The sequence below is a fragment of the Cryobacterium sp. TMT1-2-2 genome (genome assembly GCF_004403505.1).
Taxonomy (GTDB): Bacteria; Actinomycetota; Actinomycetes; order Actinomycetales; family Microbacteriaceae; genus Cryobacterium; species Cryobacterium flavum.
On the sequence record NZ_SOGS01000003.1, the window covers coordinates 1 to 227,378 of the forward strand.

Annotated in this window: 217 protein-coding genes, 1 tRNA gene and 3 pseudogenes (1 of these 221 running past the window's edge); 96 read left to right on the forward strand and 125 right to left on the reverse strand. The window is 65.6% G+C overall.

Features of this window, described 5'->3' with window-relative positions; all coding sequences use genetic code 11:
- Positions 1-594, reverse strand: a pseudogene (locus E3T35_RS02205) (ATP-dependent helicase); the annotation flags it as partial.
- 260 nt (positions 595-854) lie between these two features.
- Between E3T35_RS02205 and E3T35_RS02210 the strand changes: the two are divergent.
- On the forward strand, positions 855-1,316 hold the full coding sequence (locus tag E3T35_RS02210; RefSeq protein WP_134377761.1) for a GNAT family N-acetyltransferase: 462 nt from the start codon (positions 855-857) through the stop codon (positions 1,314-1,316).
- Between the two features lies 1 nt (position 1,317).
- Here the strand turns inward: E3T35_RS02210 and E3T35_RS02215 are convergent, their stop codons facing one another.
- Positions 1,318-2,394: a GTP-binding protein gene (locus tag E3T35_RS02215; RefSeq protein ID WP_134377762.1), complete on the reverse strand. Its 1,077-nt coding sequence runs from the start codon at positions 2,392-2,394 to the stop codon at positions 1,318-1,320.
- A gap of 54 nt (positions 2,395-2,448) precedes the next feature.
- Here E3T35_RS02215 and ykgO point away from each other — a divergent pair, with 54 nt between their 5' ends.
- Entirely contained in the window at positions 2,449-2,571 is a 123-nt protein-coding gene (gene ykgO, locus E3T35_RS02220; protein ID WP_092338025.1) for a type B 50S ribosomal protein L36, read from the forward strand.
- A gap of 136 nt (positions 2,572-2,707) precedes the next feature.
- On the opposite strand, the gene E3T35_RS02225 is transcribed toward ykgO, so the two are convergent.
- A complete protein-coding gene (locus tag E3T35_RS02225) occupies positions 2,708-3,475 on the reverse strand; it encodes an IclR family transcriptional regulator (RefSeq protein WP_134343877.1) in 768 nt (255 codons plus the stop codon).
- A 98-nt stretch (positions 3,476-3,573) separates the two neighbouring features.
- Between E3T35_RS02225 and hutH the strand changes: the two genes are divergently transcribed.
- Both hutH and E3T35_RS02235 read left to right on the forward strand, forming a co-directional pair.
- On the forward strand, positions 3,574-5,157 hold the full coding sequence (hutH, locus tag E3T35_RS02230; protein ID WP_134377763.1) for a histidine ammonia-lyase: 1,584 nt from the start codon (positions 3,574-3,576) through the stop codon (positions 5,155-5,157).
- A 136-nt stretch (positions 5,158-5,293) separates the two neighbouring features.
- Positions 5,294-6,949: a peptidoglycan DD-metalloendopeptidase family protein gene (locus E3T35_RS02235; RefSeq protein ID WP_241988704.1), complete on the forward strand. Its 1,656-nt coding sequence runs from the start codon at positions 5,294-5,296 to the stop codon at positions 6,947-6,949.
- A 149-nt stretch (positions 6,950-7,098) separates the two neighbouring features.
- Here E3T35_RS02235 and E3T35_RS02240 read toward each other — a convergent pair whose 3' ends face one another.
- Both E3T35_RS02240 and E3T35_RS02245 read right to left on the reverse strand, forming a co-directional pair.
- Positions 7,099-10,296, reverse strand: coding sequence for an efflux RND transporter permease subunit (locus E3T35_RS02240; protein ID WP_134377764.1), 3,198 nt, complete (start codon positions 10,294-10,296; stop codon positions 7,099-7,101).
- A 26-nt stretch (positions 10,297-10,322) separates the two neighbouring features.
- Positions 10,323-11,783, reverse strand: a complete 1,461-nt coding sequence (locus E3T35_RS02245) for a PLP-dependent aminotransferase family protein (RefSeq protein WP_134343880.1) — start codon at positions 11,781-11,783, stop codon at positions 10,323-10,325.
- A gap of 63 nt (positions 11,784-11,846) precedes the next feature.
- On the opposite strand from E3T35_RS02245, the gene E3T35_RS02250 reads away from it, so the two are divergent.
- Entirely contained in the window at positions 11,847-12,464 is a 618-nt protein-coding gene (locus E3T35_RS02250; RefSeq protein WP_134343881.1) for a YitT family protein, read from the forward strand.
- A gap of 262 nt (positions 12,465-12,726) precedes the next feature.
- Positions 12,727-13,185, forward strand: coding sequence for a pyridoxamine 5-phosphate oxidase (locus tag E3T35_RS02260; protein WP_134377765.1), 459 nt, complete (start codon positions 12,727-12,729; stop codon positions 13,183-13,185).
- On the opposite strand, the gene E3T35_RS02265 is transcribed toward E3T35_RS02260, so the two are convergent.
- A complete protein-coding gene (locus E3T35_RS02265; protein WP_134343883.1) occupies positions 13,172-14,338 on the reverse strand; it encodes a M20/M25/M40 family metallo-hydrolase in 1,167 nt (388 codons plus the stop codon). The genes E3T35_RS02260 and E3T35_RS02265 overlap by 14 nt on opposite strands.
- A 111-nt stretch (positions 14,339-14,449) precedes the next feature.
- Here E3T35_RS02265 and E3T35_RS02270 point away from each other — a divergent pair, with 111 nt between their 5' ends.
- The 4 genes from E3T35_RS02270 to E3T35_RS02285 all read left to right on the forward strand — a co-directional run bounded on the left by E3T35_RS02270 (position 14,450) and on the right by E3T35_RS02285 (position 19,170).
- Complete coding sequence (locus E3T35_RS02270) at positions 14,450-15,244, forward strand: CPBP family intramembrane glutamic endopeptidase (protein WP_134377766.1); 795 nt, start codon at positions 14,450-14,452, stop codon at positions 15,242-15,244.
- A gap of 86 nt (positions 15,245-15,330) precedes the next feature.
- Positions 15,331-16,221, forward strand: a complete 891-nt coding sequence (locus E3T35_RS02275; protein WP_134377767.1) for a DUF4097 family beta strand repeat-containing protein — start codon at positions 15,331-15,333, stop codon at positions 16,219-16,221.
- Positions 16,218-16,958 carry a PadR family transcriptional regulator gene (locus tag E3T35_RS19665; protein ID WP_241987594.1) on the forward strand — a complete coding sequence of 247 codons (741 nt, stop codon included), beginning with the start codon at positions 16,218-16,220 and terminating at the stop codon, positions 16,956-16,958. Before E3T35_RS02275 ends, E3T35_RS19665 begins: the two co-directional genes overlap by 4 nt.
- A gap of 70 nt (positions 16,959-17,028) precedes the next feature.
- Positions 17,029-19,170 carry an APC family permease gene (locus tag E3T35_RS02285; protein WP_370449292.1) on the forward strand — a complete coding sequence of 714 codons (2,142 nt, stop codon included), beginning with the start codon at positions 17,029-17,031 and terminating at the stop codon, positions 19,168-19,170.
- A 6-nt stretch (positions 19,171-19,176) separates the two neighbouring features.
- On the opposite strand, the gene E3T35_RS02290 is transcribed toward E3T35_RS02285, so the two are convergent.
- Positions 19,177-20,262 (reverse strand): NAD(P)-binding domain-containing protein, encoded by a 1,086-nt coding sequence (locus E3T35_RS02290; protein ID WP_092338047.1) that lies wholly within the window; start codon positions 20,260-20,262, stop codon positions 19,177-19,179.
- A 152-nt stretch (positions 20,263-20,414) separates the two neighbouring features.
- On the opposite strand from E3T35_RS02290, the gene E3T35_RS02295 reads away from it, so the two are divergent.
- Positions 20,415-20,702, forward strand: coding sequence for a DUF3073 domain-containing protein (locus tag E3T35_RS02295; RefSeq protein WP_092338049.1), 288 nt, complete (start codon positions 20,415-20,417; stop codon positions 20,700-20,702).
- Positions 20,703-20,971: 269 nt separating this feature from the next.
- Here E3T35_RS02295 and purM read toward each other — a convergent pair whose 3' ends face one another.
- Genes purM through E3T35_RS02310 form a run of 3 tightly spaced genes read right to left on the reverse strand, consistent with a single transcriptional unit; the run spans position 20,972 to position 24,117 of the window.
- Positions 20,972-22,075 (reverse strand): phosphoribosylformylglycinamidine cyclo-ligase, encoded by a 1,104-nt coding sequence (gene purM, locus E3T35_RS02300; protein ID WP_134377768.1) that lies wholly within the window; start codon positions 22,073-22,075, stop codon positions 20,972-20,974.
- Entirely contained in the window at positions 22,072-23,661 is a 1,590-nt protein-coding gene (purF, locus tag E3T35_RS02305) for an amidophosphoribosyltransferase (protein ID WP_233197286.1), read from the reverse strand. The genes purM and purF overlap by 4 nt, the downstream gene beginning before the upstream one ends.
- A 12-nt stretch (positions 23,662-23,673) precedes the next feature.
- A complete protein-coding gene (locus tag E3T35_RS02310; protein WP_134377769.1) occupies positions 23,674-24,117 on the reverse strand; it encodes a hypothetical protein in 444 nt (147 codons plus the stop codon).
- 38 nt (positions 24,118-24,155) lie between these two features.
- Between E3T35_RS02310 and E3T35_RS02315 the strand changes: the two genes are divergently transcribed.
- A complete protein-coding gene (locus E3T35_RS02315; RefSeq protein ID WP_134377770.1) occupies positions 24,156-25,073 on the forward strand; it encodes a ribokinase in 918 nt (305 codons plus the stop codon).
- Here E3T35_RS02315 and E3T35_RS02320 read toward each other — a convergent pair.
- Positions 24,980-25,960 (reverse strand): lamin tail domain-containing protein, encoded by a 981-nt coding sequence (locus E3T35_RS02320; RefSeq protein ID WP_134377771.1) that lies wholly within the window; start codon positions 25,958-25,960, stop codon positions 24,980-24,982. The genes E3T35_RS02315 and E3T35_RS02320 overlap by 94 nt on opposite strands.
- 156 nt (positions 25,961-26,116) lie before the next feature.
- Positions 26,117-26,476 (reverse strand): sterol carrier family protein, encoded by a 360-nt coding sequence (locus tag E3T35_RS02325; protein ID WP_134343890.1) that lies wholly within the window; start codon positions 26,474-26,476, stop codon positions 26,117-26,119.
- 52 nt (positions 26,477-26,528) lie between these two features.
- Here E3T35_RS02325 and purD point away from each other — a divergent pair, with 52 nt between their 5' ends.
- The 3 genes from purD to E3T35_RS02340 all read left to right on the forward strand — a co-directional run bounded on the left by purD (position 26,529) and on the right by E3T35_RS02340 (position 29,922).
- On the forward strand, positions 26,529-27,794 hold the full coding sequence (purD, locus tag E3T35_RS02330; RefSeq protein ID WP_134343891.1) for a phosphoribosylamine--glycine ligase: 1,266 nt from the start codon (positions 26,529-26,531) through the stop codon (positions 27,792-27,794).
- A 151-nt stretch (positions 27,795-27,945) separates the two neighbouring features.
- Positions 27,946-28,911 (forward strand): phosphoribosylaminoimidazolesuccinocarboxamide synthase, encoded by a 966-nt coding sequence (locus tag E3T35_RS02335; RefSeq protein ID WP_134343892.1) that lies wholly within the window; start codon positions 27,946-27,948, stop codon positions 28,909-28,911.
- A gap of 180 nt (positions 28,912-29,091) precedes the next feature.
- On the forward strand, positions 29,092-29,922 hold the full coding sequence (locus E3T35_RS02340; RefSeq protein ID WP_134343936.1) for a VOC family protein: 831 nt from the start codon (positions 29,092-29,094) through the stop codon (positions 29,920-29,922).
- A gap of 3 nt (positions 29,923-29,925) precedes the next feature.
- Here E3T35_RS02340 and E3T35_RS02345 read toward each other — a convergent pair whose 3' ends face one another.
- Entirely contained in the window at positions 29,926-30,645 is a 720-nt protein-coding gene (locus E3T35_RS02345; protein WP_134377772.1) for a TetR/AcrR family transcriptional regulator, read from the reverse strand.
- Positions 30,646-30,741: 96 nt separating this feature from the next.
- On the opposite strand from E3T35_RS02345, the gene kynA reads away from it, so the two are divergent.
- The 6 genes from kynA to E3T35_RS02375 all read left to right on the forward strand — a co-directional run bounded on the left by kynA (position 30,742) and on the right by E3T35_RS02375 (position 35,140).
- Positions 30,742-31,596: a tryptophan 2,3-dioxygenase gene (kynA, locus tag E3T35_RS02350; RefSeq protein WP_092338065.1), complete on the forward strand. Its 855-nt coding sequence runs from the start codon at positions 30,742-30,744 to the stop codon at positions 31,594-31,596.
- Positions 31,593-32,492 carry an amidohydrolase gene (locus tag E3T35_RS02355; protein ID WP_134377773.1) on the forward strand — a complete coding sequence of 300 codons (900 nt, stop codon included), beginning with the start codon at positions 31,593-31,595 and terminating at the stop codon, positions 32,490-32,492. The genes kynA and E3T35_RS02355 overlap by 4 nt, the downstream gene beginning before the upstream one ends.
- Positions 32,489-33,781 (forward strand): kynureninase, encoded by a 1,293-nt coding sequence (locus E3T35_RS02360; protein WP_134377774.1) that lies wholly within the window; start codon positions 32,489-32,491, stop codon positions 33,779-33,781. Before E3T35_RS02355 ends, E3T35_RS02360 begins: the two co-directional genes overlap by 4 nt.
- An 86-nt stretch (positions 33,782-33,867) precedes the next feature.
- A complete protein-coding gene (locus E3T35_RS02365; RefSeq protein ID WP_092338071.1) occupies positions 33,868-34,152 on the forward strand; it encodes a phosphoribosylformylglycinamidine synthase subunit PurS in 285 nt (94 codons plus the stop codon).
- Entirely contained in the window at positions 34,152-34,850 is a 699-nt protein-coding gene (gene purQ, locus E3T35_RS02370; RefSeq protein WP_134377775.1) for a phosphoribosylformylglycinamidine synthase subunit PurQ, read from the forward strand. Before E3T35_RS02365 ends, purQ begins: the two co-directional genes overlap by 1 nt.
- 56 nt (positions 34,851-34,906) lie before the next feature.
- Complete coding sequence (locus tag E3T35_RS02375; RefSeq protein WP_198420988.1) at positions 34,907-35,140, forward strand: YciI family protein; 234 nt, start codon at positions 34,907-34,909, stop codon at positions 35,138-35,140.
- Here the strand turns inward: E3T35_RS02375 and E3T35_RS02380 are convergent.
- The 3 genes from E3T35_RS02380 to E3T35_RS02390 all read right to left on the reverse strand — a co-directional run bounded on the left by E3T35_RS02380 (position 35,130) and on the right by E3T35_RS02390 (position 37,831).
- Positions 35,130-35,324: a hypothetical protein gene (locus tag E3T35_RS02380; protein ID WP_134343899.1), complete on the reverse strand. Its 195-nt coding sequence runs from the start codon at positions 35,322-35,324 to the stop codon at positions 35,130-35,132. The genes E3T35_RS02375 and E3T35_RS02380 overlap by 11 nt on opposite strands.
- Positions 35,325-35,340: 16 nt before the next feature.
- Positions 35,341-36,207: an EamA family transporter gene (locus tag E3T35_RS02385; RefSeq protein WP_134377777.1), complete on the reverse strand. Its 867-nt coding sequence runs from the start codon at positions 36,205-36,207 to the stop codon at positions 35,341-35,343.
- 118 nt (positions 36,208-36,325) lie between these two features.
- Positions 36,326-37,831, reverse strand: coding sequence for an MDR family MFS transporter (locus E3T35_RS02390; protein WP_370449293.1), 1,506 nt, complete (start codon positions 37,829-37,831; stop codon positions 36,326-36,328).
- Between the two features lie 45 nt (positions 37,832-37,876).
- Here E3T35_RS02390 and E3T35_RS02395 point away from each other — a divergent pair, with 45 nt between their 5' ends.
- Entirely contained in the window at positions 37,877-38,365 is a 489-nt protein-coding gene (locus E3T35_RS02395; RefSeq protein ID WP_241988705.1) for a DUF3817 domain-containing protein, read from the forward strand.
- Positions 38,366-38,428: 63 nt separating this feature from the next.
- On the opposite strand, the gene E3T35_RS02400 is transcribed toward E3T35_RS02395, so the two are convergent.
- The 6 genes from E3T35_RS02400 to E3T35_RS02425 are packed head-to-tail and all read right to left on the reverse strand — an operon-like array spanning position 38,429 to position 45,095.
- On the reverse strand, positions 38,429-39,631 hold the full coding sequence (locus tag E3T35_RS02400) for an alcohol dehydrogenase catalytic domain-containing protein (protein ID WP_134377778.1): 1,203 nt from the start codon (positions 39,629-39,631) through the stop codon (positions 38,429-38,431).
- 2 nt (positions 39,632-39,633) lie between these two features.
- On the reverse strand, positions 39,634-40,380 hold the full coding sequence (locus tag E3T35_RS02405; RefSeq protein WP_134377779.1) for a phosphonatase-like hydrolase: 747 nt from the start codon (positions 40,378-40,380) through the stop codon (positions 39,634-39,636).
- The gene (locus E3T35_RS02410; RefSeq protein ID WP_134377780.1) at positions 40,377-41,546 is read right to left on the reverse strand and encodes a TIGR03364 family FAD-dependent oxidoreductase; all 1,170 of its coding nucleotides are present in this window, start codon (positions 41,544-41,546) and stop codon (positions 40,377-40,379) included. Before E3T35_RS02410 ends, E3T35_RS02405 begins: the two co-directional genes overlap by 4 nt.
- The gene (locus E3T35_RS02415; protein ID WP_134377781.1) at positions 41,543-43,228 is read right to left on the reverse strand and encodes an ABC transporter permease; all 1,686 of its coding nucleotides are present in this window, start codon (positions 43,226-43,228) and stop codon (positions 41,543-41,545) included. The genes E3T35_RS02410 and E3T35_RS02415 overlap by 4 nt, the downstream gene beginning before the upstream one ends.
- Positions 43,225-44,085 (reverse strand): phosphonate ABC transporter ATP-binding protein, encoded by an 861-nt coding sequence (gene phnC / locus E3T35_RS02420; protein ID WP_241988706.1) that lies wholly within the window; start codon positions 44,083-44,085, stop codon positions 43,225-43,227. The genes E3T35_RS02415 and phnC overlap by 4 nt, the downstream gene beginning before the upstream one ends.
- 56 nt (positions 44,086-44,141) lie before the next feature.
- Complete coding sequence (locus E3T35_RS02425) at positions 44,142-45,095, reverse strand: phosphate/phosphite/phosphonate ABC transporter substrate-binding protein (protein ID WP_233197284.1); 954 nt, start codon at positions 45,093-45,095, stop codon at positions 44,142-44,144.
- Between the two features lie 261 nt (positions 45,096-45,356).
- Here E3T35_RS02425 and E3T35_RS02430 point away from each other — a divergent pair, with 261 nt between their 5' ends.
- On the forward strand, positions 45,357-46,949 hold the full coding sequence (locus E3T35_RS02430; RefSeq protein WP_134377783.1) for an AMP-binding protein: 1,593 nt from the start codon (positions 45,357-45,359) through the stop codon (positions 46,947-46,949).
- 18 nt (positions 46,950-46,967) lie between these two features.
- On the opposite strand, the gene E3T35_RS02435 is transcribed toward E3T35_RS02430, so the two are convergent.
- Positions 46,968-47,819 carry an endonuclease/exonuclease/phosphatase family protein gene (locus E3T35_RS02435; RefSeq protein ID WP_134377784.1) on the reverse strand — a complete coding sequence of 284 codons (852 nt, stop codon included), beginning with the start codon at positions 47,817-47,819 and terminating at the stop codon, positions 46,968-46,970.
- A 129-nt stretch (positions 47,820-47,948) separates the two neighbouring features.
- Here E3T35_RS02435 and purL point away from each other — a divergent pair, with 129 nt between their 5' ends.
- Both purL and E3T35_RS02445 read left to right on the forward strand, forming a co-directional pair.
- Positions 47,949-50,255 carry a phosphoribosylformylglycinamidine synthase subunit PurL gene (gene purL / locus E3T35_RS02440; RefSeq protein WP_134377785.1) on the forward strand — a complete coding sequence of 769 codons (2,307 nt, stop codon included), beginning with the start codon at positions 47,949-47,951 and terminating at the stop codon, positions 50,253-50,255.
- A 137-nt stretch (positions 50,256-50,392) separates the two neighbouring features.
- Entirely contained in the window at positions 50,393-51,331 is a 939-nt protein-coding gene (locus E3T35_RS02445; protein ID WP_134377786.1) for a hypothetical protein, read from the forward strand.
- 47 nt (positions 51,332-51,378) lie between these two features.
- Here E3T35_RS02445 and E3T35_RS02450 read toward each other — a convergent pair whose 3' ends face one another.
- The 9 genes from E3T35_RS02450 to E3T35_RS02490 all read right to left on the reverse strand — a co-directional run bounded on the left by E3T35_RS02450 (position 51,379) and on the right by E3T35_RS02490 (position 59,096).
- Positions 51,379-52,389: an aldo/keto reductase gene (locus E3T35_RS02450; protein ID WP_134377787.1), complete on the reverse strand. Its 1,011-nt coding sequence runs from the start codon at positions 52,387-52,389 to the stop codon at positions 51,379-51,381.
- 121 nt (positions 52,390-52,510) lie between these two features.
- On the reverse strand, positions 52,511-53,434 hold the full coding sequence (locus E3T35_RS02455) for an SDR family NAD(P)-dependent oxidoreductase (protein WP_134377788.1): 924 nt from the start codon (positions 53,432-53,434) through the stop codon (positions 52,511-52,513).
- An 81-nt stretch (positions 53,435-53,515) separates the two neighbouring features.
- Complete coding sequence (locus E3T35_RS02460) at positions 53,516-53,965, reverse strand: chorismate mutase (protein WP_092338106.1); 450 nt, start codon at positions 53,963-53,965, stop codon at positions 53,516-53,518.
- Between the two features lie 21 nt (positions 53,966-53,986).
- Entirely contained in the window at positions 53,987-54,946 is a 960-nt protein-coding gene (locus tag E3T35_RS02465) for a DMT family transporter (RefSeq protein WP_338061534.1), read from the reverse strand.
- Positions 54,947-55,321: 375 nt separating this feature from the next.
- Positions 55,322-56,116: a GNAT family N-acetyltransferase gene (locus E3T35_RS02470; RefSeq protein WP_134377789.1), complete on the reverse strand. Its 795-nt coding sequence runs from the start codon at positions 56,114-56,116 to the stop codon at positions 55,322-55,324.
- Positions 56,117-56,200: 84 nt separating this feature from the next.
- Positions 56,201-57,487, reverse strand: a complete 1,287-nt coding sequence (locus E3T35_RS02475; RefSeq protein ID WP_104090125.1) for an adenylosuccinate synthase — start codon at positions 57,485-57,487, stop codon at positions 56,201-56,203.
- Entirely contained in the window at positions 57,488-57,973 is a 486-nt protein-coding gene (locus tag E3T35_RS02480) for a DUF3151 domain-containing protein (protein WP_092338112.1), read from the reverse strand.
- Positions 57,974-58,049: 76 nt separating this feature from the next.
- On the reverse strand, positions 58,050-58,418 hold the full coding sequence (locus E3T35_RS02485; RefSeq protein ID WP_092338114.1) for a nuclear transport factor 2 family protein: 369 nt from the start codon (positions 58,416-58,418) through the stop codon (positions 58,050-58,052).
- A 42-nt stretch (positions 58,419-58,460) separates the two neighbouring features.
- Positions 58,461-59,096 (reverse strand): RNA methyltransferase, encoded by a 636-nt coding sequence (locus E3T35_RS02490; protein WP_134377790.1) that lies wholly within the window; start codon positions 59,094-59,096, stop codon positions 58,461-58,463.
- Between the two features lie 74 nt (positions 59,097-59,170).
- Here E3T35_RS02490 and E3T35_RS02495 point away from each other — a divergent pair, with 74 nt between their 5' ends.
- Complete coding sequence (locus E3T35_RS02495; protein WP_134343915.1) at positions 59,171-60,442, forward strand: Nramp family divalent metal transporter; 1,272 nt, start codon at positions 59,171-59,173, stop codon at positions 60,440-60,442.
- A gap of 21 nt (positions 60,443-60,463) precedes the next feature.
- Positions 60,464-61,108, forward strand: coding sequence for a metal-dependent transcriptional regulator (locus tag E3T35_RS02500; protein WP_134377791.1), 645 nt, complete (start codon positions 60,464-60,466; stop codon positions 61,106-61,108).
- A gap of 13 nt (positions 61,109-61,121) precedes the next feature.
- Here E3T35_RS02500 and E3T35_RS02505 read toward each other — a convergent pair whose 3' ends face one another.
- Positions 61,122-62,393, reverse strand: coding sequence for an ATP-binding protein (locus E3T35_RS02505; protein ID WP_134377792.1), 1,272 nt, complete (start codon positions 62,391-62,393; stop codon positions 61,122-61,124).
- 220 nt (positions 62,394-62,613) lie between these two features.
- Between E3T35_RS02505 and E3T35_RS02510 the strand changes: the two genes are divergently transcribed.
- A complete protein-coding gene (locus E3T35_RS02510; RefSeq protein ID WP_104090116.1) occupies positions 62,614-63,414 on the forward strand; it encodes an HAD-IIA family hydrolase in 801 nt (266 codons plus the stop codon).
- Positions 63,415-63,756: 342 nt separating this feature from the next.
- On the opposite strand, the gene E3T35_RS02515 is transcribed toward E3T35_RS02510, so the two are convergent.
- The 4 genes from E3T35_RS02515 to E3T35_RS02530 all read right to left on the reverse strand — a co-directional run bounded on the left by E3T35_RS02515 (position 63,757) and on the right by E3T35_RS02530 (position 68,275).
- The gene (locus E3T35_RS02515) at positions 63,757-65,766 is read right to left on the reverse strand and encodes an HNH endonuclease signature motif containing protein (protein WP_166789807.1); all 2,010 of its coding nucleotides are present in this window, start codon (positions 65,764-65,766) and stop codon (positions 63,757-63,759) included.
- A gap of 275 nt (positions 65,767-66,041) precedes the next feature.
- Positions 66,042-66,425, reverse strand: coding sequence for an alcohol dehydrogenase catalytic domain-containing protein (locus E3T35_RS02520; RefSeq protein WP_241988707.1), 384 nt, complete (start codon positions 66,423-66,425; stop codon positions 66,042-66,044).
- 29 nt (positions 66,426-66,454) lie between these two features.
- Positions 66,455-67,213, reverse strand: a complete 759-nt coding sequence (locus E3T35_RS02525; RefSeq protein WP_134377795.1) for an SDR family NAD(P)-dependent oxidoreductase — start codon at positions 67,211-67,213, stop codon at positions 66,455-66,457.
- Positions 67,214-67,237: 24 nt separating this feature from the next.
- Entirely contained in the window at positions 67,238-68,275 is a 1,038-nt protein-coding gene (locus tag E3T35_RS02530) for an NAD(P)-dependent alcohol dehydrogenase (RefSeq protein WP_134377796.1), read from the reverse strand.
- Positions 68,276-68,766: 491 nt separating this feature from the next.
- Between E3T35_RS02530 and E3T35_RS02535 the strand changes: the two genes are divergently transcribed.
- Positions 68,767-69,711, forward strand: a complete 945-nt coding sequence (locus E3T35_RS02535; protein ID WP_134377797.1) for a sugar-binding transcriptional regulator — start codon at positions 68,767-68,769, stop codon at positions 69,709-69,711.
- 83 nt (positions 69,712-69,794) lie between these two features.
- Here the strand turns inward: E3T35_RS02535 and E3T35_RS02540 are convergent, their stop codons facing one another.
- From E3T35_RS02540 to E3T35_RS02550, 3 genes are all read right to left on the reverse strand, one after another.
- Positions 69,795-70,865, reverse strand: a complete 1,071-nt coding sequence (locus E3T35_RS02540; RefSeq protein WP_134377798.1) for a substrate-binding domain-containing protein — start codon at positions 70,863-70,865, stop codon at positions 69,795-69,797.
- Positions 70,866-70,949: 84 nt separating this feature from the next.
- Positions 70,950-71,927: an ABC transporter permease gene (locus E3T35_RS02545; RefSeq protein ID WP_134377799.1), complete on the reverse strand. Its 978-nt coding sequence runs from the start codon at positions 71,925-71,927 to the stop codon at positions 70,950-70,952.
- Between the two features lie 2 nt (positions 71,928-71,929).
- Positions 71,930-73,504 (reverse strand): sugar ABC transporter ATP-binding protein, encoded by a 1,575-nt coding sequence (locus E3T35_RS02550; RefSeq protein ID WP_134377800.1) that lies wholly within the window; start codon positions 73,502-73,504, stop codon positions 71,930-71,932.
- Positions 73,505-73,700: 196 nt separating this feature from the next.
- Between E3T35_RS02550 and E3T35_RS02555 the strand changes: the two genes are divergently transcribed.
- Entirely contained in the window at positions 73,701-74,609 is a 909-nt protein-coding gene (locus E3T35_RS02555; protein ID WP_134377801.1) for a sugar-binding transcriptional regulator, read from the forward strand.
- 59 nt (positions 74,610-74,668) lie between these two features.
- Complete coding sequence (locus E3T35_RS02560) at positions 74,669-75,436, forward strand: SDR family oxidoreductase (RefSeq protein WP_134377802.1); 768 nt, start codon at positions 74,669-74,671, stop codon at positions 75,434-75,436.
- An 82-nt stretch (positions 75,437-75,518) separates the two neighbouring features.
- Here E3T35_RS02560 and E3T35_RS02565 read toward each other — a convergent pair whose 3' ends face one another.
- The 3 genes from E3T35_RS02565 to E3T35_RS02575 all read right to left on the reverse strand — a co-directional run bounded on the left by E3T35_RS02565 (position 75,519) and on the right by E3T35_RS02575 (position 78,019).
- On the reverse strand, positions 75,519-76,994 hold the full coding sequence (locus tag E3T35_RS02565; protein ID WP_134377803.1) for a hypothetical protein: 1,476 nt from the start codon (positions 76,992-76,994) through the stop codon (positions 75,519-75,521).
- Positions 76,994-77,542, reverse strand: coding sequence for an orotate phosphoribosyltransferase (pyrE, locus tag E3T35_RS02570; RefSeq protein WP_104090094.1), 549 nt, complete (start codon positions 77,540-77,542; stop codon positions 76,994-76,996). The genes E3T35_RS02565 and pyrE overlap by 1 nt, the downstream gene beginning before the upstream one ends.
- A 288-nt stretch (positions 77,543-77,830) precedes the next feature.
- Positions 77,831-78,019 (reverse strand): hypothetical protein, encoded by a 189-nt coding sequence (locus E3T35_RS02575; RefSeq protein WP_134377804.1) that lies wholly within the window; start codon positions 78,017-78,019, stop codon positions 77,831-77,833.
- Between the two features lie 63 nt (positions 78,020-78,082).
- Here E3T35_RS02575 and E3T35_RS02580 point away from each other — a divergent pair, with 63 nt between their 5' ends.
- A complete protein-coding gene (locus tag E3T35_RS02580) occupies positions 78,083-79,006 on the forward strand; it encodes a LysR family transcriptional regulator (protein ID WP_092338131.1) in 924 nt (307 codons plus the stop codon).
- 64 nt (positions 79,007-79,070) lie between these two features.
- Here the strand turns inward: E3T35_RS02580 and E3T35_RS02585 are convergent, their stop codons facing one another.
- From E3T35_RS02585 to E3T35_RS02625, 9 genes are all read right to left on the reverse strand, one after another.
- Positions 79,071-80,570 (reverse strand): CoA-acylating methylmalonate-semialdehyde dehydrogenase, encoded by a 1,500-nt coding sequence (locus tag E3T35_RS02585; protein WP_134377805.1) that lies wholly within the window; start codon positions 80,568-80,570, stop codon positions 79,071-79,073.
- Between the two features lie 28 nt (positions 80,571-80,598).
- Complete coding sequence (locus E3T35_RS02590) at positions 80,599-81,921, reverse strand: aspartate aminotransferase family protein (RefSeq protein ID WP_241988708.1); 1,323 nt, start codon at positions 81,919-81,921, stop codon at positions 80,599-80,601.
- Between the two features lie 100 nt (positions 81,922-82,021).
- Positions 82,022-83,158 carry an ABC transporter substrate-binding protein gene (locus tag E3T35_RS02595; RefSeq protein ID WP_134377807.1) on the reverse strand — a complete coding sequence of 379 codons (1,137 nt, stop codon included), beginning with the start codon at positions 83,156-83,158 and terminating at the stop codon, positions 82,022-82,024.
- 45 nt (positions 83,159-83,203) lie between these two features.
- Positions 83,204-83,974: an ABC transporter permease gene (locus tag E3T35_RS02600; protein WP_134377808.1), complete on the reverse strand. Its 771-nt coding sequence runs from the start codon at positions 83,972-83,974 to the stop codon at positions 83,204-83,206.
- Positions 83,971-84,861 (reverse strand): ABC transporter ATP-binding protein, encoded by an 891-nt coding sequence (locus E3T35_RS02605; RefSeq protein WP_134377809.1) that lies wholly within the window; start codon positions 84,859-84,861, stop codon positions 83,971-83,973. Before E3T35_RS02605 ends, E3T35_RS02600 begins: the two co-directional genes overlap by 4 nt.
- Complete coding sequence (locus tag E3T35_RS02610; RefSeq protein WP_134377810.1) at positions 84,858-85,817, reverse strand: ABC transporter permease; 960 nt, start codon at positions 85,815-85,817, stop codon at positions 84,858-84,860. Before E3T35_RS02610 ends, E3T35_RS02605 begins: the two co-directional genes overlap by 4 nt.
- Before the next feature lie 14 nt (positions 85,818-85,831).
- Positions 85,832-86,848 (reverse strand): TIGR03842 family LLM class F420-dependent oxidoreductase, encoded by a 1,017-nt coding sequence (locus E3T35_RS02615; RefSeq protein WP_134343927.1) that lies wholly within the window; start codon positions 86,846-86,848, stop codon positions 85,832-85,834.
- A gap of 28 nt (positions 86,849-86,876) precedes the next feature.
- A complete protein-coding gene (hydA, locus tag E3T35_RS02620; RefSeq protein ID WP_134343928.1) occupies positions 86,877-88,310 on the reverse strand; it encodes a dihydropyrimidinase in 1,434 nt (477 codons plus the stop codon).
- Positions 88,311-88,401: 91 nt separating this feature from the next.
- On the reverse strand, positions 88,402-89,286 hold the full coding sequence (locus E3T35_RS02625) for a nitrilase-related carbon-nitrogen hydrolase (protein ID WP_134377811.1): 885 nt from the start codon (positions 89,284-89,286) through the stop codon (positions 88,402-88,404).
- 152 nt (positions 89,287-89,438) lie between these two features.
- Between E3T35_RS02625 and E3T35_RS02630 the strand changes: the two genes are divergently transcribed.
- The gene (locus E3T35_RS02630) at positions 89,439-90,821 is read left to right on the forward strand and encodes a PLP-dependent aminotransferase family protein (RefSeq protein ID WP_134377812.1); all 1,383 of its coding nucleotides are present in this window, start codon (positions 89,439-89,441) and stop codon (positions 90,819-90,821) included.
- A 21-nt stretch (positions 90,822-90,842) separates the two neighbouring features.
- Here E3T35_RS02630 and fgd read toward each other — a convergent pair whose 3' ends face one another.
- Positions 90,843-91,847, reverse strand: coding sequence for a glucose-6-phosphate dehydrogenase (coenzyme-F420) (gene fgd / locus E3T35_RS02635; RefSeq protein ID WP_092338153.1), 1,005 nt, complete (start codon positions 91,845-91,847; stop codon positions 90,843-90,845).
- Between the two features lie 174 nt (positions 91,848-92,021).
- On the opposite strand from fgd, the gene E3T35_RS02640 reads away from it, so the two are divergent.
- The 4 genes from E3T35_RS02640 to cofD all read left to right on the forward strand — a co-directional run bounded on the left by E3T35_RS02640 (position 92,022) and on the right by cofD (position 95,875).
- Positions 92,022-93,017, forward strand: coding sequence for a putative F420-0 ABC transporter substrate-binding protein (locus E3T35_RS02640; protein ID WP_241988709.1), 996 nt, complete (start codon positions 92,022-92,024; stop codon positions 93,015-93,017).
- Positions 93,018-93,111: 94 nt separating this feature from the next.
- Positions 93,112-94,128, forward strand: a complete 1,017-nt coding sequence (locus tag E3T35_RS02645) for a putative F420-0 ABC transporter permease subunit (protein WP_241988710.1) — start codon at positions 93,112-93,114, stop codon at positions 94,126-94,128.
- A complete protein-coding gene (locus E3T35_RS02650; RefSeq protein WP_092338159.1) occupies positions 94,119-94,898 on the forward strand; it encodes an ABC transporter ATP-binding protein in 780 nt (259 codons plus the stop codon). Before E3T35_RS02645 ends, E3T35_RS02650 begins: the two co-directional genes overlap by 10 nt.
- Entirely contained in the window at positions 94,895-95,875 is a 981-nt protein-coding gene (gene cofD, locus E3T35_RS02655; protein ID WP_134377814.1) for a 2-phospho-L-lactate transferase, read from the forward strand. Before E3T35_RS02650 ends, cofD begins: the two co-directional genes overlap by 4 nt.
- 149 nt (positions 95,876-96,024) lie before the next feature.
- Here cofD and E3T35_RS02660 read toward each other — a convergent pair whose 3' ends face one another.
- The 4 genes from E3T35_RS02660 to E3T35_RS02675 form a co-directional block, all read right to left on the reverse strand.
- Complete coding sequence (locus E3T35_RS02660) at positions 96,025-97,938, reverse strand: HNH endonuclease signature motif containing protein (protein WP_166789808.1); 1,914 nt, start codon at positions 97,936-97,938, stop codon at positions 96,025-96,027.
- 215 nt (positions 97,939-98,153) lie between these two features.
- Positions 98,154-98,810: a 2-phospho-L-lactate guanylyltransferase gene (gene cofC / locus E3T35_RS02665; protein ID WP_134377816.1), complete on the reverse strand. Its 657-nt coding sequence runs from the start codon at positions 98,808-98,810 to the stop codon at positions 98,154-98,156.
- The gene (locus E3T35_RS02670; protein ID WP_233206207.1) at positions 98,770-99,177 is read right to left on the reverse strand and encodes a PIN domain-containing protein; all 408 of its coding nucleotides are present in this window, start codon (positions 99,175-99,177) and stop codon (positions 98,770-98,772) included. Before E3T35_RS02670 ends, cofC begins: the two co-directional genes overlap by 41 nt.
- Positions 99,178-99,179: 2 nt before the next feature.
- The gene (locus tag E3T35_RS02675; RefSeq protein ID WP_134377817.1) at positions 99,180-99,416 is read right to left on the reverse strand and encodes an AbrB/MazE/SpoVT family DNA-binding domain-containing protein; all 237 of its coding nucleotides are present in this window, start codon (positions 99,414-99,416) and stop codon (positions 99,180-99,182) included.
- A 135-nt stretch (positions 99,417-99,551) separates the two neighbouring features.
- On the opposite strand from E3T35_RS02675, the gene E3T35_RS02680 reads away from it, so the two are divergent.
- Positions 99,552-99,902 (forward strand): nuclear transport factor 2 family protein, encoded by a 351-nt coding sequence (locus tag E3T35_RS02680; protein WP_134377818.1) that lies wholly within the window; start codon positions 99,552-99,554, stop codon positions 99,900-99,902.
- On the opposite strand, the gene E3T35_RS02685 is transcribed toward E3T35_RS02680, so the two are convergent.
- Both E3T35_RS02685 and E3T35_RS02690 read right to left on the reverse strand, forming a co-directional pair.
- Positions 99,899-100,687: a coenzyme F420-0:L-glutamate ligase gene (locus E3T35_RS02685; RefSeq protein ID WP_134344985.1), complete on the reverse strand. Its 789-nt coding sequence runs from the start codon at positions 100,685-100,687 to the stop codon at positions 99,899-99,901. The genes E3T35_RS02680 and E3T35_RS02685 overlap by 4 nt on opposite strands.
- A gap of 48 nt (positions 100,688-100,735) precedes the next feature.
- A complete protein-coding gene (locus tag E3T35_RS02690; RefSeq protein ID WP_134377819.1) occupies positions 100,736-101,737 on the reverse strand; it encodes a TIGR03557 family F420-dependent LLM class oxidoreductase in 1,002 nt (333 codons plus the stop codon).
- A 108-nt stretch (positions 101,738-101,845) separates the two neighbouring features.
- Between E3T35_RS02690 and E3T35_RS02695 the strand changes: the two genes are divergently transcribed.
- Both E3T35_RS02695 and E3T35_RS02700 read left to right on the forward strand, forming a co-directional pair.
- On the forward strand, positions 101,846-102,682 hold the full coding sequence (locus E3T35_RS02695; RefSeq protein WP_134377820.1) for an exodeoxyribonuclease III: 837 nt from the start codon (positions 101,846-101,848) through the stop codon (positions 102,680-102,682).
- Positions 102,683-103,267: an antibiotic biosynthesis monooxygenase gene (locus E3T35_RS02700; protein WP_134377821.1), complete on the forward strand. Its 585-nt coding sequence runs from the start codon at positions 102,683-102,685 to the stop codon at positions 103,265-103,267. It begins immediately after the preceding gene.
- A gap of 82 nt (positions 103,268-103,349) precedes the next feature.
- On the opposite strand, the gene putP is transcribed toward E3T35_RS02700, so the two are convergent.
- Positions 103,350-104,852 (reverse strand): sodium/proline symporter PutP, encoded by a 1,503-nt coding sequence (gene putP / locus E3T35_RS02705; protein ID WP_134377822.1) that lies wholly within the window; start codon positions 104,850-104,852, stop codon positions 103,350-103,352.
- Between the two features lie 157 nt (positions 104,853-105,009).
- Here putP and E3T35_RS02710 point away from each other — a divergent pair, with 157 nt between their 5' ends.
- Positions 105,010-106,704: a dihydroxy-acid dehydratase gene (locus E3T35_RS02710; RefSeq protein ID WP_134377823.1), complete on the forward strand. Its 1,695-nt coding sequence runs from the start codon at positions 105,010-105,012 to the stop codon at positions 106,702-106,704.
- An 18-nt stretch (positions 106,705-106,722) separates the two neighbouring features.
- Here E3T35_RS02710 and E3T35_RS02715 read toward each other — a convergent pair whose 3' ends face one another.
- On the reverse strand, positions 106,723-109,539 hold the full coding sequence (locus E3T35_RS02715) for an FAD-binding and (Fe-S)-binding domain-containing protein (RefSeq protein WP_134377824.1): 2,817 nt from the start codon (positions 109,537-109,539) through the stop codon (positions 106,723-106,725).
- A gap of 176 nt (positions 109,540-109,715) precedes the next feature.
- On the opposite strand from E3T35_RS02715, the gene E3T35_RS02720 reads away from it, so the two are divergent.
- The 6 genes from E3T35_RS02720 to E3T35_RS02745 are packed head-to-tail and all read left to right on the forward strand — an operon-like array spanning position 109,716 to position 114,854.
- Entirely contained in the window at positions 109,716-110,465 is a 750-nt protein-coding gene (locus E3T35_RS02720) for an SDR family NAD(P)-dependent oxidoreductase (protein WP_134377825.1), read from the forward strand.
- Positions 110,466-110,472: 7 nt separating this feature from the next.
- Positions 110,473-111,072, forward strand: a complete 600-nt coding sequence (locus E3T35_RS02725; protein ID WP_241988712.1) for a carboxymuconolactone decarboxylase family protein — start codon at positions 110,473-110,475, stop codon at positions 111,070-111,072.
- Positions 111,069-112,265, forward strand: a complete 1,197-nt coding sequence (locus E3T35_RS02730; protein WP_134377827.1) for a CaiB/BaiF CoA-transferase family protein — start codon at positions 111,069-111,071, stop codon at positions 112,263-112,265. Before E3T35_RS02725 ends, E3T35_RS02730 begins: the two co-directional genes overlap by 4 nt.
- Positions 112,258-113,418 (forward strand): acyl-CoA dehydrogenase family protein, encoded by a 1,161-nt coding sequence (locus E3T35_RS02735; RefSeq protein ID WP_104090059.1) that lies wholly within the window; start codon positions 112,258-112,260, stop codon positions 113,416-113,418. Before E3T35_RS02730 ends, E3T35_RS02735 begins: the two co-directional genes overlap by 8 nt.
- A gap of 30 nt (positions 113,419-113,448) precedes the next feature.
- Positions 113,449-114,126: a GntR family transcriptional regulator gene (locus E3T35_RS02740; protein WP_134377828.1), complete on the forward strand. Its 678-nt coding sequence runs from the start codon at positions 113,449-113,451 to the stop codon at positions 114,124-114,126.
- 41 nt (positions 114,127-114,167) lie between these two features.
- On the forward strand, positions 114,168-114,854 hold the full coding sequence (locus E3T35_RS02745) for a GntR family transcriptional regulator (RefSeq protein ID WP_134344654.1): 687 nt from the start codon (positions 114,168-114,170) through the stop codon (positions 114,852-114,854).
- A 15-nt stretch (positions 114,855-114,869) separates the two neighbouring features.
- Here the strand turns inward: E3T35_RS02745 and E3T35_RS02750 are convergent, their stop codons facing one another.
- A complete protein-coding gene (locus E3T35_RS02750) occupies positions 114,870-115,604 on the reverse strand; it encodes a fumarylacetoacetate hydrolase family protein (protein WP_134377829.1) in 735 nt (244 codons plus the stop codon).
- A 52-nt stretch (positions 115,605-115,656) separates the two neighbouring features.
- On the opposite strand from E3T35_RS02750, the gene lhgO reads away from it, so the two are divergent.
- Together lhgO and E3T35_RS02760 are read left to right on the forward strand one after the other, a co-directional pair.
- Positions 115,657-116,844 carry an L-2-hydroxyglutarate oxidase gene (lhgO, locus tag E3T35_RS02755; protein WP_134377830.1) on the forward strand — a complete coding sequence of 396 codons (1,188 nt, stop codon included), beginning with the start codon at positions 115,657-115,659 and terminating at the stop codon, positions 116,842-116,844.
- Positions 116,841-117,260 carry a cupin domain-containing protein gene (locus E3T35_RS02760; RefSeq protein ID WP_092338201.1) on the forward strand — a complete coding sequence of 140 codons (420 nt, stop codon included), beginning with the start codon at positions 116,841-116,843 and terminating at the stop codon, positions 117,258-117,260. The genes lhgO and E3T35_RS02760 overlap by 4 nt, the downstream gene beginning before the upstream one ends.
- A gap of 21 nt (positions 117,261-117,281) precedes the next feature.
- Here E3T35_RS02760 and E3T35_RS02765 read toward each other — a convergent pair whose 3' ends face one another.
- The 4 genes from E3T35_RS02765 to E3T35_RS02780 are packed head-to-tail and all read right to left on the reverse strand — an operon-like array spanning position 117,282 to position 120,661.
- Entirely contained in the window at positions 117,282-117,938 is a 657-nt protein-coding gene (locus E3T35_RS02765; RefSeq protein WP_134344657.1) for a GntR family transcriptional regulator, read from the reverse strand.
- 54 nt (positions 117,939-117,992) lie between these two features.
- The gene (locus E3T35_RS02770) at positions 117,993-118,967 is read right to left on the reverse strand and encodes a dihydrodipicolinate synthase family protein (RefSeq protein ID WP_198420989.1); all 975 of its coding nucleotides are present in this window, start codon (positions 118,965-118,967) and stop codon (positions 117,993-117,995) included.
- A gap of 4 nt (positions 118,968-118,971) precedes the next feature.
- Positions 118,972-119,757, reverse strand: coding sequence for an SDR family oxidoreductase (locus tag E3T35_RS02775; RefSeq protein WP_134344658.1), 786 nt, complete (start codon positions 119,755-119,757; stop codon positions 118,972-118,974).
- Between the two features lie 28 nt (positions 119,758-119,785).
- Positions 119,786-120,661, reverse strand: coding sequence for an NAD(P)-dependent oxidoreductase (locus E3T35_RS02780; protein WP_134377831.1), 876 nt, complete (start codon positions 120,659-120,661; stop codon positions 119,786-119,788).
- A gap of 209 nt (positions 120,662-120,870) precedes the next feature.
- On the opposite strand from E3T35_RS02780, the gene E3T35_RS02785 reads away from it, so the two are divergent.
- The 4 genes from E3T35_RS02785 to E3T35_RS02800 all read left to right on the forward strand — a co-directional run bounded on the left by E3T35_RS02785 (position 120,871) and on the right by E3T35_RS02800 (position 125,399).
- Positions 120,871-121,863, forward strand: coding sequence for a TAXI family TRAP transporter solute-binding subunit (locus tag E3T35_RS02785; protein ID WP_134377832.1), 993 nt, complete (start codon positions 120,871-120,873; stop codon positions 121,861-121,863).
- 6 nt (positions 121,864-121,869) lie between these two features.
- Complete coding sequence (locus E3T35_RS02790) at positions 121,870-122,400, forward strand: hypothetical protein (RefSeq protein WP_134344661.1); 531 nt, start codon at positions 121,870-121,872, stop codon at positions 122,398-122,400.
- Positions 122,397-124,463 carry a TRAP transporter fused permease subunit gene (locus E3T35_RS02795; protein ID WP_134377833.1) on the forward strand — a complete coding sequence of 689 codons (2,067 nt, stop codon included), beginning with the start codon at positions 122,397-122,399 and terminating at the stop codon, positions 124,461-124,463. The genes E3T35_RS02790 and E3T35_RS02795 overlap by 4 nt, the downstream gene beginning before the upstream one ends.
- An 81-nt stretch (positions 124,464-124,544) precedes the next feature.
- Positions 124,545-125,399 carry a fumarylacetoacetate hydrolase family protein gene (locus tag E3T35_RS02800; RefSeq protein ID WP_134377834.1) on the forward strand — a complete coding sequence of 285 codons (855 nt, stop codon included), beginning with the start codon at positions 124,545-124,547 and terminating at the stop codon, positions 125,397-125,399.
- A 7-nt stretch (positions 125,400-125,406) separates the two neighbouring features.
- On the opposite strand, the gene E3T35_RS02805 is transcribed toward E3T35_RS02800, so the two are convergent.
- Positions 125,407-126,327, reverse strand: a complete 921-nt coding sequence (locus E3T35_RS02805) for an AEC family transporter (RefSeq protein WP_134344664.1) — start codon at positions 126,325-126,327, stop codon at positions 125,407-125,409.
- A gap of 81 nt (positions 126,328-126,408) precedes the next feature.
- Between E3T35_RS02805 and E3T35_RS02810 the strand changes: the two genes are divergently transcribed.
- Positions 126,409-127,224, forward strand: a complete 816-nt coding sequence (locus E3T35_RS02810) for an alpha/beta fold hydrolase (protein ID WP_134377835.1) — start codon at positions 126,409-126,411, stop codon at positions 127,222-127,224.
- 75 nt (positions 127,225-127,299) lie between these two features.
- On the opposite strand, the gene E3T35_RS02815 is transcribed toward E3T35_RS02810, so the two are convergent.
- Both E3T35_RS02815 and E3T35_RS02820 read right to left on the reverse strand, forming a co-directional pair.
- Positions 127,300-128,703: an APC family permease gene (locus E3T35_RS02815; protein ID WP_255577951.1), complete on the reverse strand. Its 1,404-nt coding sequence runs from the start codon at positions 128,701-128,703 to the stop codon at positions 127,300-127,302.
- A 165-nt stretch (positions 128,704-128,868) separates the two neighbouring features.
- Positions 128,869-129,705 (reverse strand): SDR family NAD(P)-dependent oxidoreductase, encoded by an 837-nt coding sequence (locus E3T35_RS02820; RefSeq protein WP_134344667.1) that lies wholly within the window; start codon positions 129,703-129,705, stop codon positions 128,869-128,871.
- A gap of 83 nt (positions 129,706-129,788) precedes the next feature.
- On the opposite strand from E3T35_RS02820, the gene E3T35_RS02825 reads away from it, so the two are divergent.
- The 4 genes from E3T35_RS02825 to E3T35_RS02840 all read left to right on the forward strand — a co-directional run bounded on the left by E3T35_RS02825 (position 129,789) and on the right by E3T35_RS02840 (position 136,640).
- The gene (locus tag E3T35_RS02825) at positions 129,789-130,931 is read left to right on the forward strand and encodes a cation:proton antiporter (protein WP_134344668.1); all 1,143 of its coding nucleotides are present in this window, start codon (positions 129,789-129,791) and stop codon (positions 130,929-130,931) included.
- A gap of 76 nt (positions 130,932-131,007) precedes the next feature.
- A complete protein-coding gene (locus tag E3T35_RS02830; protein WP_134377837.1) occupies positions 131,008-135,489 on the forward strand; it encodes an FtsK/SpoIIIE domain-containing protein in 4,482 nt (1,493 codons plus the stop codon).
- Between the two features lie 239 nt (positions 135,490-135,728).
- Positions 135,729-136,025, forward strand: a complete 297-nt coding sequence (locus E3T35_RS02835) for a WXG100 family type VII secretion target (protein WP_134344670.1) — start codon at positions 135,729-135,731, stop codon at positions 136,023-136,025.
- A 57-nt stretch (positions 136,026-136,082) separates the two neighbouring features.
- Entirely contained in the window at positions 136,083-136,640 is a 558-nt protein-coding gene (locus E3T35_RS02840) for a hypothetical protein (protein WP_134377838.1), read from the forward strand.
- Positions 136,641-136,695: 55 nt separating this feature from the next.
- Here the strand turns inward: E3T35_RS02840 and E3T35_RS02845 are convergent, their stop codons facing one another.
- The 4 genes from E3T35_RS02845 to E3T35_RS02860 form a co-directional block, all read right to left on the reverse strand.
- On the reverse strand, positions 136,696-137,211 hold the full coding sequence (locus tag E3T35_RS02845) for a hypothetical protein (protein ID WP_134344672.1): 516 nt from the start codon (positions 137,209-137,211) through the stop codon (positions 136,696-136,698).
- A gap of 10 nt (positions 137,212-137,221) precedes the next feature.
- A complete protein-coding gene (locus E3T35_RS02850; protein ID WP_134377839.1) occupies positions 137,222-138,895 on the reverse strand; it encodes a hypothetical protein in 1,674 nt (557 codons plus the stop codon).
- Positions 138,888-139,781, reverse strand: a complete 894-nt coding sequence (locus tag E3T35_RS02855; protein ID WP_134377840.1) for a hypothetical protein — start codon at positions 139,779-139,781, stop codon at positions 138,888-138,890. The genes E3T35_RS02850 and E3T35_RS02855 overlap by 8 nt, the downstream gene beginning before the upstream one ends.
- Positions 139,782-139,949: 168 nt before the next feature.
- On the reverse strand, positions 139,950-140,381 hold the full coding sequence (locus E3T35_RS02860; protein ID WP_233197275.1) for a DUF3592 domain-containing protein: 432 nt from the start codon (positions 140,379-140,381) through the stop codon (positions 139,950-139,952).
- Positions 140,382-140,494: 113 nt separating this feature from the next.
- Here E3T35_RS02860 and E3T35_RS02865 point away from each other — a divergent pair, with 113 nt between their 5' ends.
- From E3T35_RS02865 to E3T35_RS02875, 3 genes are all read left to right on the forward strand, one after another.
- Positions 140,495-141,496 carry an LLM class F420-dependent oxidoreductase gene (locus E3T35_RS02865; RefSeq protein WP_134344675.1) on the forward strand — a complete coding sequence of 334 codons (1,002 nt, stop codon included), beginning with the start codon at positions 140,495-140,497 and terminating at the stop codon, positions 141,494-141,496.
- Positions 141,490-142,380 carry an amidohydrolase family protein gene (locus tag E3T35_RS02870; protein WP_134344676.1) on the forward strand — a complete coding sequence of 297 codons (891 nt, stop codon included), beginning with the start codon at positions 141,490-141,492 and terminating at the stop codon, positions 142,378-142,380. The genes E3T35_RS02865 and E3T35_RS02870 overlap by 7 nt, the downstream gene beginning before the upstream one ends.
- A gap of 291 nt (positions 142,381-142,671) precedes the next feature.
- Positions 142,672-143,112, forward strand: a complete 441-nt coding sequence (locus E3T35_RS02875) for a ubiquinol-cytochrome c reductase iron-sulfur subunit (protein ID WP_134344677.1) — start codon at positions 142,672-142,674, stop codon at positions 143,110-143,112.
- 165 nt (positions 143,113-143,277) lie between these two features.
- Here the strand turns inward: E3T35_RS02875 and E3T35_RS02880 are convergent, their stop codons facing one another.
- The 5 genes from E3T35_RS02880 to E3T35_RS02905 all read right to left on the reverse strand — a co-directional run bounded on the left by E3T35_RS02880 (position 143,278) and on the right by E3T35_RS02905 (position 147,789).
- Entirely contained in the window at positions 143,278-144,315 is a 1,038-nt protein-coding gene (locus tag E3T35_RS02880) for a hypothetical protein (RefSeq protein ID WP_134377841.1), read from the reverse strand.
- 1 nt (position 144,316) lies between these two features.
- Positions 144,317-145,999 (reverse strand): multicopper oxidase family protein, encoded by a 1,683-nt coding sequence (locus E3T35_RS02885; RefSeq protein ID WP_134377842.1) that lies wholly within the window; start codon positions 145,997-145,999, stop codon positions 144,317-144,319.
- 330 nt (positions 146,000-146,329) lie between these two features.
- Complete coding sequence (locus tag E3T35_RS02895) at positions 146,330-146,650, reverse strand: DUF86 domain-containing protein (protein WP_134377843.1); 321 nt, start codon at positions 146,648-146,650, stop codon at positions 146,330-146,332.
- Positions 146,647-147,135: a nucleotidyltransferase family protein gene (locus E3T35_RS02900; RefSeq protein ID WP_134344681.1), complete on the reverse strand. Its 489-nt coding sequence runs from the start codon at positions 147,133-147,135 to the stop codon at positions 146,647-146,649. Before E3T35_RS02900 ends, E3T35_RS02895 begins: the two co-directional genes overlap by 4 nt.
- 120 nt (positions 147,136-147,255) lie before the next feature.
- Positions 147,256-147,789: a DNA alkylation repair protein gene (locus tag E3T35_RS02905; protein ID WP_134377844.1), complete on the reverse strand. Its 534-nt coding sequence runs from the start codon at positions 147,787-147,789 to the stop codon at positions 147,256-147,258.
- 281 nt (positions 147,790-148,070) lie between these two features.
- On the opposite strand from E3T35_RS02905, the gene E3T35_RS02910 reads away from it, so the two are divergent.
- The 8 genes from E3T35_RS02910 to E3T35_RS02945 all read left to right on the forward strand — a co-directional run bounded on the left by E3T35_RS02910 (position 148,071) and on the right by E3T35_RS02945 (position 157,031).
- Positions 148,071-149,471: a DUF6421 family protein gene (locus tag E3T35_RS02910; protein WP_134344683.1), complete on the forward strand. Its 1,401-nt coding sequence runs from the start codon at positions 148,071-148,073 to the stop codon at positions 149,469-149,471.
- A complete protein-coding gene (locus E3T35_RS02915; protein WP_134344684.1) occupies positions 149,471-150,142 on the forward strand; it encodes an SDR family NAD(P)-dependent oxidoreductase in 672 nt (223 codons plus the stop codon). The genes E3T35_RS02910 and E3T35_RS02915 overlap by 1 nt, the downstream gene beginning before the upstream one ends.
- A 2-nt stretch (positions 150,143-150,144) precedes the next feature.
- The gene (locus E3T35_RS02920; protein WP_134377845.1) at positions 150,145-151,464 is read left to right on the forward strand and encodes a sensor histidine kinase; all 1,320 of its coding nucleotides are present in this window, start codon (positions 150,145-150,147) and stop codon (positions 151,462-151,464) included.
- Positions 151,461-152,159: a response regulator transcription factor gene (locus E3T35_RS02925; RefSeq protein WP_134377846.1), complete on the forward strand. Its 699-nt coding sequence runs from the start codon at positions 151,461-151,463 to the stop codon at positions 152,157-152,159. Before E3T35_RS02920 ends, E3T35_RS02925 begins: the two co-directional genes overlap by 4 nt.
- A 96-nt stretch (positions 152,160-152,255) precedes the next feature.
- Positions 152,256-153,140, forward strand: a complete 885-nt coding sequence (locus E3T35_RS02930) for an ABC transporter ATP-binding protein (protein WP_092338769.1) — start codon at positions 152,256-152,258, stop codon at positions 153,138-153,140.
- Positions 153,137-154,249 carry an ABC transporter permease gene (locus E3T35_RS02935; protein WP_241987674.1) on the forward strand — a complete coding sequence of 371 codons (1,113 nt, stop codon included), beginning with the start codon at positions 153,137-153,139 and terminating at the stop codon, positions 154,247-154,249. The genes E3T35_RS02930 and E3T35_RS02935 overlap by 4 nt, the downstream gene beginning before the upstream one ends.
- Before the next feature lie 35 nt (positions 154,250-154,284).
- Positions 154,285-155,349, forward strand: coding sequence for a low specificity L-threonine aldolase (locus E3T35_RS02940; RefSeq protein WP_174777071.1), 1,065 nt, complete (start codon positions 154,285-154,287; stop codon positions 155,347-155,349).
- Positions 155,346-157,031 (forward strand): long-chain-fatty-acid--CoA ligase, encoded by a 1,686-nt coding sequence (locus tag E3T35_RS02945; protein ID WP_134344688.1) that lies wholly within the window; start codon positions 155,346-155,348, stop codon positions 157,029-157,031. Before E3T35_RS02940 ends, E3T35_RS02945 begins: the two co-directional genes overlap by 4 nt.
- Positions 157,032-157,040: 9 nt before the next feature.
- Here the strand turns inward: E3T35_RS02945 and E3T35_RS02950 are convergent, their stop codons facing one another.
- Complete coding sequence (locus E3T35_RS02950) at positions 157,041-157,709, reverse strand: hypothetical protein (RefSeq protein ID WP_134344689.1); 669 nt, start codon at positions 157,707-157,709, stop codon at positions 157,041-157,043.
- A gap of 124 nt (positions 157,710-157,833) precedes the next feature.
- Here E3T35_RS02950 and E3T35_RS02955 point away from each other — a divergent pair, with 124 nt between their 5' ends.
- Complete coding sequence (locus tag E3T35_RS02955; protein ID WP_134377848.1) at positions 157,834-158,424, forward strand: nitroreductase family protein; 591 nt, start codon at positions 157,834-157,836, stop codon at positions 158,422-158,424.
- Here E3T35_RS02955 and E3T35_RS02960 read toward each other — a convergent pair.
- The 3 genes from E3T35_RS02960 to E3T35_RS02970 all read right to left on the reverse strand — a co-directional run bounded on the left by E3T35_RS02960 (position 158,421) and on the right by E3T35_RS02970 (position 162,274).
- Positions 158,421-158,891, reverse strand: a complete 471-nt coding sequence (locus E3T35_RS02960; RefSeq protein WP_134377849.1) for a hypothetical protein — start codon at positions 158,889-158,891, stop codon at positions 158,421-158,423. The genes E3T35_RS02955 and E3T35_RS02960 overlap by 4 nt on opposite strands.
- Before the next feature lie 32 nt (positions 158,892-158,923).
- Positions 158,924-159,973: a zinc-dependent alcohol dehydrogenase family protein gene (locus E3T35_RS02965; protein WP_134377850.1), complete on the reverse strand. Its 1,050-nt coding sequence runs from the start codon at positions 159,971-159,973 to the stop codon at positions 158,924-158,926.
- Positions 159,974-160,093: 120 nt separating this feature from the next.
- Positions 160,094-162,274, reverse strand: a complete 2,181-nt coding sequence (locus E3T35_RS02970; RefSeq protein WP_134344693.1) for an ATP-dependent Clp protease ATP-binding subunit — start codon at positions 162,272-162,274, stop codon at positions 160,094-160,096.
- 269 nt (positions 162,275-162,543) lie between these two features.
- Here E3T35_RS02970 and hisC point away from each other — a divergent pair, with 269 nt between their 5' ends.
- The 4 genes from hisC to E3T35_RS02990 all read left to right on the forward strand — a co-directional run bounded on the left by hisC (position 162,544) and on the right by E3T35_RS02990 (position 166,422).
- Positions 162,544-163,611: a histidinol-phosphate transaminase gene (gene hisC / locus E3T35_RS02975; protein WP_198417720.1), complete on the forward strand. Its 1,068-nt coding sequence runs from the start codon at positions 162,544-162,546 to the stop codon at positions 163,609-163,611.
- A 70-nt stretch (positions 163,612-163,681) separates the two neighbouring features.
- Positions 163,682-164,677: an ABC transporter substrate-binding protein gene (locus E3T35_RS02980; RefSeq protein ID WP_134344695.1), complete on the forward strand. Its 996-nt coding sequence runs from the start codon at positions 163,682-163,684 to the stop codon at positions 164,675-164,677.
- A gap of 31 nt (positions 164,678-164,708) precedes the next feature.
- Positions 164,709-165,623, forward strand: coding sequence for an ABC transporter permease (locus tag E3T35_RS02985; RefSeq protein WP_134377851.1), 915 nt, complete (start codon positions 164,709-164,711; stop codon positions 165,621-165,623).
- A gap of 7 nt (positions 165,624-165,630) precedes the next feature.
- A complete protein-coding gene (locus E3T35_RS02990) occupies positions 165,631-166,422 on the forward strand; it encodes an ABC transporter ATP-binding protein (RefSeq protein ID WP_134377852.1) in 792 nt (263 codons plus the stop codon).
- Positions 166,423-166,500: 78 nt separating this feature from the next.
- On the opposite strand, the gene E3T35_RS02995 is transcribed toward E3T35_RS02990, so the two are convergent.
- From E3T35_RS02995 to E3T35_RS03010, 4 genes are read right to left on the reverse strand one after another with little or no spacing between them, the layout of a single operon-like run.
- A complete protein-coding gene (locus E3T35_RS02995) occupies positions 166,501-167,262 on the reverse strand; it encodes an alpha/beta fold hydrolase (RefSeq protein ID WP_134377853.1) in 762 nt (253 codons plus the stop codon).
- Positions 167,263-167,265: 3 nt separating this feature from the next.
- Positions 167,266-167,595: a biotin/lipoyl-containing protein gene (locus E3T35_RS03000; protein ID WP_134377854.1), complete on the reverse strand. Its 330-nt coding sequence runs from the start codon at positions 167,593-167,595 to the stop codon at positions 167,266-167,268.
- Positions 167,588-168,613: an alpha-ketoacid dehydrogenase subunit beta gene (locus E3T35_RS03005; RefSeq protein WP_134377855.1), complete on the reverse strand. Its 1,026-nt coding sequence runs from the start codon at positions 168,611-168,613 to the stop codon at positions 167,588-167,590. The genes E3T35_RS03000 and E3T35_RS03005 overlap by 8 nt, the downstream gene beginning before the upstream one ends.
- The gene (locus E3T35_RS03010; RefSeq protein ID WP_134344699.1) at positions 168,606-169,676 is read right to left on the reverse strand and encodes a thiamine pyrophosphate-dependent enzyme; all 1,071 of its coding nucleotides are present in this window, start codon (positions 169,674-169,676) and stop codon (positions 168,606-168,608) included. Before E3T35_RS03010 ends, E3T35_RS03005 begins: the two co-directional genes overlap by 8 nt.
- A gap of 176 nt (positions 169,677-169,852) precedes the next feature.
- On the opposite strand from E3T35_RS03010, the gene E3T35_RS03015 reads away from it, so the two are divergent.
- The 4 genes from E3T35_RS03015 to E3T35_RS03030 all read left to right on the forward strand — a co-directional run bounded on the left by E3T35_RS03015 (position 169,853) and on the right by E3T35_RS03030 (position 176,194).
- Positions 169,853-170,356 carry an Lrp/AsnC family transcriptional regulator gene (locus tag E3T35_RS03015; RefSeq protein ID WP_134344700.1) on the forward strand — a complete coding sequence of 168 codons (504 nt, stop codon included), beginning with the start codon at positions 169,853-169,855 and terminating at the stop codon, positions 170,354-170,356.
- A gap of 184 nt (positions 170,357-170,540) precedes the next feature.
- Entirely contained in the window at positions 170,541-174,071 is a 3,531-nt protein-coding gene (locus E3T35_RS19505; protein WP_134377856.1) for a DEAD/DEAH box helicase, read from the forward strand.
- Positions 174,072-174,287: 216 nt separating this feature from the next.
- Positions 174,288-175,604, forward strand: a complete 1,317-nt coding sequence (locus tag E3T35_RS03025; RefSeq protein WP_134377857.1) for a glycosyltransferase 87 family protein — start codon at positions 174,288-174,290, stop codon at positions 175,602-175,604.
- A complete protein-coding gene (locus E3T35_RS03030) occupies positions 175,601-176,194 on the forward strand; it encodes a histidine phosphatase family protein (RefSeq protein WP_134344703.1) in 594 nt (197 codons plus the stop codon). Before E3T35_RS03025 ends, E3T35_RS03030 begins: the two co-directional genes overlap by 4 nt.
- 13 nt (positions 176,195-176,207) lie before the next feature.
- On the opposite strand, the gene E3T35_RS03035 is transcribed toward E3T35_RS03030, so the two are convergent.
- The 5 genes from E3T35_RS03035 to dnaK all read right to left on the reverse strand — a co-directional run bounded on the left by E3T35_RS03035 (position 176,208) and on the right by dnaK (position 181,386).
- Positions 176,208-177,332 (reverse strand): class I SAM-dependent methyltransferase, encoded by a 1,125-nt coding sequence (locus E3T35_RS03035; protein WP_241987675.1) that lies wholly within the window; start codon positions 177,330-177,332, stop codon positions 176,208-176,210.
- A 145-nt stretch (positions 177,333-177,477) separates the two neighbouring features.
- On the reverse strand, positions 177,478-177,891 hold the full coding sequence (locus E3T35_RS03040; RefSeq protein WP_092338270.1) for a heat shock protein transcriptional repressor HspR: 414 nt from the start codon (positions 177,889-177,891) through the stop codon (positions 177,478-177,480).
- A 2-nt stretch (positions 177,892-177,893) separates the two neighbouring features.
- Positions 177,894-178,895, reverse strand: a complete 1,002-nt coding sequence (locus E3T35_RS03045; protein ID WP_092338272.1) for a DnaJ C-terminal domain-containing protein — start codon at positions 178,893-178,895, stop codon at positions 177,894-177,896.
- Positions 178,888-179,502: a nucleotide exchange factor GrpE gene (locus tag E3T35_RS03050; RefSeq protein ID WP_104090021.1), complete on the reverse strand. Its 615-nt coding sequence runs from the start codon at positions 179,500-179,502 to the stop codon at positions 178,888-178,890. The genes E3T35_RS03045 and E3T35_RS03050 overlap by 8 nt, the downstream gene beginning before the upstream one ends.
- Positions 179,503-179,511: 9 nt before the next feature.
- Entirely contained in the window at positions 179,512-181,386 is a 1,875-nt protein-coding gene (dnaK, locus tag E3T35_RS03055; protein ID WP_092338276.1) for a molecular chaperone DnaK, read from the reverse strand.
- A 218-nt stretch (positions 181,387-181,604) separates the two neighbouring features.
- On the opposite strand from dnaK, the gene E3T35_RS03060 reads away from it, so the two are divergent.
- Together E3T35_RS03060 and E3T35_RS03065 are read left to right on the forward strand one after the other, a co-directional pair.
- Complete coding sequence (locus E3T35_RS03060; protein WP_134377859.1) at positions 181,605-182,915, forward strand: MFS transporter; 1,311 nt, start codon at positions 181,605-181,607, stop codon at positions 182,913-182,915.
- Between the two features lie 88 nt (positions 182,916-183,003).
- Positions 183,004-183,804, forward strand: coding sequence for an isocitrate lyase/phosphoenolpyruvate mutase family protein (locus tag E3T35_RS03065; protein WP_134344706.1), 801 nt, complete (start codon positions 183,004-183,006; stop codon positions 183,802-183,804).
- Between the two features lie 35 nt (positions 183,805-183,839).
- On the opposite strand, the gene E3T35_RS03070 is transcribed toward E3T35_RS03065, so the two are convergent.
- Together E3T35_RS03070 and dcd are read right to left on the reverse strand one after the other, a co-directional pair.
- Positions 183,840-184,361, reverse strand: coding sequence for a hypothetical protein (locus E3T35_RS03070; protein ID WP_134344707.1), 522 nt, complete (start codon positions 184,359-184,361; stop codon positions 183,840-183,842).
- A gap of 86 nt (positions 184,362-184,447) precedes the next feature.
- Entirely contained in the window at positions 184,448-185,029 is a 582-nt protein-coding gene (gene dcd, locus E3T35_RS03075; protein WP_104090018.1) for a dCTP deaminase, read from the reverse strand.
- A 71-nt stretch (positions 185,030-185,100) separates the two neighbouring features.
- Between dcd and E3T35_RS03080 the strand changes: the two genes are divergently transcribed.
- Positions 185,101-185,171: transfer RNA gene (locus E3T35_RS03080), tRNA-Gly, on the forward strand.
- A 163-nt stretch (positions 185,172-185,334) separates the two neighbouring features.
- Here E3T35_RS03080 and E3T35_RS03085 read toward each other — a convergent pair.
- On the reverse strand, positions 185,335-185,499 hold the full coding sequence (locus tag E3T35_RS03085; RefSeq protein ID WP_370449121.1) for a hypothetical protein: 165 nt from the start codon (positions 185,497-185,499) through the stop codon (positions 185,335-185,337).
- A 31-nt stretch (positions 185,500-185,530) separates the two neighbouring features.
- Positions 185,531-185,617, reverse strand: a pseudogene (locus tag E3T35_RS19670) (DinB family protein); the annotation flags it as partial.
- Between the two features lie 87 nt (positions 185,618-185,704).
- Here E3T35_RS19670 and E3T35_RS03095 point away from each other — a divergent pair.
- Positions 185,705-186,568 carry an SDR family NAD(P)-dependent oxidoreductase gene (locus tag E3T35_RS03095; protein ID WP_134377860.1) on the forward strand — a complete coding sequence of 288 codons (864 nt, stop codon included), beginning with the start codon at positions 185,705-185,707 and terminating at the stop codon, positions 186,566-186,568.
- A gap of 20 nt (positions 186,569-186,588) precedes the next feature.
- Here the strand turns inward: E3T35_RS03095 and E3T35_RS03100 are convergent, their stop codons facing one another.
- Positions 186,589-187,065, reverse strand: a complete 477-nt coding sequence (locus E3T35_RS03100; protein WP_134344709.1) for a MarR family winged helix-turn-helix transcriptional regulator — start codon at positions 187,063-187,065, stop codon at positions 186,589-186,591.
- A 229-nt stretch (positions 187,066-187,294) separates the two neighbouring features.
- Between E3T35_RS03100 and E3T35_RS03105 the strand changes: the two genes are divergently transcribed.
- The 4 genes from E3T35_RS03105 (at position 187,295) to E3T35_RS03120 (ending at position 189,276) form a co-directional block, all read left to right on the forward strand.
- The gene (locus E3T35_RS03105) at positions 187,295-187,582 is read left to right on the forward strand and encodes a hypothetical protein (protein ID WP_134344710.1); all 288 of its coding nucleotides are present in this window, start codon (positions 187,295-187,297) and stop codon (positions 187,580-187,582) included.
- A 179-nt stretch (positions 187,583-187,761) separates the two neighbouring features.
- The gene (locus E3T35_RS03110; RefSeq protein ID WP_092338292.1) at positions 187,762-188,025 is read left to right on the forward strand and encodes a GlsB/YeaQ/YmgE family stress response membrane protein; all 264 of its coding nucleotides are present in this window, start codon (positions 187,762-187,764) and stop codon (positions 188,023-188,025) included.
- A gap of 204 nt (positions 188,026-188,229) precedes the next feature.
- On the forward strand, positions 188,230-188,640 hold the full coding sequence (locus E3T35_RS03115) for a DUF4383 domain-containing protein (RefSeq protein ID WP_092338294.1): 411 nt from the start codon (positions 188,230-188,232) through the stop codon (positions 188,638-188,640).
- 48 nt (positions 188,641-188,688) lie between these two features.
- Positions 188,689-189,276 (forward strand): hypothetical protein, encoded by a 588-nt coding sequence (locus tag E3T35_RS03120; RefSeq protein ID WP_134344711.1) that lies wholly within the window; start codon positions 188,689-188,691, stop codon positions 189,274-189,276.
- A gap of 43 nt (positions 189,277-189,319) precedes the next feature.
- Here E3T35_RS03120 and E3T35_RS03125 read toward each other — a convergent pair whose 3' ends face one another.
- On the reverse strand, positions 189,320-190,675 hold the full coding sequence (locus E3T35_RS03125; RefSeq protein ID WP_134344712.1) for an ATP-dependent RecD-like DNA helicase: 1,356 nt from the start codon (positions 190,673-190,675) through the stop codon (positions 189,320-189,322).
- A 133-nt stretch (positions 190,676-190,808) separates the two neighbouring features.
- Here E3T35_RS03125 and E3T35_RS03130 point away from each other — a divergent pair, with 133 nt between their 5' ends.
- Entirely contained in the window at positions 190,809-191,891 is a 1,083-nt protein-coding gene (locus E3T35_RS03130) for a hypothetical protein (RefSeq protein ID WP_134377861.1), read from the forward strand.
- A 6-nt stretch (positions 191,892-191,897) separates the two neighbouring features.
- Here the strand turns inward: E3T35_RS03130 and E3T35_RS03135 are convergent, their stop codons facing one another.
- The 14 genes from E3T35_RS03135 to E3T35_RS03200 all read right to left on the reverse strand — a co-directional run bounded on the left by E3T35_RS03135 (position 191,898) and on the right by E3T35_RS03200 (position 204,414).
- Entirely contained in the window at positions 191,898-193,889 is a 1,992-nt protein-coding gene (locus tag E3T35_RS03135) for a cytochrome c oxidase assembly protein (RefSeq protein WP_134344714.1), read from the reverse strand.
- A 252-nt stretch (positions 193,890-194,141) separates the two neighbouring features.
- Positions 194,142-194,429 (reverse strand): HU family DNA-binding protein, encoded by a 288-nt coding sequence (locus E3T35_RS03140; protein ID WP_035835256.1) that lies wholly within the window; start codon positions 194,427-194,429, stop codon positions 194,142-194,144.
- Positions 194,430-194,729: 300 nt separating this feature from the next.
- Positions 194,730-195,035 carry a 30S ribosomal protein S14 gene (gene rpsN, locus E3T35_RS03145; protein WP_092110538.1) on the reverse strand — a complete coding sequence of 102 codons (306 nt, stop codon included), beginning with the start codon at positions 195,033-195,035 and terminating at the stop codon, positions 194,730-194,732.
- Positions 195,036-195,037: 2 nt separating this feature from the next.
- A complete protein-coding gene (gene rpmG, locus E3T35_RS03150; protein ID WP_035880539.1) occupies positions 195,038-195,205 on the reverse strand; it encodes a 50S ribosomal protein L33 in 168 nt (55 codons plus the stop codon).
- Positions 195,205-195,441 carry a 50S ribosomal protein L28 gene (gene rpmB, locus E3T35_RS03155; protein WP_035835252.1) on the reverse strand — a complete coding sequence of 79 codons (237 nt, stop codon included), beginning with the start codon at positions 195,439-195,441 and terminating at the stop codon, positions 195,205-195,207. Before rpmB ends, rpmG begins: the two co-directional genes overlap by 1 nt.
- A 243-nt stretch (positions 195,442-195,684) precedes the next feature.
- On the reverse strand, positions 195,685-196,086 hold the full coding sequence (locus E3T35_RS03160) for a Fur family transcriptional regulator (protein WP_134344715.1): 402 nt from the start codon (positions 196,084-196,086) through the stop codon (positions 195,685-195,687).
- Positions 196,083-196,934: a metal ABC transporter permease gene (locus tag E3T35_RS03165; RefSeq protein ID WP_134344716.1), complete on the reverse strand. Its 852-nt coding sequence runs from the start codon at positions 196,932-196,934 to the stop codon at positions 196,083-196,085. Before E3T35_RS03165 ends, E3T35_RS03160 begins: the two co-directional genes overlap by 4 nt.
- Positions 196,934-197,818 carry a metal ABC transporter permease gene (locus tag E3T35_RS03170; RefSeq protein WP_241988714.1) on the reverse strand — a complete coding sequence of 295 codons (885 nt, stop codon included), beginning with the start codon at positions 197,816-197,818 and terminating at the stop codon, positions 196,934-196,936. The genes E3T35_RS03165 and E3T35_RS03170 overlap by 1 nt, the downstream gene beginning before the upstream one ends.
- Positions 197,819-198,619, reverse strand: coding sequence for a metal ABC transporter ATP-binding protein (locus E3T35_RS03175; protein ID WP_134377862.1), 801 nt, complete (start codon positions 198,617-198,619; stop codon positions 197,819-197,821).
- Between the two features lie 7 nt (positions 198,620-198,626).
- Positions 198,627-199,685, reverse strand: coding sequence for a metal ABC transporter substrate-binding protein (locus E3T35_RS03180; protein WP_134377863.1), 1,059 nt, complete (start codon positions 199,683-199,685; stop codon positions 198,627-198,629).
- A 57-nt stretch (positions 199,686-199,742) separates the two neighbouring features.
- Positions 199,743-201,098, reverse strand: coding sequence for a dihydrolipoamide acetyltransferase family protein (locus tag E3T35_RS03185; RefSeq protein WP_134344718.1), 1,356 nt, complete (start codon positions 201,096-201,098; stop codon positions 199,743-199,745).
- 22 nt (positions 201,099-201,120) lie between these two features.
- A complete protein-coding gene (locus E3T35_RS03190) occupies positions 201,121-202,125 on the reverse strand; it encodes an alpha-ketoacid dehydrogenase subunit beta (protein ID WP_134344719.1) in 1,005 nt (334 codons plus the stop codon).
- Positions 202,125-203,216 carry a thiamine pyrophosphate-dependent enzyme gene (locus E3T35_RS03195; protein WP_092338316.1) on the reverse strand — a complete coding sequence of 364 codons (1,092 nt, stop codon included), beginning with the start codon at positions 203,214-203,216 and terminating at the stop codon, positions 202,125-202,127. The genes E3T35_RS03190 and E3T35_RS03195 overlap by 1 nt, the downstream gene beginning before the upstream one ends.
- Positions 203,217-203,307: 91 nt before the next feature.
- Positions 203,308-204,414 carry a histidinol-phosphate transaminase gene (locus tag E3T35_RS03200; RefSeq protein ID WP_134377864.1) on the reverse strand — a complete coding sequence of 369 codons (1,107 nt, stop codon included), beginning with the start codon at positions 204,412-204,414 and terminating at the stop codon, positions 203,308-203,310.
- Between the two features lie 103 nt (positions 204,415-204,517).
- On the opposite strand from E3T35_RS03200, the gene E3T35_RS03205 reads away from it, so the two are divergent.
- A complete protein-coding gene (locus tag E3T35_RS03205; protein WP_092338319.1) occupies positions 204,518-204,910 on the forward strand; it encodes a phage holin family protein in 393 nt (130 codons plus the stop codon).
- 18 nt (positions 204,911-204,928) lie between these two features.
- Here the strand turns inward: E3T35_RS03205 and E3T35_RS03210 are convergent, their stop codons facing one another.
- The gene (locus tag E3T35_RS03210; protein ID WP_134377865.1) at positions 204,929-206,395 is read right to left on the reverse strand and encodes a hypothetical protein; all 1,467 of its coding nucleotides are present in this window, start codon (positions 206,393-206,395) and stop codon (positions 204,929-204,931) included.
- Positions 206,383-206,619, reverse strand: coding sequence for a hypothetical protein (locus tag E3T35_RS03215; protein ID WP_104090002.1), 237 nt, complete (start codon positions 206,617-206,619; stop codon positions 206,383-206,385). The genes E3T35_RS03210 and E3T35_RS03215 overlap by 13 nt, the downstream gene beginning before the upstream one ends.
- A 180-nt stretch (positions 206,620-206,799) precedes the next feature.
- Between E3T35_RS03215 and E3T35_RS03220 the strand changes: the two genes are divergently transcribed.
- On the forward strand, positions 206,800-207,327 hold the full coding sequence (locus E3T35_RS03220) for a low molecular weight protein-tyrosine-phosphatase (RefSeq protein WP_104090191.1): 528 nt from the start codon (positions 206,800-206,802) through the stop codon (positions 207,325-207,327).
- Positions 207,324-208,706, forward strand: a complete 1,383-nt coding sequence (purB, locus tag E3T35_RS03225; RefSeq protein WP_134377866.1) for an adenylosuccinate lyase — start codon at positions 207,324-207,326, stop codon at positions 208,704-208,706. Before E3T35_RS03220 ends, purB begins: the two co-directional genes overlap by 4 nt.
- Before the next feature lie 70 nt (positions 208,707-208,776).
- Here the strand turns inward: purB and E3T35_RS03230 are convergent, their stop codons facing one another.
- The 11 genes and pseudogenes from E3T35_RS03230 to E3T35_RS03280 form a co-directional block, all read right to left on the reverse strand.
- Positions 208,777-209,046, reverse strand: coding sequence for a hypothetical protein (locus E3T35_RS03230; protein ID WP_134344724.1), 270 nt, complete (start codon positions 209,044-209,046; stop codon positions 208,777-208,779).
- Complete coding sequence (locus tag E3T35_RS03235) at positions 209,043-209,669, reverse strand: hypothetical protein (RefSeq protein ID WP_134344725.1); 627 nt, start codon at positions 209,667-209,669, stop codon at positions 209,043-209,045. Before E3T35_RS03235 ends, E3T35_RS03230 begins: the two co-directional genes overlap by 4 nt.
- A 144-nt stretch (positions 209,670-209,813) precedes the next feature.
- A complete protein-coding gene (gene dnaB / locus E3T35_RS03240) occupies positions 209,814-211,241 on the reverse strand; it encodes a replicative DNA helicase (RefSeq protein WP_104089998.1) in 1,428 nt (475 codons plus the stop codon).
- Positions 211,242-211,697: 456 nt separating this feature from the next.
- A complete protein-coding gene (gene rplI, locus E3T35_RS03245) occupies positions 211,698-212,147 on the reverse strand; it encodes a 50S ribosomal protein L9 (protein ID WP_092110565.1) in 450 nt (149 codons plus the stop codon).
- 9 nt (positions 212,148-212,156) lie between these two features.
- Entirely contained in the window at positions 212,157-212,420 is a 264-nt protein-coding gene (gene rpsR / locus E3T35_RS03250; protein WP_035835236.1) for a 30S ribosomal protein S18, read from the reverse strand.
- Positions 212,421-212,468: 48 nt separating this feature from the next.
- Positions 212,469-212,987 carry a single-stranded DNA-binding protein gene (locus tag E3T35_RS03255; RefSeq protein ID WP_092338335.1) on the reverse strand — a complete coding sequence of 173 codons (519 nt, stop codon included), beginning with the start codon at positions 212,985-212,987 and terminating at the stop codon, positions 212,469-212,471.
- Between the two features lie 246 nt (positions 212,988-213,233).
- Positions 213,234-213,602, reverse strand: a pseudogene (rpsF, locus tag E3T35_RS19510) (30S ribosomal protein S6); the annotation flags it as partial.
- Between the two features lie 164 nt (positions 213,603-213,766).
- Positions 213,767-215,107, reverse strand: coding sequence for a sugar ABC transporter substrate-binding protein (locus tag E3T35_RS03265; protein ID WP_134377867.1), 1,341 nt, complete (start codon positions 215,105-215,107; stop codon positions 213,767-213,769).
- 43 nt (positions 215,108-215,150) lie between these two features.
- On the reverse strand, positions 215,151-215,981 hold the full coding sequence (locus E3T35_RS03270) for a carbohydrate ABC transporter permease (RefSeq protein WP_134344745.1): 831 nt from the start codon (positions 215,979-215,981) through the stop codon (positions 215,151-215,153).
- Positions 215,968-216,849: a carbohydrate ABC transporter permease gene (locus E3T35_RS03275; protein WP_370449296.1), complete on the reverse strand. Its 882-nt coding sequence runs from the start codon at positions 216,847-216,849 to the stop codon at positions 215,968-215,970. Before E3T35_RS03275 ends, E3T35_RS03270 begins: the two co-directional genes overlap by 14 nt.
- Entirely contained in the window at positions 216,839-218,269 is a 1,431-nt protein-coding gene (locus tag E3T35_RS03280; protein ID WP_092338343.1) for a CCA tRNA nucleotidyltransferase, read from the reverse strand. Before E3T35_RS03280 ends, E3T35_RS03275 begins: the two co-directional genes overlap by 11 nt.
- An 81-nt stretch (positions 218,270-218,350) precedes the next feature.
- On the opposite strand from E3T35_RS03280, the gene E3T35_RS03285 reads away from it, so the two are divergent.
- The 6 genes from E3T35_RS03285 to E3T35_RS03310 all read left to right on the forward strand — a co-directional run bounded on the left by E3T35_RS03285 (position 218,351) and on the right by E3T35_RS03310 (position 226,286).
- Positions 218,351-220,669, forward strand: a complete 2,319-nt coding sequence (locus tag E3T35_RS03285; RefSeq protein WP_134377869.1) for a DUF6049 family protein — start codon at positions 218,351-218,353, stop codon at positions 220,667-220,669.
- Complete coding sequence (gene murJ / locus E3T35_RS03290; RefSeq protein WP_104129824.1) at positions 220,662-222,290, forward strand: murein biosynthesis integral membrane protein MurJ; 1,629 nt, start codon at positions 220,662-220,664, stop codon at positions 222,288-222,290. Before E3T35_RS03285 ends, murJ begins: the two co-directional genes overlap by 8 nt.
- Before the next feature lie 179 nt (positions 222,291-222,469).
- Positions 222,470-223,432: a thioredoxin-disulfide reductase gene (gene trxB, locus E3T35_RS03295; protein WP_134377870.1), complete on the forward strand. Its 963-nt coding sequence runs from the start codon at positions 222,470-222,472 to the stop codon at positions 223,430-223,432.
- Positions 223,433-223,485: 53 nt separating this feature from the next.
- The gene (gene trxA, locus E3T35_RS03300) at positions 223,486-223,809 is read left to right on the forward strand and encodes a thioredoxin (RefSeq protein WP_092338350.1); all 324 of its coding nucleotides are present in this window, start codon (positions 223,486-223,488) and stop codon (positions 223,807-223,809) included.
- A 146-nt stretch (positions 223,810-223,955) separates the two neighbouring features.
- Positions 223,956-225,287 carry a PLP-dependent aminotransferase family protein gene (locus tag E3T35_RS03305; protein WP_241988715.1) on the forward strand — a complete coding sequence of 444 codons (1,332 nt, stop codon included), beginning with the start codon at positions 223,956-223,958 and terminating at the stop codon, positions 225,285-225,287.
- 42 nt (positions 225,288-225,329) lie between these two features.
- On the forward strand, positions 225,330-226,286 hold the full coding sequence (locus E3T35_RS03310; RefSeq protein ID WP_134377872.1) for a D-alanine--D-alanine ligase: 957 nt from the start codon (positions 225,330-225,332) through the stop codon (positions 226,284-226,286).
- Positions 226,287-226,908: 622 nt separating this feature from the next.
- Here the strand turns inward: E3T35_RS03310 and E3T35_RS03315 are convergent.
- Positions 226,909-227,378: the final stretch of a ParB/RepB/Spo0J family partition protein gene (locus E3T35_RS03315; RefSeq protein WP_134377873.1), read on the reverse strand. It continues 481 nt past the right edge of the window; only the last 470 of its 951 coding nucleotides appear in the window; its start codon lies off the right edge, out of view — the gene reads right to left on this strand; its stop codon occupies positions 226,909-226,911.

Genomic DNA, 227,378 nt, shown 5'->3' on the forward strand with positions numbered 1-227,378 from the left:
ATCGCTGCGCGGGGCACGGTCACCATAGGACGGACGCTCCGTGCGGGCCGGACGGTCGTTGTTGTAGGCCGGGCGATCTGTGCGCGGGGCACGGTCACCATAGGACGGACGCTCCGTGCGGGCCGGACGGTCGTTGTTATAGGCCGGACGATCGTTGTTGTAGGCCGGACGATCGGTGCGCGGGGCACGGTCACCATAAGAGGGACGCTCGGTGCGCGGAGCACTGTTGCGGTCGCTATAGGACGGACGGTCGTTGTTATACGACGGACGGTCTGTGCGGGGGCGGTCGTTGTTGTATGCAGGGCGCTCGTTGCGCTCGCTGTTGGTACGGCCACCGTTTTCGGGGCGAACGGAACGCGAGCCGTAAGCCGGACGCTCGCTCGAGGGGCGCTCGTTCGAACGCGCGGCGCGCTCGTCCGCGTTCCAGCGCTGCTTCTTGGGGGCTCCCTCGTCAGCGCGGTAGCCGCGGTGTCCGGGGCTCTTGCTGCCGGCGTTGTTGGAACCGCCGTGGCCCGATCCGCCCTTGGAGTATTTGGGATCGAAGTTCTTACCATTACGACCGACGGTGGAGTTGTGCGAATTGCCTTGAGGCATAAAGATATCTCTGGGTTGTGTTCAGTACATGGCAGAACAACATCGCACATGCGACGTAACTGAGAACCCGAGCAATCTGTGGTCGGGGCCGTTCACATACAGTGATTTTTCACCAGCGGATTACTGGGAAACCGGCCCAACTTGACTTACAAACCCATCCGCGCACAGCGCGGTGTCAAGAGCCGACTTGTCTACGCTACCCGATACACCCGGAAAAGTCACGCGCAAGTGTGCACATTGTCTCGCTCTATTCTGATGACATGACCATTTCGATCAGTATTGAGCAGCCCCGGCAGGCTGACGTCGAGGCCTTACTGGCCGCCGGAACCGTCTTCGCATACTCGCTCTACCCCGTGGAGAACACATTCCTACTGAGTACTGACGAACTCGAGCGTCCGGGCGTCGCCGTGTATGTGGCCCGCGATGCGCACGGGGCTGCCTGCGGCATGGCGGCTCTGGTTCCGCTGGACTCCGCCGACACGGCCGAACTGAAGCGACTGTTTGTGCACGCCGAGGCTCGGGGCCACGGTGTGGCCGGCCGCCTGCTCGACCGCATCGAAGCGGATGCCGCTGGCCGCGGCATCCGCTCGCTCGCGTTGGAGACCGGCACGCTGCAGGACGCGGCGGTGGCGCTCTACCGTCGTCGCGGCTACGAGCAGATCGACCTGTTCGGCCCGTATGTCGGCGAAGAGCTCAGCCTCTGCTTCGCCAAGAGCCTCTGACTCAGACGGCACCTTCGAGCACCCAGGCCGGGAACGGGTCGGCCAGTGTGTTCCAGAACATGGGGCCGGCGAGAAACTCGGCGTCGGTGAGCAGGCAGTCGTCAAGGTTGGCACTGAGCAGGCGCGCGTCGAGGTCGCGGCCGAAGAAGGCGATCTCCTGGCCGAGCGGGGACTCGGGGTCGTGGCTCGCCATGCTGGTGGGTTCGAAGGTGATGGTGGGACCGGCGCTGCTCCAGGAGCCGACGGTGGCGGGCCGCGTGGCGAGACGAAACAGTCCGCGGGAGCGCAGGATCTCGCCCGCCTCCTCGGCGCGGTCCGGAAAGAAGTCGGCCAGGCGCGCCGGGTGGAACGGTCGCACGTCCCGGTAAACGACACAGGTGAGCCCCTGCGGACTGCGCGAGAGTAGGGCGTCGCCGTTGAGTTGGCGCACCCAGCCCGGGCTGCGCTGCAGCCAGGCGAACATGTCGCGGCGCGGAACGGGCCAGCCGTCGGCACTGCCCTGGCCGTGTTCGGCGAACACGATGTGGCTGGCCGGGTTCAGTAGGCGCACGAAATCGCGAATATCGGCGGAATCGCTCATGGGCACGAGGTCGGTCTTGTTGATCACGACGATACTCGCCCACTCGATCTGTTCGATCAACAGGTCACCGACGGTGCGCTCGGGGTCGTTGTGGGCGTGGCCATAGTTCACGTCGTGTTCGTCGGGAGTCGGCGCGAGGGTTTCGCGGTGGAGGTCGGCCCAGAATCGCTCGGCGTCCAGCACGGTGATGAGGTCGCCGAGACGCACGGCGTGGCCGTTGGCCAGTCGCTCGGGTGAGTCACCGGTTTCGACGAGGGAACTGGCAATCTCGAGCGGCCCGACCGCGGTCGGTGCCTCGACGAAAACGTCGAGAGCGGATGCCTCGCCCCTGCCCGTTGGAACACTGTCGGCCGCTTCGATGAGCACAGTGCGCAGGGCGTCGGACGCCGATGTGGTCAGGGCGAACGGTTGGCGCCCGAGGTTGTGCGCCACCGACGTCTTGCCCGCGCCGGCCAGGCCGCTCACCACATTCACCCGAAGATACGTTTCTGTCTGCATGCCTGTTACTCTAATTGATATTCGTTCTCAATAAGAAATCTGAATCGGGGAACTATGAAGGTACGCAATTCGCTCAAGGCGCTCAAGGCGGTTCCGGGCTCGCAGATCGTGCGGCGACGCGGACGCACGTTCGTGATCAACAAGCTCAATCCGCGCGCCAAAGCACGCCAGGGCTAGCCGCGCGGCCCTCGCAGCGGTCGCGGCACGTGTTTGAGAAGTTGGCACTGGTTTGAACACGTGCCAACTTCCTGGAGGCGTGCCACGACGCTCAGCGCGGCCAGGCTCACCGCAGGGGGCCTCACCGAGGCCGGGCTCAGCGCGGCCGGCCACCGATCCGACGGGACAGCTCCGCGGCCGTCGCCGCCACGGTTTCGGCGAGCGCCGGCCAATCCCCGGGTGCGAACCGGTCCTGCGCGAAGGTCACCGCAATGGCGGCGGCGGGCCAGCCGGCGTGGTCGTGCACGGCGAGCGCGACGGAGGCGATGCCGGGCGTGATCTCGCCGTTTTCGGTGGCATAGGCATCCGTTTTGACGCGGTCGAGCACCGCTCGCAGCTCGAGCCTCGTGCGCGGGCCACGGCCGTCGCGCTGTTCGAGCGCCGCCTGGTTCGGATAGAGCGCGCGCAGCTGGGCGGCGGGCAGGGCCGCGAGCAGGGCGCGTCCGCTGGCGGTGAGGTGGGCGGGTAGCCGCACCCCAACGTCGGAAACGAGGGACGGGCGGTGCGCGGCGCGTTCCTCGACCAGGTAGATCACGTCACGCCCGTGCAGCACCACGAGGTGCGCGCTCTCCCCCAGCCGGTCGACGAGCTGGGCGATCAGCGGGCGTCCGAGCCGGGAGAGCGGTTCCTGCCGGCTGAACCCCGAACTCAGTTCGAAGGCGGCGATGCCGAGCCCGTAGCGGTGTTCTTCCGGCAGGTGCACGACGAACCCCTCCGCTACGAGCACGTCGAGCAGCTGGTACACGGTCGAGCGCGGCAGGCCGAGGGCGGTCGCCAGCGCTGCCGCGGGGATCGGTCCGCGCTGGGCGGCGAGATGCGTCAAAACCCGCAGGGTGCTCTGCGCGGCCGGAACCTTCGAAGCCATCACGAATCCTTTCAGAGCGGATGCTCATGTCCGGTATCCCGGACACCGTCCAGCGTATCGCCCTGTTGCCCGGGCCCGCGAGGGTGTCCAATCGAAGTATGACCCTTGCAGCCACGCCCAGAACCGACCGGACCAACCCGAGCGGGGCATCCGCGTCGAGCATCGTTGTGGGAGTCGGAGCGCTCTCGTTCGCCGACGTGATCGCCGTCGCCCGCCACAATGCGCGCGTCACCCTCGACCCGGCGAGTCTGGAACAGGTCGGGGCGACCCGCACCATCATTGACGCCCTCGCAGCTGACACCGAGCCGCACTACGGCATCTCCACCGGCTTCGGGGCCCTCGCGACGACGTTCATCACCGCCGACCGGCGCGCCCAGCTGCAGGCGAGCCTCGTGCGCTCGCACGCGGCCGGAAGCGGGCCGGAGGTGGAACGCGAGGTCGTGCGCGCCCTTATGCTGCTGCGGCTTTCGACGTTGATGACCGGGCGCACCGGCGTGCGGCCGGCCACCGCCGAGACCTACGCGGCCGTGTTGAACGCCCAGATCACCCCGGTCGTGCACGAATATGGATCGCTCGGCTGCTCCGGCGACCTCGCCCCACTCGCCCACTGCGCCCTCGTCGTGATGGGCGAAGGCCAGGCGCGCGACGCGGCCGGCGCCCTGCTCGGCGGCGACGAAGCCCTCAAAGCTGCCGGCATCGAGCCGGTCGTGCTCGCCGAAAAAGAGGGCCTCGCCCTGATCAACGGCACCGACGGCATGCTCGGCATGCTCGTGCTCGCCCTGGACGACCTCGCCCGCCTGCTCGTGACAGCCGATATCGCGGCGGCGATGAGCGTGGAGGCACTGCTTGGAACGGATGCCGTCTTCGCGGCCGATCTGCAGCAGCTGCGGCCCCAGCTCGGCCAGGCCGACAGTGCCGCGAATCTGCGCCGCCTGCTCCACGGCTCAGGCCTGCTGGCCAGCCACGCCGGCCCGGAAGACACGTCGGTGCAGGACGCCTACTCGCTGCGCTGCGCCCCACAGGTGCACGGTGCAGCGCGCGACACCGCCGCGCATGCCGCCCTCGTGGCCGGCCGCGAACTGGCCAGCGCCATCGACAACCCCGTCGTCACCGTCGGCGGGCGAGTCATGTCGAACGGTAACTTTCACGGCGCCCCGCTCGGCTATGTGCTCGACTTTCTCGCCATCGCCTCAGCGGATGTCGCGAGCATGAGTGAGCGCCGCACCGACCGTCACCTCGACGCGAGCCGCAGCAAGGGTCTGCCACCGTTTCTCGCGCACGAAGTTGGCGTCGACTCCGGACTCATGATCGCCCAGTACACCGCTGCCGGGATCGTGTCGGAGTTGAAGCGGCTGGCTGCACCGGCGTCCGTTGACTCGATTCCGTCGTCGGCCATGCAGGAGGACCACGTATCGATGGGCTGGCACGCCGCCCGCAAGCTGCGCCGCTCGCTCGACGGGCTCGGCCAGGTGCTCGCGATCGAGATCATGACCGCCGCCCGATCGCTCGACCTGAGGGCACCGCTCACTCCCGCCGCGGCAACCGGAGCGGTGCGCGACCTCGTGCGCACCGTCGCCGCCGGCCCCGGGCACGACCGCTTTCTCTCCCCCGAAATTGAGAGGGTCGTGGCGCTCGTGGCGTCGGGCGCGGTGCGCTTGGCTGCCGGCTCGGGACTGGTGTAACGCTCGACCGACCTTGTAGCGACCTTGTACGGTGAATTTGCCCCGTTGTGAGCGCAGCGGTGCCGTGCCATACTTGCGCCACGCTGGCCCGCCCGAGCCGCGTAAATCCATTACCCGAAATGGATCAGGTTCTGCAATGTTGCCACCCGCGAAGCGCCAACGCACCGTGCGGTTCGGGCGAGCGAAACCGCGGCATCGGGCCACTGTCAAGCGGATGCTGGTTCGTCGCGACGGCTCGCTCGCCGCGGTCGTTGTCACGGCCCTCGTACTCTTCGGCGCACCGATCGCGGCCAGCGCCGACGACCTGCCAGCGGGCTCGTCGGCCACGCCGACGCCCGTCGTGAGCGCCATGACGGAGCCGGTGCCCACGCCCACGCCTGAACCAACCGCGCCCGCGCCGGACCCCGTGTCGGCGCCTACTCCGGCGTCGACACCGACGCCGGAGCCCACGCCTGAACCGACCGTCGCGCCGACCCCTGAGCCCACCCCCGAACAGACCCCCGAACCGACCGCAGAGCCGACATCCACACCAACACCGACCGAGGCACCCGTTCCTGAACCCAGTGATGGTCCCATCCCGCCGGTGACCGAAACTCCGCAGCCGACCCCCGACCCAACCGTCGCCCCCAACCCGGTTACACCGATTGATACTGCTGCAACCGCGGCACAAGCCGCGGCCACGGTATCCGCTCAGGCAACGGCGCGCGCGGCCGCAGCCCAGGCACTCGCGGTGCAGCGGACGGCCGCCGAACGGGTCGCTGCCGAGCGCTCCGCCGCCCAGGAACTGACCGTTCAGCGAACCGCAGTATTGGCGACCGCGCTGACCCGCTCGCAGACCGCGCAGGTCGCCCTTGACACCGCGCGCCGCGAACTGGAATCAACACGCGCGAGCCAGTCGATCGCTCTCGGTCGGGCTTCCCTCGTGCACCGCCTTGCGCTGGAGGCGTCACAGCAATCCGCCGTCTCCCGGCGCAGCTTCGCGGTCCTCGCGCGCAAGCTGGCCCAGCAACAAAGCGGTGCCGGCGTCGCCGACGTCTTTCTCGGCGGGCATTCGCTGGGCAATGTGCTCGATCAGCTCAGCACCCTTGACCAGCTGGACCGCGTCAGCGAGAACATCGAGACGATCCAGGCGCGCGCCGAGGCCGACTCAGCGCGCGCAGAGCGGCTAAACCAGCAAGATGCCGAGACGCGCGCCGCCGCGAGCACGGTGTCGGTCGACGCCAGCCAGGCCACACTCGACGCGGCCACGAGCGACTTCGAGCGGGCCGGCCTCGACCTGATCGCCGCAGCAACGCAGGCCGCGACCGCCGCCGCGAGCCTGGCCGCCATCGACGTGCGCCCGATCGTGCGCACCGACGTCGGGCAGCTGAGCGACCAGGGCTGGGCCAACCCGGCACGCGGACCCATCACGGATGCCTACGGTCCGCGCCCGGTTCGCCCGCTCCCCGGAGTCGGCGCGTTCCACCACGGCAGCGACATCGGGGCGAGCTGCGGAGCGCCCGTCTTCGCCGCCACCGCCGGAATCGTTCGCGCAAGTGGCTCCGTGGGAAGTTACGGCAACTGGATCCTGATCGACCACGGTGAGGGGGTGCAGACAGGCTACGCCCACCTCGCCACCGGTGAAACGCTCGTCACTGTCGGTGATCCCGTCGCCGCCGGCCAACGAATCGGCCGTGTCGGCAGCACCGGTCTGTCCACCGGCTGCCACACCCACGTCGAGGTGCGGGTCGACGGCGTGCGCATCGACCCGCAGCCCTTCTTCCTACTTCGCGGCGTCGTGCTCGGAGGCTGACGGCATCTGCACGTCGTGCTGGTTGCACCGCGACTGCGTCACCGGCAGCCGATCCTCGGGGGCCGCTATTGGCCATCCGCTGCGGCAGGTCACATTCAACGCACGAGATGCCAGAATCAAGGGGCCGAAGTTGGCCTCTCGCACCGAATTCAGGCGGCCCGACGCACCGAACGCCGCTCGCGCGTGCCCTCGACCAGCAGGTAGAGCACCGGCAGCACGATCAGCGTCAGCACCGTCGACGACACCAGACCACCGATGACGACGAGGGCGAGCGGCTGCGAGATGAATCCGCCGTGGCCGGTGAGGCCGATCGCCATCGGCAGCAGCGCGAAGATCGTCGCCAGGGCGGTCATCAGGATGGGCCGCAGCCGTCGGCTGGCACCGGCCACGAGGGCGTCGGGCACCGAGAGGCCGCGTCGACGGTACTGGTTGACCAGGTCAACGAGCACGATGGCGTTGGTGACCACGATTCCGATGAGCATGAGCACGCCGATCAGCGACGGCACCCCCAGCGGAATGCCGGTCACGACCTGCAGTGCGATGGCCCCCGTCGCCGCGAACGGCACCGACACGAGCAGCAGCAGCGGCTGCAGTAGCGAGCGGAACGTCGCCACCATCACGATGTAGACGATGAGAATCGCCACGAGCATCGCGACGCCGAGCTGCGAAAAGGCTTCGGCCTGATCGGCGCTGACCCCGCCGAGGGTTGCGGTTGCCCCGGTCGGCAGCGCCGTGTCGGCGAGCATCTGGCCCAGCTGCGCGTTCGCCGCGCCCAGGTCATCGCTCGCGGGGGTCGCCGATACGGTCGCCGTGCGCAGCCCCTTCGCCGTGGTGAGCGTGCTCGGACCGTCGACTTGTTCCACTGTCGCGAGGGTATCCAGGGCCACAGCTCCGGTGCGCGTGGGAATCTGCCGGGCCGCGAGATCGGCGGCAGTCGTCGGCGGCGATTGCGCCGACAGGTAGACGGTGAGGTTGGTCTCGTCGATCACGATCGATCCGATCGCGCTCGGCTGCATGGCCTGCGACACGAGCGTTCCAAGAGCGAATTCGCTCAGACCGGCCGTGGCGGCCGCCTCCCGATCGATGGTGACGGCCAGATACGGCAGCGAGGCGGCGAGGGTGCTCGCGCTCTCCTTGATCGCACCAAGTTTCTGTACCGCGCTGAGAATGGCGGTGGTCGCGGTCTGCAGGTCGGCATCCGTTGCGGCCGTGATATCGACGGCGATGTCGGAGGACGCCCCGAAACCGCTCGCCGCGGCGACCGAGATCTCGCCCACGTCGCCCAGTTTGGCCAGGGCCGTGCGCGCGTGATTTTGTACCGTATCGGCGTTGGCGCCGTCGGCGGTGGTGATCGAATAGGTCACCGCGCTCGACGTGGGCGCCCCGCCGCGGAACGCGCTCGCGGCGCTTCCTCCGCCGATCGAGAGCTGCACGATGTCGATTCCGTCCAGGTCACGCAGCGCTTTTTCGACCGAGGCGGATGCCGCATCCTGCGCGGCCAGACTGCTGCCCACCGGCAGCGTCTGGGTCACCCGGAACGTGTCCTGCCCGGTCGACCCGAGAAAATTCACCTTCATGAACGGCACGAGCGCCGCCGTTCCGCCGAGCACGAGCACGGCGAGCAAAAGCGTCGCGACGGCGTGTTTAAGGGTGAACCGAATGACCGGCAGATAGCCCTTCTGCAGCCGCCCCGGGTTCTCGCCGGCCTCGGCCGCCGCCGACAGTCGCGTTGGCAAGTTTGGTGCCATGCCGGTCGAAGCGGATGCCGCGGCCGCGTGCCGCGAGTGCCCGCCGGTCTCCAGAATCGCCGGCTCCGGTTCGGCGGCGAGCGCGGTTTGGTCGGCCGTGACGGCCTTGGGCGCCCGCAGAAACCAGTACGCGAGCACGGGAACGATGGTGAGCGACACCAGCAGTGAGGCCAGCAGGGCGATCGTCACGGTGAGCGCGAACGGTCGAAACAGTTCGCCCGTCGACCCGCCGACAAAGGAGATCGGCAGGAAGACGGTGACCGTCGTGATGGTCGAGGCGGTGATCGCTCCGGCCACTTCGCGCACCGCGAAGACGATCGTGGCGGCGCGGTCGGCACCCGCCACGAGGTGCCGCTTGATGTTCTCGATCACCACGATGGAGTCGTCGACGACCCGGCCGATGGCGATTGTGAGCGCGCCGAGAGTGAGGATATTGAGCGAATAGCCCACGCTCTGCAACCCGATAAAGGTGATCAGGACCGAGGTCGGAATGGAGATGGCCGTGACGAGGGTGGCCCGCACCGACAACAGGAACAGTAAAATCACGATCACCGCGAAGCCGAGGCCGAGCAGGCCCTCCTGGGTGAGCGCGTCGATCGACTGCTGAATGAACGGCGCCTGGTCGAACACGACCGTGAACGTCGCGGGCGCGACCGCCGCTTCAAGCTGCGGCACAATCGCGCGCACCGCCTTCGACACGTCGACCGTGTTCGCAGCGGGAACCTTGGTGACGGCGATGGTGAGGGCGGGTTCGCCGTTCACCCGGGAGATGCTCGTGATCGGGTTTTCGACGAGCGCGACCGTGGCGACGTCGCCGATGGTCGCGGGGGCGGCATCCGCTACACCGGTGAGACCGGTGGAACCAGCGATCAACGGGAGCGCGGTGATGTCGTCGACCGAGCCGAGCTTGCCGCCGGCCTGCACCGACAGGGTCGTGTCGCCCTCGGTGATGGCGCCGGCCGGAATCAGCGACCCGTTCTGCTGCAGCGCATCGCGCAGGTTTTGGGTGCTGAAGCCGCGGGCGGCGAGTTCATCGGCGTTGGGCGTGATCGTGACGCGGCGGCCGATATCGCCGACCAGCGCGGCATCGCGCACGCCGGCCACGTCGCGAATATCGCCGAGCACGCTGCGTTTCAGCTGGTCGGCAAGCGCCACGGTATCGCTCGAGGCGACCGCGAGCGATATCACCGGAAAGTCGTCGATGCTGCCGCTGATCACCTGCGGGTCGACGTCGGCCGGCAGCACGCTCTTGATGCGGTTGATGGCCTGGTCAATGCGGGATTCTGCCTTGACCAGGTCGGTGCCGTAGGTGAAGGTGGCGCTCACCAGCGAGGAGTTGGTGCTGCTCGTCGTCGACGTCGTTTCGAGGCCGACCAGGCCCTGAATGGCCGTCTCGATCGGGGTCGATACGTCGTCGTTGACCACCTGCGGCGACGCACCCGGATAGCTCGTCGACACGAGCAGCTGCGGCAGCTGCAGCGATGGAATCAGCTCCTGTTTGAGCCCGGTCAGGGCCAGGCTGCCGAACACGGCCGCCACAATGGTGATGAGGGCGATCAACGCCCGATTTTTCATGCTCACTACCGCGAGAAAATGCACCCGCTCAGTATGCCAGTGAGCGCGGGTCAGACTACCTCGGCCAGGTACCCGGTATCAGTGAACGGATGCCGCAGCAGCGACCCCCAGGCCGCCTCAAGCGCGTCGACGGCCCGGTCGGTGTCCGAGGCGGAGTGTGAGAAGGGCAGTCGCAGGAACCGCTCGAAGGCGCCATCGAGGCCGAACCGCGGACCAGCCGGCACGAGCAGGCCGTGGCTGCGCGCGGCGAGTGCGAGCTGCGAACTCACGGGGCTGCCGAGGTTGACCCAGGCGGTGATGCCGCCGTCGACGTGCGGCACCTGCCAGTCGGGAAATATATCGGCCAGTCGGCGTTCCAGGTGGTCGCGGCCCACGCGCAGCAGCTCACGCCGTCCGGCCAGGATGGCGGGCATGTCGGCGAGCAGCCGTGTCACGATGAGCTGTTCGAGAATGGGGGTGCCAAGGTCATTGGTGCAGCGAGCGGCCACGAGCTTGCTAATGAGCGCCGGTTCGGCGCGGATCCAGCCGATGCGCATGCCGCCCCAGACAGTTTTACCCACCGAGCCGACACTCACCACTCGCGGTGCCGACCGCATGTCGGTGCAGGCCGCGAACGGCGGAAACTCGCCAGCGCGGTCAATGTCAAGTTCGGCGATGGTCTCGTCGATGATGAGGGTTGTGCAGGCGTCCGCAGCGGCGGAGGCCACCCGTTCGCGTTGCTCGGCCGGCATGCTCTGGCCGGTGGGATTGTGAAAGTCGGGCATGAGATAGCCGACGACCGGGCTGCTGCGCTGAAGGGTTTGCAGCAGGGCGGCTTCATCCCAGCCCAGTGTGCCCGGGTCGTCGCCCGGCCCGCCGGCCGACACGTTCACGGCGGCGAGACGGGCGCCGGCCGCACGCAGGGCCTCGCCCGCGTGCGGATACGTCGGTGATTCGATCAGGGCGCGGTCTCCGCGGCCGACGAGCACGCGGGCGAGCAGGGCAATGGCGTGCTGGGCGCCGAGGGTCACCATGATCTGCTCCGGCGCGGTCGGCAGGCCGCGGTCGGTATAGCGGTCGGCGATCGCAGCCCGCAACTCGGGAATGCCCACGGGGTCGAAACCGGAGTCACCCAGGTGCCGCGGCAGCTCGGCGGCGCCGTGCGCTGCGGCATCCGCCAGGCCGGGCAGCGCCGGCATCGTGGCCTTGCTGAAGTCCAGGATTCCGTCCGTTTCCGGAGTGGGGCTGGGGGCGCCGGTCCCCGGCAACCGCACGACGCTGCCCGACCCGCGCACACTGCGCAGGTAGCCCGCGTCGCGCAGCTCACGATAGGCCGCCGTCACCGTGGTTCGACTGACACCGAGGCGCTCGCTCAGATCACGTTCGGCCGGCAGCCGGCTGTCGGTGGGGATACGCCCGTCGAGGGTCAGCAAGCGGATGCGATCGCTCAAGGCTCGATACGCGCTCGCTCCGCCGCGCCACTCGCCCAACAGGGTATCGAGGCCCCGAGCACTCAGGTGATTCTCGCTCATGAGGCCACCTTAGTCAGATTGGCATCTTGATAACAGGCCAGTTATGCAATTGGATTGGCAACTATGACACGTCGAATCACGCAACTGCTTATTGGCCTCTTCCTCTACGGAATCGGCATTGCTCTGATCGTGCGTGGCGGCATCGGAGTGGCCCCCTGGGACGTGCTCACCCAGGGAATCGACAACCACACCCATCTGGGCTTCGGGCTGATCACGATTCTGACCAGTGCGGTCGTTCTGGTGCTGTGGATTCCGATCCGCCAGAAGCCGGGCTCCGGAACGCTGCTGAACGCCGTACTCGTGGGCCCGGCGGCCGACGTCGGCCTGTGGCTCATTCCGGCCGACCTCGACCTGTGGCTGCGGGTGCTCTTGTTCGCCGCCGGCCTGATGATGATTGCCGTCGCCACCGGCCTCTACATCGGGGCACACTTCGGCCCCGGCCCGCGAGACGGCCTGATGACCGGTCTGCACAAGCGCACCGGCTGGAAGATCTGGATCGTGCGTACCGGTATCGAGGTGACCGTGCTCGGCATCGGCTGGGCGCTGGGCGGCAACGTGGGAATCGGCACCGCGCTGTTCGCCGTGCTGATCGGTCCCCTCTGCCAGCGCACGCTGCCGTTGTTCGCGATCAAACGGCCCGCCACCTCCACCGCCCAGCCGATCCTCGCCCCTACTCCCTAGCCCGCCCGAGCCCGAGCCCGAGCAATCTTACGGAGCAAGGAGCGAGGCGGTTGGGTTTCCTGCGGGGTTGTGAGTTCTGAGCGAGGAGCGGGTGACCCACCCGGCGTCCCCGGAATGCCGCGCAACCACTCGAACTGCCGCTTGGCCAATCCTTGCGCCTCGTCACCAGCCGGGTCGATGCCCCGCGCCGCGGCTGCCTGGCGTCAAGGTCAAGCGGCAATGTCATGTTTCAGTGTCGGTGCCCCGGAGTACCGTTTATGGCATGGCAACGTGGCAGGAAGTTCAAGCGGATGCGCCGCAATTCGCTTCAAGGGTTCGCGCAATTTTCGACGCCGGCACCAACAAGACGATGGCCTCCCTGCGCCGGGACGGCTCCCCGCGCATCAGCGGCACCGAGCTCGTGTTCGAGCCCGAGCGCATCACCCTGGGCATGATGCCCGATTCGCAGAAGCTGCACGACGTGCTGCGCGACCGGCGGGTGGCCATCCACTCGCCCACCCTGGAACCCCCGGCAGGTCAGCCGTCGGACTGGGCCGGCGACGCGAAACTGGCCGGCGTGCTGGTAACCAAAGAGCCCAACCCGGCCGATCCGCCGGGGTCTTCGAGTTTCGAGCTGCGGGTGCACGAGGTCGTGCTCACCTACATCGATCCCGACAACACGCATCTGATTATCGAGTCCTGGCACGAGGGCCGGGCGTGGCAGCGAATCAGCCGGCTGTAGGCCCGCAGAACTCGGTGATCGTGCCCTCGAGAATCTTCGCGAGCGCCCGCACCGACTCGGCGTCGGCCCACTCGGTATCGGCGTGCAGGCCTTCGCCGGCGGCGCCGAACACGACGCAGGGAATTCCGGCTTCGAGAATGAGCCCGGCATCGGTCCAGAACGGTTCGCCACGCGTCACCGCTGGGTGCCCGAGCACCCGCCTGGCGTTGCCGGTCAGCGCCCGAACAATAGGCCAGTGCGGCTCGGCCTCGAATGCCGCCCGCGCCACCAGCCGAGTCAGCGTGAACTGAAACTTCGGCTCCTCCACTGCCAAAGCAGTGAACAGCGCGCGCAGCTCGGACTCGACCTGCTCCGGGGACTGGCCCGGCAGCATCCGTCGTTCCAGGGTCAGCACACAGCGGGCCGCGACCGTGGCCGCATCGTCGCCGCCGGCGATCTTCGACACCCGCACGGCGCCGTGGCCGAGCGTGGGGTGGGCCGGTTCCGCGTGAAGTCGCTGCCGCAGGCCGTTGAGGGCGCCGAGCGCGAGGCCCGCGTGCCAGATGGCGTCGACGCCCAGCTCGGGCTGCGAGCCGTGTGCGGCCAAGCCGGTCAGTTCGAGTTCGAACCAGGCGAAGCCGCGGTGGGCGGTAGTGAGTTCAAGGCTGCTCGGCTCGATCACCAGGGCGGCGTCGGCGCTCACTGTGCGCAGCACCTCCTCGGTGCCGATGCTGCCGAATTCCTCGTCGGCGACCAGCGTCACGATCACATCGCCGGCCAACTCGCCGGCGGATGCCCGCGCCGCCCCCACAAGAATCGCTGCGAGTCCGCTCTTGGTGTCGACGGCCCCGCGCCCGTGCACCCGGCCGTCCCGGAGCTCGCCGCTGAACGGGTCGCCGGCGTAGGTCGCGACGCCGACCGTGTCGAGGTGGGCGTTGAGCATGATCGAGCGGCCGGTTCCGGTGCCGCGCTTGACGCCGACGACCGACGGACGCCCGGGGGTCTGCTCCAGCATGGTGACCTCGAAACCCTGCTGGCGCAGCCACTGGCCGCACCAAGCCGCGATCCGGGCCTCCCCGGCGGCTCCCGGCACGAGGTCGGGGTTGACCGAATCGATGCGCACGAGCTGCTGCAAAATCGCGACCGGGTCGCTCTCGGAGGGTAAGCGGGACATCCTTCGAATCTAGGCCCTCTCGCGAGAGCGGGAAAATCGCTGCTTCCGGGGGCTGCTGCAACACTTTTTCCGCTCTCGCGGAACTGGGACGTGCGCTGGGTAGGGTGCAGCATGGGCACAACATCGCGGTGGGGGCTGATTCCGGCGGCGCTGGTGAGCGCATCCGCTGTGCTGTTGTTTGCCGTGAGGATGCCGCTTGCCGGCTACTTTGTGCTCGCCGCAGCCCTCGTGCTCGCCTTTCTGATCAACCGGGCTCTGTTTCGCGACCTGTTGCTCATTGCCGTGGGTCTCGGCATCATCAGCTCGATCTCGGTCGAGGCGAACATCAGCTACCCGAACATCGCGTTGATGGGCACCGTCCTGAGTCTCTCGGTGCTCGTGCCGTACCTCCTCTCGCGGTACTACTTCAAGGATCACGCGATTCGGTTTCCGATTCGCACCGGGCAGCGCTGGACCACCCTCGAGAAGGCGTACCTGCCGATCGTGGTGTTGCTCGGGTACTTGATTCTGCCGAGCTACTTCATCGGAAGCGGCGCGTACCAGAATTGGCCGGCGGTAACCACGCCCGATGAGATCGCGCGACTGTTCGTGGGCGTGGGCTTCGTGGGCATCTGGGATGAACTGTTCTTCATCTGCATCGCCTTCGCCCTGCTGCGACGGCATTTTGCCGACTGGCAGGCCAATATTCTGCAGGCGGTGATCTTCTCGTCGTTTCTCTGGGAGCTCGGATATCAGAGTTGGGGGCCGCTGCTCACCGTGCCGTTCGCGCTGCTGCAGGGCTATACGTTTGCCCGCACCCGGTCACTGACCTACGTGGTCTGTGTACACCTTCTGTTCGACGTCGTGGTGTTCCTCGTGCTCGTGCACGCTCACAATCGCGACTGGTTGAACATTTTTCTGTACTGACCCTCTTGCGCCTCTCAGGAACGCGATATATCGTGTCTTCTAGAACACGCGATATAGCGCGAGTTTACCTCTGAAAGGACAACCCAGTGTCACTGGAAAAATGGCTGGTCGCCCCCGGGCAGACCAAGATTATCGATGTCGAACTGGTGCGCAAGCTCAAGGTCGGCCTCATCGCCGGCACGGTCGACATCATCGGCCATGACGAACCCGGCGCTCGCATTGAAGTGCACGGCGTCACCGGCAAAGACCTGAAGATCTCGATGGACGGCGACCGCCTCGAGATCGACCACCCGCAGCTGCGCTGGGACAACTTCATCGAGGTCTTCGCCTCGTTCCGCGGTACCGCACGCGCCGAGGTGAGCATCTCGGTTCCCCGCGACGTCGCGCTGCGCTTCGGCGTGGTCTCGGCCGACGCCCTCGTCTCCGGCCTCCGCAATGACGCCAAACTCAGCACAGTGTCCGGCGATCTCGTCATCGACGACGTGCAGGGCGACCTCGAACTCAACGCGGTGAACGGCGAGATCTCCGTGCGCAATCACGTGGGAGCGCTGACCGTGCACACGGTATCCGGCGATATCACGGCGAGCGGCAGCATCCGTCAGTTCACGCTCGACGGGGTCTCGAGCAACGTGTTCCTCGACGTCACCGGCACGCCAGACCAGATCGTCACGAACTCGGTCAGCGGCAACCTCACCGTGCGGCTCGAGCCGGGCGTCGCCGCGCGCTACCACCTGAACACCCTCTCCGGCACGCTGCAGCTCGACGACCACACCGTGCGCACCGCGTTCGGCAAGGGCTACGAGGGCTCCACCGGCGCCCTCGACGGCAGCTGGGTCGACGTGCGCTCCAACTCGGTGTCCGGCGACATCTCGGTCGTGCGCAGCGAGATCACGAGCCCCGCATCGACCACGCAAGCGGATGCCGCAGCGCCCGCCGCGGCCCACTCTCCCGCCCAATCGCCCCAGGACCCGGCATGAGTGCCATGTTCGCCCACGGCAGCCTGCGCCTATACCTGCTGAGCCTGCTGGCCGAGCGACCCCGGCACGGCTACGAGCTGATCCAGGCACTCAGCGACCGCTTCGGCGGCACCTACAGCCCGAGCGCCGGCACGATCTACCCGCGGCTGGCCAAGCTCGAGGAGGAGGGCCTCGTCACCAAGCAAGCGGATGGCCGCAAGACCGTCTACGAGATCACCGACGCCGGCCGCGCCGAACTGCTCGCCCGCGAAGGTGAACTCGGCGCAATCGAAGACGAGGTGACCGACTCGGTGCGGCGTCTGGCCGACCAGGTGCGCACCGGAGTCAACTCCGCCATGAAGACCCTGCGGGCTGACCTCGCCTCGGCCGCCCGGCAGGCGCGCGACGCGTCGTCGCCCTCGGCCCCGCGCGGCTACGACGGCACGCCGGAATCGTGGGACCCCACGGGCTCGTCCACCTGGGAGGCCCCCACGCCCCCGTCCGCGGCCCCAACGTCGCCCGACGGACCGCCCACATCACCGACCCCGACCTCCCCGAACGAGGACACGTCTGCTCGCCTGGACTCCCGCCGCGCCCTGAACGAAGCCGACATGGTGCTGAACGAGTTCCGGCAGCAGCTGCGCACGGACCTCCGAACGCAGGCCGCCCACTCCAATATCCCGTCGCAAACTGTGCCGTCGCTTCGTCGGCAGCTGGCCGACGTGCGCGCAAGCATCCTCGCCACCCTCCACCCCTAGCAGCGCCGACGACGGCCCCAGGAATCGCCCAAGAACAGAGGCGGATTTGACAGGGGCCGTCGTAGGTGTAGTGTCGTCCCTCGTGATACCCGAGGCGAACGCCCCAGTACCGGAAAGCCGTTCACCCAAGCGGTGGATCATCGGCGATCCGCTCCCAACCGAGCATTTGGACGGCCAACTGCTACCCAAACACCTCGCCCTCCCCATCTTCGCGAGCGACCCACTGTCGAGCGTGGCCTACGCGCCGCAAGAACTCCTCATGATCCTGACCCTCGGCGGGCTCGCCTTTCTGAGCTTCGCGCCCTGGGTTGCCGCGGTCGTCGTCGTGCTGCTCGTCGTTGTCGTCGCCTCCTATCGCCAGCTGATCAAGGCCTACCCCTCGGGCGGCGGCGACTACGAAGTCGCGCACAAGAACCTGGGCGAGAAGGCCGGCCTGGTCGTCGCATCCGCTCTGCTGGTGGACTACGTGATGACCGTGGTCGTGTCGGTTGCCAGTGGTGTGGACAACATCATCTCGGCGATACCCGCGCTGGCCCCCCTGCGCGTCGAACTCGCCGTCGTGTTCATTATCCTGCTCGCGGCAGCCAACCTGCGCGGCGTACGGGAGTCAAGCAAGGCCTTCGCCGTTCCGACCTACCTGTTCATCGGCAGCGTACTGCTCATGATCGTCGTCGGCCTGGTTCGCGCGCTGCTCGGCGATGCGCCGGTGGCCGAATCGGCCGGCTATGACGTGAAGGGCGAGAACCTCGCGCAGGCCGCTTTCATCTTGCTTCTGCTGCGTTCCTTCGCGAGCGGATGCTCCGCCCTCACCGGCGTCGAAGCCATCGCCAACGGCGTGCCCGCCTTCAAACACCCCAAGGTCAAGAACGCCCAGCGCACGCTCACCCTCATGGGCGGTATCGCCATCGTGCTGTTCGTCGGGCTAACGACCCTCGCGCTCATTTCCCAGGTGCACTACGCGGAGCGCGCCTGCGACCTGATCGGCTGGGCCGAGTGCGCCACAGCTCCGCAGCGCAGCCTGATCGCCCAGGTCGCCGCGGCAACGTTCGGCGACTTCTCCATCATGTTCTTCGTGCTGCAGGCGGCCACAGCGGCCGTGCTGTTGCTCGCTGCGAACACGGCTTTCAACGGCTTTCCGCTGCTCGGATCAGTGCTCGCCCGCGACTCCTATGCGCCGAAGTCGCTCAGCACCCGCGGCGACCGCCTAATCTACTCGAACGGCGTGGTGCTGCTGGCCCTCGCGGCCTGCGTGATCATGGTGGTCTACCGGGCCAACCTCACCGTACTGATCCAGCTGTACATCATCGGCGTGTTCGTCTCGTTCACGCTCGGCCAGACCGGCATGGTGCGGCACTGGCTGAAACTGCTGAAGAAGAACCCGCCGAACCGGGGCTCGATCATCCTGAGCCTGTCGATCAACGGTTTTGGTGCCGCCCTGACCGGTGTGGTGCTCATCGTCGTCACCGTCACCAAGTTCACCCACGGCGCCTGGCTCGTGTTCGTCATGATGCCGGTGCTGTTCTTTCTCATGATGGGCGTCAACCGGTACTACCGCGACGTCGCCAAGGAGATCGAGGTCGACCCGATCACCACCTTCGGCTCGCAGGGCGACCACGCCATCGTGCTCGTCGGCAAGATGCAGAAGCCGGTGCTCAAAGCACTCGACTACGCCATCGCCGCGCGGCATGTGAGCCTCGAGGCTGTGCACGTCTCGATCGACACCATTGAGACCAAAGAGCTCAAACGCGCCTGGGTGAAGCAGAACATCCAGGTTCCGCTGCGCATCGTCGCCTCGCCCTACCGCGACATCAGCTGGCCGCTGATCAACTACATTCGTGGCCGCCGCGACGATCACGGCTCCGAAGTCATCACCGTGTACACCCCCATCTACATCGTCGGCCACTGGTGGGAGGGCCTGCTGCACAACCACAAGGCTCGCCGCCTGCGCCAGAAGCTGATGCTCGTGCACGGCGTCACGATCGCCCTCGTGCCGTGGCTGCTCGACTCCTCCGAGCTCATCTACGGCCGCAGATCACGCCCCATTCCCGGTCAGGACCGTCGCGGCGAGCCGGTACGTTCGCGCCCGGTTTCCCGCCGGCCGCTCGCACCGCCAAACGGAGCGATCGACACTGCGACCAAGTCGACCACGACCAGCGGAACCGTTCCGCCGCAGTCGCGACCCTCGGCATCCCGTCGGCGCAAGCGCAAATAACGGCTGCTACAGCTTGGCCATGATCTGGCGTGCAATGATGCGTCCGGCTCGGTTGGCGCCGACCGTGCTGGCTTGCGGGCCGTACCCGGCGAAGAAGATGCGCGAATCGGTCCAGGACGCACCGGAACCAACCGAGACTCCGCCGGCCTTTTCCCGTAGTTTGAGCGGGGCCAGGTGCCGCAGCTCCGGCCGAAAACCGGATGCCCAGACGATCGCGTCGGCCTCGGTGAAGGTTCCGTCGCTCCAGCGCACCCCGGTCGGTTCGATGCTCGCAAACATGGGCCGGGCCACGAGCAGCCCACGGTCGATGCCGGCCGCGATGCGGCGGGTGACCGGCACTCCGGTGCCGCTGACGATGCTCGGGAGGGCCTTGCCGGCACGGGCCGCACGATCCTGTTGCATCACGGCCGCGACGGCGGTCACCTCGGCGAGCTCGTCGGTGTGACTGAAGTCGATCGGGCGACGTGACGCCCAGGTCAGGTCGCTGGCCACCCCCTCGAGCTCGAGCAGAAAGCCGATCGCCGACGTGCCGCCGCCCACCACGATCACCCGCTGGCCGGCGAACGCCTCACTCGAGACATAGCTCGCGGTGTGTACCTGCGTTCCCTCAAACGTGCTCGCGCCCGGGTAGTGCGGCACGAACGGCGCTCCCCAGGTGCCGGTCGCGTTGACGATCATGCGCGCGTTAGTCTTCTGGTCGCCGAAGAGGGGTGAGCTCGTGGCTACGACCAGGTCGGACTGCAGCGGTGCCACGCTGGTCACGGTGACCGGGCGCACCACGTTCAGCTCGTAGTGCTGCTCATAGTCGCGGTAGTAGTCGCTGACGACGTCGCGGGCGGGCAGATTTCGGTCGGCCGTGTCAAAGCTCAGGCCGAGGTCTTTCATGCCGGGAAGATCGTTGACGCGGTGCGCCGACCCGAGTTGCAGGGCCTGCCAGCGGTGCTGCCAGGCACCGCCGGTGCCCGGTCCGCGGTCGAAGATGATGAAGTCCCGGCCGGCCACGAGCTCGAACCGGCGCAGGTAGAAACCCACGGAGAGTCCGGCCTGGCCGGCGCCGATGATGACGATGGGCATGCTGACAGTGCCCGTCATATCGCCCCATTCCTACGGATTAGCCTTGCGAACGGCGTCCGCGGGGCGCAAGGCCCATCATGCTAAACTAAACTCTAGTTTTTACACATTCCGTTCGGCAAATCCCGAGGGTCTCGCGACTCGCTCGGCCTGGCATCGTAAGGGGGTCACGCATGGGGCGCGGCCGTCAAAAAGCAAAGCACACCAAGGTAGCTCGGGAGCTGAAGTATTTCAGCCCGGATACCAACTACAACGCGCTCGAACGCGAGCTCACCGGGCATCCGTCCGACCCGCGTCTCGACGAGGATCTCGCCAAGTGGCCGGAGTACGAAGCGGACAAGGCCAAGAAGTCCGCTGACGCTGGCACCGCTGATTCCGCTGACGATGACGACGATCCCGACGGTGACGATGACCGTTACGTCGACCACTACGCCACCGAAGACGAGAAGAAGCGCGCCTGACGCCGCCCCCGTCGTTCGCAGCATCCGCTCGCAGCAGCCGTTCGCAGCATCCGCTCGCGCTGCCGCGACTCGTAGTCGCCACGATTCATTGATCACGGGTCGCGCAACCGTTCACTGCTTGCGCGCCTGGCCCGCCACGCGCGCAGTCAGACCGCTGCAGCGCGTGCACCAACCGGCCGCGCCGGGCGCTACCGGGCCCGGCGCAGCCCGCTCAAGCCCCCACTCGTGCGCTCGAACCTCCCAACCTCCCGAGGCGCTGGGGCGCGAGGTTAGCTCGCGTAGGCCCCGACAAGACGCACAGCGCCACCGTTGACGCCCTTGGCGCCCTGTTCGAATCCGGTCAGGTCGTGAGCGGCGCGCGAGACCCGACCGGTGACCCAGGCGGGAATGCCGCTCGTGGCCAGCCGGGCGATGACCGACGAAGCGGATGCCGCATCCACGACCGCAAACATGCCCACTCCGAGGTTCCAGGTTCCCTCGGCGCTTTCCAGCGTGGAGCCGGCCATGTCACCGAGAACCCGGAACACCGGGGCCGGGGACCACGTGGAGCGGTCGACCTCGACCCAAGATCCGACGGGCAGCACGCGGGCGAGGTTCGCCGCTATGCCGCCGCCGGTGACGTGACTGAGCGAGTGGATAGCGCCTGCCAGCTCTGGATCGTTGATCACGTCGAGCAGCGGCCCGGTGTACAGCCGGGTCGGCTCGAGCAGAACCTCACCGACCATGCCGCCGAGGTCGGCCGAGGTGTCGGTGTAACCGATGCCGCGCTGCGCCAGGATATGACGCACAAGCGAATAGCCGTTGGAGTGCAGGCCGCTCGAGGCCATGGCGATGACGACGTCGCCGGACACGACCTTGTCGGCGCCGAGAACCTGGTCGGCTTCGACCACGCCGGTGGCCGCGCCGGCCACGTCGTAGTCGTCAGGGCCGAGCAGGCCGGGATGTTCGGCGGTTTCGCCGCCGACGAGGGCGGTTCCGGTCTCGGAGCAGGCGCGGGCGATGCCGGCCACGATTGAGGCGATGCGCTCGGGGACGACCTTGCCGCAGGCGATGTAGTCGGTCATGAACAGCGGGCGTGCTCCGACGACGATGATGTCGTCGACGACCATGCCCACCAGGTCTTGACCGATGGTGTCGTGCTTGTCGATGGCCTGTGCGATAGCGACCTTGGTGCCGACACCATCCGTTGACGTGGCCAGGAGCGGCTGACGGAACTTGGTGAGGAACGACACGTCGAACAGCCCAGCGAAACCGCCGACACCGCCCCAGACCTCGGGGCCGTGCGTATTAGAGACGGCCGACTTCATGAGCTCGACCGCGAGGTCACCGGCCCGGGTATCGACTCCGGCTGCTGCATATGAGGAGTTGCTCATTCTGGTCTTCCCGGGTCACCGAACGGCACCTGGCCCAGGCGGGCCAGGGCTTCTTCTTTGCGTGCGGCGGGTGCCAGCACGGCTTCCAGGTCGGAATCCGGACCGGGGTCGCATCCGTTTGCCGCTGCCGGTCGCTCCAGCAGGTTCTTGCCGAGGTGCTGCGCTTCGGGCAGCGCGATCGGGTAGACGCCGGTGAAGCAGGCGGTGCAGAGGCGCTCGCGCGGCTGCTCGGTGGCGGCGATCATGCCGTCTTCGGAGAGGTAGCCGAGGCTGTCGGCGCCGATCGACTGGCGCACCTCGTCGATCTCGAGGCCAGTCGCAATGAGTTCGGCACGGCTGGCGAAGTCGATGCCGTAGAAACACGGCCAGGTGATCGGCGGGCTCGAAATGCGCACGTGCACCTCGGCAGCGCCGGCCTCCCGCAGCATGCTGACGAGTGCACGCTGCGTGTTGCCGCGCACGATCGAGTCGTCGACCACGATGAGACGCTTGCCCTTGATCACGTTCTTGAGCGGGTTCAATTTCAAGCGGATACCACGCTGCCGGATGGTCTGCGACGGCGCGATGAAGGTACGCCCGACGTAGGAGTTCTTGACGAGGCCCTGGCCGAACGGAATGCCCGATGCCTGCGCGTAGCCGATGGCTGCCGGGGTGCCGGACTCTGGAGTGGGGATGACGAGGTCGGCCTCGACCGGGTACTCGGCGGCGAGCTTGCGGCCCATCTCGACCCGGGCCTCGTGCACGCCGCGACCCGCGATGGTGGTGTCGGGGCGGGCGAGGTAGACGTATTCGAAGACGCAGCCCTTAGGGTCGGCCTTAGCGAAGCGCTGCGTGCGCAGCCCGTTCTCGTCGATGGTGATGAGCTCACCCGGTTCGACCTCGCGCACGAAGCTGGCACCGACGATGTCGAGGGCTGCGGTCTCGGAGGCGACGACCCAGCCGCGTTCCAGGCGGCCGAGCACCAGCGGCCGCACACCCTGGGGGTCGCGGGCCGCGTAGAGGGTGGTTTCATCCATAAAGACGAGGCAATAGGCGCCGCGGAGCCGTGGCAACACCTCGAGCGCTGTGGCTTCAAGGGTGTGGTCGAGGTCGCCGGTGAGCAGCGCGGTGACCACGGCGGTGTCGGTGGTGTTGCCGCGGGCGAGTTCACCGTCAACCTGCGGGTAGCGTTCGTGCACGAGCTGCAGCAGCTCGGCGGTGTTGGTGAGGTTGCCGTTGTGGCCGAGGGCCACCGTTCCGCTCGCGGTACGCCCGAGCGTCGGCTGGGCGTTCTGCCAGCTCGACGATCCGGTCGTGGAATAGCGGGTGTGCCCGACGGCGATGTGCCCCAGCAGGGTGCTCAGCGAAGCCTCATTGAAGACCTGGGAGACGAGTCCCATGTCTTTGTAAATGAGAATCTTGGTGCCGTCGCTCGTGGCGATTCCGGCCGATTCCTGGCCGCGATGTTGCAGGGCATACAGGCCGAAGTAGCTGAGTTTCGCTACCTCTTCGCCGGGAGCCCACACTCCGAAGACACCACAAGCATCTTGTGGGCCCTTCTCATTGGGAAGAAGATCGTGATTTAACAGTCCGTCGCCACCGGGCAAGCCGCAGCCTCTTTACTTCTCGTTGAACGCTTGGGAATCATCGTTGGGGGTGCCGGAGCCAGGCTCAGCGGCACGGTCGTTGGTGCTGTGTTCGTTCGCGCCCAGTCTATCGGCGACCACCGTCATTCGCGATCGACCCACAATACGGTCGATCACCAGCGCCACAGCGGCACCGAGGGTTGTGCCGATGGCTAGGCCTCCGAGCAGCAGAAAGCCGAAAATCTGTGCCCGGTCGTACTCATCATTCTCCGGAAAGGAGACCGTGAGAATGAGGGCGAGCAGCACACCGAGGACCGCTCCGAGCAGCATGAAGTTGCGGTAGCGCGGGGCCCGGTGCACGGTCACGGTCCCCTCAGCCAGCACGGTCTCGCCGGCGCTGCCAGGTGCCGTCGCACCGCCGTTGCTGGTCGACGGGTCTTGGGGTTGTTCAGCGCTGGGCTGCTCAGTAGAACTCACCCGCTCATTGTCCCATGGGCAGATGCGAGACTGACTATATGAACACGATTGCGGTACTCGGAAGCGCCAACATGGATCTCGTCGTACGCCAGGCGCGACTCCCCCGTCCCGGCGAGACGATGTTCGGGGCCAGTTTCACGACGGTTCCGGGCGGTAAGGGGCTCAATCAGGCGGTCGCCGCCGCCCGGTTGGGAGCGGATGTGACTTTTCTGGGAGCGGTAGGGGCGGATGCCTACGGGACGCAATTGCGCGCGCTACTGGCGACCGAGGGCATCCGTTCTACCGAACTGGCCACAGCGGATGCCCCCACCGGTACCGCCCACATCTCCGTCGTGGACAGCGGCGAGAATTCGATCGTCGTGGTGTCGGGCGCCAATGCCACCGTGACCACCTTGAGTGTGGAGCAGCGCGCGATCGTGGCCGACTCAGCCTTTCTCGTCATGCAGTGCGAGCTGCCGGTTTCTGTGCTGGTCGAGGGGATCCGGGTTGCCCGCGCGGCGGGTGTGTTCACCGTGCTGACGCCGGCGCCGGTGGTGTCGCTGCCCGCCGGTTTTCTCGCCTCGGTCGACCTGGTCGTGCCGAACCAGATCGAAGCCGCCGCGCTCACCGGGGCAAGCGACCCGGTGCGTGCCGCCGAGGTGCTGAGCGCCGGGCAGACTTGGGCGATCGTGACCCTGGGCTCGGAAGGGTCGGTCGTGGCGTTTGACGGCGAGGCCCTCGGGCTCGCGCCGGCCCGCCCGGTGACGGCCGTCGATACGACGGCGGCGGGCGACACCTTCGTCGGAGCACTCGTAGCGCGCCTGGCGGTCGATTCCGGGCGCGGCACCGCCGTGACCCCCGATCAGATGATCGAGGCTGTGCGCTACGCCACGGTGGCGTCCTCAATCGCGGTGACCCGCGCCGGCGCCACCACCTCGATGCCGGTTTCGGCCGAAGTCGCGGCAATCCTCACCTGACAGCTGCGCAGCGCGCGCGAGATACCACTTTCGGCCTCATGAGACGCCGCGTACTCAGCGTCGATATCGCTCTTGAGGCGCAGCTCGACGGTTCGTGCCTGCACGTTGTCGGTGACGGTGGCCGACAGGGCGAAGTTGTACGCCGGGTCGGTCTCCGTGAGCGTGTGATCGGTGATCACGGGCGCGGTCGTGTCGGCGGCGACGTTCTTGAGGTCGCTCGGCACCTGTGCCGCGAAAACGTTGCCCGGATTGGCTGCGGCCTTACCGAGGTTCAGCTGCCGCCCGGGATTGCTAGTGTCGATGCCGTATTGGATGCCGTATTGGATGCCGACGTTGGGGTCGACGTCGTCTGCGCCGGCGAGGTTGTAATAGGCCGTGTTGACGCTGAAACCCGTGTTGGTCAGAATTTCGATGCCGCGCGCCGAACCGTTGGCCATTCCGCCGCTGAAGACCTCGACCAGATCACGACCCATGGTGAGGTTGGAGCCGAATGCGGCGTTGAAATCAGAGTCGGTGAGGGCGTCGTTCTGGCCGTTCTTGATCCAGAAGACGAGGTTTCCGCCGGGCGCGATGACCACGTCGGTCGGCGTGCTTGGCCAGAGCACCGCTCCGCTGTTGGTGAGGTCGGCGAGCGGATACAGGTAGTTGAGCATGTAGTCCCCGAAGTTGATAGGTGCGGTGGTCGCGTTGTAGACCTCGATGAACTCGTACCCGTCCGCCGATCCGACGTTGGTCGTGTCGGGCGTGATCTCGGTGACCAGAAGCGGCGGCATGTCGGTGGCGGCCGTCGCCGACAGTGCCGGCGCGATGGCGCCCGCTCCTCCGATCAGTAGCACCAAGCCCAGTGCGATCAGCGACGGGCGGAAGGGACGAGTCGATCTGGGCACGGAGCAACCTTTTGTTTCATGGGGGCGGTCGCACTCAAGCTAGGGGCGGCACCCATCCCGCGTGTGTCTCCCACGTGAACGTCCGGAGCCGCGAGAGCGCAAAAAGTGCCCGATTGAATGCCTCAAACGGGCACTTTTTGCGCTCTCGCGGGCGGGTTAGAGCAGCGGGAGGTGACCTAGCAGAGTGGCTCGGGCGCCGGAGGCGTGGATGGCGCCTGTTGCTACGCCATCGGCCCAGGAGAGAGCGCCGGTGGACAGGGCCAGCCAGGTGGCGGCATCCGTTTCGATGACGTTGGGCGGAGTACCACGAGTGTGGCGGGGGCCGGCGACGCACTGCGTGGCGCCGAACGGCGGCACCCGCACTTCGAGGGTGTTGCCCTCGGCCTGTTCCGCGAGCAGTTGCAGGGTGTAGCGCACGGCTTGGGCACGGATATCCCGGCTCGCGCTGGCGCCCTCGGCGAGCGCGGCCCGCACGGCCGCCCGGCCGGCTCCGTCGTCGATGCGCGCTCGTGCCATGGTCCCAGTCTGCCGGATCAGGCGGGCCCGAGGCATCGGGTAGCCTGAAACGGTGAAAATTCTGGTCCTTGGTTCCGGTGCCCGCGAGCACGCCATCGTCACCGCGCTGCTTCGTGAGCAGCCGCGTCCGAGCGTGGAGTGCGCCCCCGGCAATGCCGGTATCGCCGCCGAGGTGCCGGTCGTGGCGCTCGACCCGAACGATCCGGTGGCCGTGACCGACTACGCGGTGCTGCACGGCGTTGAGCTCGTCGTGATCGGCCCTGAGGCCCCGCTCGTGGCCGGAGTCGCCGACGCCCTGCGCGCCCGCGGCGTCGCCGTGTTCGGGCCCGACCGGGCCGCCGCCGCGCTCGAGGGGAGCAAGACCTTTGCCAAACGCATAATGGATGAGGCCGGCGTTCCCACCGGCCGGGCCGTGCGCGCCGGCACCCTCGCCGAGGCCGAATCCGCCCTCGACGAGTTCGGTGCCCCCTACGTCGTCAAAGCCGACGGACTCGCCGCCGGCAAGGGCGTGCTCGTCACCCCGGATCGGCCGGCAGCCCTCGCGCACGCGACGTACTGGCTCGAACACGGCAGCGTGCTCATCGAAGAGTTTCTCGACGGGCAGGAGATCTCGCTCTTTCTGCTCAGCGACGGCCAGAACGTGCTGCCGCTCTCCCCCGCCCAGGACTACAAGCGTGCCCTCGACCACGATGCCGGCCCCAACACCGGCGGCATGGGCGCCTACTCCCCGCTGCCCTGGCTCGACGCCTCATTCGGCAGCGAGACCGCGTTCGTCGACGAGATCATCGAGACCGTCGCGCTTCCGACCGTGCGTCAGCTCGCCGCCGAGGGCACTCCCTTTGTCGGGCTGCTCTACTGTGGGCTCATCTTGACGGATGCCGGCATTCGCGTGATCGAATTCAACGCCCGTTTCGGAGACCCAGAGACGCAGGTCGTGCTGCCGCGCCTGGTCACGCCGCTGTCCGGCCTGCTGCTGGCCGCCGCGACCGGCGTGCTCAGCGCCCTCCCCCGGCCCGAATTCTCCGCCGACGTGGCGGTGACCGTCGTGCTGGCGAGCGAGAACTACCCGGACACCCCGCTCATCGGCCGCGAAATCACCGGGCTCGAGGCCGCCCTGGCCGTGGACGGCGTCACGATCTCGCACGCCGCAACCCGGCTTCACGATGGCAGGCTCGTCTCGACCGGCGGCCGGGTGCTCAGCGTCGTCGCCGTTGGCGACTCCTTCGCCGAGGCTCGGGCTCGGGCCTACGAGGCTCTCGGCCACGTATCCCTCGCCGGCGCCCACTTTCGCACGGATATTGCCGCCCGCGTGGCCTGACCGCTCTCCCTCATCGGCATCGGACCGGCATCGGCATCGGCATCGGACCGGCATAACTCCTGCAATCTGCTGACCGGCGCCCAAACTTGCCCGTCGTTTCAGGGGTCCGATGTGTCGGGCAGATTTTCTGCAGGAGTTATGCCGGGTGGAGATGCGGGAGAATGAACGGGTGAGCCAATCTGAGCACGAGTCCCCCGCATCCGTTGCCGTCTTGGACGGGTGGCCCCGCGTCTACTCGGGCAAGGTGCGCGACCTGTATGTCGAATCCAGCGCGACAGCGGATGCCCCCTCGCTCGCGACCGCGGCCCGCGTGCTCGTGGTCGCCAGCGACCGGGTGAGCGCCTTCGACCACGTGCTCGAGCCCGGAATTCCGGGCAAGGGCGAGCTGCTCACCACCCTGAGCCTGTGGTGGTTCGACCGGCTGACCGGTGTGCCTAACCACCTCATCGCCGACCACGAGCAGGTCGGCAGCACCGTGCGCGAGCTCATCCCCGCGAGCGTCGCTGGCCGGGCCATGCTCTGCCGCACCCTCGACATGTACCCGATCGAGTGCGTCGTGCGCGGCTACCTCACCGGCAGCGGCTGGAAGGAATACCTCGAAACGCAGGCGGTGTGCGGCATATCGCTTCCGGCCGGGCTGCAGAACGGCGACCGCCTGCCCGAACCCATCTACACCCCGGCCTGGAAGGCCCCGATGGGCCAGCACGACGAGAACATCTCGTTCGAGCGCACCGTCGAACTCGTCGGGCCCACCGTTGCGGCCGAACTGCGCGACCTCTCGCTGTCCTTGTTTCAGGCCGCCGGAACGATCACCGAGAAGGCCGGCGTCATTCTCGCCGACACCAAGTTCGAGTTCGGTGCCGACCGTCACACCGGCGTGACCGTGCTCGCCGACGAGGTGCTCACCAGCGACTCCAGCCGCTATTGGGATGCCGCAGCCTGGCGAACCGGCACCACCCCCGAAACCCGCATGGCCAGTTTTGACAAGCAAATCGTGCGCAACTGGCTCGCGGCGAACTGGGACGGCGTCGGTACCCCGCCCGAGCTGCCGACTGAGATCGTGCAGCAGACCGCGGCCCGCTATCGAGAACTTCTCGAACGTCTTACCGGCGCCTGAGCGCACAGCGACACAACAAAACCGCGACGCAACACAACAGCACACCAACACCACTGCCGGCCCATCCCGTCGCAAACGGGGGGATCCGAACACTGCGAATCGCGGAATAGCCGGGGCGGCGCATCCGTTGTGCCTGCTGTGACCCTCACTGCGAAAGACCTGCTGGCCGCCGACACCGGAATGGGCGCGGTGACTCTACGCGTGGGCAACCTCGACGCAATGATCGCCTACTACCGCGACATCGTGACCTTGGAGCTGCAAAGCCAAGACGGCCCCGTCGCCGTACTCGGGCGCGGCCAGACCCCGCTCGTGATCCTGCAGCACGCCCCCGAGCTCAAGGCCGCCGAAGCACGCTCGGCCGGGCTCTACCACACAGCCATTTTGTTCGACACGCAGGCCGACCTCGCCGCCGCCGTGTACTCGATCGGCACGAAGGCCCCCGGAACGTTCACCGGCAGCGCCGATCACCTGGTCAGCCAGGCTTTCTACTTCACCGACCCCGAGGGCAACGGCATCGAGCTGTATTGGGACCGCGACCGCACCCTGTGGAGCTGGACCCACGGCCAGGTCGAAATGGCCTCGCTCTACCTCGACCCGAACGCATTTATTTCCGAGCATATGTCGGCTGAGCCGAACGAGGGCCATGCCATCGTCGGCCATATCCACCTCTCAGTGGGAGACGTCGCGAGCGCCCGGGAGTTCTATGTGAACCGGCTCGGCTTCGAGGCGACCGCGAATTTCGGGCCCTCGGCGCTGTTCGTCTCGGCTGGAAGCTACCACCACCACATGGCCATGAACACCTGGGAAAGCTCGGGCAGCGGCAAGCGTCGTCTGGCCCTCGGCCTCGGCGAGGTCAGCATCATCGTGCCCAGCACCGACGACGTGGGCGCCTTGGGCGAACGGATGGCCCACTACAAAGTCGACACCACTCACGACGGCCAGACCCTCGCTTTCGACGACCCGTGGGCCAACCGCATCCGAGTGAGCGCAGCCGACCCAGCGACCGTCTAACCCTTACCGGGCGGCGCGGGCCGCCCGACGGGTCAGGCCGTGCACTGTGGCCTGATAGTCCTTCACGTCGAGCGGGCGGCCGGGCAGCTTGGGCCGAGGCGCGTCGGCGGCACGCAGGCCGTCGAGCACGATGGAGAGCTGACGGCGCCACTGGCCGGCGTAACCGTCGCCGAGGCCGCCGAGCGACCCGACCATGGTGACGAGCACGGCGAGGTCGACCGCGTCGACGTCGCGGCGCAGGGTGCCGTCCTTCTTGGCGCGGGCCACCAGGCTCGCGATGAAGCCGTCGAACTCGGCAGCGGGCCTGGCTGACGGGTCGAGCTGTGCCATGCGTCGCAGGATCGGCGGCAATGACGGGTCGGCGACGAGCCATTCGGCGACCCGTTCGGTGTAGACAACGAGCGCCTCCCACGGGGTGGGGGCAGCCTCGATCTCCCCGCGCACCGCGTGCAGTTCTGCCAGAGCCAGGTCGTAGAGCGCCCGAACCAGGTCGTCGCGCGTCGAAAAGTTGCGGTACAGCGTGGCAACACCGACCTCGGCCTGACGCGCGATCTCCTCGAGTGAGGCGTCGATCCCGTACTGGGCAAACTGGGCGCGAGCCGACACTACGAGACGGTCCCGGTTCAGCCGGGCGTCGCGGCGGCGGGGCGCACTCGCTGCGGTTCGCTCGGGTGCAGACGGGGCTGGCACGCCATCCTGGGGCTTTCGGGTCGGCGGGGTCATGCGCTCCAGTCTAGAACTTTGACGTGCCCGGTTCGCTGTGGTGTTGCGCCGACAGCCGCAACCTGCGCACAATTTGAACAAGCCGAACGGAACCCGATGACTCTCAAGAACAACACCCGTGACTTCGACCCCGAGATCGTCACCGATTTTCGAGAGAAGATGAGCTACGGGGCCTACCTCGACCTACCGACCCTGCTCGACGCCCAGAAGCCGGTCAGCGTACCGGAACACCACGATGAGCTGCTGTTCATCATCCAGCACCAGACCACCGAGCTCTGGCTCAAGCTCGTGCTGCACGAACTGCAGGCTGCCATCGAGGCGCTGCGGCAGGACCAGCTCGCTCCGGCTCTCAAGGGCATCGCCCGGGTCAAGCACATTCAGCGAACCCTGACCGAGCAGTGGTCGGTGCTCGCGACCCTCACGCCCACCGAATACGCCCAGTTTCGGAATTTTCTCGGCTCTTCCAGTGGCTTTCAGTCGTATCAGTACCGCGCGGTCGAGTTCGCGCTCGGCAACAAGAACCGCCGCATGCTCACGGTTTTCGAAGCGGATGCCGCTGCCCACACCCTGCTGACCGCCACCTTTGAGTCCCCCAGCCTCTACGACGAGTTTCTGCGCTACCTTCACCGGGCCGGCTACGACATTCCCGCCGCTGTGCTCGAGCGCGACGTCACCGAGGCGTGGACCTTGCACCCCGAACTCGTGCATACCTTTCGGGGAATATACGAGAACGCCTCCGAGCACTGGGCCGCCTATGAGGCCTGTGAAGAACTCGTCGACCTTGAGGACAACTTTCAACTCTGGCGCTTTCGCCACCTCAAGACGGTGCAACGCATCATCGGCATGAAGCACGGTACCGGCGGATCCAGTGGAGCGGCCTTTCTGCAGAAGGCCCTCGAACTCACTTTCTTTCCCGAGTTGTTCGCCGTGCGCACGGAGATCGGCGCGTGACCACTCACTTTCTGGTCGGCCGAGGTACCGTGCTGCCGGGCTTTCTCGACGCACACATTCACCTGGCCCTGATCGACGGAACAGTTTTGCCGAGCGGTGGAATCGCACGGGCCATCGACCTCGGTGGCTGGCTGCCTGACGGCCTCCGGACATCTATGCCCGATCTGGCATATGCGCACCAGTTCATCAACTCTCCCGGCGGCTACCCCAGCCGGGCCAGCTGGGCCGAGCCCACCTGGAGCTGCGCGGTCGCCTCCATAGCGGATGCCACCACCGTGGTCGATTTGCAAGCCGCGGCTGGGGCATCCGTTCTGAAAATTACCCTCAACTCGGTCGCCGGCCCGGTGTTCGGCGCCGAGGTATTGGCCGCACTCGTGGGGCGGGCGCACGAACGTTCCCTGCCGGTCGTGGCGCACGCCGAGGGTGCGGGTCAAGCCGATCGCGCGTTTACCGCTGGAGTGGACGCGTTCGCCCACACCCCTTTTTCGGAGCGCCTCGCCGATGATCTCGTGACCGCGATGGCCGCCCGCATGTCCTGGATCAGCACCCTGGACATTCACGGCTGGGGTCGCCCCACTGCCGCGTTCGAGATTGCCAGCGACAATCTGCGTCGGTTCCACGCGGCCGGCGGGCGGGTGCTGTACGGCACCGACCTCGGCAACGGCCCGCTGCCGCTCGGGTTGAACTCGGGTGAGATCGCGGCGCTGCTCGACGCGGGGCTGACTTCCGGCGAGGTCTTGACCGCCCTCTGCTCGCCGGCACCGCTCGGCCTGACCCTGGCCGATAGCCGGGTGACCTTCATCCCGGGGGAACGGCCGCGCGATCCCCTGGACTTCACCGACTGGCTCTGCACCGCCCGCGCCCTCACCCGCCCCGAACTCGAGGTTCTCGCATGACTCCCAACTTCACCAGCTCAACCGGCCAGGGCGCCCACCTCGCCTTCGCGCGACGGATGGACCGCATCGACGGCCTCGCCCACTACCGCGCCCGGTTCCTCGGCACCGACGCCGACCCCGCCACGGCCAATCCTCGCTCGTACCTCGACGGCAACTCGCTCGGCCGTCCGCTGCGGGCCAGCGCCGAACGCATCACCGACTTTCTCGCCAACGACTGGGGCACCCGACTCATTCGAGGCTGGGACGAGCAGTGGATGGAACTTCCCCTGCAGATCGGCGACGACCTCGGCCGCACCTGCCTCGGCGCCGCGGCCGGCCAGGTCTTCGTCGGCGATTCCACCACCGTGCTGCTCTATAAACTGGCCCGCGCCGCCGTGGATTCGCGGCCGCGCCGCACTGAAATCGTGGTCGACAGCGACAACTTTCCCACCGACCGGTACATTCTGGAGGGCATTGCGCGCGAGCGCGGTCTCACCCTCCGCTGGATCGAATCCGTCACTGAGGGTGGGGTAACCGCCGACCAGGTGCGCAGCGTGGTCGGCCCGCAGACCTCGCTCGTGCTGCTCAGCCACGTGGCCTACCGTTCCGGCTACCTCGCCGATATGCAGGCCATCACCGCCGTCGCCCACGAACACGACGCCCTCGTGCTCTGGGACCTCAGCCACTCGGTTGGGTCGGTTGCGGTCGATCTCGATGCCTGCGACGTCGACCTCGCGGTCGGCTGCTCCTACAAGTACCTGAGCGGTGGGCCGGGCGCACCCGCGTTCGGCTATGTGAAGAGTGATCTGCAGGACGTGCTTTCCCAGCCAATCCAGGGTTGGATGGGCGCGCAGGCCATCTTCGAGATGGGGCCGGGGTATGTGCCGGCCACCGGCATCCGTCGTTTCATGAGCGGCACTCCCGCAGTCGTGGGCATGCTCGCCATGCAGGACACGATTGCCATGATCGATGAGGCCACGATCGGGTCGGTGCGGGCGAAGTCGGTGGCGCTGACCGAGTTCGCCATCACCCTCGTCGATGAGTGGCTGGCACCGATGGGCGTCACCGTGGCCTCGCCGCGGGAGCAGACGCATCGCGGCGGTCACGTGACCATCAACCATCCGCTCATGCGTCAGGTCACGAGAATTCTGTGGGATAACGATGTCATTCCCGATTTTCGCAGCCCCAACGGCCTGCGGCTCGGCCTCGCCCCGCTCAGCACGAGCTTTGTCGAAACCTACGACGGAGTGGCCGCCGTGCGTGACGTGTTGCGCGGCATTCTGCTCGGCCAGAACGGCATCTCCGAGTGACGCGCGCCGGGCCGCCCAAGCTGCGGCCTGTAGAATTGCAGTGATTTGCCACGACTATAAGCCCCAGACTGTATGCGGAGTGCCCTGTGCCAACGATCGTCGTCGAAGTAATGCCCAAGGCTGAGTTGCTTGACCCCCAGGGTAAGGCCGTCGCCGGCGCCCTCGGTCGCCTCGGTCAGACCCAGTCAGCGCTGGCCACCGTCACCGGCGTGCGCGTCGGCAAGCGCTTCGAGATTTCCATTGACGGCGAAGCGGATGCGGCCACCCTCGCGGCCGTGCGCGAGCTCGCCGACACCGTGCTGTCGAACTCCGTGATCGAGGATGTCGTCGGCATCCACGTGCAGAACGCGCCCTCGGCAGCGGTCGTCTGATGCGCATCGGCGTCGTCACCTTTCCCGGCTCGCTCGATGATCGTGACGCTGCGCGCGCGATCCGTCTGGCCGGCGCCGACGCCGTAGCCCTCTGGCACGGCGACCACGACCTGCACGGTGTCGACGCGCTCGTGCTGCCCGGCGGGTTCAGCTACGGCGACTACCTGCGGGCCGGCGCCATCGCGAGCCTCTCCCCAATCATGACCGAGGTCATCGACGCGGCCAATAAGGGCATGCCCGTGCTCGGTATCTGCAACGGATTCCAGATGCTCACCGAAGCCCACCTGCTCGACGGCGGTCTCATTCGCAACGAAGCCGGCCGCTTCATCTGCCGCGACCAGGGCCTGCGCATCGAGAACAATACGAGCGACTGGACCACCGGATTTTCGGCGAACGCCGAGATCGTCATTCCGCTGAAGAACGGCGAGGGCTCGTTTATGGCCAGCGCCGAGACCCTGAAAACACTCGAGGGCGACGGCCGAATCGTGGCCCGCTATATCGGCGGCAACCCGAACGGCTCGCTGAATGACATCGCCGGCGTCACCAACGCCCGCGGGAACGTCGTCGGCCTCATGCCGCACCCCGAGCACGCCGTCGAGGCCGGCTTCGGCCCCGACACCGATACCGCCATGGCGAGCGGCGTCGACGGGCTCGTCTTCTTCACCTCGGTCATCGCCCAGGCACTCGTCTCGCGCTAACGTCCTCAGAAAAGTTTCTGCGGCTGTCCTATCCACGGGCGCCCACGGCCACGACCGTGCGGGTGACCGGAGGCAAGGGTGTTGACGTCGTGCTCAGCGGCGGACCGTACGCCGAAACCAAGGAGGCTCTTACTGGCTTCTACCTGCTCGAATGCACCGACCTCGACGAGGCCATCAAGGTCGCGTCCATGATTCCGGGAGCGTGGAACGGTGCCGTCGAGATTCGTCCGGCGCTGCCGATGACCGGGAAGGTTCCCACGCTCGAGACGAGCGACACCGTCAGCCAGTGAGCACGGGCGAGTTCACGGGCGACCGCGCGGCTAAGCCCCGCGCGGTCTCGACGACTACTTCTGGCTGCACGCCACCCGGGCCGAACTGCTGCGCCGCCTCGGTCGGGAGTCCGAGGCAGCCGTTGCAGCGACTCGGGCGCGCGGCCTCACCGATTCGCCCGCGCAGCAGCGGTTGCTCGAGCATCGGCACCCGGGGCGTGCTACCCGTTGACCGCGATGGCGGCGACCGCGGCCAGGGCGAGGCCCATCCCCGCCACTTGCAACCGGCCGACGCGCTCCTTGAGTACGAGCACCGCGAGCAGCACGGTCACGGCCGGATAGAGGGAAATAAGCACCGACACGAGCGACAGCAGGCCGCCCTGAAATGCGTAGAGCATCGTGACGACCCCGATCACGTCGAGCACCGCCACGAGAAACGCGAACCCGAGAATCGCCCGCGGCGGCCGCGCCAGCTGCCGCGCCCCGGTCGCCACCGCGATGACGATCACGGATGCCACGGTGCGCGACACCACCAGCGGCCACAGTCCGGTTCCGGCCTCGATCTCGTGGGTGAAGACGAAACTCAGGGCGAACGAGACGCCTGAACCCACGGTGAACCAGGCGACCCGGCGGGTGAATCGTGGCGCACGCGCGCCCGAAACGGTGTGGTCGGCGACTCCCGGCGGTTCCCGGCTCACCAGAATGACCGCGACGATGGCGAGGGCGATGCCGCCGTAGGAGATCACTGAGGGGCGCTCCCCGATGATCACCCCGACGATCACCGGAATTCCGGCGACGATCACGGCGGTCAGCGGCGACACCACGCTCATCGGCCCCTCAGCGAGGGCTATATAGAACCACCACATGGCCAGGGCCATCACAGCGCCCGACGCTGCGCCGAACAGCATCGACCGCCAGGAGAATTCCCCGCCGACGAACGCGGCGGCGATCGTGATGATCACCACCGAGATCGGGTACGACATGAGCACAACCCGCAGCGCGGCCACCCGGCGCGACGCGATGCCGCCGAGAAAGTCGCTCATGCCGTAAGCGGCGGCCGAAACCAGGGCGAGGACGACGCTGATCATGCGTGGTGTCGGGGTGAACTGGTGCGCATGAGTTCACGCTAGCAGCGCGCCGATACGAGAGTGGCCCGGCGGGTCACGGGTGGCAGGGCACCCGTGACCCGCCGGGCCACTGTTCAGATCAGTTCAACGTTGGTCGAGCGGATGCTGCCTGCTCGGCCGGGGCGCCGGCTCCTGCCGAAGCTTCCAGGCGAACGTAGGTGGCGCCATCCGTTTCGAGGGTTTCGGGCAGGATGTCACGTTCGATCGTGGTGGCGAGCGGCTTCTCGGTCACGAAGCAGAGCAGGATGACAGCCACAATGACGAGCGGCACCATGTAGAGGAACACCGGGGTGAGCGCGTCGTTGTAGCCGCTGATGATGATCTGGTGAGCGGCCTCGGGAAGGTCACGCACCATGGCCGGGGTGAAGGAGTTGGCGGCACCGGCGCCACCGGCGGGCATCCGCTCGGTGAGTAGTTCGGTCAGTCGGGCGGCGAACAGGCTGCCAACCACGGCGGAACCGATGGAAGCACCGATCTGGCGGAAGTAGTTGTTCGAGGCGGTCGCCGTTCCGACCTGGGAGTTTGGGAAGGAGTTCTGCACGATCAGAATGAGAATCTGCATGCTCAGGCCGAGCCCGAGGCCCATGACGGCGAGGTAGCTGCACAGGATCCAGATTGGCAGGGCCGGGGTCATGGTGGAGAGCAGCACGAGGGCGACGCCGACGATGATCGTGCCCACGATCGGCATCCACTTGTAGCGGCCGAACTTGCTGACCAGCCAGCCGGAGCCGATCGAGCTGATCAGCAGCGCGGCCATCATCGGGATCATCAGGAAGCCGGCCTCGGTGACGTTCGCGCCGGTGACCATCTGTAGGTAGGTGGGCAGGTAGGCGAGGGCGCCGAACATTGCGATACCGGTGATGAGGCCGGCTACGGTCGTGAGGTTGAAGTTGCGGTCCTTGAACAGGTGCAGGGGCATGATCGGCTCGTTGGCGCGACGCTCGACCATGACGAAGGCCACGGCGGCGACGACGGTCGCGATGATGAGCGAGAGGACCAGCAGGGAATCCCAGTCGTAGGTCGTGCCGCCCCAGGTGGTGGTGAGCACGAGCCCGGTCGAGGCCAGGGCGAGCAGGCCCATGCCGGCGACGTCGAGCTTGGGCTTGGCATGGTCTTTCACCGGCAACCGCAGGAAGAAGACGGCGGTCACGATGGCGAGGGCGCCGAGGGGGATGTTCATCCAGAACGCCCAGCGCCAGCCGATGCCCTCGGTGAACCAGCCGCCGAGCAGCGGTCCGGCCACGGACGACAGCGCGAACACGCCGCCCATGATGCCCATGTATTTGCCGCGCTCGCGCGCCGGCACGACGTCGGCGATGATCGCCTGGGAGAGGATCATCAGCCCGCCGCCACCGAGGCCCTGAACGGCACGCCCGATGATGAGCCAGGTCATGTCGGGAGCGAGTCCGCCCACGATTGAGCCCAGGATGAAGATGCTGATTGCGCCGATGAACAGACCCTTGCGGCCGATCAGGTCGCCGAGCTTGCCGTAAACCGGCAACATAATGGTCGACGCGAGAATGTACGCGGTCGTCACCCAGAGCATGTGGTCGACGCCGTTGAGCTCGCCGACGATGGTCGGCAATGCTCAGGTGGTTGTTCAGGTGCGGCTGCGACGATGGCAACGCCCATGCCCCGCCATCACTGGAAAGTCTCGATGACCCCGCGCCTGCTGTTTCGTTCTATTGCCATTGCCGAAGCCGTCACCTGGGCGATGTTGATCACCGGGATGCTCCTGAAGTACGTGTTCGAGGTCGGCGAGGTCGGGGTGCAGATCGGTGGTTTTGTGCACGGTCTCGTCTTCATCGCCTTTGGACTGATGGCCCTGCTCGTGGGCGTGAACCAGCACTGGGGCGTACGCCTCACTCTGATCGCCATGTTCACTGCGATCGTTCCGTTCGGCACGATTCCCCTCGACCGAGGGCTCGAGAAGAACGGCCTGCTCGACGGCGGTTGGCGGCACACCCGCACCGACGACCCCCGCGATCACACCCGGGTGAGCGCTCTATTGCGGCAAATGCTGGCCCGCCCGGTGTTGCTGACGCTGGTCATGGGCATCGCCCTGGTCGGGGTCATGGCCACCCTGCTCCGGATCGGCCCGCCCGGCGGCGCCAGCTAGCCTCCCCTCAATACGGACGGGGCCCAGGCCCCGTCCAAGGAGACAGAACGCGACGCCGGCGGGTCAGCCGAGGGTCGCGGGCGGCTGCGGGGCGAGGCCCACGCGGGGGTGGCGGGCCGTCGCGGCCAGGACGAGGGCGGCATCCGCTCGGGCGAGGGGAAAGGTCGTTCCGACCAGGGCCGAGAACGGATGCCGGTGCCAGGCTCCCCCGAGATAGGTCACCGCCTGCGCCAGGTCGCCCGGCGTGTAGTTGTGCACGCCGCGCACGGTGACCAGGCGGCGCACTATCAACTCCGGGTCGAGCAGCACCGGGTCATCGGGCGAGACACTGCCGACCAGCACGACCACTCCGCCGACGCCGATCAGGTCCAGCGCGGTTTGCACGGCCGGCCGGGCGCCGCTCAGCTCGAGGGCGATCGTCGGCTCGGCGGCAGCGGCATCCTGCATCGCGGCGAGTACGCTCGCCACCCCGGTCGGCGACTCGCGCGGCGCGCTCGGGTCGGCGACGGCGGCGGCCCCGAAGGCGAGCGCGAGCTGACGCCGGGCGGGGTCCGGGTCGCTGACCACCACGAGAGCACCGGCATCCGTCGCCATCGCGCAGGCCGTCACCCCGAGCATCCCCGCGCCGGTCACCAGTACGGTCGCTCCGGCCAGCGGCACAAGAGCGGATGCCGCCCCCAGCGCCGCGACCACCGTCGCGGTCGCGCAGGAGGCCGGCGCCAGAACCGTGGCCGGCACCTGTTCGTCGACGACCACGACCGCTGTTCCGGCACGCACCTGCACGTGGGTGGCGAATCCGCCGCTGAGTTCCCAGCCGCGCTGCATGCGCTCGTGGCCGTATTTAACCAGCTCGAGGCACTTGTGGGGCAGGCCGCGGCGGCAGCGCACGCAGGTTCCGCAGCTTACGGCGACCGACCAGACCACCCGCTGCCCGACCCGCAGTGGCATTCCATTTGCGGCATATGACTGATCGGTGACGGCCACGATGCGGCCGATCTGCTCGTGCCCGAGTACGAGCGGCTTCGAAGCGAGGCGGTGGCCCAAAGCCGTGTGCACGTCGGAGCCGCAAATCGTGGCCAATTCGACCTCCACCAGCACGTCGCCGGGCCGAAGCAGCACCCCGGGTACCGCCACGCACTCCAGGGGCAGGCCGACACCCGACCAGACCATGGCCTCGGCGGCGCGCGGCAACACGACCTCCCGTCCGACGCCGAGAGTGAGGGCCGGCAGCGTCACCGGTTCAGCGATTGGATCGTATTCGGGCATGGCTACTCGATCGTTTCCTCACGCAGGCCGAGCAGTTCGGCCAGGTCTGCGACGCTCGCGACGACGACGTCAGCCCCGGCATCCTCGAGGGTGCCGCTGTCGTGCGTACCGGTCAAAACGCCTACGACCAGGCCGGCGCCAGCGCTCACGCCGGAGAGCATGTCGCTCGCCGTATCGCCGACGAGGACCATGGCCGCGACGCTTGACGCGCCGGTACGGAGCAGCGCGGTGAGCGGCAGGTCGGGGTATGGGCGGCCACGGCCAGCTTCGGCCGGGCAGAGGCTCACATCGATGAGGTCGCTCCAACCGAGCGCATCGATGAGCGTGTCCTGCGTCCTACGGGAGAAGCCGGTGACGAGGGCCACTTTCACGCCAGCGTCCCGCAGCTCCTGGAACAGGTCGGCCGCGCCAGGGATCGCGGTCACCCCGACCTGTTCAACGAGTTCGCCGTAGGCCGTTTCGAACGCCGCCGTCGCAGCGACCGCCGCATCTTCGGAGTCGGTCAGCTCACGAAACACGTCGAGCTTGGACTGCCCCATGGTCTCGCGCACAAAAGCGATGGCCTCCTCGAGGTCCTCGGCGGTATCGACCAGTCCGCTGCGCTCGGCGGCGAGCACGAACGCCCGCTCGACCAGCCCGTCGTCGCTCACCGTCGTGCCGGCCATGTCGAAGACGACGAGCTCAACGTCCACGTCTTCGGTGTCGAAATCATCAAGGTCCAGCTCAAGATCAAGGGGTGCGGTGCTCATGGGGTGCCTTTCAGGGTGAGGGAGGGAATGGCGAAATTGCAGACGGTCGAGATGACGTGTTCGGCCAGACCGAGCCCGGTGGTCATGCCGATTCCGGTGGTGGCCGCTACGAGGTAGACACCGGGTTCGGGCTGGTCGATGAGAAAGTCGGCACGCCCGGAGGCATAGACGCCCTGCCACCGCTCGAGCACCCGCGGGCGCGGCACGCCGAACAGTTCGGAGGTGAGCTGCAGCAGCTGTTCGAACGCATTCTCATTCTGGAATACAGAAACGGATGCCCCACGATAGTGAGTGTCCCCCACGATCAGCGAGCCGTCCTGCAGTTGGGTATACATCTGGTTGAGGTCCAGTTCGAACAGCAGCGGATACTCCCTCCGCAGCCGTTCGCCCAGAGTGGCTGCCGCCGGAAGGCTGGAAAATGCTCCGTAGCGCAGCAGCGACCAGCCGGTCAGCACCGGCGCGGGCAGCGGCGCGCGCAGGCCGGCGTCGACGCGCAGCATGTCGAGGCCGCACCGCACAATGCCGTCGCGCTCGGCGATCTCCGGGTAGAGCTGGTCGATGTCGTGGTTGACCGCCACGATCACCGTTCCGGCGTCGATCGGCCCGCGCGTGGTCGTGACCCGGCCCGGCCGCACGGCCGTCACCGCGGTGCGGTAGCGAAACTCGACACCCCGGCTGGCCAGGTACGCGGCCAGACCGGCACCGGCTTGGCGCGGATTGACCTGCAGGTCCCAGGGCAGGTGCGCGCCGCCCACCGCGGTGCCGTCGGCGAGTGGCAGACGCTCCGACACCTCCCTGGCATCGAGCAGCACGACGTCGGGCGCGCCGACGCCGAAGACCGACTCGGCTCCGCGCTGCGCCGCCAGCTCCCGCAGCACTGCCAGTTCGTCGTCGTGCCGGGCGAGCACGACCGTGCCCGACTCGCGCAGCCAGACTCCGGCGTCCGCTTCGAGCCGCAGCCAGAGCGGGCGGGACCGCAGGGCGAATTCTCGGGCCGGCCCACTTTGCGGGGTGAAACACAGGTGTCCGAAATTGCGAACGGATGCCCCGCCGATGGCCGCCGCGCGGTCCACGACGACCACGGACAGGCCCCGGTCGCTGGCGGCGAGGGCGTGCCCGAGGCCCACGATGCCGCTGCCAACGACGACCACGTCGAAGCTGGTCATCGAAACACCCGCCGCATCCACATGGCCAGTCCTTCGACCGCGACCACCGTCACGAGAATCATGAGCACGATCGTGGTGACCAGGTCGTAGCGAGACCCCTGGCCTGCGTTCAGCAGGTAGTAGCCGACCCCGCCACCTCCCACCAGGCCGAGGATGGTGGCCGCCCGAGTATTGGTGTCGAGCATGTAGAAGCTGTGTCCGATCAGGGCTTTCATTCCCTGGGGAGCCGTGGCGCCGGCGTAGACCTGCAGCCTCGTCGCGCCGGCCGCTCGGAGGGCTTGTTCCGGACCGGGTCTGACCTCTTCGAGCGCGTCGGCGAGCAGCTTGCCGAGCAGGCCCACGCCGCCGATAGCCAGGGCGATGGTGCCGGCCTGGGTACCAAGACCAGTCACGACGATGAGCACGATGGCCAGGATGATCTCCGGAATGCCGCGGATCGTCACGAGCACCAGCCGAAAGCCGGCCCGCACGCGTCTCGACGGCGCCACGTTGCGGGCGGCGAGCGAGCCGATCACGATCGAGGCGACGATCGTGAGAATCGTCGCGGCCAGGGCGATCGCGATGGTTTCGCCCATCGCCGCGAGCATTACCGGGGCGTCATAGCTTCCGAAGCTCGGCGGCCAGAACTTGGCGGCGGTCTCGGGCAAATACGACCAGACGGTGAGAAAGTCGCCCCATTTGATGTCGCAGATCCAGAGGCTGCCGATCACGATGAACGCGGCGAGCAGCCCCCAGACCGCGTTGCGCAGGCGGGCGTAGGTCCAGGGATGGTGCGAGGCATCCGCTTTCTGGCCGGTCACTCCGAGACGGCGCAGCAGCCGGTCGCCGATCCCGTGGCGGGTGGGCGCGAAGCCGAGCATGACGGTGCGCACGGCGCTCGACACGATCTCCATTACCACACAGAGTGCGAAAATGACCAGCGCGATGCCGAGTCCGAGCGAGTAGTTGAGCGATTTGAAGGCGTAGGACATCTCGAGACCGAGCCCGGCGACGCCGACGTAGCCGAGGATGACCGAACCGCGCAGGTTGATGTCGTTGCGGTGCAGCACGGTCGCTACCCACGACGGAAGCACCTGCGGCAGCACGCCGGAGAAGAATTCCTGCATTCGGGTTCCACCGGCGGCCCGAATTGCCAGCCGGGGGCCTTCATCGATCTGCTCTATCGCGTCAGCGAACATCTTGCTGATCATGCCGATCGAGTGGATGCCGATCGCCAGGATTCCGGGCAGGGTGCCGAGCGAGAACATCAGCACGAACACCATCGCGAGCACGACGTCGGGCACCGCCCGGGCCAGCACGCCGAGAAAGCGGGCGACGGCCATCCACCCACGACCGGGCGAGGTGTTCGCGGCGGCGAGCCAGGACAGCGGCACCGAGAAGAACGCGGCAAACAGGGTGCCGAGCAGCACGAGGCCCACCGTGAGCGCGGTCAGGTAGAGCAGCTCACCCGGCGCGGGAAAGCTGATGACCCCCACGCGAGCGAAGAATCGAGTGGCGTTCGACCAGCTCGCCACCATCTGCGGCAGCGAAATATCCACGCTGATCAGTGACAGAACGGATGCCGCCACCAGCGCCACGAGGGTCAGCCCGGCCGCGATTTTCTCCGGGTGAGCGCGGCGTTGCGGGGCCGGGGCGGGGGCATCCGCGTGGCCGGCTTGCGGGCGTTCGAGCGTGAGCGTCACCGGCGGTTGTCCCGCGCCGAGCTGAAGGTCGCCAGGTCGAGCTCGCCCTGTTCGTCGGGCTCGCTCGCTTCACCGGTGCCCAGCTCGGTGCCCAACTCGGTCTCGATCGCGTCGAGCTCACCGGTCGAGGTCGTGACGCGGCCGTAGATCTCCATCACGTTCTGCTTCGACAGCCCCTGCGTTATGGTGTCGAGCACCACCTGACCGTGGCGCAGGCCGACGATACGATCGCCCCAGGACAGGGCGAGGTCAACCTGATGCAGGCTGCACACCACGGTCAGACCACTGTCAATGGCGATCTCCCGGATCAGTGCCATGACCTGGTCGCTTGATTCCGGGTCGAGCGAGGCCACCGGTTCGTCGGCGAGCAGAATGCGCGGGTTCTGCATGAGTGCTCGCGCGATGCCGACCCGCTGCTGCTGGCCGCCCGACAGGGTGTCGGCGCGTTGGTAGGCCTGGGCGAGTAGTCCCACCCGGTCGAGATGGCCGAGCGCAGCCAGCTTGAGGTCGCGGCGGTACCCCCAGAGGCCCAGTCTTGGCCCACGCACCCGAAACAGGGCGCCGGTCAGTACATTTTCGAGCACGGTCAGCGACCCGACCAGTTCGAACTGCTGAAAGACGAAGCCGACCTGACCGCGCAGCGCACGCAGCGGCCGGCCCTTCAGGCTCGATACCGCGGCGCCGAGCACGGTCACCGAGCCCGAGTCGGGCCGGTCGAGGCCGTCGAGGTGTCGCAGCAGGGTGGATTTGCCCGAACCGGACAGCCCAAGCAATACGACAATTTCGCCGCGGCCGACCGTGAGCGACACGTCATTGAGGGCCGTCGTCTCGCCGAAGGTTTTGGTGATGTTGCTCACGTCGATCACCGGTTCCGCGCGCGAAGCGGAACCGGTGGTGACGCTGGACTTACTGGTTAGCCCTGGCACTGCGAGGCCGACGTCTTCACGCAGATGTCGCGAATGGTGTCGTAATACTTGTCGTCGACCGGCTCGGTCGCGTAGAACGTATCGCGAAAGGCCTGGGTGTCGGCGCTCGTCACGCCCGACGCGATGATGTCGTCGATGGTGACCTGGCCGAGCACCTCGGTGAGCTGGGTCTTCAGTTCGGTCGGCAGGGTGTCAGAGACGACGATCGGTGCACCGGGAACCATGGTCTCGGCGATGACCTTGACCTTGTCGCTCTTGGCGACCTCGCTGTCCTCGGCGAAACCGACCTCACACTCCTTGCCCTCGCCGACCTTCTGCACGCTCACGTCGTGCTTGCCGGCGAACACCGGGGTCACATCGGAGACCGGGTCGACGCCGGCTTCGAGCAGGTTGTAGGAGGGGAACAGGTATCCGCTCGTCGATGACGGGTCGACGAAGCAGACCTTCTTGCCGGCGAACTCGGCGAGGGAGGTGATGGCGCTGTCTGCCGGAACGATCGCCTGCGAGTAGTAGCCGGGCACCTCGCCCTCGGTCGTCACGATCGAGGAGATCGGAGTGATGGCCGCGCCGTTGTTGGTGGCGGTGATGTAAGTGAAGCCGGAGAACGAGGCCACGTCGATCTTGCCGGCGATTGCGGCTTCGATGAGGGCGGCGTAATCGGTGGACTCGTGGTATTCCACGGTCTTGCCGGTCTCCTGCTCGATGTAGTCCATCAGCGGCTGGTAGTTGGTCTGGGTATCGACCGAGTCGGGAACCACACCGAACACCAGGGTGTTCTCATCGGCGGCGTAGCTGACGCCGTCGATGCCAGTGCCGGCCGCGTCGGCGGTGTCCGCCGAGCAGGAGGCCAGGCTCAGGGTGAGCAGAACTGCGGCGCCGGCGGCGAGGGCCGTCTTGGCGCCGAGAGAAGTGGTGCGTGAAAAAGCGCTGTGGATTGCCACGTGAAACCTTCCTGAGTCGAGGGCATTACGTGTAGCCACGTTAGGCAGGCCGCGCCAACAGCACGGGAGCCCGGGGTAACCGGCAGGTGAACGCGCCGTGGCAAGTGCGCGAGCAGGAATCCGCTCACCCACGCGGATGCCCGCGCCCGCTCACTCAAACGGATGCCCCGCCCGGTCAAAGCCACTCGGGTCACATGCACAGTTTCGCGGCAGCCCCGAGCGGTACCGTGTGCATGCCACACCGATCGAAGGAGATCCTAAGTGTTCACGAGCCCCTACGGCCCCGTTGAGATTCCCACGCAAAGCATTTTCGACTACCTGTTCGGGGACCTGACCGAGGCCGAGCTGGATCGCACCGCCGTCATCGACGGTGCCAGCGGGGCCGCTCTCAGCTACCGCACCCTGGTCGATCAGATCACCCGGGTGGCCGGCGCTCTTGCCGCCGACGGCGTCGGTCCCGGCACGGTCGTGGGCCTGCTCTGCCCGAACACGCCGGAATTCACGGCCATCTTCCACGGGATTCTGCGCGCCGGAGCCACGGTCACCAGCATCAACTCGCTCTACACTCCCGACGACATCCAGCGCCAGCTCCACGATTCCGGTGCGACCTGGCTCGTGACCGTCACCCCGCTGCTGGCCGGCGCCAAGGCGGCAGCGCACGCGGCGGGCATCTCCGACGAGAACATCGTGGTGATCGATGGTGAGCCGGGGCATCCGTCGCTGGCTGATTTACTTGCAGTGGATGCCGCCGCCCCCGCCCTCAGCATCGACCCCGCCACGCACGTGGCTGTTCTCCCCTACTCTTCGGGCACCACGGCGGCGCCGAAGGGCGTCATGCTGAGCCACCGCAACCTCGTGGCGAACGTGCAACAGGCCCGCGATCTGATCGGGGTTATTCCAGACGACAAAGTGCTCGCGCTGCTGCCGTTTTACCACATCTACGGAATGACGGTGCTGCTGAACCTCGCCTTCAAACAGCGGGCCTCGCTGGTCACCATGGCCAAGTTCGACTTCGTCGAGTTTCTGCGCATGATCCAGGATCACCGCTGCAGCTACGTCTTTATCGCGCCGCCGATTGCGGTGGCCGTGGCGAAGCATCCGCTAGTAGAGGAGTATGACCTGTCGAGCGTGCACACCATCCTCTCGGGGGCAGCCCCGCTCGACGGTGCTCTCGCCGCGGCGGTGGCCACCCGGCTGGACTGCCGCATTCTGCAGGGCTACGGCATGACCGAGGTCAGCCCGGTGAGCCACCTGATTCCGATCGACGCGCCACACCTGTCGCGCGCGTCCGTGGGAGTGACCGTGCCGAACATGGACTGCAAGCTCGTGTCGACCGAAACCGGCGAAGAGATCGAGATTCCCGAAGACGGGGTCAGCGAGCCCGGTGAGCTGCTGGTGCGCGGCCCGAACGTGATGCTCGGCTACCTGAACAACGAGAAGGCCACCCGCGAGACCATCGACGCCGACGGATTTCTGCACACCGGCGACATCGCCACGGTCAGTGCGCTCGGCGAGGTGACCATCGTCGATCGCAGCAAGGAGCTGATCAAGTACAAGGGCTACCAGATCGCTCCGGCCGAGCTGGAAGCGCTGCTGCTCACCCACCCGCGCATCAAGGATGCCGCGGTGATCGGTGCAGCGGATGCCGACGGCCAGGAGATCCCGAAAGCCTTCGTCGTCGCCGTGGCTGAGTCGGCGGTCACGGCCGAGGAGATCATGGCCTACATCACCGAGCGGGTCGCCCCGCATAAGAAGGTGCGCGCGGTGGAATTCATCGACGCGATCCCGAAGTCGGCGTCCGGCAAGATCCTGCGCAAGGACCTGCGCGCCAAGGAGCGTGCCGCGACGGTCTAGTCGGCGCCGATCGACGCTTTAACCGGAGATGGTCCCCGCAGGGGTGGTGCCTGCGAGATTGACGACGGCCTGCACCGCGGCGTGGTCCGACGGCCAGCCGCCGACATAGCGCTTCACGTTGATGGCGGCCTTGCGCACGGGGACGCCGGGCGTGACGAGGAGCCAGTCGATGCGTTTGAGATTGCGCTGCGGCGAGCGATAGTTCAAAAACGTTCCCCACTCTTCGGTGAGACGTTCGTCTGCTGTGTTCCAGGCATCCAGAAGCAGGCCCTGGCCGGTTAGGCGGTCATAGGGGGCGGTATTCGCATCCGTATTGAAATCGCCGGTCACCACAGTGGGAAGCTGCGACGCCAACACGATGCGTCGAATTACGTCGGCGGATCGCAGCCGCGAGGTACGGGAGCGGTGGTCGAAGTGCGTGTTCACGGCCTGGAAATCGACGCCCATGGCGAGATCGTGAAAGACCGCGTCAACGACGACGCGCGGAGTGTGATTGCCCCACGAGGTGGAGCCCGGCCGCAACGGAGTGTCAGAGAGGGCCGTCTGCTTCCATTCGAGCACGCGCAGTCGACGTGAATCGTAGAAGATCGGGCAGCCTTCCCCGCCCTTGTTGGCTTCCCGGCCATATCCGATCGAGCGGTAAGGATCACCGAGCGCGTGGCGCACGAAGTTCGCCTGGTCGAACAGTGCTTCTTGAACGCCGATCAGTGCGGGCTGTTCCGCCGCGAGCAGACGTTTCAGTATTGGCCGGCGGTGCACCCACCGATCGGGGCTGCGCGGGTTGAGATGCGGCAGGCGCCGACGGATGTTGAAACTCATGACATGCAAATCCGGCGCGGCGACGGGGCCGATGAGTGCGCTGTCTGTCATGGGACCAGCCTATGGCGAGCGTTGTACTCCCGATCCGCAGTAGGTCGCACGCAGCGCCACGCTGGCCGGGCGAGGCGACCGGTAGACTTGCCGGGTCAAGCATCCGCTATCTCGGGGAGAATTCCACACGTGACCGCTGTTTCCAACACCTCTTCCCGCGGCGTCGCCGACACCGTTTCCAATGCCATTGCGACACCCGAGAAGGAGCAGCCCTACGGCGCGCTCGGGCTCAAGGCCGATGAGTACGCGAAGATTCGCGAGATTCTGGGCCGCCGCCCCACGAGTGGCGAGCTTGCGATGTACTCGGTGATGTGGAGCGAGCACTGCTCCTACAAGAGCTCGAAGATGTACCTGCGCCAGTTCGGCGACAAAGTCACCCCCGCCATGAAGAAGAACCTTATGGTCGGAATGGGCGAGAACGCCGGCGTGCTTGACGTCGGCGAGGGCTGGGCCGTCACCTTCAAGATCGAATCGCACAACCATCCCTCCTACATTGAGCCGTTCCAGGGCGCTGCGACGGGCGTCGGCGGAATCGTGCGCGACATTATCTCGATGGGCGCCCGCCCGGTCGCCGTGATGGACGCCCTGCGTTTCGGCGACATCACCGACCCCGACACCGCCCGTGTCGTACACGGCGTGGTCTCCGGCATCAGCTTCTACGGCAACTGCCTCGGCCTGCCCAACATCGGCGGCGAAACCGTGTTCGACCGGGTCTACCAGGGCAACCCGCTGGTCAATGCGCTCTCGGTCGGCGTGCTGCGCCACGAAGACCTGCACCTGGCCAACGCCCGCGGCGTCGGCAACCAGGTCGTGCTGTTTGGAGCCCGCACCGGCGGCGACGGCATTGGCGGGGCATCCATTCTCGCCTCCGATACGTTCAGCGCCGGCGGCCCGACCAAGCGCCCCGCAGTACAGGTCGGCGACCCGTTCGCCGAGAAGGTACTCATCGAGTGCTGCCTCGAACTGTTTGCCGGCAAGCTCGTCGAGGGAATTCAAGACCTCGGCGCGGCCGGCATCAGCTGCGCCACTTCTGAGCTCGCCTCCAACGGCGACGGCGGCATGTTCATCGAACTCGAGAAGGTGCTGCTGCGCGACCCCACGCTCACCGCCGAAGAGATCCTGATGAGCGAGAGCCAGGAACGCATGATGGCGATCGTCACTCCCGAGAAGCTCGAGGGCTTTCTCGCCGTCACCACCAAGTGGGACGTGGAGACCAGCGTGCTCGGCGAGGTCACCGACACCGGCCGCCTCATCATCAACTGGCACGGCGAAGAAATCGTCAACGTGCTGCCACGCACCGTGGCCGTCGACGGCCCGGTCTACGAGCGTCCGCTCGCGTACCCGACCTGGATCGACGCCCTGCAGGCCGACACCGCCTCCGTACTTCCCCGCGCACTCGACGGCGAGACCCTGCGCGAGCAGTTCCTCGACCTGCTCGGCTCGCCGAACCTGGCCGACCCGAGCTGGATCACCGACCAGTACGACCACTACGTGCAGGGCAACACGGCGCTCTCCTTTCCCGACGACGGCGGCATGATCCGCGTCGACGAAGAGAGCGGGCTCGGTTTCGCGATCGCGACCGACGCGAACGGCCGCTACTGCCAGCTCGACCCGTACCGCGGCGCGCAGCTGGCCCTCGCCGAGGCATACCGCAACGTCGCCGCGACCGGCGCCGTTCCGGCCGGCGTCAGTGACTGCCTCAACTTCGGCTCCCCCGAGAACCCCGAGGTCATGTGGCAGTTCCGTGAAGCCGTAACGGCCCTCGCCGACGGATGCCTGGAGCTCGAGATTCCCGTCACCGGCGGCAACGTGTCGTTCTACAACCAGACCGGCGACCAGCCCATTCACCCCACCCCGGTCGTGGCCGTGCTCGGCGTGATCGACGACGTCGCCCGCCGCATTCCGAGCGGCTGGCAGGACGACGGGCACAACATCTACCTGCTCGGCGAGACCCGCCTCGAGCTCGACGGTTCGGCCTGGGCCGGCGTCGTGCACGACCACCTCGGCGGTCGCCCACCCGTTGTCGACCTCGGCAAAGAGAAGGCCCTGGCCGGTCTGCTGCATGCCGCGTCGAAGGAAGCCCTGATCGACAGTGCGCACGACCTCAGCGAGGGCGGGCTCGCCCAGGCCCTCGCCGAAGCCGTCATGCGCTTTGGAGTGGGCGCGCGCGTCTGGCTGGGTGACATTCTGGATCGGGACGGGGTGGACGCATCCACTGCCCTGTTCTCCGAATCGGCCGGTCGCGTCATCGTTTCGGTGCCGCGCGAAGACGACGTGAAGTTCCTGGGCCTCTGCGCCGGCCGCTACATTCCGGTGCTGCGAATCGGCGTGACGGACAACACCCTGCACGCCCTCGAGGTACAGGACGTCTTCGCTGCGACTCTCTCCGAGATGCGCAATCGTCACCAATCCCCTCTCCCCGCCGCCTTCGCCTAACTCCCCAGCTCGCGAGAGCGCAAAAAGTGCTCGATTGAGAGGTCCAATCGGGCACTTTTTGCGCCTTCGCGAACCTGAACGAGCTTTGGGGTGTGGATAACTCATTTGACACCGAGACGGCGCGACACACTGTTGGCATGAATCGAGCTCGCAGGCTGCCGCTGGACTTCGAGGGGCGTCCATTCAGCACGGCCGAAGGCAGTGACGCGGGCCTGTCCAAGAAGCGGATGCGCGCGTCCGACCTAGCGCGCCCCTTTCCTGCAACGCGCACCCCGCGTGCAGATAGCAGCTCGGCAGACCTTCTCATCCGCGCCTACGCACAGCGGATGTCCGAATCAGACTTCTTCAGCCATGTGACGGCTGCGCGCGTGCACGGGCTCCCGCTGCCTTTTGCCGTCGAACACACGCAAACTATTCATGTCTCGACGGAGGAACCCACCCTGCGCGACCGGGTACTCGGTGTCCGCGGCCACCATGTCGCACCCAAGACGATCACCGTCGTTGCGGTGCGCGGCGTGCGCGTCACAAGTGCGGTGGACACCTGGTGCCAGCTGTCCACCATGCTTGGGCTCGACGACCTCATCCGGATTGGCGACACACTCGTGCGCCGCAAGCATCCGTTCGCCGAGATGCGTGACCTGCTCGCCGCCGTTCGACGGTATTCGGGGCGACGGGGCGTCAAGCTGCTGCGCGAGGCGCTGATCTGGATACGACCCGGCGTCGATTCACCCCGCGAGACCGACCTGCGGCTGCTCATCGTGCGGGCCAGCCTGCCCGAACCGGAGGTCAATGCCATCATCATGAGTCGCACCGGGGTGAAGCTCGCCACCGGCGACCTGGTCTTTCGCCGATATCGTGTTCTGCTCGAGTACGACGGCGGGCAGCATCGCACCGACGAGAACCAGTTCCACTGGGATGTTGACCGCCTCGACGCGCTCATGGAGGAGAGGTGGCGGGTGATCCGCATCAACAAATCCCACCTCCACAATCCCTCAGAGGTGATCCGCAGAGTAACGGTGGCGCTCATGGCCGGTGGCTGGCGTCCTGTCGCGAGAGCGCAAAAAGTGCCCGATTGAGAGGCCCAATCGGGCACTTTTTGCGCCTTCGCGAGGAACGAGAGTCGCTACTCGCGACCGGCTGAGACCCACTGGGGGTTGAATGATCGGGCGGCGACGATGCGGTCCGCGAGCGCGTCCAAGCGCGCTACGTGTGCGGCATCGAGACGGATGTTCGCGGCCGCGAGATTCTCGTCCACTCGCTCGGTGAAACGAGACCCGGGGATCGGGGACAGAGCAAGCCCGAGGGTGCGACCCTTGTCATAGAGCCAGGCAAGCGCGACCTGCGCTGGTGAAACTGCCGCCTCGCGAGCCACCGCGATCACCTCGTCGAGAATGGGCTGGTTGGCGGCGAGGGCATCCGGGGTGAACCGGGGAAACTTATGCCGCCCGTCTGCATCAGTGAGCGCGCTGCGGTCGAATCGCCCGGTGAGCCACTGGCGACCCAGAGGCGAATACGGGACGAACCCGACGCCCAACTCGATCGCGGTAGGGACAACGTGCCGCTCGACGTCTCGGCTGATAATGCTCCACTCGGACTGCACTGCGGCGATCGGGTGAATGGCGGCAGCGCGGCGCAGCTCGTCACCAGTCGGTTCGGAGAGACCGATGTGGCGAATCTTGCCCGCCTGAACCAGTTCGGCGAGGGCCCCGACGGTCTCTTCGATGGGCACGTCGGGGTCGACCCGATGCTGGTAGTAGAGGTCCAGGTGGTCGGTGGCGAGGCGCGCGAGGCTCAGATCGATCTGCTCGAACACGTAGGCACGGTCACCTCGGATGCCGCGTGCACCGATTCCTCCGCCCAAAAGGATTCCGAACTTGCTCGCCAGCTGCACCTCATCGCGTCGGGTGGCGATCAATCGGGCAATGGTGCGTTCGCTCAACCCTTTCCCGTAGACGTTGGCCGTGTCGATGAAGGTGAGGCCCGAGTCAACGGCGTGCGTCAGCGTGCGCAGGGCATCGTCGGGATCGATCGGGCCGTAGACCGGCGTGAGCGACATGCCTCCATAGCCCTGCGGGCTGACGGTGAGTCCGTCTCCCAGTGTGACTGCGGTCTGGATGGCGGGCGATGAAGTCATCTTGTCAGGATAGCCGCGCGGTGCCTCGGGGTCCCTCGTGTTACGTGCCGTCTCGCGAGAGCGCAAAAAGTTTCCGATTGAGAGGTCCAATCGGGCACTTTTTGCGCTTTCGCGTGAACACCTAGAGGAACGGCTCGCCGATGAGGGTCTCAGCTCGCTCCCAGAGACGACTCGCGACCGCTCGGTCTCGGGAGGTGCGGGTCGCCGGCTGACGGGTTGGCGCACCGCGGGTGAGCAGGCGCGGGCCGAAGTAGTCGCCGCCGTGGGCATCCGGGTCGATCGCGGCACGCACTGTCGAACAGGCTCCGTGATGCTTGCCCTGCGCGCCGACCAGAGTTTGCAGGCCGTCGATGACCCGCTTGGCCGGGGTGATTTCGTTGACACCGGGAAGGGTGGGGGTCAACCCCGAAATCGAATATCCCGGATGCGCCACCAGCGACTGCACCATGCCCGCCCCATTGGCCCGCAACCGTCGATCGAGCTCGAACCCGAACACCTGCATTGCGATCTTGGACTGCGCGTACGCCTTCCACCCGTTATACGTGGTGGCCAGCTGCAAATCGTCAAGCGAGGAATCCATCAGCCGGGAGATCAGCGACCCGAGGGACACGACCCGGCTGCCGGGAGTACGCCGCAAGGCCATGAGCGACCCCGCAGTCAAAGCAAAATGCCCGAGAAAGTTCGTCGCAAAGACCAGCTCGTTGCCGTCGAGGCTCACGGCGCGATCCGTCGGCGGGTGCACGATTCCAGCGTTGAGAATCAGGCCGTCGAGGCGAGGAAAAGCGCGCAGGGTTTCGCTGACGTCGCGAACTGACTGCAGATCGGCGACATCGAGCTGCAACACCGAAACGGATGCCCCCGCCACGCGGGCGCGAATCGCCGAGGCCGCGGCATCCGCTTTCACCGGGTTACGGCAGGCGAGCACGACGTGGGCGCCCGCGCCGGCGAGCTGCTCGCTAGTGAAGTAGCCGAGGCCGGCGTTGGCACCGGTGACGACAAAGGTCTTGCCGGTCTGGTCGGGCAGAGCCCGCGGGTTCCAGTTCATGAGTCCTGCTCGGCGACGAGCTGACGCCCGAAAACGTCTGTCTCGACGGTCACAGCGCCGAGATCTCCGAGCCGGCGGGAGTCACGACGCCGAGCTCGGTACGTGCGCGGTCGGCGGGTGCGGAAGCGGGTGCGGCTGCGCGGGAGCGGCCTGCTCGGCGACAGCAGCGGAAGTCGGCGCAGAGCCGGCGGCCCGCCCCGGCTGCACAGCATCCCCACCGGCGATCTTCACGTGGTGGTGGATGACCTCGGCGATGATGAAATTGAGAAACTTCTCGGCGAAGGCCGGGTCGAGATGGGCCTCCTCGGCGAGGCCGCGCAGCCGATCGATCTGCATGAGTTCACGCGCCGGGTCGGCGGCCGGCAGCCCGTGCGCTGCCTTGAGCCGCCCAACTTGCTGGGTGAACTTGAATCGCTCGGCCAGCAGATGAATGAGCGCGGCGTCGATATTGTCGATGCTTTCGCGAATGCTGTGCAGCTGCGCAATCGCAGCAGCGTCAGCGTCGCCGGGTAACTCCTCGTGTACGACCATACTTTTACGATAATGCATGGCCTAAGCGGATGCCGCCGCCTCCCGGCCGCCGGGCCGCAGCCAGCTGAATCGCAAGCGTTTCTGCGTCAGCAGGATGCCGAGCAGCACCAACAGCGCCCCGGTCGGCTCGTGCCAGGAGAATGTTTCGGCCAGCACGAGCACCCCCAGCACCACGCCAACGACGGGCGTCACGTAGGTAACCGTGGACGCGTTGGTCGGCCCCCAGGCGCGCAGAACGTTGATGTTCCAGATGTAGGCCAGGCCGGTGCCGAGCGCGCCGAGGGCCAGCAGGCACAGCACGATCGGCAGCGTCAGGTGCACCGGGCTCGAGGCCAGAACTGGGGTGAGCAGCAGCATGATCCCGCCGGCGATGCCGATATTGAGAAAAGCGAACGTGCTCGCTGCAATTGGGCGCCCACTCAGAAACCGGCGGGTGTAGCCGAAGGTGAAGCCGTAGCAGACCGCAGCGCCGAGGCAGGCCAGCTGGCCCCACAGGTCGCCGGTGAGCGAGGAATATTGCCAGGGCCCGATGATCACGACGACACCGATGATGCCGAGCACGACACCGGCCACCTGCGCACGCACGAGCTTCTCCACCCGAAACGCGAGTGTCGCCATGAGCGCGGTCATGATCGGAGTGACGGCGTTGTAGATGCTCGCGAGGCTCGAGGAGACGTACTGCTCGGCCCAGGCGAAGAGCAGGTGTGGAATCACGCATCCGCTAATTGCAATCACCAGAAAGTGCAGCCACACCACGCCTTCCCGCGGCAGTACCGGCCCGTTGCCTATGCGCGGACGGTTCACCAGCACGATCAGCCCCAGGGTCAGCCCACCGAGCACGAGCCTCGACCAGGCGATCTGCCCGAAGCTGACCCCGTCGAGAGCGATTTTCATGAACAGAAAGCTAGAGCCCCAGATCAGCCCCATACCGAGAAATTGCAGCAGGATGAGGCTCTTGCTGGCGGGAGGGGTCGGGGACACGTTCCGAGCCTATAGCTGGCGTCGGCGCACCAGTGCCGGCGCCAGAGCACAAGGTCGGAAAAGCGCCGAAGAATGGCAGCGGATGCTGCACGCCCCCCGCCTGACGTCCACCCCGGTCAAGGCGACGAAACCCGGTCTCGCCGGGTCGTCGCCGCATAACTCCTGCAATCTGTCGCCGGCGGCAGTACCGTGCCCCTGATTATGCGGAACTGAAAGTCCGCCATGAGCAATTTGCAGGAATTATGACGGATGGCTCGGGCTGCCTCGGTGGCTAAGCCAGGAAGTCCTCGCCAGGACCGGCCGAAACGGCCTCGAATCGGCCGTCGCGTCCCAGATTTCCTGAATTCGCCACCAGCCAGGTGCCGAACACAACACCTACTGGGATGTGTCGGCCCCGGCGCTCTGCTCCGCATCGCTTCCAGATTCCGGGACCGGACCGGCCGCACCCGAAGCAGCCTCAGGAGCACTTCCCGCGCTCGGACCAAAGCCGCCCCGCGGCCCGCCGCCGCTGATGGTGCCGCTTGGACCGGCCGGTCGCAGGCTGCGGTAGGTGACGAACCGGCCCTCGAACGCGTCAAGGCGTGCCTCGAGCCCGGCGCGCACGGCCGGCCACTCGTCGGCGAGGATCGAGTAGACGGCGCTGTCTCGCCAGGTTCCGTCGGCGCGCGGGCGGTCGCGGCGCAGGATGCCCTCGAATGTGGCCCCGATGCCGAGGATGGCGGCGCGGGAACGCTCGTTGATGGCATCCGCTTGAATCTTGACCCGGCCGAAGCCGTTCTCGAAGGCGGTGCCGAGCACGAGCAGTTTGGTTTCGGCGTTGACAGCGGTGCCCCAGACCCGCGGGTCGTAGGCGGTCCAGCCGAGGTGGATCGACTCGTTTACCTCGTCGATGTCGGCGAGGGTCGTGGTGCCGACGACGTCGCCATCGTTGGGGCCGCCGAGCAGACGCACCACGTAGGGCAGGCTTTCCCACTGAAAGTAGTCGTGTGCCCATTTGATGAAGCCGTCGACATCGCGGTGCAGCGTGGCCGGGCCGCCGCCATAGCCCGCGGCGAAGACTTCGGGGTGCGCGATGGCGCGCGCCAAGTCGGGCAGCACCGCACTTCCGAGCGGTTGCAGCTGCACAAAACGACCGGTCAAGGTCAGGGAATGGGGTCTCACGGCGTTCACTCGCCTAGTGTGACAGGTCAAAGTGAGGAATTGTGCCCTGATTGTGCCAACCGGGCAGATTGGGGGCCCGGTTGGCGATTACTTCTAGTCGATCAGGTCGTGCCGCACCACGATGGCTTCACGGTCGGGGCCGACGCCGATCGCGGAAATGCGCGATCCGCTCATGCCCTCGAGGGCGAGTACGTAGTTCTGCGCGGCCTGCGGCAGGTCGTCGAAGGTGCGCACGCCGGTGATGTCCTCGGTCCAGCCGGGGAAGTTCTCGTAGATCGGAACGGCGTGGTGAAAGTCGCTCTGCGAGACCGGAACTTCTTCAACGCGCACGCCATCGACCGAGTAGGCCACACAGACGGGAATCTCGGCCAGACCAGTGAGTACGTCGAGCTTGGTCAGCACGAAGTCGGTGACGCCGTTGATGCGCGCGGTGTAGCGGGCGATCGGGGCGTCGTACCAGCCACAGCGGCGCGGGCGCCCGGTGGTGGTGCCGAACTCGAAGCCGTTGGAGCGCAGGTATTCGCCCGACTCGTCGAACAGTTCGGTGGGAAACGGGCCGCTGCCGACGCGGGTCGTGTACGCCTTGACCACGGCGATGACGCGGTCGATGCGGTTCGGGGCGATGCCGCTGCCGGTCACCGCGCCGCCGGAGGTGGCGTTCGACGACGTGACGAACGGGTAGGTGCCGTGGTCGACGTCGAGCATGGTGGCCTGGCCGCCCTCGAACAATACGGTCTTGCCGGCGTTCAGGGCCTGGTGCAACAGCAGGGCGGTGTCGGTAACCATGGGGCGTAAGCGTTCGGCGTAACCGAGCAGTTCGCTGACGATCTCCTCGGCCTCGATGGCACGGCGGTTGTAGACCTTGACCAGCATATGGTTCTTCTGGTCGAGGGCTCCCTCGACCTTCTGGCGCAGAATGTTCTCATCGAACAGGTCCTGCACGCGAATGCCGACCCGGTTGATCTTGTCGGCGTAGGCCGGGCCGATGCCGCGCCCGGTGGTGCCGATCTGGCGCTTGCCGAGAAAACGCTCGGTGACCTTGTCGAGGGTGCGGTGATACGCGGTGATGACGTGGGCGTTCAGGCTCACCTTGAGCCGGGAGACATCGACGCCGCGTTCCGAGAGAGCGTCGAGCTCTTCAAAGAGCACCTCGACGTCGACGACAACGCCGTTGGCGATGACCGGGGTAACACCAGGACTCAGGATGCCCGACGGCAGCAGGTGCAGCGCATACTTCTCGTCGCCGACGACGACGGTGTGCCCAGCGTTGTTGCCGCCGTTGAACTTGACGACATAGTCGACCCGGCTGCCGAGCAGGTCGGTGGCCTTACCCTTGCCCTCGTCGCCCCACTGGGCTCCGATGAGTACGATCGCGGGCATTTAGTCTTCTCCTCGAATAACGAAAGCTTCGGTGGGCGGCGCCGGGTCGAAACCCGGGCTGCCGGTGTAAAGGGCCCCGATAATGTCGATGGCGTCCACGTCAGCATCCGTCAAAAAAGCCGTCAGGCGGGAGACCTCCTCGGCCTCACCGATCTCCTCGGCACCGCGGCGCAGCGCGAACAGGGCGCGGAGCACACCGCGGTTGGGTTCGTGGCGCCACGGAATGGGGCCGTGGCCGCGCCAGCCAGCCTTACGCAGGGCGTCGAGTCCGCGGTGGTACCCGACGCGGGCGTAGGCATACGACTCGAGGATGCGCCCCTCAGAGTGGGTCGCATCGGCCAGTTCAGCCCAGGCGAGCGGAGAGGTCGGATGCACCTGCACGACGCCGGCGATCTCGCTCCTCGCGGTTCGCCGCAGGGCTTCGAGCACCTCCGGTTCCGCGGGAAGAAGGGTCTCGGGCTCTGAAATCAAATTGTCGCCGGTCACACTGAATGCTATCAAGCCCGGGGCCGGTCTCCCCGGCGACGGGCCAGACGAGCCTGAAACGCCAGTCCCTAAATGGTTAGGCCTGGCTCTGCTGCCGCGCCGCGACCCGCCAGCCACCGTTGACGAACAGGTAGGTCGTCGACATGTTCAGCTCGGCGACGACCTCGCCGCGACGGGCGATCGCCTTGTAGACGACGACACCGGCGTGCTCGCCGAGGCGAATGATGGCGGGTTCGTGAATGCCGTAGCTCTCCCACGGAGCCGCCTGGTCGAAGTAGGCGGTGACCTGATCGCGCGTAATGACGGCCCCCGGCACAATCATCAGACCGTCGTCGGTCATTTCGCGCTGGTAGTAGGCGCCGCCGTTCCCGCCCAGAATGGCCTCCCATCCGGCGTTTTCTTCGTGGAGGAGTCGGGCCGGAAGATCGTCAGTGATCGCAGTCATACCGTCACGCTAGCCCGTATTCAGCCCGCAAACCAGTAAAGATCAGAACCGGTGCTGAACCACCCAGGCATGCATGGTCACGGCGGCGGCCGCCGAGGCGTTGATCGACCGGGTCGAGCCGAACTGGCTTATTTCGACGATGGAATCGGCGGCGGCGATGGCCGCTTCCGACAGGCCGGGGCCTTCCTGACCGAACAGAAGCACGCAGCGTTCGGGAAATGTAAACGTCTCGATGATGACGCTGCCGGGCACATTGTCGATGGCGATAATCGGCAAGTCACCCTTCAAACACCACTCGACGAACGCGGCGACATCCACGTGGTGCAGCACGTGCTGGTAACGGTCGGTGACCATGGCGCCGCGCTTATTCCAACGCTTGCGGCCGATGATATGCACCGTGTCGGCGCCGAACGCATTGGCGCTGCGCACGATCGAGCCAATATTCATGTCGTGCTGCCAGTTCTCGATGGCCACGTGAAACGGATGCCGATGCTCGTCCAGGTCAGCCACGATCGCGGCCATATTCCAGTAGCGGTAGCGGTCGATCACGTTGCGGGTGTCGCCGTGCTCGAGCAGGTCGGCGTCGTAACGGTCTTCGCTCGGCCATTCCCCCGGCCAGGGACCGACGCCGTAGGTTGAGCGCTCTGGCGTGGAGTTGTCGACTGCAGATTCTGACACTACCCAACCGTATCCTGCCAACTCCGCCCAGAATTGGGGTTTCGGTGCGCCTAAATTCTGGCTAGGGTTTCGGTATGTCTAAAACGGATGCCCCCGCCCCTGACCGCGTGCTCGCCAAGGCTCCCACCACGGTCGCCTCCAGCCGCCTGCTCTGGCTGCTCGGACCGGCCCTCGTCGCCGGGGTCGCCTACCTCGACCCGGGCAATGTCGCGAGCAATATGACCGCCGGTGCCCGCTACGGCTACCTGCTGGTCTGGGTGGTGGTCGCCGGCAACGTCATGGCCTGGCTCATCCAATACCTCTCGGCGAAGCTCGGCATCGTCACCGGGGCGAGCCTGCCCGAGATCCTCGGCGTGCGCATGAAGCGGCCCACCGCGCGCAGGCTGTACTGGATCCAGGCCGAACTCGTTGCCATGGCCACCGACCTGGCCGAGATCATCGGCGGCGCGGTCGCCCTCAACCTTCTGTTCAACCTGCCGCTCATCTGGGGCGGCGTGATCACCGGCACCATCTCCATGGTCGTGCTCATGGTGCATTCTCGACGGGGGCCGCGCATCTTCGAGCGCGTCATCATCGCGCTCATGCTCATTATCACGATCGGTTTCACGGCCGGCGTCTTTATCTCCCCGCCGGATGGCGGTGGCGTGCTCGCCGGAATGGTGCCCCGCTTCGAGGGGTCGAACTCGGTGCTCCTCGCCGCATCCATCCTGGGTGCCACGATCATGCCGCACGCCATCTACGCGCATTCGTCGCTCACCCGTGACCGGTTTCCGGAGTGGCAGGGCATCGTGGCCACGCGTCGCCTGCTCTGGGCCACGAAGTGGGACGTCACCATTGCCATGGCGATCGCCGGAACGGTGAACCTGGCGATTCTCCTGCTCGCGGCATCCGCTTTGCAGGGTGTGGATGGAACCGACACGCTCGAGGGCGCTTACGCGGCGCTGAAGGACACGCTCGGGCCGATCGTTGCGACCCTGTTCGCCGTCGGGCTGCTCGCGTCGGGGCTCGCCTCGACCTCGGTCGGGGCTTATGCGGGGGCCGAGATCATGCACGGCCTGTTGCACGTGCGCATTCCGCTGCTGCTGCGCCGACTGGTCACGCTGATTCCGGCGCTGTTCATTCTCGGGGTGGGGTTCGACCCCACGCAGGCGCTCGTGCTCAGCCAGGTGGTTTTGTCGTTCGGCATTCCGTTCGCGCTGATTCCGCTGGTCTGGCTCACCGCCCAGCGCGGCCTGCTGGGAACCTTCACCAATCGCTGGTTCACGACCGCTGCCGGGGTCGTCTGCGCGTTGGCGCTGGTGGCGTTGAACGTGGTACTGCTCGTACTGGTGTTCACCGGCGCGTGACCCGGATACCCTGAGAGGGTTATGACGCACACGACCGGCGCGGCCGAGGACTACCTCAAGACCATCTATGCCCACACCGAGTGGCAGACCGATTTGATCACCCCGTCGGCGCTCGCGGTGCGACTGGGCGTGGCACCGTCATCCGTCACCGAAATGGTCAAAAAGCTTGCAGCGAGCGGGCTCATCACCCACGTTCCCTACGGCCCACTGGCGCTGACGGATGCCGGCCGGCTGCGTGCGACCGCCGTCGTGCGGCGGCATCGCCTGATCGAGACCTGGCTGGTCGGCGAGATGGGCTATGACTGGGACCAGGTACACGACGAAGCCGAGATTCTCGAGCACTCCATCTCGGATCGCCTGCTCGAAGCCATCAACGCGCGGCTCGGTTTTCCGGCGCACGATCCGCACGGCGACCCGATTCCGGCCGCCGATGGCACCGTGCTGCGGCCGCCGGCCGTGCTGCTGGCCGACGCCACGGTCGGGCACCGGGCTGCCGTGCTGCGAATCAGTGACCGCGACCCGTCCGTGCTGCGCGTGCTCGCCGCCGACTTGATCGGGCCGGGCACCGAGTTCACACTCAGCGCGCCCTTGACCATCGTTCTAGCGGATGGCCAGAGTCGCCTGGTCACGCCCGCTGCGGCCGCGTCAATCTGGGTGACTGCCTGAGGCTGGGCAGCTTTCACGGACCGAGCAGCCCCAAGGGAATTACCGCAATTCCGTCAGTGCGCCGGTAGGCGACTTTTCCGGTCGTGATAACCGCCGAATCCACGAGGTCCGGGCCGATCTCATCGGCCAGCCATCTCAGATGCCGCGTGTCCTTATCGTCTACGGTTCCGGACAGCTTTACTTCCAACGCCACCACCCGGCCGTCCGGTCGCTCGATAATGAGATCCACTTCGTGCTCGCCGCCGTGGGTTCGCAAATGATGCACAGATGCCCCCGCAGCTTGTGCGTAGACGCGCACGCTCAGAGTCACCAGGGATTCAAACAGAGCGCCCAGCATCGGACCGTTGCGAAGTTCAGCCGGGCCGATATCTGCCTTATTGATCAGCGTCTCCGCTGAAACACGGAGGAGGCGCGCGGCCAGCGCAGGGTCGGCGAGGTGGTGCTTGGGCGCCTGCCCCAATCCTTTGAGGCGATTTCTGCTCGGCAGCCAGCCGGGAACCTGGTCCAAGAGCCACAGCTTGGTGAGCATTTCCCGGTAGTCCTGCGCGGTGGCTTTTGAGGGTTTGACTGCATCGCCCGGAGTCGCCGCGCGGATAATGCTGTCGTAACTCGCCGTCGTCGAGCTGGCTGCAGCGTAGGCCGCCAGCCACGCTCTGAGCGTTGCCGGACGCCTGACCGCATACCCCGCCTCGGGAAAATCGTGCTCAACGATTGCCGAGAGATAGCCGTCGAGCGTTGCCGATCTATATTCCTTCGTTTGGAGTCGGATCGCCGGAAACCCCGACCGCGTCACCTCGGAGGCATAGTCCTCCAAAGTCAGTGGGCTTGCGCCTTCTATTGCTGCAGGCGGGCCGGCAAGAAGAGTCCCTAGTGAGACTGTAGGCGGGGTGAGCTGCCGCTCGGAGAAGGCCATCGGTCGCATCCGCAGGTGCACAATACGGCCGGCACCGGAATGCGCAGGCGCCTTCGTCGGGCTTGCGCTGCCGGCCAGGATGTACTGACCTGGCCGTGCATCGTGGTCGACGCTGCGGCGAACGGTATCCCAAATCGCTGGAAACGTCTGCCATTCATCAAGCAAAACCGGGCGCGACAACCTCGTTATCCGCTCGCGGTCTGCCTGCAGCAATGCGAGCTGATCCGGATCGTCGAGCTGAATGATGGACCCAGCCCTCCGCGACGCTGTGGCAGTCTTTCCGACAGCCTTTGGCCCGTCGAGGGCGATGGCCGGCAACCCGGCGAGCATGGCTGTCAATTCGGCATCGACGATGCGCGGCGAGTAGTCCATAGGGCTAGGTTACCATTTCTGGGGCTCATACTTTACTGTTTCAAGTCCCTGTGCGTTACCGTTTCCGGAGGCCGTACTTTACTATTTCCGAAATTGGTGGCTGAGGCCCGTCGAGCGGCGACGTGGGAGCACGCGGCGGCATCCGCTTATTTGAGCGATACCCGTAACCGCGGGGAAACGTCGCGCAGCTAGGCTGAGAGTCGACGAAAAGGAGCGCCTGATGGCACGACGCGACGAGATCGAATGCTGGCTCACCGACATGGACGGTGTGCTCGTGCACGAGAACCAGGCCCTTCCGGGGGCGGCCGAGCTGCTGCAGCAGTGGACCGACTCGGGCACGCCGTTTCTGGTGCTCACCAACAACTCCATTTTCACCCCGCGCGACCTGAGCGCCCGGCTGCGTTCGAGCGGGCTGAATGTGCCGGAGGACCGCATCTGGACCTCCGCCCTCGCGACGGCGGATTTTCTGAAGTCGCAGGTTTCCGGCGGCACCGCCTTCGTGATCGGTGAGGTCGGCATCACGACCGCGCTGCACGAGGCCGGGTTCATCATGACCGAGACCGACCCCGACTACGTGGTCGTCGGCGAGACGCGCAACTACTCGTTCGAGGCGATTACCAAGGCGATCCGGCTGATTCTGGGCGGCGCGCGATTCATCGCGACCAACCCCGATGCGACCGGGCCCAGCAAGGACGGCCCGATGCCGGCGACCGGCGCGATCTCGGCGCTGATCTCCAAGGCCACCGGCATGGAACCCTACGTCGTCGGCAAGCCCAACCCCATGATGTTCCGCTCGGCGATGAACAAGATCGGCGCGCACTCGGAGAACACCGGCATGATCGGCGACCGCATGGACACCGACATCGTCGCGGGCATTGAGGCCGGGCTGCACACCATTCTCGTAATGACCGGCATCAGCGACGAAGCCGAAATCAACCGCTACCCGTTTCGGCCCGATGAGATCGTGGCCGGCGTGCACGAGCTGCTCTCGCCGGAGCTCATCGAGAGCGACGAGATCTAGGCGCCTCCTCCACAGGCGCCGGCCTGCGGCGTTGCCCCGCCTGAGATCGCCACGGAACAGCCACCACCGAACGCCCCGGGTACCACCCACCGCTGGTCGAGGATGGTCGAGCAGCCACGGGATCGCCGCGCCGATCTCGGGAACGCCATCATCCCCGGGTCGAGCGGGCCAAGGCGACCCCGCATCCGATCTCGGGAACACCCCCGTTGGTCGAACCGGCCAGAGCCCCGTATCTGATCGCGAGAACCGCAGCAACCCCTGGTCGAGCCTATCGAGACCGCCACAGTCCTGCGATGGCTGGCTGCGCCGCCCAGCCATTCCGTCGGTCGAGTGCAGTTCGGGCTACTTGTCCCAGTTGGGTTTCTCGGCTGGTGTGGCGGCGCGGTTTTGGCCGGCGGGGCGCCAGGTTTGGGTGGGGTCGAACAGGAGCGGGCCGCGGATCCAGGGGCGGCCGTCTCGCATGTCGATGTCCCAGCCTGAGGTGTCGATGCTTGAGTGGGCGGCATTGCAGATCAGCACGGCGTTATCGATATCGGTGAGGCCGCCCTGGCGCCAGGGGACGACGTGGTGAACCTGGGTGAGATGGGGTGGCACGGTGCAGCCGGGGATGACGCAGCCGCCATCGCGGGCGGCCAATGCTCGGCGTTGACTGGCGGTGAAGAACCGGTTACTGGCGCCGAGGTGCAGGATCGTGCCGTTGTGGCCGAACAGGATGGGTTGGTAGCCGCCGGCGCAGATGAGTTCGTCGACTTGGTTGGGGGTGAGGGGGCCGTCGATGCCGTCAATCCAGCCGGCGCCGCGGCCGTCGAGGAGGTCGTTGATGTTGATGTGTACGAGCACGGTGGGGGCGGCTCCGCCCATGGTGGGGGTGTCGGGGTGCCGGGCGGCGGCTTCAAACACGGCGCGGAGGATCCCGGCCTGCTTTTCACTACGGGAGCGGGTGTCGTCGGGGTGCTGCGGGCACGGACCGTGCGGGTCGGGACTGAGCGGGTCGGGTGGGTCGGCGCCGAGCGTGTCGCTGGCCTCCATTTTCGCACCCGCCTCGCCCGCCTGGCCAATTTCGGTGGCTTGGCCCGCCGCGGTGGCGTTCCGCGCCTCGCTGGTCGCTTCTTGTGCCGCTTCGTTGTCGCAGTTCTGGTTGTTCTGGCGGTTCTGGCCGTCGATACCCATCTGCGCGCCGTCGACCCCAGCTTCGGTCTCGCCGTTCTCGTCATTGTCGTTTGTGGTGTCGGGTTCGGGTTCGGTCTCACGGAACGCGACCAGCGCGCGCGGAGTGGCGTCGGAAACTCGACTCGTACCGGACGCCGCGCCGGAAGCCGTGCCAGAGGCGGTGCCGGACGCCGGGGTCGCAGTGCCTCCGGCACCGGGAACGGGGTTGGCCGCCGCGGCGGACAGGTACGCATCAAAAACGTTGCCAACGATGGCGCGGTCGAGGGTGGTGAACCAGCCGTTGAGGCTGTAGCCGCCGTTGCTGAGGGTGCCGAAGGTGAGCCAGCTGCGCCGTTCGGTCGGGGTCTCGCCGGGCGCGGTGCCGTCGGGGGCGAGGCGTGCCTTCCACTGGATGCCCTGCTGCCGCAGCAACTCCGGCGCGAAGGCGATGCCAGCACCGGGCAGGCCTTCAGTTTCGGGAGTGATCGCCCCGGAGCCGCTGGCGACCAGGGAGCGTTCGACCCGGTCGAGGTCGGAGGCCAGCACCTCGGAGCGCAGGCCGTCGAGCACCTGCACGATCACCCGCGCCTGTTCCAGCCCGAGCCCCCCGCCCTGCAGAGCGTCACCGAGAACGGGGTAGGTGGGGGCCAGCGGGCGGCCGAGCAGCATTCGCTGGCCGGCTTTCTCACCGAGCGCGGACCGCTGACGCACCTCGCTGCGGGACAGTCGGGCGAGGGTGCAGACGAGTTCGACGCCGCTGCGGCAGCCGAGCCGACGGGCCAGCGTCGGCGCTGCCAGAGTCGCCGCCGCACCCGCCACGCTTGGCGCGGCCGCATCAGCCGCAGCACCCTCCGGGGTCACGGATTGCGCAGCAGCATTGTCAGAACCAGCATTATGCGAACCAGCACTGCCCGCGGCGGCGACACTCTGATCACCAGCCGCCTGAGCGGCGGCTTTCGCTGCGGCAGCATCAAAGTACTGGGAGCGGCGCAGCACGTCGGTCGTGGAGAGCACCCGGGCCCCGTCGACGACCCGGCCCACGCTCTCCACCGCCAGCAGCAGGGTCAGTGATTCTTCATCGCCCAGCAACCCGAACGACACCCCACCCAACGCCGCCAACAGAATCTCCCGAGCCTGCTCCACCGCCACAACGACGGGGTTCGAACTGGCCTCGCTCGGGTTTTCCACGAACATGGGCGCCATTGCCTCCTTCACGCCAATTCTACCGTAAATCGAACACAAAAGCGAGAGAACCTCAAAAATAATCCCCGCGAGAAATTGGGCCGCCTGATTTACGCTCGTCACCAATGAGGCCACGTCCATGAGGAAAAACAGGGAGCATCAGGCGTGATTCATCGTCGAAGCGTCTACTGTAAGCGCCAAGCCTACGAATTTATGACTGATTTTTCATCACGAATGTGCCCAAACGTTTGCGCCGGGACCACAGAATCAACGTCAGCCCCGAAGGGCTTCAAAACTCAGCCACGAGCCCGCGCATTTTCGGGTGCTTCGTGCTCATGACCGCTCCAGGCTGGCCACAGCTGCCGGCGCGGCCGGCCGCGCCGGCAGCATCCGCTCGCGCGTGTAGCTTTCGGCCACGCGGTCGAACCTACGGGGCGCTCGTTCCCACGGTCACGAGCGCCGATCCATGCGGGGTCAACATCCGCTCCCGCACCAGAGGCGACGCCGACGACCTCGTGGCCTGGCCGAAACCGCAACGACATGAACGGATGCCGCCCGTGCGCGGCGTGCATGTCCGACCCGCAGATTCCCACCACGGTGGAGCACACGAGCACCTCATTGGCGCCGGGAACGGGTATTTCGATATTCTCGAGCACGACATCGGTGGCGGAGTTGACCACGACGCGAACGATTGCTGAGGGCTGCCAGATCAGTAGACCGTGTAGCCGCCGTCGGCGACGAGTATCGAACCGGTGATGAACGACGCTGCTTCGCTGGCCAGGAAGACCACGCAGGGCGCGATCTCCTCGGGCAGGGCGAACCTTTGCTGCGGTGCGTCTTCAACCCAGTAACGCTGGAATTCGGGCCGGTCGACCGGTGCCATCTCGGTCTTGACATAGCCGGGGGCGACCGCGTTCACGCGGATTCCGAGTGGGGCCCATTCGGCCGCCAGAGACTTGGTGAGATGGTGCACGGCCGCCTTCGAGGCGTTGTACGCGGGCTGCATTTGCGGGCGGTTGACGATGATCCCCGACATCGAGCCGATGTTGACGATGGCGCCCTTGCCCTCGGTGCGCATGTGGGCACCAACCGACAGGCTCGCTTTCCAGAGCGCGCGAACGTTGAGGTCCCAGACCGCGGCCCATTCGTCGTCGGTGACATCGAATGCCGGTGCGTGGTAGCAGGTGCCGGCGTTGTTCACGAGAATGTCGATCTTGCCGAGGCCGGTGATGGCTTCCTCGGTCATGCGGGCGACCTGATCGTCTTTGGTGATGTCGGCCTGGATAGTGACGAAGTCATACCCGGCAGCCTTGGCCTCCACCGCAACGGCGGCGTTGCGTTCGGCGCTTCGCCCGGCGATTGCGACGTGGGCGCCGGCCTGGGCCAGCGCGAACGCGAAGGCCTTGCCGAGCCCTTGGTTGCCGCCGGTGACTAGGGCTGTTCTTCCTTCGAGGCTGAATACATTCATGGTGGTGCTCCGTTTCTCTCGGGACTAGTTCGGGTAGACGATGGACTTGAGGCTGTCTTCGTTCCGATCGCTGTCGAGGGCTTCCGCGACATGCTCCAGGTCGAATTTGCCGGTCACGAGCGAGTCGAGGTCGACCTGTCCGGAGGCGACCAGGTGGATAGCGGTCGGCCAGGTGTCCACGTAGCGGAAGATGCCGGTGACGGTCAGTTCCAGGTTTTGAATTTGCGACACCGGCAGGATCATCTCGGGGTTGCCGAGCCCCACCAGAACGACCGTGCCGGCTGGCCGCACCGAGCGGATGCCGCTGTCCACGGCCCGCGCGGAACCGCTGGCGTCGATGAACGCGTTCACGTCAAGGCCCAGCGTTGCCGGGTCTTCGGCCACGGGGTCGATGACCCGGGTGGCTCCGAACTTCAGCGCACGCTCACGCTTGGCTGCAATCAGGTCGGAGACGATGATCTCGCTCGCGCCGAAGGCCCGCGCGGTCTGGGCGGTGATAATGCCGATCGGGCCGGCGCCGGCGATGAGAATCGATGACCCGGGGACGATACCAGCCTTGCGGATGCTCGCGATGGCGACCGAGAGCGGCTCCAGCAGGGCGGCAACCTCAAACGACACCGAGTCGGGAATTGCGTGGGCGAATTCGGTCTGGATCGTCACGTAGCCGCAGAAGGCACCGTCGATGGGCGGGGTTGCGTAGAATTCCATCTTGGAGCACAGGTTGTACCGGCCCGCGCGGCATTCCCGACACAGCCGGCAGGCGCGCTGCGGTTCCACGGCCACGCGCTCCCCCACGCGAGCGGGATCGACGTCCACTCCGACCGCCACGATGGTGCCGCTGAGCTCATGGCCCAGAACCAGAGGGGCATCGACGATGAAGTCGCCGATTCGGCCTTCGCGGTAGTAGTGCACGTCGGAGCCGCAGACGCCGACCGCGGCCACCTTTACAAGCACCTCATCGGCGCCGGCCGTGGGCACGGCACGGTCCTCGATCGTCAAGTCCTGTTGTTTCAGCAAAACGCTCGTTCGCATTGTCGCCGGGAGCGTGGATGAACTGGCCATGACTAGTCTTCTCTCTGAACTGGGTGGGATTCGTAGGGACTGAAAAATAGGGCTCGGCCGGAGACGATGTATTCGGCGCCCAGGGAGCGGGCGGAGTCGGCCACCACTGAGGTGACGCCGCCGTCAACGCCGACCGGCAACATCCGCCAATCGAACGACCCGATGGGTGCGGTCGAGGGCGACGAGTCTGTGGCATTGCCCTGCGATGTCCAGGCCCACAATCGGGTCAGTCAAACCCGCCCCGGCCTTCGCAGCGGCAATCGCCGTGGTGAAAGTCGCCCACGAATCCTCGGGGTGCTGCTCGCCGCATGAAGGCACACGCTGCTTCCAGCACCGAAACGTCGTTGTCGCTCACATGAACCCCGGACACTCTCTTTTGTCTAGATCTTTATCCTGATGGGGCCGTACTCAAATGTCAAGTTGCCCGCTCATATGAGAGAATTAGCGTGCGAGAATGGATTCTCGCGTAGAGCCCGAGGTCAAGGAGAGTCATGGATATCGGTCCCAGCGAACTTGTTCAGATGGCTTTTGTCGCCCAGCAGCACTATCGCGCCGGAAAATCTCTCGTCGAAATCGCGGACGATATCGACATGTCACGCTTCAAAGTCGCTCGTCTTCTCGCGCGCGCCCGAGAAACCGGGCTCGTCACCATTCGGGTGAATACCCCCGGCACCCTGCACGCCGATCTCGCTTCTCGACTGGCGAAGGCCTACGGACTGAACCGGGCGATTGTGGCCAACACGACCACCGATCTCAGCCCGGCCATTCGCACCGAACTGGGGCGGATTACGGCCAACCTGCTTACCGAGATCGTCACGGAGTCCGACGTGCTGGGCATTGCAAGTGGACGCACCCTCACGGCCATCGTGGATCAGCTCGACCGGCTCGCGCCGTGCGATGTCGTGCAGCTCACCGGCCTGGCCGGGGATCCCAGCCAGACCTCCAGCGATCTGGTGCGACGAATCTGCGAGATTTCTGGCGGTCGCCCGTACCCGATCTATGCCCCGCTCGTCGTTTCCGATTCGCAGGCTGCCGAAGCTTTCAAACGTCAGCCATCCATTCAAGCCACATTTCAGCGGATGAGCCGAGTCACCAAGGCGGTGCTCGCGGTCGGCAGCTGGGAACCACCGGAGTCGCAACTCAGTGATGCCCTCAGCGGCGAGGAGCGCGCCGAACTGCTCGCACGCGGCGTACGCGCCGAGATCAGCGCCACCCTGCTCGATGAGCGAGGCCAGCGCGTGCCGGCCCTCGAGGGCCGCACGCTCGCGATCGACATCGACCAGCTGCGTGATATTCCCGAGGTCATCGTCGTGGCCGGTGGTGCGAAGAAGACGGAGGCGTTGCGGGCGGCGCTCAATACCGGGATTGTGACGATTCTGGCGACCGATTCCCACACGGCCCAACGACTTCTGGGCGGCGCCCAGCGAGTTCAGTGACCCGGCGCACACGCAAACGGTTTCGCCGCTGGCGAGAAAACTTTCTCGCCAGCGGCGCCACCGTTGTGTCAATAGGACGCTAGCTACTCGCCCTGTCCCGGCAGGTTTTCAAAGGCGATATCGCCCGTGATGAGGTTGCCAGCGATCAGTTCACTGAGCGCGTCGAGGAACGTCGGACGGTCGCTGACAACGTGCTCGATAGCGTCACCGACGTTGTCGGTCGTGATCGGGGGCATGAGGTAGACGAGGTTCTTGTCGACGTCTTCTCCGCGGGCGATCTTTGCGGCGACCGCGACACCGGTGGCGAGCTGAACGGTACCGTTCTGCAGGCTCGTGCCGATGAAGTCACCGTTCTGAACAGCGTTCAGGCCGTCTTCGATGCCGTCGATACCCACAACGGGCACGCCCTCGATGCCGGCTTCGCGCAGCGCCTGCACGGCGCCGAGGCCCATGTCGTCGTTCTGGGCGATGACACCGTCGATGTCGCCGCCGAACGCGGAGATCCAGTTCTTGACCTTGTTGATGGCTTCGTCGCGGCTCCAGTTGGCCGTGTCCTTGGCCAGAACGGTGATTCCGGGGTTTTCGGCCAGGACGTTGTCGATTCCCTGGCCACGGTTGATTTCACCGGATCCGCCGAGGGGGCCCTGCAGGATCACGACATTTCCGGAGCCGCCGAGGGCTTCCATCATCATCTCGGCTTCCTGCTCGCCAGCCGTGACGTCGTCGGGCTGAACGCTGCCGGCAACTTCGGAATTGTTCAGCGTTGCGTTCACGTCAAGGAACGGAATGCCGGCAGTCTTGGCCGCAGCAACCTGCGGCTGGAGGGTCTCGAGCTGCACCGGTACGACGACGATGGCGTCAACGGCAGCGCTGATGTACTGGTCGATCTGGTTCGCCTGGGTGCTGACATCCATGCCCGCTGAATTCCAGAGAATGTCAATGTCATTCTCTTCCGCATAACGGTCGATGCCTTCCTTGCCCTCAGTAATGAACGACGACATGTCGTAAACCGTCACACCGATCGTGACCCGGTCGCCGGCGTCCGCGCCCTGATTGGCCGTGGGGTCGCCCGCGCCGCACGCGGTGAGCGAGAGCGCGGTGAGCCCTGCAATCGCGATTCCGGTCGCGCGACGGATGTTGCCTGTGATCTTCATTGATTCCTCCGTGTTGAGTTTCCCGGTGCCGGGAGTGGATGGCGCCAGTGCGAATGCACGTGGGCCAAGTGAGTGGCGACGAAGCTAAACGCGTCGTTTGGAGGCCCACACGTCGACCGCGACGGCCGTGACGATGAGCACCCCCTTGATGACGTCCTGCCAGTAGGCGGGGACAGTGAGGATATCGAGTCCGTTATTGAGGGTTTGAATGAGCAGGAGCCCGAGCGCAGTGCCCCAGATGGTGCCGCGGCCACCGAGCAGGCTGGCGCCGCCGATCACGACGGCCGCAATGGCGTCGAGTTCGTAGCCCTGGCCAAGGTTCGGCGACCCGCTGATCACGCGCGAGGAGAGCATAATTCCGGAGAGCCCCGCGAGCGCGCCGCTGATCGCGTAGACGCTGAACAGGATGCGCCCGGTTTTGACACCGGCGATCTCGGCGGCCAGACGATTGCCGCCGACGGCGTAGACGCGCATCCCGTAGGCGGTTCGCTTCATCATGATGCCGAAACCCACGATGCTGACGATCATCAGGATCACGGGGATCGTCAGCCCGAAGATTTCAGTGTTGGCGATCTGGCCGTAGGCTTCCGGCAGCCCGTTGATTGGTGCGCCCCCGCCCACGACGAAGGCCAGGCCGGATGCCAGGGTAAGCATGCCCAACGTCGCAATGAACGGTGGCACGTTGATCACCGAGACGACCAACCCGTTGATCGAACCGGCGATGAGGCCCACGGCCACGGCCACGAGCAGTGCCAGCCAGATGCGGTCGGGGAACGTCTTGGCGGTCAGGGCGCCCGACATCGCACTGAGCGCGATGATGCTGCCGACGGACAGGTCGATACCGCCGGTGAGAATAACGAGGGTCTGACCGAGTGCGATCAGCGCAAACGGCGCCGCAGCGATGAGGATCGTGACGACATTGTCGACGGTTCCGAATCGTGCGCTGCGATAGAGGAAGAACGAGATGATGAGAACCATCACGATCACCATCGCGTAGCGAACCGCGAGGTCCTGCAACCATTGGCCGGAGAATCGTCGCGTGGTGTCCTGGGTAATTGTCATGCTCAGTTGTCCTTCTGCTTGTTCGTGGACGGGTCTGCACTGGCGGGAACGGTCAATGCGGCGGGGTCGATGCCATCGAGTCCGCTGGCCAGCCGAAAGATCGTGTCTTGCACCCCGGGATGCGCCAGCTGCTCGGCGTTGAGCTCACCGGCGATGATGCCGTTTCGCAGGACAAGTGCCCTGTGCGACAGGCTCAGAATTTCCGGCATATCGCTGGATGCCATGACGACGGCCATGCCTTCCGCTGCGAGGTCGACGATGATGCGGTAGATCTCGCTACGGGCACCCACGTCAACACCACGGGTCGGCTCATCGAGGATGAGGACGTCAACCGGGGAGGTGAGCCAGCGTGCGAGCACCACCTTCTGCTGGTTACCTCCCGACAGCGTCTCCATGGACTGGTCCAGTCCTCGGCTGCGCAGCTTCACGGCGTCCATGGCTTCGCGAACCTGCGAACGTCGGAGGCCCTGCCGCAGCAGTCCCCCCGCCGAGAATTGCTGGATCCGGGGCAGCGTGGCGTTGTCGAGCACACTCATCGAGAGGATGGCACCGGCACCCTTGCGATCCTCCGGTACAAAGGCCATGCGTGCCGCAATTGCCGCTGCCGGCGTGCCTCCCTTGACCGTGACACCCTTCACGGCAATCGAGCCGGCCGTGCTCTTGCGAATGCCGAACACAGTTTCCAAGAGTTCCGTTCGACCGGCGCCGACGAGCCCTGCCAGGCCTACGATCTCGCCGCGGCGCACGGTGAGGCTGAGTGGGGCGCCAGCACCGATGACCTGCAGGTTGTCGATCTCCAGCACGATTTCTGTTCCAGGCTCGGGAAGTTCGGGAAAGAGGCCTTCGAGTTCGCGACCGATCATGGCCGTGACGATGTCGTCGTCGGTAAGGTTGCGCAGGGGCTCATCGAGCACGAGCTCACCGTCCCGCAGCACCAGAACGCGGTCGGCGAGTGCGCGCATTTCTTCCATCTTGTGAGTGGTGAACAGGAGGGCGACTCCGCGGTCGCGCAGGGTGCGCATTACCTCGATCAGCCGGCCAACTTCACGCTCAGCGATCGCGCTGGAGGGCTCGTCGAGCAGAATGACACGTGCTCCGGTGTTGGTGGCCTTCACGATTTCGACGATCTGGCGCAGACCGACCGGCAGGCTCCCCATGCGTTGAGTCGGCTCAATATCGACGCCGAAGACGTGCAGAATCTCCCGCGCGGAGTCGATCATGGCCCGGCGCCGCAGGCCCAGCGGCCCGCGCAGTTCGCGGCCGATGAAGATATTCTCATAGACCGTCATCTCGAGAACAGAGGCGAGTTCCTGCGGAACGATGGCGACCCCGAGACGATACGCCGCCTGCGGATTACCGCTCGGCAGGCTCTCTCCACGCACCAGCACTTCACCAGAGTCTGGCCGGTACTGGCCGGACGCAATCTTCATGAGCGTGGATTTGCCGGCGCCGTTTTCACCCGCCAGAGCAGTGATGGTTCCGGGAGCCAGCGACAGCGAAATCCCCTTGAGCACCGGTACGCCACCGAATGCCTTGGTCAGGTCGCGGCACTCCAGGGTGCCGAATTCGTCTGTCATTAGCCTCACCTTTCGCGCAAGGAGTGCTGGTGACAGAGCCTCATTGCGATCAACCACGTAAAACGGATGTTTTCAAACTCTAACCTCAAAAAATACATATGAGAAACTAGCGTGCACAAATGAGCGAAGTGCTAACCTTGAGCGCCGCCAAGGTCAATGGAAGTGAGTTGCGTTGAAACGGAATGATGAAGAACAAATGGCCGACGTGGCGACACGTCACTTCATCGGCAACCGGTCGAGAATCGAGATCGCTGAAGAGCTCGGAATCTCCCGGTTCAAGGTTGCCCGGCTCCTGGAGCAGGCGATTGAGCTGGGGATCGTCACGATCGATATCGGAATGCCCGGCGTCGTCGATCTGGACATCTCCATTGCCCTCCAGAAACGTTTTGGTCTGAAGCGGGCCATCGCCGTCATGACCCCCAGCCCGCGCCCCGAGGTAGTGCAGGAAGCCCTGGGGCGAGTCGGCGCCCAACTTCTGAGCGAGATCGTCGTCGACGGCGACGTGCTGGGCGTCACCGCCGGTCGTACGCTCAGCCACATGGCCCATCACATTGGCGAGATCGCGCACTGCGAGGTTGTGCAACTCGCCGGTGTTGCCGGACCGGTACGCGAGAACGGTATCGACATCGTGCGTCGCATCGCCCAGGCATCCGGCGGTAACGCCTACCCGATTTTTGCACCCCTGCTGGTGAAAGATCGTGCGACAGCTATAGCGCTGCGCAGCGACCCGGTTATTCATGAGACCTTCCGCCGCTTCGACGGCGTCACCAAGGCCGTCGTCGCCATCGGAAGCTGGAATCCACCGGATTCCCAGCTCTACGACAACGCCCGAAATATCGGTGTGCTCGACGATTTGCTGAGCCGAAACGTGTTGGCCGAGGTAGCAGCCACCCTGCTCGATCCGCACAACCAGGAGATCGACACCGTCGTCGACCGGTCGGTGGCCGTCAGCTCGGCTCAGCTGCGCGCCATTCCCGACGTAATCGGCCTGGCTGGCGGCACTCTCAAAGCCGCGGCGGTGCGCAGCGCAATCGACAGCGGACTCATCACCTCGCTCGTCACCGATACCGGTTTGGCCCAACGGCTGTTGAGCCAGCCGGTTTAGAGCGCGTCATCGGCGCGTTCCGTCCGACCTCAACTCACAACCAGACCTGGAGTAACCGCATGCATGCAGACCTGACCGGCAAAGTCGCCGTCATCACCGGAGGAGCCCGCGGGCTCGGCTATTCACTCGCGACCGCTCTCGCAGCCCAGGGTGTCTCCGTTGGCCTGATCGACCTGCTCGACGGTGTCGCCGAATCTGCAGCGACTCTGGCCCGCGACTATGGTGTGGCCACCGCGAGTGTTCGGGTCGACGTGACCGATGCCGCGGCGCTGGATGCAGCATTCTCCGCACTGGAGTCGAAGTTGGGAACGGCTAACCTGCTCGTGACCGCCGCGGGGATGACGCTGTGGGGCGATAGCGTCGACGTGACGCCGGCGGCCTGGAACAAGGTGATCGAGGTGAACCTGAACGGGACCTTCTTCGCCAGCCAGTCCTTTGCGCGGCGACTTCTCGCATCTGGTGCACCGGGATCAGTTATCTTCGTCGCATCGATGTCGGGCCTCATCGTCAATGTCCCCCAGTTTCAGGCGTCCTACAGCGCGTCCAAGGCAGCGGTGAGCCACCTCGCCAAGTCTCTAGCCGTGGAATGGGCGCAGTCCGGAATTCGTGTGAACGCGATAGCCCCCGGTTACTTTCTGTCGGATATGACCCGGCAGTTCACCACGGAGAATCCTGACCTGGCCACCCAATGGACCAGCACGATCCCGCTCGGTCGCATGGGTGAGCCCGAAGATCTGCACGGACTCACGACGTTCCTCGCTTCGGATGCGTCCGCGTATGTCACCGCGCAGACCATCGTCATCGACGGTGGCTACACGGCGCTTTAGCCCTGCTTCAGGCTGAAAGAAGCTGCAGGCGGCGGCTGGCCTGCCGGCCGCATCCGCTCGCGCCTGCAGCAGGCCGCGCGGGTCAGGCCGGACCGGTGCCCATGATGGTCGCGGCCAGCGGTTCGGCCGAGGCTCGGCTTACGAAGCAGTAGTAGTTGCGCGGGCCGGTGGTCCACTGTTCGTCGGTGATCGGGTAGCTGCCCTGCATTTGCAGGTTCGGGTAGGCGCCGGCGGCGTTCAGGTCGAGGATGCCGGGTGCCGTGCAGAGCAGGTTGATCTGGGCGGCGAGCGCGGCCTCGCCCGGAAACACGGTGGTCGCGTCGCCGCCGAAGCTGCCGCGATGGACCAGCTGGGCGGTGTGTGCGACGGCGCAATCGACCACCGTAAACTCTTCCTCCCACGGCGAGACATACGGTTCGAGGCACTCGCCACCGAACAAGGTGTTCCACTCGTGCGCACCGGCGGCCTGCACCGCGGTGATCTCCGGGGTCCGGGTGGGCGTGGGGGTCGGCGTGGGCGTCGGCGTCGGCGTCGCGGATTGGGTCGGTGCCGGAGCCGCTACCGGACTCGCGACCAGACGCTGGCCGAGATAAAACAGCCCAACCAGCACGATGAGGGCAAGCAGCCCGACGGCGGTCCAGACTAGGGTGGCCTGCGTTCCCCCGGCAAGGACTCGCCGGGACCGGTGTCGACTCGGCGCCTCAGTGTGCGTTGGCTGGTCGGCTTCGGCGTCGGCCTCGGCCTCGGCCTCGGCCAAGCGGATGCCCGCGCCCGCGTCGGGCGCATGAGTATCCGTTGCAGAGACCGGCAGCAACTCGGTTGCGGCCGTGGCCTGCGCCTCGAGAGGCTCAGGCGCGACAACGGCCGGTGACGCCGGCGCGAGCTGTTCGACAGAGGCGACCGTGGCCGTTTCGTGGTCGGCCGCGACGGGCTCAGCAGCAACAACCTCTGCCCTTACTGGGGCGGCCGTCACCGGACCGTCCGTGACGGGTTCGACGGCTGCCGATTCGCTCATACTCGGTTCGCTCGCGGCTGGCACAACGACGGCCGGGATGACTGCGGCCGGAACTTCGGCCGTTGGAATGGCTGGGGCGGGATCGGCTGCGGCCGCCACGACATCGTCCGCGCTGGGCTCGGCCCCTGCAGTGGACTGCTGGTCCGGCTCTGGCTCACTATCGCTCGGCGGAATGACTTCGGGCTCGGCATGAGTGGCCGGTGCAGCGTCATCCGCGGAATCAGCGGCGCCGGCGGCGGCTTCTGCTTCGACCGGTTGCGGCAGCGGGGTGGTCCACCAGGGAGCCGGCCCGGCCGGAACTGCCGGAACGGGCGGCTCAACGGGCTCGGCGACCTCGGGCTCGTCGACGACCGGCTTGGCTCGGCGCGCGCGGCGACCAAAGCGGCTCGTGGGTGCGGCGGTATCCGGTTTGGCGGCATCCGTTTTAGCATCATCTGTAGCTTTGGCAGCTGAGTCGTCCGGCGAGTCAGCCCCGGCACCGGTGGTTTCCGGGTCGAGCTGCGACGCGAGCCAGTCGATTCCCCGCTCGTCGTCTGATGCCACTAGTTGAGCCCCAGGTCCTCAAGGGAGATCGCGGCGTAATAGGGGTAGCCGGCGGCCTCGATCACTTCGCGAGCACCAGTGTTGCGGTCGACCACGACGGCGACGCCGGCGATCTCGGCGCCGACCTTGAGCAGAGCTTCGATGGCGGCGAGCGGTGACCCGCCGGTGGTCGAGGTGTCTTCGAGCACGATCACGCGCTTGCCGGCGAGGTCGGGGCCTTCAACCTGGCGTCCACGGCCGTGGTCTTTCGGTTCCTTGCGCACGACGAAGGCGTCGTAGGTCGCGCCGCGGGCCGCGCCCTGGTGCATGACGGCGGCGGCGATCGGGTCGGCGCCCATGGTCAGGCCGCCAACGGCGACGACATCGGGCACGTCCTTGATCAGGTCGAGCATGACCTGCCCGATCAGTGGAGCCACCCGGTGGTCGAGGCTCACCCGGCGCAGGTCCACGTAGTACGTGGCCTTCTTGCCGCTGGTGAGAACGAAGTCTCCGTGAAAAACGGCCTCGGCCGAGATGAAGTCGATGAGTTTCTGCCGCGTATCAGTCACAATCGCCAGTTTAGGGCATGCCCAGCAGCCCCCTCCGTGTCCAGAACACGAGGCGGGGGCAGGGTAGTTTCCGCGGGGTTGCGAGTTTTGATGTGTGGCGGCGTCCCGCGCACGCCGATTGTTGAGCTTGTCGAAACACGCGGAGGCCTCCGGAACGCCTCAATGTCTGAGCGGGGAGCGGGTGACCCCCGCCCCCGCCGACACCCAGAAAACACAAGCAAAAGCCGCAAAACAAGCCGGCAAGCGGCTCTTTTCGCAGGCCGCTCCCGTGAATCTCGGGGGCGGAGCCTAGAAGATGCGAACGAGGTTGCGACGCTCGGTCTGACGGTAGCCGTCGCGGTGAACCTCGACGACGAGGGCTGCGATGGAAACAACGGCAACGAGCAGGATGGCGATGAGGATGAACACGAGATGCCTTTCGAAGGAGGTGGAGTGGCCCGGCACGGAGGCGACATTGCTCGTGTGTGACCCTCTCATTTGACCACTCCCGACCGTGCAGCACAATCGTATTATTCTGCACGCATTGTGTAGGTTGGCTACATGGACGTGCAACGACTCGAACTGCTCCGCGAACTCGCCGACCGCGGCAGCGTTACGGCGGTCGCCCTGGCCACTCACCGCACCCCGTCGGCGGTCTCCCAGCAACTCAAAGTGCTCGAACGCGAAGCCGGGTTGCCGCTCACCCAGCGTCAGGGTCGCGGACTCGTGCTCACCTCGGCTGGCCGCGCCCTCGCCCGCAGCGCAGCGGATGTGGCGGTATCACTCGCGAAGGCCACCGCGCTCTGGGACGAATTCCGCAACCACGCCTCGGGTGAAGTGAGCCTGGTCACCTTTCCCACGGCCGGCCAGATGCTGCTGCCCGGCGTCATCAAGATTCTGGGGCCGGACCTCCTGCTCAACTGCGCCGATGAAGACCCGGAGCTGAGCGACTTTCCCGCCTTCACTGCCGAGTACGACATTGTGCTCGCGCACTCCATGAGCGGCCAGCTCTCTTGGGCCGGGCGTGGCCTCACGGTTGTTCCACTCATGACCGAGCCGCTGGATGTGGGACTGCCGGTGGGGCATCCGCTCTCCGATCGCGCCTGGGTTGGCCCACGCGACCTGATCGGCGAGACCTGGATCGGTGTGACCGACGGCTACCCGTTCGAACGCATTCTGCACGCGATCGAGCAGGAGGCCGGCGCCCGCCTGTCGATGTCGCAGCGGTTCGCCGACCTTGCGTTGATCGAATCGTTCGTGATTGCAGGACTCGGCATTGCGCTCGTGCCGCGGTATACCTCGGGTGGCGGGCAGCCCGGTCGACTCGTGCTCAAACCGCTGCGCGGCATCGAATCGCAGCGGCAGATCGTGGCTCTGATGCGCCCCGACCGAGCCGAGCGCTTAGCCGTGCGCACCGTCATCCAGGCCCTGCAATCCGAGGCCGCCAAGGTTGAGCAATCCCACAGCACCGTAACAGCTCGTTGAGAGCGCAAAAAGTGCCCGATTGGATGGGCCAATCGGGCACTTTTTGCGCTCTCGCGGGGTGTGACTAGGCGTTTTGGGGGAAGCCCAGGTTGATTCCTCCGTGGCTCGGGTCGAGCCAGCGACTCGTGACCGCCTTCTCCCGGGTGTAGAAGTTCACTCCGGCGGGGCCGTAGGCCTTGGCGTCACCGAACAGCGAGTTCTTCCAGCCGCCGAAGGAGTGGTACGCGACCGGCACCGGAATCGGCACGTTGATGCCGACCATGCCCACCTGCACCTCGTTCTGAAAACGGCGAGCAGCTCCACCGTCATTCGTGAAGATCGCGGTGCCGTTGCCGTACTGGCTCGCGTTGATGAGGTCGAGACCCTCCTGGTAGCTGGCCACGCGCACGATCGACAGCACCGGGCCGAAGATCTCGTCGCGGTAGACGGCGGAGTCGACGCTGACCTTGTCGAACAGAGTCGGGCCGAGCCAGAAGCCGTTGGGGTCACCGTCAACCTTGACGCCGCGGCCGTCGATGACGATGTCGGCGCCGTCTGCCTGGGCGATGTCGATGTAGCCGGCCACCTTGTCGCGGTGCACCTTCGTGATCAGCGGTCCCATGTCGCAGCCGCGCGTGCCGTCACCGACCGTGAGGCCCTTGACCCGCTCGGCGATCTTGGCGATGAGTTCGTCGGCCACGGGCTCGACGGCGACGATGACGCTGATGGCCATGCAGCGCTCACCGGCGGATCCGAACCCGGCGTTGACGGCGGCATCCGCGCTCAGGTCGAGATCGGCATCGGGCAACACCAGCATGTGGTTTTTCGCGCCGCCGAGGGACTGCACGCGCTTGCCGTTTCTGGCCGCGGTCTCGTAGATGTAGCGGGCGATCGGGGTGGAACCGACGAAGGAAATCGCCTGCACGGTGGGGTTCGCCAGCAGGGCGTCGACAGCCTCCTTGTCGCCGTGCACGACGTTGAGCACACCATTGGGCAGGCCGGCTTCGGTGAAGAGCTCGGCGAGCCAGTTCGACGCCGAAGGGTCTTTCTCGCTCGGCTTGAGTACGACGGTGTTGCCGGCCGCGATCGCGATGGGGAAGTACCAGAGCGGCACCATCGCCGGAAAGTTGAACGGGCTGATGATGCCGACCACGCCGAGCGACTGACGAATCGAGTAGACGTCAACGCCGGTCGAGACGTTCTCGGAGTACTCGCCCTTGGTCAGGTGCGGCATCCCGAGGGCGAATTCGACGACCTCGAGGCCACGAATAATCTCGCCGAGCGCGTCGGAGGTGACCTTGCCGTGTTCGGCGGTGAGGATGTCGGCCAGGTCTCCCTTGCGCGCGTTCAGCAGCTCGCGAAAGTTGTACATGATGGTCTGGCGGCGAGCCTGGCTCGTGTCACGCCAGGCCGGGTAGGCGGCCTGAGCGACGGCGACGGCTGCGTCGAGGTCGGCGGTGCTCGCCAGCAGCACGTTCTTGGCGACTGTGCCGGTGGCCGGGTTGTAAACGGGCGCGGTGCGGGTCGAGGTGCCGGCGGCGGCTTCGCCGTTGATGTAGTGCTGAATGGTTGGGGTGTCAGTCATTGTGAAGGTCCTTACTTGGTTGAAAAGGTTAGGCGAGAAGGTCGAGGCTGAGCACCTCGTCGTAGATGGCGAGCGCTTCGGCCACCTCAGCGTCGGTGACGACACAGGGCGGCACGACGTGGATGCGGTTCTCCATCAGGAACGGCAGCAGGCCGCGGCCGAGCAGTTCGGCCTTCACCCGGGCCATGACGGCGGCGCTCACCGGTTCGCGGGTGGCCGGGTCGGCGACGAGTTCGAGCGCCCAGAACACGCCGACACCGCGTACCTCGCCGATGATCGGGTGCTTGGCCTGCAGGGCGTTGAGGCCCGGCTCGAGCACGTCGCGCCCGATGCGGGCCGCGTTCTCGACGATGCACTCGGCCTCCATCGCGTCGAGGGCGCCGACGATCGACGCCATAGCGAGCGGATGCCCGCTGTAGGTGAGTCCGCCAGGAAAGACGGTCTCGTCAAAAGTTGCAGCGATGGCATCAGAGATGATCACGCCGCCGGTGGGCACATAGCCGGAGTTGACTCCCTTGGCGAAGGTGATCAGGTCGGGCACGACGTCGTAGGCCTGGAAGGCGAACCAGTGGCCGGTTCGGCCGAAGCCGCACATGACCTCGTCGAGAATCAGCACGATGCCGTATTTGTCGCACAGTGCGCGCACTCCGGGCAGGTAGCCAGCCGGCGGCATCATGATTCCGGCGGTTCCCGGAATCGACTCGAGCAGAATGGCCGCGACCGAGGCCACACCCTCGCCCTGGATGACGCGTTCGAGATGGTGCAGCGCGCGGGCGCACTCCTCGGCCTCGCTGGAGGCCCAGAATTCGCTGCGGTAGAGGAACGGACCGAAGAAGTGCACGTGTCCGCGCGCGAATTCGTTGGGAATGCGACGCCAATCGCCGGTGGCGACCACGGCAGCTCCGGTGTTGCCGTGGTACGACTTATAGAGGGAGAGCACCTTGTCGCGACCGGTGTGCGCGCGGGCCATGCGCATGGCGTTTTCATTCGCATCCGCTCCACCGTTGGTGAAGAAGACCTTGTTGAAACCGGCCGGGGCACGGTCGGTGATGCGCTTGGCCGCCTCGCCGCGGGCCAGGTTGGCGGTGGACGGCGCGATGGTCGTCAACAGCGCGGCCTGCTCGGTGATGGCTTGCACCACGGCCGGATGCTGATGGCCGATATTCACGTTCACCAACTGACTCGAGAAGTCAAGATACGAACGTCCGTCATGATCCCAGACGCGGCAGCCCAACCCGCCGGCGATGACGAGCGGTCTCAATGCCGCCTGTGCCGACCAGGAATGGAACACGTGCGCCCGGTCGAGTTCGCTGGTGTGCGCGTTGAGAGTTTGTGTGCTGGTGTCAGTCACGTATATCGCTGGCTTTCTGTGGTGTTGGTATGAACGGGTGGTTTGGTGAATCGGAAAAATTGTGGGCCGGGCGGCCCTCGCGGGCCGCCCGGCCGGTGAGCTAGTTGCCGCCCTCGTTGAGGGTGACCTCGGTGGGCTTCCAGTCGGTGCCCATGACATCGACGCCGTCAGCCTTCAGCTCATCGAGTGCCTTGGTCACGTACTCGTTGGAGTACGCGGCGGCGGGCGGGTCGGTGGTGATGATGGTCGCCCCGGTCTCATTCTTGGTATTCATGGCGATGTCGACCGTGTTGGCCCAGGCCGCTTCGTCGATCATTCCCACGCCGTTGCTCGACGGGAAGATGAGTTTGCTGACCTCGTTGGTCATCCACAGCTGGTGGCTCTCGCCGAGGGTCGAACCGGCCGCCGTGACGATACCGGCCGCTTCGGACGGGTTGTTGGCCGCGTAGATCCAGCCCTTGATCGACGCCTTGATGAACTTCACCGTGTTGTCGGCATAGTCGGCGTCACTTTCGAGCTTGTCGGCGTTGGCCCAGATGGAGTCCTGGAGCATCGCGGTGCCCTCGTCGTTCCAGTCGATGACGTTGAGTTCATCGGGCTGGAACAGCTCGCCGGTGTCGGGGTTGATGGTTTCCAGAACCTGGGCGTACTCGTTGTACGTCATGGCCTGGGCGGCATCGATATCGCCGGCGAGGAATCCGGTCATGTCGAAGGCCTGCTGAATGAGGTTGATGTCGCCGAGCTCAACGCCGGCTTTCTGCATGCCGGCAAAAAGTTCCCACTCGTTGCCGTAACCCCAGCTTCCGACGTTCTTGCCCGCGAGGTCGGCCGCGGTCGTGATGTCCTTATCCTTGAGCGAGATCTGGGTGGTGGCGCTGCGCTCGAAGATCTGGGCGACGTCGGTGATGTTGGCGCCCTGCTCGATCGAGCCGAGCACCTTCGGCACCCAGGAGATGGCGTAGTCGGCGTCGCCGGCGGCGAGTACGTCCTGCGGCACGATGTCGGCGCCGCCTTCGTCGATGGTGACGTCGAGGCCCTCATCTTCGTAGTAGCCCTGGTCGAGCGCGGCGTAGTAACCGGCGAACTGGGCCTGCGCGAACCACTGCAGCTGCAGGGTGATCGGGGTGAGATCGCCGGCGGCATCCGTTGAGGGAGCAGTGCTCGCCGTGCTGCAGCCGGAGAGAACGAGCGCGCCGACGGCCGTGATTGCGCCCAGCCATGTGATGCGGTGTTTCATGGTGCCTCCTTGGTTACTGGTGCTGTGTGTGGCGGGGTGGGTGGTCTAGCCGCCGGAACGGCGGGTGACAAGCTTCTCCACGATGAGAGCTGCACAGTAAAAAGCGAGTCCGAGAATGATCGAGCCGAGCACGTAGGCCCAGGCCAGTCCGTAGTTGCTGCTCGACGCGGCCGAGGTGATGGACTTGCCGAGGCCGCCGACCGGTCCGCCGAAGTACTCGGCGATCAGGGCGCTGATCACGGCGAGCGACGATGCGATGCGCAGCCCGGTGAAGACGAACGGCAGCGCGGTGGGCAGGGTGACCGCCCGGGTGGCCTGCCAGCTGGTGACGGCGTAGGCACGCATCAGGTCACGGTGCACCGGGCGCACCTGGCGCAGGCCCTTGAGGGTGTTGAAGTAGACCGGCACGAACACGGCGAGCGCCGCGACCAGCTGCCGAGCGGTCTCGGCGCCGGCGCCGAACATCGTGTAGAGCACCGGCGCGAGAGCCACGATCGGCACCACCGAGAGGGCTGCGACGATCGGTGCGGCCATCTCATCGAGCAGGCGGGCGAGCGCCGCCACGATCGCCAGCGCAATGCCGAGCACGGCGCCGATGACCAGGCCGATCAGGGAGTTACGGCCGGTGACCGCCATTCCGCCGGCGACATTGTTCAGATTGCCGGCGAATTCGGCGCCGATCGCAAACGGTGCCGGCAGGATGAACGCCTTGATCGCCAGCGCGGTGACCAGGCCCTGCCACAGCAGAATAACGGCCACCCCGAACACGATCGGGGCGAGTACGGTCTGCAGCAGTCCGGGCTGGGCGGTTCTCATCGCGTCTCGACCCCGCGAGCTCCGGTCTTCGGCACGGCTCCCGTCGGCAACCCCGTGCCCGATGAATCGGGGTCGCCGTGCAGCAGATCGCGCACCTCGCTGAGGGAACGAAAGAAACCTTCGTCTTCGCGCAGGTCTTCGCCGCGGCCACTCATATCGCCAAGCCCAACGCCCACAATAGAACGGATGCGTCCGGGCCGTGGCTCCAGCACCACCACCCGGTTGGAGAGAAACACCGCTTCGGGAATGGAGTGGGTGACGAAGACCACGGCGGCCTGAGTTTCGGCGCAAATGCGCACGAGTTCGTTCTGCATGCGCTCGCGGGTCATTTCGTCGAGGGCGCCGAACGGTTCGTCCATGAGCAGCAGGCTCGGGCTTTCGGCGAGCGCGCGGGCGATCGCCACGCGCTGCTGCATGCCGCCGGAGAGCTGGTCGGGATAGTGCGCCGCGAAGTCGGAGAGCCCGACCAGCGCGATCAGTTCGGCGGCACGCCCCCGCCTCGCCGCCTTGCCGACCCCGTGCAGCTCGAGCGGCAGCTCGATATTGCCGGCGACCGTGCGCCAGGGCAGCAGGCCGGCCTGCTGAAAAGCGATGCCGTAGTCCTGGTCGATGCGGGCCTGCCGGGCCGGTTTGCCGAATACCTCGATGCTGCCGCTCGTGGGCACGTCGAGGTCGGCGATGAGTCTCAGCAGCGTGCTCTTGCCGCATCCGCTTGGCCCGATCAGGCTGACGAATTCGCCGGGCGCGACGTCAAGGCTCACGTCGTCGAGGGCGGTGACGCCTGGACCCTTGCCGGCGGCGAAGATGCGGCTGACGCCGTGCACATTCACTGCGGGCACATCGACTGCGGGCACATCGCCTCCGGGCACATTCAGTGTGTCGGTCATGCTACTTCTCCCCTGCGAAAACGACGAAGGAACAGCCCGATCAGGCCCACAAAGCCGGCGGCGACGAGGCCGACCAGGATCGATCCGAAGATGGGTGCCCAGGGCTTGCCCGGGTCGTTGCCGGCCGCGCCGGCGTACTCAACGATGAGCCGGCCGATGCCGCCGCGCAGCCCGATCGATACCTCGGCGACGACGCTGCCGACGACCGCGCTGACCGCGGCCAGGCGCAGGGCCGGCAGCAGGTAGCCGACGCTGGCCGGCAGGCGCAGCCGCCACAGCGTCTTCCACCAGCCGACCGCATAGCAGTGCATGAGGTCGACGTGGTTGGCGTCGGGCGAGGCGAGGCCGCGTAGGGCGCCGATCGACACCGGGAAGAACGCGAGGTAGGAGGCGATCAGGGCCACCGACATCCAGCTTTCCCAGGTGAATTCGCCGAACTGGATCTGCGCGCCCCAGCGCCGCACCAGCGGGGCGATCGCGATGAGCGGCACGGTCTGGCTCAGAATGATCCACGGCAGAATCGCCGACTCGGCCAGGCGAAAGCGCTGCATCAGCAGGGCGAGGGCGAGCCCAACGGTCACGCCGACCAGCCAGCCGACCGCGGCGATGCCGAGGGTGAACAGCGAGCCCTGCAGCACCGCCTGCCACAACGGCAGAGCGGATGCCGCGCCCGTCACCGGGTCGAACAAGCGCTCGGCCATGACCGCGAGGTGCGGCATGGCGAGGTCGGTCGTGCGCGGCAACACCGTGATGCCGCCAAGAACCACTCCGTCGGCGGGTCCGAGCGTTTTGTAGAGCTCCCAGATCAGGGCGAGCAGCACGAGACCGGCCAGGCCGAACAGACCGCCGCGCAGCCGCGGGTGCACGACGGCGCTCCGACGGCGGGACACGCGCGGTTTGGGTACGCCAAGCGCGCCGCGATTAAGCGGTGCGCTCTGCTCGGTCTGGGTGGTCATCCGCTTATTTCTTATTACTTCTTAGCCGTGATGGCGTCGGTCAGAGCCGGAATCACGGTCTCGCCGTAGACGCGCATCGTTTCTTCCTTGTTGTCGTGCTGCAGGTAACCGGCGAACTGGTCGACCCCGAGCTCCTTGAGGGCCTCGAGCTTCTCGATGTGGTCCTTCGCCGTACCGAGCAGGCAGAACCGGTCGACGATCTCGTCGGGCACGAACGCGGCGTGCTCGTTGCCGGCCTTGCCGTGCTGGTTGTAGTCGTAGCCCTCACGGTCTTTGATGTAGTCGGTGAGCGCCTTCGGCACGGCGGAATCGGCACCATACTTGGCCACGATGTCGGCCACGTGGTTGCCGACCATGCCGCCGAACCAGCGGCACTGGTCGCGCATGTGCTCCCAGTCCGAACCGACATAGGCGGGGGCGGCGACACAGAATTTGATCTCCAGCGGGTCGCGCCCGGCGTTGGACGCTGCGGTGCGCACGCTTTCGATCATCCACTTGGCCACGTCGAGGTCGGCCATCTGCAGGATGAAGCCGTCGCCCACCTCGCCGGCGAGCTTGAGCGCGAGGGGACCGTAGGCGGCGACCCAGACGTCGAGGCTCGACCCGCGACTCCACGGAAACTGCACCGTGGCACCGTTGTATTCCACCGGGCGGGAGTTGGCGAGCTCGCGAATGACGTGGATCGATTCGCGCAGGGTCTTCAGCGTGGTGGGCGCACCGTTGGTGGTGCGCACCGCCGAGTCGCCGCGGCCGATGCCGCAGATGGTGCGGTTGCCGTACATCTCATTGAGGGTCGCGTACGTGGATGCCGTCACCGTCCAGTCGCGGGTGGCCGGGTTGGTGACCATGGGGCCGACGATGATCTTGCTGGTCTCGGCCAGAATGCGGCTGTAGATCACATAGGGTTCCTGCCACAGCAGGTGCGAGTCGAAGGTCCAGACGTGGCTGAAACCGTGCGCCTCGGCCAGTTTCGCCAGTTGCACGGTGCGCGCCGACGGCGGGTTGGTCTGCAGTACTGCTCCGAAATCCATGTCCTGTCCCTGCTATCCGGTTCTTGGCCTAAATCAAGTACTGGCTCAGGCCGCGCTTGATGTAGCGACCGTCACCCTTGGCGCCGAGATAGGCGAAATCGTCGACGACGACCTTGCCGCGGGAGATGACGGTGTCGACGTGACCGTCGATCTCGTAGCCTTCCCAGGCGGAGTAGTCCATGTTCATGTGGTGTGACTTTCCCACTCCGATGGACGTGTGCCCGTTGGGGTCGTAGATGACGACGTCGCCGTCGGCGCCGGGCGCTATCACGCCCTTCTGGCCGTACATGCCGAACATGCGTGCCGGGGTGGTCGAGCACACCTCGACCCAGCGTTCGAGCGAGATCTTGCCATCGACGACGCCCTGGTAGAGCAGGTCCATGCGGTGTTCGACCGAGCCGATGCCGTTGGGAATTTTGGAGAAGTCGGTCAGCCCCAGGTCTTTCTGACCCTTCATACAGAACGGGCAGTGGTCGGTGGAGACCATCTGGATATCGTTCGTGCGCAGGCTCTGCCACATGTGATGCTGGTGGCCCTCGGCCTTCGCGCGCAGCGGGGTGGAGCAGACCCACTTGGCCCCCTCGAAGGTGCCCCACTCGTCGCTCTCGGCGCCGAGGTTGTCCTCGAGCGAGAGGTAGAGGTATTGCGGGCAGGTCTCGCCGAACACGTTCTGGCCGTTGTCCCTGGCCTGGGCAATCTGGTCAACGGCCTGCTTCGCCGACACGTGCACGACGTAGAGCGGAGCGCCGGTGAGGTTGGCGAGCATGATGGCTCGGTGGGTGGCTTCTTCTTCGGCCTGCCAGGGCCGGGTAAGACCGTGGTAGAGCGGGCCGGTGTTGCCGGCGGCGACGGCCTGCTGCACGAGCAGGTCGATGACGCTGCCGTTCTCGGCGTGCATCATGATCATGCTGCCGTTCGTGGCGGCACGCTGCATGGCCTTGACGATCTGGCCGTCGTCGCTGAGAAAGACCCCCTTGTAGGCCATGAACAGTTTGAAGCTCGAGACGCCTTCGTCGACGAGCGTGTCCATCGCGGTGAGGGAGCTGTCTTGCACGTCACTGAGGATCTGGTGGAAGCCGTAGTCGATGGCGCACTGGCCGGCGGCTTTCTGCTGCCAGGCGGCATAGCGCTCGAGCACGTCTTCGCCGGCGTACTGCACGACGAAGTCGACGATGCTCGTGGTGCCGCCCCAGGCGGCCGCGCGGGTTCCGGTTTCGAAGGTGTCGCTGGCCTGGGTACCGCCGAACGGCATTTCCATGTGGGTGTGGGCGTCGATGCCGCCCGGGATGACGTACTTGCCGCCGGCGTCGATGACGCGGTCGACGTTGCTCGCCACATCGAAACCGAGCAGGGTGGAGCCGGGTGCGAGCACCGCGACGATTTTCTCGCCATCGATGAGCACGTCGGCGAGGCCTCGACCCGTGGCGTTGACCACGGTGCCGTTCTTGATCAAAGTCTTCATGGCATCCTCTTCGCTGAAAGTGTCGGGGGTAGCGGATGCTGCCGGCTGCGTTTCGCAGGCCGGCCGGCAGCATCCGCTTGTGGCCTAGTTACTAGGGGGCGACGAGGGGCTCGTAGGAGTCGGGGCGACGATCCCGGTAGAACTGCCAGGAGTTGCGCACCTCGCGGATCACGCCGAGGTCGAGGTCTCGCACGAGAATTTCCTCGGCATCGGTTGAGGCGACCTCGCCGACGTAGTTGCCCTTGGGGTCGACAAAGTAGGAACTGCCGTAGAAGGTCACGGCCTCGTCGCCGAACTCAGCCTCTTCGTTGCCGATGCGGTTGTTGGCGCCGACGTAATACTGGTTAGCGACGGCGGCGGCCGGCTGCTCGAGCTCCCACAGGCGGTTGGAGAGGCCGGGCTTGGTGGCCGAGGGGTTGAACACGATCTCGGCGCCGTTCAGGCCAAGTGCACGCCAGCCCTCCGGGAAGTGGCGGTCGTAGCAAATGTAGACGCCGATCTTGCCGTACGCCGTGTCGAACACCGGGTAGTCGGTGTTGCCGGGGCGAAAGTAGAACTTCTCCCAGAACTGCGGCAGGTGCGGGATGTGGTGCTTGCGGTATTTGCCGAGGTAGGTTCCGTCGGCGTCGATGACCGCGGCGGTGTTGTAGAGCACGCCGGGCTGTTCTTCTTCATACATCGGCACGACGATGACCATCTTGTACTCGCTCGCGAGCTTCTGAAAGCGCTCGACGATGGGGCCGGGCACGGCCTGTGCGTAGTCGTAATACTTGGCGTCCTGCACGATACCGAAATACGGCCCGTGGAAGAGTTCCTGAAAGCAGATCACCTGCACGCCCTGGGCGGCCGCGGTGCGCACGAAGCCTTCGTGCTTCGCGATCATGGATTCCTCATCGCCGGTCCAGGTGGCCTGGGTGATGGCGGTTCGAACAATGTTTCTTTTGTCGGTGCTGGTGCCGGTCGTACCCGTGTTCATGCTGTGCCTTCCACTTGCTTTCGTTAGTCAAGGGCCGATACGAACCGCGCTGTTCGTATTGTTATTATTTGACGTAAACATTTCAAATGTGTTTCTCTGTGTATCGCACGCATTAATCATCCTGTCGTCCGACGCAGCCAGGGGCAAGAGCAATGCAGAACTTTATCGACGAAATCGAACAACGCACGCCCGCAGGCATCGCCGCGGCCATCGGCCGACTGATTGCCTCCGGGCGACTCGCGCCGGGCGACCGTCTGCCGACCGTTCGAGTGCTCGCCGGCGAGCTCGGCGTGAGTCCCGCCACGGTCAGTCATGCCTGGCAGGCCCTCTCAGCCGTCGGCCTGATTGTGTCGCGGGGTCGGGGCGGCACCTTCGTTCAGGATGCCGCGCCCAAGTGGCTGCCGGCGCGCAGCCAGTCCATGGTCGGCCCGATCGGCCCGGCCCGCCTCGATCTCTCCCGCGGCACGCCCGACCCGCGGTTGTTGCCAGCGCTCGGGCCGGCCCTCTCCCGGGTATCGCAGCGCGCGGTGACGCCGAGCTATCAGGACCTGCCCATCCTGCCGGAGTTGCTCGAGGTGCTGCGCGGGTCGTGGCCGTACCCGGTCGAGACGATCACCATCGTCGACGGTGCCCTCGACGCCATCTCGCGCTGCCTCGACGCGGTCACCCGGTTCGGCGACCGGGTCATCGTGGAGAACCCGTCGTTTCCGCCGTTCTTCGACCTGCTCGACCAGCTCGGCCTCGAGCGACTCCCGGTAGCGGTCGACGAGCACGGCATTGTTCCGGCCGACTTCGCCGCGGCGCTGAAGCTCGGCCCGACCGTGGTGCTGCTGCAGCCGCGGGCGCAGAACCCCACCGGCGCCTCGATGACGGCGCATCGGGCCGAGGAGCTGGCCCGTCTGCTGCGCGCTACGCCGGCGAGCGCAGACACCATCGTGATCGAAGACGACCACTCCGCCGAGATCAGCATCGCCCCCGACGTGAGTCTCGGCCTCTGGCTGCCGGAACACACCCTGCACGTGCGCAGCTTCTCCAAATCGCACGGCCCCGACCTGCGCATGGCCGCGCTCGGCGGCCCGGCCGCGCTGATCGACCCGATCGTATCGCGGCGCATGCTCGGCCCCGGCTGGACCAGCCGCATGCTGCAGACCATTTTGCACGACCTGCTCACCAACGGCGAGAGCATGGCCCAGGTCAGCGAGGCCCGCCGCATCTACTTCGCCCGCCAGCGTGCCCTCGCCGATGCCCTAGCCGAGTTCGGGCTTGCCGTGGTGCAGGCCGACGGCATCAACACCTGGCTGCCCGTGCAGAACGAGCGGGATGCCATGGTGCGGCTCGCCGCCTCCGGCATTCGCGTGGCTGGCGGTTCGCCGTTTCTGGCCGCCCCGGATCTGTCCAACACTGGCGGCCCCGCATTCATTCGCGTGACCGCCGGCGCCCTGCCCGACGATATCCGACCGGTGGCCGAGGCGCTGGCTGCGGCGGCGCATCCGCTTGATTCGGCCGTGCACCCCATCGGTGCGCGCTGGTCGTAGCCGGATTCGTTCGCTTAGGCCTCAGCCCAGCTGGCGCAGCCGCGGGGCCAAGTCACGCTCGAACAGGTCGAGAAAACGCTTCTGGTCGTGGCCGGGCGCGTGGAAGACCAGGTGGTTGAGGCCTGCGTCGAGGTAGGGCTTGATCAGAGCGACGGCTTCGTCGGGGTCGGAGGCGACGATCCAGCGCTTGGCGACCTGCTCGATCGGGAGCGCATCGGCGGCGGCCTCCATCTCGAGCGGGTCGTGAATGGACTGCTTCTGCTCGGGCGTGAGCGACAGCGGGGCCCAGAACCGGGTGTTCTCCAGCGCGGCCTGCGCGTCGGTGTCGTAGGAGATCTTGATCTCGATCATGCGGTCGATGTCGTCCTGAGCGCGACCGACCTTGTCCAGCCCCTCGGCGACGGCGGGAAGGAGTTTCTCGGTGTAGAGCTCCATGCCCTTACCCGAGGTGCAGATGAAACCGTCGCCGGCACGGCCGGCATAGCGGGCCACGACGGGGCCGCCGGCCGCGATATACACCGGCACCGGGGCATCCGGAGTGTCGTAGAGGGTGGCGCCGACGGTGGAATAGTACTCACCCGTGAAGTCGATGCGCTCGCCGGTCCAAAGCTGCCGCATGAGGTCGACGGCCTCGCGCAGGCGCGCAAAACGTTCCTTGAACTCGGGCCACTCGCCCTTGTAGCCCGTGGCGATCTCGTTGAGGGCCTCGCCCGTTCCCACACCGAGCATGATTCGCCCGGGGTACAGGCAGCCCATGGTTCCAAAGGCCTGCGCCAGCACGGCCGGGTTGTAGCGGAACGTGGGGGTCATCACCGACGTGCCGATCTGCACCCGCTTGGTGCGTTCGCCGACCGCGGCCATCCACGCCATCGCGTAGGGCGCATGGCCGCCTTCGTGGCGCCACGGCTGAAAGTGGTCGCTCACGGTGACGCTGTCGAGCCCGTGCTCTTCGGCCATGACGCCGAGTTCCACGAGCTCTCGCGGTGCGAACTGCTCCGCCGACGCTTTCAATCCCAGCTTCAACATGCGCTCTCCCTCTTGTCGGACCCAATATTCGCACTGACTCAATATTTACACTGGCCGGTCCCTGCTACGGTATTCGTGACCACCAATTAGATTTTATTGGTTGAGCTTGCCTCGATTTGGGCAGCAGGTCTCTGGACAATCCAGTCTCCCGTGCCCAAAATAATGAGGTTCTGCATGCGTCATTCTCGTTTTCTGTTCATCGGCGTGGCCACCAGCGCCGCCCTGCTGCTCAGCGGATGCGCCGCCGCCGCAACACCGGCCGCCACCCCGGCCGAGCCCCCCGCTGCCAGTGCGAGCTACCCGGTCACCGTGGAGAATTGCGGCACGAACCTCACCGTCACGAAGGCACCCGAGCGGATCGTGTCGATCAAGTCGTCGGCGACCGAGCTGTTGCTCGCACTCGGCCTCGGCGACCGGATCGTCGGGTCGGCCTTTCTCGACGGTCCGCTGCCCTCGGAACTCGCCACCGCGGGCGCCGACCTCAACGTGGTCAGCGACTTTCTGCCCGGCCAGGAGGTGGTACTCGGCCTGAACCCCGACTTCATCTACGGCGGCTGGGAATCCAACTTCAGCGCCGACGGTGTGGGCGAACGCGACGCCCTGACGGCGCTCGGCGTCGGCACGTACGTCTCACCGGCAGCGTGCAAGGGCGACTTCATGCCGAACCCGCTCACCTTCGACTCGGTGTTCACCGAGATCGAGGAAGCCGGCGCAATCTTTGGCGTCGAGTCCGCCGCCGCCAAGCTGGTCAGCACCCTGAACGACGACCTCGCCGGCCTGACGCCGTCGACCGCCGGAACCACCACGGCCCTCTGGTACTCCAGCGGCACCACCACCCCCTACGTGGGCGCCGGCATCGGCTCACCGGAAATGATCATGGACGCCGCCGGGCTCACCAATATCTTCGCCGATGTGCGCGACACCTGGACCTCGGTGGGCTGGGAATCGATCATCGAGGCCAACCCGAGCGTCATCGTGCTCGTCGACGCCACCTGGAACACCGCCGCCTCGAAGATCGCCCACCTCGAATCGGACCCGGCCACCCAGGTCCTCGACGCCGTGAAGAACCAGCGTTACATCATTTTGCCGTTCGCCTCCACCGAGGCCGGGATCCGCAACGTAGAAGCGGCGTCGTCGACGATCACCCAGTTAGCCGACCTGAACGAGTGACCTCCTCCCCCGTGACGCGAAAGCGGGTGAAGTGTTGCTTCAGCAGGGTTGAGGCAACAATTCACCCGCTGTCGCGAACCTGGCGGGGGCTCGCGTGACCCGGAGTGCGTACCTCGGGTGGTTCGTTGCGGCCTCTATCGTGCTCATTCTCGTGTGCGCGGTCGCGGTGACCATTGGGCCGGCAGCCGTCAGCCTCGCGCAGGTGGCGGGCAGCATCGGCGCCCACCTCGGGCTCGCGGCCCCGCCGGTACCAGTGTTGGTCGACTCGATCGTCTGGCAGCTGCGGCTCCCCCGGGTGCTCACGGCCGCGCTGGTCGGGGCCGGCCTCGCCCTCAGCGGCGCGGTGATGCAGAGCGTGACCCGCAACCCCCTCGCCGACCCGTACCTGCTCGGGTTGTCGAGCGGGGCATCCGTCGGAGCGGTCTGCGTGGTCATTCTCGGCATCGGGTTCGCCTTGCCAGCCGCAGCCTTTCTCGGCGCGCTGCTCGCTCTTGTCGCCACGCTCAGCATCGCCCGGGTCGGTGGCACGATCACCCCGGTGCGGGCCGTGCTCGCCGGGCTGGCCATCGCCCAGCTCGCCGGCGCGCTGACCTCGTTCATCATCTTCTGGGCCGCCAAGGGCGACTCTTACCGGGAGATTCTCAACTGGCTGCTCGGCTCCGTGGCCGGCGCCACCTGGGAGAGTGTCGCGATCGCCGGAACGGCCGTTTTGGTCGTGGGCACCGGCATCCTCTTGTCGGCGACTCGGCTCGACGCGTTCGCGTTCGGTGACACCTCGGCGGCGAGCCTCGGCATCAACGTGAACCGCACCCGCTGGGCGCTGCTCGGATCGGTGGCCTTGCTGACCGGTGCCATGGTGGCCGTCAGCGGCTCGATCGGGTTCGTGGGGCTTATCCTGCCGCACCTCGTGCGCGGCGTCAGCGGGCCGGGACACCGCCGACTGCTGCCGCTCGTGGCCGTCTGCGGCGGGCTGTTCCTGGTCATTGCCGACACGCTCGCCCGCACAGTGTTCGACCCGCGCGAGCTTCCGGTGGGGATCATCACGGCATTCATCGGCGTGCCGGTGTTCATTCTGCTGATCAAGAGAAAGAAGTCGCACCTGTGGGCGTAGACCTCGACCAGCTGTCGTTCTCGATCGACGGCACCAGAATTCTGCGGAACGTCTCAGCGTCGCTGCCCACCGGCAGCGTCACCGGCCTGCTCGGCCCGAACGGCGCCGGCAAGTCCACCCTGCTACGGCTCATTGCCGGCATCGACAAAGCGGATGCCGGCACCGCCGCCCTCGACGGCGTCTCGGTCGGGTCACTGAACCGGCGCGACGCGGCCCGACGCATCGCCCTGCTGGAACAGAATGCTGCACCGAGCGTGGAGCTGACCGTGCTCGAAGTCGTGCTGCTCGGGCGCATTCCGCACCGCACCAGGCTCATGGGCTCCTTCAGCGGCGACGAGGATCGCGCCGTCGCTCTCGATGCCCTCGAGGCGGTAGGTGCCCTAGCGCTCGCCGACCGGTCCTGGCACACCCTGAGCGGCGGGCAGCAGCAGCGCGTGCAGATCGCGCGGGCCATGGCGCAGCAACCGAGCCTGTTGCTGCTCGACGAACCGACCAACCATCTCGACGTGAGCGCCCAGCTTTCGCTGCTCGGCCAGGTACGGGAGCTCGGGGTGACGTCCATCATGGCCCTGCACGATCTCAATCTCGCGGCGGCGTATTGCGACCACATTTTGTTGCTCGACGGCGGCCTGCTGGTGGCCTCCGGCACGCCCGCCGAGGTGCTCACCCCGGAGATCATCGGCGCCGTCTACGGCGTGGACTGCTTCATTCTGGAGCATCCGCGCGGCGGGCATCCGGTCATCGTTTATTCGGCGGCGGTGTCGGCGTGAAGCGAGTCACGGTTTTGGCCGGCGGCGTCGGCGGTGCCCGCTTCACTCGCGGGCTGCTCGCGCACCTCGCCGTTGTCGCCCCGGACGCGGCCGTGACGGTGATCGTGAACACCGGCGATGACATGTGGCTCGACGGGCTGCGAATCTGCCCCGATCTCGACACCGTCATGTACACACTCGGCGGCGGCATCAACGAGGAGCAGGGCTGGGGGCGCCCCGACGAATCCCGGCGCGCGTCGGCGGAGATCGCCGCCTACGGCCGCGGCTGGTCGTGGTTCACCCTCGGCGACCTCGACCTGGCGACGCACATCGTGCGCACCGACCTGCTGAGAAACGGCTCAACCCTGTCGCAGGCCACCGAATTTCTGTGCCGCCGCTGGCAGCCCGGGGTGCGCTTGCTTCCCATGAGCGACCAGCCGGTCGAAACCCACGTATGCCTCGCCGAGAATATTGATGAGCACACGGCGGGCGACTATATTCACTTTGAAGAATGGTGGGTTCGGTATCGGGCTCGAGTGGCGATCACCGGGTTCGAGCAGCGCGGGCTGGCCGACTCGGTCGCCGCACCCGGTGTGCTCGCGGCCATCACCGAAGCCGACCTCGTGGTGCTACCACCGTCGAACCCGGTCGTGTCGGTCGGCACGATCCTGGCCGTGCCAGGCGTGCGCCAAGCCCTGCGTGCCACCCGCGCGCGCGTCGTCGGGGTATCCCCGATCATCGGCGGCGCGGCGGTGCGCGGCATGGCCGATGCCTGCCTGCACACCATCGGCGTCGAGACCAATGCTCTCGCCGTCGGTCTGCACTACGGCGCGCGCACGAACGGCGGAGTGCTGGACGCCTGGCTGATCGACGAAACGGATGCAGCGGCGCTGCCCGCTCTCTTGCATGCTGGCATCCACTCTGCTGCTGCGCCGTTGTGGATGACCGACCTGCCCGCGACAACCGCGATGGCCGCGGCCGTGCTGGCTCTTGTCTGACAAAAAATCTCGCGAATCTGCATTGGTCTGGCTTCGCTCAACTGGCTGCGTTGATCTGGCTCCGCTGATTCGGCTGTCCTGATTCGGCTGTCCTGATTCGGCTGTCCTGATCTGGCTTGATTGATTTGACCGGTGTCGCGAGCTAGACGTTACTTTTCCCAGGTGGGCTTCTCAACAGCGGTGGCGGCGCGGTTTTGGCCGGCGGGGCGCCAGGTGTGGGTGGGGTCGAAGATGAGGGGTCCGCGGATCCAGGGGCGTCCGTCTCGCATGTCGATGTCCCAGCCGGAGGTGTCGATGCTGGAGTGGGCGGCGTTGCAGAGCAGCACGGCGTTGTCGATATCGGTCAGGCCGCCATCGCGCCAGGGCTTCACATGATGCACCTGGGTGAGATGGGGTGGCACGGTGCAGCCGGGGATGATGCAGCCGCCATCTCGGGCGGCCAATGCTCGGCGTTGACTGGCGCTGAAGAACCGGTTGCTGGTGCCGAGGTGCAGGATTTTGCCGTTCTGGCCAAACAATACGGGTTGGTAGCCGCCGGCGCAGATGAGTTCGTCGACTTGGCTGGGGGTGAGAGGGCCGTCGATGCCGTCGATCCAGCCGGCGCCGCGGCCGTCGAGCAGGTCGTTGATGTTGATGTGTACGAGCACGGTGGGGGCGGCACCGCCCATGGTCGGGGTGCCGGGGTGCCGGGCGGCGGCTTCGAACACGGCGCGTAGGATGCTGGCTTGTTTTTCGTTGCGGGAGCGGGTGTCGTCGGGTTGCTGCGGGCACGGACTGTGCGGGTCGGGGCTGAACTCGTCGGGACTGTGCGGGTCGGGGCTAAGCGGGTCGGGTGGGTCGGCGCCGAGTGTGTCGCTGGACTCCATTTTCGCACCCGCCTCGCCCGCCTGGCCGATTTCGGTGGCTTGGTCCGCCGCGGTGGCGTCCCGCGCCTCGCTGGTCGCTTCTTGTGCGGCTTCGTTGTCGTCTGCGTGGGCGAGGTCGGTCTCACGGAACGCGACCCGGGCACGTGCAAGGGCGTCGGAGACTCGGGCCGTGCCGGACGTCGTGCCGGACGTCGTGCCGGACGTCGGGGTTTCGGGGGCTCCGGGAACCGGATTCGCCGCGGCGGCGGACAGGTACGCATCGAAAACGTTGCCGATGATGGCGCGGTCGAGGGTGGTGAACCAGCCGTTGAGGCTGTAGCCGCCGTTGCTGAGGGTGCCGAAGGTGAGCCAGCTGCGCCGCTCGGTCGGGGCCTCGCCGGGCGCGGTGCCGTCGGGGGCGAGGCGTGCTTTCCACTGGATGCCCTGCTGCCGCAGCAACTCCGGCGCGAACGCTATGCCGGCACCGGGCAGTCCCTCGGTTTCGGGGGTGATCGCCCCGGAGCCGCTGGCGACCAGGGAGCGTTCGACCCGGTCGAGGTCGGAGGCCAGCACCTCGGAGCGCAGGCCGTCGAGCACCTGCACGATCACCCGGGCCTGTTCCAGGCCGAGCTCCCCGCCCTGCAGGGCCTCTCCGAGCACCGGGTAGGTGGGGGCCAGCGGGCGGCCGAGCACGACCCGCTGGCCCGCTTTCTCACCGAGCGCGGATCGCTGCCGCACCTCGGAGCGGGAGAGGCGGGCGAGGGTGCAGACCAGTTCGACGCCGCTGCGAGAGCCGAGCCGACGGGCCAGCGTCGGCGCAGCCAGAGACGTCGCCGCACCCGCCCCGCTCGGAGAAGCCGCATCAGCCGCAGCACCCTCCGGGATCACGGAATCCGCAGCAGCCTTGCCCGAACCAGCATTCTCCCGGGCGGCATTCTGCGCGGCGGCGGCACTCTGATCAACAGCAGCCTTCGCGGCGGCAGCATCAAAGTACTGGGAACGGCGCAGCACATCCGACGTGGAGAGCACCCGGGCCCCGTCGACGACCCGGCCCACACTCTCCACCGCCAGCAGCAGGGTCAGTGATTCTTCATCGCCCAGCAACCCGAACGACACCCCGCCCAACGCCGCCAACAACGCATCCCGAGCCTGCTCCACCGCCGCAACGACGGGGTTCGAACCGGCCTCACTCGGGTTTTCCATGAACATGGGCGCCATTGCCTCCTTGACACCCATTCTACCGCAAATCGAATACAAACGCGAGAGAAACTCAGAAATAGTCTTGCCGGCAAAGTTGATCGATTAATCCATGATTGCCGCTCTTAGCGCCTCTTCCGCCCGTCAATACGTAAACCAATGCTCGCAATTCACGGCCTCAGCGTCGTGGTGCCACTTGTGCGGTTTCGAAGTAGTAGACGATTCAGTATCACGAACTAGAGCAGAGCGCTCGTGTGCGGCCCAAGTCCGATCAGTCGCGCGGCTTCGAGGTCGGCCGCGGTGTCGACGTCGCGCCGCAGAGACGAAGTCGGCGGCAGGTCGAGCACGATGTGTCCGTCGCCCTGGTGCGCAGCGCGGGAGCCGAGACCGAACCGCGGCGTGACCGTGACTCCGACGCGGGCGAGCAGGGTCGTCGTGCCCACACCTTCGGCATCGGGCACCATCGAGCGCGGCTGCGCTGCGGCGAGCGCGAATGCAGCGTCGATGTCACCTGGCCGCAGGGCGGGCAGATCCCCGGTCATCACCGCCAGATTTACTTGGGGATAGGCGAGCCGAGCGGCAGCGATGCCCTGCACGATCCCGGCGTTCAAGCGGGCATGCCCCGTTTCAACGACCGGCGCCTCCGGCACGATGACAGCACCGAGCCCACCGAGCAGCGCGCCCAAACGCGCACTCGCGGTCACCACGAACACGCGCTCCACAGCGGATGCTGCCACCAGCGCCGTCACCGTGTCAAGCGCGAAAGCGTCGGCGAGCGCCGCCCGCCCCGGCCCAACACCGAGCCGGCTCTTCGCCTCGGAGCTTCCCTTCACCGGGACGACGACGACCCAGTTATCGGCCAACGATTTCAACCCGAACGCCAACGGCGTCATATGTTGGCTTGGCGCGAGAATCCCGGGTGGCGAGAACACAATCGTTTTCCTGCGCCGCGAGGGCCACCACGGCGTCGTACACGGCACCACCTGCAATGCCCAAGTTCGCGAGTAAGGCTGGCAAACGAAAGGCCGTTTCGGCGGTCATCACAAGGGGCAGAGCAAACCGCGACGCCAGGAGCCGGGCTGCCGTTTCAGGCGCAAGCCGGGCCTCGCTCGGCAATCTCGTGAGCACCGAATAAGTTTCCGCCAGAGCGTGACCCGCCAATGCGACTTCACGCCCCTGCCACCAGTCAACGACAGCGTGGTGCGCTGGGTGGGTCGTGACGAGCAGTGGCACCGCCACACTGGTATCGAGTGCGAGCACCTTCAACGACGTCCGGCATCGATCAGGCCGAACATGGTGTCATCGTCTATGGCCGTCGAGGACGTAGCGACGAGGACCCCGTCTTCGTCGACGAGCCGAGCCGTTCGCCCTGCCGGTACGACCTGTAGCCCGCTGCCGTACTGAGAAATATCCACGGTTGAACCGGGACGGAGCCCCAGCGCATCGCGCAGGGCCTTGGGAACCATGAGACGCCCGACCGCGTCGAGGGAAACTTCCATAGGGAATACGTTACCAGCGACTTCCCGCTTCAGCTAGGGCGATCCCTGGCGCGCCCGGCGCGCGGTAGCCTCAAGGGTCGACTGCAAACATCCGTCGACTCGATTACGTTCGCTTTGAACGGCCCAGGAGGTTCCATGTCACTCACCACTCAGTCCCGCACGTTGCCGATGGCCATCATGACCTACCTCGAACGCAGCGCCAGCGCGAAGCCCGCCTCCGCTGGAGCAACCTGCACCGAAAACGCGGTCGTCATCGATGACGGCAAGACCTACACGGGCGAGACGGCCATCACCGCCTGGCTCGCCGGCAGCGCCGCCGAATTCGAGTACACGACCACCCAGCTGCGCACCGAGAAGGACGAGTCGTCGACGACCGTCGTCAACCGCGTCGAGGGCAACTTTCCGGGCCGCAGCGTCGACCTGAACTACCGCTTCGAGCTCGACGCCGAGAGCGGCCTGATCCAGGCCCTCACCATCTCGATCTAGCTTTTACCGGCCGCTGCAGCCAAGCCGGCCGCGAACCCCTCGGCATACCCTTCAGCGCGCGCTTCGGCTGTGCCGAGTCGGAACATGTCGGTGTCGCTCGGTCGCTGCAGCGCCCGAGCGCCAGCGGCGTCCAGCTCGCCGACCAGTCGTCCGAGTCCGCGCACGACAGCGACCGGGTTGCCGCTGGTCTTGCCCTTGACCAGATCGGCGGCGCCGGCGATCTCGTCGGCGACCGCCGCGACGGTGACGTCGAGGCGACGACCCGAGACATCCGCTGTGCCGCGCAGGTCGTCGAGCACGGCGAGCCCTGCCGCGCCAATGGCGATGTCGGTCTGGCCTTCCCGCCAGGGACGCCCGGCGGTGTCCGTGATCAGCACGCCGAGGCGCAGCCCGGTGCGTTCGCGGAGGGCCGAGCAGATCGCGCGCGCCGACCCGTCCGGATCGACCGGCAACAGCAGCACCACACCCTCGGGCGCATTGCTCGTGTCGACGCCGGCCGCCGCCATGACGAGGCCCTGCCGGTTCTCGACGATGCGGGTGACCCCGCCCGGGTGCGCCCGCGATGCTACGACGCGCACGGTCTCGTCGGTGATCGCCTGCTCGCGGTCGGCGGCCTGAACGACTCGCCCCTCGGCCTTGGAGACGATCTTGCTGGTCACCGCCACAATGTCCCCATCGGCCAGGCGGGACTGCGCGGCTTCAGCGATCAGGGCCGCGAGGTCGTCACCCGCAGTGATCTCGCCGAACCCCCCGAGGGTGAATACTTTGAGACCGAACAGCTCCATGGCGCCCACTTCGGCGGCGGCAGCGTCGGGCAGCGAATCGTGCGGCATCTAGCGCACCAGTTTCGGCAGAACGGATGCGCCGAAGACGTCGATCCACTGTTTCTGGTTACGGCCAACGTTGTGCAGGTAGATACGGTCGAAACCGAGGTCGACGAACCTCTGAATGTATTTGCGGTGCTCGTCGGGGTCGGCCGAGATGATCATGCGACCCTCGAAGTCCTCCGGGCGCACGAGTTTGGCCAGCTGCTCGAACTCGAATGGCGAACGGATGTCGCTCTTCGGAAATCGCATGCCGCCGTTCGGCCACTCGTGCAGCGCATTGGCCATCGCCTCTTCGTCGGTCTCGGCCCAGCTCAGGTGCAGCTGCAGCACCCTGGGCATCGTCGAGGGGTCTTTTCCGGCCTCGCGCGCACCGTCGTCGAATTTGCCGAACAGCATCGAGATCTTCTCCAGCGGGGCGCCGACCGTGATCAGGCCGTCGGCCAGCCGACCGGCGCGCTTGGCGGTGACCGGGCCGGCGGTGGCGACCAGAATCTCGGGGGCAACCGGCGGCATGGTCCACAGCCGGGTCGACTCGAGCTTGAAGAACTGACCGGAGTGCTTGACGTCCCGGCCGGCCAGGGAGCCGGCGAACAGCTTGGAGATGATCTCGATGGCCTCGAACATGCGGTTGATGCGCTCGGGGGCCTCGGGCCAGTAGCCGCCCACGATGTGTTCGTTCAGAGCTTCTCCGCTGCCCAGGCCCAGCCAGTGTCGGCCGGGATACATCGAGGCGAGCGTCGCCGAGGCCTGGGCGACCATGGCCGGGTGCCAGCGGAACGTCGGGGCGGTCACGCCGGGCCCGAAGTTGCCGGTGGTGCGCTCGGCGATCGAGGCGAGCACGCCCCAGACAAAGCTCGACTGCCCCTGCGCCGGAACCCAGGGCTGAAAGTGGTCGGCCGCCATCACACCTGTGAAACCGTGCTGCTCGGCGTACGCCGAGAGTGCGACCGCTTCGGCCGGTGGAAACTGCTCCAACATGGCCGCATAGCCAATTTGCAACTGGGTCACTGTGACCTTTCCGCGCTCAAGAATGTTGTACCCATTCAATCGCAACACGGCCGGGGCCGCTTTCGATACCGCCGCCTGGCATCCGCTTCAGGCTTATAGGCTTGACGAATGCGCATTGCCACCTGGAACGTCAACTCCGTTCGTGCCCGCTCCGGGCGAATCGTCGACTGGATGGAACGCGAGGACATCGACGTTCTCGCCATGCAGGAGATCAAGTGCAAGCCGGAGCAATTTCCGTCGCAGGCGTTCGAGGATGCCGGCTACGACCTGGCCATTCACGGCCTGAGCCAGTGGAACGGTGTGGCGTTCGCGAGCCGGGAACCGATGACGGATGTTGTCACCACCTTTCCGAATATGCCCGGCTTCCAGAAGGGGTCAGTTGGCCCTGACCAGCCGCTCGAGGCGCGCGCGCTCGGCGTGACCGTGAACGACCTGCGGCTGTGGAGCCTCTACGTGCCGAACGGTCGCGCGCTCGGCGACCCGCACTACGCCTACAAGCTGGCCTGGCTGAAGGCGCTCCAGACCCACGCGGCCGAGGAACTCAGCCAGCACCCCGCGCTCGCGCTGGCCATGATGGGCGACTGGAACGTCGCGCCGCGCGACGAAGACATGGGCGACCCGAGCTTCGTACCCGGCCAGTCCACCCATATTTCCCCCGAGGAGCGGGCCGTGTTCGACGCCTTCGAACGGGCAGGACTGACCGACGTCGTGCGGCCGATCGTGCCCGAAGGATTCACTTTCTGGGACTACAAGCAGCTGCGTTTTCCGCGCAACGAGGGCATGCGCATCGACTTTATTCTCGGCTCCCCAGCCTTCGCCGATCTGGTGACGGATGCCAGCATCCACCGCAACGAACGCAAGGGCGACGCCCCGAGCGACCATGTGCCGGTGCTCGTCGACCTCGACCTCGGCGGCGATGACGACGACCGCCCGATGATCTTCTAGATGACTCTCACACCGCCGCCCGCGTCAGCATCCGTCACCGTTTCCATCACCCGCACGGTCGATCAGGCGCGCTTCACCGAGGCGAGCGAATGGGTGCAGTACGGCATCAACCTCGCCCACAAATACCCCGGGTTTCTCGGCTCGGGCTGGGTGCGCGGCAGCGAGGATTCCGCGACCTGGAACATGCTGTACCGCTTCTCCGACCACGAGAGCCTTGCGGCCTGGGAGAATTCCGACGAGCGCGCCGAGTGGCTCGAAGCCGGCACCGACCTGGTACTCGACGCCCACGTTGAGAAACGCACCGGCATCGAGGGCTGGTTTGACGGTATGCAACCGGAGCCGGGAGTACCCGCCCTGGTGCCGCCGCCGCGCTGGAAGCAAGCGATCAGCATCTGGCTCGGCTTCTTTCCGGTCAACCTCGTCTTCACCCTGCTGGTGACCTGGCTCGTTCCCGGCTGGGGCGACCTCGCGACGGCGCTCAAGGTGCTGCTGACCACCCTCGTGCTCACGCCGCTGATGGCCTACTTCGTGCTGCCGTGGGTGACCCGGATGCTGCGTCCCTGGCTGCAGAAACAGCCCCGCTAAAACAGGCACCAACAGCAAACGGCACCCATCCTCGACCGTAGGGTCGGGGGCAGGTGCCGTTGTGGTGCGAGGGCAGGGTTGCTTAGGCGGAGACCTTCTCCGGCACCTCGTACTTCGGGTGAGCCTGTTCAGTGGCGGCGTCGAATTCGGCGTCGATCTCGGCGTTTGGCTTGTACGTGACAAGGGAGACCACGACGGCGACGAGCAGGCTGGCCGCGAAGCCCGGAACGATCTCGTACAGGGTGTCGCCCAGCGACGAGTTACCCCAGATAAAGACGACCACCGCACCGGTGATCATGGAGGCCAGGGTGCCCGCGGTGGAGAGCTTCTTCCAGTACAGGGAGAGCAGCACGACCGGTCCGAAGGCGGCACCGAAACCGGCCCAGGCGAAGCCGACCAGGTCAAGAATGGTCGAGTTCTGCTGCAGCGCGATGAGTCCGGCCACGAGCGCCACGACCAGTACGCCGACGCGGCCGAGCATGACCAGCATCTTCGGCGACGCACTCTTGCCGACGATCTTGTAGAGGTCCTCGACCAGAGCCGAAGATGAGACGATCAGCTGCGAGGAAATGGTGCTCATGATGGCGGCGAGCACGGCGGCCAGCACGAGACCGGCGATGAACGGGTGGAACAGCGTCTGAGCCAGAAGCAGGAACACCGTTTCCGGGTTCTCCAGGCTCAGGTCGGGGTTTTGCTGGAAATAGGCGATGCCGATCAGCGCGGTGGCAACGGCGCCGAGCGCGGTTGCAACCATCCAGCCAATGCCGATTCTGCGGCCGGCCTTGGCGTCCTGCGGGGTGCGCAGGGCCATGAAACGCACGATGATGTGCGGCTGGCCGACGTAGCCGAGGCCCCAGGCTACGGCGGAGATAACACCGAGAACGGATCCGCCGGCCGTGAGGGAGAGCAGGTTCGGGTCGACTTCGCGAATGGAGTCGACTGTGGCCGTGATCCCGCCGGTGGCGTTCAACGCCACGAGGGGTACAGCGATCAACGCGACCAGCATCAGGATGCCCTGGGCAACGTCGGTGAGGGTAGCACCGAGGAAACCGCCGAAGAGAGTGTAGAGAAGTGTCACTCCACCGACGATCAGCATGCCCGTCAGGAACGTCGAGCCGAAGGACTCCTCAAAGAACACACCGCCGGCGACCATTCCGGAGGAGACGTAGAAGGTGAAGAAGACCAGGATGATCAAGCCGGAGACGATGCGCAGCAGTCGCGAGGTGTCTTTCAGCCGGTTCTCGAAGAAGCTTGGAATGGTGATCGAGTTGTTCGACACCTGGGTGTACGAGCGCAAGCGCGGGGCAATGAATTTCCAGTTGAGCCAGGCGCCGATGGTGAGGCCGATCGCGATCCAGGCTTCCACGAGGCCGGACACGTAGATTGCTCCCGGGAGGCCAAGAAGCAGCCAGCCGGACATGTCGGAAGCGCCAGCGCTCAGGGCTGCTGTGCCCGGTTTGAGGTTTCGGCCGGCGAGCATGTAGTCGTCAAGATCTTTGGTTTGCCGAAAGGCGAAGTACCCGATGGCGACCATGCCAGCGAGATATAAAGTGATTGCGATTATCTGAAATGTTTGATCCGTCAATGGGATTCCTTTGTTGGGATGCCCGACGTACTGGACGTGATTACCCGAGGTGCCGGGCAAGCTCAAAGCTTCAGTCTCGCAGAAACACGGGCTTTTTACCATTGTTTGTCCCCCATTTACTCATCCAGCTCGCGAGGGTGTGCGATCCTGAGTGGTCATGCACACAAATGACAGAGCTGTCGGCGTTGACCGCAAACTGACCAATTATGCCGACCGGGATTTCAGCAAATTCATTCGGCGGGCCTTTCTTGCCTCGGCCGGATTGGACCCCGAAGACCTCGACCGACCGGTCGTTGGCATCGTCAATACCTCCTCGGATTTCACGACCTGTCACCGGGATATGCCTCAGCTCATCGAGAGCGTGAAGCGCGGTGTGCTCGAGGCCGGCGGCCTGCCCTTCGTCTTTCCGGTCATGTCCATCGGTGAAATTCTGACCACCCCCACGAGCATGCTCTTTCGCAATCTCATGGCCATGGAACTCGAAGAGCAGCTTGGCAGCCAACCGATGGATTCGGTGGTTCTGCTGGGAGGCTGCGACAAGACCGTGCCGGCCGAACTCATGGCGGCGGCGTCGGCCGACATCCCGGCAATCTCGCTCGTCGTCGGCCCGATGTCCGTCGGCAGCTACAAGGGCGAACGGCTCGGCGCCTGCACCGACTGTCGACGCCTGTGGTCGGAGTTCCGCGCCGGTACGATCGACGAGACCACCATCGGCGAGATCAACCAGGAACTCGCGCCGACCGCCGGTACCTGCATGGTGATGGGGACAGCCTCAACCATGGCCTGCATCGTTGAAGCGATGGGGATGTCGCTCCCCTTCGCCGGCACCGCCCCGGCCGTCTCCGCCCACCGGCTGCGGCTCGGTGTGCAGACCGGTCGTCGGGCCGTAGAGATCGCCGCCGCCGACCGCCGACCGTCGCAGATCATGACCGCGGGGGCATTTCGCAACGCGGTGACCGTACTCGCTGCCATCTCCGGTTCGACGAACGCGATCATCCACCTGACGGCGATTGCCCGGCGGCTCGGCATTGAGCTCGACCTTGACGATTTTCACGAGATCGCGGCGCGCACTCCGCTGCTGGTCGATTGCAAACCGGCCGGCCAGAACTACCTGCCGGACATGCACCGCGACGGCGGGGTGCCCGCCTTGCTCAAAACCCTGTCCCCGCTGCTCGACCTCGATGTGCTGACCATCACCGGGCAGACCCTGGGCGAGGCCCTCGACGGAGCCGTTGCTCCCCAGGCCTGGCAGAGCACGGTGCACGCGCTCGACGATCCGCTCGGACCGACCGGTGCGCTCGTGGCGTTGACCGGCTCCCTCGCGCCGGACGGCGCCGTGATCAAAGTGGCGGCGGCATCCGCTCACCTGCTGGTGCACGAGGGGATCGCTGCGGTGTTCGATTCCCTCGATGATGTGGAGGCGCGGCTGAACGATGAGAGTCTCGCGCTGACCCCGGATCACGTGCTGGTCATGCGCAACATCGGCCCGGTCGGAGCCGGCATGCCGGAAGCCGGATCGATTCCCATCCCCCGCTATCTGGCCCGGCAGGGCGTTCGCGACATGGTGCGCATCTCGGACGGGCGCATGAGCGGCACCGCCTATGGCACGATCGTGCTGCACTGTGCACCGGAGGCCGCGATCGGCGGGCCGCTCGCCCTGGTTCGTGACGGCGATCGGATTCGGCTCGACGTGCCCGGTCGCACCGTCGACCTGCTCGTGGACGACGAGGAGCTCGCCCGTCGGCGTGCCGACCTGCAGCTGCCGGCCCTGCCTGCGCGCGGCTGGAGTCGACTGCACGCGTCGACGGTTCTGCAGGCCCCAGAGGGTGCCGATCTGGCCTTCCTGCAATAGGTACTGTTGCGCTAGTTGTCAGGACGGGTCGAGCAACTGCGCCAAGTGGATGCCGCGGCGGTCGCTGAGATCCTGCAGCTGGGTTCGGCAGGAGAAGCCATCGGCGAGCACCACGGTCGCAGCCGCAGCGCCGCGCACGGCCGGGAGGAGTTGCTGCTCGGCCACGGCGATCGACACGTCGTAGTGGCCGCGCTCCACGCCGAAGTTGCCGGCCAGCCCACAGCATCCGCCGAGCTGGGTCAGTTCGGCGCCGGCTTGCTGCAGCAGCGCAGCGTCGGGGCTCCAGCCCATCACGGCGTGGTGGTGGCAGTGCGGTTGGGCCACGACGGTGGTGCCTTGAAGGTTCGGCGGCAGGTAGTCGGGCAGCGTCGCCAGAAATTCGGCGAGCGTATGGGTGGCCGCGGCCACCGGCTGCGCCGCCTCATGGCCGAGTAGTTCGAGGGCGTCGGAGCGGAGCACACCGGTGCAGGAGGGCTCGAGTCCGACGATCGGGATACCGGCATGCGCGACCGCGGCGAGGCGGCCGACCGTTCTGCCGAGAATGGTGCGCGCCGCATCGAGCTGCCCGGTGGAGATCCAGGTGAGGCCGCAACAGAGCGGCTGCTCGGGGATCTGCACGGTGCATCCGGCGGCTTCCAGCACCCGCACTGCGGCACGGCCCACCTCCGGCGTGAAATAGTTCGTGAAGGAATCCGCCCAGAGCAGTACCGGGCGCGCATTCTCGGCGCTAGGGCGCGGCTCGCGAGCCTGAAACCAGTCAGTGAAGGTCTGTTCGGCGAAGGTTGGGATCGAGCGACGGTGGTCGATGCCGGCCAGCCAAAGAGCCAGTCGGCTCAGCAGGGGCAGCCGCACCAGCCGGTTGAGCAGCTTCGGGGCGACGGAGGCCAGGCGCGCCCACCGCGGCAGCCAGCCGAGCGAGTAGTGGGTGATCGGGCGCAGGCGACCCTTGAAACTCTGGTGCAGCACCTCCGCCTTGTAGGCCGCCATGTCCACCCCGGTCGGACAGTCCGAGGCGCAGCCCTTGCAGGACAGGCACAGGTCGAGGGCATCGTGCACTTCCGGCGAGCGCCAGTTCGCGCCACCCTGGTTGATCATCTCCTGCAGCACCCGCGCCCGGCCCCGCGTGGAATCCTTCTCTTCCCGGGTCGCCAGGTAGGAGGGGCACATCACGCTGTCGCCGGTGTTTTCGGCTCGACACAGGCCCACTCCGGTGCAGCGGTGCACGGCCTGGCTGAAGTCGCCCCCGTCAGAGGCATAGGACAGGGCCAGCCCGGTGCGCACCGACGGCGCGTGCGCCGAGCGGATGTCCGCATCCAGCGGGCGCGGATCCACGACGATCCCCGGGTTCAGCACGTTGTCCGGGTCCATGATGGCCTTCACCGAGCCGAACAGGGCGAGCGCGGCCTCGGAGTACATGATGGGCAGCAGCTCGCTCCGGGCCCGGCCGTCGCCGTGCTCACCGGAGAGCGACCCGCCATAGCTGGCCACGAGCCGGGCCGCATCCGTCATGAACGCCCGGAATCGGGCCCGGCCGTCGGCGCGGCCGAACGGAAAGTCGAGGCGCACGTGCACGCAGCCATCGCCGAAGTGCCCGTAGGGAAACCCGACCAGGTCGTGCTCGCGCAGGAGCTCGTCGAAGTCGCGCAGGTAGGCGCCGAGGCGCTCCGGCGGCACGGCGGCGTCTTCCCAGCCGGAATGGGCTGGTGCCCCGACCGGCGACCGGCCGGCCAGTCCGGCGCCGTCCTCCCGAATCTTCCACAGTTGGGCGGCCTGGCGCGGGTCGGTGATCACCCTCGCGTCCACGGCCGCACCGATCTGGCTCACGCGCCCGGCGCGGTCGGTCACCTCCTGCAGGTCTCCTCCGGACACCTCGATGAACAACCAGGCGGTGCCGGCCGGAAGGTCGGGAACGGCCTCCGGGCCTTTTCGGGTACGCACGACATCGACGATGCGCGAGTCGAGCCCCTCGCAGGCGGTCGGCTGAAAGGGCAGCACGGCCATGACCGCGTCGCCGGCCGCACCGATGTCGGAGAAGCCGAGCACGACCATCCGCTTGTGAGCGGCGTCGGCGACCAGGCTGACGCCGGCTTCCAAGACGATCGCCAGGCTGCCCTCGCTGCCGACCAGCGCGCGCCGCAGGTCGAAATCGCGCTCGGGCAGCAGATGTTCGAGGGCATAGCCGGAGACCTGACGGCCGAAACGGCCCAGTTCGGTGCGGATGGTGCCGAGCTCACCGCGCACGAGTTCGCGGAGGGCGTCGGTTTGGGGTGAGGCGGGGGTGCCGTCGCCCCCGAGAAAGAGCCGTTCGCCGGTTCCGGTCAGCACGTCAAGGTGGGTCACGTTGTCGGCGGTTCGGCCGTAGGCCAGGGTGCGCGAACCGCAGGCATTGTTGCCGATCATGCCGCCAATGGTGCAGCGGGTGTGCGTCGACGGGTCGGGGCCGAAGCGCAGACCGAGCTTGAGCGCCGCCTGCTGCAGGGTGGCGTGCACCGTTCCCGGCTGCACCACCGCCGTGCGGGCCTCCGCGTCAATCGACACGACCTGGTTCAGGTACCGGCTGAAATCCAGGATGACGCCGGCACCGATGGCGTTTCCGGCCACCGACGTGCCGGCGCCGCGCGAGGTGAGGGGAATGCCCCGGTCTCGGCAGAGCGCCAACGTCGTGGCCACGTCATCGACGTCGCGCGGCAGCACGACGGCCGACGGAACGACGCGGTAGAGCGAAGCGTCCGAGGAATACGCCGCCCTCGTCGTGTCGTCGTTGCGCACATGCAGCACCCCCCGGGAGCGCAGAGCGGTGGCCAGAGATTGCGGCTGTGCGACGACGGTGTGCATGGGTAGCAATGCTACCGGCGTCGTATTGTGCACAATGCGCTCCGAAAGTTCTTACGCCCGAGTCTTTGACTCCTGCCTCAAATTGGATACAGTATCCAAATGAGTCTTTGCAACGATGCAATCCAACCGACACTCGCTCCGGCGCACGTTCCGGCACCCTGTGACCGGAGCACGCGATGACCGGCAGGACGAATGACTGGCTCGGCCTCGCCACCCAGCGCGTTCTCGTGGCGGGTGCCGGGGGAATCGGCACCGCCTGCGCTCTCGCCTTTCTGGAGGTTGGCGCCCAGGTTGTCGTGGCCGATCTCAGCCCAGAGCGTCTCGCCGAGCTGGATCCCCGCATCATCGGCGTACAGGCAGACCTGACGACCACGGCCGGGTGCGAGAGTGTGGTCGCCACGGTGGTGGAACGCGTCGGCGGCCTCGATGTGCTCGTGCACGCCGTGGGGATCAACCATCGGGTTCCCGTGCTCGACCTGAACGACGACGACTGGAAACGCATCCTCGACGTCAACCTCTCCAGCGCATTCCGTCTCGGCAAGGCTGCCGGCCGAATCATGATCGATGCCGGCTACGGGCGTCAGGTATTCTGCTCCTCGGTTTCGAGCACCCTCGCCCACGCCGACCACGCGCCGTACGCGGCGAGCAAGGGCGGCCTCAACCAACTCGTGCGGGTGATGGCGCGCGAATGGGCCGCCTCCGGCGTCACCGTCAACGCCATCGCGCCGGGTTACACCGAGACCGAGCTGACCCGCGCACACCTGGACCGGCCCGGAATGCGGGACCACTACACCGAGCTGGTGCCGGCCGGCCGGCTCGGCACCGTGGATGACCTCACCGGTTCCGTGCTCTTTCTGGCCTCACGCCAGGCGGCCTTCGTCACCGGTCAGGTGCTGTTCATCGACGGCGGGCGGACCCTTGTCTGATCGGGCCGTGATCGAACACGCACAGGGCGGGCGTCTTCCGCTGCTGTCCCCGTCCGACCTCGACCCCGCCGGGCGACGCCTCTACGACGAGATCATCGCTCCCCCGCGCGGCGACGGGCCGTTCCTCGTGGTCGACGATGACGGGCTGCTGGCCGGCCCGTTCAACGCGCTACTGTACTCCCCCGCCCTGGGTCAGGCCGTTTCGGCCCTCGGTGCCTCGCTGCGTTTTGCCGGCACGCTCGAGAACCGCACCCGCGAACTGGTGGTGTGCCTGATCGCCGCCGTATATGGCTGTGAGTACGAGTGGTACGCCCACAGCCGAGTGGCGGCCACCGTCGGCATCACGCCGCTTGAATTGCGGGCGCTCGCCCAGGGGGTGACGCCCGAGACGGCCACCGAGGCGGAGGCATCCGCTCTCGCCTTCGCTCTGGCGCTCGTGCGGGGCCGAGCCGTCGATGCGGCCACCCACGCCCGGGCGGAGCAGCATCACGGCCACGCCGGCCTGGTCGAGATCACCATCTTGGCCGGGTATTACCAACTGCTGGCTGGTCTGCTGATCGCGTTCGACGTTCCCGCTCCCGCCAGCGTCACGGAGGTCTCCTCATGATCGACATCGATACCGGGTCGCCGCTCGGCGGCATCAAGGTCGCCGATTTCTCCCGGGTATTGGCCGGTCCGTTCGCCTCCATGATGCTCGCCGACTTTGGAGCCGACGTCATCAAGATCGAGCACCCGGCCGGGGACGACACCCGGGCCTGGGTTCCGCCGGTCGACGCGAACGGCATGGGCTCCTACTTTGCCAGCGTGAACCGCAACAAGAGATCCGTCGTCTGCGACCTGCGCACCGAAGCCGGGTTGGCCGAAGCCCGCAGCATCGCCCTCACCGCCGACGTGGTGATCGAGAATTTTCGTCCGGGCGTGATGGAAAAGTACGGACTCGACGATGCTTCGCTCCGACTAGAGCGACCGGATCTGGTCTACTGTTCGATCACCGGTTTCGGTACGGATGCCGGGGCTCACCTTCCCGGGTATGACCTGCTGGTGCAGGCCGTCGGTGGTCTCATGAGTGTGACCGGATCCCCCGATTCCGAGCCCAGCAAGGTGGGCGTCGCGCTCGTCGATGTGATCACCGGCCAAAACGCCGTCGTGGGAATCCTCGCCTCCCTGCGGGTGCGCGATCGCACCGGGCAGGGGCAACGCGTGGAGGTGAACCTGCTCTCCTCGCTGCTGGCCGGCATGGTCAACCAGTCGTCGAGCACGCTCGCCACCGGAACGGCTCCGCGCCGAATGGGAAACGCACACCCGAGCATTGCGCCCTACGAAACCTTCAGCACCCAGGATGGCCCGATCGCCGTAGCGGTCGGCACCGACAAACAATTCGTCAACCTGGTGCGCGTACTCGGTCTGCCCGAGCTGGCCGACGACGACCGTTTCGGCAGCAATACCGAGCGTCTGGCCCACCGGGCTGCGCTCAAGGAACTGCTCGAGGAGCGCTTGCAGCATCGGCCAGCCGCAGAGTGGTCGGCCGCTCTGCTCTTGGCCGGAGTACCGGCCGGCAAGGTGAACTCGATTCTCGAAGCGCTCGAGCTTGCCACGACGCTCGGCCTTGCTCCCGTCGTGGACGTGACAGACGGCTCCCGTACCAGTCGGCAGATCGCTAACCCGATTCGCCTCTCCCATACCCCCGCGCGCTATCTGCGACCGCCACCGTTGCTCGGCGAACACGCCGGAGCCACGTTCAACACCACAGCACTGAATACCACAGTAACCACCACGACCAGAAGGACAGCCCATGCTTGACACCTCAGATCTCATCGGCATTGAATCCCTGCTCACCGACACCGAGATCGCCCTGCGCGGAGAAGTTCGTTCCTTCGTCGACTCGTCGATCAAACCAAACATTGCGAATTGGTACGAAAAGGCGATTTTTCCGCTCGAAATCGTGCCGGAAATGGCCAAGCTCGGTCTTCTCGGCATGCACCTCAAGGGCTACGGCTGCCCCGGGCGCACGTCGGTGGAGTATGGCCTCGCGGCGATGGAACTGGAGGCAGGCGATTCCGGGCTGCGCACCTTCGTGAGCGTGCAGGGCTCCCTCGCCATGAGCGCGATTCACAAGCACGGCTCCGAGGAGCAGAAGAACGAGTGGCTGCCCCGCATGGCCGCCGGTGAGATCATCGGCTGCTTCGGCCTGACCGAGCCGACGGCCGGGTCCGACCCGGGAAGCATGACCACCTTCGCCCATCGTGATGGCTCCGACTGGGTGCTGAACGGCACGAAACGGTGGATCGGACTCGCCTCGGTGGCCCAGGTGGCCATCATTTGGGCGATGACCGGAGACGGTATCCGCGGGTTCATCGTGCCCACCGACACTCCCGGCTTCGTCGCGACCCCGATCGAGCCGAAGCTGTCGATGCGGGCGTCGATCCAGTGCGAAATCCAGCTCACCGACCTGCGACTGCCGGAGTCAGCGATGCTGCCGAAGGCTCGCGGTCTGCGCGGACCATTCGAGTGCCTCAACGAGGCGCGCTACGGCATCATCTGGGGCGCGATGGGCGCTGCCCGAGACAGCTACCTGACCGTTCTCGACTTCTCTCGCGAGCGGATGCAGTTCGGCAAGCCGCTCGCCGGCTACCAGCTGACCCAGCAGAAACTCGTCAACATGGCACTCGAAATCAACAAGGGAACCCTGCTGGCCCTGCAGATCGGGCGGCTCAAGGACCTCGGAACGCTGTCGACCCACCAAATCTCGGTGGGCAAGTTGAACAACTGCCGGGAGGCCATCGAAGTCTGCCGGGAAGCGCGGGCCATGCTCGGCGGGAACGGCATCACCCTGGACTATTCCCCGATGCGCCACGCGAACAACCTGGAAAGCGTGCGCACCTATGAAGGTACCGACGAGGTTCACACCCTCATTCTCGGGCAGCACATCACCGGCATCGCGGCCTTCCGCTGAGTAGGAGTGAGTGAGGGGTGGGTTAGAGTCATGACCGTGACACGACTAACTCCCCCCTCGGTGACCGGCCCCCGGCCATCGACGGCCCCGGAATTCGTCCTCAAGGAGCTGCGGCGGCTGATCGTCGTCGGCGAGCTGGTTCCCGACCAGCCGCTTCGCCAGGACACGCTCGCCGAACGCCTCGGGGTGAGCCGGGTGCCGGTTCGCGAAGCCTTGAACACGCTGGCCGCCGAGGGTCGGGTGGTGCACGAGCCGCACCGTGGCTACCGGGTGGCGCGGTTGTCGTTGGACGACCTGCTGGAGGTCTACCGACTTCGGCAGCTGCTCGAGACCGAAGCCGTGCGCACGACCATGGCCAATCCGCCGGCCGGCGTGCTGAGCGATTTTCGCGACGCTGCCCGCGCGGTCGAAATCGCCAGCGACGGTGGCGACCTCCTGGCGATGACCGAAGCCAATCGACGGTTTCACTTCGTGCTGGTGGCGGCAGCCGGGCTGCCGCGGCTGGAACGTATTGTCGGAGCCCTGTGGGACTCGACCGAGGCCTACCGGCTGCTGTACTACGAAACCCCCAGCAACCGGGAGCGCGTGGAGAGTGAACACTCGCAAATGGTGGAGGCATTCGCCGCCGGCGACACCGACCGGCTGATCCAGCTCCTGGACGATCACCGGCGACACGCCACGAACGCGCTCCGCGCCCTGCTGACTTAGAGCACCAAACTCGTCCAAACTATAGCCGGTAGGATTTTACTATGGCACGAGACGACGCACCGGAACGCACAACGCACGCTGACAAGGTCTACGCCCTCTTGTTCGGCCAGTTGATGAACGGCACGTTCGATCCGGGTGCTGCGCTGAACATTCCCACGCTGTCGCGCGAGTTCGAGGTGAGCCAGACGCCGATCCGCGAGGCGCTCGCCCGTCTCGAACACACCGGGCTCGTGCATCGCGAAGCTCTTCGGGGCTACTTCGTGGCGCCGCTGTTCAGCGAAGTCGAGCTGGACAAGCTCATGGAAGCCCGGCTCGTGCTCGAGCCGGCCCTGGCGCTGGAGGCTGGCCGGCGGGTGACGCCGGAGTTCCTCGCAAAACTCCTGGTGCCGATCGATGACCTGCTGCGCCTCTCGGAGTCCCAGGTGGTGCGTTCCTTTCGGGAGTACTGGTCGGCCGACGAGGATTTTCACTCTCTCATCGCCGAACAGTCGGCGAACCCCTTTCTCGAGGGGGCCTATCGGTCCCTCGGCGGTCAGGTGCAGCGCTTTCGCCTGTTCGTGAAACTCGGTTCAGCGGATGCCCGATTCGCCGCCGCAGAACACCGGCAGATCTACGATGCTTTCGTGGCGCGTTCGCCCGAAGCCGCTGCCGACCTGATGCGCCACCACATCGAGAGCGCCCGGTTGCGCGCTCTCAGTGATCGCAAAACCATCCTCGCGAACGAATAGCGGCGATTCGCCGGGTCAGACGACGCGAAAGCTCAGCTCGCCGATTCCGTCGACACCACCACGAACCTCGTTGCCGGTCACGATGGCGCCCACTCCGGCCGGCGTGCCGGTGAAGATCAGATCGCCCGGCCGGAGGGTGACGAAGCTCGACAGCGACGCGACCACCTCCGGAACGGACCAGATCTGGTCGGCGAGATCGCCGTGCTGGCGACTGTCGCCATCCACGCTCAGCCACACGGTTCCGGCAGCCGGATGACCGATCCGGGCTGCTGCCACAAGCGGGGTGCAGGGGCCTGAGAAGTCGAACCCCTTGGAGAGATCCCACGGCCGCTTCAGCGCCTTGGCCTCGTCCTGGAGATCGCGGCGCGTCAGGTCGATCCCGGCGCCGTAGCCCCAAACGTGGCTGAGGGCATCCGCTACCGTGATATCGCTGCCGCCGGCGCCGATCGCCACGACGAGTTCCATCTCGTAGTGCAGATTGGCGGTCTGCGGCGGGTAGGGCACCTCGTGCGGGGCGATCCCGAACTCCGGAACACCCTCGTCGACGGCGAACACGGCATCGGCCGGCTTGGCGAAGAAGAAGGGGGGCTCCCGATCGGGGTCGTTACCCAGTTCGCGCGCGTGATCGGCATAGTTGCGCCCCACGCAGAACACCCGGCGCAGGTAGTAGCGATCATCCGAGTCGATGATCGGAAGGCTGGGCGCGGTCGGCGGCGAGGAGACGGCAGACAGTGGATTGATCGGGTGCATTATTTCACTATAGTATGCTCTCAGTAAGCAAACTATAGGCGGGATCGAATCAATGAAGACTCACGTCATCGTCGCCGGAGCGGGCATCGTCGGACTTTCCACCGCGTACGAGCTCACGCGCCGAGGCCACCGCGTGACCGTGCTGGAGAAGGAACGCGGCGTTGCGGCGCACCAGACCGGCAACAATTCCGGCGTCATCCACTCCGGCCTGTACTACACCCCCGGAAGCCTGAAGGCGACGCTGGGCCAGGCCGGGGCCATTTCAATGGAGCGCTTCGCGAAAGACAACGGAGTCGCCATTGATATCTGCGGAAAACTCGTTGTCGCCACGAGTGCGTCTCAGATACCCGCGCTGGAACGACTCTACGAACGCGGCCAGGCCAACGGAGTGGGCTGCAGCATCGTCAGCGCGTCCGAGGCGCGCGAGGTTGAGCCTCACGTCAACGCCGTGGCCGCGTTGAAGGTGCCATCCACCGGCATCGTGGACTATCGCGGCGTGTGCGCCGCACTGTGTCGGCTGATCGAGCAAAGCGGAGGTGAAGTTCTCTTCGACCAGAAGATCGTCGGCGTGACGACCCATCCGGACGCGGTGACGGTCACCACGAAAGTGGCGGAATATCGCGCCGACGAGTTCGTGAACTGTGCCGGACTGCACAGCGACCGGGTCGCCAGTCTGGCCGGCCTGAAACCCGACGTGCGGATCATTCCGTTTCGGGGCGAATACTTTGAGCTCACGCCCGAGTCGACGCACCTGGTGAACGGCCTCATCTATCCGGTGCCGAACCCGGCGTTTCCGTTCCTCGGAGTGCACCTGACCAAAATGGTCAAGGGGGGCGTTCACGCCGGACCCAATGCCGTCTTCGCCCTCGCCCGCGAAGGCTATACCTGGCTTCAGATCAACCCCCGGGATACCTGGGAAAGTGCCAGATGGCCAGGTTTGTGGAAGTTGGGCAAGAAGTTCTGGCGAAACGGACTCGATGAGGTCGCCCGTTCCCTGTCGCAGAAGCGCTTTCTGGCGAGCCTGCGCGAGCTCGTTCCCGCACTGGCCGACGACAGTCTGGTGCCCACCCACGCCGGAGTACGCGCTCAGGCCATGCGACGAGACGGCAGCCTGGTCGACGATTTCTATTTTGAACGCGCCCCCCGGCAAATTCACGTGCTGAATGCGCCATCCCCCGCCGCGACGGCCGGGCTGGAAATCGGCCGGGCTGTTGCCGATGAATTGGCAGCCCTACGATGACCGAGCCGACGCGCGTGGTGCTGCCGCGCATTCTGGTTCCGGCCGCGCTGCCGGCGCGGGATCGCGGCAACGGCGCATCCACTGTTGCTCTCGTCACCAAAGCGATTGGCGCAGACACTTTTCTCAATGGCCTGACGACCTTCGAACCTGGGGCAGCGATCGGCCACCACAGCCACAACTGCATCGAGAGCGTGGTCGTCGTTCAGGGTGAAGCAGTCGTGAACATCGACGGCGTTGAAACACGGTTGTCGACCTTCGACACCACCTTTGTTCCCGCCGATATTCCGCATCACTTTCGCAATGCGTCGCTGGTCAACCCCATGCGCATCCTCTGGACCTACGGGTCAGCCGATGCGACCCGCACGATGGTGGACACCGGTGTCACGGGCCGAATCGACGGCGAAGACCACGGTTAGACCCCTTCCTGTTGAACGGCGCTAGGCGCGCGCGTCGCCGAATCTGCGGTCGACGAAAGCGTGATGGGCGATGCCGAGGTGGGCGGCCATGAGCGCGGCCGCCACCTCGGGGTGCTGTTTCAGGATGGCGACGGCGAGATCACGGTGAAACGCCACGCTGCGGGCGATATCCTCGTCGGAGTAGTAATAGAAGGCACCCAGAGACAGTGACGACGCCGTGAGCGTGCGCACGATCTGAACCAGTCGGGGGGCTCTGGCCGCCGCCAGAATGAGATCGTGGAACTCCTGGTTGTTCGCCAGGAGTTCCGCGCGATAGCTCGGCGACCGCGCTTCAATGATCGCCTCCATCGCCCGCACCGATTCAAACAACGCATCGGCTTCATCGTCCGAGCGGATGAGCGCGGCCAGCCCCGCCGCTTTGGACTCCAAATTTTGTCGCAGGTCAAAGACTTCGTCGATGTCCGAGCGGGTCAGCTGCGCCACGAAAGCACCCCGATGGGGTTCCGTGATGACCAGACTTTCCTCGGTCAACCGGCGCAAGGCCGCACGCACGGGAGAACGGCTGACGCCGAGCTCAGCGGTGAGAACGGACTCGAGCAGGTGCTGGCCTGGTGGATAGGCACCCGACACGATGCGGCCCCGCACCACCGCGTAAACGCTGTCGTCTGCACCTGCCATTGTTCTTCCCGTTCTCAGTTGACTCGGCTGCTGTACAGCAGCTGTAGCTTAGCGTCAGTGTTCTCGCGACATTTTCGCCCGGGGGTCGTGGTGCGACAAACGTTCCAGCAGGTAATCGACCTCGGCCCTGGTTGTTTCTGTCATTCGGCCGGACGGTGACCGTTGGGCTGCGGAAGCGATAACACCACGGCGCGCGAAGACGTACTTGCGAACCGCCAGACCGATTCCCGGCTGCTGCTCGTAACGAATTAACGGCAGGTGGGCGTCGAACAGGTCGTGGGCCGCCTCGCGGTTCCCCGCAGCGGCCAACGCCACCGTGTCGACGAGCATTTCCGGAAAGCAATAGCCGGTCATGGCGCCGTCGGCACCACGTTCCGTTTCGAAGTCCAGAAAGAGGCCGCCATTGCCGCAGAGGATCGACAGCCGAGGCATGCTGCCGTCAGCTTCATAGCCGCGCAGGGTGGTGATCTTCTCGAGCCCCGGCCAATCCTCGTGCTTAAGCATGAGGGCGTTGTCGTTCTCGAGGGCAATCCGTCGAATCACCTGGGGCGTCATCACCACCGAGAAGGTCAGCGGGTAATCCTGGATAACGAACGGTGTTTCGGCGCCGATGGCCGCACTGGCACCCGCGTAGTAACCCACGATTTGATCGTCGGTGCGCAGCGAAACGGGTGGGGCAATCATGACGCCCGCCGCTCCGGCGTCCATCACGGCCGCCGTTAGGGCCTGCATCGCCGCAAAGCCCGGTGCGGACGCTCCGACGATGATGGGAAAGGTCGTGCGTTCCACGAACCGCGTGGCGATCCGCACGGCTTCCTCGGCCGAGAGCTTCGGTGCTTCGCCGAGCTGTCCCAGAACGGTCAGCCCATCGACACCGGACTCGTTGTAGAACTCGATCAGGCGGTCGAGCGAGACGTAGTCCACCGCCCCGTCCTCGAGGAAGGGGGTGGGGGCGATGGCGTAGACCCCGGCGGTAGAACGCGAAAATGCTCCCGCCGTCACCATCGTGCTAGCCGTGTGCGCAGTCATCCGCTCAGACACTGGCGATCAATCCTCCATCAATACGAATGGTCGACCCAGTGATGTAGGAAGCCGCCTCGCTGGCCAGGAACGCGACCGTTTTGCCGTACTCATCGGGGGTGCCGTAGCGGCCGAGCGGAATAGTGGCTTCGCTCTCGGCGGTCACGTCGGCCACCGCACGATTCTCGCGTGTCGCCTTCGCTTCGTCGAGAAAGGCGATGCGGCCAGTAAGGATGCGGCCGGGCAGCACGGTGTTCGCGGTGATGCCATCGCCACCGACTTCGCGTGCCAGGGTCTTTGACCACCCGACCAGGGTCGACCGCAGGGCATTCGACAATCCCAGATTCGGGATGGGGGCGATCACTCCCGAACTCGTGTTCGTGATGATGCGACCCCACTGTCGTTCGCGCATTCCGGGAAGCACTCGATCGGTCAGTGCGATCACCGGAAGGACCATCGATTGGAAGTAGCTGGTCCACTCTGCGGCGGGTACTCCGCTGACCGGCGTTGGTTTGGGTCCGCCGGTCATATTGATGAGGATGTCGATTCCGCCCAGGCGCTGTTCAATCAGGCTGACCTGTCGGTCCATCTCGACGAGATCGGCGAGGTCCCAGGCGAAGGCTTCGGCTCGGCCTCCGGCGTCGGTGATGGCGCTGACGGTGGCAGCGGCCCCCGCCAGGGTTCTGCTGGCGACAGCGACAGAAACGCCCTCGGCGGCCAGGGCGCGGGCGATGGCTCCTCCCAGGCCACCGCCGGCACCCAGCACGAGTGCCGTTTTCGTTCCGATTCCTAGGTCCATGGTGATCCTTTCGTTGACGTGCCGGCGGTCAGTTCTCGTTGCGCGCGAGCGTGGATTCGAGCAGCCAAGCTACCGCTGAGTCAATGTGATCTGCCGTCCCCGGAGCTGCCGGGTTCTCGCGCAGGGAACGAATCGTCTGCTCGTAACGCCCTGAGGTGCCGGCGAGTACCGTTGCCGGCAGGCCGATGTCATTCAGCTGGGCAATGGCCCGATGAACCTCGTGGGATCGCCGCTCGGCGTGCACCACGTGCGTGCGCACGATGGCGTTGAGAAATTGCGTGAATCCGGCCTGGTTGATGTCGTCGAGAACCAGGTACAGCTCGTCCCGAACACCCTGGCTCTCGGCCGCGATCAGGCATTCCACTCCGAGGGCTTCCAGCCCCTTGGTGAGCACCGTGCGCAAAAGCTTCAACGTCATAGCATCGCCCGGTTCACCATCGGCGAGTGCACGGGCCGGGGCCTGAATCGTCGCGAAATCGGCCAGCGCGGTTTCCGCTCGAGGCCCGGCGAGCAGGATCGGGGTCTGCAACCCGGTGAGTGCGATGGCGCCCATGATCGCGGCGTCGACATACGCGACGTTCCTGGCGGACATCCGCTGGCCCATTTCTTTCTTGCCCGCGGTGGTCGCGGTACTCAGATCGACGTAGACCGTGTCGGCACGAAGAAAAGGCAGGGCGGCTTCGGCCGCGCTGTCTGCGACATCGCCGGGCACGCAGGCCCAGACCCGATCTACCTCGCCGAGCCACTCGCCAATGGTTTCCTTCAACTCGACGTCGAGTTGCCGGGCGCATTCCCGGGCTTGCGATGAGGGGAACGAATCGCACAGCACCACGTCGAATGCCGCTGCCGCGGCGGCAGCATAGAGCCGTCCGACCTCGCCACAACCGATGATGGCCAGCTTCATTGGGTTCCTGTCCATCGAATTGACTGGGTTCGCACTAACTGCATTGATCCCGACTGTACGAAATTTAGACAATCCTGTCAATGTTGAGGAATTACATGCCGATAATTCGGGTTTGTTGACGTAGATGGTACGACGAATGTATAAATGTACAGAGGGATGATCACATTCCCAAGCCCGCTCGAACCAATGAAGTTTGGAGCACACAGCTCATGACCATCCGCTCTCGTTCAATCCCGCAACGACGCACAGTACGCATTGCCATTGCCGCTCTCGCGGTACCGGCCCTCTTTCTCACCGCCTGCAGTGACGGCGGCGGCGCGGCCGGCGGCTCCACCGCCCTGTCCATTGCGGCCGGGGGCACCGGCGGTGTGTACTACCCGCTGGGTGGCGGTATCGCCACAATGATCGGCAACGACATCGAGGGGTACAGCGCCACCGTTCAGGAAACGAACGCATCCGTCGACAATCTGCTTCTGATCCAGACAGGCGCGGCCGACTTGGCCCTCGTGGTGGGCGATGTGGTCTCCGATGCCGTGGATGGTGTCGGTTCCTTCGCGGACAATCCTGCCGACATCTGCTCGCTCGGTAACCTCTACAACAACTACATGCAGCTGGTCACCTCGTCCGGCACCGGCATTGAAAGCGTTGAAGACATGAAGGGCTTGCGCGTCTCCGTCGGATCCCCGTCCTCGGCCACCGAAGTCGGCGCCATCCGCATTCTCGAAGCCGCCGGCATCAACGTAGAGACCGACATCGACCGCCGCCAGCTCGGCGCCGCCGAGACCGCCGACGCACTGCGCGACGGCACGATTGACGCCGGCTTCTGGTCTGGCGGCCTCCCCACCGGTGCGCTGGTCGACTATGCCAGCACCGGCGACATGGTGCTGGTGAACTTCGGCGAATACGCCGATGCTCTCGCCACCGAATTCGGTGCCTACTACGTCGAACAGGACATCCCGGCCAACACCTACGAGGGCCAGACCGAAGCAGTGTCGGTGATCGTCTCGCCGAACCTGCTGGTCGCCAGCAATGACATGGACGAGACCCTGCAGGAGCAGATCACGGCAGCCATCTTCGACAATAAGGAAGCCCTGATCCAGGTGCACCCGGCAGCCGAGGAACTGGACGCCGCGACGGCCGGTAACGTTCCCTACATCACCACCTGCGCGGGCGCCCAGACGTACTTCGACCAGGCCAGCTAAACCGCGATGCGCAAGCCAGCCGTTGCCATCGCGGCGGCGCTCGTCACGCTCACCGTCGGCGCTCTCGGCCTCGTCACCGCCTTCGGGCCGGTCGACGCCAGCGCCGACGGGAGCGGCGAACGGATGATCGTGGTCCGTGACCAGGACGGCGACGTGCTGGCCAGCCTTCCGCTGAACGGAGACTCGTTCTCCGTCAGCTATCGCAATTCGATCTACCAGACCATGGCTGAGGAACGCTACGTCGTTGCCGCCGACGGAAAATACGAATTGGTCGAAATAGCGGCCGATCAGCTGGCCGTGATCGAAGAGTATTACGCCGTGCCCGACGCTCCGCGCCGCGCATCGCCCGGCGACCGACGCGCCTATGTCGTCGAGCCGGACCCCAGGCATCCGGCCGTGTTCGAGGCACTCTCGATCGCGGCAACCGACCTCGGCGAACGAACCATTCACATTCCCGGGTCGTCGCCCTACGCACTCTGGCAGCTTGTCGACGATGCCGCCCCCTACCTAGTACTTGAGATCGAGGAGACACCATGACCCAGGAAACGGGCCGCAGCGCAGCCGTCAACACCAAATCACCGCCGAGCGCACCGGGCGGCACCGCATCGGACCTGCTCGACGAGGCCGATCCCAAAATCGATGAGGAAGCGCTACTCGCGGAGTTCGATGCTGAAATACCCGCGCGCAAGCTCAGCGGTATTCCCCAGCTCGTGGTCAAGATCATGGGGGTCGCTCTTTCCCTGTTCGGTCTGTACTGGGTTTTCAACCCGATGGCCTCGCAGTTCTACCTCCCCGCATTCCTGATGCTCGCCCTGTCGGCCACCTTTCTCGCCTACCGGGGTTGGGGCAGCAAGAACAAGGCCAAGGTCCCGGGCGCGAAAGACAACCCCCGCATCGCGGACTGGTTACTCGCCGTGGTCGCGGTTGTGCCCTTTGCGTACATCATCTCCGACTGGGACGCATTCTTTCGTCGGGCGATCATTCCCACCGACCTCGACGTCATCATGGGCACGCTCGCCATTCTGGTGACTCTCGAAGCCGCGCGCCGCACCGTGGGTCTGATGATCCCCATTGCCGTCATCGTCTTCTTCGCCTACGCCCACTGGGGTTCCTATATTCCGGGCGTGTTCGGCACCTCATCGTTCGACTGGTCCCGCCTCGTCGGTCACAACATCATGGGCACCCAGGGATTGTTCGGTGTTCCCACCAATGTGGCGGCCACCTTCGTCATTCTGTTCACCCTGTACGGCGCCGTCCTGACCGGTTCCGGGGCGAGCAAATTTTTCATCGATCTTTCGTTCGCGGCTTTCGGACGATCTGCCGCAGGCCCTGGTCGCACTGTCACCCTGGCCGGCTTCCTGCTCGGCACAGTTTCCGGTTCCGGCGTTGCCACCACGGTGACCCTCGGTGGAATCTCCTGGCCACTGCTGCGCCGTGCCGGCTACCCGCGCGAGCACGGCGGCGCCCTACTCGCGGCTGCCGGTATCGGCGCGATCATGGCTCCGCCGATGATGGGTGCTGCGGCCTTCATCATCGCTGCTCTGCTCGGCGTCTCCTACCTGCAGGTGCTGATCTGGGCCATCATTCCGACGATCCTGTACTACTTCGGACTCATCCTCTCCATTGAAATGGACTCGCGCCGCTTCAAGACGACCGACGTGAAGATGGAGGTGAAGCCGATCGGCAAGCTCCTGCTGCGATTCGGCTATCACTTCAGTTCGCTCGCTGCGATCGTGGTGTTCATGTCGTTCGGAATGACGCCGTTCCGCGCCGTTGTCTACGCCACGGTGCTTGCCCTCGTGCTGAGCTTCTTTGATCGCTCGTCGTGGATGACGCCACGTCGAATCTGGGACGCCTTGGCCACGGGAGCCGCCGGCGCCATGTCGATCATCCCCGTGATGGCCGCGGCCGGCCTCATCGTCGGCGTGCTCACTCTCACCGGCCTCGGGCTGAAGCTGGCGGGCATCATCGTGTCCGCCGCCGGCGGCAACCTGCTGCTGACGGCCATCCTCTCCGCTGTCGCGGTCACCCTGCTCGGCCTGGCCGTTCCGGTCACGGCGAGCTTCATCATCTCCTGGGTCATCATCGGTCCAGCCCTGCAGGACGTCGGTGTGCCGGCATTCGCCGCGGCAATGTTCATCTTCTACTACTCGGTGCTCAGCGAGGTGTCCCCGCCGACGGCGCTGTCGCCGTTCGCAGCATCCGCTATTACCGGTGGCAAACCCATCACGACGATGTGGCTGACCTGGAAGTACACCCTCACGGCCTTCCTGGTGCCATTCGTATTCGTGCTGTCCGAGGCCGGGATCGGCCTGCTCCTGCAGGGTGGGGTCTGGTCAATCGTGCTGGCGACTGTGACTTCCGTGCTGGCTGTCGCCGCTCTCGCTGTCGCAACCGGCGGCTGGCTCTGGGGCCCGGCGAAGTTGCCGGAGCGGCTCCTGATCGGTGGCGGTGCCTTGCCGCTCGTCACCCTGTCCCTCCTCCCCATGGCCATCGGGGTCGGCATGATCGTGCTGGGAATCGTCGTGCACCTGATCGGGCGTCGGCGTCGGGCCGCCGAGACAGCCGAACCGGCAGTCTCACACAGCACCACGGCCTGATCCGCGGGGTGACCAAGCGTGTTGGTCGCCCCCCCCGCTTCACCCTGTAGACCACATTTCGCGCTACGTGAAAGGCTGCCCATGCGTCTCTGTACTGTTCGTGACGGTTCGTTTGAAATCGCCGCCGTCATCCTTCCTGACCGCGGAGTAGCGCTGATTCGCGATCTCCTGCCGGGCTTCACGGGCGACGTGCTTGAGGTCCTGACTGCGGGCACAGCGGATGCGATCGAGGCGGCAGCTCTCGCCGCTGACGCTTCGGTCTTTCGCCCGGCGGATTCCGTGACCTTCGGTGCGCCGTATCGGCACCCCCGCATGTTGTGGGGCATCGGATTGAACTATGTGGAACATGCGTCGGATCTCGCCGAGGGCGTACCGGACGAGCCGGCCTCGTTTATCAAGGGCGACCACACCATCATCGGTCCGGGCGAGAACATCCCGATCCCCTGGCAAAGCATCCGCACCACCGCTGAGGCCGAACTGGGCATCGTGATCGGACGATACTGCCGCAACGTTGAACCGGACGATGCGTTGGGCTATGTGGCCGGCGTGGTTCCGCTCCTCGACCAGACGGCCGAAGATATCCTGCAGAGAAATCCCCGGTTTCTGACGCGGTCGAAGAACTTTCCCGGGTTCTTCTCCTTCGGGCCGAGCATCGTGCCGTTGTCAGAAGTGTTTGCGTTCTACGACTCTTTGGCCGACGTCACGGTGTCAACGGTCATCAACGGTGCCGTTCACCGCAGTAACACCGTTTCAAACATGCGCTACGACCCGGCTTTCCTCATCAGCTTTCACAGCAAGGTCATGCCGCTCTATCCCGGCGATATCATTTCGACCGGAACGCCCGGTGCGGTGCAGGTTCGGCCGGGGGATGTCGCGGAGTGTCGCATCCCGGGGATCGGTGTTCTGCAGAATCCCGTTGTGGACCAGTCGCGCTAACGCGCAGTCACGCCAGCAGGGCCGCGACGACGATCAAGGCCGGCATCGAGAGGATCGTCGTGAGTAACACGGTGTCGCGGGTGACGACGATCGCCCGGTCGTAACGCGAGGCGAAGTTGAAAATGTTCTGCGCGGTCGGCAGGGCCGACACGGCGACGACCGCGAACAGCTGGGCGCCGTCGAGGTCGAACACGAAATGACCGAACAGGTACGCGATGATCGGTGCCAGTACGACCTTGATCACCGTGGCCACGACGACCTGTTTGCGGCCGGTGCCTGCCTGCAGCAGGCGCTGGCCGTGCAGGGACATGCCGAACGAGAGCAAGACCATGGGAATGGCTGCTCCGCCGATGAGCTCGAACGGTGCCAGTACCGGGTCCGGCAGGGTGATGCCGGACACCGCAACGACCACACCGGCGAGTGAGGCGAGAATCATCGGATTGCGAAACGGTTGGGTAAGGATCGATCGCAGGGATGCCCGGCCGTGGGTGGCCAGGTCGAGAATCGCCAGAATGGTCGGGGCCAGAATCACCAGCTGCAGCAGCACCACTGGCGCCACATACTGGGCACTGCCGAGCACATAGATGGCCACCGGCAATCCGATGTTGTTGACATTGATATAGGTCGCGCTCGACGCACCCAGCACCGTCTCGGCCAACGGAGTGCGAAAGAACAAGCGGGACGCCACCACATAGAGCAAAGCGCCCACGAGGACCGTGCAGACGATGGCGGCCAGAAACTCGGAGAACAGCACCGAGACGTCAGCGTGCGAGAGCACGGTGAACAGCAGTGCGGGGGTCGCGACGAAGTACGCCATGCGGTTGAGCACCCGGCCGGCGCCCGCCCCGACCAGACTGAATCGTTCGACGAAGTACCCGATCAGGATCACAAATCCGATAATCGAAAACCCGACCAAAACACCGCCCATTTAGTTGAGCCTACGGGTTCACTCAGCTGATCTCCCGCGCGGCCCTTTCGGTCGTGCGATCGACGTTGCTACGATCCAGGCATGCCCCGACTCGACGTTCCTGGCGCTTTCCTCTACTACGAGACTCAGGGAGACCCCGCCTCGCCAGCCCTGCTGCTGATTCACGCGGGCATCGCGACCCTGCGCATGTGGGATCCGCAGGTAGCCGCCCTCGCAGCGCACCACTACGTCATCCGCTTCGACACCCGTGGTTTCGGTCAGACCACGACCCAGAATGTGGAATTCTCCAACCGAGCGGATGCCACGGCGCTGCTCGATCATCTCGGCGTCGCTCGCGCCACCCTGATCGGCTGCTCACGCGGAGGCACGATCGCGATCGACCTCGCCGTGGCGAGGCCCGAGCGAGTCGCCGGCCTCGTGACGATCGGGTCAGGGCCCAGCGGGTTTCCCGATGTGGAACTCACCGAGAAGGAAGACGCCCTGTTCGACAAGCTGGATGCGGCCTTCGAAGCCCGCCAGTGGCCGCGGCTGGCGCGGCTCGAGGTTGCGCTGTGGGCGGTTGGACCCACGCGCAAGGCGGCCGACGTAGATCCCGCTTTTCTGGCCCTCGCGCAGGAGCTGAATCTGCGCAACGTCATCCACGCCACGGAAGCGCCGATCCTGATTCCGTTGGAGCCGCCGGCGCTCGACCGGGTGAGTGACATCGACGTTCCCGCGCTGGTCACTGTGGGTGAGCTCGACGTCACGTCATCGCTGGCGCAGTACGAGTTCTTGTTGGAGATGTTGCCGCAGGCCAGCGGATGCACGTTCCGCGACACCGCGCACCTGCCGAGCGTCGAGCATCCGCTGGAGTTTCAGCGCGTACTGATCAGCTGGCTCGCGACCAACAGTCTCTGATCCCTCTTCCTCTCCTGCTCCGGGCAGAAACAAACCGCTGCCCGGTTCTCCCACACCCGAACCGGGCGACCCGAGTCAGGAGCAGCGCGCGCCCAGGCGCTCCAGCAGGCGCTCCTCGGCATCGTGACCGGGCGCGATTCCGGCCGGAATGCGCAGGTAGAAGAAGACGCCGCCGACCCACCACAGCCCGAATAACACCCAAGGCTCGAACGACAGCGCCGCCGGCATCCCGGGCATATACAGGCTGAGCAGGCCCAGGCACAGGGCGGCAGCGGCGACGCCGATCACGACTCCGCCATTACCCTTGCCGCCCACGCGCAGCGGGCGGTCCATTTTCGGTTCGCGGCGCCGCAGCACCACGAAGGCGACGGCCACCAGAATGTAGGCCATGACGATGCTCGGGGCACCGGAATCCACGAGCCAGCCGAGCATCTGCGTGCCGAAGAACGGCGCCACAAACGACAGGGCACCGATGAAGTAGAGCGCGTTGGTGGGGGTACGAAACTTGGGGTGCAGCCTGCCAAACCAGGCCGGCAGCATGCCCGAACGCGCCATGGAGAACATCAGGCGTGAAGCGCCGAGCAGCAGGGAGTTCCACGAGGTGAGAATTCCGGCGATTCCGCCGGCGATGAGCACCTTCGCCATGACATCGCTGCCGAACAAGGCGCCCATGGCATCCGCTGTGGCGATATCGGCCTGGCCGATGGCGGCAGCCGGCATCGACGACGAGGTGGTGAGCACGATCATGACGTACCAGATGGTCGCAAGAATCACGGCGACGACGACAAGCTTGCCGATCTGTCGCGGCGCCACATTGACCTCTTCGGCCGACTGCGGAATGACATCGAAACCCACGAAGAGAAACGGCACCACGACGAGCACGGCGAAGAATCCTCCCATGCCATTGGTGAAGAACGGTTCCATGTGCACGGTCGAACCACCGGTGAACGACCCGAGCACGAGCATCGCGCCGACGATCAGCAGGAACAATACGACGAAGGTCTGCACGACACCGGCCAGTTTCACACCACGGATGTTGATGCCCGTGATCACGACGGCGGCCACCGCTCCCACCAGCGCCCAAGTCAAATACACCTGCTCGCCGGCGATCTGCCAGAGCGGAATCTGACTCAGGTCGGGAAAGAGGTACCCGGCCGTGCGTGGCAGTGCCACGGCTTCGAACGCCACGATGGTGACGTAGCCGCCGGTGATTGCCCAGGATCCGACGAACGACCAGCGCGGCCCCATGGCTCGCAGCAAAAAGTTGTGTTCGCCGCCGGCCTTGGGCATGGCCGCGGTCAGCTCGGCGTAGGTGAGGCCGACGATGCCCATGATGATGCCGCCGGCGATCATGGCCGTGACGGCACCCAGCGTGCCGGCGTCGTTGATCCAGCCGCCGGTCAGCACGACCCAGCCGAAGCCGATCATGGCTCCGAAGCCGAGAGCGAGCGCGTCTCGATTTCCAAGGACTTTGAGCAGAGAATCCGGCGTGTGGTGATGGTGCGTGGTAGTGATGGTGTCCCCGATTGTTTCGGCTCACGTCAACGCTGATGCGACGCAGATGGTGTGCTGGCCGCGAATCGGTCGGCCCGCCGCGAGCGCTTGTCTGCCTTGATTCTGTCACCCCGGCGGTGCCGCAGAACGTTATCCGCGGCCGACCCAGCGATCCATTGACCGGTAAACGCCGAAAACACGGCCGGCGACGGCGTCCCACGCGGTCAGCGGCAACACGCCGCGGAGCACCTTCGACAGGTTCACCGTCCACGGCAGTAACAGCTGCGGCTTGCCGGCGAGCATCGCCCGCCAGACCCGATCCACCACGTATTCCGGCGTCATCAGTGGGGTGAGCAACGGCCCGCGAGCCCCCGTGAACATGCCGGTGTCGATGTAGCTCGGGCACACCGTGGTCACCTTGACCTGCCCGTGGCCCTGCTGCACCAGTTCGAGCCGCAGGGAATCGCTCCAGCCGATCAGGGCCGCTTTCGAGGCGGCATAGACACTCATGCGGGGGGTGCTGAGGGTGCCGGCGGCCGACGCGATGTTTACGATGCGTGATTCGCGGTATCCGCTCGCAATCATCGCCGGCAGAAACTCGCGGGCGATGTACATGGGCGCGAGCGCATTGATCTGCATCGTCGGGCGGGTGTCCGCGCCGTTGTCGTGCTCCCAGAAATACTTGCCGCGCACGATTCCGGCGTTGTTGATGACCACGTCGGGGTCGCCGACCTCGGTGCGCACCCGCTGCGCCGTCTGCGCGATGGCCCCCAGATCGGCGATATCGACAACGTAGGGCGCGATCGTCGTGCGCCCGTTAGACCGATCGTTCAGGATGGCGGTGGTCGCCGCGAGCGCGGCACCGTCGCGATCCCAGAGAATGACCGTTTTCGCCCCCTCGGCGACAGCGCGCTCGGCATACAGGCGGCCCATTCCCATGGCTGCTCCGGTAATCAGCACGCGGGCTCCGGCGACGGTTCGACTCATACTCCCATCATGCCGCCTGCGGCGGCCTGGCGGGACTACGCTCGATGCAGCGCGCGATTGCGGCAGACCGGGGGAAGGTGCGTATGGACTTTCGAACCCTCGCGATCATCTCCGTGATCGCCCTGCTCGGGCCGCTTTTGGCTACACCGCGCCGCTGGAACATTCCCGTCGTGATCGGCCAGCTCGCCGCCGGCGTGATCGTCGGCCGCACGGGTTTCGGCCTCATCGACGCGACCGACCCCACGCTGACTCTTCTAGCGGATGTCGGATTCGCGTTGATCATGTTCGTGGCCGGCACGCACGTGCCGGTTCGCGCCGGGGCGATTCGCGCCGCCCTCGCGACCGGCCTGGTAAGGGCAATTCTCGTGACCGTCTCGGCGACCGCCCTCGGCGTGGCGATCGCGATAGTCTTCGGAACTCAGCATGCACCGCTTTATATAGTGTTGCTCGCCTCCTCGTCCGCCGCGCTCGTGCTGCCCCTCATTCACTCGCTGGGGCTGCGCGGCCGATCGATGCTCGAGCTGACCGCGCAGGTCGCGATTGCCGACATCGCAGCGATCGTGGCCCTGCCGCTGGCCATCGACCCGCCCAATGCCGGCCGCGCCGCCCTCGGCGCTGCCGCTGTCGCGCTTCTGGCCGTGGTCATCTACTCTGTGTTGGCCAGGCTGGAACGCAACGGCTCTCGCGTAAAGCTGCACAAGCTGTCGGCCAATCGCAAGTTCGCTCTCGAGCTGCGCATCCAGCTGGCCATTCTGTTCGCCCTGTCGGCCGTGGCCGTGTTCAGCCACGTCTCGGTCATGCTCGCAGGCTTCGCTTTCGGCCTCGCCGTCGCTGCGGTCGGCGAACCGCGCCGACTGGCCCGCCAGCTGTTCGCCCTCGCCGACGGATTCTTCGGGCCGCTGTTCTTCGTCTGGCTCGGCGCCTCGCTCGCGCTGCGCGACCTCGCGGACCACCCAGAGATGATCGTGCTCGGCCTCGTGCTCGGTGTCGCCACCCTGCTCACCCACGCGACCACCCGTGTGCTCGGACTCCCCCTGTCGTTCGGTCTGCTGTCGGCGGCCCAGCTCGGCATTCCGATCGCAGCGGCAACGATCGGCACCCAGTTGCGCGTGCTCGCCCCCGGGGAGGCAGCGGCCCTGCTGCTGGGCGCGCTCGTGACCATCGCGGTGACCGCGGTGGCGAGCGGATGGGCCAAGCCGCGCGCGGCATCCGTTTCGCCGGCCTGACCGGCAGCCGACCAGCGCGAGGCAATCTCCGATAACCTCGCTGTGAGCCTACTGACGGCTCAACGTGGGGGACACAGTGAAACTGAAGCTGACCGTTGGCAGACTGCCGGACGGCGACACCGACGTGCTCGTCACTGCCGATGTGATGGCGACGATCGGCGAAGTCGCCCGAAATCTGGTACTCGGCCAGCCCGGAATCTCCCCGAACGACGACGCAGCCCGGCGCAACAGCGCCCCACTCACCCTGCGCGTGCGGTACCCCAACAACCCGGTGCTGCACGTGCTCGATCCCTTGGCGACGGTGAGCGATGCCGGTCTCAGCTCGGGCTGCTGGGTGGAACCGATCCAGCCCAGCGAGGCCGATCCGAGCGACATCTTCCTGTACCAGCGTGCTGCCACCGCGTCGATCCTGCGCGGCCCGCAAGCCGGCTCGCAGTTCGCCCTCGTAGCCGGACGCAACGTCGTGGGACGTGGCCGCGGCTGTCGAATCCAGTTGATCGACGAGACGGTCTCTCGCACGCACGCCACGATCGACATCGGCACGACCATCACCGTCACCGATCTTGATTCGGGCAACGGCGTCTATATCGACGAGCGTCGGGCCGGGTCGGGCACGGTGACCGCAGCAAACGTCATCTCGATGGGCGACACGGTTCTCGCCGTCGCCCTGGAGCCGAGCTTTCGAGGCCTGGCGCCATCGGCCCGACCGGAAGCCGTGGTCGAATTTGCACGCTCACCGCGCGTTGACGTGCGTTTTGTCGCCCAGAAGCTTGCCGCGCCGGTACCACCTCAGCGCCTGGAACCGCAGAAATTTCCGATTCTCGCCGTGATCGCCCCGCTCGTCATGGGCGGTGTTCTGTTCGCGGTCACCCGATCACCGCTCAGCCTCGTCTTCATCGCGCTGTCCCCCCTGATCATGATCGGCACCTGGGTCGACACCAAGATCACCAACCATCGCAAGAAGAAAGACCAGACGGCGCAGTTTGACGCAGCGATTGTGGCGCTGAAAGCCAAACTCGTCACCCAGCGCGAGCGCGAAGTGTTGATTCGCAACGCGGAATCACCGAGCACCACCGAGATTTACGAGGCCATGGTGGCACGCAATGCCGTGCTGTGGACGCGTCGCCCAGAACACCAGACATTTCTGGAAGTGCGGCTCGGTCTCGGTACCCAATCGAGTCGCATCACCGTGGATGTGCCCAGCCGCAATGACTCGGACGAGCGCTTTTGGACCGAGCTCGACGAGATCAACGACGCCAACCTGACCGTGCCGCGGGTGCCGGTGCTCGAGACCTTCGCCCGGGCCGGCAGCATCGGGGTCTCCGGCAGTGAGCTCTGGTCTGAAGGCGTGCTGCGTTCCATCATTGTGCAGCTGTGTGGCCTGCACTCGCCGGCCGACCTGGTGCTGACCTGCTTCGCCAACCCGGACAACCAGTACGAATGGCAATGGCTCAAGTGGATGCCGCACATCGGCTCGGTCTACAGCCCACTCACGACGAGTCATCTCGCGGCCGATCCGGCCTCGAGCGGCCACCTGCTCGCCCAGCTCGAAGAGCTCGTGGCTGAACGCCGGGCCGCGCGACCGGGCAGGGCGGGCATCCGTTCTCATCTGCGCGAAGACGCCGACATCGATGAACTGCACGGACAGGCGGTGCAGGCCCTGCCGGTCACCCCGGTCGTCATCGTTATCGTCACGAGCGACAGCCAGGTGGATCGTGGACGGCTCGTCGCACTGGCCGAGGACGGCCCCGATGTGGGCGTGCACCTGCTCTGGCACGCTGCCACGGTCTCCGACCTTCCCGCCGCCTGCCGCACCTATATTGAGGTTCAGCCCGACGGAATCGGGGTGGTCGGATTCGTGCGCACCGGCACCCGGGCCGACGTCAGCCCGCTCGAGGCTATTTCGGGCCAGGATGCCGCCGTGGCCGCCCGACTGATCTCGTCGGTCACCGACAGTGGCGCACGAGTTCTCGATGAGAGCGACCTGCCCACGTCGGTGCCCTACCAGGAACTGCGCACCGAGAATGTGATCTCGTCGCCGGAGGCCGTCGCCGCGTTGTGGGAACGCAGCGACAGCATTACCGCGCGCTGGCGCGACCACCCACCGACCGAAGCCGGCACACTCAGCGGCATCGTCGGCCAGGGCGCCACCGGCGTGCTGCGGCTGGACCTGCGCGAGCACGGTCCGCACGCCCTCGTGGGCGGCACGACAGGGTCGGGCAAAAGCGAGTTTCTGCAAACCTGGATCATGAGCATGGCGAGCGAACACAGCCCGGATCGCGTGACTTTTCTGCTGATCGACTACAAGGGTGGCGCTGCGTTCGCAGAATGCACCCAGCTGCCGCACACCGTGGGCCTCGTTACCGATCTGAACACCCACCTGGTACGCAGAGCACTCACCTCGCTGCGAGCGGAGTTGCATTACCGGGAGACCCTGCTCAACGAGAAGGGCGCCAAGGATCTCGTGAGCCTGGAGAAACGTGGCGACGCGGACGCCCCGCCGTCGCTGATCATCGTCATCGACGAGTTCGCCGCGCTGGTCGGTGAAGTTCCGGAATTCGTCGACGGAATCGTGGACGTGGCCCAACGCGGGCGCTCCCTCGGGCTGCACCTGATCATGGCCACCCAGCGGCCGGCCGGCGTGATCAAGGACAACCTGCGCGCCAACACCAACCTGAGGATCGCCCTCCGCGTCGCCGACGAGTCGGACAGCCAGGACGTGATCGGCGGCAAGGACGCCGCCGGGTTCGACCCGGCGACACCGGGCCGCGGTGCGGCAAAGCTCGGCCCTGGCAAGCTCATTCATTTTCAGACCGCTTATCTCGGCGGCCGCAGCAAGGGCACGGCAAAACTCCCCGATATCGACATTGCCGACTTTCCGTTCGAGGTCGGTCAGACCTGGTCCATCGACCTGGCCGCACCGCCCACTCGCCGGGAAGCACCTCGCGACATTGAAAACATGTTGAATTCCATTCGCACGGCCGGAGCAACGCTCGGGTTGGCAACGCCGCGCAAACCCTGGCTCTCGCCACTGGAGGCGGTGCTGGATTTGGCGCAGATCGCATCCGCTGATGGGCCGTCGATCGCACTCGGCATGCAGGACGAACCCAGCCAGCAGCGGCAGAGTTCGTTTCGGTTCGACCCGGACAATCAGGGAAACCTGGCCGTTCTCGGCACCAGCGGCTCAGGCAAGAGCACCGCGCTGCGAACGCTGCTGCTGTCGGCCTCGCGCGAATCCGAGCGGTACCCCGTGCACATCTACGCGATCGACTGCGCCGGGGGCGCCCTGAGCATGCTCGCCGCGCTGCCCACCGTTGGCGGCATAATTTCGGGCGAGGACAGCGAACGGGTCGAACGCCTGATGCGGCAACTCGTCGCCACCGCAACCGAACGCGCGGTCCGCTACTCCGCACTGCCGGCGTCTACCCTGTCTGACTACCGACAGGTGAGCGGCGACGTCGCGGAACCACGCATCTTCGTCGTCATCGACGGCATGGCGAACTTTCGCAGCAGCTACGAGTTTCGAAGCGGCGACACGACGTTTGCCGCGCTCGCCCAGCTGATGAGTGTGGGACGGCAGGTGGGCATCCACTTTATTCTGAGCGCGGATCGCTCCGGGGTGATCCCCACGGCGCTCAACGCCAATATTCAGCAGAACATCGTGCTGCGCCTGGCTTCGTCGAGCGATTATGGCATTCTCGGAGTGCCCGCGGACATTCTCGAAGACGCACCGGCCGGACGCGCCGTCATCGACGGCGATGAGGTGCAGATTGCGGTGCTCGGCGGTTCGTCAAGCCTCGGCGAGCAGTCGGTGGCGGCCCAGCAGCTCGGGGATCGGCTGCGTCAAAGCGGTGTCGCCGCGGCACCCTCGATCGAGCGCCTGGCCGAGCGCATTCTGCTGTCGCAACTCGGCGTGCACGGCAGCCGGGCGGCGATTGGGGTAGCGGATGCCGACCTGCTGCCGGTCGGCATCGCGCCGGAAGGACTGGTCGTGGTCACCGGCCCGTTTCGGAGCGGCAAGACCACCACGATCAAGACTCTTGTGCGCAGTTTTGTCGGTGCGCTGCCGGGCGTCAATACCGTGCTGATCAGCCCGCGACCGGCGAGCGAGCTGGCCGAATTCCGCCCGTGGGGAGCCCGCGCCCTCGGGATCACCGAAGCCGAGACGCTCGCGCGCGACCTCGGTACCGTGCTGCGGGATGGCACCGGAACCTGGCCGACCGGCGGCGCGCCCGGCTTGATCGTCGTCGAAACCGCGGGTGATTTCGAGGGATCGACCGCCGAGCCCGTCGTCGCATCGCTCATCAAAGCGGCGCGAAAAGCCAACGTGTTGATCGTGGTCGAGACCGACCTGGCGACCGGGCCATCCGCCTGGCAGATTCACTCCGAGCTCAAAACCGCCCGCGTGGGGATTGTGCTGCAGCCCGATGAGGGCGACGGCATCGCCCTGTTCCGGGTTGCCTTTCCGCGCGGCAATCGGGCAGATTTTCCGGAAGGGCGCGGCTACCTCGTCGAGGCGGGCCGGGCGACGAAACTGCAGGTGGCCTTGCCCGAGTAGTGGCGGGGTCAGTCGGCGACGATCACGCCATCGGCGAGCTCGGGCACGTCCCCCGGCCACGAGCCGAGGCTGTGGCCAATCTCTGTACTTCCGCCGACTGCCCCCGCAGAGTCCGGCGCACCGGCTCAGGGCCACCGCACCCAAGGCGACCGCGCACACGAGCGCCGTCCAGCGACGAGGCGTCCCGGCTGGTAGCGTTGGCCCCACTGCACAATGCAGCTCTTATGGGGGAGTGTCAAATGGCTAACATGAACGTCTCGTACCAGGAACTTAACTCATCTGCTGACCGCCTTGTGTCGGGCCGCGACGCTATCAACACCAAGCTCGCCGAGTTGCAGAGCTTGATCGGCTCTCTCGTGAGCTCCGGTTTCGTCACCGATAAATCTTCCGGCGCATTCAACGCGTCCTATGAGCAGTTCACGAACGGTGCCCGCGCCACGATCAACGGGCTCGACGGCCTCTCCAACTACCTGCGCACCACGGCCACCACGCTGTCCGAGGTCGACGCGCAGCTCGCCGCACGCCTCTCCCGCTAACCTCTCGATGTCTGGCAGCCGGCGATTCGCGGCGGCTGCCATTGTTTGGAGGAACGAATGTACGGAGACATGTCCGTCGTCAGGTCTGACTCGGCGCGCCTGCGAGCCCGGGGCGACGATGTGCGTGCCCGCGCGCTGGCGATCAAGGCCCGTGCCGAGTCGATGAACTGGAACTCCGTTGCCGCAACAGCGTTCCGCGCCGAAATCGGCGCCACGGCCGATGCTCTCGGTCGGTCGGCTGCCGCACTTGACACAGCAGCGGATGCCCTGTCGAACCACGCGAGGTCCGTCGATGAGGTCAAGGCGCTCATCCACCAAGCCCAGGTGTGGGCGGGTGAGCGGCTCGACGAGGCACGCTCGATCGTCGGCAACGTCGTGAAGGTGGTGCAGGATGTCGCCGAGAATGCCGTCACCGGCTTCATGACGGTGCTCGCGTCCATTCCCGACCAGGTGAAAAACGTCAAGGTTTCCGTTTTGCAAGTGTTCGGCGTTGACGTCGCGCCGCAGACCGTAGCCCGCGCCGAGGACATCGTTCGGGCCGTTCCGAACCGGCCGGTTGACGGTGCCAGGGAGTGGCTCGACGTGCAGTGCACCCTGGGCGGTGCTCGGCGCTAGGCCAGTCGTCGGGCTTCGGTCTCCGCCCTGCCGGGTGCCAACGCCCTGCTCGAACTCAGCCGACCGACAGGGTGGGAACGGCGCCCGGCCAGGCACCCAAATACTCCGGACCATCGAAATAAACGCTGTATTTTTGAAACATGGGGTACTCGACCCCAGCGAGCACGTTCGCCTCGGCTTGCAGGTCGACGGTTCGACCGTGGTTGTACACGATCAATCTCAGGCTCGAGGGCTGACGGTCCAAGGCCGTCGCCCAACCGAGCCGCAGAACGTAGTCGAGAACCCCGGGTGCCGTCGCCGCGGCGTCATCATCGACGTAGACCTCGATGATCATCGACGTGGACAAGCCCGAGGTTGAGCTTCGAACCGTGGCGTCGCGCAGACCGGGAACGGCATTCAGGAATGCGACGGCTTCATCACGGCTGATCCCGGCGGCTGTGCCCGACGGAACCGGCGTAGCGGTGGATGTGGAGCTGAAGGGGGCGAACGTTGGGCTCGAGCAACCGCTGAGCACAACTGCCGTAGCCACGACGGCGATCGTGGCGCCAATCAAACGGTTTCGGATACTCATACTGGGGTCCTCATCGAGTTGCTGCGTAGTCATGCACGGTCACGTCGTCGCCGATAAAAAAATCCTTCGCAGACCCCGTGAACGTGTCGGCATTCGGATTGCCCGAACCTTGGAACTCTCCCGCAGTCACCGCGTACTTGGCAGCATCGTGCGGTTCCGTATGGTCGCCCATCCCCGGGGGGTCAGCGTGCACGGTGACCTGATTGGTCGTTGCGGGGTTGTCTGACCCGTCTCCTGCCGGGACCAGGTCCCCCGTGTGTTCGAAGGAGAGCACGTTGACTCCGGAGGGAATGTCGAAGTTGCCGATCGACGCTCCGGCGGTGACGACATTCGTGATGTTGTAGTGCTGGTTCATCCAGGGGTCGGAGCTCATCAGGCCCGCGGTGATTCCGCCGAGGCTGAAACCGGCGAGCATGACCGGATCGTGGGCTTTCACACCCGCCTGCTCCATGGCTTCCTTGACGGCCGCCATGAGCACGGTTTGATGCTGCGCCATGGACGCCAGGTCGCTCGGCAAATCGTTCGTGGCGGTGCCGGGGGCCAGCCCCCAGTTCTGCGTGCTGGGGATCTGGACAATCCAGTGGTGCACGCCGTCGGGTCCAACACGCTCCACAAGCCGAATGTCAGAGAAGTCATCCGGAGTACCTTCGGGCGAGCCAGCTGGAGCGTCCCCGTTCGTGTCGATCTCGTCGGCTCCCTCGAACAGCGACTTCAGGTCTGACGGCACGATCTGGATTATCGGGGACCCGTCGGAGTCGGTGAATGAAATGGGAGCCACTGTCGGCTCGCCGGTCGCGTCGTCGAAGGCGCCGAAGCGGCCGCCGCCGGCGATGATGCCCTCAACGAGCTGGTCGTAGTTGAGGGGCGGCCACGGTGCGCCGGTCAGGGAAGTCGTTCCGACGATGGCCAGCGGGCCGAGGGTATAGGTAGCTCCGGCAAGGAACCCGGGAGCAAAATTGATGATCGTCTGCACGAGGTCGGTGTGCTCGCCAGCCCAGGCCTGGATCGCTTCCAGATCAGGGGCGCTCGCGAGCAAGGCCGCGAACTCGTCCGCGAGCCGCTGGTTGGCGGCGGTCGCGGCATCCGTTGGTGAGTAGGCAGACGCAAAAGCATTCGCTCCAGAGGTGATGAGCGCACCCGCACCGCCCGGCACCATCACGGTAGCGAGCAGCCACGGGTTCTTCTGCACCTGGTCGCCGATCGCATCCACGGCGGCCCCGGTCGAGTCCGCCACCTCGGTGAGCTGATAGCCCATTTCGACGCCGGCCGCGTAGAGCGCTACCCCACCCGCCACGACCGTCGCCCCGGTGACGACCACGACGCCAACCGCGAAACCGCCCACAAAGTAGAGGCCGTCTGCGGCCGTGGCCAGCGCGGATTCCACCGTCTCATAGGTGACGATGGCGCCGTCGATGAAGAGGTGCAGCACCGCGACCCTGGCCGTCTGCAGGAGGTACACGGCTGCGGCCTGCAGGATCTTGGTCTCAGCATCCGCGAAGGTGGCGGGCGAGAGTATCGCCGATTCGAGCAGGTCACCGCCGGCGGCCACGGCCGCGATCTGCAGACTCTCGGTTGCGAGATAGTCCTGCACCTGCCCGAGCTCCGTCGAGAATGTACGCATGTCCTCGAAGGTCGCGACGAGGGGCGAGGTATTGGTACCGCCGCTGACCGTGAAGTCACTCATGGGCCATCTCCGTAACAGTGATTTCTGCACAGAGGGAGGCGACTTCAGCCCGAATAGCGGCGTACGTCACGGCGGCAATCGTGATGGTTCCGGAGTCGACCACCTGTTCCGCCGTCGGCAGGCCGTCGTCGCCTGCCGGAAGCCGCACTTCCACACTTCGCCAGCCGGCGGCACCGCGCACATAGTTGAGCACTCGCACGGGGATGCCATCCGCTCGCGAGAGCCGAAGGTCGAAACCGGCGTCGAGATCGCCAGCGAGACCCGCGAGTGCCTGCACGGCACCCGGACCACCGACTCGGCGGGACAGCTCCTCCAGCAGGAGCGGGTCATGGGCGCGGAGAACCTCGATGCCGCCACGGCTCTCCGTGAGGGACATCGTCACGAACGGTCCATTGTCGCCGGCCTCCCCACCGGAAGGGACGGCCAGGGCCAGCTTGTCGGCAAGGTCCGGAAACGGCACGACTGCGAACTCGAGGCCGGCCAGGTCGCCGGTCGTTCCGCGACCGTCGGCGATCTCCACGTTCTGTGCCCGCGCGAGCAGCGAGCCGTAACCGCCGCGCGCCGAGGCGACGAGCAGGAGGGTCGACTCTCGTGTCCACGCCGAAACCTCGAACACCCAGGCCGGCGCCATGTGCAGCGACAGGAAAACCATGAACGACGGAAGAAGCCAGTCGCCCAGATTCGCGGGAATCGGGTCGCGCGGGACCTCCGCTGTGACCAGGCCTTTGGCGACCAGACCGGCAATCGCCGCCTGCGCCCGCTCCGCGGACTCGGCCGGGTCACGATCGCTGGCCCATTCCTGACGGAATCGCGGGGGTAACCGCAGGGTGGGCACGTGGTCCTGCACGAGGTGCAACTCGTCAGCGGTCAACAGGAACCGAGGCATTGCCGCCCCCGCCCCCAATGATTCACTCACCATCACGCGTCCCCCGTATAGTCCTTCACAGCCTACCGAGAATGCGCGCGCATCTCGGGCCAGCATCCGCTTTGCTGCACACGATCGTCCTGGGCGTAGATAGCAGGCCTGGGAAATGCCCATTCGCGTTTGTGGGCCTCAGACGAACATCAGCACGATGCCGGCCACACCGGCGAGAACACCGATGCCGAGCAGCACCAGGCCGATCAGGCGCAGACCCTTGCCGTCGAGGTCGGGGTCGTGCGTGCGGCACTTCTCGGGCTGGCGATTGCGAAACCAAACGCGTACGTCATCTCCGGGCGCCAGGTGGTGCGTCTCCTGGGTGTCGGCTGAACGCTCGTGCACATCGCCGTCGTTATCAAACCAGCGGATGACCGTGGCCGGGCCCGCCTGCGCTGTTCCCGACGCTGTTGTTCCCCACGCTGCGATCACGGCGGTCGTGCGCGTCCAGCGGCCACTGATGCCGCGCACAGACAGCCCGACGATATAGAGGACTGCACCGATGATGAGGCCGACGAGTGTGAGAATCTCGCTCATGATTCCGGCGAAGTCGAGCGCGTGCACTGCCACCGCCATCCGTTGTCACGTGAGTCGTATATATCGAGGTTCCCTGGCGGCGCAAGCACCACTGGCTAAATCGTATCGTTTCAGGTCAGGCCAGCAGGCCCGTCTAGGCTGAATCCATGCGATTTGGACTCTTTGTACCCCAGGGCTGGCGACACGATCTGGTCGGAATCGAACCGGCGGCGCAGTGGGCCACCATGAGCGGCCTGGCCGCGCACGCTGATGCGGGCGCCTGGGAGTCGATCTGGGTGTACGACCACTTTCACACCGTTCCGGTGCCGAGCGAGCAGGCCACCCACGAGGCCTGGTCGCTCATCTCCGCTTTCGCTGCGACCACGAAACGGGTGCGCCTCGGGCAGATGTGCACCTGCATGAGCTATCGCAACCCCGGCTACCTGGCCAAGGTCGCCTCGACCGCTGACATCATCTCCGGCGGCCGCATCGAGATGGGCATTGGGGCCGGCTGGTATGAGCATGAGTGGCGCGCCTACGGCTACGGGTTTCCCGGCCCCGGCGAGCGCCTCGCTCGGCTCGACGAGGGTGTGCAGATCATGAAGCAGGCCTGGACCACGGGCACGGCGACCCTCGACGGTGTGCACTATCAAATGGATGGCGCGATCTTTCGGCCGCTTCCGTTGCAAGCCGGAGGTCTTCCCATCTGGATCGCCGGCGGCGGCGAAAAAGTGACCCTCCGCATCGCCGCGCAGTACGCCGATTACACCAACTTCGACGGCTCACCGGACGGCTTTTCGCAGAAGAGCGCGCTCCTGGCCGAGCACTGCGTGGCTCAGGGAACCGACTTTGGGCGCATCGTGCGCTCGGCGAACTACAACACCGTGATCGGCGCGACCGAGGCCGAAGTTGCCGAACGGCTGAACGCGATCGAGGCCCGGGTGGCCCCCTATCTCGGCACCGAGGGAGCCGAGAAGTTCATGGCCGAGTATCGAAGCGGCAAGGCGCAGGGCGTTGGCACGCCGGAACAGGTCGTTGAGCGTTTGACCGCCATGAAGAAGCGCGGCCTCGGCTATGCGATCCACTACTTTCCCGAGGCAGCCTACGACCGTTCCGGCATCGAACTGTTCGAGCGCGAGGTCATGCCCGCCCTGAAGCAATCATGCTGACCGACAACGAGGTACCAGCTTGGTGGCGAGGCCTCGGCCTGCCCGGACTGGTCGACCTGCACACCCATTTTCTGCCAGAGCGAATGCTGCGGCGCGTCTGGGCGCACTTCGACGAGATCGAACCGCTGATCGGCCACGAGTGGCCGATCCACTACCGCGACGATCAGGATTCGCGCCTGGCGACGATGCGGCGCCTGGGCGTGCGGCGCTTCACCGCGCTGTCCTACGCGCATCGCCCGGGAATGGCGGCTTCCCTGAGCGATTTCTCCCTCGAACTGGCAGCGGAGCATGCCGATTGCGTGCCGAGCGCCACGTTCTATCCGGAGGACGGCGTGCTCGAGCAGGTGCAGTCCGCCCTCGATCGGGGCGCTCGGGTGTTCAAGATTCACGCCCAGATCGGAGCATTCGACCTGCGCGAGCCCGTGCTCGACCCGGTCTGGGGGCTGCTCGCCGATGCCGGGATTCCGGTCGTGATCCACGTCGGCAGCGGGCCGGTGTCCCGGCCGGGGATCACCGGGCCGGACAAACTTGCGGGAGTTTTGGCGCGGCATCCGCTGTTGACAGCCGTCGTCGCCCATCTCGGCGCCCCGGAATACGGCGAGTTTCTCGATCTCGCCGAACGCTACCCGTGGGTGCACCTGGACACCACCATGGTCTTCACCGATTTCTTCGAGCAGTTCGCACCGTTCGACCCGGCCCTGCTTCCACGGCTGGCCGACCTGCCCGACCGGGTGGTGCTCGGCAGCGACTTTCCCAACATTCCGTACCCGTATGCCCACCAGCTCGAGTCCCTCGAACGCCTGCGCGACCGGGAACCGCGGCTCGACGACGACTGGCTGCGCGCCGTCTGCTGGTACAACGGCTTGCGGCTGATCGGCGAATAGGGCGCCGCGCACCTCGGGCAGTGCCTCAATCAGGACACGTTCTGAAAGGTCTGACCGGCCCGAACGATGGGCCCGAGACCCCAAGGTTTCTGCAAGTCCTCCCTCATAGCGTGACAAGATCCACCAGACCGCTTTAGAGGGATAGGGTTTGGTCCAGCTCCTCACTCAGGAGCAGGACCAAGCCGTATTTTGGCGTCCCTGTGCAATATTGCCGTTACCAGCCATAGGATCCGTCTTGTGGTTATGACGAGCACTGCCCATCTACTCACTACGCCGAATTCGAGGACGACCATGACACCGACCGCCGATCTCTCCCGCCGCGCCGTTATCTTGATCGGGAGCGCGGGCACCGCTGCTGCGCTTGCCGGCTGCTCGACCGTATCGTCCACCGGGCTGGAGGCTGGTGGCCCGTCGACGGCGCCCACGGGCGGGAGCGCGCCCCAGGAGCTTGCCAAACTTGCCGACATCCCGGTCGGCGGCTCCATTTCGGCCACCCTGGACGGGAAGCCGATTCTGGTTTCTCAGCCGACCGACGGTAGCGTCATTGCCTTTAGCGCCATCTGCACGCACCAGGGTTGTGTCGTCAAACCCGGGGGCGGCGAATTCGATTGCCCGTGCCATCAGTCACGCTTCAACGGGGCAACCGGAGAGGTGATTGATGGCCCCGCGCCCTCGCCGCTGGAAAAGATTGCGGTGCGCGTCGCCGGCGGCGTCGTGCTCGCCGGTTCGTGACCATCCGAGGGTGAGCATGAACATCCACAATGGTCTGCCCGGTCAAGAAGGTGATTGTTTATGTGGGAGATCTGCGGATCCAGCGCGGGACAGGCGCCCCAAGAGGTACGCGGAGCGGGCTACCGACTCGTCTGAGTCGATACCCTGGCTGAGAGTATCCCGTCGCTAGCCGTCGTTGCTTCCGTTGCCGTTGCCGGAGTCGGAGTCGGAGTCGCCACTATCGGAGTCGTCCTGGCCGCTGTTCTCGTCTGCCTCGGGGCCGGAATTTGTCCCGTGGCCCGAGCTTCCGCTGTCGTCGACAGTATCGTCGACGCCGGAGTTGCTGCCTTCCGGTCGTCCGTCGCTGTCATCGGGAGCGTCGGTGACGTCGTCACTGCCGTTGCCCGATCCGATGCGTCCGTCGCTGTCGTGGGGCGCGGCGTCGTGGTTATGGTCCGAAGCAGCTTCGGTGGCTGCTGGCGCGGGCGCCGGCTCGTTGGCCATGTCCACACCGACCCCCGCAGTCGAGCGGGGGGAAACGGTGACTGCTTCCAGCTTGGTATGCGCCGCGCGCGCGATGCCGTTTTGAACCGACTTAATAAGTTCATCGCTGAGGAGCGGGCCGGTGTAGGTCACGTCGAGCTCACCGGCGCGGAGGGTGGTGGTGTAGTTGCCGAGCGCGTCCGACAGAATGCCTTCCCGGGCGATGGACTCCTCCAGTGCGGCAGGGCTGGTCGCCCGAACCGCGAACCGGAGATCGTGTACCAAGACCTCGGCGACGTGGTAATGGTCCACCCCGGAAACCACCGGGTCCTGGAAGTACGCACGGTTGACCAGTTCCCCGGCTTCGGCAACGGTACCCCCCATCGGCAGGGCCACGATCAGCTCCGGCACCAGGTGCTCGAGCGAGGCGGGGTCGAGCACGTCGGGAGAGATGTCGGACAGGTTTATCTGGCTCTCGTTCGACGCATTATCGAGCACTATGCGGAGGGCGGCGAGATCGGCGTCGGGAGTCGAGTGGATTGCGATCACCACCCGGCGTCGAACCATCAGCCCGTCGTAGGTCACGGTAGGTCGGTCGTTGCCCGCATCGGTACCCGTCTCAGCGGAGCCGATCAGTCCGGCCGAAACGGGAGTGGTTGTAGGAGGCGTCGCCACGGCGGTGCATCCGCTCAGTGCGAACGCGATCAGCACCGCCGTAACCATCTTGGTGACGTTGTTCATCTCAGGTTCCCGCCGCAAACCCCGGCCGATACACCGGCGGATACGAATTCATGGGGGTGGTGTCCACGACCGGATAGTCCGAGCTGACGGGGTCGTTGTTTCGCCAATCCCCCACCGAGAACTGCACCATCATGTCGTGATCTTCGTGCACCAGGTTGTGGCAGTGCACCATGTACCGCCCGCCGGTGTGGGCACCGGTGTTGAACTGCATCAGCAAGGTGATGGACTCGTTCTCTCCCGCATAGAAGACGTCTTTTGGCCCGCCCTCCCAGGGGAACGGCTTGCCGCCGTTGGTGTTTCGGGCGATGATCTTGGCGTCGATCAGGTGAATGTGCACCGGGTGGAACCAGCCTCCTGACTCGTTCGTGATGGTCCACTGCTCAACGGAGTACGGCTGGGGGCTGGCGAAGCACCGGGAGAACCCGGATGCCGCCACGTCCTCCCAGGTCTCCCCGTTGATGGTCCATTCTCCGCCCTGGCGCTGCACTCGAAGTACCCGCTTCGCCACCGCCATCTCCGGGCTCAGCTTCATCACGTCGAGGCCGCCGCGCTGCGGGTTTGCCGAGCCGCCGTCGTCGAGCGTTGTGGGGGTGGCGGAGATCGACCCGGCCGTGGAACCCGAGTCGGCCACCACCTGGAACCGCATGATCTTGTTCGTGTTGGCGTAGCTGACGTTGTTCTTGTTACTCAGGTTGCGCATCTCGATCATCTGGCCAACCCTGTACTTGCGGAAGTCGATCAGGATCTCGTAGCGCTCCGCCGTGCCCTGCCGCCAGGACTGCACCGCCTCCACCTTGGGCGTCATGCCGCCGTCGGTGCCCACGACGTAGAACGGGTCACCGGTGGACAGTGTCGGTCGATAGGAACGTGTGATCGAGGCCACGAGCACTCGAAAGCGGTAGATGCGCGGCTTGACCTTCATCGTCGGCCACGGTACCCCATTGACCATGATCACGTCACCCCACAGACCCGCGTGGCCGTTGTCGTTGAATCCCAGAGAGCCGTCGGCGTTGAACATTGCGTCCGAGATCATCAACGGCACATCGAACTCGCCCTGAGGCAGCTGCGCCTGCTCGTACTGGTCCGACAGCGGGTAGAAACCCGCGAGCCCTGAATACACGTTCTGGCTCGTGACCAGGTGGTTGTGGTCGTGGTACCAGAGCGTGCGCGCCGACTGCCAGTTGGGGTACATATAGTTCTTGACTTTGCCCGGGGCAGTGAAGTCGTTGGCGTACCCGTCGTACTGGGGCAACGACGCCGAGCCGTGCATGTGGGTGACGGTGTTGAACGCCGCCGGGTGCAGGAGCCCCGTTGCCGGCAAAGCGTTACGGATGCGTATCTCGGTTCGCGTGCCCTGTCGCACCCGAATGGTCGGGCCCGGAAAAACACCGTTGTACCCCGCCAGCGTGGTGGAGAGCCCCGGAAGGATCTGCGCCTGCGCGAGCTTCTCGGTGAGGGCGAATTTAGCGAATGGCCGAGCCGGGTCGCCATCATCGAAGCCCGTGGCGTAAGGCACGAGCTCGGGCGGGCGGCGGAACACGCCCCGATACGGGACCGGCATGTTCGCGGGCGCGAGCAGGCTGGGGGTGGGGACCGGGTCCGACATCCTGGCCATGCCGAGGGCACTCATCGCACCGACGGCGCCCACTGCGCCAAACTGCAGTACTTCCCTACGTGTCGTCATAAACACTCCAGAGTGGTGCGTCGAGATGTTCACGATGAAGAATGCCGTGGCGGCCTTGTGGAAACCTTGCGCTGGGGTGGAGCTTGGGCAAGTGGCCCGTTGCGCTGATTTATTTGGGGGCCAGACCTCGGTGCCGTCCACTCTGACCATCTCGCGCGGCGTCGGCACGCCGAAACAGATGGTGGAACGACTGACCGCGATGAAGAAGCGTGGCCTCAACTACGCGACTCACTATTTCCCGAGGCACCCTACGATCGGTCGGGCATCGATCTGTTCGAGCGCGAGGTCATGCCCGCCCTGCTCTGAAGCGATCGCGATCGGCGGGTGCCCCTATGTGAGGGCGACCCTCAGCACCCGTTCGAACTCGGGGAGGTCGTTCTCGACGGTGTCGCGAATCATGGCCAGATCGATGTAGGCATACCCGTGCGCGATGCGATTCCGGGTCGCCCAAATGATCTTCCAGTCGTCTCCGAAGTGTCGCTCGCGGAACTCACTACCGGTTTCAGAGACCGCTTCGATGGCGAAGGCCAATCGAAGGCTGACGGCATCGGCGATGGTCTCATCGGCGAGGTCGCCCCTGGCGAGGTGTCGTTTGAGTACGTCAATATGATCGAGTGCGTCCCGCACGAGCTCGTCATCGGACCTGCTCATAGCGGTACGGCCTCCGTCAGCACGCGTTCGGCGAGGTGTTCGCGAAGACCTCTGGCCGGCACGACATCGACTTTGGATCCGAGCAGATCGCCAAGCTCGCGTTCCAATCGAGCCAACGCGAACAGTCCTGTTCCTGGCGCAATGTCGGCCATCAGATCGATATCGGACTCCGAGGTATCGGTGCCGAGGGCAACACTCCCGAAGACGCGGAGGTTCGTAGCTCCGCGAGCGGCGGCCAAAGCCACTATCTTGCTGCGATTTCGTACCACCACCCGCCCGCGGCCAGACCTGCCCTGAAACCGCTGAAGTCGAGAGACCTCGGGCTGGCTACGGCCGATGGCTGCTGCGACCTCGCGTTGTGTGAGTCCCGCAGCAAGACCCGACCGAACCGCATCCACTAGCAGGCGTCGCGAGCGTTCGTGTAGCTCGTCGGCTGCGTGGGCTTGTGCGCGTAGCCGAGTGACGGTGTCTTGATCGTCTGACATATAGCACATGCTATCACCGACGCAGCTGCGGGTGGCAGTTGTCTGCATTCCAGTCAGTGGCGGGGAGTAGAAAACCGCTCAGACCGAATGACAACCCACGACGTAATACCCGTCCCCCCGCTACCGTGCGGCGCGGTAACCGGCGCGCTGCTCGGGACTGAGGTGCTCGGTGGCGTAGCTGAGGGCCGTGCGCGGCATCTGCGCGGCGTGCTGGTCGAGAAATGCGAGCAGCAGGTTTCGGTCGATGCGCTTGCCGACCTCGCGCAGCATCCAGCCGACGGCTTTGTGCATCAGCGGCTGCTTGTCGTTCAGCAGGAGCGCGGCGAGCTCGAGCGTGGTGCTCGCGTCGCCACGCATGATCAGGCCGAGCGTGCCGACCATCGCCACGCGGCGCTCCCACAGAATGTCGCTCTGTGCCAGCTCGGTGAACACGTCGCGCGAGAGATCAAACCGGTACTCACCGAGCAAGGTCGGAGCTGAGCAGTCGACCAGATCCCAGTTGTTGACCCGGCCGCGGCCAAGGGCCCTGAGGTAGGCCTCGGCCAAACGCGTGCAGGCCGCATCGCCGCGGGAGGCGGGCTTGCTCGCCCGCTTGAATTGGGCAACCAGAATCAGCAGTCCAGTCATGCGGTGCTCGTGCAGAACTGCGGACATTCTCGATCGGTGCGGGCGCACCTGCTGCACAGAGCGCGTATCGAAGGGTGCGGTGCACGACGACGGCGAGCAATATCCGCAGTTGTGTACCGCCACTCCGGTAAGAAGTGCGCGAACGGGGCCAATGCGGCGATTCTCAGCGCGAAAACCCGGCCAGGCACGTTATTCGTTGCGAAAAATCGCAAGAAAACGCCGCGCGGCGCCCGATATTCTGAAGTAACGTCTATTTTCGGCGCGCACGCCCGCCGCAACCGCGGCACACACTCGAATCGGAGGTTCCCATGTCGATATCTGTTGAAAAAACACACGTAGCTAACGCTCTGGTCGGAGAGCCCGAGGTTCTCGAAGACAACTTCGCCAAGCACCCCTCCTGGCTCAGCCTCAAGGCAGCCGCGACGGCACTGCAGGGTGTGCAGTCGCAGAACGGGTCGATCACCGACGCCGAACGGCACACGGATGCCGCAGCATCCGTTTCGCGCATCACCGCAGCCATCACCGACCTCGCGCCGCACTTTGCGCACGACGCCGCGTACCTGGCAGCCCTGGTCACGGACTTCGATCGCTGGGTGTCGGAGGAATTCGGCGTGCCCGACTTCTACGACTCCCTGATGGCCTTTCAACCGCAGCAGCACCGCGTAAACGGGCTGCGCCACCTCGTGGTGTTCCCGATGTACACGCAAAACGGCAGCGCCAACCGCCTGGTTGAAGCCGTGCTGATCGAGGTCATCTGGCCGGAATTCGTCGGCGAACTCGAGGCCGGGTACACGAACAAACTGTTCGTGCCGATTCGTTTTCTCGACTTCACCCCTGGCTACGACACCAACTCAGCCGTGCTGTTTCCCGAGACGGTCGCCATGCGCGAAATTCCCACGTTCACCTGGGGGGCGATCTTCGCCGACCGTGAAGCCGCCCGTTTTCGCCGCGTCGTGCGCGCGGCAGCCGACATCACCCGGCTCGAGCTACCCGCCGACGCCGCCGCGCTACTGGGCGACCAGCACCTTACTGAAGAAACCTTCGTGATGTGGGACCTCATCCACGACCGCACGCACATGCGCGGGGATCTGCCGTTCGACCCGTTCATGATCAAGCAGCGCATGCCGTTCTTTTTGTATTCGCTCGAGGAGTTGCGCTGCGACCTGACCGCGTTTCGTGAATCGGTCACGATCGAAGGCAGTGAGCTGGCAAGCCCCGAGGCGCGTCGGCACGCGAAACTGGTGCAGTACGCGGTCATCTTCGACCGCATCTTTCGGTTCGCGATCACCGGCAACCGGGTGCGCAACTATGACGGCCTCGGCGGTCAGTTATTGTTCGCTTGGATGCACCAGCACGGTGTGCTGCACTGGACCGACACCCGGCTCACCTTCGATTGGGACGCCGTTCCCGAGGTGGTCATTGCACTCGGAGCGCAAATCGACGAGCTCTATTGGTCGTCGATCGACCGGCCGAAGAAGGCACACTGGCTCGCGGCCTACGAGATGATCTCGAAGACCCTCACGCCCAACCCCGCGTCGACCTGGGCGCGCGGGCTGCCGCTCGACGTGCTCGCCGGCGCACCCAAGGGCTACACCGACCAGGTTCTCGACGACGAATTTCCGCTGTCGATGTTCTTCGAAGCGCTCGAGAAGAAGATGCGCACGGTCATCGAATCCACGGCCGGCATCACCGGCAGCGCGGTCGACTGATGAGCGCCAGTCCGGCCGTCGCTGGTCGCACCGTGCTGATCGCCGGCGCGACCAGCACGGCCGGGCTGGCCGTCGCGCGCTCACTCGCGGATGCCGGCGCGCACGTGATTGCCGTCGGCTCCGCTCGAGCACGCCTCCAGTCGGTGCTCGACGTCGCGCCGGACGCCGCGTTGTATGAGTGCGACCTGACTGATTTTGCCGCAGTGACCGCTCTGGCGGCCCAGCTCTCCCCCATCGACGGTCTCATCCACCTCGTCGGCGGCTGGCGCGGCGGCGGGGGCCTCGCCGGCCAGACTGATGAGGACTGGGATTTTCTGCACTCGCACGTGGTCACCACGCTGCGCAATACCACGCGGGCTTTCAATGCCGACCTGCTGGCCTCGTCGGCCGGGCGGCTCGCCATTGTCTCGAGCGTGTCGGTCGACCGGCCTCTAGCTGGCGGCGCAAACTATGCGGCCGCGAAGTCCGCGGCCGAAACCTGGGTACGTGCGGTCGGTCAAGGATTTGCGAAAGCCGGCGACCGGGCGGCGGCCGTGATTTTCGTCGTGCGTTCGCTGGACGGGCTCGAGACCGAGCTTGCGGCGCGGGTGACCGGCTTGTGGGACGAGGCGGCGGCATCCGCTAACGGCAGCCGTGTGCTGCTCGCGTCGGAGGATCCCGCTAGCGTGTAGTCATGAGCACCGCCGACTCCCACCCCTACGACGAGTGGCGGAGGCCCACCCCGAGCGGGCCGAGCCTGCGTAAGGACCTGTGGGTCGCGCTGGTTCTGGCCGCCGCGACCGCCCTGAGCGTGTCGCTCACCCGTACCTCCGGCATCTTCGACGAATCGCCGGTCTGGCACGTGGTGCTCTGGGTCGCGCTCATCGCCCTGCCGCTCGCGCTGCGGCGTCGCTGGCCCGAAGTCGTGGCTCTGACGGCCTCGGTGGTTTTCGCCGCCGGCGCCATGCTCGAAGCCAGCGACATGCTGTTCTCCAATATCTGCCTCTATATTGCTCTCTATTCGGTCGGTGCCTGGAGCCGCCACCGCATCGCCGCCAAGTGGGTGCGGGTCGCGATCGTGGCCGGCATGTTCATCTGGCTGTTCGCGCAGCTGATCGTGCAGGCCAACCAGCTCACCATGATGCCCGACCTCTCGCGCGACGGGTTCTTCTCCCCCTACGCGGCGTTCGGCGTTCTGCAGGTCTTGATCAATCTGGTCTATTTCGGTGCGGCCTGGTATTTCGGCGAATCCGCGTGGACCTCCGCGCGCAACGGCGCCGCCCTGAAAAGCAGCACCGCCGAGCTCGTAGCCGAACGCGAGCGCACGGCCGCCCAGGCCATCACCCTGGAACGGGTGCGCATCGCCCGCGAGCTGCACGACGTCGTCGCCCACCACGTCTCGGTCATGGGCGTGCAGGCCGGCGCGGCCCGACGCATCCTCTTGAGTGACCCCGGGCAGGCGGCCGACGCGCTCACCATCATCGAACAGAGCGCGCGCAGCGCGGTCGACGAGCTGCACACCATGCTCGGAGCCCTGCGTGGCGACGATGCGCCGGGTAGTGAACCCACCAGCCAGAGCAGCAGCACGCGCGGCATCGCCCAGCTCGGCGAACTCGCCGACGAAAGCCGCACCGCCGGCGTTCCCGTGCACTTGTCGATCGTGGGCGATGAACGCGCGATTCCCGCGACGATCGGCCTGAGCATCTATCGCATCGCCCAGGAAGCGCTGACCAACACCCGCAAACACGCCGGCCCCGGCGTCAGCACCGACCTCCGCCTGCGCTACGAAACGGATGCCGTCGAGCTCGAGATCACCGACGACGGCGTCGGCCCGCCGCGACAATTCGCCACGGCGCTGCCCGGCGGCGCGAGCGCCAAGACCACCGGGCTCGGACAGCGGGGCATGCGCGAACGGGTCGCTGCCGTCGGCGGCGAACTGCACCTCGGCGGACGACCGCGCGGCGGCTACCTCGTGCGTGCCCGGTTTCCACTCATAAAACGAGAGAACGCATGAGCGAGCCGGCCGGCATCCGCGTGCTGCTCGTCGACGACCAGGCTCTCGTACGCGCTGGGTTTCGTATCATTCTGCAGTCCGAGCCGGGCATTCTCGTCGTGGGCGAGGCCGTCGACGGCGCCGCCGCTCTCGTTTTGGCCCGAACGCTTCAGCCCGACGTCATCTGCATGGATGTGCAGATGCCCGGCGTCGACGGCCTCACCGCCACCCAATCCATCGTCGACGACCCGTCGATCCACGCCGCGGTGCTCATGCTCACGACCTTCGACCGCGAGGACTACCTTTTTTCCGCACTGCAACACGGCGCGAGCGGTTTCATCCTGAAGAATTCCACGCCCGAGGCGCTGATCGAGGCCGTTCAGGTGCTCGCCCGCGGCGATGCCCTGCTGGCCCCGGACGTGACCCGGCGCGTGATTGAGCGGTGTGTGAACCCGGGTGGGGCATCCGTTTCACCGGTTGCAGCGGTGCCGAGCGAGCTGCAGGAGCTGACCGAGCGCGAGTCCGAGGTCTTCGCGCTGCTTGCCCAGGGCCTGGCCAACGCCGAGATTGCCGCGCAGCTCTTTCTCGGCGAGGCCACCGTGAAATCACACGTCTCCAAGGTGCTGATGAAGCTCGGGCTGCGCGACCGCATCCAGGCCGTTGTCTACGCCTACGAGCACCGCGTGATCGTGCCCGGAGGCGCGCTCGAGGCGTAGCTCCGCCGCCCGGTGGAGACCGGTTCACCCGCCAGGCGGATGCGCCGCCTGAAGGCCCCGCGCTACCGTGAAGGCACACGCAACGAAAGGGCGAGCATGCTCGACATCAGGGGAGTCACCAAGAGCTACGGCATCAGAGAGGTACTCACCGACGTGAGCTTCACTGTCGGGGACGGCCGCATGACCGGCTTCGTCGGCGCCAACGGCGCCGGTAAAACCACGACAATGCGAATCATTCTCGGCGTACTCTCGCCGGATACGGGCACCGTTTTCATCGACGGCGTGCCGGTCACCGCGAGCGACCGCCGCCGGTTCGGCTACATGCCCGAAGAGCGCGGCCTCTACCCGAAGATGAAGGTCGCCGAACAGCTGGTGTACCTGGCGCGCCTGCACGGGCTGACGCCGGCATCCGCTCGCCGCAATACTGCCGACCTGCTCGAGCGTCTCGGGCTCACCGAACGCGCCGGCGACACCGTCGAGTCACTCTCGCTCGGCAACCAGCAACGCGCGCAGATCGCGGCCGCGCTCGTGCACGATCCCGAGTTTCTCGTGCTCGATGAGCCATTTTCTGGCCTCGACCCACTCGCGGTGGAGGTGGTGATGAGCGTGCTCGCCGGCTACGCCGCCCAGGGCGCGCCCGTGCTGTTCTCCTCGCACCAGTTGGACATCGTCGAACGGCTCTGCGACGACCTCGTCATCATCGCCGACGGCGAGATTCGCGCGAACGGCTCCCGCGAGGCGCTGCGCGAGCAGCACAGCAGCCCCCGCTTCGAAATTCGTACGCAAGGCGACACGGGTTGGGTCCGCTCGCAGCCGGGCATTACCGTGATCGACTTCGACGGCGACTTCGCCGTTTTTGAAGCCGAAACGGATGCCGCCAGCCAGGCCGTTCTGCAGCACGCGATCACGCTCGGCGCGGTTCACAGTTTCAGTCAGCAGAGGCCCACCCTCGCCACCATCTTCAAGGAGGTCATCGCGTGAACCACGCCACAGGCCCGGTGCACACCGCGCCCACCTTCGCCCAGAGCGTTTGGCTGGTCTCCAACCGGGAGATCACGGCACGCCTGCGCAGCAAGTCCTTTCTGATCGCGACCGGAATTCTGCTGCTCATCTCCGTGGCGTCGGTCGTCGTCGGCAGTCTTCTCAGCCAGAACACGACTCTGACCAAGGTCGCCGTCGTCGGCACGGCCATCAGCGTCGTCGAACAGACCGAAGCCTTCGACATCGTCGAATCCGACACGGTCAAAGAAGCCGAAGCGCTCGTGCGCGACGGCACGGTCGACGCGGCCGTTGTGCCCTCTGGCAGTACCGATTCGCTGCTCGGAATCACGGTGATCGCCCTGGATTCAGCGCCGATCGATGTTCTCGGCACGCTCAGCGTGAGCCCCGATCTGAAGATTCTCGAGCCGGCCTCGCAGAACGGTTTTCTCGCCTACCTCGTTGCCATTGGCTTCGGCATCATCTTTCTCATGTCGGCGACCACGTTCGGTGCCACGATCGCCCAGAGCGTCGTCGAAGAAAAGCAGACCCGCATCGTCGAAATTCTCATGTCGACCATCTCGGTGCGGGCCCTGCTCGCCGGCAAGGTGCTCGGCAACAGCCTGATGGCGTTCGGGCAGATCGTGGCCATCGGATTACTGGTCTCCGTGGGCTTGGCAGTGACCGGGCAACGGGTGCTGCTGGCCGATGTGGGCCCGGCCATCATCTGGTTCGCCGTGTTCTTCGCCTTCGGATTCGTGCTGCTCGCCTCGCTCTACGCGGCCACCGCCTCGATGGTGTCACGGCAGGAAGACGTTGGCTCGGCGACCTCGCCGGTGCTGTTCCTCGTCATGATCCCGTACTTTCTGGTGGTCTTCTTCAACGACAACCCGCTCGTGCTGGCGATCATGTCGTACGTTCCGTTCTCCGCGCCGGTCGGCATGCCGGTGCGAATCTTCCTCGGTGACGCCGAGTGGTGGGAGCCCGTGCTCTCCCTTGTCGTGCTGGCCCTGTCGACGATCGTGGTGATTCTGATCGGGTCGCGCATCTACTCCAACGCGCTGCTGCGCATGGGCGCCCGGGTGTCGCTGCGCGAAGCCCTGCACAAGTAGGGCGGACAGCCAGCCGAATGCGGGAGGATGGAGAGGTGACCCAACTCCATGATCTGTCCTCCCGCGGTTTCGCCTCCGACAACTACTCCGGCATTCATCCGGAAATTCTGGAGGCGATGAGCCAGGCCAACGGCGCCCACCAGATCGCCTACGGCGAAGACGTCTATACGGCGCGGCTGCAGGAGGTCTTCGCCGACCAGTTCGGCGCCGGCGTCGAAGCTTTTCCGGTGTTCAACGGGACCGGTGCCAACGTCACCGGGCTGCAGTCGATGCTGCCGCGCTGGGGCGCCGTGATCTGCTCGGCCACGGCGCACATCCACAACGACGAGGGCGGAGCCCCCGAACACGTCGGCGGGTTCAAACTGCTGCCGGTAGTCACCCCCGACGGCAAGCTCACCCCGGAACTCATCGACCAGGAAGCCTGGGGCTGGGGCGATGAACACCGCGCCCAGCCGCTCGTGGTGGCCATCACGCAGACCACGGAGCTCGGCACCGCGTACACCGTTGACGAAGTGCGCGCCATCGCCGATCACGCCCATTCCAAGGGAATGACGCTGCACATGGACGGTGCCCGCATCTCCAACGCCGCCGCGAGCCTCGGGGTGCCGCTGCGGGCCTTCACCCGTGACGCCGGCGTCGACGTGCTCAGCTTTGGCGGCACGAAGAACGGCATGATGCTGGGTGAGTGCATCGTGGTACTGAACCCGGCGGCATCCACTGGATTGAAGTTTCTGCGCAAGTCGAACATGCAGCTCTCCAGCAAGATGCGCTTCGTCTCGGCGCAGCTCATCGCGCTGCTCGAGCGCGACCTGTGGCTGCGAAACGCCTCCCACTCGAACAAGATGGCCGCCCGGCTGCGCGCCGCTCTCGAAAGCGCCATCGCCGATGGCACCATCACCGGCCTGGCCTTCAGCCAGGCCACCCAGGCCAACGCTATCTTCGCCACCCTGCCGGCCGGCGTCGCCGACCGGTTGCGCGAGTCGTTCAGGTTCTATGACTGGGATGCGTCGAAGAATGAGGTGCGCTGGATGTGCGGCTTCGACACCACCGAGGACGACATCGACCAGTTCGTCGCCGCAATCACCCGGGAGTTGTCATGACCTTCAGGGACCAGCCCTGGCTCGCCTCGTACGCGCCAGGCGTTCCCGGCACGATCGAGGAGACCACCGAAACTCTCACCGACATGATGGAGACCTCGGCCGAACGGTTCGCACCGTGCATCGCTTTGGACTTCTTCGGCGAGACCACCACCTACGCCGAGCTCGGCGAAGAGATCTCCCGCGCCGCCAACGGCCTGCGCAAACTCGGCGTGAGCCCCGGCGACCGCGTTGCCATCGTGCTGCCGAACTGCCCGCAGCACGTCGTTGCGTTCTACGCGGTGCTGCGCCTCGGCGCCATCGTGGTCGAGCACAATCCGCTTTACACCGACCGGGAGCTGCGCCACCAGTTTGAAGACCACGGCGCGAAGGTCGCCATCGTCTGGGACAAGGTCTACGAGTCGGTGCGCTCTTTTCCGGGTGATATGGGGGTAGCGGATGTCGTCACCGTCGACCTCACCCGCGCCATGCCGTTCTCGAAACGGCTGGCCCTCAAACTGCCGATCAAGAAGGCGCAGGACGCCCGCGCCTCGCTCACCACCGCACCCGGAAAGGGCGCGATCAGCTGGGAGTCGATCGTGGGCGCCCGCAAGCTGCACCCCTCGCACCAGCGCCCGCTGCTAACGGACACCGCCGTGCTGCAGTACACCAGCGGCACTACGGGCACCCCGAAGGGCGCCATTTTGAGCCACTACAACCTGCGCGCCAACGCCGCGCAGGGTTCCGCCTGGGTGGCGGGCCTCCGCCCCGGCGATGAAACGGTCTACGGCGTATTGCCGATGTTTCACGCCTACGGCCTCACCCTGTGCCTCACCTTCGCGATGAGCATCGGCGCCCGCCTCGTGCTGTTTCCGAAGTTCGATGAGAAGCTCGTGCTCGACGCCGCCAAGCATGCGCCGCCCACGTTCCTGCCAGCGGTACCGCCGATCTACGACCGCCTGGTCACGGCCGCACTAAAGAAAAAGGTGAGCCTGGCGGGCATCCGCTTTGCGATTTCGGGCGCCATGAACCTGCCGGTGTCGATCGTGGAACGCTGGGAGAAAGCCACCGGCGGACTGCTGGTCGAGGGCTACGGCATGACCGAGGCGTCGCCGATCGTGGCCGGCAACCCGATCGGCCCGAGCCGCCGCCCCGGAACGGTGGGCGTGCCGTTCCCCAGCACCGACATTCGCGTCGTCGACCCCGATGACCCCACGGTTGAGCTCGGCTTCGAAGAAGAGGGCGAGCTGCTCGTTCACGGCCCCCAGGTCTTCTCGGGCTATTGGGACCGGCCCACCGAAAGCGCCCAGGCGCTGCTGCCCGGCGGCTGGCTGCGCACCGGCGATATCGTGCGGGTCTCCGCCGACGGCTTCATCACCGTCGTCGATCGTATGAAAGAGCTCATCATTACCGGCGGTTTCAACGTGTCGCCCTCTGAGGTGGAAGAAGCGCTGCTGTCGCACCCCGACATCACCGATGCGGCCGCAGTCGGCCTTCCGAGCGCGAACGGCGGCGAAGACGTCGTGGCTGTGGTGGTACTGCGCCCTGAAACGGAACTCGACGTGGCCGCGGTGCGCGAGTACTGCCGCACCCGGCTGTCGGCCTATAAGGTGCCGCGCCGCATCGTGGAGGTCGACGACCTGCCGCGCAGCCTGCTCGGCAAGGTGCTGCGCCGCGAGGTGCGCAACCGTCTGCAGGGCAAGTAGCCGGCGCAGCTAACCGTGGTTGGGGCAGTAGGACCGTAGCTGCTTCTGGTACAGGGTCTGCGGAAGAAAGTCCTGCACCTCACCCATGGTCGGTGCCGGTGCCGGCTGCCCACACACCAGCATGGTTGCGTTCAGGCCGTTTCCACTGGTTGTCAGCAGTCCGGAGCCCACGTCGACCCCGGCACAACTGAGATCAAAGCCGACCTGAATTTGATCGGTCGCGAAGCCGATGATGGTGGTTCCCTCCAGAGGGACGGACGGTTTAGCCCCCTCGAAGTCAACCCGCGGATGCCCAAGGTCGGTGATATCCGTCTGGCCGGTGCGTTCAAATTCCGCCAACAGAAAATCGATCCAGTCGGGCTCGAAATAGTCGCGTGAGAGCAGATCGTCGCTGACAAGGCTCGAGGTATAGGTGAGCGCGGTGTCGACAGTAGACTCCGTGCCGTCGGCGGCGACGGTCAGTTCACGATGGCCGAGAGCGGCCGGCTCGGCATCCTGCAGTGGGTGCCAGGTCAGCTGTGCATTCTTCTGGCTGCAGGCGACCGGCTCCGGACTTGAAACGGATGCCGTCGGCGTCACGTCTGCAGGAAAAAAGGCGCTGCAGCCGACCAGCGCTAAGACGACCGTGGCCGCCGCGGCCAGTCCTCCGATGGAACGAGCGCTGGCCTGTATCTTCACGGTCTCCCCCTTTTATCGTCACATCGCGTTATGACACCCTAGACGGAATAGTGCGCACCGTGCAGCGTTATAGATCGTGGGTCAGCGAAGTCCCGCCTACATTCCTCGATCAAAGGATTCGCCCATGACCCTCATCACCGACACCTCGCGCCGCGCCGACACCCAGTCGCCGCTCATTGAGATTCTGGCCGAACGCTGGAGCCCGCGCGCCTACGACAAGACCGCCGTCATCGACGAGGCCACCCTCACGACCGTGCTCGAAGCGGCCCGCTGGGCGCCCTCAGGCAACAACGGGCAGCCGGCCCGCTTCATTGTTGCCCGCCGCGGTTCGGCCAGTTTCGTCAAGATCACCGATGCGCTGATGGGCTTCAACAAAGCGTGGGCCGATTCGGCATCCGTTTTGATCGTCAATGTGGCGCAACTGCCGGCGGAGGGCGAACGCCAGAACCCGTGGGCGCGCTACGACCTCGGCCAGTCCGTGGCTCATTTGTCGATTCAGGCCCAGCATGAGGGACTTCACACGCACCAGATGGGCGGATTCGACGGTGCCGCCATCGCCGCAGCCTTCAACCTCACGCCCGAGCAGGACGTCGTCACCGTCACCGCGCTGGGAGTGCTTGGCAATGCCGACGATCTCACCGCCGAGCTGCGCGAGCGCGAAGTTGCCCCGCGCAGCCGCAAGCCTCTCACCGAGCTGCTGCTCGTCAACGACTAGCGCGCAGCGCTTGGCCCACGGAGTAACAGCGTCGGAATCAACGACCCGACAATGATCACGGCAGTGAGCCACGCGAGGTGCACGTCGAGCGGGAACGGCCAATACATGGTCACCCCCACGCCGACAAGGGTGAGAACGAGCGCCCCCAGGGCCGGCCACCAAACTCTCCGCCACGCCACCACCAGTGCCGCGGCGGGTAGCCAGTAGGCGACTTGGCTGCCCGCGCCCATGCCCCGAACCATGTCGGCCGGTGCCAGCAGAAACGAAACGGCGTCGACCCAGGGTGCGAAGAACATCGCGGCACAGTGAAAAACCAGTGCAAGCCCGCTGACGAACGCCAACACACTCCACAGCCATCCCACGCGCACCGAACGTTCTCGCAGCAGAGGGTGCCCCACCACGAGCCGCAAAATCGCGGAGGCGATGGCGAAGACCAGTAGCCCTCCCCAGAGAAACGGTTGGTTCACAATTGTTCCTCCAGAGCGGGCCAGACGGTGGGTCAGGGGCGGAGCAGCACCTTAATAGCGCGGCGCTCGTCCATCGCGGCGTAGGCCTCGGCCACCTCAGCCAGCGGCAGCTGCAGATCGAAGACCCGGCCAGGGTTGATCTGGCCGGAGAGAACCTCCGGCAGCAACTCCTCGACATAGCTCCGAACGGATGCGACGCCTCCGTTCACCCCCACGTTGTTTCCGAAGAGGGTGCGGATCGGCAGTTCGGCGCCGCCGTTGGGAACGCCGACGTAGCCGACCATTCCGCCGGGGCGAGCCGAACGAATGGCCTGGTCCATGGATTCCTGGGTTCCGACGCACTCGAGCACATAGTCGGCGCCGATACCGTCGAACAGAGCCTTGACGGCGGCAACACCCTCATCGCCGCGCGCTTCGACAATGTCGGTCGCGCCGAATTCGCGGGCCACAGCCTGGCGGTCGGCGTGGCGGGACATGGCCACGATGCGGCTCGCACCGAGGCGCTTGCTGGCAAGGATGGCGCAGAGTCCGACGGCTCCGTCACCAACGACGACCACGGTTGAGCCCGGCTCCACGCCAGCCGAGACGGCCGCGTGGTGCCCGGTGCCCATGACGTCGGCGAGGGTGAGCAGGCTTGGAACGAGGTCATCGCTCGGAACCGTGGGCGTGGCAACGAGCGAACCATCGGCGTGGGGAACACGCACGCGCTCGCCCTGGGCTCCGTCGGCGAATCCGCCGAGCTGGTCTTCGGCGCCCCACCAGCCGCCGTTGAGGCAGGAGGTGCTCACGCCGTTCTGGCAGTTGACGCAGGTGCCGTCACAGTCGTAGAAGGGGGCAATGACGAAGTCTCCCACCTTGATCGTCGAGACATCGGCACCAATGGCTTCGACGATGCCGACGAATTCATGGCCGATACGGTGCGGCTCTTTGGTGGGGGCGATCCCCCGGTACGGCCACAGGTCGGACCCGCAGACGCAGGCGGCGACCACCCGAACGATGGCATCGCCACCGGTCGAGAGGACGGGTTCGGGAACTTCTTCGAGGCGAACATCCCGTTCGCCATAAATCACAGTTGCGAGCATTGTTCGAGCCTATCCGGGCAAACCTGTGCCTCGCCTCCGTGTTTGTTGTTCGCGCGAGAGCGGGAAATGTGCTGCTTCAGTGCTGCTGAAGCGATGAATTTCCCGCTCTCGCGTCACGGGTTAGAGCAGGTCTTCTTCGAGGGGAACATCGAGCAGCGCGGGAGCGGATACCACGGTGAGCGCATCACCGTCTTCCGCGAGCGCCACCAGCACCGTGTCGCCGTCCCGAATATCGCCGGCGAGCAAGGCCCGCGCCAGGCGGTCGTCGATCTCGCGCTGCATCAGGCGCCGCAGTGGACGAGCACCGTAGATCGGGTCGTAACCACGCTCGGCCAGCCAGCGGCGGGCATCCGGTGTCACGGCCAGCTCGAGGCGGCGCTCGGCGAGCCGCTTCTGCAACCGGTCGACGTCGAGTTCGACGATCTCACCGAGCTCGTCGGTCGTGAGCGAGGAGAACACCACGATGTCGTCGAGCCGGTTGACGAACTCGGGCTTGAAGGCCTGCCGCACCAGGCCCAGCACGGCCTCCTCCTTCTGCTCCAACGACAGGGTCGGATCGACCAGAAACTGCGAACCGAGGTTTGAGGTGAGCACGAGGATGGTGTTGCGAAAGTCCACCGTGCGACCCTGGCCGTCGGTGAGGCGACCGTCGTCGAGCACCTGCAGCAGTACGTCGAACACCTCGGGGTGCGCCTTCTCTACCTCGTCGAACAGAATCACCGAGTACGGGCGACGTCGCACGGCCTCGGTGAGCTGCCCTCCCTGCTCGTAACCGACATACCCCGGAGGCGCTCCGACCAGGCGGCTCACCGAGAACTTCTCGCCGTACTCGCTCATGTCAATGCGCACCATGGCTTTTTCATCGTCAAACAAAAACTCGGCGAGCGCCTTGGCCAGCTCGGTCTTGCCGACGCCGGTCGGGCCTAGGAACAGGAACGATCCGGTCGGCCGGTCGGGGTCGGAGATGCCGGCGCGCGAACGTCGCACGGCATCGGCCACCGCCCGCACGGCGCGCTTCTGGCCGATCAGGCGGTGGGCGAGCTCATTTTCGAGGTTCAACAGCTTGTCGGTTTCACCCTGCAGCAGTCGGCCGACCGGAATTCCGGTCCAGGCGGCGACCACGGCGGCAATGTCCTCGCTCGTGACCTGGTCGTTGACCATGCGCGGGCCGACGGATTCTTCCTTCTCGGCGTCGGCGAGCGCACGTTCCATCACCGGGATATCGCCGTAAAGCAGCCGGGAGGCCTTTTCGAGGTTGCCCTCACGCTGGGCCCGGTCGGACTCGATGCGCGCGGTGTCGAGCCGCTCGCGCAGTTCGCCGACCCGGTTGAGCGAGGCCCGCTCGTTGTCCCAGCGCGCCTGCAATTCTTTGAGGCTGGCCTGGCGTTCGGTCAGGTCATCGCGCAGCTTGACCAGCCTCGCCTTCGAGGCGTCGTCCTTCTCCTTCTTCAAGGCGAGCTCTTCGAGCTTCAGGCGGTCGACGCTGCGCCGCAGCTCGTCGATCTCCACCGGCGAGGAGTCGATCTCCATGCGCAGCCGGCTCGCGGCCTCGTCGATCAAGTCGATGGCCTTGTCGGGCAGCTGGCGCGCGGTGATGTACCGATTCGAGAGGGATGCCGCGGCCACGAGGGCAGAATCGGCGATCGTCACCTTGTGGTGGGCTTCATAACGTTCCTTGAGTCCGCGGAGAATGGCGACGGTGTCTTCCACCGACGGTTCGTCGACGAGCACGGGCTGGAAGCGGCGCTCGAGCGCGGCATCCTTTTCGATGAATTCGCGGTACTCGTTGAGGGTCGTGGCGCCGATCAGGCGCAGCTCGCCGCGGGCCAGCATGGGCTTGAGCATGTTACTGGCCGCGACGGAACCTTCGCCGCCGCCCGCGCCCATGAGGGTGTGTAGTTCGTCGACGAAGGTGATGATCTGCCCGTCGGCGTCGTTGATCTCCTTGAGCACGGCCTTGAGCCGCTCTTCGAACTCACCGCGATACTTGGCGCCGGCCACGAGGGCGGCCAGGTCGAGGGAGACCAGCTGCTTGTCCTTGAGGGAATCGGCCACATCGCCGGCCACGATGCGCTGGGCCAGGCCCTCGACCACGGCCGTCTTGCCGACGCCGGGCTCACCGATGAGGACCGGGTTGTTCTTCGTGCGTCGGGTGAGCACCTGGCTGATCCGGCGAATCTCGGCGTCGCGCCCAATCACCGGGTCGAGCTTGCCGCTACGGGCGATGTCGGTGAGGTTCACCCCGTACAGTTCGAGGGCCGTCTTGGCGTCTTGCTGCGGTGGTTGCTGACCGGCTTGCATTCGCTGTCTCCTCTAAAGTTGAGCCTTGCTGACTCAAGTTTAGTACCAGACGGCTGGCCACCGAAATAAGCAGCCCAGGACTAAATAATTGAGCAGTTTGTTCGGCAAATCGCCCCTAAAACCAGTCAAATAATGCAGTTTGTGTCGTTCATATTGGTCGAATTGTCAATCTTCTGCTCGTTCACTACGCTCTGAATCAACCCGTCATTGCCGACGTCTCACTCGACGCGCATGTCTGGCACGCCCGTCACGAGTGAGGTTGAGAGATTATGGTGCAGCAACGCGAGGCCATCAGCAGGTTGCCGGCCTACAAGCAGGGCGCCGCGGCCGGCGATTCGGGGGCGTATAAGCTCTCCAGTAACGAGAATCCGTACCCACCCCTCGCCTCGGTAACGCAGGCCATCGCATCCGCTCTCGGGGAGATTCACCTGTACCCGAGCATGGCCGTGACGGAGGTCACCGACCGCATCGCGGCGCGGTTCGACGTGTCGGGCGACAACGTGGCCTTCGGGGCCGGTTCGGTCGAGGTCTTGTCGCAGATCATCCACGCGAGCGCGGGAGTCGGCGACGAGGTCATCTTCGCCTGGCGGTCGTTCGAAGCGTACCCGATTCTGGTGCAGGTCGCCGGAGCGACGCCCGTAGCGGTCGCCCTCACCGCGGATGAGCGCCACGACCTGCCAGCCATGGCCGACGCCATCACGAGCCAGACCCGGCTGATTTTGGTCTGCAACCCCAACAACCCCACCGGTGCTTTCGTCACGGCCGACGAACTGCACGCCTTCATGGCGCGGGTGCCCGAGAACGTGCTGGTCGTCGTCGACGAGGCCTACGTGCACTTCAACCGGGACACCGCCTCGGCCGTTGGCATCGACTTTTTTCGCCGCTACCCGAACGTGGCCGTGCTGCACACTTTCTCCAAGGCCTACGGCCTGGCCGGTCTGCGCATCGGCTACGCGATCGCGCCCACCGCGGTCGCGGCCAACCTGCGCCGCGTTGCCCTGCCGTTCGGCGTGACCGCCCTCGCCCAGCGCGCCGCCCTCGCCTCCCTCGACGCCGAAGCCGAGCTGGCCCTGCGCATCGACGAGATCGTCGCCGAACGCACCAGGGTGCTCGCCGCACTTCGGGCGAGCGGATGGCGCGGCGCCTCCTCGCAGGGGAACTTCGTTTGGCTGCGCACCTTCAACGACACCGACCGGGTAAACGCGGTGTTCATTGCCGAAGGTATCCTGGCTCGGGCTTTTCCCGGCGAAGGCCTGCGCGTGACGATCGGCACGGCAGAGCAGAACGACCGTTTCCTGGTCGCCGCGAGCGCCGCTCTCCCTCCCGCCGCCGTCTAACCACCCTCAACGTTCGGCCGCAGGTTCCCGCGCGCCGTGTCAGCATGAATTCAAAGGAGAATTTTCCAGCATGAAGCACACCACATCGCTATCAGCCCTCGCCCTGGTCGCCGCGGGCGCCCTCGCACTGAGCGGCTGCGCGGCCAGCGAGCCGGCAGCATCCACTGCAGAGGACATGATCACGATCGGCATCAGCCAGATCGTGCAGCACCAGGCACTCGACGACGCCCGCGAGGGCTTCAAGAAGGCCTTTGCCGACGCCGGCTACGTCGAGGGCACCGACATTGAGTTCGACGAGCAGAACGCGCAGGGCGAGCAGGCCACCGCGAGCACCATCGCAGCCAAGTTCGCCGCCGATAAGGTCGACCTCGTGCTCGCCATCGCCACGCCCACCGCGCAGGCCGCCGCTCAGACCATCATCGACATCCCCGTACTGTTCACCGCGGTGACCGAGCCCGAAGAAGCCGGACTGGTCGAAAGCTGGGAGAAGCCGGGCAGCAACATCACCGGAACCAGTGACCTCAACCCGGTCAAGGAGCAGCTCGAACTGATTCAGGAGATTCTGCCTGACGCCAAGTCGGTCGGCGTGATCTACAGCTCGGGCGAGGTCAACTCCGACGTGCAGGTTGAGCTCGCCAAGGAAGCAGCGAAGGACCTCGGCCTGACCATCAAGGAGGCCACTGTCACCAACTCGAGCGAGGTCGCCCAGGCCACCGAGTCGCTCGGCGACGTCGACGCCATCTACATCCCCACCGACAACCGCGTCACCGAGGGCCTTGAAGCCGTCATCCAGTACTCCGAGGCGAACCAGATTCCGCTGTTCGGCGCCGAAAACGGGCAGGTCGAGCGTGGCGCCATCGCGACCTACGGCATCAGCTACACCGACCTCGGCTACCAGACCGGCCAGATGGCCCTCCGCATCCTCGAAGACGGCGAGAACCCGGCGGACATGCCGGTGGAGACCCTCGACACAATCGAATTCATTCTCAACCCGGCCGCTGCCGAGCGCATGGGCGTGACCCTCTCCGAGGAGCTCATTGCCAAGGCCGACCGAATCATCGAATAACAGCCGCTCCTCGACTAAAAGGAATAACCAGATGAACGCGGCTCTCGAACTCGGCCTGCTCTACGGAATCATGGCGTTGGGTGTCTACCTGACCTTTCGAATCCTCAACTTTCCCGACCTCACCGTCGATGGAAGTTTCACGACCGGGGCCGCCGTAGCCGCGTCGCTCATCATCAACGGCGTGCCCGCTCCCCTCGCCACCCTTGCCGGGGCGGCGTCGGGGGCGGTGGCCGGCCTGGTCACCGGCGTGCTGTACACGAAGGGCAAAATCGACGGCCTCCTCGCCGGAATCCTGACCATGATCGCCCTGTGGTCGATCAACCTGCGCATCATGGGCAAATCTAATTTGCCCCTGTTGCGGGAGGATACCCTGATGACCCCGCTACGTGACGCCGGTCTGCTCGGCGGGGCCTGGAGCATCCTGATTTTCGCCGTCGCCGCCCTCGTCATCAAGTTCGCGATCGACTGGTTTCTCAGCACCGACCTCGGCCTGTCGATTCAGGCGACCGGCAACAACGAGCAGATGATCCGCAGCCTCGGCGTCAACACCCACCGCACGACCATCCTCACCCTCGCGATCTCGAACGGACTCGTCGCCCTGTGCGGCGCGCTCATCGCGCAGTACCAGGGCTTCGCCGACGTCAGCATGGGCATCGGCCTCATTCTGGTCGGGCTCGCCTCGGTCATCGTCGGCCAGGCCGTCTTTGGGCGTCGCAACATCTTCCTCGCCTCGCTCGCTGTCATCGGCGGCGCCGTCATCTACCGCCTGGTGATCTTCTTCGCCCTCGGCGCCGGCCTCAACCCGAACGACATGAAGCTCATCTCGGCGCTGCTGGTCGTCGCCGCGCTGCTGCTGCCGCGCTGGGGTTTCCTGAAACGCATCCCCTCGCTGCGTCAGATGCGTTCCGCCGCCGCCGTGAAACCTAACTACGTGAAAGCCAACTAGGAGTCTCATGCTGCTCATCGAGAACATCACCAAGACTTTCTTTCCCGGCACGGTCAACGAACGCGTCGCGCTGAACGACGTGTCGCTGCAGTTGAACACCGGTGATTTCGTCACGGTCATCGGCAGTAACGGTGCCGGCAAATCCACGCTGCTCAATATGATCAGCGGCAAGCTTCCGATCGATTCCGGCGACCTGTCAATCGATGGCAGTTCAGTCAAGCGGATGCCCGACTACGCACGTGCCGCGTACGTCGGCCGCGTCTTCCAGGACCCGATGGCCGGCACAGCGCCCGACCTGAGCATCGAGCAGAACCTGGCGCTCGCGCTTCGCCGTGGCAAGCGTCGCGGGCTGGCCTGGGGCGTCACCCACAAGCGTCGCGAGTTCTTCCGCACCGAGCTGCTCTCGCTGGAGCTCGGCCTCGAAAACCGGCTCAAGGCCCGGGTCGGGCTGCTCTCCGGCGGCCAGCGCCAGGCGCTGTCACTGCTCATGGCGAGCTTCACCCAGCCGCGCATCCTGCTGCTCGACGAGCACACCGCAGCGCTTGACCCCCAGCGGGCCGAACTGGTCACGACGCTCACCGAGAGCATCGTCGCCAAGCACCACCTGACCACCCTCATGGTCACGCACAACATGGAACAGGCGCTTCGCCTCGGCAACCGGCTCATCATGATGCACGAGGGGCAGATCATTCTCGACGTCGACGCCGAGCGCAAGGCCACCATGACCGTGCCCGACCTGCTCGCCGAGTTCGCCAAGATCAAGGGCGCGTCCCTCGACGACCGGGCGTTGCTCGGGTAGTTGGAGACGACGAGAAACGCCGACTCGGCGCTGCGTAGGTGCGCGGGCCGAGTCGGCGGCTTTTGCGGTTCTTGCGGCTTAGCGGGCGAGAAACTCGATCGCGGCCTGCTTGAAAGCGCGGGAGCTCACCGCGTTCATGTGGGTTCGGGCGGGCAGCCAGAGCGTTTCGGAGTCGGCGGCCAGCGCCGCGAGCTCGGCGGTTCCGGTCGCGAGCACGTCGCGGTCGCCCGTGACGAACAGCAGAGGCCGCACAGGAACGGATGCGCCGGGCTCGAAACGTTCCTGCTTAATCGCAGCGACCAGCCGCAACAGCGCGGGGGTGTTAGCACCCGGCGCAAGCTGCATCAGGGTCATCAGCGAGGCGGTCGACTCGTGGGCGATATCCTCGGAGTCGGATAGAAATATTAGAGCCGCATCGAGATCGAAGTCGGCGAGCGGATCCTCGGCGCTCATGCCGCCGAGGACCGCGCGATTGACCAGGTCGGGCCGCTCGGCGGCGAGTTCCCAAACCAGGCGCGACCCGAGGGAATAGCCGACCAGGTCGACTCCGGAGGCTGGATCGCCCGCCTCGCGTGGCCTGGCACCGGCGAGGGCGAGCACCTCGAGAACGGCGGCGCGCATGCGGCTGGGGGCGTAGGCATCCGTTTCGAGCGGTGCGGCGCTCTCGCCGTGGCCGAGCAGGTCGACAGTAAATACACGCCGGCCGGCGGCAGTGAGGTCGCGCAGCCAGCCGGTCGCCTCCCAGTTGAGGGCGGTCGACGAGGCGAAACCGTGCACGAGCAGCACCGGGGCAAGGCCAGCGTCGACGGCGGGTTCGTGCTGCTGCCAACTGGTGAGCATTTTCTAGTCCTCGTCGAGCACGGCCGAGAGGCGCACGCGGCGTTTCGGCGCGGTCTCGGCCGGCACGGTTCCCACGATGCCGGCAGAATCGTCGGCGACCGTGAACGTGATCAGCGGAGTGTCAACGAGCACCACGTCGCCGGGCTCGCCGTGCAGCGTGAGCACGATGCCGGCGATCGGTGACGGCAATTCGACCGACGACTTCGTCGTTTCCACCTCGACGAACGGCTGGTTGCGTTCGACCTGGTCGCCGACCTTGACGAGCCATTCGAGCACGGTCGCTTCGAGCAGTCCCTCACCGAGGTCCGGCAGGGGAAAAGAGATTTCAGCCACGGCGGTACTCCAATACGCGTTGAACTCCGAACAGAATTCGGTCAATGTTGGGAATGTATTCGTCCTCCAGGTCGCCGGACGGGTACGGCACGTCGAAGCCGGTCACCCGCTCGACCGGTGCCCGCAGCGTGTCGAAGCAGCTCTGCGAGACGAGCGCGGCCACCTCGGCGCCGAGGCCAGCGGTGTGCGGCCCCTCGTGCACGACGATGGCGCGACGGGTACGCGAAACGGATGCCGCCAGCCCGGCTTCGTCGATCGGCTTCAGCCAGCGCAGGTCGAGTACCTCGAGTTCGATGCCGTCTTCCGCGGCCAGCTCCGCCACCTGGAGGCAGCGGGAGACCATGGCGCCCCAGGCGATGAGGGTCGCATGCTTGCCCGGGCGGGCAATCACCGAGCCCTCGAGGGCGGAAGTGTCTTCGTCAGCAGCCAGGTCGACCCTGGCCTTGTTCCAGTAGCGCGCCTTCGGTTCCATGAAGATGACCGGGTCGGGCATCGAGGCGGCGTGCTTGAGCAGGTGATAGGCCTGCTGCGGGTTGGCGGGCGACACGACCTTGAGTCCTGGTACGTGCGCGAACAGCGATTCGAGGCTTTCGCCGTGATGTTCGGGGGCGCGAATTCCGCCGAAGCTGGGCACCCGCAGCGTCACCTGCATCGGCAGGGTGCCACGGCTGCGATAGTTCATGCGAGCCAGCTGGGTGATGATCTGATTCACGGCCGGGTAGGCGAAGCCGTCGAACTGCACCTCGGGAATCGGGTGAAAACCCGCCATGGCCAGCCCGATAGCGGTACCGAGAATGCCGGACTCTGCCAGCGGGGTGTCAAAGACCCGGTTTGCGCCGAAGCGCTGCTGCAGGCCGTCTGTCACCCGAAAGACACCGCCGAGCACGCCGACGTCTTCGCCGAAGATGAGGGCGCGGTCGTCGGTGTCGAGAATCTCGCCGAGCGCGCGGTTGATGGCCTGCTGCATGGAGAGCTGCAGGAGCGGCGTCTCCCGCACGAGTTCTAACGTGTCAGACATGCTCGGATTCCTCTCTCCACTGGCGCGCCTGGGCGCCGAGCGTCGGGGTTGATTCTTGAAAAACGAAGTTGAACATTTCGCTTCCGGGGCGGCTTTCGAGGGCCACCACGCCGTCGCGAATCGCGTCGGCCCGCGTTTGGGCATCCGCGTCGGTTTTGTCGAAGAAGGCCGCATCGGCCACGCCCTGCTCGACCAGCACCGAACGAAACCGCCTGAGCGGATCTTCGCCGCCGTCGATTTTCTCGTCATCGAGGGTGCGGTAGCGGCCCGGGTCGTCGCTCGTGGAGTGCGGGCCGCGCCGATAGGTCATGGCCTCGACCACGACCGGGCCGAGTCCGGCGCGGGCGTGGACGACCGCGCGCTGAGTGGCGTCCAGCACGGCGAGCACGTCGTTGCCGTCGATCCGCAGGGCCGGCATGCCGTAGCCAGCAGCGCGAGCGGCGACCGAGCCGCCGGCCACCTGCTGCTCGGTGGGCACCGAAATGGCCCAGCCGTTATTCTGCACGAAGAACACCACCGGCGCCTTCAGAATGGCGGCGAAGTTCATGGCCTCGTGCACGTCACCCTGCGAGCTCGCGCCGTCGCCGAGAAACGCCAGACCAACGCCGAGACCGTCCGGCGAGGCCCCGTTCAAAGTCTGACCGTGCGCCCAGCCGACCGCGTGCAGCACGGATCCGCCGACAACCGCCTGAAATGGCGCGAAGTGGCTGGCGACCGGGTCGTAGAGCCCGCCGTGCCAGATGGCCTTGTGGGTCGACATGTACTCGACCATGTTCAGGCCGAGCGTGTACGCCACGCCCATCTCGCGGTAGGTCGGGAAGACGAAGTCTCGGGTCGTGTCGACGGCGAAGCCAGCGCCGACCTGGGCTGCTTCCTGGCCGAGCATCGGCGCGTAACCCGGAATGAGACCCTGCCGCTGCCAGGCCACGGCCGAGGTATCGAGCTGGCGCACGTTCGCGAGCATTCGGTACAGGTCGCGGAGGCGGGCCGGGCCTGGAGCTGCGGCATCCGCTTGAGAAGGGGGCAGGGTGTCGAGCGTGGCAGCGAGTGCGCGAGGCGCCATGCTGGCTCCTTCCATCGATGGGCGGGTCAGAGTAAAGTTAGTGACTTTGCCCAGCGTTCGCCACAGTGACTAATTGGAGTGCACAATCTGCGAATAATTGTGCGTATTTGAGTTGAATCACCGTACAGTTAGTACATTCATCACCACAGCATTACCGGCACGCGAAAGGTCACCTCATGGACATCGATTCCTTGGATTCCCGCCTCGTCACCCTGTTCTGCGAGCGCCCCAAGCTCTCGGTGCTCGAGGCCTCGCGCCGGCTCAAGGTGGCCAGGGCAACGGTGCAAGCCCGGCTCGACCGGCTGATGAGCCGCGGGGTGATCAAGTCGTGGGCTCCGGCGCTCAACCCGAGCGAGTTCGGGTTTCCGGTCACCGCCTACTGCTCGCTCACCGTGCGGCAGGATGCCGGCCACGCCGTCGTCGTCGCGGCCCTCGCCAAGATTCCGGAGATTCTCGAACTGCACACGGTCTCCGGCGACAGCGACATGCTCGCTCGGGTCGTCGCCCGGTCAAACGCCGACGTGCAGCGGGTGCTCGACCTGATCGTCGCGACGCAGACGGTCGTGCGCTCCTCGAGCGTGATCGTGCTGCAGACCCACATCGAGGCGCAGGCTCTCGCCCTGTTGCAAGCCACCGCCGCTCCCACCAGCGCCTCCGGACCGGCCGATTTTCGTGGCTAATTCAGGAAATTTGGCGACCTCCGGCTCGCGGCGCCCAGACGAGTGCGGCGAAACCATTCCGCCCAGGAGGATCTCCTGAATTAGCCACCGCGCAGCCCCGTGAGACACCAGGTTGAGCGCGGGCGGGCAGCCTCCCGTGAGATAATAAGGGTTGGTCCCTTTTTCTTACGGAGCTCCCACACCTATGGCCCATTCCCTCAGCACGCACGAGATCGCCCGCATCGTCGGCAGCCAGTCGTTCTCGCGCGGTGAACGATACGCCCGCAACGGACACGTCACCGAACAGTCCTGGGCCGCGTCGGGAACACACCTCACCGGTCGCGTCAGCGGCACCAGCCCGCAGCCATACACCGTGCTCGTGTCGTTCACGCTGAATGCCGCCGGCCAGGCCGTTCGAGCCAGCGGTACCTGCACCTGCCCGATGGGGAGCAACTGCAAGCACGTCGCCGCTCTGCTTCTGGCCAGCCGCAGCACGCCCGCCGAGCTGAACGCCGAGCGCACCGCCTCCAACGTGCGGGCCATCGGCGACCGCCGCACCCCCGTCTTCGAATCGACCTTCGTGCCGGCCACCTACCAGCCGCCCGCCCCGGCACCCGTTGTTCCCATTCGCCCGCCGGTCCCCGCCTGGCGCGCCGCCCTCGCTCCTTTGGCCAAGCCGACCGGCGAGGCCTCCATCAGCACGGCCCTCGCGCTGCAATTCGACCTGCTCGACCCCGCTTACAGTCCCAACCGGCGCCCTGGACCCCGTCGCCTCGGCGCCCGCCCCATGGTCATGGGCAAGAAGGGCAAGTGGATTCGGGGCAACCTCACCTGGGACAACCTGTCTTGGACCCCGGGTACCTACAACCGCGGTCACCGCAAGATTCTTAACGCCCTCTACGCCCTCTCGGCCACCGGTCAGCGCTATTACAGCTACACCGACCACTGGCTCTACCTCGACAACTTCGAGAACAAGGCCCTCTGGGACCTTCTGCACGAAGCCCGGTTGAGCGGTTTGCCCATGGTCTGCGCGACGGATGCCCAGAATCCCGTTCTGCTCTCCCCGACGCCGGCGGCGCTCGAGATCGACATTCGCCGCGACGCCGAGGGGCTGCTGTTGACCCCACTGCTCGTACTGAACGAGCAACTGCATCGCGGTGCCGAATTCGGGTTTATCGGGGACCCTGCGCACGGTTCGTACACCTTCATGAGCCCGGCCGACCCGCTCGCGACCGGCAAGCAGCTCACTCTCGCCCCGTTGAATGCGCAGGTCAGCTCCGAGATTCGGGCCCTCGCGGTCACCGGCGGCTTCGACATCCCGGCCGACGATGAGGCCGCGTTCCTCACCGACTACTACCCATTTCTCCAGCAAAAACTGAGCCTGACCAGCCACGACGCCTCATTTGAGCTGCCCAAGACAGCCCGTCCGCAGCTCGCACTCACCATCACCCACCAAACGGATGCCCGCATCACCCTCGCCTGGGAGTGGCAGTACGTCGCGCCCACCGACACAGCCAAGCCCGCCGCGGCAACCACTGCTGCGACCGGCGGCTTGGGCGGCGCTACTGCGACCGGCCCGGCGGAGGCATCCTCTTTTGTTGCCGCTGCCGACCACGCCGACACCACGACTGCCGCGGTTGCCATTGAAGCCGTGCTGTACCGCCACCCCCTGCGCCCCACGCCGGGCGACACCCGCTTTCGCGATGCGACCCGCGAGAGCAACATCCTGCATGATGTCGAACGCACGATTGCGTCGTTCGTCGCCCTCTGGCAGCCCGCCACCCCGATCAGCCAGGCGCGATTGCTCGAGCACTCCGAGCTGCGCGGTGCCGTCATGATCAGCTTTCTCGGTGAGACCGTGCCGAAGCTCGAAGCGGCCGGCATCGTCGTGCAGGTCTCGGCCGACGCCCCGAGCTACCGCGAAGCCGACGAAGCGCCCGTGATCAGCCTCGCCACCTCCGAAAGTACCGATACCCGTGACTGGTTCGACCTCGCCGTCACCGTGACGATCGAGGGCGAAGACATTCCCTTCGACGACCTCTTTCGCGCGCTGGCCACCGACCAGGACCTGATGATCCTCGACAGCGGCACCTATTTCAGCCTCGACCGGCCCGAGCTGCAGCAGCTCCGACGCCTGATCGAAGAGGCGCGCGGTCTGCAAGAGAGCAACGCCGGTACGCTCGGCCTCAGCCGTTTTCAGGCCGACCTCTGGGACGAACTGCAGCTGCTCGGTGTCGTCGCCGAACAGGCCGCCACCTGGCGCAGCGCTGTCGAGGGATTGTCTGAGGCCGCACCGATCGCCGAACGTGCGCTTCCGCCGGCCGTGCACGCCACCCTGCGCGCCTACCAGCAGACCGGGTTCGACTGGCTCAGTTTTCTCTACGACCACCAGCTCGGCGGCGTGCTCGCCGACGACATGGGGCTCGGAAAGACCTTGCAGGCCATCGCCCTCATCGCCCACGCTCGCGACACGCAGCGCGCCTCGGAAGGCACCGCCCGCAAGCCGTTCCTCGTCGTCGCCCCGACAAGCGTCGTGTCGAACTGGGCCGCCGAGTGCGCCAGATTCGCGCCCGACCTCGCCACGGTCGCCATCACGCAGACCGCTGGTAAGCGCGGCTCCAACCTGCAAGACGAAATGGGCCAAGCGGATGTCGTGATCACCTCCTACACGCTCTTCCGCCTCGATTTCGAGGAGTACAACGCCCAGGACTGGGCCGGTTTGCTGCTCGACGAAGCCCAGTTCGTGAAGAACCACCAGAGCAAGGCGCACGTCTGCGCGCGCCGCCTGCGCACCCCGTTCAAGCTGGCCATCACCGGCACCCCGATGGAAAACAACCTGATGGAACTGTGGTCGCTGCTGTCCATCACTGCGCCCGGCCTGTTCCCGAGCCCCAGCCGCTTCGCCGACTACTACCGCAAACCCATTGAAACGGATGCCGACGCCGACCGGCTTGCGCAGCTGCGCCGCCGCATCCGCCCATTCATGCTGCGGCGCACCAAGGCCGAGGTAGCCAGCGATCTGCCCGAGAAGCAGGAACAGGTGCTCGAACTCGACCTGCACCCGCGGCACCGCAAGGTCTACGACATGCACCTCGCCCGCGAGCGCCAAAAGGTACTCGGCCTGATCGAGGACATGAACGCGAACCGGTTCGAGATCTTTCGCTCGCTCACCATGCTGCGCCAGCTCAGCCTCGACGCAAGCCTGTACGACGCGAAGTATGACGCGATCCCGTCGACCAAACTCGATGCCCTTCTCGAACTGCTGGAGGACACCGTCGCTGAGGGCCACCGCACGCTCATCTTCAGCCAGTTCACCCAGTACCTCGGCAAGGCGCGCGACCGACTCGACGCCGCTGGCATCAGCTACTCCTATCTCGACGGCAAGACCCGCAACCGGGCCAAGGCCATCAGCGACTTCAAAGAGGGCACCAGCTCGGTCTTCCTGATCAGCCTCAAGGCCGGCGGATTCGGCCTCAACCTCACCGAGGCCGACTACGTTATTCTGCTCGACCCGTGGTGGAACCCGGCGACCGAGGCCCAGGCCGTCGACCGAGTGCACCGCATCGGCCAGACCAAGAACGTCATGGTCTACCGCCTCGTCTCCAAAGACACCATCGAGGAGAAGGTCATGGCCCTCAAGGCCACCAAGGCACGCCTGTTCGAGAGTGTCATGACCGACGGCGCCCCGGCCGGCACCGCCCTGACGGCCGCCGACATCCGCGAGCTCCTGGCCTGACTCGCCCTGCCCGCCTTCCCGGCGCACCTATATGGACGGGGCCCGGGCCCTGGGCCCAGTTTATAAACTGGGCCCAGGGCCGCAAGGTGGGCCGGCAACCGCCGAACGCCCCGCTGGCGTATACAGGCTGAGCAGCCAGAGCTGACACCCAGCGTTCACCCAGCACCCCTAGACTGCACGCGACGGCCCCACCTCGCACCCTGCAGAAACGGTCCTATGTCCAACATCTTCGATCGGATCGACGCCCGACTCGCGACGACGCTCACCCCGAGCCGCCGCCTGATGCTGCAGCGGCCGCGCACCCTCGTGCTCGGTTTTCTCGGTCTCCACACGGTCTTCCTGTTCGCCCTGCTGCCGACCATCCTCACCGGCAGGGTTCTGGGAGACCTGCCGCTGTACCGTACCTGGGCTGAACTCGGCCTGGAGCACGGCGTGTGGCAGGGTATCGACACCGAGTGGGTGTACCCGATCGGCGCCATGCTGCCGATCGCCTTCGCGGGCATCGCCGGCCCCCTGCTCTACCAACTGCTCTGGTTTCTGATGACGGTCGCGTTGAACGCCATCGCGGTCGGGGCGCTCACCGACTGGGGACGCCGCCGTAGCGGCTTCAAATCGGCCTGGTACTGGCTGTTCGCGTCGTTTCTGCTGAGTCCGGTGGGATTGCTGCGGCTGGAAGGAATCACGGCGCCACTGGTCATCGTCTCTCTCCTGCTGCTCGCGAAACGGCCGGTTGTCGCCGCAGCCGTGCTGACCCTCGCCACCTGGATCAAGGTCTGGCCGGCCGCCGTCGTGCTCGCGGTGGTCACCGTCTCGCCCCGCCGTCGCACGGTGGTCCTCACCGGCGCGGCCGTGTCGGCGGGGGTGGCGACATCCGTTTGGCTTCTGGGTGGCTGGCAATTTCTCACCGGATTCGTCACCGAACAGTCCGACCGTGCCCTGCAACTGGAAGCGCCCATCACGACTCCGTGGGTGTGGCTGGCCACACTTGGCCACCACGGCACGGTCATCTACGAGAATTTCGCCATCGCCACCCGCGAGGTGAGTGGTCCAGGCACCACCCTCGTCGCCTCACTGATGACGCCGGTCATGTTCGGTACCATCGCGGCGATATTCGTACTGATGATCATTGCTCAGCACCGCCGAGCGGATGCCGCCCAGCTGTTGCTGGTCGGCGCCCTCGCCCTGGTCAGCGCCTTCATCGTCTTCAACAAAGTGGGGTCACCGCAGTACATGCTGTGGCTGGTGCCGGTGGTTGCGGTCGGTGTGGGCACAAGCTGGGCCGAGTGGCGCGTGCCCGCCGTGCTGATGCTGGCTATCTCGGGACTGACAACACTGATCTTCCCGATCTTTTACCTGCCGCTCATCGACGGCGACCTGTTCTCACTGCTGCTGCTCACCGCTCGCAACGCTCTACTGGTCGTACTGTTCGGCTGGTCGGTCAAGCATCTGGCGCGACTGGCCTGGGCTGCGCCGGGTCGAGAGATCTTGGCCCGTCGCACACTCCCAGTCGGCCAAGGCAGAATAGACGGGTGACCACGACGACGACCTTCGCCCTCATCCGCCACGGCCAGACCGATTGGAACGCCGCCGCGCGAATCCAGGGCGCCACCGACATTCCGCTCAACGACGTGGGGCGCGGCCAGGCAGCGGATGCCGTCGCCCCCCTGAAACGCTATGACTGGGACTTCATCGTCTCGTCGCCGTTGTCACGTGCGGCCGAAACCGCCGACCTCATCGGCGAACAACTCGGACTCGACGAGGCCCGGCGCATTCCGGGTCTGATCGAGCGCGACTACGGGCCAGCCGAGGGGCTCAGCGCCGGCTCTGAACTCGACGCACTGCGTTTCCCCGGCGGATTCCGCGGCGCCGAGACCGAGGAAGCTGTCGCTGCTCGGGGTATCGACGCCCTGCGCGAGCTGGCCCGCGAGCACCCTGGAGCCCGCATCATCGTCGTCGCGCACGGCACGCTCATTCGTTTAAGCCTCGCGCAGGCTCTCGATGCGCGCATCGAGAGCATCAGCAACGCCTCGCTCAACCTCGTGCACCATCACCACGCGCACGGCGACGACACTATCGTCTGGCAGCTCGACGTGTTGAACGGTGAGCCGCTCGTGCACGCCTGACCTGGTCAATCCCCTAGCGGCCGGTCGACACCGTTACGGTGAACTTGGTGTTGCGGCCAACCTGGCGGGTCGAACCGACGATGCGGGTGAGCATCGGGCGGTAACCGAGGTGCGTGTTCCACACTGTCCACAGCTCGCCGCCGGGCGCGAGCACCCGGGCCGCGTCGTTGAAGAGCTTCTCGGCGAGGCCGGCGTGCACCGACGCTCCGATGTGGAACGGCGGGTTGAGCAGAATCAGGTCGGCGGAGTCATCCGCTTGGCCGGACAGGCCGTCGGCGCGCACCACGGTGACCCGATCGGCGAGCGCGTTGGCATCGACGGTTGCGCGAGCGGATGCGACGGCCACGGCCGACTGATCCGTCGCCAGCACTCGCAACAGCGGTCGCTGCGCGGCCAGTGCCGCGGCGAGCACACCGGTACCGCAGCCGAGGTCGATGGCACGTTCGGCGTCGGGCTTCATGCGGTCGAGCACCTCGAGCAGCGCCCGGGTGCCGATGTCGATGCTGGTTCCGGCAAAAACGCCGCCGTGGCCTCGTACGGTCAGGTCGAAGTCGTCGTGCTTCTCACTGTGCGGCCAGTCGGTCGTTGACGTGGTCAGGGGCGACGAGGCAATCAGCACGCGGGACTTCTGGCGGGCCGGGCGCACGTTGAGGGCGCCGAAGTGGCGGCGCAGCACCTCGTTCATGCTCACGGTCATGTGCTTGATGCGGCCGCCGGCGAAGACGATCACATCGGGCGCGGCGTACTTCGCGATGGCGCCGGCGATCTCGTCCAGCGCATCGAGGCTTTTTGGCAGCTGCAGCAGCACGACGTGGGCGTCCTTCAGCAGTTCTTCGCCGAGGGGAAGGGAGCGGTAGGCATCCGTCAGGTTGACGCCGGAGGCGTTGCTGTCGAGCGCGTATTCGCCCGAGAGCGCGTCCTGGTAGACGCGAATGCCGCGCGCGTTGTGCAGCGCTGCGGCACCGAGGGTGAGGGCGCCGTAGCGGTCCTCGAGCACGACGACTCCGCCGGAACGGTAGGCGGCGAGCGCGCCGGCAGCTTCATCGAGAATGAGCCGGTCGCTGGCATCGACGGCGAAGAGGTTCTCGGCCTCGATGTCGGGCCTGCGGCGCAGTCGGTCGAAATCGAATTCGTTCACGTTGCCTACTGTGCCTTTCAACGGCGTAAACGTGTTGGCGTTCCGCGGCGCGGACTGGTCGTGCGTGCCCGATTCGGACATGGTTCCCCCTGAAAGTGGTGCTGGTGCAACCAGTTCGTGCTGTGAAACAAAAACGTGGAGCTGACTATGGTCTGGGCTGCCGCCAGATGACAATCTGGTTGCTGCGCCTGGTGCGAGTGCCCGCCTTCATTGAAATGACGTCGCCGGCCGAGCCAGCCGCAAAAACGCGGCGGCCCGGACGGTTCAGTAGTTCATCGGCGAGCGTCGATTCCAACTCGCGCACACGGTTTTCGAGACCGCGCACGTGATCCTCGAGTTCGAGGATACGACGGATGCCTTCTAAACTCACACCCTCCGAGCCCAGTTCCGCAATTTCACGGAGCTTTGCCACGTCGAGCATCGAGTACCGGCGACTCTTGCCGGGGGTGCGTTCCGGGCTGACGAGGCCCAGGCGATCGTATTGGCGCAGGGTTTGCGGGTGCATTCCCGCAAGCTCAGCGGCCGTGGAAATCACGAAAACCCGGGTGGTCTCGTCCATGATCAGCCCTTCGCCCGCGCGATCAATTCATCGCGCGGGTTTTCCTTGGGCAGCGCTTCGGCGAACGCGGCAAGTTTCTCTTCCGCATCCTTCGAGAGGTGCGAGGGAACCGCGACCTGCACAACAGCAAGCAAGTCGCCCGTGCCCTTGGCCGTGGTGACGCCGCGGCCCTTGACCCGCAGCACGCGGCCACCGGGAGTGCCAGGGGCAACGCGCAGCTTGACCGGGCTGCCACCGAGCGTTGGCACCTCGATCGTCGCGCCGAGGCTGGCCTCGACGAAAGTCACCGGCACGGTCACGCGCAAGTTGAGGCCATCACGTTCGAACACCGGATGCTTGCGCACGGTGATTGTGAGCACGATATCGCCGGTCTCGCCGCCATCGGGGCTGGGCTGGCCCTTGCCGCGCAGGCGAATCTTCTGCCCGTCGGCGACACCGGCCGGAACCTTGACCTTGATCGGTCGACCATCCTGCGTTTGCAGGCTGATCTGGTCGCCCTGCGTCGCCGTGATGAAGTCGATGGTCGTCGAAGCGATCACGTCTCGGCCGCGGGTGGGCGCGCCCGACCCGCGGTAGCCGCCGGTGGGGTTGCCGAAGCCGCCACCACCGCCACCACCGCGCCCGAACATACCTCCGAGGATATCGTCGAAGCCGCCCTGCTCGAAGGTGTAGCTCTGCTGACGGCTTCCGCCGCCGAACATGCCGCCGAAGGCGTCCTCGAACCCGCCGCTCTGGGCCCGGCCGCCGGGCGCGGCGAACCGCGCCCCGCTGCCCATGGCCCGAACGGCGTCATATTCCTTGCGCTGGGCTGGGTCATTCAATACCGAGTGCGCCTCGCTGAGCTCCTTGAACTTCGCCTCAGCGGTGGGGTTCCCCGGGTTGGAATCCGGGTGGTACTTGCGAGCCAGCTTGCGGTACGCCTTCTTCAACTCGGCCGGCGTGACATCTTTCGATACCCCGAGAACCTTGTAGAAGTCTTTGTCGAACCAGTCCTGGCTAGCCATCGCTCGGTACCTGAACGACGACCTTGGCCGCGCGCAGCAGCGTGGAGCCGAGGTAGTACCCCGTCTCCGCGACGTCGCCCACGGTTTCGGTGTCGACGGCGGCGCTGGGCTGCTGGAAGATCGCCTCGTGCATGGTCGGGTCGAACGGTTCGCCGACCGTACCAAACGAGGTCAGTCCGAGACGCTCAACGCTCGCCCGCAGCTTGGCCGCGATCGTGGCGAAGGCGGAGTCGGGCACGAGATCGCCGTGCTTTTCAGCACGGTAGATGTCGTCGAGTACTGGAATCAGCACCTTGACGATATCCCCGGTCACGCGCTCTTTCTCGATGGCACGGTTGGCTTCGGTGCGCCGACGGTAGTTGGCGTACTCGGCCGTGACTCGCTTGAGGTCGGCGAGGTGTTCGCTCGTCGGCTCAGCAACTTCGCGCTCCGCCGCGTCCAGAATGTCCTGAACGGTCAGTTCGTCTTCTTCGATGCCATCGGCCGAAGCCGCCGCATCGCCGTCAGCAGCGGATGCCGATTCTTCCGGCAGTCCCGCACCCGCCGCGGCGGTGCCGTCATCGGGCACCCCCGCAGCGTCGTTGTCTGGATGTTTCTTGTCAGCCATAGTTGCGGCCTACTTCTTCTTCTCGTCTTCGTCGTCGTCCACAACCTCGGCGTCGACAACGTCTTCGTCTTTGTTCTCGTCGGCGCCGGTCTCGTCGGTGCCGGCTTCGTCAGAGCCGGCTGCGGCATCCGCTTGGCTGGACTTGTAGATGGCCTCGCCGAGCTTGCCCTGGCTTTCGTTGAGCTTGTCGAACGCGGTCTTCACCGCGTCCTCGTCGTCGCCGGCGAGAGCAGACTTGAGGGCGTCGACGTCAGCCTGCACCTCATTCTTCACGTCTTCGGGCAGCTTGTCGACGTTGTCCTTGATCAGCTTCTCGATCGAGTAGGCGAGCTGCTCGGCCGTGTTGCGGGTCTCGGCGACTTCGCGCAGGCGCTTGTCTTCTGCGGCGTGCTCTTCACCCTCGCGCACCATGCGCTCGATATCTTCCTTCGCGAGCGAGGAACCGCCCGTGATGGTCATCGACTGCTCGGTACCGGTGCCCTTGTCCTTGGCGGACACGTGCACGATGCCGTTGGCGTCAATGTCGAAGGTGACCTCGACCTGCGGAATACCGCGCGGCGCCGGAGCGATGCCGGTGAGCTCGAAGGTTCCGAGGTTCTTGTTGTCGCGGGTGAACTCGCGCTCGCCCTGGAACACCTGAATCGCAACGGACGGCTGGTTGTCGTCGGCCGTGGTGAAGGTTTCGCTGCGCTTGGTCGGGATGGCCGTGTTGCGCTCGATCAGGCGCGTCATGATGCCGCCCTTGGTCTCGATGCCGAGGCTCAGCGGGGTGACGTCGATGAGCAGAACGTCCTTACGCTCGCCCTTCAGCACGCCGGCCTGGAGCGCGGCGCCGACAGCGACGACCTCGTCCGGGTTGACGCCCTTGTTCGGGTCCTTGCCGCCGGTCTCGCTCTTGACGAGCTCATACACGGCGGGCATGCGGGTAGAACCACCGACGAGAACGACGTGGGCGATGTCGCCGACCTTGACGCCGGCCTCACGGATGACGTCCTGGAAGGGCTTCTTGGTGCGGTCGAGCAGGTCTTCGGTCATCTTCTCGAACTGGGCGCGGGTGAGCGTCTCGTCGAGGTTGGCCGGACCATTTTCGGTCAGCGACAGGTAGGGCAGCTGGATGCTCGTCGACATGCTCGAAGAGAGTTCCTTCTTGGCCTGCTCGGCAGCTTCCTTGAGGCGCTGCTTGGCGATCTTGTCCTTCGACACGTCAACGCCGGTGGTCTCCTTGAAACGCTTGATCAGGTGATCAACGATGCGCTGGTCCCAGTCGTCACCGCCCAGGCGGTTGTCACCAGCGGTCGAGCGCACCTGAATCGTCGAGAAGTCGTCGTCCTTGCCCACCTCGAGCAGCGACACGTCGAACGTTCCGCCTCCGAGGTCGAAGACCAGGATGAGCTCGTCTTCCTTGCCCTTGTCGAGGCCGTAAGCCAGCGCGGCGGCGGTGGGCTCGTTGATGATGCGCAGCACGTTGAGTCCGGCGATCTCGCCGGCCTCCTTGGTGGCCTGACGCTCGGCGTCGTTGAAGTACGCGGGCACGGTCACGACGGCGTCGGTGACCTTCTCGCCCAGGTACTGCTCGGCGTCACGCTTGAGCTTGGCGAGAATACGCGCCGAAATCTCCTGCGGGGTGTACTTCTTGTCGTCGATGCCGACGGTCCAGCCGGTTCCCATGTGGCGCTTGACGCTGGAGATGGTGCGGTCGACGTTGGTGACGTTCTGGCGCTTGGCGGTTTCTCCGACGAGAACCTCGCCGTCCTTGGTGAACGCGACCACCGAGGGGGTGGTGCGCAAGCCTTCAGCGTTGGCGATGACGGTGGGTTCTCCACCTTCGAGCACGGCCACCACAGAGTTGGTGGTTCCGAGGTCAATACCTACTGCACGAGCCATGTGGGTTGTTCTCCTTCAATCATGTGCGAAACGAACTACAAAGTAATCTCAAGACTTGAGCCTCGATGACTCAAGTCTCCCAGACCGGCTTGGCCACTGTCAATTCTGGCGGCTGAAAGTTGAGTGTGAGTGACTCAACTTTAGAAGAGCGGATGCTGCCGCCTCAGCAGCGAGACTGCCAAACCCACCTGTTTACCCCGGGGCAGTAGATTGTGCACATGACCGAGACTGTCGCCGTAGACGCTGGTGCCGCTCCAACGCGCGGGCGGGTGGTGGCCTGGGCGTTCTGGGACTGGGGCTCGGCAGCGTTCAACGCCGTCGTCACGACCTTCGTCTTTACGGTCTACATAACAGGCTCATCCTTCGGCGACGAAGACGTCATCTCGGCCCAGCTCGGTTGGGCGCTGGCGATTGCCGGCCTCGTGATCGCCGCGCTGGCCCCAATCACAGGGCAACGCTCCGATACCTCCGGCCGCCGCAAGTTCTGGCTCGGCGTCAACACCTTCATCGTCGTTGCAATGACCGCAGCCATGTTCTTCGTGCAGGCGAGCCCGAGCTACCTCCTATTGGGCCTGTTCCTGGTCGCCGCCGGCAACGTCTTCTTCGAATTCGCCGCGGTCAACTACAACGCCATGCTGGCCCAGGTATCAACGCCGCGCACGATCGGCAAGGTGAGCGGGTTCGGCTGGGGCATGGGCTACCTCGGCGGCATCGTGCTGCTGCTCATCGTTTACTTCGGCTTTATTCAGCCCGAGGTCGGCCTGTTCGGAGTGACGGGCGACAACGGCTTGGCTGTGCGTGTGTCCATGTTGCTCGCGGCCGCCTGGTTCGGCCTGTCCGCACTCCCCGTGCTGTTGCGGGTGCCGGAGTATCGGGCGCCTCAGGCTGCACGCCGCGAAAGAGTCAGCTTCTTTCGAAGTTATATTGTGCTCGGCCACGACATTGCCCGGTTGTGGAAGACCAGCCGCCAGACGGTGTACTTCCTCATCGCGAGCGCGGTGTTCCGCGACGGCCTGGCCGGCGTCTTCACCTTTGGAGGAGTACTCGCGGCATCCGTTTTCGGATTCTCCCCCGGCGAGGTCATCATCTTCGCCATCGCGGCGAACGTGGTGGCCGGTATTGCCACCATGAGCGTCGGCGCGCTCGACGACCGCCTCGGTGCGAAGCCCGTGATCGTGACCGCTCTGGTCGGGCTGCTGGTGAGCGGGCTCCTGGTGTTCTTTCTGCACGACGGTGGGCAGATCGTGTTCTGGACCGCAGGGCTGGCACTGTGCTTGTTCGTCGGTCCGGCCCAGTCGGCCAGCCGCACCTTTCTCGCCCGTCTCATCCCGGTGGGCCGCGAGGGCGAGGTCTTCGGGCTCTATGCCACGACTGGTCGGGCCGTGAGCTTTCTCGCCCCGGCTGCCTTCGCGCTGGCGGTGACCATCTTCGGCGAGACCTACTGGGGCATTCTCGGCATCATGCTCGTGCTGCTGCTCGGACTGCTGCTGCTCATTCCCGTCTCGGCCAAACAGCAGCAGATTCGGTAGCTGGGCGCCAACAGGCGTTTGCCTGAGCATCCGCTGAAATGAGGCTGTTCCCTCGCTTGGAGGCCAGAAGCCGGTCAGACTGAAGCGCATGACACTTACCCAGCTCCAGAAGGCCGAACTCTTGCTCTCGCTGCACGTGCCCGGCGAGCCACTCATCGTGACCAACGTGTGGGATGCCATCACCGCCAAGATCGTGGCCGACGCCCCCGGCGTCAAGGCCCTCGCCACCGCGAGCCACTCCATCTCGAATGTGCGCGGCCTGCCAGACGGCGAAGGCCTCTCGCTCGATGAAGCCATCATTGCCGCCACGATCATCGCCAGCGCGGTGGATCTGCCGGTCTCGGCCGACTTCGAAAAGGGGTATGCACCGGATGCCGCGGGCGTGACCCGCAACGTGCGTCGCCTCATCGAGGAATCCGGCATCGTCGGCATCAATATCGAGGACTCGGTCGGCGCCCCGAAAGCGCCCCAGTTCGACATCGAGACCGCCGCCGCCCGCGTGGCCGCAACTCGCGCCGGCGCCGACCAGAGCGGCATTCCGCTCGTCATCAACGCCCGCGTCGACACTCTGGCCGGCGGCGGCGACTGGGACGAAGCCGTCGCCCGTGCCAACGCCTACCTCGGCGCCGGCGCTGACGTCATCTTCTTCCTCGGCCTGACCGACGAGGATAAGGTGGCCCGCGCGATCGAGCAGGTCAACGGCAAGATCTCGGTGATCGGCGCCCCCGGACTCGTGCCGCTGAAGCGCCTCGCCGAGCTCGGCATCAGCCGAGTCAGCTTCGGCCCCGGCACTCTAGGACTAACCCTCGCGGCCCTGCAGGCCGCGGCCGCGAACCTCACCGCACTGGGCGAGTACCCCGCCGACCTCGGGTTCAAGTTCGCCCTGTAAGCCGCCCGCGCATCGAGGCCATCAGCATCCGCTTCTCAGCGGACGCGGGTGGCCTCGTTGTGCTCGATCAGTTGCCAGGTCGCGCCCTCGTCGGCGGAGACCCAGCCCTCCCACTTGTAGCTGTTCGGGGTGATGGCGGTGAAATTCCAGCGGATCGGGCGGCCGTCGGTTCGGGTGCCCTCCTGCCGCACGCCGTGGCGGTACGGGGTGGCTATGAGCTGGCAGTACTCGCCGAGAGCCGGCGCGAAATAGCTCACGCGCCAGGCGCCGGCCAGGGAATCGTAGACGCGCACGGTGGTGGCGACGGTTTCAAACCCAGACGGATGCGTCGTGCTCGCGACCACCTCGATGTCCTGCACGGCGCGGCCGTCGAGAATGAACTCGACCATCCAGACAAAGTCGCGTTCAATCCACTCGCCGGTGGCCTCGTCGAGGCGGGTGCCCTTGGCTGCCCAGGAGCCGACCATCTGGCCGAAGCGATGCATGCGCCCGGGGTATTCCGGGGTTGGGCCGGCAGCGATGAGCGCCTCGTCGAATCGGGTGGGCATGGAGGTCATACCCAGATTTTACCCGAACCGAGGTTACGTTCGACGTATTACGTTTGCGGAGCTCGCGGGCATCCGCTTACCCCCAAATGGGCGCGTCAGCGGGAGATGGCGGTGCGGTGAAAGTTTTGGAACGATCTCGACGCCGTCGGGCCACGCTGGCCCTGGTAGCGGGAGCCGTATTCGCTCGAGCCGTACGGCTTCTCGGCTGGGGAGCTGAGCTGAAAGAAGCACAGCTGGCCGATCTTCATTCCGGGCCAGAGCTTGATCGGCAGGGTCGCGACATTGCTGAGCTCGAGCGTGACGTGGCCAGAGAAGCCGGGGTCGATGAACCCGGCCGTGGAGTGCGTCAGGAGGCCGAGGCGGCCGAGTGAGCTCTTACCCTCGAGCCGAGCAGCAACGTTGTCGGGCAAAGTGACCTGCTCGTAAGTGGCGCCGAGCACGAATTCGCCCGGGTGCAGAATGAACGGCTCGTCGGGCTTGGTTTCGATGAGGTGGGTCAGCTCTGGCTGGTCTTCGGCCGGATCGATGTAGGCGTACTTGTGGTTGTCGAACAGCCGAAACAGGCGGTCGAGGCGCACATCGATGCTTGAGGGTTGGATCATCGCCGGGTCGAGCGGCTCCAAACCGATTCGTCCAGCATTGAGTTCGGCCTTGATATCGCGATCGGAGAGCAGCACGGTGCCAGCCTAGCGGCGCGGGGTTGATATGCTGGCACGGTTCCGATTGTTGTTCATCCACGGTCGGGCGCGCGGATGTAGTTCAATGGTAGAACTTCAGCTTCCCAAGCTGATAGCGCGGGTTCGATTCCCGTCATCCGCTCCCTGCAAGCCCGGTCGCGTTCTCACTGGACAACTTCGCGCGGTGTTGCCGGTCTCCGACCCCACAAAGTTGTCTAGTCAGCTCATTTCTCCCGTCTCCGGCACCGGCAAAGCGCCCATGGCCTCAATCCCCGCGCCGATTTGGGCGCCGTCGGTCGCGTCGATCAGGGGCGCCTGCCAGCCGCCGAAAGCGAAGCCACCGGCGGTGTCTTCGTCGGGGCCACCGGGAGCCTCGCGACTCCGTCGAGCGTGGTGAACAGGTCAATGTGGATGCGGCCGGCCATGACGGTCTCCTTGCAACGGAACGTGCCGACATGCTGGCCGTCCACGATCGCGCTGTCAAGGAGCCAGAGCGAGCCGGGTCACCGTGCTCGCCCGAAATCCACAAGCGGGGCAGGGGCGTTCGAGCACCCAGGTCCAGTCAGACGTGTCAGGAACAATAGGCATGGCGTCATGCTAGCGACCAAGCGGCGTGGGGCTCCGGGCGAACTGTCATGGTGCGCCCGATACCGTGGAGACAGGATAGGGAGACAGATGACGGTACTCATTGCTGGATGCGGCGACCTCGGCACCGAGGTGGGCCTGCGGTTCGCCCAACTGGGGCACCGGGTGGTGGGACTGCGGCGCAACGCAAGCGTACTGCCCGCCGAAATTGACGGGCAATCTGTTGACCTCAGCATCACAAAACCCGTTATTCCGGCAGACACCGAGTTCGTCGTCATCGCCATCTCCGCTGGCAGCCCCACCGTCACGGCTTACCGTGCCGCCTACCTCGACGGCCTGCGTAACCTGCTGGATGCGATCGATGACGCGCAGGTCACGCCGCGACGCGTGCTGCTGGTGTCATCGACCGCCGTCTTTGACGTCAACGACGGCAGCCGGGTCGACGAGCAGACCCCCGCCAACCCGAAACCCGGCACCGATTCCATCGTGCTTGACGCCGAGCGGATGCTCCACCAGCGCCTGCCCGCCGCCACGGTACTGCGCCTGGCCGGTATCTACGGCCCCGGCCGGGAACGGCTGATCAAGCAGGTACAAAACGGTGCCGGGCTTTCCGCCCAGTCGCGCCACACCAACCGCATACACCGGGACGATGCGGCCGCCGCGATCGTTCATCTGCTTCTTCGCACTGAGCTCCCGGCTCCGCTCTACCTCGGCGTCGACAACGCGCCGGTGCCGGCCAACGAGGTGCTGACCTTTCTAGCGGCCGAGCTCGGCCTGCCCGCGCCAACCGTCGATGAGTCAAACGAGCCGACCTCGAACCGCGAAAGCCAGCGCGGCGGCGACAAGCGACTCAGCAACCAACTCTTACGTCAAACCGGGTTTACATTCAGCTATCCATCGTACCGAGAGGGCTACCGAGCGCTTCTCTCCGGGCGAGGCACGCGGCACCGCTAGGCCCGCTCCTGCCGAAATACCTACGTTGTTGGTCCGGCCGGGCCGTCCTCGGAGCCCGATGCGATGATGACTGCCATCGAAGTCAACAGCAACCCGAGCCGAGTCTGGTCTTCCGGCGTCACGTTGCGGGCGGCGTGAGCGAACAGCACTTGAAATTCGTTTTGAAATTTCGCCGCAGTTGCTTGCGCCGCCGGGGTCAGCTCCAGTAGGAGGCTGCGTCGGTCGTGGGGGTGCGGCACGCGGGTGAGCATATCTAGGGCCACGAGATGACTGGAGATCGCAGTTACGGCGCCCGTTGTCATCTCCAGGGACTCAGCGAGCATCTTGGGGGTGATTCTTCCAGCCTCGGCTACCCGGGACAGGGCACGCAATTCACTGCTGGACACGCCGATCTCGGCCGCGACCTGACTGCGGTTGTGGTCCATAGCGCGAAGGAAAGCGAGAGCCGGTACCGACAGGCCCTCCTGGGTGCGTGCCAAGTTGATTGCTTCATCCATGCGTTCCTGACCTCTGGTCGTTACTAATTCCCCGCACTGCAGGTCCGTGTCGTTGCCCGTATCAGGGCTTTCCGTTCCGCCAGTGTATCGGAGCGATCAATTCCTAAAGCTTCTCACCATTTAAATAGTTAAATGTTTGAGTTACTTGCCGTATATTTGACAATTCGGTGAGTCCATTAACCCCGCCTGGCGTCGCAGACCTGTGCGCCCATGAGCTCACCACAATGAAATGGACCAGGAAATGCAGAGCTACCGGTTGACGATCAATGATGACTGGTTTTACCTGTCGAACGAGTACAACATCGCAGATTTGAAGGCAACCCTGGCCTCCGCCGTGCATAGCGGCGGTGGCTTCGTGGACATCGTCAGCTCCGTGCAAGCGCAGGTGTCCCTGCTGATCACTGCTTGTTCGGTGGTGAAACTTGAGACCATTGCCGCAGAAGACCTGCCCGACGCCGACTTAGGGTCATCGATCGTCGGACCGACTTATATCGATGAAGACTATTGGCTCGACTGAGCGTTTCACGACGGCACACACAGAATTCGCTGACCTGCAGCCACTGTTCGGGATTAACGTCAAATCGGCGATTTTGCGCCATTGACGAGAAGCAGGCACCTGAGTACATTCACGCGAACGGCGCACCTGCATTGCGCCCGCACACTCACTGACAGCACGACTGACTGAAAGGTAGTCTCATGAGTTTCCTTGGATTCCTCCTGCTCGGCCTCATCGCCGGCGCCATCGCGAAGGCAATCCTGCCCGGTCGCCAGGGCGGAGGCTGGTTCATCACCCTGTTACTCGGCGTGGTCGGCGCATTCCTGGGCGGCTGGCTCGGCGGACTCCTGTTCAACGTGAACCTGGGCGATTTCTTCTCCCTGACCACGTGGATTCTCGCCATCGTAGGATCGCTCATTGTTCTTCTCATCTACGGCGCGATCACGAGCCGGCGCAAAGCCTGACCCAGTCCGCCGCCGAAAGGCGGCGCTCAACCCAGTGCGGCGCCCAGTTTTTGGGTGCCGCACTGTTTTGTGCCGACCTTGTTACATGAGTCCACACCCATTTGGGGATATCGGGGCCACAATTAGTACCAATCCGAAGCGGATGGAGCTCCGAACACATAGCAACCACGGGTTAACCCGTGAATCACATAGGAGGCACCTGAAATGCGCACATCACCCAATCGTCTGATCGCCACCATCTTCGGCGCGGTCTACGTTCTCGTCGGACTTCTTGGCTTTGCCGTCACTGGCAGTGTCGGCTTCATCGCCACCCAGGGCGGACTACTCCTCGGCATCTTCGAGGTCAACCCGTTGCACAACGTTGCGCACCTTTTGATCGGTGCCGCCCTACTCATTGCCGGCCTCTCCAACGCCATGGCAGCCAAGGCCACCAACACCACTATCGGTGCCGTCTACCTGCTCCTTGGTATTGTCGGGTTCTTCATCGCGAGCACCTCGTTGAACATCCTGGCGCTTAACACCGCCGACCACTTCCTGCACCTCGCCAGCGCGATCGTGCTTCTGGGTGTCGGCCTCACCGCCGATAAGACGGTTCGCACCCACGCCACGGCCTGACAACCGGCAACACTCCATCCCTTCGCAGCAGATCATCCAAGGAGCATCATGTCCGCGGTCATTCGCACCTGGCTCGGCTTCGCCGCTCTCGGCGCCGCTCTGATCCATCTGGCCGTGGGCGTAACGGCTCCGTTTCCCCTGTCGGTTCTTCTGGTCGGGTTCGGCATCGCTGAACTCGGCTGGGGAATCGCCACCCTCGCCACCGGCCGTGTCATCACGCCGCGCATCGTCGTCGGTGCGGCCCTCATCCCGGTCTTCATCTGGGGCGTGACGGCCGCGCTCGGCAGCGGACTCGGCGTCACAAGCGCCCAGACCGGTCTGCCGCTGTACCCGATGGTGGTGGCGTCACTATTCAACATTTTCCTGGCCGCAACGGTGGCCATCGCCCTGCGGCGCGCACCGAACGGAATCCCTACGGCCGTCGGTGCCGCCTCGCCCGGCACGTTAACACCCGGCTCACCAACACCAGGCGGCTGGCGTTTTCTCACCGGACTAGTCGTCGGAGGATTTCTGCTCTCGGCGCTCACCACCCCGGCCCTCGCCGCAACCGAGGTCGGCTCGCACGCGGTGCCCCATGGTTCCCACGGGGTTACCGAGTTGATCGTGCCGGACTCGGGCGGCCACGGGGCACACTAGGTTCCTCGCAGACAAGTGAAACGGGCCCCGCCGGGCAGCAGTGTCAGGCGGGCAGCCCGGTTTCCGGGTCGGTCGATGCCGATCCCGACACACCCAGTCCGGCCAAGTCGGCCACCGGCGGTACCACCTCAATGTTCATGAATCGCTTCACGTTCTCGTCGACGATGATGTCGCTCGGCCGCAACGGGCGGGTCAGGTACAGCCCGTCCAGACTGGTCAGCCGGCTCAATGCCACATAGGTCTGGCCAGGGCTGAACACCCGGGCACCGAGATCCACAATGGCTCGCTCGTACGTCGCACCCTGCGATTTGTGAATCGTGACCGCCCAAGCCAACCGCAGCGGAAACTGCGTGAATTCAGCCACGACATCCCGACTCAGCTTTTTGGTCGCGGCGTTGTAGGTGTACTTGTACTTCTCCCATACGGTCGGCTCGACCTCGTGCACGTCACCGTCGATATCGACGAACACGGTCGAGGTAACCTTGGTCACCGTGCCGATGCTGCCGTTCACCCAGCGCGGGCCTCCATCGAGCGGTGAATCGTTGCGCAGAAACATCACCTGCGCTCCCACCTTGAGCTCGAGCACCTCGTCGGCCGGAAACTGCTTGCCGCCGAAATCCCCGGTGATGTCAGCCTTCGCGGTGAGTGATTTGCCCGACAGCTTCTTCAAAGCGGATGCGTTGATGCGGTTCACAGCGTCGTTGCGGGTCGCCAGGGTAATCAGGCCCTCGCTCGGCGGCGTTCGTGCTCCCGCACCATTCAGGGCACCACCGATCTCGGGAGTGACCTGGCCGTGCCGTACAGCGTTGAGCATCAGCTTGAAGTCATTGTCGTGCTGGCGATGAATCTCGGTGAGCTCGAAGATACGCAACTCCGCGTCACGCCAGACCTTCGCATCGAAGAACCACATCGACCGATAGTGGTCGGCGAAATAGGCGCGCTCGTCGGGGCCGCCCGGCACCGGGGCGAGCTGGTACGGGTCGCCGAACAGCACGATCTGCACCCCGCCGAACACGTCGAATGGCCGCTGCCTGGCCTGGCGCAGGCTGCGGTCGATCGCGTCCATGAGGTCGGCGTTGACCATCGAAACCTCGTCGATCACGAGGGTGTCGATGGTGTTCAGGAGCTTGCGCACCTGGTCGTTCTGGTCGATCGGACTGTCAGCGATCACGCCGATCGGCAGGCGAAAGAGCGAGTGAATGGTCTGGCCGCCCACGTTCAGCGCGGCGACGCCGGTGGGCGCGGCGATCACGATCTGCTTGCTGGTGTTCCACGACAGGTGGTTCAGCAGCGTGGACTTACCCGTTCCGGCCCGGCCGGTGACGAACACGTTCTGCTTGGTGCCCTCGATTGCCGCGAAAACCAGCGCCTGTTCACGGCTGAGCGGAATCTCTGACACGGCACACTCTCTCTGACAGTCAAATGCTGCACAAGACCAGTGCAGGGGACATCCCACTGTAACCGCCCAGCCCGTACTGGCGCGAGATGGGGCGTGGCCGACCGGCCGACCCACCTCCCCATACAATATTCAAGTGACCATTCCCGCCGAACAGCATCGGGCGAGCGGGCGCCGCGGCAGTATGCTCCGGGCCGTTCTCGCCATCGTGGTGGTCGCCGGGCTGCTCGCGGCCGGTGTCGCCGGCACCATCAGTGCCCTCAATCGCACGGTGTACAGCGCCGGCGGCTTTGTAGAGCAGTACCTCGACGCCCTCGCCCGCGGCGACACCGTCGGAGCCCTCGCCCTCGGCGGCGTCATGCCCAGCACGGCCGATCTGGCGGCCTGGGGGCTGACCGACGAGTTCGCGAAGGATCTGCCGAAGACGCTGCTGCGGGCATCCGTTTTGAGCGGTCTCGACAATATCGAACTCGCCAGCGCGACCGACACACTCGCCACCGATGACGGAACCGCCCAGACCGTGGTGTTCGACTTTGACCTGAACGGCACCGCGTCGAGCATGGTGTTCACCGTCGAGCGGGCGGGCACCTTCGGCGGTGTTTTCAACGCCTGGGCTTTCAGCACCAGCCCCCTCGCCGTACTGCAGGTCTCTGTACTGCACGAACGATCGTTCACGGTCAACGGCCTCACCCTCGATACGCGCGCCCACAGCGCAGCGGATGCCCCCGCCACGTTCTCCACGTCCGCCGCGTATCTCGCCTTCGCTCCGAACCGCTACACCTTCGAACACGAGTCGGCCATGCTGACCGCCGAGAAGGCCACCGTGCGCGCGACGGTGGCCGGTCCCACCGCCGTCGAGGTCAACGCCCTGCCGAACGAGGCTATGGTGGGCCAGGTGCAGTCGGAGTTGAACAAGTTCCTCGACGACTGCGCCACCCAGACGGTGCTGCAACCGACCAGCTGCCCGTGGGGCATCACCATCGACGACCGCATTGAGAGCACTCCGGCCTGGTCGATCACCGCGTACCCCACCGTCGCGCTCACGCCCGGTGAGCTGTCCTTTGAAATGGTTGCCACCCCCGGGCAGGCCCATATCGTGGTCGACGTGCAGTCACTGTTCGACGGCGACGTCAGCACCCGCGACGAAGACGTACCGTTCACGATGGGGCTCAGCGTGGTCGTGCAGCCGAGCGGCGCCCTCGCCATCCAGCTGCACTAGGCCCGGCTAGTTGCTCGGGGTCTGAGCGTCGCGCTGGGCGATACGGGCCAGGTTCGCGTTGTAGGCGATCAGCTCGGCGTCCTCGTTGCGGTCGGCCTTGCGGTCCAGCCGCTTGGTGACCTTGGTATCATCGCGGCTCCACATGACGGCCACGATGACGGCGAGCACGAAGGTGGGCAGTTCGCCGATTCCCCAGGCGACGCCGCCGCCCATCTGCTGGTCGGCGATGGCCGAAAGCCCCCAGGTGCGACCCATGGCGCCGTACCAGTCGGCCAGGAGCAGCCCGGTGCCGCTCATCAGGGCGAGGCCGAAGAAGGCGTGGAAGGCCATGGTCACGAGCAGCAGCAGCAGACGGAAGGCGTAGGGCAGCTGGTACGGCACCGGGTCGATGCCGATCAGTGACTGCACGAACAGGTAGCCGGTGATGAGAAAGTGCACGATCATCCACTGGTGGCCGATGTGGTCGGTGGTCGCCCAGCTGAAGATCGAGGTGTAGTAGAACACCCAGAGCGAGACCCCGAACAGTATGGCGGCGACGATCGGATTGGCGACGATGCCGGCGAAGCGGGAGTGCACCGCGGTGAGGATCCACTCGCGGGCGCCACGACTTCCATCCTGCCGTTTGGCGATGGCCCGCGCGGCGAGCGTCACCGGGGCGCCCGGCACGAGCATCAGGGGTACGAGCATGGTCAGCATCATGTGCATGAGCATGTGGGTGGAGAACAGGTACTTCTCATAGACGTTCACGCCACCGTTGGTGATGTAGAACAGGGTGAGCATGCCGAGAATCCAGAGCACGCTGCGGTAGATCGGCCAGGCGTCACCGCGATGATGCAGTCGCCAGACTCCGGCGAGGTAGAAGAAGATGCCGAAGGCACAGAACAGAATCCAGGCGAGGTCGAAGTTCCACTCGGTGAAGTAGCGCGAGAAGGTCAGCTCGGGCGGCAGCAGTTCACCGGTCAGAATCTGCGCCGGCGTCGACTGGGGAATCTCCGTTGTGACCACCTGGGCGACCGGAGTGGCCGTGCGGGCGAGGGCTGCGGCGACACCGGAGGCGAGGCCCATGAAACCGAGCTCGGTCACGACCAGCCACCAGAACCACGGGCTGCGCGCCGGTCCCGAGCGCTGCATCCGCTTGATGAAGAATTGGCGGTGCAGAATGCCGAAGCCACCGAGGGCGATGAGGGCGGTGACCTTGACCAGCACGAGAATACCGTAGGGGCTCGACAGGTTGTCCCAGCTGCCGATGCGCAGCTCGGCGCTGACGTAGCCCGACGCAGCCACGACGATGAAGGAGATCAGCGCGAGCGAAGAATACCGCCCAATCACCGAGCGGATGCGTTCGCCGTCCAGTTGGGTGCGCAGCACGATGATGGTGAGCAGGCCGCCCAACCAGATCGCCGCGAAGACGAGGTGCAGGCCGAGGGCGGTGATAGCAGCGTTGTGCCCGGCAGCGCCCGCGGAGTGCCCCTGCTGGGCCATGGGTAGCAGCGAGGTCAGAGCCAGCACGGTCACGAAGACCAACGCAGTCTGGTTGCGCACGGCGAAGCACAGCACCGTGACGCCGGCGGCGATCAGTGTGGTGGCGAGCCAGGCCTGCCCCAGTTCGATCTGGCTGAAGAATTGGCCGACCGTGGCGCTGAACTGATCGCTGATTCCGAAGGGCACGTTGGTGACCTGCAGAAAGGTCAGAAAGCCCGTGACAGCGGATGCGACGGCGAACACGGCCGCCGACGCCGCGGCGAAGTCCAGGGCGGTGCCGAACTCGCGTTCCTTGGGGCTGAGCGCGAAGAGAGTGAGCACGAGGGCACCGATAGTGCCGGCCGCCGCGAGGTTGACCACGAGCTTGGCGATGGGGAGCCCCCAGCGCACCACCGGTCCCGGGTCGGCCAGTAGCTGGGCCGAAGCTCCGCCGCCATAGGCCAGGGCAACAAGGGTGGACAACACAGCGACCAGCAGCAGGGCTGCCGGTCCGAGAACGCGGACGAGACGGGGCACCTGCCCAGCTTATTCGCCCGACCCTGGGCATCCGTCGCGCCTGGCGCGCTCATGGGCAGCAACGAGGACGCCGAGCGGTGAGTTTGCCGCTCATCTTGGGTCAAAACTCACGGCTCGGCGTCGATAACTCACAGCTCGGCGTCAGAAGAGTGCCCGGGGACCCAGGCAGCCACCCGAAGACGCCAGACGGATGCCCGCGGGCGCGAAAAAGGGGCGCCGGCCGTAGTCGACGCCCCTTCTCTACAGCAAAAGCTACTTGGCGGCAGCCTTGAGCTTGCTTCCGGCGGTCAGCTTGACGCGGTGGCCGGCAGCGATGGCGATCTCTTCGCCGGTCTGCGGGTTGCGGCCGGTGCGAGCAGCGGTTGCGGTGCGCTCGACGCCCAACCATCCCGGGATGGTGACCTTGCCATCAGCGGCAACGGTCTCGGCCAGGGTTGCAAAGAATGCGTTTAGAACGCCGTCAACGGCGGCCTGGCTCTGTCCGGAGTCAGCGGCAACCTTGGCAACGAGCTCGGTCTTGTTCAGCGACTTGTCAGCCATTGAGTGTCCTCCTCGGACCTTCGTCTGTATAAACAGCGATATTCGTAATACGGATGCTCCTCGAGAGAGAAGCCCCGCTGGTCGGTTCGACCGAGTTGAAATCTAGCATTGATCCGCCAAAATCCCCGGATTTACGGTGATTTTCGACCATTTCAGGGCAGTTTCCCCCTCTCGAGCACTCGATTTTCGCTCTCCGCGAAACATCCGCGAACACAAAACGGGATGCCGACAATAAGTCGACATCCCGTTTGGATGATTCAGAGGCCGTCGAAGACAAGCTTCAGCGGCTGCCAGCAGAAGTTACCAGCTGGACTTGGTGATGCCGGGCAGCTCGCCGCGGTGCGCCATGTCGCGAAAACGAACGCGCGAGATGCCGAACTTGGAGAGGTGGCCACGGGGACGACCGTCAACCGCGTCACGGTTGCGCAGGCGCACCGGGCTCGCGTTGCGCGGCAGCTTCTGCAGGCCCTTGCGAGCGGCTTCACGCGACTCGTCGGTGCCGGCCGGGTCGACCAGGGCCTTCTTGAGCTCAAGGCGCTTGACGGCGTACCGCTCAACGATGACCTTGCGCTGGTTGTTCTTGGCAATCATGCTCTTCTTCGCCATGTTTAGCGCTCCTCACGGAAGTCAACGTGCTTACGGATGACCGGGTCGTACTTCTTGAGTACCAGACGGTCGGGGTCGTTACGGCGGTTCTTCTTGGTCACATAGGTGTAACCGGTTCCAGCCGTGGAACGAAGCTTGATGATCGGACGTACGTCATGAGCCTTAGCCATTAGATCTTCACCCCACGAGCGAGAACGTCCTTGACGACGCTCTCGATACCACGAGCATCAATAACCTTGATGCCCTTTGCGGACAAGGTCAGTGTGACCTTGCGACGAAGCGACGGCACGTAGTACGTCTTCTTCTGAACGTTCGGGTCGAAACGACGCTTGGTGCGTCGGTGCGAGTGCGAAATGTTGTGTCCGAAGCCGGGAACAGCTCCGGTCACCTGGCATACAGATGCCATGGTTACCTCCATTACCGAAGAGCGAATGCTCTTCCCAAGATCCCTTGTCGACGGGCAGAACCACATCAGCTCCGAGCAAACTCAGAACCGGGGGAGAATCGCCCGCAATGTACGCACACAGGCGTAGCAGCTCTCAACGCTACTAGATTCCCGCACCTCTCGCAAACTGGACCGGCCGCGAGGCGGGTGAAGTGTTGCTTCAGCGAGGTCGAAGCAACACTGCACCCGCTTTCGCGAAACGGTTCAAGCGGATGCTGCGGCCTTGGCCGTGCAGGCGGCGCACAGCCCGAAGACGTCCACGACGTGGGCGGCCTGGGTGAACCCGTTCTTCGCGGCGACGTCTTTGGCCCACCGCTCGACGGCATCCGCTTCGATCTCCACCGTGAGGCCGCAGTTGCGGCAGATCAGGTGGTGGTGGTGCAGGTTGGTGCTACAGGCGCGGTACAGGCTCTCGCCCTCCGGCGACTGCAGGGAGTCGGCATCACCCTTGACGGCGAGGTCGGCGAGAGCGCGGTAGACCGTGGCCAGGCCGATCGGAGATCCGGTGGCGTGCAGGGCGGAGTGCAGGGCCTGGGCACTGACGAAGCCGTCGTTTGCATCGAGGGCGCCCCGCACGGCCTCACGCTGCCAGGTGTTTCGCTTCATGCTTTCAACCGTAACGATGTTCGCGTGGGTCGGCGTGCATCCGTTTGGCCGGGCGCGCCTGCTGCAGCGACCAGCCGTCGAAGAACCAGGGCGAGCAGAAAGAGGGCGGCAGCCGTCAGGGCGATCGCCGGGCCGGCCGCCACATCGAGGGAGCGGGACAGCAGCACGCCAACGACACCGGCCACCGCGCCGATTACGGGCGCGATGACGAACATCTGGGTGGTCGTGCGTGACACGAGGCGGGCTGCCGCAGCGGGGGCTGCGATCAGGGCGATGGCCAGGATGGCGCCGACGGCCGGCATCGCCGTGACGACCGTGGCCGTGATGAGCACGAGCGTGAGCAGTTCTATGGGCCATTCGTGATATCCGGCCGCGCGAAAACCGCCAACATCGAAGGTCGAGAACATGATCTGCCGGCCGAACAGCACGATGCAGAGCACGGCGAGACCCAGCACGACGGCCACGAGGGTCACGTCCTGGTCGGTCACGGTGAGGATGGAACCGACCAGGTAGGAATCGACCTTGACCGGCAGGGACGGGTTGAGCCCCTGGAGCAGAACCCCGAGAGCGAAGCCGGCGGTGAGCAGAATGCCGGAGGCGACCTGGTTGCCTTGACGTTTGACCCTTCCGATCATGGTCATGATGCCCACGATGAACACGCTCGCCACCGCGGCCCCCAGTGGGATACTCACGCCCAGGATGGCCGCGCCGACCGCTCCGGGAAACGTCGCGTGGGTGAGGGCTTGGGCGAAGAACGTGCGCTGGCGCAGCACGACAAGGGTGCCGACCAGGCCGCTGAGGGCCCCGATCAGCAACGCGGCCAGGAGAGCCTGTTCGAAGTAACCCATCAGTGCGCCGCCGATCCCGCAACAACCCGCGTTCGACGCGGGCCGCCGATTCGGTCGAGGACGAGCCGTATTACCAGGGCCAGCACGTAGCCGGCGACAAGAACGAGTACGACGGTGGCTCCGCTCGGCAGGTCGACTCCGCCGTTCACCGACGCTTCGTAGCCGAGCGCGAGCCCCACCCAGGCGGCCAGGATCGCGAAGCCGGCGGCGACCGGAAAGAGCAGCCACAGGCGATTGGTCACCAGCCGCGCCACGGCGCCCGGCACGATCAGCACGGCGAGCACGAGCAGGTTTCCCACGGCGCTGCTGGCCGCGACCACGACCAGGGCGATGGCAACGTTGAGCAGAATGTCGAGTACGAGCGGCCGGTAGCCGGCCGCCGCGGTGCCCTCCAGGTCGAAGGCGCGAAACACCTGCTCCTTGAGCGTGAACCCCACGATGATCAGCGCGATCAGGCAGACCATGACCGTCTGGTTGACCTCGGCCGGGCTGACGGTGAGCAGCCGCCCGAAGAGCAGTGCGTCGAGCTGGCCGACGTAGTTTGTTTCCCGTGAAACAACGATGATTCCCACGCTGAACATGGCCGTGAAGACGATCGCGATCGCGGCGTCTGAGGTGACGGCCCGTCTGACGATCACCGTGAGCACGACAGCGGCAAGAAGGGCCGCAATCAGTGCTCCCACGAACAGGCCGTCGCGCCCGCCCCAGACGAATCCGATGGCCACGCCGGGAAAGACCGCGTGGGTGAGTCCGTCACTGATGAACTCGAGCCCGCGCAGGTTGACGAGCACACCGACAAGCCCGGCCACGAGGCTGAGCACGACGAGCACGAGCAGCGCCCTGGCCATGAACGGCAGGTCGAAGGCTGTGATGAGGGCATCCACTCAGTGACCTCCGTGGCCGGGAACCACGATGGTGTGCTCGTCCATTTCCACACCGACCGAGCCGAACGCCCGTTGCACGTTGGCCAGGGTCAGCACCTCATCGCGCGGACCGAAGGCCACCTGGGCGCCGTTGAGCAGCAGAACGCTCTCACACACGGCCCGAGCGAGGTCGAGGTCGTGGGTGGACACGAGCACCGCGACACCCTGCTGCTTGAGGCGTTTCACCGTTTCGATGAGGGCGTCCCGGTTGACCTGGTCGAGGCCGTTGAACGGCTCATCCAGCAACAATAAGCGCGGGGCGGATGCCACGGCTCTCGCCAGCAGACCGCGCTGCTGCTGCCCGCCCGACAGCTCACCAAAGCGTGTCTTGGCGCGGTTGCCCAGGCCGACGGTCTCGAGCGCCTCGGTCACGGCCCGGCGGTCGGCCCGAGCGGGCACGCGCCACCAGCCGAGGGACCGGTAGCGGCCCATCATGACGACCTGCTCGAGTGAGACCGGAAAATGCGGGTCGAGTTGGTCGGTCTGCGGTACGTAACCGATGTAGCCGGCCGGTGCCGGCCACTGTCCGAGCACCTCGACAGTGCCAGCCGTGCGGGTGATGAGCCCGAGAATGCCTTTGAGCAGGGTGGACTTGCCCGAGCCGTTGGGGCCGATCAGGGCAACGGCCTGGCCGGGCGACACGGTGAAGTCGATTCCGGTCAACGCGGCCTCGGGACCGTACGCGAACGACGCTGCCACCACTCGAAGAGCGGCGGCAGCGTCGTTCGCTGGGGGTGTTACTTGAGAAGTGTTCTCGATCACGTGTTAACTATTGCAGGTCGGCGGGTAGCGGCGAGGGTGTGACGCCCCAGGATTCGAGCATGAGCGTTGCATTGTGCAGTTGCGCCTTGATGTAGGTGTCTCCGGCGCTTCCGGTCGGGCCGAGCGAGTCGACATAGAGAGCTTCGTCGCCGGAGTAGACGGTGACACCGGCTTCGGTCGCGATCGTCTCGGCGGTCTTGGGGCTGAGCGACGCCTCGGAGAAGACGGCCGTGACGCCGGTGGCCTTGATGGCCGCGACCAGGGCGTCGATCTCGGCGGCGCTCGGCTCGGCGTTGTCATCGAAGCTCGGAATCACGGAGCCGACATAGTCGATGTGGTACGCCGCGGTGAAGTACCCGAGGGCGTCATGGTTGCTCACGAGCAGGCGCTCGCTCTCCGGTACGGTGTCGACGTTGGTGCGGATCCACTCATCAAGGTTGGTGAGCTGTGCCGTGTACGCGGAGGCATTGGCTTCGAAGGCGCTTGCATTGCCCTGGTCGGCGGTCACGAGGCCGTCGGTGATCGTCTGCACGATGGTCTCGGCGTTGTGCACGTCAGTCCAGATGTGCGGGTCGCCGCCGTCGTGGGCGTGCGCGTCGTCTGTGGCGGGCGCATCGGCTTCATCGGTGTGGGCATCCGCTTCGTCGGCGGCGTGATCCTCGGCGGCGCCGACCTCTGAGATGGTGATGCCGGTATCGGCGTCGATGGTGACGCCGTCAAAGCCCGAGGCGGCGATGGCGTCGTCGAGCCACTCTTCGAGTCCGACGCCGTTGATGACGAGCACGTCCGCGGCACCGAGCGCGGTCAGGTCGGCCGCGGACGGGTCGTAGCTGTGGGCGCTCTGGTTGGGCTGAATGAGCTGGGTGAGATCCACGCCGCTGGCGTTACCGATGACATTACGAGTGAAGTCGGCGACCTGGGTGGTCGTCGCGACGATTTGGAGGTCGGCGTCCGCGCCGTCGGCGTCCGCGCCGTCGGCGCTCGCGGTCGTGCCAGCCGAGCACCCCGAGAGGGCGAGGGCGGTTGACGCGAGGAGTGCGGGAACGATAAAGGATCTCTTGTGCATCCCCCGAGAATAGCCTTGCTGATAATGATTGTCAAAACCATTAGCGGGTCGTTGCGATTACTCGAGCAGCAGGGCCGGCTCCTCGATGATGCTCGCGACGTCGGCGAGAAAACGGCTCGCGACATCACCATCGACGACGCGGTGGTCGAAGCTCGCGCCGATCGTGGTCACGAACCGGGCACGCACCTCACCGTCAACCACCCACGGCTTCTGCTTGATCGTGCCGAGAGCCACGATTCCGGCCTCGGGAGAGTTGAGAATGGGCGTACCGGTGTCCATGCCGAACACGCCGATATTGGTGATCGTGATCGTGCCATTGCTCATCTCGGCCGGGCTGGTCTTGCCGTCACGAGCGGTTATGGTGAGCTTCTCGAGCGCCGCAGCGAGTTCGAGCAGGCTCATGTCCTGCGCCTCCTTGATGTTCGGCACGATCAGCCCGCGCGGTGTGGCCGCGGCGATACCGAGGTTCACGTAGTGCCGCACGATGATCTCCTCTTCGGTGAACGTGGAGTTCACCGTGGGGTTGCGGCGCACCGCCCAGATCATGGCCTTCGCCATGATCAGCAGCGGCGACACCCGAATGCCCGCGAAGTCGGTCGAGGCCTTGAGGCGTTTGACGAACTCCATGGTGCGCGTGGCATCCACGTCAACGAACAAGCTCACGTGCGGCGCGGTGAACGCGCTCTTCACCATCGCCTGGGCAATGGCCTTGCGCACGCCCTTCACCGGGATGTGTTCGTCGCGATCCGTCGGCCATTCCGGTGTCTGAATGTTGCGGAACACACTGGCCTGGGTCGCCCCGCGCAACACGTCTTCCCGCGTCACGTCGCCGACCGGACCGGTCGCCTCGACCAGAGACAGGTCGACGCCGAGGTCCTTGGCGAGTTTACGAATGGGCGGCTTGGCCATGACCGGCCCAGCGGATGCCGCGCGTCGCGTCGGTTCCAGTGGCTCGGCCCGCGCACGCACCGGCGCCTGGGGCGCCAGGGTTTCGTGGGCGACGCTCGAGGTGTGGCGCCGACGCCGGGTCGGCATGGTCGCGGCGGCGCCGCGGCCCACGAGCACGGGTTCGGGCGCCTCATCGCTGATGCTGCTGCCGGTGTCGGTGGCCAAGTCGGTGACGTCGGTGGTCTCGGCGACGGGGGCAACGGCATCCGTTTGAGAAACCGAGACGTCGGAGTTGATCGTGATGATGAGGGTGCCCACGTCGACGGTGGTTCCGGCGGCGACCAGGATTTCCCCGACCACGCCGACGAACGGTGACGGCAGCTCGACCAGTGATTTGGCCGTCTCAATTTCGACCAGCACCTGGTTGATCGTCACGGTGTCGCCGGGGGCGACCTTCCATTCCACGATCTCGGCCTCGGTCAGGCCTTCCCCGACGTCGGGGAGGGTGAATTTAGAAACGCTCATAAGAGGCCTTTCCTGACGTTCATTAGTAGGCGAGAGCGCGGTCGACGGCTTCGAGCACCCGGTCGGGGCTGGGCAGAAAGTGCGTCTCGACGGCAGCCGGTGGAAACGGTGTGTCGAAGCCGGAGACCCGCAGCACGGGCGCTTCGAGCGTGTAGAACGCGCGCTCGGCGACCGTGGCGGCGATCTCGCTGCCGACGCTCACGAAGCCGGGCGCTTCCTGGGTGACGACGAGGCGACCGGTTTTCGCCACCGAACCGAGGATTGGTCCGTAATCGATCGGGGAGATCGAGCGCAGGTCGATGACCTCGAGGCTGATGCCCTCGGTGGCGGCGAGTTCGGCGGCCTGCAGCAGCACGCTCACCATGGCGCCGTGACCGACGACGGTGACGTCGGTGCCGGCGGACGCGACGCGGCTGGCGTGCAGCGGCGTTCCGCTCTCACCGAAGCGCACCTCGCCCTTGGGCCAGTAGCGGCTCTTCGGCTCGAAGAAGATTACCGGGTCGTCACTCTTGATTGCTTCCTGCATCATCCAGTAGGCGTCGTGCGGGTTGGACGGGCTGACCACGCGCAGACCGGGGGTGTGCGCGAAATAGGCCTCCGGGCTCTCCTGGTGGTGCTCGATCGAGCCGATGTGTCCGCCGTACGGAATGCGGATGACCACCGGCATGATCAGGCCGCCCTCATGGCGATTGCGCATGCGGGCCAGCTGGCTGGTGATCTGGTCGAAACCGGGAAAAACGAATCCGTCGAACTGGATCTCGCAAACCGGGCGAAAGCCGCGCATGGCCAGGCCGATGGCGGTGCCAATGATGCCGGATTCGGCGAGCGGGGTATCAAGAACCCGCTTGTCGCCGAATTCGGCGATGAGCCCCTCTGTCACCCGAAAAACGCCGCCGAGCGGGCCGATGTCCTCGCCCATCAACAGCACCTTGGGGTCATCCTGCATCGCTTGACGCAGTCCGGCATTCAGAGCCTTCGTCATGGGCAGCGAAGCGGATGCCACGCTCGTGTCGGTCGCAGCGTTCATCAGTTCTTACCCTCGTCAAAAGACGCTTCGTAGCGTTCCAGCCAGGCCTTTTGCTCAGCCACGAGCGGATGCGGTTCGGCGTAGACGTTGTCGAAGATCACCGATTGCTCCGGGCCGGTGATTTCCAGAGCGCGACGACGGGCATCGGCCGCGAAGTCGGCCGCTTCTTCATCGACGGCGTCAAGGAATTCCTGCTCGATGCCCCGGCCCTGCAGGTAGCTGCGAAAGCGCACGATCGGGTCGCGGGCCACCCAATAGGCGAGTTCCTCCGGGTCGCGGTACTTGGTGGGGTCGTCGGCGGTGGTGTGCGCACCGACCCGGTAGGTGAGCGCCTCGATCAGGGACGGGCCCTGGCCGGAGCGAGCGTCATCCATCGACTTTGCCGTGACGGCGAAGCTCGCGAGCACATCGTTACCGTCGATCTGGGTGCCCGGCATGCCGAAGCCGCCGGCGCGCAGATAGAGCGGAGTGCGGGATTGCCGTGCGACCGGCACCGAGATGGCCCAGTGGTTGTTCTGCAGAAAGAACACCTGCGGGGTCTGGTAGCTCGCCGCGAAGACGAGAGCCTCGTTGGCGTCGCCCTGCGAGGATGCACCGTCGCCGTAGTAGACGATGACGGCCTGGTCGGTCTCTGGGTTGCCGGTCGCGGTCGACCCGTCGAGCTGCATGCCCATGGCATAGCCGGTGGAGTGCAGGGTCTGCGAGGCGAGCACGAGGGTATAAAGGTGAAAGTTTCCGTGCTCTTCGGGTACCCAGCCGCCGAGGGTGACTCCGCGCAGCATGCGCAGGATGTCCACAACGTCGAGGCCGCGGATCATGCCGACGACGTGCTCCCGGTAGGAGGGGAACACGTGGTCCTGCGGCCTGGTCGCGTAGGCCGACCCGACCTGGGCGGCTTCCTGGCCGTGGCTTGGCACCCAGAGGGCCAGCTGGCCTTGGCGCTGCAGGTTGGCCGCCTCGGTATCGAACTTACGCACCACGACCATGTCGTGGTAAAACCTGCGGTGGTCGGCCTCGGTGAGTCGGTTGAGATAGGGAAGAAACTCCTCGGCGGCGGCGTTGGGTTCGAACGCGCCGTTCGGAGAGATCATCCGCACGCAGGTCTCGGCCCCATCGAGGCCAAAGGGAGCGGATGCTGCAAGGCGTGGCGCAGTCGCGTCGTTTCGGGTGGCTGACACCGTACTAACCTATCTTCCGAGCTGGGTGATCGGCGGGAAGAGCGCCGACAAGATCCGCGCTCATTAATAGGAGTGTCGCCACAGCCTGCTCCTCACCGATAGAAACACGAATACCTTCGGGCGCGAACGGACGAACGACGAGGCCGGCCTCACCCAGCGCCTCGGCCACAGTGGTCGTTTCAGCGCCGGTCGGCAGCCACAGAAAGTTCCCCTGGGGCGCAGGGATGTTCCAACCCTGTCGGGTCAGCGCCTGCCAGGTCGCATCGCGACGCGCGGCGATGACGCGAACCCGCTCGAGCAACTCCTTCTCCGCTTTCAGGGACGCGATCGCGCCGGCTGCGGCCTGCGCGGTGACCGAGAGTGGAATCGCGGTCGATCGGGCGGCGTTCAGAATATCCACCGGGCCGAGCGCATAGCCAACCCGCAGCCCGGCAAGGCCGTAGGCCTTGGAGAAGGTGCGAAGAACGACCAGATTGGGGTAGCGGGAGAGCAGTGGCGGGCCATTCACGGCATCCGCTTGGGTGACGAACTCGATATATGCCTCATCGAGAATGACCAGGAGGTCGGTCGGCACGACGGCCATGAAGGCCTCGAATTCGTCCTTCGTGACGATCGTGCCGGTGGGATTGTTCGGCGAACAGACAATGATGACCCGGGTGTTGTCGCTGATCGCGGCGGCCATCTCGGGCAGATCATGGCCGTGATCGCTGCGATTGGGCACGCGCACGCTGGTAGCACCGGCGACGGCCACGAGGGAGGGGTAGGCCTCAAACGACCGCCAGGAGTAGAGCACTTCATCGCCGGGGCCGGCGGCAGCGAGAATGAGCTGGGCCAGCAGGGCCACCGAGCCGGAGCCGACATGCACCTGGTCAAGGTCAAGGCTGTACTTGGCGGCGAGGCGTTCGCGCAGAACCAGCGCCGAGGCGTCCGGGTAGCGGTTGTAGGCCGTTTCGGCCGTGACTGCCGCGATTACACCGGGCAGGGGGTCGAACGGGTTCTCATTGCTGGAGAGTTTGAAGGCACTGGCGGCGGCCGGTTTGCCCTGCTTGTAGGCCGGGAGGGCGATGATCTCCGGGCGCAGTCGGACTGAGGGGCGGTCTGAGAGGCTCACTCGGTGAGTCTACGCCCGGATATATTCGCTGTTGAGAATGAATGTTCGCTTGACTTTCGGCCGCCACGACCTGCATGGCCCGAGCCAGTGAGATAGTAGGGGCATGGCCAGATTCCTGATCCAACTGATCGTCAACGCGGTAGCCCTGTGGTTCACCGCCCTGCTCGTGACGGGGGTGCACGTCACGCCCTACGCGCCGGATGCCGGTGCCAGCGTGCTCACCTATCTTCTGATTGCGCTCATCTTCGGCTTCGTGAACACCGTTGTCGGCGGGGTGCTGCGCGTCATTGCGTTTCCGCTCTACATTCTGACGCTCGGACTGTTCGCGTTGATCGTCAACGGCCTGCTCCTGCTGCTCGTGGGTTGGCTTTCCGGTTTCCTGGGCTTCGGCCTCGTCGTTGACAGCTTCTGGTGGGGCGTACTGGGTGCCCTCGTACTCGGCATCATCTCCTGGCTGCTCGGGCTGATTCTGCGCCCGGTCACCGCACGCGACTGAGCTGCGGCAGGAAGAAACCTACTGCGGCCAAGGCCCTTCCGGCACGCGGCTGCCGCGCCACAAGACCGCCTCGCCCGCTTCGCGCCCCAGAACGTCGGTCACGGTGGCCCGAAAGCCCTGCAGGTTCGCCTCCGGAGATGCATCAATGAGCAGCGCTGTCTCGCGGTACGTGTCGAGGTTATGAGCCGGCAGGGCGGCCCCGGCTGGCAGCGGTTCGGAGGCGAATGCCTCACGGCGCACGGTCACCCGGTCATCGGAGTCGGTCAGGCTGTCTCCGCCCATCGCAGGCACGATGTCGTCGGTGTGCTCGACCGTCAGGGTGGCTACGCCGTCCGGCACGGGCACCTTGGATTCGGGTGCCCCAAAGGTGGCCACCGCCTGCACGTTGAACCAACTGTACGCAGCCACCTGGGTGGCGATCAGGCCGCCCTGGGAATGGCCGGCAAGCACAACAGGGTCGGACGGTGCGATTCCGGCCGCCTTCATGGCGCTTATCACGGTCTCGAATGAACCCGCGGTCTGCCCGGCCATCGCGGTGATGTTGGAGGTGAGGTCTAAGGGGTCCGTTTTGGCGATGGCATCCCATTCAACGGTTCCACTGATGTAGACCGCCCACGACGGATGCTCGGCGTCGCCATAATTCTCAATGCGCACCTGCGGCTTCCCTGCGACGGCCTTCGGGATTCGCGCAGCAACGTCGCCGACACCAGTGGGTGGCGTCGGTTGGGTTGGAGTTCCCACGGCAGCCACGCTCACCGGACTTTCCCGGAACACGCCTTCGTTGCGCGCCACGGACAAAACGCCGAGCGCTGTGCGTGAGATGCCGATGACACCCAGCCCTTCGTCACCGAAAGCCCGACCAACGGATCGCGGTGCACCGGCCAGGCCCCAAGCTACGTCGTCGAGCGACGAGGCCGCAGCTCGTACCAGAGCTACCACGTTCGGGTTCGTGAGAAGGCGGGGGTCGAGCTCGTCCGTGCCGTTGCGGGCGGCCGGCGACCGGGAAGGCGAACGCAGACTTCCATGAAGCCCTATGTGCCCGACGCTGGCAACACCGGCCATGGAGACACCGAACGGCGTGCCTGCAAGGGCAAAAACGCCACCTCGAAGCAACCGGCCCAGGCCATACGCGAGATCTGCGGCACCCATCAATGCAGCCTCCCGGGCGACACGCTCCACGTATCCGTAACTTCTAGCCGCTGCAACGAGATTGTCCGCGATAACACCGCAGTACTCGTGAAGCGAATTCAGCCGGCCGGCCACCTGGAGCAGATCAGGCCAAGGGTCCTGGCCCAGCCAGTTCGCCGGCCAGTACGGGTCCAAATTGAGGATCCGATACGCGCGACCCACCCAGTCGGCCAAATCATCTCGCAGAACGTTCAGGAACTGTGCCTGGGCCAACACTTCATCGGTGGCAACGATGGTCGTACCTCCGACCGAGACGGTCAGGTCGCCGTCAGCGAGGCCGTCCCTCACGCCGGACACAGCTCCTCCTCGAGGTAGATCTGGTTTCGCACGCTGGCCAGCGCCTCGTGCAGGTAGTGCAGCACAACATCGAGGTGTTGCACGATGTCTGCGACGCAGCCCGAGTAAGCCCGCTGAGATTTGGAACTCCAGAATTCGCTGGGGTCCAGGGCGAGCAACTGGCGACGTTTGCCCTCGATTTCGGCATGCAGGCCGAGCAGGAGATCGCGCTGGGAATGCATCATCGCCAGGTGCTCAGGACTATATGGCCCACCCGGCATCCGCCCCACTGCGTCCATGACACCTCCAGGTCGCGACGATCGTCGCAGAATCCGCGACGCATCCGGCTGCCCGTCGCGCAATCTGTGCACAGAGACCGAATACTGGGCGTGTGGAGAAGGCGAAACTGCTCCAGAATGGAAGACATGCCCTTCGCGTCACTCACCCCCGACGAGTCGACGCCGTTTCGAATCATTTTCGTCTGCACCGGAAATATCTGTCGGTCGCCCATGGCCGAGGTCGTGCTGCGCGACCTCGTCACGAAACTCGGACTCGGACGTCTCATCGCGAGCAGCTCGGCCGGCACCGGAGACTGGCATGTGGGTGAGCAAGCCGACGGTCGCACGATCACGGCCCTGGCCAAGCGCGGCTACGACGGCAGCCACCATCGGGCCCGCCAGTTTGACCCGCTGTGGTTCGCCGAGCACGACCTCGTCGTCGTGCTCGACCGCAGCCAGGAGCGCATTCTGCGCAACTGGGCCCTGGAGGATCGCGATCGCGCCAAGGTGCGCCTGCTGCTGAGCTTTGACGCCCAGCAGGCCGCCCTGTTCGACGTGCCTGACCCCTACTATTCCGACGATGCGTTGTTTGACGCCGTATTAGGCATGATTGAGAGGGCAAGTCACGCACTTGTGAAACAACTTGCACCCGCAATTCGACAGGGAGTCCGATGAGTCACCTACCCGTACAGGTTCTGAGCCCGCTTGATGGCCGCTACCGAGCCGCCGTTTCCGATCTGGGCGAGTTCCTGTCCGAGGCCGGTCTCAACCGGGCCCGCGTGCGCGTCGAGGTGGAGTGGCTGATCACCCTCACCGACCGCAGCCTGTTCGGTTCCGCACCCCTGAATGACGAGCAGAAACTCGCCCTACGCACGCTCGTGACCGACTTTGGTCAGCCCGAGATCGACGAACTGGCCGAGCTCGAGGCCACCACCCGCCACGACGTGAAGGCCGTCGAATACCTCGTTCGCCGACGCCTCGGCACACTGGGCCTCGATCACATCAGCGAGCTCACCCACTTCGCGGCGACCAGCGAGGACATCAACAACCTCTCCTATGCCCTCACCGTGCGGGATGCCGTGCAGACCGTCTGGCTGCCCAAGCTGCGCCTCGTGATCCAAGCACTTCGCAGCAACGCGCTGGAATTTCGAGCGGATGCGATGCTGGCCCGTACCCACGGGCAGCCCGCGACGCCGACCACCATGGGTAAGGAACTCGCCGTGTTCGCCTACCGCCTCGAACGCATCGTGCGGCAGATCGAGGCCGGCGAATACCTGGGCAAATTCAGTGGCGCCACCGGAACCTTCGCCGCCCACGTGGCCGCCGATCCGTCCGTTGACTGGCCGGCCGTCTCGCGCGAGTTCGTCGAGGGTCTCGGCCTCGGCTGGAACCCGCTCACGACGCAGATCGAGTCGCACGACTGGCAGGCCGAGCTGTACTCCCGCGCATCCCACGCAAACCGCATTCTGCACAACCTGGCCACCGACATCTGGTCCTACATTTCAATCGGCTACTTCCGCCAGATTCCCCAGGTCGGTGCCACCGGCTCCTCGACGATGCCGCACAAGATCAACCCGATTCGCTTCGAGAACGCGGAAGCCAACCTCGAACTGTCCTGCGCCATCCTGGACTCACTCGCGGCTACCCTCGTAACCAGCCGCCTGCAACGTGACCTCACCGACTCCACCACCCAGCGCAACATCGGAGTCGGCTTCGGGCATTCGCTGCTCGCGCTCGACAATATCCTGCGGGGCCTCGGCGAGATCGACATAGACCGTAAGCTGCTGGCGAGCGACCTCGACTCCAACTGGGAGATTCTGGGCGAGGCGATTCAGACCGTGATTCGCGCTGAAGTCTCGGCCGGCCGCTCGTCCATCGAAGACCCATATGCCCTTCTCAAGGAGCTGACCCGCGGCAAACGCATCACGAGCGCGGACCTGGCGGCATTCGTTTCGGCCCTCGATATTGGCGAAGCGGCCAAGACCCGCCTTCTGGCCCTGACCCCTGGTAGTTACGTCGGCCTCGCCGCCGCCTTGGTTGACTACCTGCCGTAGTCGTCGCCCGTTACAGGAAAGCACCTTCGTCCACAGGGACGAAGGTGCTTTTTTGACGCTGCGGTGCCGGCTAGTGCCCGTTCTGCTCGTCGAGGTCGGTCTGCTCCGAGGCATTGGGCTTCATGCCGAGCACGAGCATGGCGATCACCACGAGCGCCACGATGAACGTCACGCCGAGTCCGATAACGGAGAGCATGACCTCGCGCGTGGTGCCCAGAATGGTCAGCCCGACGAACAGGGCCATTCCGGCCGAAATGGCGAGCAATTCGACCGGCTTCAGTCGGTCAGAGCGGCTGGGCTGCTGCGCCGAGTTGGGCGTGCCAGGGGTCTTCTTGGTCACAGTGAGTCCAAATCTTTAGGCGCGGTGTTCGTTGGTGCGGTGTTCGTTGGTACGGCGGCGTCGCGGCGCTGCCTGGGCGAATCCCATTTGATGGAGAGGCCGGCGATGGGCAGAAAAACAGCGAGAAAGACCAGGTAGGCACCGAAGAGGCCGACCGAGACGACCGGATTGGGCGGCAGAAGCAGAAAGAGCAGGGCGAGGATCGCGGTGCCGATTCCGGTATACAGCCAGTCTTTGGCCGGCAGCGGGCGTTTGCGCACCCGGATGCCGGCATAGATCTCGAGAAAGCCGGTGACGGCTCCCCAGACACTCACGATGAAGAGAAAGAACCCGTGGCCTCCGGCGTGAAAACCGAGCGCTGCCGCGCCGGCGACCATGCTCACGATGCCCTGGATCAGAAACAGGCTGCGGTCGGCAGCGACGGTAAGGGTACGCGGGCCGGTGAGAACGAGGAGCAGGCCACTCGCCAGTGCGAAGGCGCCGAATCCGAGCAGACCAAGCTGAGCCGAGTGGTCGCGGCTGAAAGTGATGATCGCGGCGGGAACCACGGCGATCAGGGCGCGCCCAACGGCCACGGACCAGTACCCGGAACCGACGTGTGATGGTGCCTGGGCGTTTGCCACGCACAACCTCTTTCGTTGCAAAATTTGTCAGGTCCAGTCTACGCGGCGGGACCGTGCGGATCTGCGAGCGGGCTGCACGCGGTGCGCTTGGGCGCAACAAACCGGGCCCGGCACGATCAAGCTCCTGCATCAAGCAGTGCCGAGCTACCCGCCGGCCACCATGTCAGCGAACCGGGAGTAGTGGCCGTGGAAGGCAACGGTGACGGTGCGGGTGGGGCCGTTACGGTGCTTGGCCACGATGAGGTCGGCCTCACCGGCGCGCGGGTTGTCCTTCTCGTAGGCACTCTCCCGGTGCAGCAAAATCACCATGTCGGCGTCCTGCTCGAGCGAACCCGACTCACGAAGGTCGGAGATGGCCGGCATCTTGTCGGCGCGCTGCTCCGGACCTCGGTTGAGCTGGGACAGCGCAATAACCGGAACCTGCAGTTCTTTGGCAAGCAGCTTGAGCGCTCGGGAGAACTCACTGACCTCTTGCTGTCGCGACTCGACTTTTTTGCCGCTGGTCATCAGCTGCAGGTAGTCGATGATGACCATCTTGAGCCCGACGCGCTGTTTGAGCCGGCGACACTTGGCCCGGATCTCGACCAGGGTCATGTTCGGGCTGTCGTCGATGTAGAGCGGTGCGTCGTTGATGCGACCGCGCGTGGCCGCAATAGTGGTCCAGTCGCGGGCCTCGACGGTGCCCTTGCGCATGCTCTGCAAGGGAACGGATGCCTCCGCCGCGAGCAGGCGCATGGCAATTTCACTGCGCCCCATTTCGAGGGAGAAGAAAATGCTCGGCATGTTGTGGTGGATCGAGGCCGACCGCGCGAAGTCGAGGGCGAGGGTGGACTTACCCAGTGCCGGACGGGCGGCCACGATGATGAGCTGGCCACCATGGAACCCGTTGGTGAGTTCGTCGAGGTCGGCGAAGCCGGTGGGTACGCCGCTCATCTGGCCGTCTTTGAGCTTGGCGGCCTCGATTTCTTCGATGGCCGCCGTCACAGCGTCGGTGAGCGGAACGTAGTCCTCGGTCTGGGTACCCCCGGTGACGGCATAGATTTCGGCCTGAGCCGTGTTGACGAGGTCGAGCACCTCACCCTCCGCGGCGTAGCCCATCTGCGCGATGCGCGTACCAGCTTCCACCAGACGGCGCAGCAGCGCGCGTTCGGCGACGATGGTGGAGTAGAACCCCGCGTTGGCAGCGGTGGGCACCAGGCTCGTCAGGGTGTGCAGGTAGTCCGCGCCACCGGCACGGGAAAGTTCACCGACCTTGGTGAGCTCATCGGTGACCGTGATGACGTCGGTCGGCTCGCCCTGGGCGTAGAGGGAGAGAATCGCGTCGAAGATGATCTCGTGCTTGGGGATGTAGAAGTCTCCGCCCCGCACGGTTTCGACGACGTCAGCGACGGCGTCCTTGCTGAGCATCATGCCCCCGAGGGCGCTCTGCTCGGCGAGGAGGTCGTGGGGCAGCGCCCGCTCCGACTTCCACGCTTCAGCGGGCCGCTCCAGACGGCCCTGCCCACCACCGGTCGACGAACCGTACTCGTTTGACGCTGGCTGGTTGGCCAGGCCCAAATGGGCGATCGACACTCGGTACCTCTTTCTCTGTCGTGACTCTAGGTGTATCAGGACCCACCGACACGGGACGCACTCACCCAGCCCGAGCCAGATTCCGCTACTGGATCACCCTAAGGAGCCGGTAGCACGACCCACAAACACCCCTGTGGATAACTCTGTGGAAAATCTGCGCGAAACGCCGTGGAGATTGTGCAGAACCTGTGCACTCACTTGTGGACAGATTTTAAATATTTGCAAATAAATGCTGGTTCATCAGGAGTTTAAGTTCTGCACATGGGTGTGAATAAAGTAGCCTCAATCAACCCTTGAACCTTGCCGATAGGAATGCTCACCTGTGCACAAAAGCGTTGGGTCAATGCCCCAAAAGTGGCTCTTAACGCCCCATAGCGGAGGATTCCTTACGGAACCCCCCGCTATGGGAGTGGTACAGGCTACCGGCCAGAAAGCCCGGCCTGCCGAGGTGCGATGCTACTTGGCAGCGACGACCACGAGAGTGATCGTGGCGCTGAGCTCGTCACGAAGACGAACCGTTGCCGTGTGCTCACCGGTCAGCTTGATGGCGGTGAGTTCGATCTTGCGCTTGTCGACCGTGCCGAGACCTGCGGCTGCAACGGCGTTAGCCACATCCGTGGTCTTGACCGAACCGAACAGGCGTCCGCCGGCGCCGGCCTTGACGACCAGGGTGACCTTGGTGTTCTCAAGTTTGACCTTGAGCGCCTCAGCCTCTTCGAAGGTGGCGTGCTCGCGCGCAGCGCGGGCTGCCTTGATCTGCTCGATCTGCTTCTCGCCACCGCGGGTCCACGCCACAGCGAAGCCCTTGGGAACGAGGTAGTTACGAGCAAACCCGTTCTTGACGTCTACGACGTCGCCGGGTGCACCGAGGCCGGAGACCTCATGCGTCAGAATCAATTTCGACATTTGGTTTCCTTACCGGCCTGAGCCTGCGTAGGGCAGCAAAGCCATTTCGCGGGCGTTCTTGACGGCACGGGCGATGAGGCGCTGTTCCTGAACGGAAACGCCTGTGATGCGGCGGGCGCGGATCTTTCCACGCTCGGAGATGAACTTGCGCAGGGTGGGGACGTCTTTGTAATCAATGACACCAACCCGAATCGACTTCGCGGGAGCAGCGTTCTTGCCACCCTTAGCTCCGCGAAGCGGCTTGCGGCGGTCGCCGCTCGACTTTCCAGCCATGATTTCCTTACTTTCTAAAAAGAGGTGTTAGCTACGCGCTAGGCGAGCTTAGAAGGGGGTCTCGTCGCTGAAGTTGCCTGGGCTGTTCCAGACATCTCCACCAGATGCTGCTGGCGCAGCAGTCTTGGCGGGGGCGCTGGGTGCCCATGGCTCATCGTTGCCCTGGCCACCGGCAGCGGGTGCACCACTGCGAGGGCCGGAGGACTGCGCACGAGTGAGGGAAGCGGTGGCGTAGCGCAGCGATGGACCAATTTCGTCGATCTCGAGCTCCATGCTCGTGCGCTTTTCACCTTCCTTTGTCTCATACGAACGCTGCTTGAGACGCCCGGAAGCGATGACACGCGACCCCTTGGTCAGTGAACCTGCAACGTGCTCGGCGAATTCACGCCAAACGCTCGCACGCAGGAACAGCGCGTCGCCATCTTTCCACTCGTTGGCCGCACGATCGAACGTACGCGGAGTGGAAGCGATGGTGAAGTTGGCAACCGCCAGCCCGTTCTGCGTGTAACGCAGTTCCGGATCGCTGGTGAGGTTGCCCACCACGGTGATTACGGTCTCGCCAGCCATGGGCTACTTGTCGCTTGCCTTGTCGGCAGCGGCCGGAGCAGGAGTCGCCTTGGCAGCAGCAGGCTTGGCAGCGGCAACCTTCGCGGCGGGAACCGCGGTGGAGGCAGCAGCAACCGGAGCAGCAGCATCGGCCTTCGCAGCAGCGGCCGGAGCCTCTGCAACGACGGCTTCTGCTACGACAGGCTTGGCAGCAGCGGCGACCTTGGCGGCCGGAGCGGCAGCGGCTGCAGCAGCAGCGTCAGCCTTGGCAGCGATGACCTTCGGGTTGGCAGCCTTGCGAGCAGCCTTCTCTGCGGCCAGCTTGGTGGCGACGACGACCTGGGCGATGCCCTCTTCGGCGCGGAGCACCTTGGTGCGCATGACGGCCTCGGACAGCTTCAGCTGACGGTCGAGCTCGACCGTGGCTGAGGCGTTCGCGGTGAAGTCAACAACGGCATAAATGCCTTCGGTCTTCTTGTTGATCTCGTAAGCGAGACGACGACGACCCCAGACATCAACCTTGTCAATGCTGCCACCATCGTTGCGAACAACGTTGAGGAACTTGTCAAGGCTGGGAGCTACGGTGCGCTCATCGATCTCGGGATCGAGGATAACCATAAGTTCGTACTGATGCATGACTAACCCACCTCCTTCGGACTAAAACGGCTGCAGAATTTCTGCAACAGGAGGGTTGTGCATGTGCTGCAGGCGGAGGCCGGGAATCCGGCACGCAGGCAACCTGCCCAGACTACCGGATGCCGCGCGCATACGCCAGTCGACCTGCCCGTCGTTGGGTCGACCTACTCGGTCTGAGTGGCATTAGCGGCATTCTGGGCGGCACGGACACCGGAGTCCACTGGCGTGCGGCCGATGAATACCTCGTCGAGCAGCGGCCGCATGGCGTTTTCGGCGGCCGGCCAACCGGCTCCCCGCGGTGCCGGGGCCGTTCCAGCGGTCAGCACGTCGTAGAACGGGCTGATGTCGACATTCTCCGAAGCCCAATAGGCCGCGTAGGCCGGCTGCGCGGCCAGCACGGCCGGAGACGCCGCACCGGATGCCCCGATGAATTCTGATCCGGCGGCACTCCCGAGCCATTCCAAGACCCGCTGCGTTTCGGCCGGATGCTGGGATGCCGCATTACCGGCGGCCGCGATGCCATCGACACCGCTGATCGCACCGGCCGGGCCGCTGGGCAGGCGAACAACGCCCCAATCGAAGTTCGCCCCGGCGCTCACGTTGGCGAGGTTGTAGACACCACTCTGAAACAGGGCCATCTTGCCCTGCAGAAACTGCTCGCGGCTGAAGTCGCCGTTGGTGTTCGTATCGGCGGCCGACGGAGCGACCTGCCACTTGTTCATGAGATCGACCAGGTACTGGAACGAGGCGATGCCGGCGTCGGACGCGAAGGCATACTGGTTGGACTCGTCCTGAAACTGGGCACCATTGGAGGCCAGGTAATTAAGCACCATCGCCTGCAGGTCGTAGCCGGCGTTGTAGCCATATTGGCTGAGGTTGGAACCGTCGAACTCGGCACTGTCGGCCGTGTTCCCGTTGTAGTCCTTGGTGAGTTTCTGCAGCACGCCGATGAGGGTGTCGTTGTCACCGGTGGGATCCCAGGTGAGTGCGGACACGTCGTCGGCGGTCAGGCCGGCATCACCGAGCAGGTCAGCGTTGTAATACACCGCAATGCCGGGGTCGGCCAGCTGCGGCACTCCCCACAGCGTGGCGTCCCTGGTGTACTGGGCGACGACGGGTGCGGACCAGCCGGCCTGGGCATCCGCTGGCAGGGCCGTCGTAATGTCGAGCAGCGCCCCCGCGTCGGCGTAGGCGGGGTAGCTGCCACCGTCGACCCAGAAGACGTCGGGCGCCCCAGCACCGGCGACGTCGGTGCGAAGCTTCTCGAAATAGTCGTCCCACGGCACGATTTCGACGTCGACCTGGATGTCGGGGTTGTCCCGTTCGAAGGCGGAGAACGACTTGTCGTAGGCGGCCGCGACCTGTTCGTCCCAGAGACGCACGGTCACGGTGGTGGCATCGCTGGATGATTCGGAGCTAGAGAAGTTCAGGGCCGTGACGGCCCCGGCAATGACGAGCAACACTCCGGCAATGCCGGCAGCAATAATGGTGGAACGCTTGGCCATGATGTCCTTTATTGACGGATCGAACCTTCCCCAGTGAACCAGCCTACGCAGATCCCGAGATGGTGATCGACCGCACAAAGCTGCGCTGAAACAGGAGAAACAACAGGAGCAGCGGCACTAGGGCGAGCGTCGTGGCCGCCATGACGAGGGTCCAGTTGCCATTGAACTGGCTCTGCAGGCTCGCTGTGGCGACGGTCACGACCCGCCATTCACTTCCGGTCGTGACCACGAGCGGCCACATGAAACTGTTCCAGTGGCTCACGATCGTGATCAGGGTCAGCGTGGCAATAATCGGACGCGACAGGGGCACGACGATCTCAACCAGCACGTCGAGGGTGTTCGCACCGTCCAGCCGGGCCGCATCAATGAGTTCCTGGGGGATTCCGCGAAAGTACTCGCGCAGCAGAAAGATCGCGTAGGGGGAAGCAAACGCGAACGGCAGCACGAGACTCCAGAACGAGTTCCGCAGCCCGGCCTCGGTCATCATCAGGTACAGCGGAACGACGAGCACGACGGGTGGGATCATCAGGGTCGACAGGTACACCCAAAACAGCACCTGACGGCCCGGAAAATCGACCCGAGCGAAGGCATACGCGGCGAGAATCGAGCAGATCAGCTGCCCGACCAGAATCAGAACCGCCGCCAGGACCGTGACCACGATGGCACGACCGAATTGTGCCGGTCCGGTCAGCAGCAGCGCAAAATTGTCGAGGGTGAATGGGTCAGGCCAGCTCAGGGCTGACTGCTGCGCGAACTGCTCCCGGGTCTTGAATGCGGTGAGGATACTCAGCAGGAACGGCCCGAGGGTGAACAGTGCGCCGAGCACGAGCACCAGGTAGACGGCGGCGGTTGAGGAGAATCTAGTCCATTTCATAGGTGACCCTCCGACGAAAATAGAGCTGCTGGGCGAGGGTGATGACCACCAGGATGACCAGCAGAACGACCGCCATGACGGCCGCACGACCGAGGTCGAAGGCGTCGAAAGCTTCGTAGTAGATGCGCGCCGCTACGACATCCGTTGATCGTGCCGGTCCGCCCTGGGTGAGCGCGTAGACCTGGTCGAAGACCTGAAAAGCCGAGATGACGGTGGTAACCAGCACGAAGAACATGGTGGGACGCAGCAGCGGAAGCTTGATGTGCCAGAACATCTTTACCGCGCCGGCACCGTCGATGCGGGCGGCCTCGAGAATCTGCCCCGGGATGTTGAGGAGCCCGGCCATGAAGAACAGGGTGACGTAGCCGACGTTGGTCCAGATCACCACGGCGGCCACGGCCGGCAGCGCGAGCGCCGGGTCACTGAGCCACTCGACGCGCTGCCCGAGCAGGGTGTTCAGGGCTCCGTCGGTCGGCGCGAGAATCCACTTCCAGACGACTCCGAGAGCAAGCGGGGCACAGATCCACGGCAGCACGTAGATGGTATGAAACCAGGCGGACCCCGGCAGCCCGCGGGTGAGCAGGGTCGCCGCGCCGAGCCCGATCAGGGTTTGAATCGGCACCACGAGGGCAACGAAGATCAGCGTGACCAGCAGGGAATTGCCGAAGACACCGTCGCTGAGAACGGACTGGTAGTTGTCGAGACCGACGAAGGTGATCGGGCCGATCAGGTCCCAGCTCTGAAAGCTGAGCCAGAGCACGACGAGCACCGGGAGTAGGAGAAAGCAGACCACGCCGAACAGGCTGGGGGCGAGAAGGGCATAGCCGGTGATCGCACTGCGTCGACGGAGCCTCCCTCTACTCCGCACGCTCCGCCCACCACTGAACCAACCGGCGGGTGGCTTCTTCCTCACCCAGCGGGCCATCATCGAGACGCTGCTCGAGCAGATACCGGTAGGCCTCTCCCACCTCGCGGCCTGGCTTCAGGCCGAGAACCACCATGATCTGCTCGCCGTCAAGGTCGGGACGCAGGGCTCCGAGCTCTTCCTGCTCGTTCAGCGCGGCAATGCGCTGTTCCAGGTCGTCGTAGGCGAAGCCGAGACGGTCGGCCTTGCGCCGGTTGCGGGTCGTGACGTCGGCGCGGGTCAGAATATGCAGCCGTTCCAGCTGGTCGCCGGCGTCGCGCACGTACCGGCGCACGGCCGAGTCGGTCCAGGCGCCCTCCGTGTAGCCGAAGAATCGCAGGTGCAGCTCGATCAGACGGGCGACGGCGTTGATGGTGTCGTTGTCAAAGCGCAGGGCGCGCAGGCGCTTCTTGGCGAGCTTGGCACCCACCACGTCGTGGTGGTAGAAACTCACGACGCCGCCGGGTTCCAGCTTGCGGGTGGCTGGCTTGCCGATGTCGTGCAGCAGGGCGGCGAGACGCACGATCAGGTCTGGGGCCTCCAGGTTGCCGCGCGAGGTCTCGTAGCCCATCGCCTGCTCCAGCACCGTGAGCGTGTGCTGGTAGACGTCCTTGTGGTGGTGGTGCTCGTCGATCTCGAGCCGCAGGCCGGGAATCTCCGGCAGCACGATCTCGGCCAGGCCCGATTCCATCAGTACCTCGATGCCGGCGCGCGGGTCCCTGGAGACCAACAGCTTCGAGAGTTCGTCGCCGATGCGTTCGGCCGACACGATACGGATGCTTTCCCGCATCTTCTCCATGGCCACTGCGGTATCCAGATCCAGCGTGAAACCCAGCTGGCCGGTGAACCGAGCCGCGCGCAGCATCCGCAGCGGGTCGTCACCGAAGGACACCTCCGGAGTGCTCGGGGTGCGGAGGCGCCCGGCGAGCAGGTCATCGATGCCGCCGGCCGGGTCGACGAGCGTGAGCTGGGGCAGGCGCAGGGCCATGGCGTTGACGGTGAAGTCCCGGCGGAGCAGGTCGGGTTCCAGGCTGGTACCGAACACCACGTCGGGTTTGCGGGTGGTGCCGTCGTAGCTGTCCGCCCGATAGGTGGTGATCTCCACGGTTTCACCGGCGAGGCTCGCACCGATCGTGCCATACGCCCGACCGATGTCCCACTGCGCTTCGGAGAGGGGTTTGACGAGCGCGAGAATCTGATCCGGGGTCGCATCCGTGGTGAAATCAAGGTCGTGCAGCGGGCGGTCCAGGAACGCATCGCGAACCGGGCCGCCGACCAGGGCCAGCTCATGGCCGACCGCAGCAAATGCGTTCGCGAGACGAGAAACGGTGGGGGTGGCAGCCAGGTCGCCCAGTCGTGCGAGGGCTGCCGCGACGCTCTGCATATGCCCCATATTAGTTGCCATCAGGGGGGCACGCAGACTCGGTGCAGGCGGCTCTAGGCTGACACGCCGTAGAATCCCCCTATGGTGGCCGAGTCAGATTCCGCGCATCGGCCCGCGCTCCCGGCTGCCGCGTGCAGCGCCGTGCGCCCGGCCCGGCGCGCGATGAGTCGTCGCCGGCCCGGGCCGATTACGGCATTTCTGGTGGGAGCTCTGACCCTGGCGTCGCTGATTTTTGCACCGATCTTCGTTCTAGCGTCGGCTCAGGCCGACCCGGCGACCGGCTCCGTCGCGAGCGCCACCACCCCCGCTGACACCGTCGGCGTCACGGTCACGCCGACCACGTCGCCGCAGCTGGTACCTGGCCAGGACCTGGTTCTGACGGTGACCGTGCACAACAACACCAGCGCCGACATTCCGATCGGCCGAGTGGATGTGTACCTCGCGCAGCTCGCGCTGACCACCCGGGCGGCACTCGATAGCTGGCTCCGGCCCGATGACGACGCAAATTCCGGCGACCAGCTGGTGAGCGTGCCCACCACGGAAGGTATTCCGGCTGGTGCCAGCACGAACCTGAGCGTCACGGTTCCGGCTGCGGCCGTGGGATTGACCGATGACAACGCGTGGGGAGCGCGTGGGATCGCCGCGATTCTCGTTGCGGGTGACGTGATTCAAGCTGAGGGCCGCGGCACGTTTGTCTGGTCCCAGGGCAGCGCGATCACCCCGGTCGCTCTCACCGCTATTCTGCCGATCACGACCCCGGAAAGCGCGACCGGCCTGATCACCTCGAAGGCACTCGAGTCGTACACGAGCTCGGTCGGTCTGCTCTCGCGCCAACTGGATGTCGCCATTGATGCGCCCACCGCGACGATCGCCATAGATCCGCAGATCATCGCCTCGATTCGAGTGCTCGGCACGGCCGCTCCGGCGTCGGCCGTGGCCTGGCTCGACCGTCTGGCCGGTGCGAGCAATGACATCTTCCCGCTCGGCTACGCGGATGCCGACATCGCGTTGCAAGCGCAGGCCGGCGCCACGACGCTGCTCGCGCCCACCTCTTTCGTGTCGGCGATCGACGCGAGCCTGTTCGTCGTGCCCTCGGCCACACCGCTCCCGGAAGACACCACCGACCCGACCGATGTGCCCAGCGTCACGTCACGAGCCAGGGCCCAAGCCACCGCGTCTCCGACTCCCACCCCGACACCCACGCCGGAACCCGGCGCAACGGTCATCCCCTCGACCAGCGACCTGCTGGCCTGGAACTACACGAGCACCGCTATCGGCTGGCCGGTCGCCGGGCAGGTTGCGCGCGCCGATCTTGACGTCTTTGCCGCGAGCGGCCTGACCACGACCATCCTCTCCAGCGGGAACGTCGAACAGTCAGACGTCTTCACGCCGAATACCGCGTTCGCTCTTCCCGGCGGGCTTGGTCTGGTCAGCGATTCCGCACTGTCGGCCGCCATCCGTACCGCGGCCGAAGCCACGACCGAGGACGAGTGGCGGGTCAGCGTCTCCGAGGCGGCTTCGCTGCTCGCGGTCGTGTCTGCGGAGAACCCCAACTCGGCACGCACATTGTTGGTCACCTTCAACCGCAGCAGTCCGGAAAGCGCGACCCGGGTCGCTCAGACGCTTGCGGCCCTCGATTCGACGACCTGGTCGAACGCGGCCCCGCTGCAGGCTGCCCTGGATTCCGCCCCGGGCACTACGGTGACTTTTCGGGACCAGGCCATTGACACTAACCGGGTCACGCTCGCCCGATCGCTGTTGCAGCGCGAGGCGGCAATCGCCGAATTCGCGACCATTCTGGCCGATCCGCTGGCGTTCACCGCGCCGGCGCGATTGGATTTGCTGACCCTTCTGGACACAACCTGGGCCTCGCAGACTGAGGCCTGGGCTGACCAGGTGCGGACGAACCTCGCTGCCTCCTTCGACCTGATCCACGCCGTGACCGTGACCACCCGCGGGCCGATCATTGTGGTGGGCAGCAAGGTCGACCTGCGTATAACGCTCAACAACGCCCTGGACCAGGCCGTCACCGTGCGCACCGAGATCGTGCCGTCCAACGGGCGACTCGTGGTCGGTGAAACCCTCGAGACGACCATTCAGCCGAACTCCGCGCAGGCCGTCTCCGTACCCCTCAGCGCCGCTGTCGGTAACGGCGATGTCGTCCTGCGGGTCACCCTGTTCACCCTGAATGGCACCCCGCTCGGCCAGCCGGCTCCGATCGATGTCAGCGTGCGCGCCGACTGGGAAGGTGTTGGCGCGAGTATCTTCGCCATTCTCGTCGTCGGCTTCTTCGGTTTTGGTATCTGGCGCAACATCGTGCGCCGACGCCGCGAGAAATCGGCCGAGGCATCCGCTGTCAGTGAAGAGACGGTGTTACCCACGGCGGTGCCCGATGCCTGACCCGGCTCCCAGCGGCAGTGGAGGTATCGGCCGGGCCAGTGCGTTCTTGGCCTCCGGCACGATCGTGTCGCGCATTCTCGGCTTCGTGAAGGTCATCGTTTTGGCCGCCATCATCGGCCAGTTCGGTGCCGCGGCCGACACGTTCGCGATCGCCAATCAGCTGCCGAACACCATCTATGTGATCGTGGCCGGCGGAATCCTGACCGCCGTTCTGGTTCCGCAAATCGTTCGAGCCAGCCTCCACGCCGACGGTGGCACGGCGTACATCAACAAGCTGCTCACCCTCGCCCTGGTCGTGCTGTTTGCGACGACCCTCATCGCTACCCTGTTGGCCCCGACCATCACCGGGTTCATCGGCTTGAACCTCCCCCAGAACGAGAAGGCACTGGCCGTGGCATTTGCTTACTGGTGCCTTCCGCAAATGTTCTTCTACGGGCTGTACACCCTGCTGGGCGAAGTGCTCAACGCCCGCAAATCTTTCGGACCGTTCACCTGGGTGCCAGTGCTCAACAACCTGGTGGCCATTATCGGCCTGATCGTTTTCGCGACGCTGTTCAGCCCTGACCCGTTCGGTGCTCGATCGGCCGCCGAGATCACGTCGGCCATGGTCGCCGTACTGGGCGGCAGTGCCACCCTCGGCGTGATCACCCAGGCCGTCGTGCTGTTCTACTTCTGGCGCCGCATCGGATTGCACTACCGCCCGGATTTCCATTTTCGCGGCGTGGGTCTCGGTGCCGCCGGCAAAATGGCGAGCTGGACCTTCGGGATGCTTCTGCTCACGACTTTCGCGGGCATTGTCGAAACGCAGGTCGTGACGCTCGCACACGGTGAGGCATCCGTTGCCGTTCTCGCCACCGCCTGGCTAATTTTCATGCTGCCGCACTCCGTGATCACGGTGTCGGTCGCGACGGCGTACTTCACCCGCATGAGCGAACATGCCGCACTCGGAAGCTGGTCACTGGTGCGAACGGATGCCTCGAGCGCGATTCGGGGAACGTCGCTCGTGATTGTGCTCGCCGCGGCCGTCATCGCGGTCTGCGCTTACCCGTTTGCGGCGATCTTCGTGACACCGTTCGACCAGGTGCAGTCGATCGGCAACGTCATCATCGCGTTCATTCTGGGGCTGGTGCCATTCTGCGTGTTGTTCGTTCTGCAGCGCACCTTCTACGCCCTCGGTGACACGCGTACACCGTTCTTTTTCACCCTGTTCCAGGTCGTTCTGCTGATTTGCGCCGTGCTGGCCTGCGCGTGGCTGCCCACGGAATGGATCGCCGTTGGCATCGCCGCGTCGATCACGGTGACCGGTACGCTGCAGGCAATCTTGGCCGCCATTCTCCTGCGCCGTCGAATGCACGGTATCGACGGACGACGCATTCTGCGCAGTCTCGTGAAATATCTGGTCGCTGTGATCATTCCAGTGGCTGCCGGCCTGACCCTCACGACCCTCCTGGGTGGCAATGTCGACGGCGGATTCGCCGTGTCCTCCAGGCTCACGGCCATGGTCTCCATGGTGTTGATCGGGGTCGTCATGTCCGCGGCCTACTTCGGACTGCTCCTGGTCATGCGCAGCGGCGAGCTCACGGCCTTTCTGGCGCCCCTGCAACGCCGCTTCGGCCGCTAACGCGTTCCCGGCCTGACACGCGGCTCAGCGCCCCTGTGAGTGGTGCGCTTCGCTGGCGGTGGCTGGGTACCGGCGGCTCTTGCTGGGAGGCCGCGGAATAGCATCGGATTAGGATGTGTTGTATCGAAACGTGAGGCGGGATATTGCCCGGCTTTCCCACCACTGCAAGGAGTGTGCGCGTGCGTCAGATCATCATCATCGGTTCCGGACCGGCCGGCTATACCGCGGCAATCTACGCCGCGCGGGCCAACCTCAAACCGCTTCTGATTGCCAGTTCGGTGGAGGCTGGCGGTGAGTTGATGAACACGACCGACGTTGAGAACTTTCCCGGCTTTCCGGAGGGCGTCCAGGGACCCGATCTGATGACCAAGATGCAGGAGCAGGCAGAGCGCTTTGGCACCGAGGTCGTCTACGACGACGTCGAATCGGTCGACCTGTCCGGCCCGATCAAGACGGTCGCCCTCGGTAATGGTGACGTGGAGCAGGCACTCACGGTTATTTTTGCCACCGGTTCCGCCTACCGCAAGCTCGGCCTCAACGACGAAGAACGTCTCTCCGGCCGCGGTGTCTCCTGGTGTGCCACCTGCGACGGTTTCTTCTTCAAGGGCAAGGAAATCGCCGTCATCGGTGGCGGTGACTCCGCCATGGAGGAAGCCACCTTCCTCACCCGATTCGCCTCGAAGGTGCACGTCATTCACCGCAAGGGTGAACTGCGCGCCTCCAAGATCATGCAGGAACGTGCTTTCGCCAACGACAAGATCGAGTTCACTTGGAACTCCGAAGTCGTCGGTATCACCGGCACCGAGGCCGTCGATGGTCTGACCCTGCGCGACACCGTCTCCGGCACCGAGAGCAGCCTTCCGGTCGGCGGCGTGTTCGTGGCGATCGGCAACGACCCGCGCACGCACCTCGTGCACAAGCAGCTCGACCTCACCCCCGAGGGCACCATTGCCGTCGCGGGCCGGTCATCCCTGACCAGCCAGGCCGGTGTCTTCGCGGCCGGTGACGTGATCGACTCCAGCTACCGCCAGGCCATCACGGCTGCCGGCTCCGGCTGCGCGGCCGCCCTCGATGCAGAGCACTACCTCAGCACTCTTCCCCAGGACCTGCTGGCCTCGGCCAGTGAACACGAACTCGTCTGATTTTACTAAGACCTAAGTTTACCAGTACTAAGTTACCCAAGAAGGAGACACACATGACTGCACGCGCCGTAACAGAGGCCAACTTCGAACAGGAAGTCATCAACAACGAGAAGACCGTTCTGGTGGACTTCTGGGCCGAGTGGTGTGGCCCCTGCCGCGCCGTCAGCCCCATTCTCGACCAGATCGCGGCCGAAAACGCCGACAAGCTCGACATCGTCAAGCTCAACGTCGATGAGCACCCCGCTCTGGCCGCCAAGTACCAGATCACCTCCATCCCGGCGATGAAGGTCTTCCAGAAGGGCGAGGTCGTCAAGACCGTCATCGGCGCCAAGCCGAAGCCGCAGCTCGAGAAGGACCTGGCCGACTACCTCGTCTAACCGACTCAACCTAGAAAACCCGCCCGGCTTCAACCGGGCGGGTTTTTTGGTGCCCGCGGTCACCCCATACGATGAAGACGACAGCAGAACGGATAGGTGACGTGACAATTCAAGGCTCCACTGCCGATAACAAGCAGTCCGGGCCTGTGCAGACAAGTACTGTGCAGGGCGGCAACAACCTCGACCCGTGGTACCACCACTACGCCGATCGCGCCGCCGGCCTTAAGGCCTCCGAGGTACGCGCGCTCTTCGCCGTGGCCTCCCGCCCCGAAGTCGTCTCCCTCGCCGGCGGTATGCCCTACGTTGCGGCCCTGCCCCAGGACCTCGTGATCAATGCCATGGAGCGCGTCATGCGCGAGAAGGGCGCTACCGCACTGCAATATGGCTCTGGTCAGGGAGTTCCCTTGCTGCGCGAGCAAATTCTCGATGTCATGGCACTCGAGGGCATCAAGGCCAATGCCGATGACGTGGTTGTTACCACCGGTTCGCAGCACGCCCTGGAACTGGTCAGTAAGTTGTTCCTCAACCCCGGAGATGTCGTCATCTCCGAAGGCCCCAGCTATGTCACCGCCATGGTGATCTTCAAGTCGTACCAGGCCGAGGTCGACCATGTACCGATGGACGAGAACGGCCTGATCCCGGCCGCGCTGATCGAGCACATCGCCGCCCTCAAGGCAGCCGGGCGCACCATCAAATTCCTCTACACGATCCCCAGTTTTCACAATCCGGCCGGCGTCACCCTCAGCTGGACACGCCGCATGGAGATTCTCGAGATCTGCCGTTCGAACAATATTCTCGTGCTCGAGGACAACCCCTACGGACTGCTCTACTTTGACAAGCAAGCACCGGATGCCATTCGCTCACTCGAGCGCGACGGTGTCGTCTACCTGGGAACCTTCTCCAAGACCCTGGCTCCCGGCTTTCGGGTTGGCTGGGCTCTCGCCCCGCACGCGATCCGCGAGAAACTCGTGCTCGCCAACGAAGCTGCCGTGCTCTCCCCCAGCTCCTTCACCCAGATGGTGATCTCGGAATACCTCTCCACCGCCGACTGGAAGGGGCAGATCAACACCTTCCGCGGTGTCTATCACGAGCGCAAGAACGCTATGCTCGCCGCCCTCGAGGAGCACCTCCCCGATTTGACCTGGACCAACCCCACCGGCGGATTCTATGTCTGGGTCACCCTGCCCGAACAGCTCGATTCCAAGGCCATGCTGCCCCGCGCGGTCAAGGAACTGGTAGCGTACACGCCCGGGACCGCGTTCTATGCCGACGGTGACGGGCGCCAAAACATGCGTTTGGCCTTCTGCTATCCAACGCCGGAGAGCATCAGAGTCGGCATCCGTCGCCTGGCCACGGTCATTCGCGGCGAGCTTGATCTGCTCGACACCTTCGCCGGCACCGGTGCACTGGGCGCCGCGCCCGACCGGCCCGGCGCCAGAAATCAGCGCTATGCCGGTCCACCGGCCAACATCTCCTAGATATCCACGTTCACCCACACCAAGCTAGGGAAAAACCTGATCATGAGCGACTTCAACTCCCTTAATATCGTTATTCTGGCCGGCGGAATCTCCCACGAACGTGATGTTTCGCTGCGCTCGGGGCGACGGGTAGCGGATGCCCTCACGGGCGGGGGCCACACGGTCACCGTGATCGATCCCGGAGCCAACCTCCTGACCACTCTCACCGAACAAGCCCCCGACTTGATCTGGCCCACCCTGCACGGAGCTACCGGAGAGGATGGCGCCCTGCTCTCCCTGCTGGAGACCACCGGCATCCCGTTTCTCGGCTCAACTGGGCCCGCCGCCGCCCTGGCCTGGAACAAGGGCACGGCCAAGGAGCTCGCGCGCCGAGCTGGTTTTGCCACTCCCCCGGCTATCGCCCTCTCCACTGAAACATTTCGGGACCTCGGGGCCACGAGCGTACTTGAGCACCTGATCGGCGCAATCGGCCTGCCCCTGGTCGTTAAACCAGCTCAGGGCGGTTCTTCTCAGGGCGTCACAATCGTGCGCACCGCAGCGAACCTGCCCCGCGCCATGGTCGACGCGTACACCTACGCCAACACCGCCCTCGTTGAGGCCTATATTGACGGCGTTGAGGTTACTGTGGCGGTAATTGACACCGGGACCGGCCCCACAGCTCTGCCGATCGTTGAAATCGTGCCCGTTGACGGCGTCTACAGTTTCGAGGCACGGTACAACGCCGGCGAGACAGACTTCTACACACCGGCTCGCCTTTCCGACGACGCCTCGGCGGCGGTTTCCGCAACCGCAGTCGCCATTCACACACTGCTGGGCCTCCGCCACCTGAGCCGTATCGACCTCATTGTCGATGCCGCCGGTACCGCCTGGTTCCTGGAGGCCAACGTGCTTCCTGGCCTGACGGAAACGTCACTGGTGCCGCAGGCGATCGAGGCCACCAACCAGACCCTGGGTTCCACCTACTCCGCCCTGGCCGCAAACGCCCTGACGGGCCAGTAGGCCTTACGTTTCACGTGAAACCTGCGCAGCCTCAGCGTTGTTTCACGTGAAACACCACGACAGGACTCCCGCAGGCCACCCAGCGGGAGGGCGACTGCGGTCTCGACGAGCTCGACTGGCGGCCTGTGGGCAATGCATACGGCCACGGGATACTGTTTCACGTGAAACACTCCGTTGCATCTCCCGCGAATTGCTGGCTGGACGGCAATTACGGTCTGGACGAGCCCGACCGTCCGTGGCAGTTTCACGTGAAACATCGCGACAAGACCCCCGCAAACCAGCCCATCCGTAGGGCGATGGACGTCTCGACAAGCTCTGCCCACAGTGTGGGCAGAGTGATTTCAGCCACATAGGGGCGGCGGGTTTTTCGCGCAAGTTGCGAGTTTCGAGGTCTTTCAGGGGACTCGCGCACGCTTTTCGCGAGAGGCCCTGAAAGGCCTCGATGCCTGAGTAGGGAGCGAATGACCCGTCGACGCCCGCCGCGCCGGTGCAAGCGCCATCGAGGACATCAACCAAGCCACGGACCGCAGTAAATGGTTCGCCCTGAGCCGTGGGGCGGTTCACAGCGAAAAATGCCCCGGAGCACGCCATGTTTCACGTGAAACGGCCCACCGGGGATGAACTAGCTCGCGCTAAAGGCCGGTTCGCCGAGAACGGTAAGAATGCGGTTAAGATCGCCAATTGTGGCGAAATCAACTGTGATCTGGCCTTTTCTAGCCCCAAGATTGATTTTGACGCGCGTGTCGAGTCGTTCTCCGAGGTGCTCAGCGATTTCATCGAGGTGCCCCTGGCGTCGACCAGGAAGTGGTTTAGCCTTAATCAGTCTTGGCACGGATGTCGCCGCGGCCTCGGCCGCCCGCACCGAGAGATCCTCTTCGACGATCTTGTCGGCCAAGCGAATCATGCCAGCCAGGTCACCCACTGACAAAATCGCCCGCGCATGGCCAGCCGAGAGCACGCCGGCCGCAACTCGCAGCTGCACCGGTTCCGGTAGCTTCAGCAGACGCAGAGTGTTGGTGATCTGCGGCCGCGATCGACCAATTCTGGTCGCCAATTCTTCCTGTGTGATATCGAAGTCAGCGAGCAGCTGCT

Coding starts and splice junctions, on each gene's coding strand:
- E3T35_RS02210 (WP_134377761.1), top strand. CDS start 855: ATGACCATTTCGATCAGTATTGAGCAGCCCCGGCAGGCTGACGTCGAG.
- E3T35_RS02215 (WP_134377762.1), bottom strand. CDS start 2,394: ATGCAGACAGAAACGTATCTTCGGGTGAATGTGGTGAGCGGCCTGGCC.
- ykgO (WP_092338025.1), top strand. CDS start 2,449: ATGAAGGTACGCAATTCGCTCAAGGCGCTCAAGGCGGTTCCGGGCTCG.
- E3T35_RS02225 (WP_134343877.1), bottom strand. CDS start 3,475: ATGGCTTCGAAGGTTCCGGCCGCGCAGAGCACCCTGCGGGTTTTGACG.
- hutH (WP_134377763.1), top strand. CDS start 3,574: ATGACCCTTGCAGCCACGCCCAGAACCGACCGGACCAACCCGAGCGGG.
- E3T35_RS02235 (WP_241988704.1), top strand. CDS start 5,294: ATGTTGCCACCCGCGAAGCGCCAACGCACCGTGCGGTTCGGGCGAGCG.
- E3T35_RS02245 (WP_134343880.1), bottom strand. CDS start 11,783: ATGAGCGAGAATCACCTGAGTGCTCGGGGCCTCGATACCCTGTTGGGC.
- E3T35_RS02250 (WP_134343881.1), top strand. CDS start 11,847: ATGACACGTCGAATCACGCAACTGCTTATTGGCCTCTTCCTCTACGGA.
- E3T35_RS02260 (WP_134377765.1), top strand. CDS start 12,727: ATGGCAACGTGGCAGGAAGTTCAAGCGGATGCGCCGCAATTCGCTTCA.
- E3T35_RS02265 (WP_134343883.1), bottom strand. CDS start 14,338: ATGTCCCGCTTACCCTCCGAGAGCGACCCGGTCGCGATTTTGCAGCAG.
- E3T35_RS02270 (WP_134377766.1), top strand. CDS start 14,450: ATGGGCACAACATCGCGGTGGGGGCTGATTCCGGCGGCGCTGGTGAGC.
- E3T35_RS19665 (WP_241987594.1), top strand. CDS start 16,218: ATGAGTGCCATGTTCGCCCACGGCAGCCTGCGCCTATACCTGCTGAGC.
- E3T35_RS02290 (WP_092338047.1), bottom strand. CDS start 20,262: ATGACGGGCACTGTCAGCATGCCCATCGTCATCATCGGCGCCGGCCAG.
- E3T35_RS02295 (WP_092338049.1), top strand. CDS start 20,415: ATGGGGCGCGGCCGTCAAAAAGCAAAGCACACCAAGGTAGCTCGGGAG.
- purM (WP_134377768.1), bottom strand. CDS start 22,075: ATGAGCAACTCCTCATATGCAGCAGCCGGAGTCGATACCCGGGCCGGT.
- E3T35_RS02315 (WP_134377770.1), top strand. CDS start 24,156: ATGAACACGATTGCGGTACTCGGAAGCGCCAACATGGATCTCGTCGTA.
- E3T35_RS02325 (WP_134343890.1), bottom strand. CDS start 26,476: ATGGCACGAGCGCGCATCGACGACGGAGCCGGCCGGGCGGCCGTGCGG.
- E3T35_RS02335 (WP_134343892.1), top strand. CDS start 27,946: ATGCGGGAGAATGAACGGGTGAGCCAATCTGAGCACGAGTCCCCCGCA.
- E3T35_RS02340 (WP_134343936.1), top strand. CDS start 29,092: ATGGGCGCGGTGACTCTACGCGTGGGCAACCTCGACGCAATGATCGCC.
- E3T35_RS02345 (WP_134377772.1), bottom strand. CDS start 30,645: ATGACCCCGCCGACCCGAAAGCCCCAGGATGGCGTGCCAGCCCCGTCT.
- kynA (WP_092338065.1), top strand. CDS start 30,742: ATGACTCTCAAGAACAACACCCGTGACTTCGACCCCGAGATCGTCACC.
- E3T35_RS02360 (WP_134377774.1), top strand. CDS start 32,489: ATGACTCCCAACTTCACCAGCTCAACCGGCCAGGGCGCCCACCTCGCC.
- purQ (WP_134377775.1), top strand. CDS start 34,152: ATGCGCATCGGCGTCGTCACCTTTCCCGGCTCGCTCGATGATCGTGAC.
- E3T35_RS02380 (WP_134343899.1), bottom strand. CDS start 35,324: ATGCTCGAGCAACCGCTGCTGCGCGGGCGAATCGGTGAGGCCGCGCGC.
- E3T35_RS02385 (WP_134377777.1), bottom strand. CDS start 36,207: ATGATCAGCGTCGTCCTCGCCCTGGTTTCGGCCGCCGCTTACGGCATG.
- E3T35_RS02395 (WP_241988705.1), top strand. CDS start 37,877: ATGCCCCGCCATCACTGGAAAGTCTCGATGACCCCGCGCCTGCTGTTT.
- E3T35_RS02400 (WP_134377778.1), bottom strand. CDS start 39,631: ATGCCCGAATACGATCCAATCGCTGAACCGGTGACGCTGCCGGCCCTC.
- E3T35_RS02405 (WP_134377779.1), bottom strand. CDS start 40,380: ATGAGCACCGCACCCCTTGATCTTGAGCTGGACCTTGATGATTTCGAC.
- E3T35_RS02410 (WP_134377780.1), bottom strand. CDS start 41,546: ATGACCAGCTTCGACGTGGTCGTCGTTGGCAGCGGCATCGTGGGCCTC.
- E3T35_RS02435 (WP_134377784.1), bottom strand. CDS start 47,819: ATGACAGACAGCGCACTCATCGGCCCCGTCGCCGCGCCGGATTTGCAT.
- E3T35_RS02445 (WP_134377786.1), top strand. CDS start 50,393: ATGAATCGAGCTCGCAGGCTGCCGCTGGACTTCGAGGGGCGTCCATTC.
- E3T35_RS02450 (WP_134377787.1), bottom strand. CDS start 52,389: ATGACTTCATCGCCCGCCATCCAGACCGCAGTCACACTGGGAGACGGA.
- E3T35_RS02455 (WP_134377788.1), bottom strand. CDS start 53,434: ATGAACTGGAACCCGCGGGCTCTGCCCGACCAGACCGGCAAGACCTTT.
- E3T35_RS02460 (WP_092338106.1), bottom strand. CDS start 53,965: ATGGTCGTACACGAGGAGTTACCCGGCGACGCTGACGCTGCTGCGATT.
- E3T35_RS02475 (WP_104090125.1), bottom strand. CDS start 57,487: ATGCCCGCGATCGTACTCATCGGAGCCCAGTGGGGCGACGAGGGCAAG.
- E3T35_RS02485 (WP_092338114.1), bottom strand. CDS start 58,418: ATGACTGCGATCACTGACGATCTTCCGGCCCGACTCCTCCACGAAGAA.
- E3T35_RS02495 (WP_134343915.1), top strand. CDS start 59,171: ATGTCTAAAACGGATGCCCCCGCCCCTGACCGCGTGCTCGCCAAGGCT.
- E3T35_RS02500 (WP_134377791.1), top strand. CDS start 60,464: ATGACGCACACGACCGGCGCGGCCGAGGACTACCTCAAGACCATCTAT.
- E3T35_RS02505 (WP_134377792.1), bottom strand. CDS start 62,393: ATGGACTACTCGCCGCGCATCGTCGATGCCGAATTGACAGCCATGCTC.
- E3T35_RS02510 (WP_104090116.1), top strand. CDS start 62,614: ATGGCACGACGCGACGAGATCGAATGCTGGCTCACCGACATGGACGGT.
- E3T35_RS02515 (WP_166789807.1), bottom strand. CDS start 65,766: ATGGCGCCCATGTTCGTGGAAAACCCGAGCGAGGCCAGTTCGAACCCC.
- E3T35_RS02525 (WP_134377795.1), bottom strand. CDS start 67,213: ATGAATGTATTCAGCCTCGAAGGAAGAACAGCCCTAGTCACCGGCGGC.
- E3T35_RS02530 (WP_134377796.1), bottom strand. CDS start 68,275: ATGGCCAGTTCATCCACGCTCCCGGCGACAATGCGAACGAGCGTTTTG.
- E3T35_RS02535 (WP_134377797.1), top strand. CDS start 68,767: ATGGATATCGGTCCCAGCGAACTTGTTCAGATGGCTTTTGTCGCCCAG.
- E3T35_RS02540 (WP_134377798.1), bottom strand. CDS start 70,865: ATGAAGATCACAGGCAACATCCGTCGCGCGACCGGAATCGCGATTGCA.
- E3T35_RS02545 (WP_134377799.1), bottom strand. CDS start 71,927: ATGACAATTACCCAGGACACCACGCGACGATTCTCCGGCCAATGGTTG.
- E3T35_RS02550 (WP_134377800.1), bottom strand. CDS start 73,504: ATGACAGACGAATTCGGCACCCTGGAGTGCCGCGACCTGACCAAGGCA.
- E3T35_RS02555 (WP_134377801.1), top strand. CDS start 73,701: ATGGCCGACGTGGCGACACGTCACTTCATCGGCAACCGGTCGAGAATC.
- E3T35_RS02560 (WP_134377802.1), top strand. CDS start 74,669: ATGCATGCAGACCTGACCGGCAAAGTCGCCGTCATCACCGGAGGAGCC.
- E3T35_RS02575 (WP_134377804.1), bottom strand. CDS start 78,019: ATGAGAGGGTCACACACGAGCAATGTCGCCTCCGTGCCGGGCCACTCC.
- E3T35_RS02580 (WP_092338131.1), top strand. CDS start 78,083: ATGGACGTGCAACGACTCGAACTGCTCCGCGAACTCGCCGACCGCGGC.
- E3T35_RS02585 (WP_134377805.1), bottom strand. CDS start 80,570: ATGACTGACACCCCAACCATTCAGCACTACATCAACGGCGAAGCCGCC.
- E3T35_RS02595 (WP_134377807.1), bottom strand. CDS start 83,158: ATGAAACACCGCATCACATGGCTGGGCGCAATCACGGCCGTCGGCGCG.
- E3T35_RS02600 (WP_134377808.1), bottom strand. CDS start 83,974: ATGAGAACCGCCCAGCCCGGACTGCTGCAGACCGTACTCGCCCCGATC.
- E3T35_RS02605 (WP_134377809.1), bottom strand. CDS start 84,861: ATGACCGACACACTGAATGTGCCCGGAGGCGATGTGCCCGCAGTCGAT.
- E3T35_RS02610 (WP_134377810.1), bottom strand. CDS start 85,817: ATGACCACCCAGACCGAGCAGAGCGCACCGCTTAATCGCGGCGCGCTT.
- E3T35_RS02615 (WP_134343927.1), bottom strand. CDS start 86,848: ATGGATTTCGGAGCAGTACTGCAGACCAACCCGCCGTCGGCGCGCACC.
- hydA (WP_134343928.1), bottom strand. CDS start 88,310: ATGAAGACTTTGATCAAGAACGGCACCGTGGTCAACGCCACGGGTCGA.
- E3T35_RS02625 (WP_134377811.1), bottom strand. CDS start 89,286: ATGAACACGGGTACGACCGGCACCAGCACCGACAAAAGAAACATTGTT.
- E3T35_RS02630 (WP_134377812.1), top strand. CDS start 89,439: ATGCAGAACTTTATCGACGAAATCGAACAACGCACGCCCGCAGGCATC.
- fgd (WP_092338153.1), bottom strand. CDS start 91,847: ATGTTGAAGCTGGGATTGAAAGCGTCGGCGGAGCAGTTCGCACCGCGA.
- E3T35_RS02640 (WP_241988709.1), top strand. CDS start 92,022: ATGCGTCATTCTCGTTTTCTGTTCATCGGCGTGGCCACCAGCGCCGCC.
- E3T35_RS02660 (WP_166789808.1), bottom strand. CDS start 97,938: ATGGCGCCCATGTTCATGGAAAACCCGAGTGAGGCCGGTTCGAACCCC.
- cofC (WP_134377816.1), bottom strand. CDS start 98,810: ATGACGCCGTTGGCGTTCGGGTTGAAATCGTTGGCCGATAACTGGGTC.
- E3T35_RS02675 (WP_134377817.1), bottom strand. CDS start 99,416: ATGGAAGTTTCCCTCGACGCGGTCGGGCGTCTCATGGTTCCCAAGGCC.
- E3T35_RS02680 (WP_134377818.1), top strand. CDS start 99,552: ATGTCACTCACCACTCAGTCCCGCACGTTGCCGATGGCCATCATGACC.
- E3T35_RS02685 (WP_134344985.1), bottom strand. CDS start 100,687: ATGGAGCTGTTCGGTCTCAAAGTATTCACCCTCGGGGGGTTCGGCGAG.
- E3T35_RS02695 (WP_134377820.1), top strand. CDS start 101,846: ATGCGCATTGCCACCTGGAACGTCAACTCCGTTCGTGCCCGCTCCGGG.
- E3T35_RS02700 (WP_134377821.1), top strand. CDS start 102,683: ATGACTCTCACACCGCCGCCCGCGTCAGCATCCGTCACCGTTTCCATC.
- E3T35_RS02710 (WP_134377823.1), top strand. CDS start 105,010: ATGCACACAAATGACAGAGCTGTCGGCGTTGACCGCAAACTGACCAAT.
- E3T35_RS02715 (WP_134377824.1), bottom strand. CDS start 109,539: ATGCACACCGTCGTCGCACAGCCGCAATCTCTGGCCACCGCTCTGCGC.
- E3T35_RS02720 (WP_134377825.1), top strand. CDS start 109,716: ATGACCGGCAGGACGAATGACTGGCTCGGCCTCGCCACCCAGCGCGTT.
- E3T35_RS02730 (WP_134377827.1), top strand. CDS start 111,069: ATGATCGACATCGATACCGGGTCGCCGCTCGGCGGCATCAAGGTCGCC.
- E3T35_RS02735 (WP_104090059.1), top strand. CDS start 112,258: ATGCTTGACACCTCAGATCTCATCGGCATTGAATCCCTGCTCACCGAC.
- E3T35_RS02740 (WP_134377828.1), top strand. CDS start 113,449: ATGACCGTGACACGACTAACTCCCCCCTCGGTGACCGGCCCCCGGCCA.
- E3T35_RS02745 (WP_134344654.1), top strand. CDS start 114,168: ATGGCACGAGACGACGCACCGGAACGCACAACGCACGCTGACAAGGTC.
- E3T35_RS02750 (WP_134377829.1), bottom strand. CDS start 115,604: ATGCACCCGATCAATCCACTGTCTGCCGTCTCCTCGCCGCCGACCGCG.
- lhgO (WP_134377830.1), top strand. CDS start 115,657: ATGAAGACTCACGTCATCGTCGCCGGAGCGGGCATCGTCGGACTTTCC.
- E3T35_RS02760 (WP_092338201.1), top strand. CDS start 116,841: ATGACCGAGCCGACGCGCGTGGTGCTGCCGCGCATTCTGGTTCCGGCC.
- E3T35_RS02765 (WP_134344657.1), bottom strand. CDS start 117,938: ATGGCAGGTGCAGACGACAGCGTTTACGCGGTGGTGCGGGGCCGCATC.
- E3T35_RS02770 (WP_198420989.1), bottom strand. CDS start 118,967: ATGACTGCGCACACGGCTAGCACGATGGTGACGGCGGGAGCATTTTCG.
- E3T35_RS02775 (WP_134344658.1), bottom strand. CDS start 119,757: ATGGACCTAGGAATCGGAACGAAAACGGCACTCGTGCTGGGTGCCGGC.
- E3T35_RS02780 (WP_134377831.1), bottom strand. CDS start 120,661: ATGAAGCTGGCCATCATCGGTTGTGGCGAGGTCGGACGGCTCTATGCT.
- E3T35_RS02785 (WP_134377832.1), top strand. CDS start 120,871: ATGACCATCCGCTCTCGTTCAATCCCGCAACGACGCACAGTACGCATT.
- E3T35_RS02790 (WP_134344661.1), top strand. CDS start 121,870: ATGCGCAAGCCAGCCGTTGCCATCGCGGCGGCGCTCGTCACGCTCACC.
- E3T35_RS02795 (WP_134377833.1), top strand. CDS start 122,397: ATGACCCAGGAAACGGGCCGCAGCGCAGCCGTCAACACCAAATCACCG.
- E3T35_RS02800 (WP_134377834.1), top strand. CDS start 124,545: ATGCGTCTCTGTACTGTTCGTGACGGTTCGTTTGAAATCGCCGCCGTC.
- E3T35_RS02805 (WP_134344664.1), bottom strand. CDS start 126,327: ATGGGCGGTGTTTTGGTCGGGTTTTCGATTATCGGATTTGTGATCCTG.
- E3T35_RS02810 (WP_134377835.1), top strand. CDS start 126,409: ATGCCCCGACTCGACGTTCCTGGCGCTTTCCTCTACTACGAGACTCAG.
- E3T35_RS02820 (WP_134344667.1), bottom strand. CDS start 129,705: ATGAGTCGAACCGTCGCCGGAGCCCGCGTGCTGATTACCGGAGCAGCC.
- E3T35_RS02825 (WP_134344668.1), top strand. CDS start 129,789: ATGGACTTTCGAACCCTCGCGATCATCTCCGTGATCGCCCTGCTCGGG.
- E3T35_RS02835 (WP_134344670.1), top strand. CDS start 135,729: ATGGCTAACATGAACGTCTCGTACCAGGAACTTAACTCATCTGCTGAC.
- E3T35_RS02840 (WP_134377838.1), top strand. CDS start 136,083: ATGTACGGAGACATGTCCGTCGTCAGGTCTGACTCGGCGCGCCTGCGA.
- E3T35_RS02845 (WP_134344672.1), bottom strand. CDS start 137,211: ATGAGTATCCGAAACCGTTTGATTGGCGCCACGATCGCCGTCGTGGCT.
- E3T35_RS02850 (WP_134377839.1), bottom strand. CDS start 138,895: ATGAGTGACTTCACGGTCAGCGGCGGTACCAATACCTCGCCCCTCGTC.
- E3T35_RS02855 (WP_134377840.1), bottom strand. CDS start 139,781: ATGCCTCGGTTCCTGTTGACCGCTGACGAGTTGCACCTCGTGCAGGAC.
- E3T35_RS02865 (WP_134344675.1), top strand. CDS start 140,495: ATGCGATTTGGACTCTTTGTACCCCAGGGCTGGCGACACGATCTGGTC.
- E3T35_RS02870 (WP_134344676.1), top strand. CDS start 141,490: ATGCTGACCGACAACGAGGTACCAGCTTGGTGGCGAGGCCTCGGCCTG.
- E3T35_RS02875 (WP_134344677.1), top strand. CDS start 142,672: ATGACACCGACCGCCGATCTCTCCCGCCGCGCCGTTATCTTGATCGGG.
- E3T35_RS02880 (WP_134377841.1), bottom strand. CDS start 144,315: ATGAACAACGTCACCAAGATGGTTACGGCGGTGCTGATCGCGTTCGCA.
- E3T35_RS02885 (WP_134377842.1), bottom strand. CDS start 145,999: ATGACGACACGTAGGGAAGTACTGCAGTTTGGCGCAGTGGGCGCCGTC.
- E3T35_RS02895 (WP_134377843.1), bottom strand. CDS start 146,650: ATGAGCAGGTCCGATGACGAGCTCGTGCGGGACGCACTCGATCATATT.
- E3T35_RS02900 (WP_134344681.1), bottom strand. CDS start 147,135: ATGTCAGACGATCAAGACACCGTCACTCGGCTACGCGCACAAGCCCAC.
- E3T35_RS02905 (WP_134377844.1), bottom strand. CDS start 147,789: ATGTCCGCAGTTCTGCACGAGCACCGCATGACTGGACTGCTGATTCTG.
- E3T35_RS02910 (WP_134344683.1), top strand. CDS start 148,071: ATGTCGATATCTGTTGAAAAAACACACGTAGCTAACGCTCTGGTCGGA.
- E3T35_RS02915 (WP_134344684.1), top strand. CDS start 149,471: ATGAGCGCCAGTCCGGCCGTCGCTGGTCGCACCGTGCTGATCGCCGGC.
- E3T35_RS02920 (WP_134377845.1), top strand. CDS start 150,145: ATGAGCACCGCCGACTCCCACCCCTACGACGAGTGGCGGAGGCCCACC.
- E3T35_RS02925 (WP_134377846.1), top strand. CDS start 151,461: ATGAGCGAGCCGGCCGGCATCCGCGTGCTGCTCGTCGACGACCAGGCT.
- E3T35_RS02930 (WP_092338769.1), top strand. CDS start 152,256: ATGCTCGACATCAGGGGAGTCACCAAGAGCTACGGCATCAGAGAGGTA.
- E3T35_RS02945 (WP_134344688.1), top strand. CDS start 155,346: ATGACCTTCAGGGACCAGCCCTGGCTCGCCTCGTACGCGCCAGGCGTT.
- E3T35_RS02955 (WP_134377848.1), top strand. CDS start 157,834: ATGACCCTCATCACCGACACCTCGCGCCGCGCCGACACCCAGTCGCCG.
- E3T35_RS02965 (WP_134377850.1), bottom strand. CDS start 159,973: ATGCTCGCAACTGTGATTTATGGCGAACGGGATGTTCGCCTCGAAGAA.
- E3T35_RS02970 (WP_134344693.1), bottom strand. CDS start 162,274: ATGCAAGCCGGTCAGCAACCACCGCAGCAAGACGCCAAGACGGCCCTC.
- hisC (WP_198417720.1), top strand. CDS start 162,544: ATGGTGCAGCAACGCGAGGCCATCAGCAGGTTGCCGGCCTACAAGCAG.
- E3T35_RS02980 (WP_134344695.1), top strand. CDS start 163,682: ATGAAGCACACCACATCGCTATCAGCCCTCGCCCTGGTCGCCGCGGGC.
- E3T35_RS02985 (WP_134377851.1), top strand. CDS start 164,709: ATGAACGCGGCTCTCGAACTCGGCCTGCTCTACGGAATCATGGCGTTG.
- E3T35_RS02990 (WP_134377852.1), top strand. CDS start 165,631: ATGCTGCTCATCGAGAACATCACCAAGACTTTCTTTCCCGGCACGGTC.
- E3T35_RS02995 (WP_134377853.1), bottom strand. CDS start 167,262: ATGCTCACCAGTTGGCAGCAGCACGAACCCGCCGTCGACGCTGGCCTT.
- E3T35_RS03005 (WP_134377855.1), bottom strand. CDS start 168,613: ATGTCTGACACGTTAGAACTCGTGCGGGAGACGCCGCTCCTGCAGCTC.
- E3T35_RS03010 (WP_134344699.1), bottom strand. CDS start 169,676: ATGGCGCCTCGCGCACTCGCTGCCACGCTCGACACCCTGCCCCCTTCT.
- E3T35_RS03015 (WP_134344700.1), top strand. CDS start 169,853: ATGGACATCGATTCCTTGGATTCCCGCCTCGTCACCCTGTTCTGCGAG.
- E3T35_RS19505 (WP_134377856.1), top strand. CDS start 170,541: ATGGCCCATTCCCTCAGCACGCACGAGATCGCCCGCATCGTCGGCAGC.
- E3T35_RS03025 (WP_134377857.1), top strand. CDS start 174,288: ATGTCCAACATCTTCGATCGGATCGACGCCCGACTCGCGACGACGCTC.
- E3T35_RS03040 (WP_092338270.1), bottom strand. CDS start 177,891: ATGGACGAGACCACCCGGGTTTTCGTGATTTCCACGGCCGCTGAGCTT.
- E3T35_RS03045 (WP_092338272.1), bottom strand. CDS start 178,895: ATGGCTAGCCAGGACTGGTTCGACAAAGACTTCTACAAGGTTCTCGGG.
- E3T35_RS03050 (WP_104090021.1), bottom strand. CDS start 179,502: ATGGCTGACAAGAAACATCCAGACAACGACGCTGCGGGGGTGCCCGAT.
- dnaK (WP_092338276.1), bottom strand. CDS start 181,386: ATGGCTCGTGCAGTAGGTATTGACCTCGGAACCACCAACTCTGTGGTG.
- E3T35_RS03060 (WP_134377859.1), top strand. CDS start 181,605: ATGACCGAGACTGTCGCCGTAGACGCTGGTGCCGCTCCAACGCGCGGG.
- E3T35_RS03065 (WP_134344706.1), top strand. CDS start 183,004: ATGACACTTACCCAGCTCCAGAAGGCCGAACTCTTGCTCTCGCTGCAC.
- E3T35_RS03070 (WP_134344707.1), bottom strand. CDS start 184,361: ATGACCTCCATGCCCACCCGATTCGACGAGGCGCTCATCGCTGCCGGC.
- E3T35_RS03095 (WP_134377860.1), top strand. CDS start 185,705: ATGACGGTACTCATTGCTGGATGCGGCGACCTCGGCACCGAGGTGGGC.
- E3T35_RS03100 (WP_134344709.1), bottom strand. CDS start 187,065: ATGGATGAAGCAATCAACTTGGCACGCACCCAGGAGGGCCTGTCGGTA.
- E3T35_RS03105 (WP_134344710.1), top strand. CDS start 187,295: ATGGACCAGGAAATGCAGAGCTACCGGTTGACGATCAATGATGACTGG.
- E3T35_RS03110 (WP_092338292.1), top strand. CDS start 187,762: ATGAGTTTCCTTGGATTCCTCCTGCTCGGCCTCATCGCCGGCGCCATC.
- E3T35_RS03115 (WP_092338294.1), top strand. CDS start 188,230: ATGCGCACATCACCCAATCGTCTGATCGCCACCATCTTCGGCGCGGTC.
- E3T35_RS03120 (WP_134344711.1), top strand. CDS start 188,689: ATGTCCGCGGTCATTCGCACCTGGCTCGGCTTCGCCGCTCTCGGCGCC.
- E3T35_RS03140 (WP_035835256.1), bottom strand. CDS start 194,429: ATGGCTGACAAGTCGCTGAACAAGACCGAGCTCGTTGCCAAGGTTGCC.
- rpsN (WP_092110538.1), bottom strand. CDS start 195,035: ATGGCGAAGAAGAGCATGATTGCCAAGAACAACCAGCGCAAGGTCATC.
- rpmG (WP_035880539.1), bottom strand. CDS start 195,205: ATGGCTAAGGCTCATGACGTACGTCCGATCATCAAGCTTCGTTCCACG.
- rpmB (WP_035835252.1), bottom strand. CDS start 195,441: ATGGCATCTGTATGCCAGGTGACCGGAGCTGTTCCCGGCTTCGGACAC.
- E3T35_RS03160 (WP_134344715.1), bottom strand. CDS start 196,086: ATGAAGCGAAACACCTGGCAGCGTGAGGCCGTGCGGGGCGCCCTCGAT.
- E3T35_RS03165 (WP_134344716.1), bottom strand. CDS start 196,934: ATGGGTTACTTCGAACAGGCTCTCCTGGCCGCGTTGCTGATCGGGGCC.
- E3T35_RS03180 (WP_134377863.1), bottom strand. CDS start 199,685: ATGCACAAGAGATCCTTTATCGTTCCCGCACTCCTCGCGTCAACCGCC.
- E3T35_RS03185 (WP_134344718.1), bottom strand. CDS start 201,098: ATGAGCGTTTCTAAATTCACCCTCCCCGACGTCGGGGAAGGCCTGACC.
- E3T35_RS03190 (WP_134344719.1), bottom strand. CDS start 202,125: ATGAACGCTGCGACCGACACGAGCGTGGCATCCGCTTCGCTGCCCATG.
- E3T35_RS03195 (WP_092338316.1), bottom strand. CDS start 203,216: ATGATCTCTCCGAACGGCGCGTTCGAACCCAACGCCGCCGCCGAGGAG.
- E3T35_RS03205 (WP_092338319.1), top strand. CDS start 204,518: ATGGCCAGATTCCTGATCCAACTGATCGTCAACGCGGTAGCCCTGTGG.
- E3T35_RS03215 (WP_104090002.1), bottom strand. CDS start 206,619: ATGATGCATTCCCAGCGCGATCTCCTGCTCGGCCTGCATGCCGAAATC.
- E3T35_RS03220 (WP_104090191.1), top strand. CDS start 206,800: ATGCCCTTCGCGTCACTCACCCCCGACGAGTCGACGCCGTTTCGAATC.
- purB (WP_134377866.1), top strand. CDS start 207,324: ATGAGTCACCTACCCGTACAGGTTCTGAGCCCGCTTGATGGCCGCTAC.
- rplI (WP_092110565.1), bottom strand. CDS start 212,147: ATGTCGAAATTGATTCTGACGCATGAGGTCTCCGGCCTCGGTGCACCC.
- rpsR (WP_035835236.1), bottom strand. CDS start 212,420: ATGGCTGGAAAGTCGAGCGGCGACCGCCGCAAGCCGCTTCGCGGAGCT.
- E3T35_RS03255 (WP_092338335.1), bottom strand. CDS start 212,987: ATGGCTGGCGAGACCGTAATCACCGTGGTGGGCAACCTCACCAGCGAT.
- E3T35_RS03265 (WP_134377867.1), bottom strand. CDS start 215,107: ATGGCCAAGCGTTCCACCATTATTGCTGCCGGCATTGCCGGAGTGTTG.
- E3T35_RS03270 (WP_134344745.1), bottom strand. CDS start 215,981: ATGAAATGGACTAGATTCTCCTCAACCGCCGCCGTCTACCTGGTGCTC.
- E3T35_RS03280 (WP_092338343.1), bottom strand. CDS start 218,269: ATGCAGAGCGTCGCGGCAGCCCTCGCACGACTGGGCGACCTGGCTGCC.
- E3T35_RS03285 (WP_134377869.1), top strand. CDS start 218,351: ATGGTGGCCGAGTCAGATTCCGCGCATCGGCCCGCGCTCCCGGCTGCC.
- murJ (WP_104129824.1), top strand. CDS start 220,662: ATGCCTGACCCGGCTCCCAGCGGCAGTGGAGGTATCGGCCGGGCCAGT.
- trxA (WP_092338350.1), top strand. CDS start 223,486: ATGACTGCACGCGCCGTAACAGAGGCCAACTTCGAACAGGAAGTCATC.
- E3T35_RS03310 (WP_134377872.1), top strand. CDS start 225,330: ATGAGCGACTTCAACTCCCTTAATATCGTTATTCTGGCCGGCGGAATC.